The organism is Streptomyces mabaensis (assembly GCF_053763515.1).
The window spans coordinates 112,145-303,354 of record NZ_JBSOPZ010000003.1 but is presented as its reverse complement, the minus strand read 5'-3'; the positions used below and the strand labels follow the sequence as shown (position 1 = coordinate 303,354).

The 191,210-nt window shown below is 70.3% G+C and carries 170 protein-coding genes, 3 tRNA genes and 6 pseudogenes (1 of these 179 cut by a window edge); 83 read left to right on the top strand and 96 right to left on the bottom strand.

The window, feature by feature from the left end:
• On the bottom strand, nucleotides 1–678 hold a 678-nt coding region (locus tag ACWV17_RS04435), incomplete at its 3' end, for an IS256 family transposase (protein WP_455358546.1).
• Between the two features lie 133 nt (nucleotides 679–811).
• On the opposite strand from ACWV17_RS04435, the pseudogene ACWV17_RS04430 reads away from it, so the two are divergent.
• Nucleotides 812–1,148 (top strand): annotated as a pseudogene (locus ACWV17_RS04430) (translocation protein TolB); the annotation flags it as partial.
• Nucleotides 1,149–1,321: 173 nt separating this feature from the next.
• On the opposite strand, the gene ACWV17_RS04425 reads toward ACWV17_RS04430, so the two are convergent.
• The 3 genes from ACWV17_RS04425 to ACWV17_RS04415 all read right to left on the bottom strand — a co-directional run bounded on the left by ACWV17_RS04425 (nucleotide 1,322) and on the right by ACWV17_RS04415 (nucleotide 3,117).
• The gene (locus ACWV17_RS04425; RefSeq protein ID WP_455358545.1) at nucleotides 1,322–2,149 is read right to left on the bottom strand and encodes a M55 family metallopeptidase; all 828 of its coding nucleotides are present in this window, start codon (nucleotides 2,147–2,149) and stop codon (nucleotides 1,322–1,324) included.
• A 122-nt stretch (nucleotides 2,150–2,271) separates the two neighbouring features.
• Nucleotides 2,272–2,439, bottom strand: a complete 168-nt coding sequence (locus ACWV17_RS04420; protein WP_455358544.1) for a hypothetical protein — start codon at nucleotides 2,437–2,439, stop codon at nucleotides 2,272–2,274.
• A gap of 321 nt (nucleotides 2,440–2,760) precedes the next feature.
• On the bottom strand, nucleotides 2,761–3,117 hold the full coding sequence (locus ACWV17_RS04415; RefSeq protein WP_455358543.1) for a DoxX family protein: 357 nt from the start codon (nucleotides 3,115–3,117) through the stop codon (nucleotides 2,761–2,763).
• A gap of 275 nt (nucleotides 3,118–3,392) precedes the next feature.
• On the opposite strand from ACWV17_RS04415, the gene ACWV17_RS04410 reads away from it, so the two are divergent.
• From ACWV17_RS04410 to ACWV17_RS04390, 5 genes are all read left to right on the top strand, one after another.
• Nucleotides 3,393–3,803, top strand: a complete 411-nt coding sequence (locus ACWV17_RS04410) for a VOC family protein (protein WP_455358542.1) — start codon at nucleotides 3,393–3,395, stop codon at nucleotides 3,801–3,803.
• A gap of 29 nt (nucleotides 3,804–3,832) precedes the next feature.
• Nucleotides 3,833–4,279, top strand: a complete 447-nt coding sequence (locus tag ACWV17_RS04405) for a helix-turn-helix transcriptional regulator (RefSeq protein WP_455358541.1) — start codon at nucleotides 3,833–3,835, stop codon at nucleotides 4,277–4,279.
• A 485-nt stretch (nucleotides 4,280–4,764) separates the two neighbouring features.
• On the top strand, nucleotides 4,765–4,968 hold the full coding sequence (locus ACWV17_RS04400; protein WP_369212344.1) for a cold-shock protein: 204 nt from the start codon (nucleotides 4,765–4,767) through the stop codon (nucleotides 4,966–4,968).
• A 245-nt stretch (nucleotides 4,969–5,213) separates the two neighbouring features.
• Complete coding sequence (locus tag ACWV17_RS04395) at nucleotides 5,214–6,617, top strand: DEAD/DEAH box helicase (RefSeq protein WP_455358540.1); 1,404 nt, start codon at nucleotides 5,214–5,216, stop codon at nucleotides 6,615–6,617.
• A gap of 60 nt (nucleotides 6,618–6,677) precedes the next feature.
• Nucleotides 6,678–6,989 carry an SCO5918 family protein gene (locus tag ACWV17_RS04390; RefSeq protein WP_455358539.1) on the top strand — a complete coding sequence of 104 codons (312 nt, stop codon included), beginning with the start codon at nucleotides 6,678–6,680 and terminating at the stop codon, nucleotides 6,987–6,989.
• 101 nt (nucleotides 6,990–7,090) lie between these two features.
• Here the strand turns inward: ACWV17_RS04390 and ACWV17_RS04385 are convergent, their stop codons facing one another.
• Nucleotides 7,091–7,450: a hypothetical protein gene (locus ACWV17_RS04385; protein WP_455356160.1), complete on the bottom strand. Its 360-nt coding sequence runs from the start codon at nucleotides 7,448–7,450 to the stop codon at nucleotides 7,091–7,093.
• A gap of 164 nt (nucleotides 7,451–7,614) precedes the next feature.
• Between ACWV17_RS04385 and ACWV17_RS04380 the strand changes: the two genes are divergently transcribed.
• On the top strand, nucleotides 7,615–7,953 hold the full coding sequence (locus tag ACWV17_RS04380) for a MerR family transcriptional regulator (RefSeq protein ID WP_455358538.1): 339 nt from the start codon (nucleotides 7,615–7,617) through the stop codon (nucleotides 7,951–7,953).
• Nucleotides 7,954–7,965: 12 nt separating this feature from the next.
• Here the strand turns inward: ACWV17_RS04380 and ACWV17_RS04375 are convergent, their stop codons facing one another.
• The 7 genes and pseudogenes from ACWV17_RS04375 to ACWV17_RS04345 form a co-directional block, all read right to left on the bottom strand.
• Nucleotides 7,966–8,982: a hemolysin family protein gene (locus ACWV17_RS04375; RefSeq protein WP_455358537.1), complete on the bottom strand. Its 1,017-nt coding sequence runs from the start codon at nucleotides 8,980–8,982 to the stop codon at nucleotides 7,966–7,968.
• Entirely contained in the window at nucleotides 8,979–10,313 is a 1,335-nt protein-coding gene (locus ACWV17_RS04370; protein WP_455358536.1) for a hemolysin family protein, read from the bottom strand. The genes ACWV17_RS04375 and ACWV17_RS04370 overlap by 4 nt, the downstream gene beginning before the upstream one ends.
• A 154-nt stretch (nucleotides 10,314–10,467) precedes the next feature.
• A complete protein-coding gene (locus ACWV17_RS04365) occupies nucleotides 10,468–11,490 on the bottom strand; it encodes a hemolysin family protein (protein WP_455358535.1) in 1,023 nt (340 codons plus the stop codon).
• Complete coding sequence (locus ACWV17_RS04360) at nucleotides 11,487–12,854, bottom strand: hemolysin family protein (RefSeq protein ID WP_455358534.1); 1,368 nt, start codon at nucleotides 12,852–12,854, stop codon at nucleotides 11,487–11,489. The genes ACWV17_RS04365 and ACWV17_RS04360 overlap by 4 nt, the downstream gene beginning before the upstream one ends.
• A 66-nt stretch (nucleotides 12,855–12,920) precedes the next feature.
• Nucleotides 12,921–13,543: pseudogene (locus ACWV17_RS04355) on the bottom strand (hypothetical protein).
• Between the two features lie 24 nt (nucleotides 13,544–13,567).
• On the bottom strand, nucleotides 13,568–13,972 hold the full coding sequence (locus ACWV17_RS04350) for a BlaI/MecI/CopY family transcriptional regulator (RefSeq protein WP_455358533.1): 405 nt from the start codon (nucleotides 13,970–13,972) through the stop codon (nucleotides 13,568–13,570).
• Nucleotides 13,914–14,795: a glycosyltransferase family 2 protein gene (locus ACWV17_RS04345; protein WP_455358532.1), complete on the bottom strand. Its 882-nt coding sequence runs from the start codon at nucleotides 14,793–14,795 to the stop codon at nucleotides 13,914–13,916. Before ACWV17_RS04345 ends, ACWV17_RS04350 begins: the two co-directional genes overlap by 59 nt.
• 89 nt (nucleotides 14,796–14,884) lie before the next feature.
• Between ACWV17_RS04345 and ACWV17_RS04340 the strand changes: the two genes are divergently transcribed.
• The gene (locus ACWV17_RS04340; protein WP_455358531.1) at nucleotides 14,885–16,150 is read left to right on the top strand and encodes a hypothetical protein; all 1,266 of its coding nucleotides are present in this window, start codon (nucleotides 14,885–14,887) and stop codon (nucleotides 16,148–16,150) included.
• Between the two features lie 106 nt (nucleotides 16,151–16,256).
• Here ACWV17_RS04340 and ACWV17_RS04335 read toward each other — a convergent pair whose 3' ends face one another.
• The 5 genes from ACWV17_RS04335 to ACWV17_RS04315 are packed head-to-tail and all read right to left on the bottom strand — an operon-like array spanning nucleotide 16,257 to nucleotide 21,441.
• Nucleotides 16,257–17,513 (bottom strand): ABC transporter substrate-binding protein, encoded by a 1,257-nt coding sequence (locus ACWV17_RS04335; protein WP_455356166.1) that lies wholly within the window; start codon nucleotides 17,511–17,513, stop codon nucleotides 16,257–16,259.
• Nucleotides 17,510–18,745 carry a branched-chain amino acid ABC transporter permease gene (locus tag ACWV17_RS04330; RefSeq protein ID WP_455358556.1) on the bottom strand — a complete coding sequence of 412 codons (1,236 nt, stop codon included), beginning with the start codon at nucleotides 18,743–18,745 and terminating at the stop codon, nucleotides 17,510–17,512. The genes ACWV17_RS04335 and ACWV17_RS04330 overlap by 4 nt, the downstream gene beginning before the upstream one ends.
• A gap of 49 nt (nucleotides 18,746–18,794) precedes the next feature.
• Nucleotides 18,795–19,685: a branched-chain amino acid ABC transporter permease gene (locus ACWV17_RS04325; protein ID WP_455356167.1), complete on the bottom strand. Its 891-nt coding sequence runs from the start codon at nucleotides 19,683–19,685 to the stop codon at nucleotides 18,795–18,797.
• Entirely contained in the window at nucleotides 19,682–20,608 is a 927-nt protein-coding gene (locus ACWV17_RS04320) for an ABC transporter ATP-binding protein (RefSeq protein ID WP_455358530.1), read from the bottom strand. Before ACWV17_RS04320 ends, ACWV17_RS04325 begins: the two co-directional genes overlap by 4 nt.
• Nucleotides 20,605–21,441, bottom strand: coding sequence for an ABC transporter ATP-binding protein (locus ACWV17_RS04315; RefSeq protein ID WP_455358529.1), 837 nt, complete (start codon nucleotides 21,439–21,441; stop codon nucleotides 20,605–20,607). The genes ACWV17_RS04320 and ACWV17_RS04315 overlap by 4 nt, the downstream gene beginning before the upstream one ends.
• A gap of 243 nt (nucleotides 21,442–21,684) precedes the next feature.
• On the opposite strand from ACWV17_RS04315, the gene ACWV17_RS04310 reads away from it, so the two are divergent.
• Nucleotides 21,685–23,016 carry a PucR family transcriptional regulator gene (locus ACWV17_RS04310; RefSeq protein WP_455358528.1) on the top strand — a complete coding sequence of 444 codons (1,332 nt, stop codon included), beginning with the start codon at nucleotides 21,685–21,687 and terminating at the stop codon, nucleotides 23,014–23,016.
• A gap of 73 nt (nucleotides 23,017–23,089) precedes the next feature.
• On the opposite strand, the pseudogene ACWV17_RS04305 reads toward ACWV17_RS04310, so the two are convergent.
• Nucleotides 23,090–23,548: pseudogene (locus tag ACWV17_RS04305) on the bottom strand (RNA-guided endonuclease InsQ/TnpB family protein); the annotation flags it as partial.
• A gap of 28 nt (nucleotides 23,549–23,576) precedes the next feature.
• Between ACWV17_RS04305 and ACWV17_RS04300 the strand changes: the two are divergent.
• From ACWV17_RS04300 to ACWV17_RS04270, 7 genes and pseudogenes are all read left to right on the top strand, one after another.
• Nucleotides 23,577–23,672: pseudogene (locus ACWV17_RS04300) on the top strand (transposase); the annotation flags it as partial.
• 317 nt (nucleotides 23,673–23,989) lie between these two features.
• Nucleotides 23,990–24,223 (top strand): DUF485 domain-containing protein, encoded by a 234-nt coding sequence (locus ACWV17_RS04295; protein WP_455358527.1) that lies wholly within the window; start codon nucleotides 23,990–23,992, stop codon nucleotides 24,221–24,223.
• Entirely contained in the window at nucleotides 24,220–25,842 is a 1,623-nt protein-coding gene (locus ACWV17_RS04290) for a sodium/solute symporter (RefSeq protein ID WP_455358526.1), read from the top strand. The genes ACWV17_RS04295 and ACWV17_RS04290 overlap by 4 nt, the downstream gene beginning before the upstream one ends.
• A 39-nt stretch (nucleotides 25,843–25,881) precedes the next feature.
• Complete coding sequence (locus ACWV17_RS04285) at nucleotides 25,882–26,670, top strand: DUF72 domain-containing protein (protein WP_455358525.1); 789 nt, start codon at nucleotides 25,882–25,884, stop codon at nucleotides 26,668–26,670.
• 131 nt (nucleotides 26,671–26,801) lie between these two features.
• Nucleotides 26,802–28,106 (top strand): alpha/beta family hydrolase, encoded by a 1,305-nt coding sequence (locus ACWV17_RS04280; RefSeq protein ID WP_455358524.1) that lies wholly within the window; start codon nucleotides 26,802–26,804, stop codon nucleotides 28,104–28,106.
• A gap of 311 nt (nucleotides 28,107–28,417) precedes the next feature.
• On the top strand, nucleotides 28,418–28,786 hold the full coding sequence (locus ACWV17_RS04275; RefSeq protein WP_455358523.1) for a hypothetical protein: 369 nt from the start codon (nucleotides 28,418–28,420) through the stop codon (nucleotides 28,784–28,786).
• A gap of 80 nt (nucleotides 28,787–28,866) precedes the next feature.
• On the top strand, nucleotides 28,867–29,049 hold the full coding sequence (locus tag ACWV17_RS04270; protein WP_455358522.1) for a hypothetical protein: 183 nt from the start codon (nucleotides 28,867–28,869) through the stop codon (nucleotides 29,047–29,049).
• A 17-nt stretch (nucleotides 29,050–29,066) separates the two neighbouring features.
• Here the strand turns inward: ACWV17_RS04270 and ACWV17_RS04265 are convergent, their stop codons facing one another.
• The 4 genes from ACWV17_RS04265 to ACWV17_RS04250 all read right to left on the bottom strand — a co-directional run bounded on the left by ACWV17_RS04265 (nucleotide 29,067) and on the right by ACWV17_RS04250 (nucleotide 33,705).
• Nucleotides 29,067–30,179: a sensor histidine kinase gene (locus ACWV17_RS04265; RefSeq protein ID WP_455356177.1), complete on the bottom strand. Its 1,113-nt coding sequence runs from the start codon at nucleotides 30,177–30,179 to the stop codon at nucleotides 29,067–29,069.
• Complete coding sequence (locus tag ACWV17_RS04260; RefSeq protein ID WP_455358521.1) at nucleotides 30,176–30,886, bottom strand: response regulator; 711 nt, start codon at nucleotides 30,884–30,886, stop codon at nucleotides 30,176–30,178. Before ACWV17_RS04260 ends, ACWV17_RS04265 begins: the two co-directional genes overlap by 4 nt.
• An 88-nt stretch (nucleotides 30,887–30,974) precedes the next feature.
• Entirely contained in the window at nucleotides 30,975–32,387 is a 1,413-nt protein-coding gene (locus ACWV17_RS04255) for a DUF1254 domain-containing protein (RefSeq protein WP_455358520.1), read from the bottom strand.
• A gap of 4 nt (nucleotides 32,388–32,391) precedes the next feature.
• Nucleotides 32,392–33,705, bottom strand: a complete 1,314-nt coding sequence (locus tag ACWV17_RS04250; RefSeq protein ID WP_455358519.1) for a DUF1254 domain-containing protein — start codon at nucleotides 33,703–33,705, stop codon at nucleotides 32,392–32,394.
• 134 nt (nucleotides 33,706–33,839) lie between these two features.
• Between ACWV17_RS04250 and ACWV17_RS04245 the strand changes: the two genes are divergently transcribed.
• A complete protein-coding gene (locus tag ACWV17_RS04245; protein WP_455358518.1) occupies nucleotides 33,840–37,109 on the top strand; it encodes an ATP-binding protein in 3,270 nt (1,089 codons plus the stop codon).
• 30 nt (nucleotides 37,110–37,139) lie between these two features.
• Here ACWV17_RS04245 and ACWV17_RS04240 read toward each other — a convergent pair whose 3' ends face one another.
• From ACWV17_RS04240 to ACWV17_RS04220, 5 genes are all read right to left on the bottom strand, one after another.
• Nucleotides 37,140–37,994: an ABC transporter permease gene (locus tag ACWV17_RS04240; RefSeq protein WP_455358517.1), complete on the bottom strand. Its 855-nt coding sequence runs from the start codon at nucleotides 37,992–37,994 to the stop codon at nucleotides 37,140–37,142.
• Nucleotides 37,991–39,028 carry an ATP-binding cassette domain-containing protein gene (locus ACWV17_RS04235; RefSeq protein ID WP_455358516.1) on the bottom strand — a complete coding sequence of 346 codons (1,038 nt, stop codon included), beginning with the start codon at nucleotides 39,026–39,028 and terminating at the stop codon, nucleotides 37,991–37,993. Before ACWV17_RS04235 ends, ACWV17_RS04240 begins: the two co-directional genes overlap by 4 nt.
• Before the next feature lie 103 nt (nucleotides 39,029–39,131).
• A complete protein-coding gene (locus ACWV17_RS04230) occupies nucleotides 39,132–39,725 on the bottom strand; it encodes an NADPH-dependent FMN reductase (protein ID WP_455358515.1) in 594 nt (197 codons plus the stop codon).
• 139 nt (nucleotides 39,726–39,864) lie between these two features.
• Complete coding sequence (locus ACWV17_RS04225; protein ID WP_455356185.1) at nucleotides 39,865–40,254, bottom strand: hypothetical protein; 390 nt, start codon at nucleotides 40,252–40,254, stop codon at nucleotides 39,865–39,867.
• Between the two features lie 511 nt (nucleotides 40,255–40,765).
• On the bottom strand, nucleotides 40,766–42,085 hold the full coding sequence (locus ACWV17_RS04220) for an aminotransferase-like domain-containing protein (RefSeq protein WP_455358514.1): 1,320 nt from the start codon (nucleotides 42,083–42,085) through the stop codon (nucleotides 40,766–40,768).
• A gap of 102 nt (nucleotides 42,086–42,187) precedes the next feature.
• Between ACWV17_RS04220 and ACWV17_RS04215 the strand changes: the two genes are divergently transcribed.
• Both ACWV17_RS04215 and ACWV17_RS04210 read left to right on the top strand, forming a co-directional pair.
• A complete protein-coding gene (locus ACWV17_RS04215) occupies nucleotides 42,188–42,994 on the top strand; it encodes an alpha/beta fold hydrolase (RefSeq protein ID WP_455358513.1) in 807 nt (268 codons plus the stop codon).
• A 76-nt stretch (nucleotides 42,995–43,070) separates the two neighbouring features.
• A complete protein-coding gene (locus tag ACWV17_RS04210) occupies nucleotides 43,071–43,508 on the top strand; it encodes a DUF7144 family membrane protein (RefSeq protein WP_455358512.1) in 438 nt (145 codons plus the stop codon).
• A 69-nt stretch (nucleotides 43,509–43,577) separates the two neighbouring features.
• On the opposite strand, the gene ACWV17_RS04205 is transcribed toward ACWV17_RS04210, so the two are convergent.
• Together ACWV17_RS04205 and ACWV17_RS04200 are read right to left on the bottom strand one after the other, a co-directional pair.
• Nucleotides 43,578–44,441, bottom strand: coding sequence for an MBL fold metallo-hydrolase (locus ACWV17_RS04205; RefSeq protein ID WP_455356189.1), 864 nt, complete (start codon nucleotides 44,439–44,441; stop codon nucleotides 43,578–43,580).
• A 14-nt stretch (nucleotides 44,442–44,455) separates the two neighbouring features.
• Nucleotides 44,456–44,605, bottom strand: a complete 150-nt coding sequence (locus ACWV17_RS04200) for a hypothetical protein (protein WP_455356190.1) — start codon at nucleotides 44,603–44,605, stop codon at nucleotides 44,456–44,458.
• Between the two features lie 102 nt (nucleotides 44,606–44,707).
• On the opposite strand from ACWV17_RS04200, the gene ACWV17_RS04195 reads away from it, so the two are divergent.
• The 3 genes from ACWV17_RS04195 to ACWV17_RS04185 all read left to right on the top strand — a co-directional run bounded on the left by ACWV17_RS04195 (nucleotide 44,708) and on the right by ACWV17_RS04185 (nucleotide 48,534).
• On the top strand, nucleotides 44,708–45,382 hold the full coding sequence (locus ACWV17_RS04195; RefSeq protein WP_455358511.1) for a TetR/AcrR family transcriptional regulator C-terminal domain-containing protein: 675 nt from the start codon (nucleotides 44,708–44,710) through the stop codon (nucleotides 45,380–45,382).
• Nucleotides 45,383–45,497: 115 nt separating this feature from the next.
• A complete protein-coding gene (locus tag ACWV17_RS04190) occupies nucleotides 45,498–46,550 on the top strand; it encodes an endonuclease/exonuclease/phosphatase family protein (RefSeq protein WP_455358510.1) in 1,053 nt (350 codons plus the stop codon).
• A gap of 7 nt (nucleotides 46,551–46,557) precedes the next feature.
• The gene (locus tag ACWV17_RS04185; protein WP_455358509.1) at nucleotides 46,558–48,534 is read left to right on the top strand and encodes an FUSC family protein; all 1,977 of its coding nucleotides are present in this window, start codon (nucleotides 46,558–46,560) and stop codon (nucleotides 48,532–48,534) included.
• A 1,522-nt stretch (nucleotides 48,535–50,056) separates the two neighbouring features.
• Here the strand turns inward: ACWV17_RS04185 and ACWV17_RS04180 are convergent.
• The gene (locus ACWV17_RS04180) at nucleotides 50,057–52,120 is read right to left on the bottom strand and encodes a PhoX family protein (RefSeq protein ID WP_455358508.1); all 2,064 of its coding nucleotides are present in this window, start codon (nucleotides 52,118–52,120) and stop codon (nucleotides 50,057–50,059) included.
• 301 nt (nucleotides 52,121–52,421) lie between these two features.
• Here ACWV17_RS04180 and ACWV17_RS04175 point away from each other — a divergent pair, with 301 nt between their 5' ends.
• Entirely contained in the window at nucleotides 52,422–54,206 is a 1,785-nt protein-coding gene (locus ACWV17_RS04175) for a VWA domain-containing protein (RefSeq protein WP_455358507.1), read from the top strand.
• An 80-nt stretch (nucleotides 54,207–54,286) separates the two neighbouring features.
• Nucleotides 54,287–55,900: a methionine--tRNA ligase gene (gene metG / locus ACWV17_RS04170; RefSeq protein WP_455358506.1), complete on the top strand. Its 1,614-nt coding sequence runs from the start codon at nucleotides 54,287–54,289 to the stop codon at nucleotides 55,898–55,900.
• A 57-nt stretch (nucleotides 55,901–55,957) separates the two neighbouring features.
• Here metG and ACWV17_RS04165 read toward each other — a convergent pair whose 3' ends face one another.
• The 3 genes from ACWV17_RS04165 to aspS all read right to left on the bottom strand — a co-directional run bounded on the left by ACWV17_RS04165 (nucleotide 55,958) and on the right by aspS (nucleotide 58,439).
• The gene (locus ACWV17_RS04165; RefSeq protein ID WP_455358505.1) at nucleotides 55,958–56,350 is read right to left on the bottom strand and encodes a type II toxin-antitoxin system VapC family toxin; all 393 of its coding nucleotides are present in this window, start codon (nucleotides 56,348–56,350) and stop codon (nucleotides 55,958–55,960) included.
• A complete protein-coding gene (locus ACWV17_RS04160; RefSeq protein ID WP_455358504.1) occupies nucleotides 56,347–56,574 on the bottom strand; it encodes a FitA-like ribbon-helix-helix domain-containing protein in 228 nt (75 codons plus the stop codon). Before ACWV17_RS04160 ends, ACWV17_RS04165 begins: the two co-directional genes overlap by 4 nt.
• A 98-nt stretch (nucleotides 56,575–56,672) precedes the next feature.
• The gene (gene aspS / locus ACWV17_RS04155; protein WP_455358503.1) at nucleotides 56,673–58,439 is read right to left on the bottom strand and encodes an aspartate--tRNA ligase; all 1,767 of its coding nucleotides are present in this window, start codon (nucleotides 58,437–58,439) and stop codon (nucleotides 56,673–56,675) included.
• Nucleotides 58,440–58,571: 132 nt separating this feature from the next.
• Between aspS and ACWV17_RS04150 the strand changes: the two genes are divergently transcribed.
• The gene (locus tag ACWV17_RS04150) at nucleotides 58,572–60,713 is read left to right on the top strand and encodes an ATP-binding SpoIIE family protein phosphatase (RefSeq protein ID WP_455358502.1); all 2,142 of its coding nucleotides are present in this window, start codon (nucleotides 58,572–58,574) and stop codon (nucleotides 60,711–60,713) included.
• Here ACWV17_RS04150 and ACWV17_RS04145 read toward each other — a convergent pair.
• Complete coding sequence (locus ACWV17_RS04145; protein WP_455358501.1) at nucleotides 60,668–61,741, bottom strand: AI-2E family transporter; 1,074 nt, start codon at nucleotides 61,739–61,741, stop codon at nucleotides 60,668–60,670. The genes ACWV17_RS04150 and ACWV17_RS04145 overlap by 46 nt on opposite strands.
• Nucleotides 61,742–61,842: 101 nt before the next feature.
• Nucleotides 61,843–62,796 (bottom strand): pirin family protein, encoded by a 954-nt coding sequence (locus ACWV17_RS04140; RefSeq protein ID WP_455358500.1) that lies wholly within the window; start codon nucleotides 62,794–62,796, stop codon nucleotides 61,843–61,845.
• 142 nt (nucleotides 62,797–62,938) lie between these two features.
• Between ACWV17_RS04140 and ACWV17_RS04135 the strand changes: the two are divergent.
• A pseudogene (locus ACWV17_RS04135) lies at nucleotides 62,939–63,165 on the top strand (SAM-dependent methyltransferase); the annotation flags it as partial.
• 89 nt (nucleotides 63,166–63,254) lie between these two features.
• Here ACWV17_RS04135 and ACWV17_RS04130 read toward each other — a convergent pair.
• Nucleotides 63,255–63,725 (bottom strand): SseB family protein, encoded by a 471-nt coding sequence (locus tag ACWV17_RS04130; RefSeq protein ID WP_455358499.1) that lies wholly within the window; start codon nucleotides 63,723–63,725, stop codon nucleotides 63,255–63,257.
• 131 nt (nucleotides 63,726–63,856) lie between these two features.
• On the opposite strand from ACWV17_RS04130, the gene ACWV17_RS04125 reads away from it, so the two are divergent.
• From ACWV17_RS04125 to ACWV17_RS04110, 4 genes are all read left to right on the top strand, one after another.
• Nucleotides 63,857–65,683: an acyl-CoA dehydrogenase gene (locus ACWV17_RS04125; RefSeq protein WP_455358498.1), complete on the top strand. Its 1,827-nt coding sequence runs from the start codon at nucleotides 63,857–63,859 to the stop codon at nucleotides 65,681–65,683.
• Nucleotides 65,684–65,791: 108 nt separating this feature from the next.
• The gene (locus tag ACWV17_RS04120; RefSeq protein WP_455356206.1) at nucleotides 65,792–66,505 is read left to right on the top strand and encodes a hypothetical protein; all 714 of its coding nucleotides are present in this window, start codon (nucleotides 65,792–65,794) and stop codon (nucleotides 66,503–66,505) included.
• Nucleotides 66,506–66,545: 40 nt separating this feature from the next.
• Nucleotides 66,546–67,838: a M18 family aminopeptidase gene (locus ACWV17_RS04115; RefSeq protein ID WP_455356207.1), complete on the top strand. Its 1,293-nt coding sequence runs from the start codon at nucleotides 66,546–66,548 to the stop codon at nucleotides 67,836–67,838.
• 99 nt (nucleotides 67,839–67,937) lie between these two features.
• Nucleotides 67,938–68,165 (top strand): DUF6458 family protein, encoded by a 228-nt coding sequence (locus tag ACWV17_RS04110; protein WP_455356208.1) that lies wholly within the window; start codon nucleotides 67,938–67,940, stop codon nucleotides 68,163–68,165.
• Nucleotides 68,166–68,309: 144 nt separating this feature from the next.
• On the opposite strand, the gene tnpA is transcribed toward ACWV17_RS04110, so the two are convergent.
• The gene (gene tnpA / locus ACWV17_RS04105; RefSeq protein WP_455358497.1) at nucleotides 68,310–68,738 is read right to left on the bottom strand and encodes an IS200/IS605 family transposase; all 429 of its coding nucleotides are present in this window, start codon (nucleotides 68,736–68,738) and stop codon (nucleotides 68,310–68,312) included.
• Nucleotides 68,739–68,761: 23 nt separating this feature from the next.
• Between tnpA and ACWV17_RS04100 the strand changes: the two genes are divergently transcribed.
• On the top strand, nucleotides 68,762–70,042 hold the full coding sequence (locus ACWV17_RS04100; protein WP_455358496.1) for an RNA-guided endonuclease InsQ/TnpB family protein: 1,281 nt from the start codon (nucleotides 68,762–68,764) through the stop codon (nucleotides 70,040–70,042).
• Between the two features lie 34 nt (nucleotides 70,043–70,076).
• Here ACWV17_RS04100 and ACWV17_RS04095 read toward each other — a convergent pair whose 3' ends face one another.
• Nucleotides 70,077–71,900: an NHL domain-containing thioredoxin family protein gene (locus ACWV17_RS04095; RefSeq protein WP_455358555.1), complete on the bottom strand. Its 1,824-nt coding sequence runs from the start codon at nucleotides 71,898–71,900 to the stop codon at nucleotides 70,077–70,079.
• Between the two features lie 7 nt (nucleotides 71,901–71,907).
• Here ACWV17_RS04095 and ACWV17_RS04090 point away from each other — a divergent pair, with 7 nt between their 5' ends.
• Nucleotides 71,908–72,396, top strand: a complete 489-nt coding sequence (locus ACWV17_RS04090) for an LURP-one-related/scramblase family protein (protein ID WP_455356212.1) — start codon at nucleotides 71,908–71,910, stop codon at nucleotides 72,394–72,396.
• Here the strand turns inward: ACWV17_RS04090 and ACWV17_RS04085 are convergent, their stop codons facing one another.
• Entirely contained in the window at nucleotides 72,397–73,197 is an 801-nt protein-coding gene (locus ACWV17_RS04085) for a carbon-nitrogen family hydrolase (protein WP_455358495.1), read from the bottom strand. It abuts the gene before it with no gap.
• Between the two features lie 158 nt (nucleotides 73,198–73,355).
• Here ACWV17_RS04085 and ACWV17_RS04080 point away from each other — a divergent pair, with 158 nt between their 5' ends.
• Nucleotides 73,356–74,180, top strand: coding sequence for a maleylpyruvate isomerase family mycothiol-dependent enzyme (locus tag ACWV17_RS04080; RefSeq protein ID WP_455358494.1), 825 nt, complete (start codon nucleotides 73,356–73,358; stop codon nucleotides 74,178–74,180).
• Nucleotides 74,181–74,203: 23 nt separating this feature from the next.
• Here the strand turns inward: ACWV17_RS04080 and ACWV17_RS04075 are convergent, their stop codons facing one another.
• Nucleotides 74,204–75,502, bottom strand: a complete 1,299-nt coding sequence (locus tag ACWV17_RS04075) for an MFS transporter (protein WP_455358493.1) — start codon at nucleotides 75,500–75,502, stop codon at nucleotides 74,204–74,206.
• Nucleotides 75,499–76,140, bottom strand: coding sequence for a GntR family transcriptional regulator (locus tag ACWV17_RS04070; RefSeq protein ID WP_455356216.1), 642 nt, complete (start codon nucleotides 76,138–76,140; stop codon nucleotides 75,499–75,501). Before ACWV17_RS04070 ends, ACWV17_RS04075 begins: the two co-directional genes overlap by 4 nt.
• Nucleotides 76,141–76,307: 167 nt before the next feature.
• On the opposite strand from ACWV17_RS04070, the gene ACWV17_RS04065 reads away from it, so the two are divergent.
• Complete coding sequence (locus ACWV17_RS04065) at nucleotides 76,308–77,282, top strand: D-alanyl-D-alanine carboxypeptidase family protein (protein WP_455358492.1); 975 nt, start codon at nucleotides 76,308–76,310, stop codon at nucleotides 77,280–77,282.
• 84 nt (nucleotides 77,283–77,366) lie between these two features.
• Here the strand turns inward: ACWV17_RS04065 and ACWV17_RS04060 are convergent, their stop codons facing one another.
• From ACWV17_RS04060 to ACWV17_RS04045, 4 genes are all read right to left on the bottom strand, one after another.
• On the bottom strand, nucleotides 77,367–78,884 hold the full coding sequence (locus ACWV17_RS04060) for a dihydrolipoamide acetyltransferase family protein (RefSeq protein ID WP_455356218.1): 1,518 nt from the start codon (nucleotides 78,882–78,884) through the stop codon (nucleotides 77,367–77,369).
• Nucleotides 78,885–78,894: 10 nt separating this feature from the next.
• A complete protein-coding gene (locus ACWV17_RS04055; RefSeq protein ID WP_455358491.1) occupies nucleotides 78,895–79,875 on the bottom strand; it encodes an alpha-ketoacid dehydrogenase subunit beta in 981 nt (326 codons plus the stop codon).
• A 3-nt stretch (nucleotides 79,876–79,878) separates the two neighbouring features.
• Nucleotides 79,879–81,048 carry a pyruvate dehydrogenase (acetyl-transferring) E1 component subunit alpha gene (gene pdhA / locus ACWV17_RS04050; RefSeq protein WP_455358490.1) on the bottom strand — a complete coding sequence of 390 codons (1,170 nt, stop codon included), beginning with the start codon at nucleotides 81,046–81,048 and terminating at the stop codon, nucleotides 79,879–79,881.
• A 351-nt stretch (nucleotides 81,049–81,399) separates the two neighbouring features.
• On the bottom strand, nucleotides 81,400–82,989 hold the full coding sequence (locus ACWV17_RS04045; RefSeq protein ID WP_455358489.1) for a protein kinase domain-containing protein: 1,590 nt from the start codon (nucleotides 82,987–82,989) through the stop codon (nucleotides 81,400–81,402).
• Nucleotides 82,990–83,304: 315 nt separating this feature from the next.
• Between ACWV17_RS04045 and ACWV17_RS04040 the strand changes: the two genes are divergently transcribed.
• From ACWV17_RS04040 to ACWV17_RS03995, 10 genes are all read left to right on the top strand, one after another.
• On the top strand, nucleotides 83,305–84,963 hold the full coding sequence (locus ACWV17_RS04040) for a protein kinase domain-containing protein (protein ID WP_455358488.1): 1,659 nt from the start codon (nucleotides 83,305–83,307) through the stop codon (nucleotides 84,961–84,963).
• A 171-nt stretch (nucleotides 84,964–85,134) separates the two neighbouring features.
• A complete protein-coding gene (locus ACWV17_RS04035; protein WP_455358487.1) occupies nucleotides 85,135–85,578 on the top strand; it encodes a hypothetical protein in 444 nt (147 codons plus the stop codon).
• A gap of 86 nt (nucleotides 85,579–85,664) precedes the next feature.
• The gene (locus ACWV17_RS04030; protein WP_455358486.1) at nucleotides 85,665–86,357 is read left to right on the top strand and encodes a PadR family transcriptional regulator; all 693 of its coding nucleotides are present in this window, start codon (nucleotides 85,665–85,667) and stop codon (nucleotides 86,355–86,357) included.
• 76 nt (nucleotides 86,358–86,433) lie between these two features.
• Nucleotides 86,434–87,174 (top strand): ABC transporter ATP-binding protein, encoded by a 741-nt coding sequence (locus ACWV17_RS04025; RefSeq protein WP_455358485.1) that lies wholly within the window; start codon nucleotides 86,434–86,436, stop codon nucleotides 87,172–87,174.
• Entirely contained in the window at nucleotides 87,171–90,005 is a 2,835-nt protein-coding gene (locus tag ACWV17_RS04020; RefSeq protein ID WP_455358484.1) for an FtsX-like permease family protein, read from the top strand. Before ACWV17_RS04025 ends, ACWV17_RS04020 begins: the two co-directional genes overlap by 4 nt.
• 97 nt (nucleotides 90,006–90,102) lie before the next feature.
• Nucleotides 90,103–90,645 carry a bacterial proteasome activator family protein gene (locus ACWV17_RS04015; RefSeq protein WP_455352903.1) on the top strand — a complete coding sequence of 181 codons (543 nt, stop codon included), beginning with the start codon at nucleotides 90,103–90,105 and terminating at the stop codon, nucleotides 90,643–90,645.
• Nucleotides 90,646–90,695: 50 nt separating this feature from the next.
• Nucleotides 90,696–91,547, top strand: a complete 852-nt coding sequence (locus ACWV17_RS04010; protein ID WP_455358483.1) for an NTP transferase domain-containing protein — start codon at nucleotides 90,696–90,698, stop codon at nucleotides 91,545–91,547.
• Nucleotides 91,544–92,872: a molybdopterin molybdotransferase MoeA gene (locus ACWV17_RS04005; RefSeq protein ID WP_455358482.1), complete on the top strand. Its 1,329-nt coding sequence runs from the start codon at nucleotides 91,544–91,546 to the stop codon at nucleotides 92,870–92,872. Before ACWV17_RS04010 ends, ACWV17_RS04005 begins: the two co-directional genes overlap by 4 nt.
• Nucleotides 92,869–93,825 carry a potassium channel family protein gene (locus ACWV17_RS04000; RefSeq protein WP_455358481.1) on the top strand — a complete coding sequence of 319 codons (957 nt, stop codon included), beginning with the start codon at nucleotides 92,869–92,871 and terminating at the stop codon, nucleotides 93,823–93,825. Before ACWV17_RS04005 ends, ACWV17_RS04000 begins: the two co-directional genes overlap by 4 nt.
• A 10-nt stretch (nucleotides 93,826–93,835) precedes the next feature.
• On the top strand, nucleotides 93,836–94,816 hold the full coding sequence (locus tag ACWV17_RS03995) for an NAD(P)H-quinone oxidoreductase (protein WP_455358480.1): 981 nt from the start codon (nucleotides 93,836–93,838) through the stop codon (nucleotides 94,814–94,816).
• Nucleotides 94,817–94,905: 89 nt separating this feature from the next.
• On the opposite strand, the gene ACWV17_RS03990 is transcribed toward ACWV17_RS03995, so the two are convergent.
• From ACWV17_RS03990 to pdhA (ACWV17_RS03980), 3 genes are read right to left on the bottom strand one after another with little or no spacing between them, the layout of a single operon-like run.
• A complete protein-coding gene (locus ACWV17_RS03990; RefSeq protein ID WP_455358479.1) occupies nucleotides 94,906–96,309 on the bottom strand; it encodes a dihydrolipoamide acetyltransferase family protein in 1,404 nt (467 codons plus the stop codon).
• Complete coding sequence (locus tag ACWV17_RS03985; RefSeq protein WP_455352909.1) at nucleotides 96,309–97,313, bottom strand: alpha-ketoacid dehydrogenase subunit beta; 1,005 nt, start codon at nucleotides 97,311–97,313, stop codon at nucleotides 96,309–96,311. Before ACWV17_RS03985 ends, ACWV17_RS03990 begins: the two co-directional genes overlap by 1 nt.
• Nucleotides 97,310–98,458, bottom strand: a complete 1,149-nt coding sequence (gene pdhA, locus ACWV17_RS03980; RefSeq protein ID WP_455358478.1) for a pyruvate dehydrogenase (acetyl-transferring) E1 component subunit alpha — start codon at nucleotides 98,456–98,458, stop codon at nucleotides 97,310–97,312. Before pdhA (ACWV17_RS03980) ends, ACWV17_RS03985 begins: the two co-directional genes overlap by 4 nt.
• A 199-nt stretch (nucleotides 98,459–98,657) precedes the next feature.
• Here pdhA (ACWV17_RS03980) and ACWV17_RS03975 point away from each other — a divergent pair, with 199 nt between their 5' ends.
• Nucleotides 98,658–99,164 (top strand): Lrp/AsnC family transcriptional regulator, encoded by a 507-nt coding sequence (locus ACWV17_RS03975; RefSeq protein WP_455352911.1) that lies wholly within the window; start codon nucleotides 98,658–98,660, stop codon nucleotides 99,162–99,164.
• A gap of 40 nt (nucleotides 99,165–99,204) precedes the next feature.
• On the opposite strand, the gene ACWV17_RS03970 is transcribed toward ACWV17_RS03975, so the two are convergent.
• Together ACWV17_RS03970 and ACWV17_RS03965 are read right to left on the bottom strand one after the other, a co-directional pair.
• On the bottom strand, nucleotides 99,205–99,798 hold the full coding sequence (locus ACWV17_RS03970; protein ID WP_455352912.1) for a TetR/AcrR family transcriptional regulator: 594 nt from the start codon (nucleotides 99,796–99,798) through the stop codon (nucleotides 99,205–99,207).
• The gene (locus ACWV17_RS03965) at nucleotides 99,795–101,315 is read right to left on the bottom strand and encodes a 3-hydroxyacyl-CoA dehydrogenase (protein ID WP_455358477.1); all 1,521 of its coding nucleotides are present in this window, start codon (nucleotides 101,313–101,315) and stop codon (nucleotides 99,795–99,797) included. The genes ACWV17_RS03970 and ACWV17_RS03965 overlap by 4 nt, the downstream gene beginning before the upstream one ends.
• 125 nt (nucleotides 101,316–101,440) lie before the next feature.
• On the opposite strand from ACWV17_RS03965, the gene paaN reads away from it, so the two are divergent.
• Nucleotides 101,441–103,123 carry a phenylacetic acid degradation protein PaaN gene (gene paaN / locus ACWV17_RS03960; protein WP_455358476.1) on the top strand — a complete coding sequence of 561 codons (1,683 nt, stop codon included), beginning with the start codon at nucleotides 101,441–101,443 and terminating at the stop codon, nucleotides 103,121–103,123.
• Here the strand turns inward: paaN and ACWV17_RS03955 are convergent.
• The 3 genes from ACWV17_RS03955 to ACWV17_RS03945 are packed head-to-tail and all read right to left on the bottom strand — an operon-like array spanning nucleotide 103,107 to nucleotide 106,011.
• Nucleotides 103,107–103,928, bottom strand: a complete 822-nt coding sequence (locus tag ACWV17_RS03955; RefSeq protein ID WP_455358475.1) for a TrmH family RNA methyltransferase — start codon at nucleotides 103,926–103,928, stop codon at nucleotides 103,107–103,109. The genes paaN and ACWV17_RS03955 overlap by 17 nt on opposite strands.
• On the bottom strand, nucleotides 103,925–105,232 hold the full coding sequence (locus ACWV17_RS03950; RefSeq protein ID WP_455358474.1) for an HTTM domain-containing protein: 1,308 nt from the start codon (nucleotides 105,230–105,232) through the stop codon (nucleotides 103,925–103,927). The genes ACWV17_RS03955 and ACWV17_RS03950 overlap by 4 nt, the downstream gene beginning before the upstream one ends.
• Nucleotides 105,229–106,011 carry a DUF5819 family protein gene (locus ACWV17_RS03945; protein ID WP_455358554.1) on the bottom strand — a complete coding sequence of 261 codons (783 nt, stop codon included), beginning with the start codon at nucleotides 106,009–106,011 and terminating at the stop codon, nucleotides 105,229–105,231. Before ACWV17_RS03945 ends, ACWV17_RS03950 begins: the two co-directional genes overlap by 4 nt.
• Nucleotides 106,012–106,053: 42 nt before the next feature.
• Here ACWV17_RS03945 and paaA point away from each other — a divergent pair, with 42 nt between their 5' ends.
• The 6 genes from paaA (at nucleotide 106,054) to ACWV17_RS03915 (ending at nucleotide 110,855) form a co-directional block, all read left to right on the top strand.
• Entirely contained in the window at nucleotides 106,054–107,064 is a 1,011-nt protein-coding gene (gene paaA, locus ACWV17_RS03940) for a 1,2-phenylacetyl-CoA epoxidase subunit PaaA (protein ID WP_455352918.1), read from the top strand.
• Entirely contained in the window at nucleotides 107,061–107,348 is a 288-nt protein-coding gene (gene paaB, locus ACWV17_RS03935) for a 1,2-phenylacetyl-CoA epoxidase subunit PaaB (protein WP_455352919.1), read from the top strand. Before paaA ends, paaB begins: the two co-directional genes overlap by 4 nt.
• Nucleotides 107,345–108,076, top strand: coding sequence for a 1,2-phenylacetyl-CoA epoxidase subunit PaaC (gene paaC, locus ACWV17_RS03930; RefSeq protein ID WP_455358473.1), 732 nt, complete (start codon nucleotides 107,345–107,347; stop codon nucleotides 108,074–108,076). Before paaB ends, paaC begins: the two co-directional genes overlap by 4 nt.
• Complete coding sequence (paaD, locus tag ACWV17_RS03925) at nucleotides 108,070–108,573, top strand: 1,2-phenylacetyl-CoA epoxidase subunit PaaD (protein ID WP_455358472.1); 504 nt, start codon at nucleotides 108,070–108,072, stop codon at nucleotides 108,571–108,573. The genes paaC and paaD overlap by 7 nt, the downstream gene beginning before the upstream one ends.
• On the top strand, nucleotides 108,574–109,632 hold the full coding sequence (locus ACWV17_RS03920; protein ID WP_455358471.1) for a 2Fe-2S iron-sulfur cluster-binding protein: 1,059 nt from the start codon (nucleotides 108,574–108,576) through the stop codon (nucleotides 109,630–109,632). It abuts the gene before it with no gap.
• An 89-nt stretch (nucleotides 109,633–109,721) separates the two neighbouring features.
• Nucleotides 109,722–110,855, top strand: coding sequence for an acyl-CoA dehydrogenase family protein (locus ACWV17_RS03915; RefSeq protein WP_455358470.1), 1,134 nt, complete (start codon nucleotides 109,722–109,724; stop codon nucleotides 110,853–110,855).
• A 20-nt stretch (nucleotides 110,856–110,875) separates the two neighbouring features.
• Here ACWV17_RS03915 and ACWV17_RS03910 read toward each other — a convergent pair whose 3' ends face one another.
• The 5 genes from ACWV17_RS03910 to ACWV17_RS03890 all read right to left on the bottom strand — a co-directional run bounded on the left by ACWV17_RS03910 (nucleotide 110,876) and on the right by ACWV17_RS03890 (nucleotide 116,269).
• Complete coding sequence (locus tag ACWV17_RS03910) at nucleotides 110,876–111,220, bottom strand: rhodanese-like domain-containing protein (protein WP_455352924.1); 345 nt, start codon at nucleotides 111,218–111,220, stop codon at nucleotides 110,876–110,878.
• A gap of 44 nt (nucleotides 111,221–111,264) precedes the next feature.
• On the bottom strand, nucleotides 111,265–112,110 hold the full coding sequence (locus ACWV17_RS03905) for a hypothetical protein (RefSeq protein WP_455358469.1): 846 nt from the start codon (nucleotides 112,108–112,110) through the stop codon (nucleotides 111,265–111,267).
• Nucleotides 112,111–112,156: 46 nt separating this feature from the next.
• Entirely contained in the window at nucleotides 112,157–113,734 is a 1,578-nt protein-coding gene (locus ACWV17_RS03900; protein WP_455358468.1) for a DUF2252 domain-containing protein, read from the bottom strand.
• A 123-nt stretch (nucleotides 113,735–113,857) separates the two neighbouring features.
• Nucleotides 113,858–114,517, bottom strand: coding sequence for a response regulator (locus ACWV17_RS03895; RefSeq protein WP_455358467.1), 660 nt, complete (start codon nucleotides 114,515–114,517; stop codon nucleotides 113,858–113,860).
• Between the two features lie 78 nt (nucleotides 114,518–114,595).
• A complete protein-coding gene (locus ACWV17_RS03890; protein WP_455358466.1) occupies nucleotides 114,596–116,269 on the bottom strand; it encodes a sensor histidine kinase in 1,674 nt (557 codons plus the stop codon).
• Between the two features lie 130 nt (nucleotides 116,270–116,399).
• On the opposite strand from ACWV17_RS03890, the gene ACWV17_RS03885 reads away from it, so the two are divergent.
• The gene (locus tag ACWV17_RS03885; RefSeq protein ID WP_455352929.1) at nucleotides 116,400–116,930 is read left to right on the top strand and encodes a MarR family winged helix-turn-helix transcriptional regulator; all 531 of its coding nucleotides are present in this window, start codon (nucleotides 116,400–116,402) and stop codon (nucleotides 116,928–116,930) included.
• 105 nt (nucleotides 116,931–117,035) lie between these two features.
• Here the strand turns inward: ACWV17_RS03885 and ACWV17_RS03880 are convergent.
• Nucleotides 117,036–117,118: transfer RNA gene (locus ACWV17_RS03880), tRNA-Leu, on the bottom strand.
• A 291-nt stretch (nucleotides 117,119–117,409) separates the two neighbouring features.
• Here ACWV17_RS03880 and ACWV17_RS03875 point away from each other — a divergent pair.
• The 7 genes from ACWV17_RS03875 to ACWV17_RS03845 all read left to right on the top strand — a co-directional run bounded on the left by ACWV17_RS03875 (nucleotide 117,410) and on the right by ACWV17_RS03845 (nucleotide 126,676).
• Nucleotides 117,410–118,246 carry an FhaA domain-containing protein gene (locus ACWV17_RS03875; RefSeq protein WP_455352930.1) on the top strand — a complete coding sequence of 279 codons (837 nt, stop codon included), beginning with the start codon at nucleotides 117,410–117,412 and terminating at the stop codon, nucleotides 118,244–118,246.
• Nucleotides 118,247–118,256: 10 nt separating this feature from the next.
• Nucleotides 118,257–118,754 (top strand): FHA domain-containing protein FhaB/FipA, encoded by a 498-nt coding sequence (locus tag ACWV17_RS03870; protein WP_455352931.1) that lies wholly within the window; start codon nucleotides 118,257–118,259, stop codon nucleotides 118,752–118,754.
• 129 nt (nucleotides 118,755–118,883) lie between these two features.
• Nucleotides 118,884–120,386 (top strand): Stp1/IreP family PP2C-type Ser/Thr phosphatase, encoded by a 1,503-nt coding sequence (locus tag ACWV17_RS03865; RefSeq protein WP_455358465.1) that lies wholly within the window; start codon nucleotides 118,884–118,886, stop codon nucleotides 120,384–120,386.
• A gap of 24 nt (nucleotides 120,387–120,410) precedes the next feature.
• Nucleotides 120,411–121,820: an FtsW/RodA/SpoVE family cell cycle protein gene (locus ACWV17_RS03860; protein ID WP_455352933.1), complete on the top strand. Its 1,410-nt coding sequence runs from the start codon at nucleotides 120,411–120,413 to the stop codon at nucleotides 121,818–121,820.
• On the top strand, nucleotides 121,817–123,277 hold the full coding sequence (locus tag ACWV17_RS03855; RefSeq protein WP_455352934.1) for a peptidoglycan D,D-transpeptidase FtsI family protein: 1,461 nt from the start codon (nucleotides 121,817–121,819) through the stop codon (nucleotides 123,275–123,277). The genes ACWV17_RS03860 and ACWV17_RS03855 overlap by 4 nt, the downstream gene beginning before the upstream one ends.
• 167 nt (nucleotides 123,278–123,444) lie before the next feature.
• Complete coding sequence (pknB, locus tag ACWV17_RS03850; protein ID WP_455358464.1) at nucleotides 123,445–125,448, top strand: Stk1 family PASTA domain-containing Ser/Thr kinase; 2,004 nt, start codon at nucleotides 123,445–123,447, stop codon at nucleotides 125,446–125,448.
• A gap of 196 nt (nucleotides 125,449–125,644) precedes the next feature.
• Nucleotides 125,645–126,676, top strand: a complete 1,032-nt coding sequence (locus tag ACWV17_RS03845; protein WP_455358463.1) for a restriction endonuclease — start codon at nucleotides 125,645–125,647, stop codon at nucleotides 126,674–126,676.
• 63 nt (nucleotides 126,677–126,739) lie between these two features.
• On the opposite strand, the gene ACWV17_RS03840 is transcribed toward ACWV17_RS03845, so the two are convergent.
• Genes ACWV17_RS03840 through ACWV17_RS03815 form a run of 6 tightly spaced genes read right to left on the bottom strand, consistent with a single transcriptional unit; the run spans nucleotide 126,740 to nucleotide 131,048 of the window.
• Nucleotides 126,740–127,417, bottom strand: a complete 678-nt coding sequence (locus ACWV17_RS03840) for a class E sortase (RefSeq protein WP_455352937.1) — start codon at nucleotides 127,415–127,417, stop codon at nucleotides 126,740–126,742.
• Between the two features lie 47 nt (nucleotides 127,418–127,464).
• Nucleotides 127,465–128,649, bottom strand: coding sequence for a class E sortase (locus ACWV17_RS03835; protein WP_455358462.1), 1,185 nt, complete (start codon nucleotides 128,647–128,649; stop codon nucleotides 127,465–127,467).
• Nucleotides 128,646–129,284: an aminodeoxychorismate/anthranilate synthase component II gene (locus tag ACWV17_RS03830; protein ID WP_455352939.1), complete on the bottom strand. Its 639-nt coding sequence runs from the start codon at nucleotides 129,282–129,284 to the stop codon at nucleotides 128,646–128,648. The genes ACWV17_RS03835 and ACWV17_RS03830 overlap by 4 nt, the downstream gene beginning before the upstream one ends.
• The gene (locus ACWV17_RS03825; protein WP_455352940.1) at nucleotides 129,281–129,457 is read right to left on the bottom strand and encodes a hypothetical protein; all 177 of its coding nucleotides are present in this window, start codon (nucleotides 129,455–129,457) and stop codon (nucleotides 129,281–129,283) included. Before ACWV17_RS03825 ends, ACWV17_RS03830 begins: the two co-directional genes overlap by 4 nt.
• Nucleotides 129,458–129,515: 58 nt before the next feature.
• A complete protein-coding gene (locus ACWV17_RS03820) occupies nucleotides 129,516–130,229 on the bottom strand; it encodes a class E sortase (protein ID WP_455358553.1) in 714 nt (237 codons plus the stop codon).
• A 48-nt stretch (nucleotides 130,230–130,277) separates the two neighbouring features.
• Entirely contained in the window at nucleotides 130,278–131,048 is a 771-nt protein-coding gene (locus ACWV17_RS03815) for a DUF881 domain-containing protein (protein WP_455358461.1), read from the bottom strand.
• 138 nt (nucleotides 131,049–131,186) lie between these two features.
• On the opposite strand from ACWV17_RS03815, the gene crgA reads away from it, so the two are divergent.
• Nucleotides 131,187–131,447, top strand: coding sequence for a cell division protein CrgA (gene crgA, locus ACWV17_RS03810; RefSeq protein WP_455352942.1), 261 nt, complete (start codon nucleotides 131,187–131,189; stop codon nucleotides 131,445–131,447).
• 285 nt (nucleotides 131,448–131,732) lie between these two features.
• Here the strand turns inward: crgA and ACWV17_RS03805 are convergent, their stop codons facing one another.
• Nucleotides 131,733–132,638, bottom strand: coding sequence for a rhomboid family intramembrane serine protease (locus ACWV17_RS03805; RefSeq protein WP_455358460.1), 906 nt, complete (start codon nucleotides 132,636–132,638; stop codon nucleotides 131,733–131,735).
• A gap of 115 nt (nucleotides 132,639–132,753) precedes the next feature.
• Complete coding sequence (locus ACWV17_RS03800) at nucleotides 132,754–133,281, bottom strand: peptidylprolyl isomerase (protein ID WP_455358459.1); 528 nt, start codon at nucleotides 133,279–133,281, stop codon at nucleotides 132,754–132,756.
• 283 nt (nucleotides 133,282–133,564) lie between these two features.
• Between ACWV17_RS03800 and ACWV17_RS03795 the strand changes: the two genes are divergently transcribed.
• Nucleotides 133,565–134,248 (top strand): DUF5324 family protein, encoded by a 684-nt coding sequence (locus ACWV17_RS03795; RefSeq protein WP_455358458.1) that lies wholly within the window; start codon nucleotides 133,565–133,567, stop codon nucleotides 134,246–134,248.
• An 88-nt stretch (nucleotides 134,249–134,336) separates the two neighbouring features.
• Here ACWV17_RS03795 and ACWV17_RS03790 read toward each other — a convergent pair.
• Nucleotides 134,337–134,409: transfer RNA gene (locus ACWV17_RS03790), tRNA-Ala, on the bottom strand.
• A gap of 138 nt (nucleotides 134,410–134,547) precedes the next feature.
• Here ACWV17_RS03790 and ACWV17_RS03785 point away from each other — a divergent pair.
• Nucleotides 134,548–135,096, top strand: a complete 549-nt coding sequence (locus ACWV17_RS03785; protein WP_455352946.1) for a helix-turn-helix domain-containing protein — start codon at nucleotides 134,548–134,550, stop codon at nucleotides 135,094–135,096.
• Nucleotides 135,097–135,146: 50 nt separating this feature from the next.
• Complete coding sequence (locus tag ACWV17_RS03780; RefSeq protein WP_455358457.1) at nucleotides 135,147–136,502, top strand: protein kinase domain-containing protein; 1,356 nt, start codon at nucleotides 135,147–135,149, stop codon at nucleotides 136,500–136,502.
• Nucleotides 136,503–136,538: 36 nt separating this feature from the next.
• On the opposite strand, the gene ACWV17_RS03775 is transcribed toward ACWV17_RS03780, so the two are convergent.
• The 11 genes from ACWV17_RS03775 to dnaA all read right to left on the bottom strand — a co-directional run bounded on the left by ACWV17_RS03775 (nucleotide 136,539) and on the right by dnaA (nucleotide 151,770).
• Nucleotides 136,539–137,894 carry a hypothetical protein gene (locus ACWV17_RS03775; protein WP_455358456.1) on the bottom strand — a complete coding sequence of 452 codons (1,356 nt, stop codon included), beginning with the start codon at nucleotides 137,892–137,894 and terminating at the stop codon, nucleotides 136,539–136,541.
• 204 nt (nucleotides 137,895–138,098) lie between these two features.
• The gene (locus ACWV17_RS03770; RefSeq protein WP_003958712.1) at nucleotides 138,099–138,233 is read right to left on the bottom strand and encodes a DLW-39 family protein; all 135 of its coding nucleotides are present in this window, start codon (nucleotides 138,231–138,233) and stop codon (nucleotides 138,099–138,101) included.
• Between the two features lie 180 nt (nucleotides 138,234–138,413).
• Nucleotides 138,414–138,487, bottom strand: a tRNA-Ile gene (locus ACWV17_RS03765).
• Between the two features lie 82 nt (nucleotides 138,488–138,569).
• Nucleotides 138,570–139,241, bottom strand: a complete 672-nt coding sequence (locus ACWV17_RS03760; RefSeq protein WP_455358455.1) for a DUF3566 domain-containing protein — start codon at nucleotides 139,239–139,241, stop codon at nucleotides 138,570–138,572.
• 3 nt (nucleotides 139,242–139,244) lie between these two features.
• A complete protein-coding gene (gene gyrA / locus ACWV17_RS03755; RefSeq protein WP_455352950.1) occupies nucleotides 139,245–141,833 on the bottom strand; it encodes a DNA gyrase subunit A in 2,589 nt (862 codons plus the stop codon).
• Nucleotides 141,834–141,875: 42 nt separating this feature from the next.
• Entirely contained in the window at nucleotides 141,876–143,936 is a 2,061-nt protein-coding gene (gene gyrB / locus ACWV17_RS03750) for a DNA topoisomerase (ATP-hydrolyzing) subunit B (RefSeq protein WP_455352951.1), read from the bottom strand.
• A gap of 1,258 nt (nucleotides 143,937–145,194) precedes the next feature.
• Nucleotides 145,195–145,758 carry a DUF721 domain-containing protein gene (locus tag ACWV17_RS03745; protein ID WP_455358454.1) on the bottom strand — a complete coding sequence of 188 codons (564 nt, stop codon included), beginning with the start codon at nucleotides 145,756–145,758 and terminating at the stop codon, nucleotides 145,195–145,197.
• Nucleotides 145,755–146,915, bottom strand: coding sequence for a DNA replication/repair protein RecF (gene recF / locus ACWV17_RS03740; RefSeq protein WP_455358453.1), 1,161 nt, complete (start codon nucleotides 146,913–146,915; stop codon nucleotides 145,755–145,757). Before recF ends, ACWV17_RS03745 begins: the two co-directional genes overlap by 4 nt.
• Before the next feature lie 97 nt (nucleotides 146,916–147,012).
• A complete protein-coding gene (gene gnd, locus ACWV17_RS03735) occupies nucleotides 147,013–147,891 on the bottom strand; it encodes a phosphogluconate dehydrogenase (NAD(+)-dependent, decarboxylating) (protein ID WP_455358452.1) in 879 nt (292 codons plus the stop codon).
• Nucleotides 147,892–147,978: 87 nt separating this feature from the next.
• Nucleotides 147,979–149,109 (bottom strand): DNA polymerase III subunit beta, encoded by a 1,131-nt coding sequence (gene dnaN, locus ACWV17_RS03730; protein ID WP_455352955.1) that lies wholly within the window; start codon nucleotides 149,107–149,109, stop codon nucleotides 147,979–147,981.
• 831 nt (nucleotides 149,110–149,940) lie between these two features.
• Entirely contained in the window at nucleotides 149,941–151,770 is a 1,830-nt protein-coding gene (gene dnaA / locus ACWV17_RS03725; protein ID WP_455358451.1) for a chromosomal replication initiator protein DnaA, read from the bottom strand.
• A 355-nt stretch (nucleotides 151,771–152,125) separates the two neighbouring features.
• On the opposite strand from dnaA, the gene rpmH reads away from it, so the two are divergent.
• The 9 genes and pseudogenes from rpmH to ACWV17_RS03680 all read left to right on the top strand — a co-directional run bounded on the left by rpmH (nucleotide 152,126) and on the right by ACWV17_RS03680 (nucleotide 158,988).
• Nucleotides 152,126–152,263, top strand: a complete 138-nt coding sequence (rpmH, locus tag ACWV17_RS03720; protein WP_052578310.1) for a 50S ribosomal protein L34 — start codon at nucleotides 152,126–152,128, stop codon at nucleotides 152,261–152,263.
• A gap of 21 nt (nucleotides 152,264–152,284) precedes the next feature.
• Nucleotides 152,285–152,659 carry a ribonuclease P protein component gene (gene rnpA, locus ACWV17_RS03715; RefSeq protein WP_455352957.1) on the top strand — a complete coding sequence of 125 codons (375 nt, stop codon included), beginning with the start codon at nucleotides 152,285–152,287 and terminating at the stop codon, nucleotides 152,657–152,659.
• Nucleotides 152,656–153,017: pseudogene (gene yidD, locus ACWV17_RS03710) on the top strand (membrane protein insertion efficiency factor YidD). Before rnpA ends, yidD begins: the two are co-directional and overlap by 4 nt.
• Nucleotides 153,018–153,020: 3 nt before the next feature.
• Nucleotides 153,021–154,274, top strand: a complete 1,254-nt coding sequence (gene yidC, locus ACWV17_RS03705; RefSeq protein ID WP_455358450.1) for a membrane protein insertase YidC — start codon at nucleotides 153,021–153,023, stop codon at nucleotides 154,272–154,274.
• 15 nt (nucleotides 154,275–154,289) lie between these two features.
• Nucleotides 154,290–154,802: a Jag family protein gene (locus ACWV17_RS03700; RefSeq protein ID WP_455358449.1), complete on the top strand. Its 513-nt coding sequence runs from the start codon at nucleotides 154,290–154,292 to the stop codon at nucleotides 154,800–154,802.
• A 100-nt stretch (nucleotides 154,803–154,902) separates the two neighbouring features.
• Nucleotides 154,903–155,619, top strand: a complete 717-nt coding sequence (gene rsmG, locus ACWV17_RS03695; RefSeq protein WP_455352961.1) for a 16S rRNA (guanine(527)-N(7))-methyltransferase RsmG — start codon at nucleotides 154,903–154,905, stop codon at nucleotides 155,617–155,619.
• A 265-nt stretch (nucleotides 155,620–155,884) separates the two neighbouring features.
• Nucleotides 155,885–156,961 carry a ParA family protein gene (locus ACWV17_RS03690; protein WP_455352962.1) on the top strand — a complete coding sequence of 359 codons (1,077 nt, stop codon included), beginning with the start codon at nucleotides 155,885–155,887 and terminating at the stop codon, nucleotides 156,959–156,961.
• Entirely contained in the window at nucleotides 156,958–158,061 is a 1,104-nt protein-coding gene (locus tag ACWV17_RS03685; RefSeq protein ID WP_455358448.1) for a ParB/RepB/Spo0J family partition protein, read from the top strand. Before ACWV17_RS03690 ends, ACWV17_RS03685 begins: the two co-directional genes overlap by 4 nt.
• Before the next feature lie 309 nt (nucleotides 158,062–158,370).
• Nucleotides 158,371–158,988: a GNAT family N-acetyltransferase gene (locus tag ACWV17_RS03680; RefSeq protein ID WP_254370936.1), complete on the top strand. Its 618-nt coding sequence runs from the start codon at nucleotides 158,371–158,373 to the stop codon at nucleotides 158,986–158,988.
• Nucleotides 158,989–159,056: 68 nt separating this feature from the next.
• Here the strand turns inward: ACWV17_RS03680 and trxA are convergent, their stop codons facing one another.
• The 7 genes from trxA to ACWV17_RS03645 all read right to left on the bottom strand — a co-directional run bounded on the left by trxA (nucleotide 159,057) and on the right by ACWV17_RS03645 (nucleotide 168,564).
• Nucleotides 159,057–159,398 carry a thioredoxin gene (gene trxA / locus ACWV17_RS03675; RefSeq protein ID WP_455352964.1) on the bottom strand — a complete coding sequence of 114 codons (342 nt, stop codon included), beginning with the start codon at nucleotides 159,396–159,398 and terminating at the stop codon, nucleotides 159,057–159,059.
• Between the two features lie 47 nt (nucleotides 159,399–159,445).
• Nucleotides 159,446–160,408, bottom strand: coding sequence for a thioredoxin-disulfide reductase (gene trxB, locus ACWV17_RS03670; protein WP_455358447.1), 963 nt, complete (start codon nucleotides 160,406–160,408; stop codon nucleotides 159,446–159,448).
• Nucleotides 160,409–160,529: 121 nt separating this feature from the next.
• The gene (locus ACWV17_RS03665; protein WP_455352966.1) at nucleotides 160,530–161,432 is read right to left on the bottom strand and encodes an anti-sigma factor family protein; all 903 of its coding nucleotides are present in this window, start codon (nucleotides 161,430–161,432) and stop codon (nucleotides 160,530–160,532) included.
• Nucleotides 161,429–162,118 (bottom strand): RNA polymerase sigma factor SigM, encoded by a 690-nt coding sequence (gene sigM, locus ACWV17_RS03660; protein ID WP_455358446.1) that lies wholly within the window; start codon nucleotides 162,116–162,118, stop codon nucleotides 161,429–161,431. The genes ACWV17_RS03665 and sigM overlap by 4 nt, the downstream gene beginning before the upstream one ends.
• 29 nt (nucleotides 162,119–162,147) lie before the next feature.
• Entirely contained in the window at nucleotides 162,148–163,869 is a 1,722-nt protein-coding gene (locus ACWV17_RS03655) for a protein kinase family protein (protein ID WP_455358445.1), read from the bottom strand.
• A 119-nt stretch (nucleotides 163,870–163,988) separates the two neighbouring features.
• Nucleotides 163,989–166,160 carry a murein biosynthesis integral membrane protein MurJ gene (gene murJ, locus ACWV17_RS03650; protein WP_455358444.1) on the bottom strand — a complete coding sequence of 724 codons (2,172 nt, stop codon included), beginning with the start codon at nucleotides 166,158–166,160 and terminating at the stop codon, nucleotides 163,989–163,991.
• Nucleotides 166,161–166,206: 46 nt separating this feature from the next.
• Nucleotides 166,207–168,564: a DUF6049 family protein gene (locus ACWV17_RS03645; protein WP_455358443.1), complete on the bottom strand. Its 2,358-nt coding sequence runs from the start codon at nucleotides 168,562–168,564 to the stop codon at nucleotides 166,207–166,209.
• A 168-nt stretch (nucleotides 168,565–168,732) separates the two neighbouring features.
• Between ACWV17_RS03645 and ACWV17_RS03640 the strand changes: the two genes are divergently transcribed.
• Nucleotides 168,733–170,220, top strand: a complete 1,488-nt coding sequence (locus ACWV17_RS03640; protein WP_455358442.1) for a CCA tRNA nucleotidyltransferase — start codon at nucleotides 168,733–168,735, stop codon at nucleotides 170,218–170,220.
• A gap of 82 nt (nucleotides 170,221–170,302) precedes the next feature.
• Here the strand turns inward: ACWV17_RS03640 and ACWV17_RS03635 are convergent, their stop codons facing one another.
• The 3 genes from ACWV17_RS03635 to ACWV17_RS03625 all read right to left on the bottom strand — a co-directional run bounded on the left by ACWV17_RS03635 (nucleotide 170,303) and on the right by ACWV17_RS03625 (nucleotide 173,498).
• Entirely contained in the window at nucleotides 170,303–171,565 is a 1,263-nt protein-coding gene (locus tag ACWV17_RS03635; RefSeq protein WP_455358441.1) for an MFS transporter, read from the bottom strand.
• Nucleotides 171,566–171,645: 80 nt separating this feature from the next.
• Nucleotides 171,646–172,728 (bottom strand): inositol-3-phosphate synthase, encoded by a 1,083-nt coding sequence (locus ACWV17_RS03630; RefSeq protein WP_455352973.1) that lies wholly within the window; start codon nucleotides 172,726–172,728, stop codon nucleotides 171,646–171,648.
• 50 nt (nucleotides 172,729–172,778) lie between these two features.
• Nucleotides 172,779–173,498 carry a helix-turn-helix transcriptional regulator gene (locus tag ACWV17_RS03625; RefSeq protein ID WP_455358440.1) on the bottom strand — a complete coding sequence of 240 codons (720 nt, stop codon included), beginning with the start codon at nucleotides 173,496–173,498 and terminating at the stop codon, nucleotides 172,779–172,781.
• Between the two features lie 356 nt (nucleotides 173,499–173,854).
• On the opposite strand from ACWV17_RS03625, the gene ACWV17_RS03620 reads away from it, so the two are divergent.
• Together ACWV17_RS03620 and ACWV17_RS03615 are read left to right on the top strand one after the other, a co-directional pair.
• Entirely contained in the window at nucleotides 173,855–176,476 is a 2,622-nt protein-coding gene (locus ACWV17_RS03620) for a transglycosylase domain-containing protein (protein ID WP_455358439.1), read from the top strand.
• A gap of 95 nt (nucleotides 176,477–176,571) precedes the next feature.
• Nucleotides 176,572–178,035: a glycosyltransferase family 87 protein gene (locus ACWV17_RS03615; RefSeq protein WP_455358438.1), complete on the top strand. Its 1,464-nt coding sequence runs from the start codon at nucleotides 176,572–176,574 to the stop codon at nucleotides 178,033–178,035.
• A gap of 100 nt (nucleotides 178,036–178,135) precedes the next feature.
• On the opposite strand, the gene ACWV17_RS03610 is transcribed toward ACWV17_RS03615, so the two are convergent.
• From ACWV17_RS03610 to ACWV17_RS03600, 3 genes are all read right to left on the bottom strand, one after another.
• The gene (locus ACWV17_RS03610) at nucleotides 178,136–179,167 is read right to left on the bottom strand and encodes an alanine racemase (protein WP_455352977.1); all 1,032 of its coding nucleotides are present in this window, start codon (nucleotides 179,165–179,167) and stop codon (nucleotides 178,136–178,138) included.
• 73 nt (nucleotides 179,168–179,240) lie between these two features.
• On the bottom strand, nucleotides 179,241–180,359 hold the full coding sequence (locus ACWV17_RS03605; RefSeq protein WP_455358437.1) for a lipid II:glycine glycyltransferase FemX: 1,119 nt from the start codon (nucleotides 180,357–180,359) through the stop codon (nucleotides 179,241–179,243).
• A 119-nt stretch (nucleotides 180,360–180,478) separates the two neighbouring features.
• Nucleotides 180,479–180,793, bottom strand: a complete 315-nt coding sequence (locus ACWV17_RS03600; RefSeq protein WP_455352979.1) for a hypothetical protein — start codon at nucleotides 180,791–180,793, stop codon at nucleotides 180,479–180,481.
• Nucleotides 180,794–181,075: 282 nt separating this feature from the next.
• On the opposite strand from ACWV17_RS03600, the gene rpsF reads away from it, so the two are divergent.
• The 4 genes from rpsF to rplI all read left to right on the top strand — a co-directional run bounded on the left by rpsF (nucleotide 181,076) and on the right by rplI (nucleotide 182,780).
• Nucleotides 181,076–181,366 (top strand): 30S ribosomal protein S6, encoded by a 291-nt coding sequence (rpsF, locus tag ACWV17_RS03595; protein ID WP_004950685.1) that lies wholly within the window; start codon nucleotides 181,076–181,078, stop codon nucleotides 181,364–181,366.
• Nucleotides 181,367–181,444: 78 nt separating this feature from the next.
• Nucleotides 181,445–182,035, top strand: coding sequence for a single-stranded DNA-binding protein (locus ACWV17_RS03590; RefSeq protein ID WP_455352980.1), 591 nt, complete (start codon nucleotides 181,445–181,447; stop codon nucleotides 182,033–182,035).
• Between the two features lie 43 nt (nucleotides 182,036–182,078).
• Entirely contained in the window at nucleotides 182,079–182,315 is a 237-nt protein-coding gene (gene rpsR, locus ACWV17_RS03585) for a 30S ribosomal protein S18 (protein ID WP_003967857.1), read from the top strand.
• A gap of 18 nt (nucleotides 182,316–182,333) precedes the next feature.
• A complete protein-coding gene (gene rplI / locus ACWV17_RS03580; protein WP_455352981.1) occupies nucleotides 182,334–182,780 on the top strand; it encodes a 50S ribosomal protein L9 in 447 nt (148 codons plus the stop codon).
• Between the two features lie 146 nt (nucleotides 182,781–182,926).
• Here rplI and ACWV17_RS03575 read toward each other — a convergent pair whose 3' ends face one another.
• Nucleotides 182,927–184,264, bottom strand: a complete 1,338-nt coding sequence (locus tag ACWV17_RS03575; RefSeq protein WP_455358436.1) for an MATE family efflux transporter — start codon at nucleotides 184,262–184,264, stop codon at nucleotides 182,927–182,929.
• A gap of 459 nt (nucleotides 184,265–184,723) precedes the next feature.
• Here ACWV17_RS03575 and dnaB point away from each other — a divergent pair, with 459 nt between their 5' ends.
• Entirely contained in the window at nucleotides 184,724–186,202 is a 1,479-nt protein-coding gene (dnaB, locus tag ACWV17_RS03570; protein WP_455358435.1) for a replicative DNA helicase, read from the top strand.
• Nucleotides 186,203–186,302: 100 nt separating this feature from the next.
• Here dnaB and ACWV17_RS03565 read toward each other — a convergent pair whose 3' ends face one another.
• The 3 genes from ACWV17_RS03565 to ACWV17_RS03555 all read right to left on the bottom strand — a co-directional run bounded on the left by ACWV17_RS03565 (nucleotide 186,303) and on the right by ACWV17_RS03555 (nucleotide 188,443).
• On the bottom strand, nucleotides 186,303–187,340 hold the full coding sequence (locus ACWV17_RS03565; RefSeq protein ID WP_455358434.1) for a restriction endonuclease: 1,038 nt from the start codon (nucleotides 187,338–187,340) through the stop codon (nucleotides 186,303–186,305).
• A gap of 138 nt (nucleotides 187,341–187,478) precedes the next feature.
• Nucleotides 187,479–187,940, bottom strand: a complete 462-nt coding sequence (locus ACWV17_RS03560; protein ID WP_455352985.1) for an N-acetyltransferase family protein — start codon at nucleotides 187,938–187,940, stop codon at nucleotides 187,479–187,481.
• A 35-nt stretch (nucleotides 187,941–187,975) separates the two neighbouring features.
• Nucleotides 187,976–188,443, bottom strand: a complete 468-nt coding sequence (locus ACWV17_RS03555; protein WP_455352986.1) for a MarR family winged helix-turn-helix transcriptional regulator — start codon at nucleotides 188,441–188,443, stop codon at nucleotides 187,976–187,978.
• 144 nt (nucleotides 188,444–188,587) lie between these two features.
• On the opposite strand from ACWV17_RS03555, the gene ACWV17_RS03550 reads away from it, so the two are divergent.
• Both ACWV17_RS03550 and ACWV17_RS03545 read left to right on the top strand, forming a co-directional pair.
• The gene (locus ACWV17_RS03550) at nucleotides 188,588–189,814 is read left to right on the top strand and encodes an MFS transporter (protein ID WP_455358433.1); all 1,227 of its coding nucleotides are present in this window, start codon (nucleotides 188,588–188,590) and stop codon (nucleotides 189,812–189,814) included.
• 575 nt (nucleotides 189,815–190,389) lie between these two features.
• Nucleotides 190,390–191,210 carry the 5' portion of a globin domain-containing protein gene (locus tag ACWV17_RS03545; RefSeq protein WP_455358432.1) on the top strand. The gene runs 700 nt beyond the window's last position, so the window shows 821 of its 1,521 coding nt (coding positions 1–821); the start codon lies at nucleotides 190,390–190,392; its stop codon lies off the right edge, out of view.

Genomic DNA, 191,210 nt, shown 5'->3' with positions numbered 1-191,210 from the left:
GCCGGACAGCCCGCGGGCGATGAGCGAGCGCAGGAAGGCGAGCCAGCCGGCGCCGTCTTCGGCGGTGGCGACGTCGAGGCCGAGGATCTCGCGGTGCCCGTCGGCGTTGACGCCGACCGCGATCAGCGCGTGGACGTTGATGATCCGGCCACCCTCGCGGACCTTCTGAGTCAGGGCGTCCACCCAGACGAACGTGTAGGGGCCATGGTCAAGGGGTCGGTTACGGAAGGCGGCGACCTGCTCGTCCAGGTGCTTGGCCATCGCACTGACCTGGGACTTCGACAGCTGGGTGACGCCGAGGGACTCGGCGAGCTTCTCGACCCGGCGCGTCGAGACACCGAGCAGATAGGCGGTGGCGACCACCGAGATGAGTGCCTGTTCGGCCCGTCGGCGGCGTTCCAGCAGCCAGTGCGGGAAGTAACTGCCCTGGCGCAGCTTGGGGATGGCGAGCTCGACAGTGCCGGCGCGGGTGTCCCACTCGCGCGGGCGGTAGCCATTGCGGTGGTTGACGCGTTCGTCGCTGACCTGCCCGTATTCGGCGCCGCAGAGGGCGTCGGCCTCCGCCGACATCAGCGCGTCGGCGAACGTCTTGACCATCGCGCGCAGCAGATCTGGACTCGCCGCCGCCAGGTTGTCCTCGGCGAGGGCGTGCAGGGGCACACTGTCAGGTGCGGTCATCGTGCTGATCTCCTTCGAGCTTCGACACCTCGAAGATCAGCCGGTGGCCGTTCATCTATGCGGGCACCATCCCGATGCCGGAGCAAACCCCCGGATCAGGTCGAACCCGTACACCACTTCTCTGGACGCAACCGCAGGCTTCACCAGCCGGGTGATCGCACGCTCCACCCAGACCGTGCCCGGCACCAGCACACCTGGCACAAGCCCCCGACTGCGGCGAATGCTTCGCCGACGGTATCGGCTGGATCTACGTCTCCAACGCCGAGTTCGGCAGCGGCGGGGTCGGCGTCAGCGGGGTGAAGTTCAACAGCAGCGCCACCGTCACAGGGGCGTACACCATCCCTTCCGGCACCAACCGAAACTGCACCGGTGGCTCGACCCCGGGGAACACCTGACTGTCCTGCGAGGAGGTCGAGGCCGGTTGCGTCTACGAGACCGACCCGTGGGGCGTGAACCCCGCGGTCCGGCGGGCCGACACGCTCGCCGCGAAGCTGGGACGGCGTGGTCATCGCCTCCCACGAGTCTTTCGGCGGCTGGACCAAGACCTTCGCCGACCCCCGGCTCCCGCATCGCCAGCACCCGAGCCCGCGCCGAAGAGCCGTCCAAGGCCGGGTGAACCCTGCACGTCGACCCCAATCGCGGCCTAGCCGGGATTGATGGTGGCGAGCTGCGCGAGTAGCAGGACCAACCGGTAGGCGCCGGCGAAGTCGACGGCGGTGAAGGTGACTGTCCGGCCAGCTTCACCACGTGAGACACCTGGTACGAGTGTCGCCAGGTCAACCATGAACGGCGCGGAAAGGTCGACCTCGACCTCAAGCGGACCGGCAAGGGCCAGCGGCGAAACCTGTGCACGCCGCGTGACGGCTTCGTTTGCCGCACGGCGCAGCCGCTCCCGCGCTTCCTCGGGGTGCAGGGCGACGGCGGCGCCCTGACCAAGGGCTTGCTTGACCGCGACGGCGACCGCGGAGGGGACCAGATCACGCAGTTCGGTGCAGGCGCTGTCGTCGCCGCTGAGCAGCACGACCGGTACGCCCAGATGCCCGGCCATGGCGGCGTTGAGGCCGATCTCGCCCATGGAACGCCCGGCCACGCGCACATCGAGGATGCCGTCGTTCATGGTGTGTGCCAGCACGGCCGGTCCGCCGCCGGCGCGGGCGTGATACCCGACGAGCAGGACCGCTTTGGTCTGTTCGTCGAGTCCGCCGAGCATGCCCAGGGGCCGCGGCTTGCCACGGACCAGGTGCGCCCGGCGGTCGAGTTCCTCGGGCAGCAGGTTGCGGAAAGGGCCGTGCGCGTCGGCGACCCACACCTCGGCCGTGGGTTCGGCGTCCAGGACACCGGCGATCACGGCGTTCGCCTCGGCCGTCATCAACGCGCGACCGCGCTCGTAGTCGTAGCGATCCGGATTCGTCTCGGTGGGATGCACGATCCCCGAGATGCCCTCCATATCAACAGAGATCAGTATCTTCATAACTCAGGGAGCCTACGTGCTCTGCGCGCGCACCAGGCCGACACTGCACGACAGCTGCCACCGATGCTGATGCCTGAGCCGTTCCCCTGCTCAGGTTCTGGGCGGAGCCTTCCCACGACCATTTACTTGCCTCCTTGGGCCCTGTTGTCCTGGCCTACGTGGCTGATGCCGTTGCCGGCGACGTTCTGGATGGGGGCATTGTTGTCTCCGAAGACCTGGATGTAGGTGATGACCGCGGCCACCTGTTGTTCGTAGGCGGCTGTGTCGATCCCCAGCTCGTCGAGGTACATGGCGACGGTCCGGAAGACGCACGGCAGTCACTCGCAACTCATTGTGGAGAGGCGTCATGACATGCGGGCGTACGGTCAAACGCAGCTCACCCGCCTCCAGCGCGGCGTGCACGAACACGCTGACCGCGACCTGCCCGTCCCAGCTGATGCACTGCGCCCGCAAGTAGACTGCTACGCGTTCAGCTGGGACGACGTACCGGCCGCATCCTCCGCCCCCAGCCTGTTGGGGCGATCGTGGCGAAGGCGGCCGCGGTAAGCATCAAGTCCGCCCCGCCGGAGCGCCACTACCCTCCTGAGGGGCGGAGCTGATCACGCCACGGCTCACCAGGTACCGTGGTAGGCCAGGCTCACGGCCAGGGCGGCCACCGGCAGACAGAAAAATACGGCCCAGGGGCCCAACTGGTAGTCACCAACCCGCAGGTGGGCGCACAACGCCCCCAGGTAGTACAGCACGAGGCCGGCGGCGGCGAGCGTGCCCAGCACCGGCACGGCGAACCCGGCCAGCAGTCCCAGCGCGCCCGCCGCCAGTAGTGCGCCAAGCGGGCGCATCCAGGACCGAGGCACGCGCAATTTGTCCGCCTGGCTCTTGGGGTACTCGTGGCCGATGAAGTTTGCGGTGGCGGCCAAGCCGTTGACGGCCGAGGTGAGGAGGGTGACCACAAGGTAGGTGGCGAACACGAAAGTCTCCTTCTTCGCGAGAGCGACGGCTGGTTGTTCGCCTCTCGGACGAGGCAGCGCCTCAAAACGTGACATCCCCGTGCCACGTCAGTCGCCGCGCACACAATGAGGTGCCCGCACAAAGTCCGAAGCGCGGATCTACGCTGGTCAGACCGCTACGTCTACCGCTCATTCTCCTGATTCCCAAGTTCGGAGGCCGTCTTCCACCGTCGAGGGTGGAGACCGGTCAGGAATCGAGAAGCACCGGTCACCGGGCCGCGGCTAGCGTGATGGCCATGGACATCAGCATTCACACGAGCTTCCTCCCGCATGACGACCCGGACGCCGCCCTGGCGTTCTACCGCGACAACCTCGGCTTCGAGGTCCGCAGCGACGTCGGACACGGCAAGATGCGCTGGATCACGGTCGGCCCCGTCGACCAGCCCGGCACGTCCATCCTCCTGGCGCCGCCGGCCGCCGACCCCGGGGTCACTGAGGACGAGCGCCGCACCATCGTCGAGATGATGGCCAAGGGCACCTACGGCTGGATCCTGCTGGCCACCCGGGACCTCGACGGCACCTTCGAGAAGCTGCAGGCCACAGACGCCGAGGTCGTCCAAGAGCCGACCGAGCAGCCGTACGGCGTTCGCGACTGCGCCTTCCGCGATCCCGCGGGCAACCTGATCCGCATCCAAGAGCTTCGCTGAGCCGTCCGGGCATCTGGCATCCTGCGAGGATGAGCGCACTTACCGCGGCGCAGCGCCTGAGCGACCTCGCGCGGCTGCGCCGCGTCCGCGACCGGATCGACCGGGAGTACGCGCAGCCGTTGGACGTCGAGGCGCTCGCCCGCGGCGCGAACATGTCGGCCGGGCACCTCAGCCGCCAGTTCCGGCTCGCTTACGGTGAATCGCCGTACGCGTATCTGATGACGCGGCGCATCGAGCGCGCGATGGCGCTGCTGCGTCGTGGCGACCTCAGCGTCACCGAGGTCTGTTTCGCGGTCGGCTGCTCGTCGCTGGGCACTTTCAGCAGTCGCTTCACCGAACTGGTCGGCGTGCCGCCCAGCGTCTATCGGCGCGAGGCGGCGCGCGCGACGGCGGGGATGCCGTCGTGTGTGGCGAAACAGGTGACCAGACCGGTCAGGAATCGAGAAGCACCGGCGACCGAGCCGCACCTAGCGTGATCGCTATGACTTCCATCGAATCCGTCACCCTCGAGGTGGCCGATCCCACGGCCGCCAACCGCTTCTACACCGCCTTCGGTTGCCGTCCCCGTCGACGGCACCGGATCGCACCGGCTCGTGCTTGGCAGCGATGCCGGGTCTTTCACCGACCCGGACGGGTTTGCCCGGGAGGCCGCACCGGTGACACCCACGCCCTGATCTGTCAATATCTGTGCCCGCGAAGTGAGGGTTTACCGAGCCGTGCGGTGAGGGTTTTTGCCGCAGCAGGCGGAGTGAAATTGGGCAGCGCGCACAGACGGTTGCGGCATGCTACTGTCGATATCAGTTGCAGTTGTGGTTCCCAAGACTTCAAGTGCTCCAGTCGGCTTCTGCGCCACTGGGAGTGCTTTTGTATTTCCGGTCATTTTTCCGGGCGGGGCATCATCGCGGCGACACGGCATCCGCACAGTGCGGATGCCGGCGTACTGCCCCAAAGGAGATATGACATGGCTACTGGCACCGTGAAGTGGTTCAACGCGGAAAAGGGTTTCGGCTTCATCGAGCAGGAGGGTGGCGGCGCTGACGTGTTCGCCCACTACTCGAACATCGCCGCCCAGGGCTTCCGCGAGCTGCTGGAAGGCCAGAAGGTCACCTTCGACATCGCGCAGGGCCAGAAGGGCCCGACGGCCGAGAACATCGTTCCCGCCTGACGCTGACGCGTACTACGTAGCTGGGGCCCGCATCCTCCGGGGTGCGGGCCCCAGCTGCACGCATTTCCTCCCCAAGGCTCCGGATGCAACTCCGTCAGAGCTACGTCACTTGTTTCAGCGACTGTTCCCGGAGTGTTCCCGGTCCGATTCGCTTTCGCATTCCATTCGGCCCATTCTTGCAATTCTCCATGCCGCTCATCGCTACGGGAATTCCTTGATACGTGCCGCATCGAGGAAGGTTCCGTATGAACCGCACACGCACGAACGACCGCTTCACCCACACCCGCACCCGCACCCGCAACGGCGGTGCCGGTGAATTCGGCCTGCCCAGGACGATCACCCCCGCGCTGCCCGCCGCCGAGGGCTTCGCCGATCTCGACATGCCCGGCGAGCTGCTGGCCGCGCTCGGCGCGCAGGGCGTGACCGTGCCGTTCCCGATCCAGGCCGCGACCCTGCCGAACGCCCTCGCGGGCCGCGACGTGCTCGGCCGCGGACGCACCGGCTCCGGCAAGACCCTCGCCTTCGGACTCGCGCTGCTCGCCCGTACGGCCGGACAGCGCGCCGAGCCCCGGCAGCCGCTGGCCCTGGTCCTCGTCCCCACCCGCGAGCTGGCGCAGCAGGTGACGGACGCCCTCGCCCCCTACGCCCGCGCCCTGAAGCTGCGCACGGCCACCGTCGTGGGCGGTATGTCCCTCGGCCGGCAGGCCGGTGCGCTGCGCGGCGGCGCCGAGGTCGTCGTCGCGACGCCCGGGCGGCTCAAGGACCTGATCGACCGCGGCGACTGCCGGCTGAACCAGGTCGCCGTCACCGTCCTGGACGAAGCCGACCAGATGGCCGACATGGGCTTCATGCCGCAGGTCACCGCCCTGCTCGACCAGGTCCGCCCGGAGGGCCAGCGGATGCTCTTCTCCGCCACCCTCGACCGCAACGTCGACCTGCTGGTCCGCCGCTACCTCACCGACCCCGTAGTGCACTCCGTGGACCCGTCAGCCGGTGCGGTGACGACGATGGAGCACCACGTGCTGCACGTCCACGGCGCCGACAAGTACGCGACGACCACCGAGATCGCCGCCCGCGACGGCCGGGTGATCATGTTCCTGGACACCAAGCACGCCGTCGACCAGCTGACCAGGCACCTGCTGAACAGTGGTGTACGAGCCGCCGCGCTGCACGGCGGAAAGTCGCAGCCCCAGCGCAACCGGACCCTCACCCAGTTCAAGACCGGGCACGTGACGGTGCTGGTGGCGACCAATGTCGCGGCGCGCGGGATCCACGTCGACAACCTCGACCTCGTCGTGAACGTCGACCCGCCGAGCGACCCCAAGGACTACCTCCACCGGGGCGGCCGTACCGCGCGGGCCGGCGAGTCCGGCAGCGTCGTCACCCTGGTCACCCCGAACCAGCGCCGCGACATGACCCGCCTGATGGCGGCCGCGGGCATCGTCCCGCAGACCACTCAGGTCCGCTCCGGTGAGCAGGCGCTGAGCCGGATCACCGGCGCCCAGGCCCCGTCCGGCATTCCGGTCACCATCACCGCGCCGGCGTCGGACCGCCCCAAGCGCAGCGCCGCCTCCCGTGGTCGGCGCCGCACCGGTTCGACGCCCCGGCGCGCGCCCGCCCGGCAGTCCTCCTTCGATGCGGCAGCCTAGAACCTTGGTGATCAGGTCTTCGACGATACGACCGTCTCTCTCTTCTCCCTGTGAGGCACTATGCGCTGCGTCATCGCCCGTTTTCCGTTCGACCTGACCAAGATCGGGGTGCTGGAGGCGATGAAGGACGTCAAGCCCGAGCGGATCGTGGGTGAGTCCGTGATCATCGGACGCCGCCACTACCCCGTCAAGCAGGTCGGCCAGGTCATCACCCGCCAGGACCGCCGGGACTTCAGCGCCGGCGAAGTCGTCCGGGCCATGACCCTCCTCGGCTTCAACTGCCGCGGCCTTCCCCAGGCCGCGGCCCCCGCGCGCGTCCTCACCCCGTTGCAGCAGGCGTCCGCGATGCTCGACACCCCTGTATCCGCCTGACGTATCCGTCTGACGTATCCGTCTGACGCAGTGAGGGACCGACCGGCGCGCGCCGGTCGGGCCCTCACTGCGTGTCGTCGGGTTCCAGCCGCCGTGCTCGCTCAGTGGTCGGAGTAGCTGAAGTCGCCCATGGTCCAGGCACTGACGTCCTCGATCGCGACGCGGTACATCCCACCCGTCTCCGGGATCCCGACCGTGCCCTGCAGGATCCGGGCGACGTGGAAGTGCAGATGCGTGGGCGGCCCGTCCTGCCGCCTCGACGTGGTGAATACGCCGGAGAACTCGCCCAGGCGCGCCGAGTCCGTCAGGACCTCCGACACGCGCTGCCGCCACACGGCTTCGGGTGCCAGCCGGCCGGTGATGACGGCTCCACCGGTGACCACGGTCAGGGACATCTGATTGCTCTGCGCGGACTCCACCAGTGCGGCGATGTCAACGAGCAGCTCGTCAGGCTTCGACATGTCTGCCCATTCTATTCGCCGGTCCGTCCGGGTGGGCCGGCGAGGCGATACCTGTGCCGTACGAGGCGGATTACCGCACCCTCACGAGCGAGAAAATCTGTGGTTGCCCAGGTAGACATCGGGTACTCGCGTGGTGAGGTATTCCTTGGCGTTAAGAGGCGCAGATGACAGCGGATGATTCGCTCGGCGGCCGACTGGACGACGACGACTACCCCGCCTACACGATGGGCCGGGCCGCCGAACTGATCGGCACCACTCCCGGCTTCCTCCGCGCCATCGGAGAGGCCCGCTTGATCACCCCGCTCCGCTCCGAGGGCGGGCACCGGCGCTACTCCCGGTACCAGTTGCGCGTCGCGGCTCGGGCCCGTGAACTCGTCGACCAAGGCACCCCGGTCGAGGCCGCCTGCCGCATCGTCATCCTCGAGGACCAGCTCGAAGAGGCCCAGCGCATCAACGCCGAATTCCGCCGCGCCGCGGCCCCGCCGCCCGACAGCTCTCACTGAGTTCGTCAGCGCTCAGGCCGCAGCCCCCATCAGCCGGGCGATCAGGTCGTCCAGGCTGATCAGTCCGGTGAGGCGGCCGTCTCCGTCGCGGACGACAGCCAGCGAGGCCCGGTTGCGGCGCAGTTGCTCGACCGCGTGGGAAACGCTGTCGGTGCCGTTCAGCTCCGGTACGGGCCGGGCCAGTTGGCGCGCGGTAACGGCGCGGCCGCGGGTGCGGGCGACCAGGGCGTCGCGGGCGTGCACCGAACCGAGGATCGTCTCGCCGTCGCGTACGAGGAGACGGGAGCGGTCGGCCGCAGTGGCCGTGGCCAGGATCGCGTCCAGGCCGGCGTCGGCGGGGACGGTGATGATGTCCCCCGCCGGGGTCTGGAACTCCGCGACCGGCGTCTGGGGTTCGGTCAGAGAGCGGGTGATCAGCTCGGAGTCGGTCTTGTTGATCAGGCCGAGGCGCTCGGACTCGGCAACGAGATGGGTGAGCTGCTCGCGGTTGTGCACGGCCGCCAGTTCGTCGCGCGGCTGCACCCGGCACAGCCGTACCAGGGCGTTGCTGACCTTGTTGAGCAGCCAGATCAGCGGCCGTACGGTCTTGACCACCGCGCGGAAGGGCGGGGCGAGCAGCATCGCGGAGCGCTCGGGGTGGGCGATCGCCCACGACTTGGGCGCCATCTCGCCGAGCACCATGTGCAGGAAGACCACGACAAGCATGGCGAAGGCGAACGCGATGCCGTAGCTGAGTCCACTCGGCAGGCCCAGCTCGACCAGCAGCGGGTCGACCTGATGGGAGATAGCGGGCTTGGAGATGGAGCCCAGGCCCAGGGTGCAGATGGTGATACCGAGCTGGGCGCCGGCGAGCATCAGGGACAGCTCGCGCATGCCGGCGAGTGCGGCCTTGGCGCCGCGCCGCCCGTCGGCGGCCGCCTTCTCCATGCGGTGGCGTTTGGCGGCGACCAGCGCGAACTCGGCGGCGACGAAGAAACCGCTGCCGATGAGCAGCAGGACGGTGACGAAGAGTGCCATCGGGAAACTCATGCCTGCGCCTCCTCGGCCGACAGCTCGTTCGCGTCGCCCGGCTCGATCTGCTGGACCCGTACGCGTTCGGGGACGTGCCGGTCCAGGCTCAGTACCTGGATATGGACCCCGTCCACGGTGAGGCGGTCACCGATCGCCGGGAAGCGGCCGAGCCGGTCGATGATCAGCCCGGCCACGGTGTCGTAGTCCTCCTCCTCGGGCAGCGCGATGCCGGTGGCTTCCTCGACCTCGTCCAGACGGCGCCCGGCGTCCACCAGCCAGCCGTCTCCTTCGGCGACCGCGAGCTCGACCACGGTGTCGGTCTCGTCGGCGATGTCGCCGACCAGTTCCTCGGCGATGTCCTCGTACGTGACGATTCCGGCGACGCCGCCGTGCTCGTCGAGGACGACCGCGAACTCGTCGTCCCGCTCGCGCATCTGCGCCACCGCGTCCGGCAGCGGCAGCGTGTCGGGCAGCAGCAGGGTACGGCGGGCCGCCTGCCCGGCGGTGGTTCCCTCGAAGCGGGTGACGGGCAGCCGCATCAGCTCCCGTACGCCGAGCACACCCGCGACGTCGTCGGGGTGGTCGCCGAGAACCGGGTAGTTGGAGTGGCCGTGCTTGGCGATCAGCTCGACGGCCTCGGCGGCGGTGGCGTCCTTGCGTACGAACACGGCGTCCGCGCGCGGCACCATGACCTCGTCCAGCGTGCGCTCGGAGAACTCCATCGCATGGTCGAGAAGCTCTGCGGTGTCGGCGGGCAGGTGGCCCTGCTCGTGGGACTCGCCGATCAGATGGCTGAGCTCTTCGAGGGTGGCACCGTGGTGCAGCTCCTCGACCGGCTCGATGCCGACCCTGCGGAGCAGCTTGTTGGCAGCGCCGTCGAAGACGTGCACGACCGGGCCCACGATCTTCAAGTAAACGAGGGTCGAGGCGGCGAGGGACTTGGCCAGGCGTTCGGGGACGGCCAGCGCCAGGTTCTTCGGCGCCAGCTCGCCCAGCACCATCTGTACGACGGTGGCCAGCACGAACGCGAGGACGACGGAGATCGCGGAGACGGCGCCGTCGGACAGGCCGAGGCCGTCCAGCGCGGGCTTCAGCAGCGCGGAGACGGACGGCTCGGCGAGGAAGCCGACCACCAGGCCGGTGACGGTGATGCCCAGCTGCGCGCCCGAGAGCATGAACGAGAGCCGTTCCAGCACCTTCAGGGCACGGGCGGCACGCTTGTCACCCGTTTCGGCCTCGCGGGCGAGCGCGAGCCGGTCGGCGGCGACGTACGCGAACTCCTGGGCGACGAAGTAGCCGGTGCCGACGGTCAGGACGAGGACGGCCAGCAGGCCGAGGACGGCGCTCAACGGATCCCACCTCGGCGCGTGCCCCGGTCAGGGCTGGGTGGCCGGGGGCTGTTCCCCGACGGATCCGTCGTTCTGGCGGACAAGGAGCGCTCCTTCTGGGCGTGCTGGGCGTGCGAATCAGGGCAACGAGGTGGACGTATGCGGTGCTGCCCGCTCATGCGGGGGTGGCCGCCGGGCCGACCAGTTCTTCGAGGACGTCCTCCATGGTCACGTACCCGATGACCGCGCCCGCCCCGCCGGTGACGGCCGCCAGGTGACTGCCGGCGGCGCGCAGCGCGGTGAGGGTGTCGTCCAGCGGGGTGTCGATGCGGACACGGGTCACGGGGTGCAGCGCGGCGCTCGGGAAGGGCTTGTCGCGCTCGGCCACGCCCAGGGTGTCCTTGATGTGCAGATAGCCGAGGACGGCTCCGGTGGGGCCGGTGACCGGAAAGCGGGAGAACTTGGCGGCGGCCGCGGCGCGCTCCAGCCCTGCCGGGGTGACCGTGTGGGCGACGGTGTGCATCCTCTGGACGGGTACGACGATCTCACCGACCGGCCGTGTGCCCAGCTCCAGGGCGTCGCGCAGCCGCTCGCCGTCCGCGGGCGACAGCAGGCCGGCCGCGCTGGAGTCCTCCACCATGCGGGCGAGCTCGTCGTCCGTGAAGACGGACTCGACCTCGTCCTTCGGATCCACCTTCAGCAGCCGCAGCAGGGTGTTGGCGAAGGCGTTGATGGAGAACACCAGCGGGCGCAGGGCGCGGGTCAGGGCGACCAGAGGCGGGCCGAGCAGCAGCGCGGTCTTCGTGGGCGCGGCCAGCGCGATGTTCTTGGGGATCATCTCGCCGATCAGCATGTGGGCGTAGGTGGCCGCGGTGAGCGCGATCACGAAGGCGACGGGATGGACCAGGGCGTGCGGCACATGAGCCGCCGCGAAGCCCGGCTCCAGCAGATGGGCGATCGCGGGTTCGGCGACCGCGCCGAGCACCAGCGAGGACGCTGTGATGCCGAGCTGGGCGGTGGCCATCATCTGCGAGATGTGCTCCAGGCCCCACAGGGTGATGCGGGCCCGGGTGTCGCCCTGGCGGGCGGCCGGTTCGATCTGGCTGCGGCGTACGGAGATCAGGGCGAACTCGGCCCCGACGAAGAACGCGTTGGTCAGCAGGGTCAGAGCGCCGATCAAGAGCTGCACGGTGGTCATCGGGCCTCCTCCAGCTCCTTCTGCGCTTGCGCTCGCAGGTGCTCTTGCGGTTGTTGCGGGAGGCGGGCGGGCTCGGTGATGTGCACCCGGTCGGCGCGGTGATGCTCGACTTCCAGGACGTCCAGCCGCCATCCGTCCACGTCGACCGTGTCGCCCTCGGCGGGGATACGGGCCAGGCGGGTGGCGATCAGGCCGGCGATGGTCTCGTACGGGCCCTCGGGCGCGATCAGCCCTATGGCCACGAGCTGATCTATCCGTACGCTGCCCTCGGCCTCCCAGCTCGCGCGGCCGTCCTCGGTCGCGGGAGCGGGCGACAGGTCGGGGCTCTCCAGCGGGTCGTGCTCGTCGCGCACCTCGCCGACGACCTCCTCGACGATGTCCTCCACTGTGGCGACGCCTGCCGTGCCGCCGTACTCGTCAATGACGACGGCCATGGTGCGCTCGGCGCGCATCCGCTCCAGCAGCCGGTCGGCCGGGAGGCTGTCGGGCACCAGCAGCGGCGGGGTGGCGAGCACCGTGACCGGGGTGGTCGTCCGCTCGCCCGCCGGCAGGGCGAGCACATCGCGGATGTGGACGGTCCCGATGACCTCGTCGAGGCTGTGGCGGTAGACGGGGAAGCGGGACAGTCCGGTGGCGAGGGTGAGGTTGGCGGCGTCGGCGGCCGTGGCGTGTGCTTCGAGTGCGACGACGTCCACGCGCGGTGTCATCACGTTCTCGGCGGACAGCTCGCCCAGGTGGATGGTCCGTACGAACAGCTGGGCGGAGTCCTCCTCCAGTGCCCCCCGGCGCGCGGAGTGCTCGGCCAGTGCCACGAGCTCCTGGGGGGAGCGGGCCGAGGCCAGCTCCTCGGCCGGCTCCAGGCCGAAACGGCGTACGAAGCGGTTCGCGGTGTGGTTCAAATGCCGGATGAACGGCGCGAACGCGGCGGTGAAGCCGCGCTGCGGCCCCGCCACCACCTTGGCGACCCCGAGCGGATGCGTGATGGCCCAGTTCTTCGGGACCAGCTCACCGACCACCATCAGCACCACCGTGGACACGGCGACGCCCAGCACGGTTGCCACGGAGGAGGCCGCGCTGCCCAGCCCGATCGCTTCGAGCGGACCACGCAGCAGGGCGGCCAGCGACGGCTCGGCGAGCATGCCGATCACCAGCGAGGTGACGGTGATGCCGAGCTGGGCCCCGGACAGCTGGAAGGTCAGCTTGCGCACGGCCTTCAGGGCGCGTTCGGCACCCCGCTCGCCCGCCTCGGCGGCACGCTCCAGCTCGCCGCGCTCGACGGTGGTCAGGGAGAACTCGGCCGCGACGAACAACGCGCAGGCCAGCGTCAGAGCCAGAGCCAGGAACAGCAGCAGGACTTCGGTCACCGTGCCACCCCCGGTTCCTCGCTCACATGACGCGGGCAGGCGGTGGCACGGCCGGTACTGGGAGGTTCACCCATCGCGGGTCCGTAGCTCCTTCTCATACGCGGAAGACAGTGGGATCAGAAGCGGCGTGCTTCTACACACACTGTAAAGGAATGGCAAACGAGCCCGGGAGTTCGCCGAGGACAGCGCCGATGCCGTGGTACCGGCTGCCGCACCCCACGCGGCCAGTCCCACTGTGGTGAAGGCGGGCGGCCACACGCGTGCCGTGGGGGCCGGTCCGAGCAGGGCAGCGACCCGGCGCGGCACCGGGCCCGCGGCCGCGAAACCCGCGAGCGTCGCGATGGGGGCGCCGCGCGAGACCAGCGCGGCCTTGCCGATCGCCCGGGCCACGGTGCGCCGGTTGCCGACCACCCCGCCGCATCCTCGTCCGCCCACCGCTCCGCGGCGTAGATCACTGCGGTACGCAGCGGTCGCAGAAACGGATTGGCCCGCGCCGCCAGCTGCACGGCCAGCAGGAACCGGTGCGGGTTGCCGGGCAGTTGCGCGGTACCGACCACCATCAGCAGCGCGCTGCACACCGCGAGCACGGCGGCGACCACGGTCAGCAGCCACGTGGCGGTGCGCGGATGAAGATGTTGCTCGGCCAGGCGCGCGATCGGCCATGCGCTCAAGGGCAGTACGAGCGGCAGGAAGACGAAGAGACCCCCATGCGGTCAGTCTTCCGCTTCGTCGGCCGTCTGGGCCAGTAGGTCGCGCAGCAGCCGCTCGTCCCCGGGGGGAAGAGCGGTCACGAAGCTGGCCAGGACGGCCTCCCGGTCCGTCTCCGCGTCCAGCACCTTCCGCATCCGCAGAGCGGCCAGTCCGGCCTCGTCCGCGGTCGGCGTCCACTCGAAGGACCGGCCGGTCCGCTCGCGGGCGACCGCGCCTTTGGCGTGGAGCCGGGTCAGGATGGTGATCACGGTGGTGTACGCCAGATCGCCGCCGAGCCGCGCCTGCACCCAGGCGGCGTTCACCGGCCCCGGCGCCTCGCGCAACGCGGCCAGCACCTGCGCCTCCAGCTCACCCTGCCCGCGCCGGCGGGGATGCTGCGCGGCACCGCTCCTGCTCCGGTCCGTCATGCCGTCTCGCTCCCGCCTGGTGACCCCGCGTACCCCCGCAGGGCGGTTCATCGTACGGTGCCGGAGGGCGACGGCTCGGCCCATGGCGGGAGCGTACGCAGCAGTGCGGCGCGCTTCCGGATGAGGTCGATCTGCGCCCCCCCCCGGTGAATTTTGAGGTTTGCTTCGAACGCTGAGCGCCGTGTCTGCGGTAGCGCAGTGTCGGCGCGTCGACGAGAACGCCGTCGGCCGATGCGGACGCCGCCATGAGGAGGCCGGTGTCCTCCATACCGTGGAGTGCCGACCAGCCGCCGAGGGCGAGCAGAAGCGAGCGCCGCCACATCACCCCGGCGGGATGGACGGGGAGTCGGCGGTCGGGAGCGCCGGCGGTCCATTGATCCAGCAGTACGCCACGGGGCAGCACGCCGGCCGATACCGGCAGAGCGTGGTCGTGCAGGAGCCCGTCGGGCATGAGGTCTCTGGCGTGGCCCACGACGAAGCCCGCGCCCGGATGAGCGGTGAGCGCGTCGACCAGCAGGGAGAGGGCGCCGGGCTCGAACTCGTCGTCGGCGTCGATGTTCTGCACGAGCGGTGCCGTCGCCCGGCCGAGGGCGACGTTACGTGTGACGGCCGGGCCCTCGGCAGTGCCGTGCGCCGCGATGAACACGCGCCGGTCATCCGCGGCGCCACATGCGCGCAGGACGTCGAGGACCGCCTGCGGGGGCCCGTCGATCTGCACCAGCCAGGCCCATGCGGAATGGCTCTGCTCGCGCAGCGACTGCCAGGCGAGGGGCAGGAAGGCGGCGTAGGGGCCGTGCACCGCCGTCACCACATCCACCCGCATGATCGAATGATATGGCCGCGCGGTGAGCGGGGTCGTGGTAGGCACGTGGTGGTAGGCACAGGGGGACGACCAAGCCCGGGGGGATCATCGTGGAAGCGGCGCCGCACATCGCACGACTGGAGCAGGTGTCGGCTTCGGACTCGCGTGAACTGGACCGGGTCTGCGAGGAAGTCGCCACCGCGCTGTTCGAGGGGGACGCGGAGCCCCCGTTCACCGTGGACTCGGCCGACTTCGCCTCGGACCCCTACCTGATCTGTGCCGATCGCTACTGGCGACTGCGTTTCCTGGACCGGCCGAGCATTCGCACGGCCGCCGCCTGCTCCGCATGGCTCGTCGCCCACGTCTCCCGGGACCACCGCACCGAGGTGCTGGAGAAGTGGAGCCTGGGCTACGCGTTCATCACCAAGGACAGCGTCGAATCCACCCTGGAACTCTCCCGGGCAGTGGAGGAGATCGTCGGCCACGACACCGCCGCCGGCGACACCGCGTACTTCGCGACGCTGTACCACGCGGGCAAGCTGCGCTCGAACTTCTGGTTCGACGAGCTCCACCAGTTCCTGGACGCCTCACTCCTCGCTCTCGCGGCCGGGGTGCACCGGCAGGCACCGCTGTTCACCGCGCTGCGTTCCTTCGCTGCTTTCGGCAGCCGGGCCATCACCGCGGAACACGCGACCGGACTCCTCGACCAGGCGTGGACCTCTCCGGAGCGCACCCGCCACGTCGTGGACATCTGCCTCAACGGCATCCAGGCCGCAGCCCCCTTCGACGGCCACGGAGAACTGCTGCGCGACCGGTCCGCCGAAGCCGTGCGCGACCACCCGCTCGACCACATCTTCCACTTCCGCCTGGCCTCCGGGCAGCACATGGTCCGCGACCACGATGCCGCCCTGGACAGCATCAACACCGCCCTGCGTCACCTCCCCGCGCTGGGAAGCCGCGGCAGCCACAAGCTTCTTCAGGAGCAGTACCTCGCCAAGCGCGACGCGATCCTCGAAGGCCGCCTGCGCGCCGCGCTCGACGCCGAGCACGCGCAGCGCCTGGCCGACCAGGAGGACCGGCACGGGCAGCGCTGGGAACAGCTCGAAGGCGAACTGCGCCGCCGCGGCGAAGAGCAGGAAAGGGCACAGCGCGAGAGCCAGGAGACCGCACGCGCCAACCACGTCCGCTCGGTCGAACTCGTCGCGGTCTTCACCTCCGCCATCGCGTTCGCCGTCGGCAGCCTCCAGGTCACCCTCACCGGCTCCTTCTCCCTGCGCGACCGACTCGCCCTCATCGGCGCCTGGGGCGCGGGCCACGTGCTCTTCGCCCTCCTGGTCATCGGGGGCACCTGGCTGATCACCCGCCCGCGCCGATAGCCGGCCGCACACGCGTAGCCGGCCGTATACGCGCGGAAGCGCACGAACGGTACCGCCGCCGCGGTGACCGCTCGTGCGCTCCTGCGCGCCCGTCGGGAGACGGGTGTCAGCTCTTGGGCAGCGGATAGCTCCGCGACGCGGGCGCCTCGCGGGCCGGCTCCACGGTCACCAGTCCGCCCGCGGCCTGCTTGGCCGGCTTCTGGATGAAGGACTGGTACGTGGACGGCTTGGCGCGGTCCGAGAAGTCGAACGACACGCCCAGCACCGTGAGCTTGGACTGCTTGCGGTGCGCCGCGGCGATGCCTTCCCGCGTGAGGTCCTTGGCCTTGCAGGCGGCCTTCAGGTCCTCACCGAGGACGCTGATCGCGTTCCAGCCGCTGACGACACCCGCGTCGAGCGGAGCACTCGGATACTTCGCCCGGTAGTCCTTGGCCAGCTTCTGGACCTCCGCGGTCTCGGAGCTGAACGACGGGGCGGCACTCACCACGTAGAGCTGCTTCTCCAGGGCCGGGCCGACCGGGGTGGCGAGCAACTGCGGGGCGAAGCCGGGGGCGTTGCTGAGCACCGGCACGGCGAACCCCTGCGCCGCCGCCGTGCCGACCAGGGCCGCCGACTGCTTGGGGCCGGCGCTGATGAGGACCGCCTTGACCCCGGCCTGCTTGAGGGCGGTGACCTGTGCGGTCAGATCCTGATCGGTCGGCTTGATCTTCTGCCCGACGATGCCCAGCTTGCGCTGCTTGGCCGCGTACGTCGCTCCCGCGAGGCCGTTCTCCCCGTACTCGCCCTCGAAGTAGACGTGGCCGATCTTGTCGCCGGGCTTCAGCTTGGCCTTGCGGACGACGAAGTCGACGCCGTTGATCATGTCGATGTCGTACGTGGACCCGACCACCTGGACGTACTGGTGGCCCAGCAGCGTGGAGGCCCACCCCATCGGCAGCGTCAGCAGGTGCTTGGCCTCGATCTCCTGCTGCAGCGAGGCCACCACGGGCGAACCGACCACCTGGGAGAGGGCGGCCACACTCGGCTCGGTCTCGGTGAACGCGGACACGGCCTTCTGCACGTCGTAGCCGTGGTCCTTGACGGTGATCCGGACGTCACGGCCGCAGACGCCGCCGGCGGCGTTGAGCTGGTCGGCGTAGAGCTGCTGCGCGTTGACGATGCTCTTGCCGAGCGAGGCGTACGGTCCGGTGAGGTCGGTCAGCGCGCCCAGGGTGATGGTCGTGTCCGTCACTCCGGGGCCTGTCTTGATGCCGTCACTGCCGGCCTTGTTCTCTGCGGTACCGCTCTTGGTGGTGCAGGCCGTGGCGCTCAGGGCGAGCACCGCGAGGACGGCTGCGGCCGGGACGATTCTGGGGTGTCTCACGGGGTGTGCTCCTTCGGGAGGGTGCCTTCGACGCCCTGGGGGTCGGAGGTGGTGCGGCGGGGGCGGAGGGAGAAGCGGCGGGGGCTGAGGGAGAAGCGCCAGGTGCCGCGAGTGCCGTCGCCGGGGCGGCGCGGCCGTTTGTGGGCCAGGCCGGCCAGGCCGCCCGGCGCGAAGACCAGGACGAGGACGATCGCGGCGCCGTAGAGATAGCGCGCGGCGTCGCCGGGCGTCACGCCCGATCCGGCGGTCCCGGGAGCGGTGAGCAGCGGCAGGTGGTCGGCGTACTTGGTGAGGAGATGCGGGATCAGGGCGACGAAGACGGCTCCCGCGACGGAGCCGCCGACCGATCCCAGGCCGCCGATCACGATCATCGCGAGGTAGTCGATGGAGAGCAGCAGACCGAAGTGGTCGGGGACGACGCGCTTGAAGACCAGGGCCAGCAGGGCACCGGCGGCGCCCGCGTACATCGAGGAGACGATGAACGCCGAGGCGCGGTAGCGGGTGAGCGGAACTCCCATGACGGCCGCGGCGACCTCGCTGTCCCGGATGGCCGCCAGGGCGCGGCCGGGACGACCGCGCAGCAGGTTGCGCGCGGCCAGCCAGGCCACGGCCACCATCACCAGGCCGACGTACCACAGCCGTTCCAGTCCGCCGAACGGGACGCCGAGCACGGCGAGCCCCTCGGGCGAGGAGTCGGTGAAGGAGAACCCGAAGATCTCCAGCGCCGGGACGGAGCGGCCGTTGAAACCACCGGTGACGTCCTGCGCGTTGAGCATCACGTGGTGGCCGAGGAAGACCAGGGCGAGGGTGGCGATGCCCAGGTACATGCCGCGCAGGCGGCCGGAGATGGGACTGAACAGCCCTCCCGCCGCCCCCGCCAGAACGACCGCGAGAACGAGGGCGAGCAGCGGCGGCAGTCCGAGCCCGTACAGCCGGCCGGAGCCGGTGCCGGACGGTTCGGCGGCCAGCCACACATAGCCGTACGCACCGACGGCGAGGAAGAACGCGTGGCCGAGGGAGAGCTGGCCGGTGGTTCCGGAGAGCAGGTTCAGTCCGAGGGCGCCGATGACGGCGGCCATGGCGAACAGGCCGGTCTGCAGCCAGAACGACGAGACGTAGAAGGGCAGGACCAGCAGGAGCAGGACGCAGCCGGCTGCGATGCCGGCCCGGGAGGCGCGCCCGGTCCGCCGGCCCGCAGCGGCTCCGGACCCTTCGGGGGAGGGCGCCGCCATGGTGGCCGGCGGGGGCGGGGGCGGCGGGGAGGTGTCGGGTGACAGGGTGTCAGACACGGGTCAACTCCTTCGATCCGAGGAGACCGTTCGGCCGGACCAGCAGCACGAGCACCATCACCAGGTAGGGGGCCACGTCCGAGATCCCGGAGCCCAGGGCGCTCAGCTCACTCTGATAACCGGCGGCCATCGCCGCGGTCAGGCCGATCACGAGACTCCCCAGGAGTGCGCCGGCGGCCGAGTCCATTCCGCCGAGGATGGCGGCGGGGAAGGCACTCAGAGCGATCTGACTGGTCGTACGGTCCAGGCCGGGGGCGGGAAACGCGGCCAGGAACACCGCCGCGACAGCCGCCAGCGCCCCGGCCACGCACCAGGCGATGAGCCGGACGCGGTCCAGTCGTATCCCCATCAGCGCGGCGGCCTCCGCGTCGGCGGCGGCCGCCCGCATGGACAGGCCCCAGCGGGACCAGCGGAACGCCGCGAAGAACACGCCGATGACCGCGACCGCCACCACGATGCTCGCGAGCCGGGCGTCGGCGACGGTGATGTCCCCGAGCCGTGTCACGTCGGCGCCCCACGGGTCGCCCATACCGAGGTAGTCGGCCCCCACCCGCCTGTTCAGTTCGGTGTTGAGCAGGACGTCCACGCCGATCGTCAGGATCGTCAGCGTGTGGATCTCCGCGCCGCGCAGACCGCGGGTGGCCAGCAGTTGCACCAGCCCCGCGAGCCCCGCCGCGAGCGCGGCGCCGACCAGCACGGCCGGCAGGAAGCCGATGCTCTCGTGCAGCCGGGCCACGACGTAGCCGCCGAACAGCAGCAGGGAGCCGTGGGCGAAGTTCATGACGCCGGACGCCTTGAAGATCACGACGAAGCCCAGGGCTATCAGCGCGTACACCGAGCCCAGCGCCAGCCCGTTGAGGACCGTTTCGGCCAGCTTGATCACAGGTGCTTCCCTTCGTCCTGGGCGTCGTCGCCGGCATGGCCGACAGGTGCGTCGTCGCCGACATCGCCGGCAGGTGCGTCCTCGCCGTCCTGGGCGGGAGTGCCGAGGTAGGCGTTGATGACCGCCGGGTCGCGCTGGACGCGTTCGGGCGGCCCGTCGGCGATCAGTCGGCCGAAGTCGAGCACGGTCACGGAATCGGCGATCCGCATGATCAGCCCCATGTCGTGCTCGACGATGAGGATCGAGATGCCCAGGGCGTCCCGGACCTTGGCGATGGTCTCGGCCATGGCCACCCGCTCGGTGGGATGCATCCCGGCGACGGGTTCGTCCAGCAGCAGCAGCCTGGGCTCCATGCACAGCGCGCGCGCCATCTCGACCCGCTTGCGGTCGCCGTACGGGAGTGAGCCCACCGGCTTGTCGAAGGCGGGGCCCAGGCCGAGGAAGTCCGCGATCTCCGCCGCGCGCTCCCGGTGGCGGCGCTGCTCCCGTACGGTCCTGGGCAGTCGCAGCGCGGACGCGGCGAATCCCGCACGGGTCAGGCCGTGGCGGCCGAGCATGAGGTTGTCGGCGACGGTTCCGTGGGTGAGCACGATGTTCTGGAAGGTGCGGGCCACGCCGAGCCGGGCAATGCGGTGCGGTGCCAGCCGGGTGAGGTCCCTGCCCGCGTACCGGACGGCGCCGGCCGTGGCGCGGTACACCCCGGACACGACGTTGAAGCAGGTCGACTTCCCGGCGCCGTTGGGCCCGATGAGGGCGTGGATCGTGCCGGGGGCCACGGTGAACGAGACGGTGTCGAGGGCGACGAGGCCGGAGAAACGTACGGTCAGCGCGTCGACCGTGAGGGCCGGCACCGGCTCGGTCTCCTCGTCCGGTCCCGTCTCCGGGCCCGGAGCGCGCGTCTCCGTCACGGCGTCGGTGCTCATCCGCGCCACCTGCTCAGCTCGGTCAGTCCCGGCCCGGCCGCGGAAGCGGACCCGGACGCGGCGCCGGCCATGACGGTCTCGCTCTCGCCCAGGTACAGGCGCCGCACCTCGTCCGTGCCGGCCAGGTCGGCCGACGCCCCCTCCAGCCGCACCTGTCCGACGTCCAGTACCGAGGCACGGTCGGACAGCGCCAGGGCCAGGGCGGCGTTCTGCTCCACGAGCAGGATCGACGTACCCTGCGCGTTGATCTCGCGGATGATCGACGCGATGCGCTGGACCATGAGCGGCGCCAGGCCCAGTGAGGGTTCGTCGAGCAGCAGCAGCCGGGGGCCGGCCATCAGCGCGCGGCCCATCGCGAGCATCTGCTGTTCGCCTCCGGACAGCAGGCCGGCGGCCTGCCGCCGCCGCTCGGCGAGTACGGGGAACAGCGCGAACACGCGCTCGCGGGCCGCCTGCCGCTCCGCGCCGCCGCTGCCGCGGGCCCCCAGGAACCCGGCCCGCAGGTTGTCCTCCACCGACAGGGAGCCGAAGATCCTGCGCCCCTCGGGTACTTGCACCACTCCGGCGGCCACGGTCCACGCGGCACCGCCGGTCAGCCGTACGCCGTCGAAGTGCACGGTGCCGCTGTCCACCGTGCCCCGATGGAGCGCGAGGGTCCCGGAGACCGCCCGCAGCAGCGTGGTCTTGCCCGCTCCGTTGGATCCCAGAACGGCAACGATCCGGCCCTGCGGGACATCGAGCGACACCCCGTGCAGCGCCCGGACGGACCGTCCGTAGCTCACGTGGAGATCACTGATCCGAAGGGATCCGGCTTCCGCCGGTGGAGGGCTCATGGGGGTCTCCTCGCAGAAAAACGCAGACGAGCGGGCCGGACTGGGCGCTACGAGAACACGGCCCGGACACCGGGTCCATAGCGGTACGGCGAGCCGCTGTCCGCTCCCAGACGGGAGGCGCCCGGCTTGTGAGGGCACACAACCGGCAAGGCCTACTGGCCGGAAACATCACGGTTTGGCTGAGACCTCGCCCTTGCATAAGCAACTGCTTAGCATGGGGCCCCCGTCCACCTGGAGGGCACCATGCACCACAGTTCCGTCCCCGGCAGCGTTCGCCTGCGCGGCCATGACGTAGCCGTCAGCGCTCCACTGCCCGACCGCGCCGCGGATCCCACTCCCCTCCAGCTCTTCGACCGCGCGTGCCGGCGCCTGCTGTCGCACGGCCCGGACTTCACGGACGACATCGTGGCGAAGATCCGCGCCGAGGTGCCGTACTACGCCGACCCGGTGCTCGCGCCGCCCGACGTGCGCAGGAGCGTGGGCGTCGGCGTCCGCCACGGGCTGGAGGCCGGCATCGACCCGGGCAGACTCGTGGACGTCGAGCGGTACACCAGAGAGCTGGGCATGCGGCGCGCGGAACAGGGCCGTCCCCTCGACGAGGTGCTGCACGCCTTCCGGGTCGCCGGCTCCGAGGTCTGGAGCGAGATCATCAGCGTGGTGGAGCGGGAGGGGCTCGGCGACGCGGGCCAACTGGTGCACGTCGCCGAACTGGTGTGGAAGAGCAACGACCGCGACGCCGTCCTCGTCGCCGACGCCTACCGGCAGGTCGCCCAGGGCGTGGCCAGCCGGCACGGTGAACGCGTCCGGCTGATCCTCGCCGCCCTGCTGGAGACCCGCAACGACGCCGAGTTCACCCGGAACGCGGCGGCGATCCTCGATCTGCCGCTGGAGGGACGCTTCGCGGTGGCGGTGGTGGCGCCGGCACCGCCGTACGGCCGCGTGCCACGGACCGCCCCGGAGATCCCCGGCATCCGGATCCTGCGGCACGCCCGCGGGCACCACGATGTGCTCGTCGCCCACCTCGGCGACCGCCCCCTGGACACGCTCGCCACCGCTCTGCACACCGGTCCCGGATTCCGTGCCGGGATCAGTACCGTCGTCCACGGCCTGGAGAACCTGGCCCGCGCACGCGACATGGCCGGACTCGCCCTGCGCACCTGCCGGGCCGACGGTGAGGTCGCCCGGCTCGACGCCCGCCTGCCCGACGGGCTGCTGATCTCGCGGCCCGACCTGTCCGCCGAACTGGCCCACGGGGTGCTGCGCCCCATGTACGACCTGGAACCCGCCGACCGCGACACCCTGTTCGAGACCATCGGCATCTGGATCGAGAACGGTGGCTCCGCCGTCCAGGCCGCCCGGCAGATGCTCTGCCACCGCAACACCGTGCTCAACCGCCTCCGCCGCTTCGAGCAGATCACCGGCCTCGCGCTCACCCGTCCCCGCGATCTGGTGCGGCTCACCCTCGCCCTCGACGCCCACCGCCTGCTCGGGCCGGCCGCCGTACTGGGCACCACCGCCGCGCGCGGCGGCACCGACGAACACAGCCGCCCGCCGGCCGCGCGGGAGTCAACTTGACCCGGTCCTGAAGGACCGGGCTTGGAGGTAGCGCCCAACTGGCTGCTGGGTTGGCTCCTCCGTCCAGACACTCCTACGGAGTGGCAGGGACGCGTGACTCACGCCCCGCAGTCCACACGGTCTCGCCCTTGCGGCCGATGTTGTGGGACGCGTTGTCGTCCGCGTGCATGAGGGCCCCGCAGGACCGGCAGGCGAACGTCGCTTGTGACTGGCGGTTGCGCCGGTCGATGTGACCGCACTCGGAGCATTGCTGGCTGGTGTACGCCGGATCGACATACACCAGCGGCACTCCGGCCCGCTTGGCCTTGTACTCGATGTACTGGCCAAGCTGGTGGAAGCTCCACGAATGCAGGGGAGTCCGCTGGTCCTTGCGGAGCCGTACCCGGCTGCGGATGCCCGTGAGGTCTTCGAGGGCGATACCGGAGCCGGTGCGTTCAGCGGTGGTGACGATGGTCTTGGAGACGATGTGGTTGACGTTGGCGGTGTGCCGGGCTTCCTTCCGGGCGCGCTTCTTGAGGAGGCGCTTCCCCGAGCACATCCGCAAGTACCTGTGGGGCGCGCACTTCTGGTCCCCGTCCTACTTCGCGGCCTCCTGTGGCCGCGCACCGCTCGCGGTGGTGAAGGAGTACATCGAGAACCAGAAGCGCCCCGACTGAGGTCAACAGTGCGGACCCGTGCCCCTGGTGCGGGTCAGAGCAGTCCAGAGAAGCGATTCCTCCCGGGCCTGAAGGCCCTGGTTCCTCGCTAGATCCCGCTGAATGGGCATCAGCACAGCCACCCGCGCCAGGCATTGGGAGCCGACAACGGCGTGGGTTCAGCGCATGGACGGGCCGGGGCGCGGGTGCTCTGGTGAGCCTCGCACCAGAGGCGATCCGCCCACGTCCGCGCCCGCCAGGAGACCGCTATGGCCCACCCGCACGCCCCGCTGATTCACCATCGCCCAAGGCCTCATCGCCCAGGCCGGTCCTTCGCCGTGGTCAACGGATCGACCTTCGCCGTGCATCTGCTGCTGGCGTGCTCCGCCGCCGACTTCATGGCCACCCGGGTCTGGGGGGAGACCACCGTCGGCGTGCTGGCGCTCCTCCTCCAGAGCGCCCTGCTGGTGGGGACGGCGGTGCGGTACGACCGCCACGCGGACGACCGTCTCGCGCCGCAGGAGCACGACCGGGAGCAGCGGGAGCAGCAGGAGCGGGGGGAGTACAGATGACTCCGGAGATCCTGCTCGCCGCACCCGGCGCCCTGGACCGGGACACCCGCGGCCTGGTGCTCGTGGGCTTCCTGACGTTCATCGTCCCCATCCTGTTCATCTGCGTCCTCAGCGGCCCCGAGCGGGACCGGGTCAACGACTTCTACACAGCGGGCCGCACGCTCTCGCCCCTGCGCGGAGCCCTCGTCCTGTCCGGCGTCTACCTGTCCGCCGCCACGGTGCTCGGCACGACCGGAAGCGTCGCGGTCTTCGGCTACGACGGGCTGTTCATCGCCCTGTGCACCGTGCTGTCGCTGGGCGTGCTCCTGCTGCTGTCCGTCCCGCTGCGCGAGCGCGCCGGCTACACCCTCGGCGACACCTTCGCCCTGCGGGCTCCCGGGCCGGCGGTGCGGACCGCGGTCGCCGTCGTGACGCTGAGCGCGTGCGTCCCGTACCTGGTCGTGCAGCTCTCCGGCGCGGGCGTGACCACCACGGCGCTGCTGGGACTGTCCGGGCCGGGCGCCGAACAGTCGGCCATCATCATGATCGGCTCGCTGGTCGTGCTCGCCACGGTGTTCGGCGGCATGCGGGGCACGATCGCGATTCAGGTGATCAAGACAGTGGTGCTGCTCGCCGCGGCGCTGGCGGTGACAGCCGTGCTGCTGTACCGCTTCCACTGGAGCACCGACTCCCTGATCGACGCCGCCGGACAGGGCAGCGGCCGGCCCGACGGCTATATGCGTCCCGGGCTGCGGTTCGCCGCCGGAACCGAGCCGGAGAGCACGCTCGACTTCATCGGACTGATGGTCACGATCGTGCTGGGAGTGGCCTGCCTGCCGCATGTCGCCATGCAGCTCAGCACGGCTCCCAACGCGGCGATCGCGCGCCGCACCGTGCGCCACACCATCGTCATCGTCGGCGGCTTCTGCCTCACCACCGCGCTGATGGGCCTCGCGGCCGCCGCGCTGATCGGCGCGCCGGCGATCATGGGCGCGGATCCGGGAGGCAACAGCACGCTGCTGATGCTCACCGGCGAATTGGCGGGCGGCTCGTCCACCGGCACGAGCGGGGCGCTGCTCGTCGTGCTGGTCGCCTCCGCGGTGTTCCTCACCACGCTGGCCGTCGTCGCGAGTATCACCCTGGCGGCCGCGGGAGCCATCGCCCACGACCTGTACACGCATGTACTGCGCCGCGGGCGCACCACCGAGGGCCGCGAGGTGGCCGCCGCACGCTGGGCGTCCGCCGCGGTGGGCGTCCTGAGCATCGGACTGGCGGTCTGGGTGCAGGGCTGGAACGTCCTGTTCCTGTCGGCCCTCTCGCTGGCGGTGGCTGCCTCCTGTCTGCTGCCGGCACTGGTGTACTCGCTCTTCTGGCGCGGCTACACCCGGGCCGGCCTGCTCTGGACGCTGTACGGCGGCCTGGCCGGCGCCGTCGGACTCCAGATCTCCGGCCCGGTCTTCTCCGGCTCGCCCCTGGCGCTCTTCCCGGACTGGGACCTCGACTGGTTCCCGCTCCAGACGGTCGTGCTCGTCTCGATGCCCGCCGCGTTCCTGCTCGGGTGGCTGGGCAGCGTCGCGGGCAGGCGGCGGGCGGCCCGGCCCGAGGCGCGATATCCGTATGAGGCGGTACCTCCCCGCTGAGGCGGTATCTCCCCGCTCGGTGCGGGCAGGGATCGGACCATGCCCATGCTCGTCGGAACCTCGGGATGGCAGTACAAGGACTGGCGCGGCGGTCTCTACCCGCCGCGGCAGCCGCAGCGGCTGTGGCTGGAGGAGTACGCCCGGCACTTCGCCACGGTGGAGAACAACAACGCCTTCTACCGCCTCCCGACGACGGAGATCTTCGCCTCCTGGCGCGCGCGCACACCGGAGGGCTTCGTCATGGCGGTCAAGGCCAGCCGCTATCTGACCCATCTCAAGCGCCTGCGCGACCCCGAGGAGCCGGTGCGCCGGCTGATGGACCGCACCGAGGGCCTGGGCGACCGCCTGGGACCCGTCCTGCTGCAACTGCCGCCCAACTTCCGGGCGGACACCGGCGCGCTGGACGCCTGCCTCGGCTGCTTCCCCCGTACGGTCCGGGTGGCCGTCGAGCTCCGCCACACCTCGTGGTGGGAGGCGGAGCGGGAACTCCGGGCGGTGCTGGAACGGCACGGCAGCGCGCTGTGCTGCGCGGACCGGGGCTCCCGCCCGGTGACGCCGCTGTGGCGTACGGCCTCCTGGGGGTACGTACGGTTCCACGGCGGCCTCGCCGAGCCGGCGCCGCGCTACGGCCGCCAGGCGCTGAGGTCCTGGGCCCGGCGGATCGCCGACGCCTGGCCGGACGAGGACGACGTGTACGTGTACTTCAACAACGACCAGGGCTGCGCGGCCGTCGCGGACGCCGCGCACTTCGCCCGGACGGCGACCGCGCTTGGCCGCACGGTCAGCCGTACCCCGCCGCCGCCGGGCGCGGCGCGGTCCCCGTCCTGAGCGGGACCTCGCGGCGGCCTGTACGGGGGTGTCGGCGTGCGTACCCTGGAGCTGTACGAGTCGTACGGCCGCGTCGGCCGCCGCCCTCGCGGATCCGGGTGTCTGTCTCCCCTGGCTGGGGGTGAACCACTGTGCTGTTCACCGATCGGGCGGACGCCGGACGGCGTCTTGCCGAAGCACTGCGCCATCTCGCCACGGAGGAACCCGTCGTCCTCGGGCTGCCCCGCGGCGGCGTACCGGTGGCGTACCACGTGGCGCATGTTCTCGGCGCTCCCCTCGATGTGATCGTGGTCCGCAAACTCGGTGTCCCCTACCACCGCGAGCTGGGGTTCGGCGCCATCGGCGAGGGCGGGGTGCGCGTCATCAGCGACGACATCGTCCGCCGCAGCGGGGTCCGGCAGGCCGACCTCGCCGCCGTCGAGCACGACGAGGAGGCCGAACTCCTGCGGCGGGCCCGGCGGTTCCGGTCCGGCCGGCCGCGGCTCTCGCTCGACGGCCGGACGGTGATCGTGGTGGACGACGGGATCGCCACCGGCGCCACCGCCGCGGCCGCGTGCGAGGTGGTACGGGCGCAGGGCGCCGCGCGCGTGGTGCTGGCCGTGCCGGTGGCGCCGCCGGACGCGGTCGCCCGGCTGCGCACCGAGGCGGACGAGGTGGTGTGCCTGTCGACGCCGGTCGCGTTCTCGGCCGTCGGCGAGTGGTACCAGGACTTCACCCAGACCTCCGACGAGGAGGTCATGTTCCTGCTGGCGCAGGCCGCGACCGCCCCCGTGACCCGTACGCCCGCGGTGGGCCCCGGAACCGAGAGCGAGGTGGAGGTGGCCGCGGGTGGCCTGCGGCTGGCCGGTGACCTCACCGTGCCCGAGGGGGCCGCGGCGGTCGTGATGTTCGCCCACGGGTCGGGCAGCAGCCGCCACAGCCCGCGCAACCGCCTGGTGGCGGCCGCGCTGAACCGGGCGGGCCTGGGCACCCTGCTCTTCGACCTGCTCACCACGGCGGAGGAGGCCGACCGGGCGAACGTCTTCGACATCGAGACCCTGGCCGGGCGGCTGGCGGACGCCACCGCCTGGCTGCGCCGCCGCCAGGCCCTCCCCGTGGGGTACTTCGGGGCGAGCACCGGTGCGGCGGCGGCGCTGTGGGCGGCCGCGGATCCAGGCGCGGACATAGCCGCCGTGGTGTCCCGGGGCGGCCGTCCCGACCTCGCGGGGCCGCGCCTCACCGGCGTACGGGCGCCCACGCTGCTCATCGTGGGCGGGCGGGACGCGATGGTGCTCGACCTCAACCGGGTGGCCCAGCGGCAGCTGCGCTGCGAGAACAGGCTGGAGGTCGTCCCGGGGGCGACGCATCTCTTCGAGGAACCGGGCGCGCTGGACGAGGTCGCCGACCTGGCCCGCGACTGGTTCGCCGCCCACCTGGCGACCCCAGCCCCCGGCTGACCCCACCCCCCCCGGGGGCGGGCCGGCCGCTCCTGGGCCGGGCACCGCGGCTGGTGAGCGCCCCCGGGCAGGTGCTGACCGAAAGCCCGGCCTGCTGGGCACCTGCGGTCGGGTGCCGCGCGCCCGGCACGGTTGACCGGGCCCAGTGCTGACCGGGTGGGCGCGCCAGGGTGCCCCACGCCGCGCCGCGGCGGGCAGAGTGGCCGGCCGGGGCCGGCAAAGGCGGGCTGCCGCGCCGTTCGCTGGGCCGTTCGAGGGGTTCTTGGGCCGGATGGGCCAGGGACGGTGGCCTTCCGGGGACAACCACTGTCATGAGCGCAACGCGCCTCGCCCCGCCGCTGCGTACCGCGTGCCGGTACGCGGTGCCCACGTGGGTGGTGCTGGTCGCGCTCCTCCTCACCCTCCTCGGTACGTCCGTCCCCGGTACCGCCGCCGCCCAGGCGGCCCCGCCTCCCGCGCCCACTGCCCCCGCCGAACCCGCGGGCGAGGGGCAGGGCGACGGGTCCGACACCGAGCTGCGGGCCCCCGGGCGTGGCGGAGCCCGGCCCGGCGGCAGTCCGCCGCGCGGTACCGGCCCCGACCCCGGGGTCGTACGTACGTACGAACGGCCGTACCCCGGCGCCGCCGACGTCCCCGCCCCCGCGCCACGCGGGGTGCGCTGCGTGGTCCTGCGCTGCTGACTGGGCCCGCCGGGCCCTCGGACCGCCCGTCACCAGCCACGCACCCCACGCACCGATCACACCGACGCAAGGACACAGCCATGCCCATTGACCCCTTCGCCGCCCTGAACGCCATGCTGCGCGCCGAAGCCAGCAGGTCCGCCCCGACGGCGGCCCCCTCGGCGGCCGAGCCGGAACAGACCTCGAAGAGCTCGAAGACCCGGCAGGCCCCGTCGGCCCCGCCCGTCCCGTCACGGAAGGAGACGCGCGAGAACCAGGCCTGACCAGGTGCACGCGCCGCCTAGGCGGACGCCGCCGGCAGGGTGACCTCGAAGCGGCAGCCGCCCGGTACGTTCCGGACCGCCGCCCGGCCGTCGTGGGCCTCGACGATGCCTCGCACGATCGCGAGACCGAGCCCCGCCCCGGCCGGCGGCGTCCGGGCCTCCGAGCCGCGCCAGCCGGTGTCGAAGACGCGCGGAAGGTCCTCCTCCGGGATGCCGCCGCAGCCGTCGGTGACGGACAGCACGACGCTGTCGGCGGTACGTTCGGCCGTCACCGCGACCGTGCCGTCGGCCGGGGTCCGGCGGATTGCGTTGACCAGCAGGTTGCCCAGCACCCGGGTCATCTCCTTGCCGTCCACCTCGACCGGCACCGCGTCGACCCGGTCGCCGACCAGCCGGACGCCCAGTTCACGGGCGAGCGGGTCCGCGCCCGCGAGCGCGTCGCCCACCAGGTCGTACACGGAGATCCGGGCCGGGGCCAGGGCCAGCGCCCCGGCGTGGATCCGGGAGAGCTCGAAGAGGTCGCCGACCATCGCGTTGAGCCGGTCGACCTCGGTGCGGATCTGCCGGAAGTACCGCTCCGGGTCCGGGACCAGGCCGTCCTCGAGCGCCTCGGACATGGCCCGAAGGCCCGCCAGCGGAGTGCGCAGATCGTGCGAGATCCAGGCGACGAGCTCGCGCCGGGAGGACTCCAGCGCGCGCTCACGGTCCCGGGATGCGGCGAGCTTCGCGCTGGTCGCGGCCAGCTCCCGGCCGAGCGCGGCCAGTTCGGCGGTGGCCTCGCCCTCGGGGGCCGCGAAGTCGCCGCCGTCACCGAAGGAACGGGCGGCCAGCGCCAGGTCGTTGCTGCGCGCCACGACCCAGCGGCCGAGCAGCAGGGCGGTGGCGAGCGAGACCACGGCCGCCATGGCCACGACGGTGGTGACGACGGTCAGGTCGTGCGGGGAGAGGAACATGGCCCAGGCCACGGCCAGCGTGCCGGCCAGCATCGCCGTGACGGTGACGGCCGCGACGACGGTCAGCGACACCGCGACGGACCGGTGACGCAGGGCGCGCAGCGCACCGGCCCCCAGCAGTCCGGCGGCGGCCGCGCCGAGGAAGGCGTACAGGGCGATGAGCAGGACGTCGTTCATGGCCCGGGGACCTCGAACCGGTAGCCCACGCCCCACACCGTCTGGATCAGCCGGGGCATGGCCGGATCGTCCTCGATCTTGCCGCGCAGCCGCCGGACATGGACGGTGACGGTCGACAGGTCCCCGAAGTCCCAGCCCCACACCTCGCGCATCAGGTCCTCCCGGGTGAGCGCCTGGCCCTGATGACGTATCAGGTGGGCGAGCAGGTCGAACTCCCGCATGGTGAGGGCCAGTTCGCGGCCGTCCTTGGTAACGCGGTGAGCCGCCGGGTCGAGCGTCAGGCCGGCCGCCCGGAGCAGCGGGCCCTGCCGTGCGGCGTCGCCCGCGCGGCTTCGGCGCAGGACGGACTCCACGCGCAGGACCAGCTCGCGCGGGCTGAACGGCTTGGTCACGTAGTCGTCCGCGCCGGTCTCCAGGCCGAGGATCCGGTCGTCCTCGTCACCCCGGGCGGTCAGCATGATCACCGGTACCGGCCCGGCACCGCGCAGGGTGCGGCAGACCTCCAGGCCGTCCATGCCGGGCAGCATCAGGTCGAGGACCACAAGATCGGGGCGGCGGGCGGCGGCGCGGGCGAGCGCGGTGGGGCCGTCGGCGGCCCGCTCGGCGGTGTAGCCGGCCCGGTCGAGGTAAGCCGCGACGACCTCGGCGACGGTCGGATCGTCGTCGACGACCAGTACATGGGCCCGGCCGGGACCTGGTGTCTGCATAGGCCCAGCCTCGCACCGGTCGGGGCCCGCCGTCGCCCCGGCGGCCCGGCCGTCCGCATTCCGTAAGGAACGGGCCGTGGGAAAGGGGTCACCCTTGGCGTACTTCGATGGGCGGCAGCCGGTAGCTCCCGTCCAGCACCTCCGCCCGCGGGGTGTAGATGCGGACCATCGGCCGGAAGTCCCCTGCCGGAGCAGGCAGCCAGTTCGCGGCCTCGTCGGGATCGGTAGGCCGGTTTCGCTGGAGTACGAGCGTGAGGGAGCCGTCGGCGGCGTACCGGAGGCCGGGGGTCCGGTCCCCGACCGAGTAGCGGCCGAGGGGATTCGCGACCAGGTAGTGGTCCGGCGCGTCGTACATGGTGACGGACCAGAAGGCGTCGGCCGGGGGCGGCGTGTCGAAGCGCAGGGTGTACGACTTCGAGCCGGTGAGCTGCTCGCCGTCGGCGTCGGTGCTGGTGCGGGCGTACACCGCCTCGTACGCGTGGCTGCCCCAGAGCACCGCGCGGGCCGCGACCGCGCGGGCGAGCCGGGCGGTGGGCCGGTCGGTGATCTTCCAGCGCTCCTCGTCGAGGGTGCCGGGGCCCAGGTGGTCGACGTTGTAGTCGAAGAGGTGCAGGTCCATGTCCCAGGCACCGGTGGCCGCCCCGGACACGGAAGCCGCCCCGGAAGCGGAAGCGGAAGCGGACAGGGACGGCCTGGCGGCCTCCTCGACCCGTGCCCGGCCCTCGGCGAGCCCGTCCTCCAGCGCCTGTACGAGGGCGGGGCCGGCCCCGGCGTACGGCGACGGGCCCTCCTCCAGCAGCCCGAGCGGCTGGAAGCGGTCCTGGTACGTGAGATCGGGCGCGGCGGGCGGGAAGTCGGCCATCCAGATCCGCAGCAGCTCGAAGAACCGCAGCGGCTCCGGGACGGCGGGGTCCGGCTGCGGCAGGCCGCCGCCACCGCCGCCGCCGTTCGCGCCTGTACGCAGGGGCGTGAGCGTCAGTGCCTTCTGAAGGGCGGTGACGCGCGGCATGTCCAGGGGCCCCGCGCAGGCGCTGCGGCCGATGACCGTCACGACAGCGGTCGGCGCGTCGATGACCCGTACGCCCTCGGGAGTGGTGCCGGCCCAGCCGGGCGGGGCGATCAGCCAGGTGGACGCCTCGGTTCCGGTGGCCCGGCGGCCGACGTACGCGAAGTTGTTGGTCCAGGCGTCGATGAACTGCAGAACGTAGTAGGCGCCCTCGTAGTCCGGTACATATAGCAGCAACGGCCCGCCGGAGAGGTCCAGTTGGGCGATCGAGTAGAGGGTGTCGTTGTTGAGGGAGGCGAACTTGGAGGCTGGATCGGCGGGTTGGTGGACATGCCCGAACTGGTTGAACGGGGTCGGGGGCAGGCTGCCCAGACCCAGACCCTGGCGGGTGAAGCCCTCGGCGCTGGTGAGGTGGTGGACCAGCGGAGAGCCGTAGACGTACGCGTCGGCGGCCAGTTCCGTCAGCTCGGTGGCGGTGGCGGTGGCGGTGGTCACGGTGTCAGCTCCGGGGAGTGAGGGCCGGCAGCGTCCAGCTTCCGTCCAGTACGGACTGCTCCGGTCCGTACACGCGGAGGGCGAGGGTGAACGGACCGTCCGGGGCCGGGAGCCAGTTGGCCGCCTCCGCGGGACCGAGGGGCCGCTCGCGCTGGACGTACAGGGTCAGGCCGCCGTCCGCGTCGTGGACCAGGCCCGGTGTGCGGTCACCGATCGAGTGGCGGTCGATCGCGTGGGCGACGGGCAGCCGGTCCGGCAGCCCGTACAGCGTGGCGGACCAGAAGAACCGGCCCGGTGGGAGCTGCCCGGGCGGGAAGCGGACGGTGTAGTCGTGGCGCGAGGCGTCCGGCGGCCGGTTGCCCTCGCTGTCCTGCGTCCAGCGCGCGGACCAGGCTTCCTCGGCGGGCAGCTGGTACGGGTCCCGGTGGGCGGCGACAGCCCGGGCGAGGTAGTCGTCGCCCTGCTGGGCGCGGGTGCCGGGCCCGTACGTGGAGCCGGCGGCGCCCTCGACCCCCTCTCCCACATCCGCCAGCCGGGTGCGGGCGTCGCCGATGCCCGCCTCGATGGCGTCACGCATCCCGGGCGGCAGGGCGGCGGGCTCGAACTCACCGCTGCCGGTGACGCCGAGCGCGGCGAGCCTGCCGCGCAGTTCGGCCTCGTTCGGGAGAACGGGGAAGAAGGCGAGCAGGAAGTCCAGGACGGTGAAGAACTCGACCGTGGACAGCGATTCCTCCTGCCACACCGGCCAGACGGGTTCGGGCGCGGGGTGCGGCCCCGCGATGTCCAGGAAGGTGGACAGCGAGCGCAGTTCGTACTTCTCCTGCTGCCCGCCTCCCGCCGGCGGCCCGGCCGCGTCCGTCCGTCCCACGACGCCGACGAGATACGTGTCCGCCTGCACCACCCCGTCGATGCCAGGGGGTACGACTCCGATGAAACCGGGACCCGCGACCAGGTAGTCGCCGGCCCCCTGGCCGGTCGTACGGGAGCCGATGAAGCCGGCGTACGCGGTGTCCAGGTCTTGGAAGGGCAGGACGTAGTAGCGGTCCGTGGCGGGTACGGACACCACCCACGGCTCGGCGCGCAGGTCCAGCCAGGCCCAGGACTGGACGAGGTCGCTGTCCGTACCGGCGGGGGCGAGGGCCTGCGCGGAATGCCGGAAGCGGCCGAATCCGCCGGATGGGCCGCCGGCCGGGCCGTCGATCGGGCGGGCGTCGGCGGGGTCGACGGCCTGGGCGTACATCGTGCGGTAGTTCTCCAGGAGGGGGAGTCCCCAGATCCAGCCCTCGGCCGCCGTCCTGCGCGCCACGTCGAGATCCATGCGGTCGCCTCCTGATCCAGGAGAGGCGAAATGCCGGTTTCGCCTCCTTAGGAGCTTAGGTGTGGGGTGCGGGGTTCGCATGCCTGATGCGCTTCGCATGCCCGATGTCAGTGCCGCCTCCTATCGTTCTCGGCATGACCCCTGCACTCATCGGGCGCGACCACCCCACGGCCGTCCTGCGAGCGGAGATCGGCCGGGCCGCGGAGAGCCACGGCGGTCTGGTGCTGGTCACGGGCGAGGCCGGCATCGGCAAGACCACCCTGGTCACCGAGGCGGCCGACGAGGCGCGGCGGCGGGGCGCCCTGGTCCTCGGCGGCACCTGCTGGGACTCCGACAGCGCCCCGGGGTACTGGCCCTGGGTCCAGGTCGTGCGGGGCCTGCGACGTGCGGTCGGCGAGGAGGAGTGGGCGCGGACCGACGAGGCGGCGGGCGGCCGGCTGGCGGTCCTGCTCGGCGAGGTGTCCGGCCGCGGGGAGGCAGGCCAGGAGGCGACGGGTCCGGAGGACAGCGGCTTCCCGCTGTACGACGCGGTGACCACCGCGCTGGTGACGGTCTCGCAGGACCGGCCGGTGATGGTCGTCCTGGACGACCTGCACTGGGCCGACACCGCGTCTCTCAAGCTGCTCGAATTCGCCGCGCAGCACGCGTGGTTCGAGCGGCTGCTGCTCGTCGGCACCTACCGGGACGCCGAGGTGGAGGCCGCGGACCACCCGCTGCAGCCGCTGATCCTGCCGCTGGTCGCGAAGGCGACGACGGTGACGCTGACCGGGCTGGAGCGCGAGGAGGTCGGCGCGCTGATGGCGCTGACCAGCGGCCAGGAGCCGGCCGACGCGCTGGTGGCGGAGGTGCATCTGCGGACCGGGGGCAACCCCTTCTTCGTGGAGCAGACGGCCCGGCTGTGGCGCGGCGGGTCGGCGGTGACCGCCATCGCCCCGGGCGTACGGGAGGCCGTGCGGCGGCGGCTCTCACTGCTGCCCGAACCGGTCGGGCAGGTCCTGACCACGGCTTCCGTGCTCGGCCGCGAGTTCCACCGGCAGGTACTGGCCGCCACCGCCGCCGCGCCCGTGCCGCACGTGGACCGGCTGCTGGACCAGGCGGTGACGGCGCGGCTGGTGGTGCCCCGGCAGGCGGGCCGGTTCGCGTTCGCCCACGATCTCGTACGGGAGACGCTGTACGACGCGCTGGACGAGGCCGACCTGCGGCACCGGCACGCGACGGTGGTCCGCGCCCTGGACCGTTCCCCCGCGCTCGCCGAGAAGGTCTTCCCGGCCGACCTGGCGCGGCACGCGTACGCGGCGGGGGACGAGCTCGACCCCGACCAGGCGCTCGACCTGCTGCTGGCCGCGGCGCAGGACGCCGGAAGCCGGCTGGCGTTCGAGGAACAGATCGCCCACCGGCGCCGCGCGCGGGAGCGGTCGGCGGGCGCGGCGCCCCGGCGGCGCGTGGTCGTCGCCCTGGACCTCGCGCAGGACCTGCACCACCTCGGCGAGCGCGAGGAGGCGTGCCGGATCTTCGAGGAAACGGCCACGGCGGCCCGCGAGGCTGCCGATCCGGAGTTGCTCGGCCGCGTGGCACTCACCCTGTACGGCGCGCTGGACACCGGTGAACTGGAGTCCCTGCGAGCCGAACTGCTGCGCGAGGCCCACGCACTGCTGGGGGAACCGAAAGCGGCCGCCGGGACAGCAGCCGTCGGGGATTCGGGCGCGTCCCGGACCGACGAGGAGCTGGCGCAGGAGTTGAGCATCCGGATCGCCGTGCTCGCCCGGCGGCATCAGGACGACGAAGCCCTCGGCTTCGGGCTCTGGGCCCGCCACCACGCGATCTGGGGGCCCGGTACCGCACCGGAACGGATGGCCCTCATCGACGAGTTGGTGGCCCTCTCCCGCCGCCGGAACGACATCGAGGGCGAGCACTTCGCCGCCTCGCTGCGCTGGGTCGCGCTGGTGGAACTGGGCGACCCCCGCTACCTCGACCAGTACCGCACGTTCGTCGCGATGGCCGAGCGGCACAACCTGCCCCGTATGGGCATCGGCGCCGCCGTCGACCAGTCCATCATCACCGCCCTGATGGGCCGGTTCGCCGAGTCGGAGACCTTCCTCGCCGAGGCGTACGCGCACGCCGAGCGCCACCGGCACGGGCACTTCGGATATCTGCTGCACCACCACCGCTGGACGCTCGCGCTGCTCCAGGGCCGGTACGAGGAGCTGGACGAGCTGCACCGGATCCTGGAGCGGGACCACCCGTGCCCCCGGCTGCTCGCCGCGATCAGCGCGATCGAGCAGGGCGAGACCGGACCCGCCGTGGCGTTCCTCGCCGAGCTCACCACGCACGGCTCGGACCATCGGTGGGAACGCGGCTTCCTCCCGCTGCGGCTGCGCTTCCAGGCACAGGCCGCGGCGGCCTCGGGGGACCCGGAGCTGTGCGAGCAGGCCCGGGACGCGCTCAAGCCGTTCCTCGGCCAGTGGGCGGTCTCCATGTACGGCTGGGACATCAGCGGCCCGATGGTCCTGTGGTCGGCCGTCGTCGACGCCGCCCAGCAGCGCTGGGACGCGGCGGTCGAGGGCTTCACCGCCGCCCACCGCTCCGCCGAGCAGCTCCGGGCCCGCCCGTGGTCGGTGGAGGCCCGCGTCCGGCTCGCCGAGGTGCTGCTGGCCCGGGCGGCGCCCGGCGACGCGGCGGCCGCCGGCACGCTGCTCGCGGACGCCGAGCGGGAGGCGGCAGAACTGGGCATGCGCCACATCGCCGGCCGTGTCCGCCGCGTCCGCCCCCCGGAGGCCGCCGCTCCCGCCACCGCTGCGGTTCCGGACATGGCCACCGCTCCGGCCACCACTCCGGCACCCGCTCCGGCCCCGGCGACGCACGAGTTCCGGTTCGACGGCTCCGTCTGGAGCCTCACCTATGCCGGCCGTACGGCGCACATGCCCGACGCCAAGGGGCTGCGCGATCTGCGCTTCCTGCTCGGCCGGCCCGGCTCCGACATCCCCGCCGTCCACCTCCTCGCCCCCGAGGGCGGCGAGGAGGTGGTGGCCGCCCGCTCACTGGGCGGGGACGCGGTCCTCGACGAGGAGGCCAAGTCCCGGTACAAGCTCCGGCTGGAACTGCTGGACCAGGAGATCGACCGGGCGGCGTCACGCGGTGACGAGCGCCGGGCCGCCGAGTACGACCGCGAGCGCGCGGCACTGCTCACCGAGCTGCGCACCGCCGCCGGACTCGGCGGCCGCTCCCGCCGCCTCGGCGACGAGGCGGAGCGGGCACGCAAGACGGTCACCGCCCGGATCCGCGACACGCTCCGCAAGCTCGACGACCGCCACCCGGAACTGGCCGCGCACCTCCGGGCGACGGTGTCGACGGGCGCCACCTGCACGTACCGACCGGACCAGCCCCCCATCGCCTGGCGGCTCTAGGGGGCTGCTCCAGGGGGCCGGTCGATCGGCTCACTTGCGGTTGTAGAGCCGCATCGTGACCGGGCCGAAGACGAGGACCAGCAGGCCGGCCCAGCCCAGCGACCAGGCGAGTTCGGTGGCCGGCCAGTCACCGGCCATCAACTCCCGTACCGCCGTGGTCAGATGGGTGATCGGGCTGTTGTTGACGAACGCCTGCAGCCAGCCCGGCATCGTCTTCGGGTCGACGAAGATGTTGCTCAGGAACGTCAGCGGGAACAGCACCATCATGCTGACGCCCATCACCGACTTCTCGCTGCGCAGCAGCAGTCCGAACATCGTCCAGACCCACGAGAAGGCGAACGAGAAGACGATCAGCAACGCCACCCCGGCGACGACTCCGACGACCCCGCCGTCCGGCCGGAAGCCCAGGAGCAGGCCGACGGCCAGCATCACCAGGGAAGCGAGCGCGTACCGGAGCATGTCACCGAGCAGATAGCCGACCATGACCGAGGGCCGCCAGATCGGCAGCGTCCGGAAGCGGTCGAAGACGCCCTTCTCGATGTCGGTGTTGACCGACACCCCCGTGTACATCGTGATCATGACGATGCTCATCACCAGAATGCCCGGCAGCAGCTCCTGGATGTACGCCTCCGGGGAGCCGGCGATCGCGCCTCCGAAGAGGTACGTGTACATCAGCACCATCATGATCGGGAAGGCGGTGACGTCGAAGAGCTGCTCCGGCACATGTTTGATCTTCAGAACGGCGCGCCAGCCGAACGTCACCGACGTGGACAGCGCACTCGGGCGCGCCGGCCGGTCCTTGCTCACGAGCAGGGCCGCCAGGTCCTCCGCCCGGGGCGCGGCAAGAGCAACGTCGTCCAGTTCCTTGGTGGCTACGGTGCTCATGCCACTGCCTCCTTCGTGTCGGCCTTCGGGTCGGCCATGCTGGCCGCGTCGGTTCCGGCGGGCACCTGGGCGCGGCCGGACTTGTCGGTGAGGGCGAGGAAGACCTCGTCCAGGCTGGGCTGGCCCAGCGAGAAGTTGTCGACGGTGATTCCGGAACGGGCCAGCTCCGCCAGTGCCCGGCCGGCCTGCTCCGCCGCACCCTGCTGCGTACCGTGCCCGTTGACCCGGGCGGTCAGCGCGAGCGGGTCCGAGTCCAGCTGGACAACCGCGTTCAGCGCGGTCGCCAGCACCTGTTCGGCCTCGGCGCGCTGCCCGGCGTCCCGCAGCCGCAGATGTACCGCGCCGGAGCCGACCGACGCCTTGAGCTCGCCCTTGGTGCCCTCCGCGATGACCTTCCCGTGGTCGATCACCGCGATCCGGGACGCCAGCTGGTCGGCCTCGTCCAGGTACTGGGTGGTCAGCATGACCGTCGTGCCCTGGGCGACGACCGCCCGCACGATGTCCCACACCTGGTTGCGGCTGCGCGGGTCGAGTCCCGTCGTCGGCTCGTCCAGGAACAGCAGGTCAGGGGTGTTGAGGATGGACGCGGCGATGTCGATCCTGCGCCGCATGCCGCCCGAGTAGTTCTTCACCTGACGCGCGGCCGCCTCCGTGAGGCCGAACGCCTCCAGCAGCTGGGCAGCCCGGTCCCGGGCCGCTCCCTTGGAGTGCCCGAGCAGCCGCCCCAGCAGGACCAGGTTCTCGGTGCCGGTCAGGTCCTCGTCGACCGACGCGTACTGCCCGGTGAGGCTCACCCTGCTGCGTACCGCGTCGGGATCCTTGATCACGTCCTTGCCGAAGACGCGCGCCTCACCGCCGTCCGGCCGCAGCAGTGTGGCGAGCATCTTGACGGTGGTGGTCTTGCCCGCCCCGTTGGGGCCGAGGACTCCGTAGACGGTGCCGGCGGGGACGGCGAGGTCGACGCCGTCCACGGCCCGGTTCTCCCCGAAGACCTTCACCAGGCCGGCCGTCTCGATTGCGAGGTCAGTGGTCATCTTTCTGTTCCGCTCCTTCATGGTCCTTCTGGTCGTCCTGGTCGTCCTGGTTGCTCTGGTCGTCCTGATTACTCTGGTCGCTCCGGGCCCTCCCGGAAGGCGGCTACGACAAGTACGGGCGTACGGCGCGCGCCTCGCGCAGCGCGAGGCCCCACCAGCCCAGCTGGTCGAGCAGCGAGGTGACCGCCCGGCCGCGGTCCTCGACCCGGTCCTCCGCCAGATTGAGGCTGACGCCGTCGCGCATCGTCACGGTGTGCAGTTCGGTGAAGACGCAACGGAGCTGCTCGACGGCGTACAGGCCCTGCGAGCCGTAGCCGTAGCTGACGAAGCCGACCGGCTTGGCCTGCCATTCGTCGTAGGCGAAGTCGATGGCCTGCTTCAGCGACGCGGGGAAGCTCCGGTTGTACTCGGGAGTGACCACCACGAACGCCTCCGCCCGGTCGATCTCCGCCGCGAACCGCGCCATCTGCGCGGTCGCCTCCTGCGGATACCGCTCGGGGAAGTCGAAGTCCGCCAGGTCGATGACGGTGAGGTCGAGGTCGTCCCGCTCGCGGGCCTGCTCGGTGAACCACCGTCCGACGCTGTCACCGACCCGCCCCTGGCGGGTGCTGCCGATGATCACCGCGACCCGGAGCGGAGCGACGGCGACGGCCGGGGCAGCGGCCGCGGTCGCGGTCGTCGCACGGGTGTCGGTCATCGGGCGCCTCCTCGGGGTCGCGGTGTGCGGTCACCCTCTGGGCGCGAGACGCGAAGGCGCGGCCGCTGGATCCCGTCCAGCGGCCGCGCGAGTTCCTGGCGTCCTGGCGTCCGGCGCGCGGGCCGGACGCGCGGACGGCTCAGGGTTCGTGAACGTGGAACCGGTAGAACGCGAGGGCGCCCACCGACGCGCCCACCATCAGGCCCATCCCGGTGGACCTCAGGACCGAGTCCTCGGTGAGGCTGAACATGAAGCCCATCGCGATCGCCGTGAACGTGCCGTACGCGATCGCGCGCAGCTCGGGCAGCACGCGGTGCCCCATCCGGTTGAGCAGGAACAGAATGCCGGCGAAGAGCAGACCGGAGACGAAACCGAGCAGGACGTTGTAGCCCGTGATGGGGCCGGCCTGACGTCCGATGAACGCCGCCCAGATGCCGTACAGGGCCCCGAACAGCAGCGGACCGACCCAGGCGCTCAGCTTCAGCCCGCCCAGCTGGTGGGTCCCCGGTGTGGGTGCGGCATGTGCCATGACGGAACTCCTTATCTCCGGCACCACCCCCGGATTTCATGGTGCTCCCGGGGTGAGCCGCCCGCCACCCGCCTGCACCCCCAGGACTCGCGCCCGGCCCTGCCCCGGCATAGCGTTCTCGTGGCCTGGAGCCGGACCGGCTCGACGCGTTCCGGAAAGGCTTGCCCGTGCTGCAGATCGCCGGAGTCTGGCTGCCCGTCCTCACCCTGCTGCTCGCGAGCGGCGCCGTCGCCGTCGCGGTCCGCCGCCGCGTGCTGGCCGCCACCGGTCTTGGCCTCGCGGCCGGCGGGGCGCTGCTGTGGGCGGGCGTCGCCGTCGGCCGCCGGCTCTCGCTCGACGACCTGCCGCCGGACATGGACCGCCGGACGGCCGGCGCGGTGTACGACGCGCTGACCGGATTCCTGCGCACGACGGCGTGGATGGTTCTCGCCCTGGGCCTGGCGCTGGCCCTCGGCACCTGGATCGCCACCCGCTGCGAACCGGCCGCCCCGGCGCGGGGGACGCCCCGGGGCTACCGGCGGGCGATCCCGGCGAGCGTCCCGAGCGCGTACGCGAGGGTCTGCGCCGGCGGTGAGGCGAGCCCGATCCGGACGGCGTCCGGGGCGGTGTGCCCGCCCACCGCGAACGCGGAGCCGGGGGTGACGGCGATCCCGCGCCCGGCCGCCGCGGCGACGAAGGTCTCGGCACGCCAGGGCGGGGGCAGCTCCCACCAGCAGTAGTACGCCCTCGCGTCGGTACGCACCCGGAAGCCGGCCAGGTGCTCCCGTACCAGGGCGTGCCGGGCGGCCGCGTCCTTCCGCTTGGCCCCGACCACGGCGGCGACCGTGCCGTCCGTGGTCCACCGGGTGGCGGCCTCCAGGTTGAACCGTCCCGCGGTCCACGCCCCGGAGCGCAGCGTCTTGGCGAGCGCGTCGGCGTGCGCGTCCGGGGTGACCAGAAAGCCCACCGTCAGCCCGGGGGCGAGCCGCTTGGAGAGGCTGTCGAGCAGGATCGTGCGGCCCGGCGCGTACGCGGCGAGCGGAGGCGGCGCGTCCGGGGCAAGGAAGGCCCAGGTGGTGTCCTCGACGGCGGTGAGGCGGCAGTCGTCGAGGGCCGCGGCCAGCTCGGCCCGCCGCGCCTCCCCGGCCGTGACGGAGAGCGGGTTGTGCAGCGTCGGCTGTACGTACACCGCGCCCAGCGGCGCACTGCGGTGGGCGGCGGCGAGCGCGTCCGGGCGCAGCCCCTCGCTGTCGGTGGCGAGCGGCACCAGGATGACGCCGAGCCGCTCGGCAATCGCTTTGACCAGCGGATACGTCAACGCCTCCACCCCCAGCCGACCGCCCGGGCGCACCAGCGAGGAGACCGCGGCGGCGATGGCCTGGCGGCCGTTGCCCGCGAAGAGCACCCGGTCCGCGTCGGGCCGCCAGCCGCCCCTGGCGAGCAGACCGGCCGCCGCGCGCCGCGCTTCGGGCGTGCCGGCCGCGGCGGCAGGCCGGGTGGCCTCGGTGAACACGTCGGCGCGCAGGAGCGGTCCGAGGCTCCGGGCCATCAGTTCCGACTGGCCTTCGGCCACCGGGTAGTTGAGCTCCAGGTTGACCGGCGCCGCGCCGGTCGCCTCCGCGAGGGCGGGGCCGGGCAGCGGGGGCGCCGCCCGGACGAAGGTGCCGCGGCCCACCTCGCCGACCACCAGGCCCCGGCGCACCAGCTCGCCGTACACCCGGATCGCGGTGGAGTTCGCGATGCGGCGGCTGCGGGCGAACGCGCGCTGGGTGGGCAGCCGGTCGCCCGGCCGCAGCCGGCCGGAGGCGATCTCGGCGGCCACCTCGTCGGCCACCCGCCGGTACTCGTCCACACTCGCACCCTCCCGCACCGCACCGCACCGCACGCCCCGCCCATTGCACCGAGAGCAAAGATCCTATTGCACCGAGGAGTTGACGGCACCTAGCCTCCTGTCATGCCCTCCGCACTCATCGGCTCCCGCACCTTCGGCTACGACGACACCGGCCGCGGCGACGCGCGCAGCGGCGACCCGCTCGTCCTCGTCCACGGCCACCCCTTCGACCGCACGATGTGGACCCCGCAGCTCGCCGCGTTCGGGGAGACCCACCGCGTCATCGCCCCCGACCTGCGCGGGTACGGCACGTCGTCCGTCGAGCCGGGCGTGACCCCGCTCTCCGCGTTCGCCTCGGACATCGCCGCGCTGCTGGACCACCTCGGGGTCGAGCGTTTCGTCCTCGGCGGCCTCTCCATGGGCGGCCAGATCGCCATGGAGTGCTACCGGCTGTTCCCCGAGCGCGTCAGCGGGCTGATCCTGGCCGACACCTTCCCCGCCGCCGAGACCGAGGCCGGCCGGGCCGCGCGCAACGAGACGGCCGACCGGCTGCTGCGCGAGGGGATGGCCGGATATGCGGACGAGGTGCTGTACAAGATGGTCGCGCCGGACTCCGACCCCGACACAGCCGCCCATGTGCACCGCATGATGTGCGGCACCGACCCGGAGGGCGCGGCGGCGGCGCTGCGCGGCCGCGCCGAACGCCCCGACTACCGGGAGCTGCTCACCAACGTCACGGTGCCGGCGCTGGTCGTGGTGGGCCGCGATGACACGTACACCCCGGTCTCCGACGCCGAGGCGATGCACGCGGCGCTCCCGGACTCGACGCTCAGCGTCATCGAGTCGGCGGCCCACCTGCCGAACCTGGAGCGCCCGGCGGCCTTCAACGCGGCCCTGCGCGCCTACCTGGATGTCACCCGAACGGCCTAACCAAACCACCCCGAAAGCCGCCACTACGCCCACGATGAGGGAGATCGTCAGACCCGTTGACCGCAGGAGGCACGCCATGACGCAGAGCACAGCGCCCACCCCGTCGAGGACGAAGTCAGAGGCCGGCTGGGCGGCGGGCGGCACCCTGTTCGCCGGCGTCCTGCTGCTGATAACCGGCCTGATGAGCATCATCGAGGGCATCGCCGGAATCGCCCAGGACGACGTCTACGCGCGCCTGGGCGACTACGTCTTCTCCTTCAACCTCACCACGTGGGGCTGGATCCACCTGATCGTCGGCCTCGTGGTGGCCTTCACGGGCTGGGGCATCCTCAAGGGCGCGGAGTGGGCCCGCTTCACGGGCATCGCCCTGGCGGCCCTCAACATCGTGCTCCACTTCATGTTCCTGCCCTACCAGCCGGTGTGGGCGGTGTTCTCGATGGCCGTCAGCGCCTTCGTCATCTGGGCCCTGGCCACGGACTCCGCGGACTTCAACCGCACCCCCCGCACCCGATAACCCCATCGCCCCAGCCGGGCGGCGCGGCCAGCTTTCGTCGTGCCGCCGCCCGGCCGGGTGATCGGCGGTTTATGCGGTGCCCGTCAGGCGGCTGAATTCGTACCTGTCGTGCGAGGAGAACATCCGCACCAGGCGCGGATGCGCGCGGCGCAGGTCGCGGAGTCGTTCCAGCTGGCTCAGCCGGGACTCGTGGTCCACCGCCACCAGGCGCTGGTGCAGCGCCGTGGCGCGCGGGCAGCGAGGCCGGCGCAGGTCCACCTCGCCGTGGAAGAAGTACGCGTCGCCCGCGTGCAGCAGCCAGCGGTCCGGCTGCTGCACGGCGACCCCGCAGTGGCCCCGGGTGTGGCCGGGGAGCGGGACCAGCAGGATGTCGGGGGCGTTGAGGACGCGGGAGGCGCGGAAGCCCAGCCAGTCGGAGTCCGCGGTGTCGTGGATGACCCACTGCGGACCGTGCTCCCAGTGCGCGGGGACGTAGCGGCCGGCTTCGAGCCGGCTGTCCCGGCGCATCGCGGCCCGGTACTCGTCCGCCATGACGTGCACCCGCGCCTCCGGGAAGTCGGCCAGGCCGCCGGCGTGGTCCAGGTCGAGATGCGTGACAACGATGTCCCGGACGTCTCTCGGGTCGTACCCCAGATTGCGTATCTGGTGCACGGCCGTACGGGACAGATCGAGCGCGGGCCGCATGGTGGCCCGGAACAGCCGGCCCAGGCGCCGCGGGTCGGAGACGTCCGCCGCGCCGATGCCCGTGTCGACCAGGACGAGCCCGCTGCCCGCCTCGACCAGCAGGCAGTGGCCGACGAGCGGGGCCGTGCCGGGCGGGCGCAGGGAGGCGCAGTCGAGGTGGTGGACGGTCCGGGCAGTCCGCCGGGGGTCGACCGACGGGAACGCCTCGGCCCAGCGGGGAGGGAGAGGGGGAGTGGCATGCACAGACATCTGCGCCTCCGTCGTTACGTGGAGAGCGGTGGCCCCGGCGGTGACACCGGTACGAACCCGAGCGGGGAGACGATGGTCGCGGAGTCGAGGCCGAAGGAGACGCGCCCGGGGCCCTGTTGCCCGCCCTCCCGGAGGAAGAAGGCGTCGGCGGGGCTCCCGTTCATCTACCGTGTTCCTCTCCCCTGCTTACACCGTAAGTTCGCGATCCGAGCGAAGCACTTACGCTGTAAGTTCGTCAATGGGTCCACCCGACCTGAGGAGCAGTCATGTCCACCGGCTCACACACCCAAGTGGCCGCGGCGCGACCGCCGTTGACCCGCGAGCGGATCATCGCCGCCGCGCTGGGCATCATCGACGAAGAGGGCGTGGACGCGGTGAGCATGCGGCGCATCGCCGCCGACCTCGACGTTCAGGCCATGTCGCTCTACAACCACGTGCGCGGCAAGGCGGACATCCTGGACGGCGTCACGGAGTACATCACCCAGGAACTGAACTTCCCGCTCCGCTTCGAGGGCACCTGGGAGGACGGCGTACGGACGGTCGCGCACAACATGCGGCGGTCCTCGCTGCGCCATCCGCGCGCCTGCGAACTGGTGCTCTCCCGCCAGCTGTCCTCCCCCACCGTGCTCGCCCCGATCGACACGGTCCTCTCGATCCTGCTGGACCGCGGCTTCGACGAGGCGACCGCCGTGCACGCGCTGCGGACGTTCATCGCGTACCAGATCGGCTCGCTGCTGCGCGAGGCGAACGCCTCGCGCACGTTCAGCGGGACGGAGGAGTCCGCGGTGCGCAGGCGCACGGCCCGCCTGGCCGGCTGCGGCTTTCCGGCGGTGGAGCGGGTCGCGCCGGCCCTGGCGACCATCGACTTCGAGGCCGAGTTCACCTTCGGCGTGGAGATGCTGATCAGCGCACTACGGGAGTACGCGCCCAAGGAGGCCTGAGCCCGGGCGGGAACCCCCGCGCCCGCCAGGGCGTTTCCAGAGGGAGGATTCGGGCCGACCGGACACCGCCTGACGAGAGGCCGGCTCCTGTGACTGCACTGCGGGCCAAGAGGGGGTGGACGACGTGGTGAGCCCGAGCCGTACTGGTGCCGACACCCCGTCGGCGGCGACCACGGCCGCCCCGCCGGCCGCCGCACCACCGACCGCCGCGCCCGCGTGGCGGCGGATCGCCGCGCGGTCCGCCGGCGTGCTCCTGGCCGGGGTCAGTGTGCTCCTCGGCTTCCGGGCCGCGGACGCGGACGGCGTCACTCCCGTACCGCAGCTCCTCGCCTACCTGCCCTGGCTGCTCGCGCCGGCCGGGCTCGGGGCGCTGCTCGCCGCCGCGGCCCGTTGGCGCACCGGCCTGGTCTGGGCGCTCGTCGTGCTCGCCGCCACCGGGTGGTACGTACGCCCGTACGGCGCCGACGCGACCGACGCGCACGGCAGGGTCGTCGCCCAGCTGCGCGTGCTGACCGCGAACGTCGAATTCGGCGGCGGGACGGAAGGGTTGCTGGACACCGTCCGGCGCGAGAAGCCCGATCTGGTCTTCGTCCAGGAATGCGACCACACCTGCTCGGACGCGCTCGCCTCCCGCATCCCACGCAAGGACTATCCGTACCGTCACGTCGTCGAGGCCGGCGGGGCGGAGGGCTCCGCGATCCTCAGCGTCCACCCGCTGCGGCCCGCCGCCGGCGTGCCCGGTGTCCTCGCGATGCCGGGCGCGGTGGCGCGGATCGGCGGCCGGTCCGTACAGCTCCAGCTCGCCCACCCGCTGCCGCCGATCCCCGGCGGAGTCGCCCTGTGGCGCGAGGAACTCGGCGCGCTGCGCGACTACGCCGCCCGGGTGAAGGGCACGCCGGCCCTCGTCGCCGGCGACTTCAACGCCTCCCAGGACCACGCCGCCTTCCGCGCCCTCCTCGACGCGGGCGGCCTGCACGACAGTGCCCGCCTCGCGGGCCGGTCCCGTACGCCGTCCTGGCCGGCGGACAACGCGCTGATACCGGGGACGCAGATCGACCACGTACTGGCCGGCGACGACTTCCGGGCCAGGTCGGCGCGATTCCTGGACCTCGCGCACACCGACCACCGTGCTCTGCTGGTGGAACTGGACCTGTACGACATGCGGTGAGGCGCGAATGAGCGAGAACACGAACGGCGGCGGTGACGGGCGGCGCTCTCCGCTCACCCCGCCGGAGTGGCTGCTGAAGGGCCTGCGCCCACAGCCCGCCTCCCTCCGGTGGGCGGCCATGGCCCGCGCCGGCGTCGCCCTGTCCGCCCCGCTCGCCGTCGGCATGGCCACCGGCCGGCCGGTGTACGGGGCGCTGGTGTCGATGGGCGCGCTGTCCGGGGTCATCGGCGACACCGCCGACGCGTACCGGATGCGGATCCTCAACATCGCCGTCCCGCAGACCTTCGGCGCGATCGGCGTCACGCTCGGCACCCTCGTGTACGGCCAGGGCTGGCTCGCGGTCGCGGCGCTCACGCTCGTCGCGCTCGTGTCCGGCATGATCTCGTCGATCGGCGCGGTCGCGTCCGTGTCCGGGCTGCTCCTGCTGCTCAACGCCGTCGTCGGGGCGGGGCTGCCGATGCCGGACCCCTGGTGGCTGCCGCCGCTCCTGCTCTTCCTCGGCGGGATGTTCGTCCTGCTGCTGACCCTGCTGGGCTGGCCGGTGCGCGGCAGGGTTCCGGAACGGGCCGCCGTCGCCGCCACGTACCGGTCGCTGGCCGCGCTGCTGGAGGCAGCGGGCTCCGAGACGTACGACGACCGGCGCCGGGACCTCACCCAGTCGCTCAACCAGGCGTACGACCTGATCCTCGCCCGGCGCACCCGCAACCACGGCCGCAGTACGGCGCTGGTGCGGCTACTCGCCCAGCTCAACGTGGTCATCCCGCTCGCCGAGGCCGCGCCCGCCGCCCATCAGGCGGCCCGGCGCCGCGGCGGGCCGCTGCCGAACGCGATCCCGGCCGCCGTACGGGACCTGGCCGCCGCGGTCGAGGAGGGCCGCAGGGGGACGGTCGAGTGGGACCTGCCCACGCCCCGGACCCCCTCCGAGCGCGCGGTGGACGCGGCGCTGCGGCACGCGGCGGCCGTCGTACACGAGAGCGAGCCCGACGAGTACCAGGCCGACGACCGGCTCGGCCGGCCCGCGGCGCTGGGTGTACGGCTGAGGCAGGGGGCGCGCGGCGTCCTGATTTCCGGGGCCTCCTGGCGCTACGGCCTGCGGCTCGCGCTGTGCATCGGCCTGGCCCAGGCGCTGGTCTCGCTGGTGCCCGTGCCCCGGTCGTACTGGGTCGCGCTCACCGTCACGTTCGTCCTCAAGCCGGACTTCGGGTCGGTGTTCTCCCGGGCCGTACTGCGCGCGCTCGGCACGGCGGCCGGCCTGGTCGTCGCGGCGGCCGTGCTCGCGGAGGTGCCGCGCGGCTGGTGGGACGTGCCGGTGATGGTGGTGCTGGCGGCGCTGATCCCGGCGTTCTCGACGAAGGGGTACGCGTTCCAGACAGCGGCCATCACGCCCGTGATCCTGCTGCTCTCGGATCTCCTCAACCGGCAGGGCACCGGCCTGGTGCTGCCGCGCCTGGTGGACAGCCTCATCGGCTGCGCGATCGCGCTGGTCGCGGGGTATCTGCTGTGGCCCGAGAGCTGGCACACCCGGATCGGGGACCGGCTGGCGGACGCGGTCGACGACGCGGCGCGCTATGTAGAGCGGGCGTTCGCGACGGAGCTCGCGCAGGACCAGGCGGCGCGAGTACGGGCGCGCCGCCGGATCTACCGCGATCTGTCGGTCGTACGGTCCGAGTTCCAGCGGGCGCTGACGGAACCGCCGCCGATGGGGGCGCGGGCCGCCGCGTGGTGGCCGCTGGTCGTCGCGGTCGAGCGGATCGTCGACGCGACGACGGCGGCGCGGGTCCGGGTCGACCACGGGGCAACCGCCCCGGCCCCGGCGGAGGTCGAGGGCGTCACGGCGGAGCTGAGGGAGCTGGCGGCGAACCTGCGCAGCAGCAAAACCCTGGTGGAGGTCCGCACCACCCCGCCGACCGACCAGCGGAGCGTACTGTCCCCCCTCGGCCAGGAGGTAACGGCGGCAAGGTCAATCGCGTCGCCGAGGGGGTGACGGCCGCCAGGGGCGGAGGGGGCCGGGGCCGGGGTGACTGTGCCCGGGGGCGAGGGGTGGACGGGAAACCCGGGGCCGCCCGGTTGGTGAGTATGGCGGGCCGGACCGGACCGTCAAGGGCGCTCCCTTCGGTCGCGTCGCTGCGCGATGGCCTTCGGCCCCCCTTGACCGTCCGCCCCGTCCCGCTGGTGCAGATGAGTGTCGGGCGGCCCCGGGGAGCGGGGCCCCACCTGAGCCGGGACGCTGGCTGCGCTCTCGTCGGTGACCTCAGCCCGGTGGGTAGGGGCAAGACACGCGGCCGCTGCGGGGGCTGCGCGGCTCGGCATAGCGGCCGACGGCCGCCTGTTGCACCGGAACAACGCCCAATCCGAGGTGGATTGACACCAAGCGGCCGAGGGGGCCCGCAAGCAGGCCACAAACCCCGGCAAACCGGGCACGATTGAGGCTCGGCGGACCCCGCATGCGGACTGATGTCGCCACACCTCGGCTCCAACGGCCTGACGGCCGCATAGGCGGCCCGGGGCCCTCCCCGCCTGCCGCACGCGACAATCACCCACCGGCCTGCGGCCGCTGCGCCGGATCGGGCGCACCACGAGTCTGTCGCCCCCACCCACCGGCCTGCGGCCGCTGAGCCGGGGCCGGGTCCATTCCGAGCCGACTGCGCACACCCACCACCCGGTGGCCGCTGAGCCGGGGCCGGACCCCTCCCGGACCGACCGCGCACCACCCACCACCCGGTGGCCGCCGAGCCGGGGCCGCGCCCATCCCGGGCCTGCCGCGCCCCGCAACTACTCACCGGCCTGCGGCCGGCAGCGGACCGGGACCAACCGACAAGCAGCCCCGGGGCCCCGCCCCGGGGGCCGCCCCCCACTCAGCAGTCAGCGGTGGAGGGACGGGAGTCCAGGGTGGCCGAAGGCCATCGCGCAGCGACGCGACCGCAGGGAGCGCCCTTGACACCCGGCCCGCAACCGCCATCATCACCAACCGGGCGGCCCCCCACCCGAACGAACTCGCCCCCGGACACGCACGCCCCGCCGCGTACGCCCCCGGCGGCCACGAGCTGCGGGCCCGCGACCCGTCGAGGAGTACCGGTACATCGCAGAAGGCGCGAAGGGGCGCCAGATCGTGGGCGGTTCGAGTGTCGGATCGAGTGTCGGATCGAGTGTCGGACAGAACTGGAACACGAGCTGGCCGTCCAGGAGTTACGGCGTACCTGGGACCGGTGAATCGCCGCCCGCGAGGGGACCCCAGCCGGCGCACAGGACGGGCCCGTACCGCCGGAAGAGGTCGCCGAGCTCAACTACCTCACGCACAAAGCCTGTTACGCGGGCCCGCACGGCGAGGCCGCCCACCTGTTCCGGGTGCGGGACGGGCGGGCGGCTTCGGTTCCGTGGTCGTACACGGGTGACGTGGTCGTACACGGGTGCCGTGGTCGTACACGGGTGACGCGGCTCAGCAGTTCACCCAGTGGCGCGAGCAGGTCGGCGCCACCGGATGAACCCCGGCCCCCACCTCGCGGGACTCACACGCCGATGTCGCGGTGGTCCTTGCGCCACACGCTGACCACGGACGGCCGGACGAGCTTGCCCGGTCCGTCGGGCCAGCTGGAGGCCGGCTTCTCGACGGACGCGCCGTCGATCTCGCCCGGGTGCTGCACGGCCACCAGGACCCGGCGGTCCTGGATGATCGGGCCGCACGTCTCGGCGCCCTTCGGCACGGTCAGGAACTGCTTGAGTTCACCGCGCCGCTCGCCCTGCGTCGCGACTCCGAACAGGCCGTCGTGCGTGCCGAGCGCGTTGCCGTCGGTGGAGATCCACAGGTTGCCGTGCGGGTCGAACGCCACGTTGTCCGGGCAGGAGATCGGGCTGACCTTGTCCTTGGGGTAGCCGGCGAAGTACGTCGACGGGTCGTCCGGGTCACCCGCGACGAGGAACAGCCGCCAGGCGAAACCGTCGGACGTCGGGTCGTCCCAGTGCTCGGCGAGCTCCAGGATGTGGCCGTGCTTGTTGCCGTTACGGGGGTTCGCCTCGTCCGCGCCGGCCTTGCCCGCAGCCCCGCGGTCCTTGTTGTTGGTCAGCGCGACGTACACCCGGCCGGTGCGCGGCGACGGCTCGACGTCCTCGGGCCGGTCCATCTTGGTGGCGCCGACCTTGTCACCCGCGAGGCGCGTGAAGACGTACACCTCCTCGGCGGTCATACCGGGCACGTGCGAGGTGTTGCCGGTGGCCAGCGGGATCCACACGCCGCTGCCGTCGAACTCGCCGTCGGACGGCAGCTTGCCCTTGCCGTCGATCTCGGCGGCCGGGGAGTCGCCGGTGAGCTTGGCGACGTACAGCGTGCCGTCGTCGAGGAGGGTGAGGTTGTGCTCGCGGGCAGCGCGGGAGTTGCCCTTCCGCATCCGCTTCGACGAGACGAACTTGTACAGGTAGTCGAAGCGCTCGTCGTCGCCCATGTAGACCACCGGGCGGCCGTCGTCCGTCAGTCGGGGCTGCGCGGCCTCGTGCTTGAAGCGGCCCAGCGCGGTGCGCTTGCGCGGCGTCGAGTCCGGGTCGTATGGGTCGAGCTCGACGACCCAGCCGTGGCGGTGCGACTCGTTGGGCTCCTGCGCGGCGTCGAAGCGCTTGTCGAAACGCTCCCACTTGCGCTCGGTCGCGCCGCTGCCGATGCCGTACCGCTTGTCGGTGGCGCTGCTGCCGTTCGCGAAGTACTGGTTGAAGTTCTCCTCGCCGGACAGGATCGTGCCCCACGGGGTGGTGCCGCCCGCGCAGTTGTTGAGGGTGCCCAGGACCTTGGTGCCGGACGGGTCGGCGGAGGTCTTCAGCAGCGGGCTGCCGGCGGCCGGCCCGGTGAGCCTGAACTCGCTGGTAGCCGTAAGGCGGCGGTTGAGGTGGTGGCGGGTGACCGGGGTGAGCTTGCCGCCGCGGTGCTCCTCCTGGACCACGACGACGGAGAGGCCGTGCGCGGCCCAGGCGATCTCCACCTGCTCGCGGGTGGGGTTGGCCGGGTCGTACCCCTTGAACATCAGGACTTCGTCCGTGTACTCGTGGTTCGCCACGAGCACCTGGCGGTCCCGCTCGCCCCGGAGGGGGAGCAGGCTCAGGAAGTCGTTGTTGTAGCCGAACTGGCCGGCCTGCGCCTTGGCGGTCTGCTTGTCCGCGTCGAAGGCGGGCGCGCCGCGCAGGATCGGGTCGCCCCAGCGGATCACGACGCTCTGGGCGTAGCCCTCCGGGACGGTGACCTGGTCGGCGGTGTTGGGCGCGACGGGGGTGAAGCGCAGACCGCGGGCGCCGGCGCCGCTGCCGTGCCGGTGGGTGTGCGCGGCAGGGGTGGCGGCGGCGGCCTGCGACGCGCCGCCGCCCTGGCCGGCGACGGCGGTGGTCCCGGCGGCGGCCGCGACGGTCACGACGGCGGCGGCGCGCATCATGGACCGTCTCGACAGGGCACCGGCTATGACGTCGCCGGCGTACTCGTTGTCGCTGGTGTTCGGCACTTCGTGGAAGCACGCGTCACCACAGCGGTAACGGCAGGTGAGCGCGGAACGGCCCCCCGCGTGCGGGGTCCCGATGAGCGGCAGCAGTTTGCGCACGTTGTCCTCGTCTTCCGTCTTGCTTCACAGCGGCGCGCCCTGCGCCGACATCGTGTCGGAATGTGTCCGCCGCGACGTTAGGGGCGTCTGTCTGCAAGGCGGCGGCCGACGGATGAACGCGAGGTGAATCCGGCACGGCCGGGCGGGACTTCACCCGCGCGGGTCTGGAGTACGCCGAGTTCGGCCGACCCTCCCGGAGATCGCCCGGAGCGGCCGCTAACCTTACGTGTCCACCCTGGCCAGGGATTTATCCCGCAGTACGGACAAACATCGCACCCAACTCATGTGAAAGGCCTCGCCCATGGGTATTCGGAGCTTGCTGCGCAAGGTGTTCGGACGCGACCGAGAAACCACCGCCGTCCGTGACGAGCAGACGGTGGCCGTTCCGGCCCAGTCCGAACGCGCCCAGTCGGCGGAGCCGGCGACGTCGGCCCCGGCGGCGGCCGCGGTGCCGGCGCAGACGGCGAGCGGCACGGCGGCGGAGCTGGTGGCGGCGGCCTTCGACAACCCCTCGGTCCCGCCCCAGCCGAAGCGAGACCTGACCCCGGGCCGCGAGGCGTCGCCCGAGCCCGCCGCCGCCGAACCAACCGCGAAGGCTGCGTCTGACGGCGAGGCCACCGAGCGCGCCTCCGCCACGGCGGAGGTGACGGCGACCGCGCCCTCCGGCCCTGCCCAGGCCCCGGAGCCCACGACGGCTGCCGCCGAGGCTGCCCCGACCGTGCCGTCGTCGGACGGCGAGGCCGCCGAGCTGTCCTCTGCCACGGCCCAGGCCCCGGAGCCCACGACGGCGGCCGCCGAGGCTGCCCCGACGGCCGCGACCGCCCCTGACGTCGTGGCCGCCGACACCTCCGCCGCCACGACAGAGGCGACGGCCGCCCCGGCAGAGCCGAAGACCACACCCCCGGCCGACCCGAAGCCCGCGGCCCTGACCGCCGACCCGAGGCCCGAGCCGACCGCCAACGCGGCCGAGGCCGCCCCCGCAGCCGTGACTGCCCCTGACGGCGCGGCCCCCGAGCCCTCCGCCGCCATGGAGGCGACGCCTGCCCCGGCCGCGGCGGACCCGGCCCCCGAGGCGCTGACCGCCGTGCCGACCGCCCCGGCGGAGCCGAAGACCGCATCCCCGGCCGCCGACCCGAAGCCCGAGCCGACCACGTCGGCGGCCGCTCCGACCGCCGTGACCGCACCGGACGGCGAGGGCGCGCAGCTGTCCACCGCCACGGCGGAGGGGGCGACTGCCCCGGCGAAGCCGGAGACCGCGCCCGAGCGCGACGCCCTGGCCGCCGCGCCGGCACCCCATGCCGAGCCGCAGGTCACCGCGCCGGCACCCGCGACCGAGCCCGACGCCCAGCCGCAGGCCGCCACGCCGGAAGCCGACGCCGACACCGACGCCGACCCGCAGGCCGGCACCGTCGGCGGGGGCGGGGGGAAGGCCGCCTACTCCCTCGCCCGGGTCAAGTCGCGTGCGCCCGAGCTCGTCGGGGCGTACAAGGCCGCCGGGGCCGCGCTGAAGGAGCGCGGGCTCGGCGGGGTGCGGGCCGACGTGTACCTCGTACTGGACCGGTCCGGGTCGATGCGGCCGTACTACAAGGACGGCAGCGTCCAGAACCTCGCCGAGCAGGCCCTCGGCCTCTCCGCGCACCTGGACGACACCGCGACCGTCCACATCGTGTTCTTCTCCACCGACATCGACGGCACCGGGGAGCTCACCCTCACCGAGTACGCCGGCCGCGTCGACGAACTGCACGCCGGGCTCGGCCACATGGGGCGGACGAACTACCACCGCGCCGTCGAGGAAGTGATCGCCCACCACGAGCGGTCAGGCTCCACCCGCCCCGCGTTCGTGATCTTCCAGACGGACGGCGCTCCGACCGCCAAGCAGGCCGCCGAGAAGGCGCTCGCGGACGCCGCCGAGCTCCCGCTGTTCTGGCAGTTCGTCGCGTTCGGCGACCACGACGCCAAGGGCTTCGACTTCCTGCGGAAGCTGGACGCGAAGAACGCCGGTTTCTTCCACGCCGGCCCCGACCCGCGCGAACTCACGGACACCGAGGTCTACGAGGGACTCCTCGCCTCCTGGCAGGCGAGCTAGCAACGCCACCGCCCCGCCCGCCACCCGGCCGTCACCGGTGGCGGGCAGGGCCACTCCCGGGGGCCGATAGGATTTCGACCATGGCGGCCACTGGATCCGAGAAGCAGGGGGCGAAGGCGTACTACGTCTCGACCCCCATTTACTACGTCAACGACGCTCCTCACCTGGGCCACGCCTACACGACCGTCGCAGGCGACGTGCTCACGCGCTGGCACCGTCAGCGCGGCGAGAAGGTGTGGTACCTCACCGGCACGGACGAGCACGGTCAGAAGATCATGCGCACTGCCGAGGCGAACGGGGTCACCCCCCAGGAGTGGTGCGACAAGCTCGTCGAGGAGGCCTGGAAGCCTCTCTGGGAGCACCTGAACATCGCGAACGACGACTTCATCCGGACGACGGAGAAGCGGCACACCGACCGTGTGCAGGAGTTCGTGCAGGACCTGTACGACAAGGGCGAGATCTACAAGGGCGGGTACGAGGGCCCGTACTGCGTGGGCTGCGAGGAGTACAAGCTCCCCGCCGACCTGATCGACGGGGAGGGCGACTTCGCGGGGCAGAAGCTGTGCCCCATCCACAAGAAGCCGGTGGAGATCCTCAAGGAGGAGAACTACTTCTTCAAGCTCAGCGAGTACGGCCCGAAGCTGCTCGAGTTCTACGAGTCCAACCCCGGCTTCATCCAGCCCGAGTCGGCCCGCAACGAGGTGCTGAACTTCGTCAAGCAGGGCCTCCAGGACCTCTCGATCTCGCGCTCGACGTTCGACTGGGGCGTCCCGGTCCCGTGGGACCCCAAGCACGTCATCTACGTGTGGATCGACGCGCTGCTCAACTACGCCACGGCCGTCGGCTACAACGAGAACCCGGCGAAGTTCGCCGAGACCTTCCCGGCCAATGTGCACCTGATCGGCAAGGACATCCTGCGCTTCCACGCGATCATCTGGCCCGCGATGCTGATGGCGAACGGCCTGCCCGTGCCCGGCAAGGTCGCGTGCAACGGCTGGCTGATGGTCGGCGGCGAGAAGATGTCGAAGTCGAACCTGACCGGCATCAAGCCGCAGGACCTGACCTCGCACTTCGGCGTGGACGCCTACCGCTGGTACTTCCTGCGCGCCATTTCGTTCGGCCAGGACGGATCGTTCTCCTGGGAGGACTTCACCGCCCGCTACACCTCCGAGCTGGCCAACGACTACGGCAACCTCGCCTCGCGCCTGGCCGCCATGGTCGGCAAGTACTTCGGCGGCACGCTGCCGGAGGCGACGGCCTCCGGCGACGCCGAGAAGGCGGTCCAGGAGGGCCTGGCCAAGGCGGTCGCCGAGGCCGACCGGAAGATCGGTGACGAGGTGGACTTCCAGGGCGGCATCCTGGCGGTCTTCGACTTCGTCAAGCAGGTCAACGGCTACATCACGGAGCAGGAGCCGTGGAAGGTCGCCAAGGACGACTCGCCGGAGGGCCAGGCCCGTCTCGCGACGATCCTCTACACGGCCGCCGATTCGCTGCGCGCCGTCGCGGTCCTGCTGAACCCGGTAATGCCGCAGACCTCGCAGGCGCTGTGGGACTCGCTGGGCGCCGAGGCGCAGCTGGGAGCCCTGGCCGCGCAGCGCGTCCAGGAGGCCGGCACGTGGGGCCTGCTGCCGGCCGGCTCGACGGTGACGAAGGGCGCGGTGCTGTTCCCGCGCCTGGAGGAGAAGCCGGCGTAACCGGTCGTACGCACGCCAACGGGCCCGGGATCACGTCTGATCCCGGGCCCGTTCCCGTTAGCGGATGACCTCGACAGCGCAACGCTTCCCCGAAGCGCGCTGCAACTTCTCGTCACTGGTCACCAAGGGCGCGTCAAGCTGTTCGGCAAGCGCGATGTATGCGGCGTCGTACGGCGTGAAGTTCTCGCGCAGCTCCCAAATGCGAGGCAGCAGCGCTTGATGGGGGAACCGCTCCAGGGGGAAATCCGGAATGATCGCTATGGCCTGCCCCGCCACTGCCGCGTCGATCTTCCCTCCCCGCAGCAGGCCCCGCAGCGCATTGGCCGCCTCCAGATCGATCACAGCAGGGGCGGCGAGTTCGGCGCCGTCCAGCCTTCCGGCAATCGCCTTGCCCACGCCACCGGCATCGGTGAGCAAGAGCACGAATGCGGAGTTGTCGAGCACGATCATTCGCCGCGTGCCTCCCTCTGCAGCGCGACGACGTCGTCCACTGACACCTCACGTGCCAGACCGGCCCTCGCTGCTGCGATTGCCTCGCTGACCGTGGGCCGGGAGGCCTGCTCTTCGAGCTGAATCCTCAGGTACTCCTGGAGGGAACGTCCGCTCTCCGCTGCTCGCCGACGCAGTATTTCGTACGCGGAGTCGTCCAGGTTTCTGATCTGCACAGTAGCCATACATGCAAAGTAGCGCTGCTTCAGCGCCACAGCAACGGGAACACCTGCACGAAGGCGCCCCCGGCCGAGTGACCGAGGGCGCCTTCACCACAGCGGGACTACTTGTCCGCGACCGGCTTGCGCAGCGCGATGTTCAGCTCCCGCAGCCGGATCTCGTCCACCTCCGCCGGCGCGCCCATCAGCAGGTCCTGGGCGTTCTGGTTGAGCGGGAACGCGATCGTCTCGCGGATGTTCGGCTCGTCGGCCAGGAGCATCACGATGCGGTCCACGCCCGGGGCGATGCCACCGTGCGGCGGGGCGCCGAACTCGAACGCGCGGAGCATGCCCGCGAACTCCCGCTCGACCGTCTCCTTGTCGTAGCCCGCGATCTCGAAGGCCTTGAACATGATCTCGGGCTCGTGGTTCCGGATGGCGCCGGACGACAGCTCGATGCCGTTGCAGACGATGTCGTACTGCCAGCCCAGGATCTCCAGTGGGTGCTGGGTCTCCAGGGCCTTCAGCCCGCCCTGCGGCATCGAGAACGGGTTGTGCGAGAAGTCGATCTTGCCGCTCTCCTCGTCCCGCTCGAACATCGGGAAGTCGACGATCCAGCAGAAGCGGAAGACGTCCTCCTCGAAGTGGCCGGCGCGCTTGGCGGCCTCGACGCGGACCGCGGCCATGATCTTGGAGACCTCGTCGAACTCGCCCGCGCCGAAGAAGACGGCGTGCCCCGGCTTGAGGTCCAGACGGTCGGTGAGCGCCTTGGTGTCCTCCTCGGTGAGGAACTTGGCGATCGGGCCGGCCAGCTCGTTGTTCTCGCCGACGCGGATCCAGGCCAGGCCCTTCGCGCCGTGCTCGACCGCGTACTCACCGAGGCCGTCGAAGAACTTCCGGCTCTGGCCTGCCGTGTCCGGCACCGGAAGCGCCCGCACGTGCTTGCCGGCGAACGCCTTGAAACCCGAGACCGCGAAGACGTCCGAGACGTCGACGAGCTCCAGCTTGGCGCGCAGGTCCGGCTTGTCATTGCCGTACTTGACCATCGCCTCGCGGAACGGGATCCGCGGGAACGGGGAGGTGACGTGCCGGCCGTTGCCGAACTCCTCGAACAGCTCGGTCATGAGCTGTTCGATCGGCTGGAAGACGTCCTCCTGCTCGACAAAGCTCATCTCGACGTCGAGCTGGTAGAACTCGCCCGGCGAGCGGTCCGCGCGCGCGTCCTCGTCACGGAAGCAGGGCGCGATCTGGAAGTACCGGTCGAAGCCCGCGATCATCAGCAGCTGCTTGAACTGCTGCGGAGCCTGCGGCAGCGCGTAGAACTTGCCGGGGTTCAGCCGGGACGGCACCAGGAAGTCACGCGCGCCCTCCGGGGAGGTCGCGGTGAGGATCGGGGTGGCCATCTCGTTGAAGCCCAGCGCGGTCATCTTCTGCCGCATGGCGGAGATGACGGCGGTACGCAGCATGATGTTGCGGTGCATGCGCTCGCGGCGCAGGTCGAGGAAGCGGTACTCCAGGCGCCGCTCCTCGTTCACCCCGTCGTCGGTGTTGATCGTGAAGGGCAGCGGGGCGGCGGCGCCCAGCACCTCGACCTCGCCGGCCTCGACCTCGATCTCGCCGGTCGGCAGCTCCGGGTTGACGTTCTCGGCGCCGCGCGCGGAGACCTTGCCGTCGATCCGGACGACGGTCTCCTTGGTGATGTGGCTCAGCGCCTCGTTGGCGGCGGTGCCGGGGCGGGCGACGAGCTGCACCAGACCGTGGTGGTCGCGCAGATCGATGAAGAGGATGCCGCCCAGGTCGCGCCGATTGTGCAGCCAGCCGCTCAGCCGGACGTCGGCGCCGACGTCAGAGGCGCGCAGCTCGCCGCAGGTGTGGGACCTGTACCGATGCATCGTTCATCCAGTTCTTCGCGATGACAGGTGGGATTCAACCCTCCCAAGGTTACCGTCCGCCCGGAACGTCCCCGCCGCCCTTGCGGCCACCTCGGGCGGGCCGGGCTCCCGGCGACCTGTAAAGATGAGGCAATGCGCACCGAGGACGTACTCGCCGCGATCGCGACCGGGCTGTGGCGCTGGGACAACGCGTCCAGGCTGGTCACCTTCGACAGCGAGGCCGCCCGCCTGCTCGGGCTGCCCGCCGAACCGGTGACCCTGCCCGAGGTCGCGGTCCGCTCCCGGTTCCATCCGGTGGACTGGAACGAGATACAGGGAATCGTGAACCTCGCGGTCGCCGAAGGCACCCTGGCCGAGGCCCGGTTGCGGATCATGGACGGGGACGGCCGGGTCCTGCGTACCGTACGCACCCGCTCCAAGCCGGTCGTCGACGGCAAGGACTACCAGCTGTTCGGCACCCTCCAGGAGGTCGCCGACCCGCAGCCCGGCACCACCGCGGTGCCCACCGCCATCACCGGCGACTGGCGCCGCTCCCGCGAGGCGTTCCTGCTCGACGCCGGCCGCGCGCTCGCCGAGGCGCGGTCCACCAGCGAGGTGCTGCGGGTCGCCGCGTCCCTGTCGATGCCCGGCTTCTCGCCGGACGGCCTGGCCGTCTTCGGCGTCGCCGGCGACCGGCTGTCGATCATCGGACACCACGGGTACAGCCCGGGCGACGAGGACCCCTTCAGCGACATGCTGCTGGCCACCGACTATCCGGCGGCCGAGGTGGTGCGGACCGGACGGGCCATCTACCTGCCGACGCCCGAGGACTACCGCCGCCGCTTCCCCGCCACCTGGCCGCTCGCCCAGCGCTTCGACCGGCAGTCGTGGGCGTTCCTCCCGCTGATCGTGGCCGGCCGCACCATGGGCGCCTGGATGGCGGCGTTCGCCTACCCCGTCACCTTCTCGCCCGACGAGCGGTCCGTACTGACGACGGTGGCGCGGATGCTCGCCCAGGCACTCCAGCGGGCCGGTGTCGCCGAGTCCGAGCGCGAACTGACGGTCGGGCTGCAGCGCTCGATGATGCCCACCCTGGGCCCCGAGATCCCCGGCATGTCGGTCGCGGCCCGCTATGTACCGACCGGCGGCGGACTCCAGGTCGGCGGCGACTGGTACGACATGATCCCGCTGCCGTCGGGCCGTATCGCCCTGGTCATCGGCGACGTCCAGGGCCACGACGTGCGCGCCGCCGGGCTGATGGGACAGCTGCGGATCGCCGTACGCGCGTACGCCTCGGAGGGGCACCGCCCCGATGCCGTGCTCTCGCGCGCCTCGCGCTTCCTGGCCGGCCTCACCGAGGCGTACGAGGACGACCACGGGGACTCGGGCCCCCGGTTCGCCACCTGCCTGTACGTGGAGGCCGACCCCGCCACCGGAATCCTCGACATCGCCCGGGCCGGCCACCCCGATCCGGCGGTCCGGATGGCCGACGGGACGGTCCTGATGCGCCCGACCCAGGGCGGGCTGCCGCTCGGCATCGTCCCGGACACCGACTATCCGACGACCCGGCTGGTCCTCGAACCCGGCGAGACGATGATGCTGTGCACCGACGGACTCATCGAGACCGGCGGCCACGACCTCGACACCGGCTGGGCACGGCTGCGCGCGATCCTCGAGTCCTACCCGGGCGACGGGGAGCCCGGTCTGGAGAAGCTCGCCGACGAACTCGTCAACGCCGTCCACGGCCCCTCCTCGCACCACACCACCGGCCCGCTCGCGGACCGCCGCGAGGACGACATAGCCCTGGTGCTGCTGTGCCGCGAGGGGGAGGGCTGCGGCTGCGGGGCCGGCGTCACCGGACTCGCGGGACGCCCCGCCCGGCGCACCGCGCTGACGGTCGCCCAGGCCGAGCCCGAGCGGATCGCGGGCGCCCGGCAGCAGATGCGCGAGCTGCTGCACGACTGGACCGACGACGAGCAGCTCGACGCGGCGGTCCTGATGGTCTCCGAGATGCTCACCAACGTCCTGGTGCACACCGACAGCGACGCGATGCTGGTCGCCGAGGCCACCGGGGAGATCGGTACCCGGCGGCTGCGCGTGGAGGTCGCCGACGCCGGCGACGAACTGCCGCACAGGCGGCGGCCGGGTGAGATGGCCTCCAGCGGGCGCGGCCTGCTGCTGATGGAGATGCTCGCCCACCGCTGGGGCGTCGACCCACGCGGCGAGGGCAAGTCGATCTGGTTCGAGCTCTACGAGGAGGCCGGCGGGGCCGAGGACGCGGAGGGCGCCGCGTAGCGCTCCCTGATCTCGGCCACCACCCCGAACGCGGCGGCGGTCAGCGGCACCGCGAGCAGCATCCCGAGGATCCCCGCGACGCTCGCTCCTGCCGTGATGGCCAGCATCACCACCGCCGGATGCATCTGGACCGTACGGCTCTGGATCATCGGCTGGAGCACATGCCCCTCCAGTACCTGGACGGCCATCACCACCCCGAGCGCCCACAGCGCGATCACGAACCCGCGGTCGGCGAGCGCGACCAGGACCGCGACGGCGCCCGAGATGAACGCCCCGAGATACGGGATGTACGCGCCGACGAACACCAGCGCGCCGAGTCCGACGGCCCCCGGCACCCGCAGGAGCAGCAGCCCGGTGGTGATCAGGATCGCGTCGATGAGGGCGATGAACGTCGTTCCGCGCATGAAGCCCTCCACGCCCTGGAAGGCCCGGCGGGCCACCGCCTCCACGGTGTCGCCGGTCGATCGGGACCCGAGGGAGCGCAGGGCTCCGGCGGCGCGGTCGGAGTCCCGGAGGAAGAAGAAGATCAGCAGCAGTGCCAGCACGGCGGTGGCGATCAGCTCGCCGACCACGCTCAGCCCGGAGATCACCCCGGACGCGGCGGTCCCGCCGAACTTGCTCAGCAGCTCCTTGGCGTTGGTGGCCAGATCGTCCAGCGAGGTGCCGGCGGCCCCGAAGTGCTTCGAGAGGTCGGACGCGGCGCGCCGGAGCGAGGCCAGGATCTGGTCACCGGTCTCGATCAGCGCACTGACCACGATGTACGTCGCCCCGCCGACGACGGCGAGCACGGCGGCGCAGGTCAGCGCGGCGGCGAGCGACCGGTTCACCTTCATCCCGACGAGCCGCCGGTGCAGCGGCCGCAGCAGCGCGGTGCCCAGCAGGGCGAGCAGTACCGGGGTGACGGCGGTCTGGAAGGTGATGACCAGCCAGACCCCGACGGCGGCCACGGCGGCGACCAGCAGCGCCACCGCACACCAGGCGGCAACGCGCCGGACGCCGTCGGGGAGGAGGGGCGGCTGGTTCTGCACCCTCCCACCCGATCATGCGCGGCCGGGTTCGTCCCGGCGACGGGGTCCGACGGAGTGACGAACCATCAGTTCCACTTCCGTGGCGGGGTCAGACGTGCGGGTCAGACGTGCGGGACCGGGACCGTGCCGAGGCGGCCGGCCTGGAAGTCGTCGAACGCCTGCTGGAGTTCGGCCCGGCTGTTCATGACGAACGGACCGTAGTGCGCCATGGGCTCCCGTATCGGCCGGCCACCGAGCAGCACGACCTCCAGATCCGGGGTGTGGGAGTCCTGCGAGGCGTCCGCCCGTACGGTCAAGGAGCCGCCCGTACCGAAGACCGCGGTCTGGCCGGTGTGCAGCGGCCGCCGGTCGGCGCCGACCGCGCCACGGCCGGCCAGGACGTACGCCAGCGCGTTGAAGTCCTCGCGCCAGGGCAGCGTGATCTCCGCGCCCGGCCGCAGGGTCGCGTGGATCATCGTGATGGGGGTGTGGGTCACGCCAGGGCCCTGATGGCCGTCGACCTCGCCCGCGATGACGCGCAGCAGAGCGCCGCCGTCCGCCGAGGTCAGCAGCTGGACGTTGCCGCCGCCGATGTCCTGGTAGCGCGGGGGCATCATCTTGTCGGAGGCCGGGAGGTTCACCCACAGCTGGAGCCCGTGGAACAGCCCGCCGCTGACGACCAGCGCCTCCGGCGGGGCCTCGATGTGCAGCAGGCCGGAGCCGGCGGTCATCCACTGGGTGTCACCGCCGTTGATGACTCCGCCGCCGCCGTTGCTGTCCTGGTGGACGAAGGTCCCGTCGAGCAGGTACGTGACGGTCTCGAAGCCGCGGTGGGGGTGCCACGGGGTCCCTTTCGGCTCCCCAGGCTGATACTCCACTTCACCCATCTGGTCCATCATGATGAACGGGTCGAGGTACTGGTAGTGGATGCCGGCGAACGCGCGGCGCACCGGGAACCCTTCCCCCTCGAAGCCACTGGGCGCGGTCGTCACGGCGAGCACCGGACGGGCCGGGGCGCCGGCGGGGGCGGCGACGCGGGGCAGGGTCAGCGGGTTCTCGACGGTCACAGCAGGCATGGTCAGGACCTCCTCATGTTCCGAGTTTAGTTGAAACTCGAACTTCTTTCTACCTCTTACCAACGAAGGGCACCCGAAAGGAATTCCGCGACGCCCGACGGACCTGGGCTCACTGGAGGAACAGACAGGGAAGGAGGACCGGATGGACCGGAACATACGCCCGGCGGACGACGTACTGCGGCTCATGGACAGCCTGTTCGCGCCGGAGGCCGACCGCTGAACGACCGACGCGGGCTCGTGGTGGGACGGCTTCTACGCGGACCGCTCCAAGCCGGCGCAAACGAGCTCCACCTTGCCTCGCGGGGCTTCGAGGTGGACGCCGTCGACCTGTCACCGGCAGCCATCGCCTGGGCCGAGGACCGCGCACGCGGGGCGGGGCACGACGAACCGGGCGAGTCCGCGCGCTTCGGCGAACCCTTCCTCTGGACAGCCCTGTTCCGCCGGCCCGCCGGGGGTGTCTAGCCGTACATCCGCCGCATCGCGAAGTCGACCATCTGCTCGACCGCCTTCGCGTCGAAGACCATCCGGTGATCACCCTCCATGTCGAGGACGAACCCGTACCCGGTCGGCAGCAGGTCGATCACCTCGGCCCCGGTGATCACGAAGTACTTGGACTCCTTGCCCGCGTACCGGCGCAGCTCCTTGAGCGTGGAGAACATGGGGATCACTGGCTGCTGGGTGTTGTGCAGCGCCAGGAACCCGGGATTGTCGCCCCGCGGGCAGTACACCTTCGACGTCGCGAAGATCTGCTGGAAGTCCTCGACGGCCAGCGACCCGGTGGTGAAGGCACGCACGGCGTCGGCGAGCGAGGGCGGCGACGGCTCGGGGTAGAGCGGCTGCTCGCCGTACCCGCCGGACATCTGCTGCGGCGGGGGCTGCGGGGCGGAGTACTGCTGCCCGCCGTTCCCGTTCTGCTCGTAGCCGTACATGCCGCCAGCCTAGCGAGTCACACTTGACCCATTGGGGTTGCGCCTTATTACCGGCGGGTAGCATCATCTAAGCTACTTGCTGGTATGCGGTACGAGGAACCTGCCTCCCGAGCCTTAACGGAGCCGAAGTCATGGGCCACTACAAGTCGAACCTCCGAGACATCGAGTTCAACCTCTTCGAGGTCCTCGGCCGCGACCGGCTGTACGGCACCGGACCGTTCGCGGAGATGGACACCGAGACCGCCAAGAGCGTGCTGTCCGAGATAGCCCGCCTCGCGGAGAACGACCTCGCGGCCTCCTTCGAGGACGCCGACCGCAACCCGCCGGTCTTCGACCCCGCGACCAACACCGCGCCGGTCCCGGCCTCCTTCAAGAAGAGCTACCAGGCGTACATGGACGCCGAGTGGTGGCGTCTGGGCATCCCGGAGGGGATCGGCGGCCAGGCCACCCCGGCCACCCTGATCTGGGCGTACGCCGAGATGATCCTGGGCTCGAACCCGGCCGTCTGGATGTACTCCTCCGGTCCCGCGTTCGCCGGCGTCATCTTCGACGAGGGCACCGAGGAACAGCACAAGATCGCCCGGCTGATGACCGAGAAGCAGTGGGGCTCGACGATGGTCCTCACCGAGCCCGACGCGGGCTCCGACGTGGGCGCAGGCCGCACCAAGGCGGTCCAGCAGGAGGACGGCTCCTGGCACATCGAGGGCGTGAAGCGGTTCATCACCTCGGGTGAGCACGACATGTCCGAGAACATCATCCACATGGTGCTGGCCCGCCCCGAGGGCGCCGGCCCCGGCACCAAGGGCCTCTCCCTCTTCGTCGTGCCGAAGTACGACTTCGACTGGGAGACCGGCGAGCTGGGCGAGCGCAACGGCGTCTACGCCACGAACGTCGAGCACAAGATGGGCCTGAAGGCCTCCAACACCTGCGAGATGACCTTCGGCGACCAGCACCCCGCCAAGGGCTGGCTGCTCGGCGAGAAGCACGACGGCATCCGCCAGATGTTCAAGATCATCGAGTTCGCCCGGATGATGGTCGGCACGAAGGCCATCGCCACCCTGTCCACCGGTTACCTGAACGCGCTGGAGTACGCCAAGGAGCGCGTCCAGGGTCCTGACCTGGCGAACTTCATGGACAAGAGCGCGCCCAAGGTCACCATCACGCACCACCCGGACGTGCGGCGCTCGCTGATGACGCAGAAGGCGTACGCGGAGGGCATGCGCGCCCTGGTGCTGTACACCGCGTCGGTGCAGGACGAGATCGCGGTCAAGGCGGCCGCGGGCGAGGACACCAAGGCGCTGCACGGCCTGAACGACCTGCTGCTGCCGATCGTGAAGGGCTACGGCTCGGAGAAGTCGTACGAGCAGCTCGCGCAGTCCCTGCAGACCTTCGGCGGCTCCGGCTACCTGCAGGAGTACCCGATCGAGCAGTACATCCGGGACGCCAAGATCGACACCCTCTACGAGGGCACCACGGCGATCCAGGGCCAGGACTACTTCTTCCGGAAGATCGTCCGTGACCAGGGCGCCTCTCTGAACACCCTCGCCGAGACGATCAAGAAGTTCCTGGCCGAGGAGAAGGGCGGCGAGGACCTGGCGCCGGCCCGCGACCAGCTCGCCAAGGCGGCCGTGGACCTGGAGGCGATCGTCGGCACGATGATCACCGACCTGACCGCCACCGGTGAGGACGTCAAGAACATCTACAAGGTGGGCCTCAACACCACCCGCCTGCTGATGGTCTCCGGCGACGTGGTCGTCGCCTACCTGCTGCTCAAGGGCGCGGCTGTCGCGGCCGGGAAGCTGGCCACGGCGTCCGTCAAGGACCAGGCGTTCTACACGGGCAAGATCGCGGCCGCGAAGTTCTTCGCCGCCAACGTGCTGCCGGGCGTCTCGGTGGAGCGCGCGCTGGCGGAGGGCGTCGACAACTCCCTGATGGAGCTGGACGAGGCGGCGTTCTAGCCGACGATCCCTTTTTCAGTCAGCGGGCCGGACCCCCACCACGGGGTCCGGCCCGCTGTCGTCCGGCCCGTTGCCGGTTTGTCAGTGCCATCTGCGACGCTCGTAGACATGAGTTCCCAGGACCACAGCAGGGGCTACAGCGTCCCGGCCGGCCGCCCGTACCAGCTCAGCGAGCTGCGCGGGAAGCTCGGCTCGGTCGGCGACCAGGTGCGTGAGCTGTACGACGGCGCGCACCCGATGGAGTACGACGCGGTGGCCGACGCCCTGTACAGCGCATTCCAGTCGGCGGCCGGGCTGGCACCGGTCAAGAGCTACACCGGCTGTGAGATCCATCCCAACGGCGCGCTCGATCCGGAGGCCCCGGAAGGCTGGGGCCGCTGTCTGCTGTGCAACCAGCGGCGGCGGCGCGGCGACCGGAGTGCGCCGGCCGCCGGGGAGCAGCGGCGCCTCGGCTATCCGGTGCCCGATCCCCCGTACACGCTGGACGTGCTCAGGCGGCATGTCCAGCACGTCAACGACCGGGCCTTCGGGGTGGGGATCTCGTCCCCCGCCGAGGAGTTCGTGGAGCTGGCGGACTCCCTGCACCGCGCCTTCATCGTGGCCCGCGAACTGTCCCGGCCGCGCAACGCGTCGGGCTGCGCGGAACATCCCGGCGCGCCCCTCGACCCGGACGCGCCGCCCGGCGAGGGCTGTATGTTCTGCGCCGGGCGGAGGCGGCGCGAGCAGCGGTCTCCGCAGACCCCGGAGATGCTCCCCCGCATCCGCCGCGGCGAGCGGCGGAACCTGCACCGCCGCTTCGACCGACCGGGTGGCCAGCAGTAGCCCCGGCCATACGAACACGACCGTCGTTAAGGTGAACCACATGAGCTCTCCCGCCCGCTTCGACCGCGGCCACACCGACGATCTGATGACGTTCCTGACGGCCAGCCCGTCGCCGTACCACGCGGTGGCCAACGCGGCGGAGCGGCTGGAGAAGGCCGGATTCCGGCAACTGCTGGAGACGGATTCCTGGGACGGCACGACCGGCGGCAAGTTCGTGCTGCGTGGCGGGGCGATCATCGCGTGGTACGTCCCGGAGGGCGCCGAGGCGCACACCCCCTTCCGGATCGTCGGCGCGCACACCGACTCGCCGAACCTGCGGGTGAAGCCGCTGCCCGACACGGGCGCGCAGGGCTGGCGGCAGATCGCCGTCGAAATCTACGGCGGGACGCTGCTGAACACCTGGCTCGACCGCGATCTCGGCCTCGCAGGGCGGCTCACCCTGCGCGACGGCAGCCACCGGCTGGTGAACGTCGACCGGGCGCTGCTGCGGGTGCCGCAGCTCGCCGTGCACCTCGACCGCGCGGTCAACACGGACGGGCTCAAGCTCGACAAGCAGCGCCACATGCAGCCGATCTGGGGCCTCGGCGAGGTCGCCGAGGGCGACCTCATCCGCTTCCTGGAGGAGGAAGAAGGGCTCGCGGCGGGCGAGGTCACCGGCTGGGATCTGATGGTGCACAGCATCGAGGCGCCGGCGTACCTGGGCCGGGACCGCGAACTGCTGGCCGGGCCGCGCATGGACAACCTCATCTCCGTGCACGCCGGTACGGCCGCGCTGGCCGCGGTGTCGGCGTCCGAGAGCCTTCCGTACATCCCGGTGCTCGCCGCCTTCGACCACGAGGAGAACGGCTCGCAGTCCGACACCGGCGCCGACGGCCCGCTCCTGGGGAACGTGCTGGAGCGCTCGGTCTTCGCGCGCGGCGGGTCGTACGAGGACCGGGCCCGCGCCTTCGCAGGCACGATCTGCCTGTCCTCCGACACCGGACACGCGGTCCACCCCAACTACACCGAGCGGCACGACCCGACGCACCACCCGCGCGCCAACGGCGGCCCGATCCTCAAGGTCAACGTGAACCAGCGGTACGCGACGGACGGCAGCGGCCGGGCCGTGTTCGCGGGCGCATGTGAGAAGGCCGGCGTGCCCTGGCAGAACTTCGTCTCGAACAACGCCATGCCGTGCGGCACGACGATCGGCCCGATCACCGCCGCCCGGCACGGGATCGCGACGGTGGACATCGGCGTCGCGATCCTCTCGATGCACAGTGCGCGCGAGCTGTGCGGCGCCGATGACCCGTACCTGCTGGCGAACGCGCTGGTGGCCTTCCTGGAGGGCTGACATCCGGTTCGAACTCCGCCACGAAGCATGGCTGTTCCGGTCGGGGGTACCCGAGCAGTGGCGCTGGAACAGTCAATTCGACACGCGGAGGCGAGTCATATGGGTTTGGGCGGCTGCATTGCCCTCATTGCGGTGGGGGCCATCCTCACCTTCGCCACCGACTGGGAAGCCGAGAGCGTCAACCTCGACCTCGTCGGTGTGATCATGATGGCGGTCGGCATCATCGGGGTCGCCGTCTACACGAGCGTCCTCAAGCGGCGTCGCACGACGCATCTTTCGACGACCGAGGCGCCGGTGGTCGAGGAGCGGTACCGGCACTACGAGTAGGCCGGCACCGTCCCTCCGTCCTCTTTACTGATCTACCTCTGATCTTGGCCAGCGCTCCGCCCTTCAGGGCGAGGGCGCGGGTGAAGGCCATCCTTGGCCCGGAGGCGCGGAGCGCCGGAGTGCTCTGCGCTTCCGGGGTGACGGTCAGACGGGACGCTGCTGGTTTTCGATGTACTGCTTGACGACGGTCAGGGGTGCCCCGCCGCAGGATCCTGCGAAGTAGGAGCCGGACCAGAAGTGTCCGCCCCACAGGTACCGGCGGACATGCGTGTTGTACTCCTGGCGCAGGCGGCGGGAGCTGACGCCCTTGAGGGAGTTGACCAGCTTGGAGAGCTGGACCTTGGGCGGGTAGTGCACCAGTAGGTGGACGTGGTCCTGTTCGCCGTTGAACTGTTTCAGCTCGGCTTCGAAGTCGGCGCAGACCTCCCGCATGATCTCTTCGGTGCGGGTCAGCATGGCGTCGGTGAACGCATTCCGCCGGAACTTCGTGACAAAAACCAAGTGAACGTGCAGGTTGTAAACAACATGACGTCCGGTGCGTACATCCGGATTGGGGTTCCAGCGCGGTGACATAAACCAATGCTATGTTCTCGATCGTGAGTCACGGCACCCTGGTCAAGCGGCAGTTCGGGCATCGTGCCCGGCTCGCGCTGTCGCCTGCCGAGGTGTTGAGGACTGATGACCAGGCGCACGCGGCCCGCACCATGTGGAATCTTCTCCACGCCTGGTGGCAGATGATGCCGAAGGAGAAGCGGACGCTGGCGAACGCGGATGCCGCGATCCGGCAGGCCCGCCAAGACATCGACTTCCTGGCCGTCCTTCCCGCCCAGGCCGCGCAAGCGGTACTCAAGACGTACGTCCAGGCGTGGAAGGACTGCTGGGAAGGCCGCGCCGATGCCCCGAACTTCAAGGGCCGGTTCCGGACGGTGATGTCCGTGGACATCCCGCAGGGCCGCGACCTGAACATCACCCGCGTGCACCGCCGCTGGGGCGTGGCCAACATTCCCAAGGTGGGCCGGGTCCGCTTCCGGTGGACCAAGGACCTGCCCGTGGGCAAGCATGCCAACGCGGAGAACCGGATCACCGGAGCGCGGCTGATCAAGGACGCGCTCGGCTGGCACATCGCCTTCCGCGTCCAGACCCTTCAGGTCAAACCCGATTCCCACCAGGGGCCGGACGTCGGCATCGACGTGGGCGTCACCGTGCCGATCGCCCTCTCGGACGGCGAAACGTACGGGCACGGCGAATGGCTGACCGGCAAGGAGAAGGCCAGGCTTCTGCGCCTGGAGCGGCGCGCCGCTCAGCGCAAGCAGCACCGCAAGCCCGGCGAACGCACCTCGCGCCGGCTGCACCGCACCTACGACCAGATCGCAGGACTCCGCGCGAAAGCCAAGCGCCGGTCCCTGGACTGGCAGCATCAGACGACCACCGCCATCGCCCGCACATACGGCACCGTCGTGGTCGAAGCACTCACCATCACGAACATGGTCAAGTCGGCCAGGGGAACCATCGAGGAGCCGGGGAAGAACGTTGCCCAGAAGTCCGGGCTGAACCGCTCCATCAGCGGGGAGGCATGGGGCCGGACGGTCACCATGCTGACGTACAAGACCGCCCGGCTCGGCGGCACCCTGTACAAGGTCCCCGCCCCCGGCACCTCCCAACGCTGCTCAGCATGCGGCTTCACCACGCCCGGCAACCGGGAGAGCCAGGCCGTGTTCGTGTGCAAGAACCCGGACTGCGGCTGGTCGGGCAACGCCGACCACAACGCGGCCCGGAACGTCTTGCACCAGTACCGGATGGGCCTCGCGCTCATCCCGGCTGCCGGGAGGGCAGTCGTCAGGCGCGCGAAGCGCGTCAAACCCGTTGCCGCAAGGTAAGCAGGAATCTCCCGGCTTCAGCCGGGAGAGCACTTCAATGATCCATCCCCGCCAGCACGAGCGGCAGCCGGGGCGTCCCGTCGGCCGTCACCACGACCGGGACGCCCCAGTCCTGTTGGTGGACATGGCACGCGGGGTACTCGTTCATGGGGTCGTCGTCACAGGACGCGGCCATCGCCGAGACGTGCAGTACGCCCTCGGTGACGCCGTCCGCGAGGACGAGTTCCCGGCTCAGATCCGTGCCCGGGCCCGCGCCCCCGGCCAGCAGCCCGGGCGGGGTGGAGCTCACCAGCAGCCGGGTCGAGGGCCCGTACCGTGTGTCGAGCTTCTGGCCGTTCGGCGCCTGGAAGACCACGTCCAGCCGCAGCTTCCCCGGCGCGACCTCGGTCGCGGCGCGCTGCGTGCGGTGGGCGACGGAGTCGACGCGTACGGCCTCCTCGGGCAGCCGCAGCCGGGTCAGCCGGTGCCGGGCCGACTCCACGACGACGATGTCGTCCCCGGCGAGCACGGCGTCGCTCGGCTCGCGCAAGTCGGTGGCCAGGGTGGTGACTTCGCCGCTCACGGGGTCGTACCGGCGGAGCGCGTGGTTGTACGTGTCGCAGACGGCGACCGATCCGTCGGGCAGCGCGGTCACGCCCAGCGGATGCTGGAGCAGGGCCTGCCCCGCAGGGCCGTCGCGGTGCCCGAAGTCGAAAAGCCCGGTGCCGACGGCGGTGTGCACCACGCCGTCGAGGCCGATCCACCGCAGGGCGGAGGTCTCGGAATCGGCGATCCACAGCCGGTCCTCGGTGGCGGCGAGCCCGGACGGCTGCGCGAACCACGCCTCGGCGGCCGGTCCGTCCACCAGGCCCTCGTTGGTCGTCCCGGCGGCGACCTCGACGGTCCCCTCGGCGGGGTCGTACGTCCACAGCTGGTGGACGCCCGCCATGGCGATCCACACCTTGCCCGCGAACCACGCCACGTCCCACGGCGAGGACAGATCCACCTCGCGCGCCGGCCCTGAGGTGGCGGACCCCTGCCACCACTGCCGCCCGGTGCCGGCGACGGTCTCGACCTCCCCCGTCTCCGGGTCGTACGTGCGCAGCGCGTGGTTCACGGTGTCGGCGACGACGACCTTGCCCCCGGGCAGCAGCGCGAGCCCCTGCGGCTCGCTGAACCGGTCCGGCCCGAAGCCGCGCTCGCCGCTGCCGATGCGGCGTACGACGGTCTCCCCGTCGGGCGCCAGCTCGACGAGCTGGTGCCGGGTCGAGTCGGAGACGAGGAAGTTGCCCCCGGGCAGGACCACGGCCTTGCCCGGAAAGCGCAGGTCGGTGGCCACCGGCTCAGGCGCGACATACGGCCCGTCCCCGCGCCGCAGCGTCCCCTTCGCCTCGTGCTCGGCCTCCAGTTCCTCGACGAGCTTGGCGATGGCATGCGCGTGCCCCTCGCCGGCGTGCTGCGCGACGACGTACCCCTCGGGGTCGATGACGACGAGCGTGGGCCAGGCCCGTACGGCGTACTGCTTCCAGGTCGCGAGCTCGGGATCGTCCAGCACGGGGTGATGCACCTCGTACCGCTCGACGGCATCGACGACGGCCTGGTGCTCTGCCTCGTGCACAAACTTGGGCGAGTGGACCCCGATGATGACCACGGTGTCGCGATGCTTGTCCTCGAGCTCCCGCAGCTCATCGAGGACATGCAGGCAATTCACACAGCAAAAGGTCCAAAAATCGAGAATGACAATGCGTCCTCGCAGCTCAGCGAGGGTGTACTGCTTGTCGCCTGTGTTGAGCCAGCCGCCCTTGCCGATCAGCTCGGGGCCCGAACGCGTGCACGTGTCGCCATACCCCCATCCAACAGCACGCGAACGGGTACGCATTCCGGTCATGAGATACCTCGTGCGCGACAAGATCTTCGCCATCGGCGACGACTACTGGATCGAGGACGAGGAGGGCCGGCACGCCTTCCTCGTCGACGGCAAGGCGCTCCGGCTGCGCGACACCCTGGAGCTGAAGGATCCCGACGGGCGGGTGCTGGTCACCCTGCGGGAGAAGATGTTCAGCCTGCGCGACGCGATGACCATCGAGCGGGACGAGCAGCCGCTGGCCACCATCCGGAAGAAGCGGCTTTCGCTGCTGCGCAATCACTACCGCGTGGCGCTCGTCGAGGGCACCGAGCTGGATGTGAGCGGGCGGATCCTCGACCGCGAGTTCGCCGTCGAGTACGAGGGCGAGCTGCTGGCGCACATCTCCCGCAGGTGGTTCAAGGTGCGGGAGACGTACGCCGTGAACGTCGTACGGGAGGATGCGGACGCGGCGCTGCTGATCGCGGTCGCGGTGTGCGTCATCCGGATGGCCGAGAAGGATTCCGACTAGCTAGGGCTGCCGTCGGGGTACCGGCAGGCCCAGCAGGCGGTCCTTCAGGGCCGGGAACTGTTCGCGTGTGGTGGTGACCTTCGCCGGGTCGAGGTCTACCGTGAGGACCTCCTCCGCCGTGCCCGCCTCGGCCAGCACCGTGCCCCAGGGGTCGACGACGATGCTGTGGCCGGCCTGTTCGACGCCGGCGTGGGTGCCCGCGGTGGAGCAGGCCAGGACGTACGACTGGTTCTCGACGGCTCGGGCCCTGGCCAGCAGCGTCCAGTGGTCGCGGCGGCGGGCGGGCCAGCCGGCCGGGACGACGAGGGTCTGCGCGCCGGCGTCGACGAGGCCGCGGAAGAGCTCGGGGAAGCGGAGGTCGTAGCAGGTGGCGAGGCCGAGGACGGTGTCCGGGAGCCGTACGGTGACGAGTTCGGCGCCGGCGCCCATCATGACCGCCTCGCCCTTGTCGAAGCCGAAGCGGTGGATCTTCCGGTAACTGCGTACGAGTTCGCCGTCGGGGGAGAAGACCAGCGAGGTGTTGTAGAGCGGACCGTCCGGGTCCCGTTCCACGATCGAGCCGGCGTGCAGCCAGACGGCCGCGTCGCTCGCCGCCTTGGACATGACCTCGTAGGTGGGTCCTTCGAGGGGTTCGGCCTCGTCGGCGAACGCCTCGTACGCGAACGCGCCGACGGGCCAGAGCTCCGGCAGCACCACCAGATCGGCGCCGCGCTGCTCCCGCACCAAAGCGGCCACGCGCTGCCGACGAGAATTGACGGATTCGTCCGGGTTTACATCGATCTGGATGAGGGAGGCGCGCACACTACCACCGTCCTGGCATTCGAGCCGTCAACACGGGCCTACGATCGTCACACGAAAGCACTGCCGGGGTGCCGCCAGGCAGCGTAACTTAACTGCCGAGCCTCCCACGCCGCCCAGTCCAGACCGCGCCAACGCAACTGAACCGCACGAGGGGTCACGTGACCGTCCATCCCAGCCTCCAGCCGTACGCCGATGCCTGGACCCACTCCGTCGAAGCGATATCCGAGCTGGTTCAGCCACTCGTCGAAGGAGAGTGGAACAGGGCCACTCCGTGCCCCGGCTGGTCGGTGCGCGACATCGTCTCGCACGTCATCGGCATCGAGTGCGAACAGCTCGGCGATCCGCGGCCCATCCACACCCTCCCGCGCGATCTGTACCACGTGGTGGACGAGTTCACCCGGTACATGGAGGTGCAGGTCGACGTACGGCGTCACCACACCGCGCCCGAGATGACCGCGGAGCTGGAGTACACGATCATCCGCCGGTCGCGGCAGCTGCGGAACGAGAAGCGCGACCCCTCCGCGCTGGTCCGCGGGCCGCTGGGCACCGAGGTGACGCTGGAACACGCGCTGCGGCAGCGCGTGTTCGACGTCTGGGTGCACGAACAGGATCTGCGCACCGCCCTCAACACCCCCGGCAACCTGGACTCCCCCGGCGCGCACGTGGCGCGCGACCTGCTCCTCGAGGGGCTCCCGAAGGTGGTCGCCAAGCGGGCCGGCGCGCCAGTGAACTCCGCGGTCGTCCTCGATGTGCACGGCCCGCTGGAGTTCATGCGGACGGTACGGGTGGACGCGGACGGGCGCGGCACGATCGACGGGACGCCGTCCCTGGGCCCGGCCGTGACGCTGGCCATGGACTGGGAGACGTACGTACGGCTGGCCTGCGGCCGGGTCAGGCCGCACACGGTGGCCGACCGGATCAAGGTGGAGGGCGACCAGGCGCTGGCCGACGCGATCCTGCGCGAGTTCGCCGTCACGCCGTGACCTGACGCGCCGGCCGCCGTCGCTCACGCGGGGACGTGCACCGTCTCCACGCGGCTGGCGACCAGGTGCTCGCGTTCACGTCGGGCGGTGCGGCGGCGCAGCCGCAGGATCTGTGTGACGCCCAGCGCCTGGAGGACGAAGACCGAGGCGAACGCGATCCGGTAGTCGTCGCCGGTGGCGTCCAGCAGGACGCCCACCGCGAGCAGCGTCGTCATCGAGGCGACGAAACCACCCATGTTGACGATTCCGGAGGCCGTCCCCTGACGCTCCGGCGGATTCGCGGGCCGGGCGAAGTCGAAGCCGATCATCGACGCGGGGCCGCACGCGCCGAGCACCGTGCACAGGGTGATCAGCAGCCAGACCGGCGCGTCGCCGGGGTACGCGAGCGTGGTCGCCCACAGCAGCGCGGTCGCCGCGACGGTACCGAGGGCGAGCGGGGCGCGGGCGGCGTGGTGGCGGGCGATGATCTGGCCGAACACCAGGCCCAGCACCATGTTCGAGAGCACGACCAGGGTCAGCAGCTCACCCGCGACGGCCCGGGACAGGCCCTGGGCCTCGACCAGGAACGGCATCCCCCACAGCAGCAGGAACACCATCGCCGGGAACTGGGTCGTGAAGTGCACCCACAGGCCGAGCCGGGTGCCGGGTTCGCGCCAGGACTCAGCGATCTGCCGGCGGACAAAGCTCCGCCCGGCACGCTGCGCGGGGGCCGGCTCATGGCCCTCGGGGTGGTCCTTCAGGAAGAGCAGCAGCAGGACGAGGACGACGAGGCCTGCCACCGCGCTGCCCGCGAAGGTCGCCGTCCAGCCGAGGCTGTGCAGGGTGCGGGAGATGACCAGGGTGGAGACGAGGTTGCCCGCCATCCCGAAGAGCGCGGCGACCTGCCCGATGAGCGGTCCGCGCCGGGCGGGGAACCAGCGCGAGCCGAGCCGCAGCACGCTGATGAACGTCATCGCGTCGCCGCAGCCCAGCAGGGCCCGGGAGGCGAGCGCCATGCCGTACGAGGGGGAGAGCGCGAAGCCGAGCTGGCCGGCGGTGAAGAGGACGACTCCGAGGGTGAGGACCTTCTTGGTGCCGAGCCGGTCGACCATCAGGCCGACGGGTATCTGCATACCCGCGTAGACGAGGAGCTGCAGGATCGAGAAGGTCGACAGCGCGGAGGCGTTGACGTCGAAGCGGTCGGCCGCGTCGAGGCCGGCGACACCCAGGCTGGTACGGAAGATGACGGCGACGAAGTAGACGGCGACGCCGATGCCCCAGACCGCCGCGGCGCGTCGGCCGCCGGGTGGATCTCCGGGCACTGCGACCGTGGCGGCGCTCATCGGACCTCGCCCCGGGCCAGGTTGCTGAACCAGCCGACGTGGCGGTGCACGAGGGCGGCCGCCGCGTCCGCGTCGCCGGCGCGCAGCGCTTCGAGGATCTCGCTGTGCTCGGTGATGTTCTTGGCGATCCGGTCGGGGTGGGAGTGCATCACGGCGACGCCCATCCTCAGCTGCCGGTCGCGCAGCTGGTCGTAGAGGCGGGAGAGGATCTCGTTGCCGCCGCTGCGCACGATCTCGGCATGGAAGCAGCGGTCGGTGACCGCGACGGCCGCCAGGTCACCGGCGTCGGCCTGCCGCTTCTGCTGCTCCAGCAGCTCTTCGAGCCGGGCCAGCAGATGCGGCGGGGCGGGTACGGCCTTGCGGGCGGCGTGCTCCTCGACCAGCAGCCGGGTCTCGACGACGTCGGCGATCTCCTGCGCGGAGACGGGCAGGACGAGCGCGCCCTTCTTCGGATAGAGCTTGATCAGCCCTTCGACCTCCAGCTTGAGCAGCGCCTCCCGCACGGGCGTGCGGGACACCCCTACGGCCTCGGCGAGCTCGCCCTCGGTGAGGAGGGTGCCGCCCTCGTAACGGCGGTCCAGGACGGCCTGCTTGATGTGGGCGTAGACGCGATCGGCGGCGGGAGCGGCGGCTGGCATGCGCACAGGATAGATACAACAGAGGTGCGTCAGAAAGCCGCGTCCAGCATTCAGGACGAGAGGTCGGGCCGGGTCTTCACCGCCCGTACATCCACCGATGCACGTACATCCATCCGGCGCCTTCACGAGTCTGCTATCAGGACCCTCCTCACCCCTCAGGTCCCTCGATGCGACGCGTTCGCGAACCCCGGAGCGTTCCTTTGACACTCAGCCACCCGCGCGTGCGCAGAGCCGCCACGGTTGTCCTCACCGGCGGCCTGCTGCTGACGGCCTCACCCCTGGTCTCGTCCGCCCACGCGGCCCCCGTCCCGACCATCAGCGCCAGGGGCGGGTTCCTGCTGAACCAGTCCACCGGCGCCGTGCTCTACGGCAAGACCGCTGACGTCAGGCGCCAGATGGCGAGCACGACGAAGATCATGACGGCCGCCGTCGTGGTCAGCACCCCCGGCGTCGACCTCAACCGCAAGATCACCGTCAAGCAGGCGTACCGCGACTACGTCAGGAGAAACGGGGCGAGCACCGCCGACCTGCGCACCGGCGACAAGGTGACGGTCCGCCAGCTGCTGTACGGGACGATGCTGCCCTCCGGCTGCGACGCCGCGTACGCCCTCGCCGACGCCTTCGGTACCGGAACCACCACCGCCGCACGCACCAAGTCGTTCATCGCCAAGATGAACAAGAAGGCCGCCGATCTCGGCCTGCGGAACACCAGGTTCGACTCGTTCGACGGCATCTCGACGACCGGCAACAACTACACGACGCCGCGCGACCTGGCGAAGATCGCCCGCTTCGCCATTGCCAACACCAACTTCCGCGCGGTCGTCAAAGCGCCGAAGCACGTGAGTACCGCCCGGACCAGCACCGGCGGCACGCGCACGTACACCTGGTACAACACCAACAAGCTGCTGGGCTCCTACAGCGGTGCCATCGGCATCAAGACCGGCACCGGCACGGCGGCCGGCCCCTGCCTGGTCTTCGCCGCCACCCGCGGCAGCAGGACCTTCGTCGGAGTCGTCCTGGCCAGCACCAACGTCACCGAGCGCTACCGGGACGCGGGCAAGCTGCTGGACTACGGCTTCGGCTCCACCACGGCGTCGACCATGACGCTGCGCTCACTGCCCCAGGGCGCACAGCGCGACTGATCGGAACGCGCAGCGCGATACTGCCCCGGAAACAGCCCCGGGGGTACGGACCGCGGTCCGTACCCCCGGGACACCCGGACCCGCTCAGGCCCAGGTGATGAGCCGCTTGGGGTTCTCCAGGACCGCCGCGATGTCGGCCAGGACCTTGGAGCCGAGCTCGCCGTCGACCAGGCGGTGGTCGAAGGACAGCGCCAGGGTGGTCACCTGACGCGGCTTGACCTTGCCCTTGTGGACCCACGGCTGGAGCTTGATCGCGCCGACCGCGAGGATCGCCGACTCGCCCGGGTTCAGGATCGGCGTACCGGTGTCCACGCCGAACACACCGACGTTGGTGATGGTCACCGTGCCGCCCTGCATCGCCGCCGGGGACGTCTTGCCGTCCCGCGCCGTGGACACCAGCTCGGCCAGCGACTGCGCCAGCTGCGGCAGCGTCTGGGCGTGCGCGTCCTTGATGTTGGGCACCAGCAGCCCGCGCGGCGTGGCCGCCGCGATGCCGAGGTTCACGTAGTGCTTGACCACGATCTCCTGGGCCGCCTCGTCCCAGGCCGCGTTGACCTCGGGGTTGCGCCGGATCGCGACGAGCAGCGCCTTGGCGATCAGCAGCAGCGGATTGACTCGCAGGCCGGCCATGTCGTACTGCTCGGGGGCCCGTTTGAGCTCCTGCACCAGCTTCATCGTCCGCGTCACGTCCACGGTGATGAACTCCGTGACATGCGGCGCGGTGAACGCGCTGCCGACCATCGCCTGCGCGGTGGCCTTCCGGACCCCCTTGACCGGGACACGGGTCTCACGGGCGTCCGCCGCCACCGGTACGGCGGGCACGGCCGCCGGAGCGGGCGCCTCGGCTACCGGCTCGGCCACCGGTGCGGCGGCCGGCTGCGTCAGGGCCGCCGCGGCGGCGTGCACGTCGTCCCGGGTCACCACACCGTCCGCGCCCGTCGGTACGACGGCCGCGAGGTCGATGCCCAGGTCCTTCGCGAGCTTGCGCACCGGCGGCTTGGCCAGCGGGCGGGCCCCGGCGGGGGCGGTGCCGGCCAGCGCCGGCCTGCCGCCATGGCCGTTCAGCTCGGTCTGCAGCGCGGCAGCGGCGGCGGCCTGCGGGTAGTACGTACCGCCGCCCTCTACGGGGGCCGGGGCGGCCGGCTGCGCCGGGACGGCCGTGCCCTGCGGGGCGGCCGGCTTGCGCGGGCGGCGCTTTGTCGACGCGGTGGAGACGCCGTAGCCGACGAGCACCGGCTGGCGGCCCTCCGGCTCGGCCTCGGCGGGCGCGGCGGCGGGCTCCGCGGCCGGCGCGGCAGCGGCGGCTGCCTGCTCCGGCCCCGCCTCCCCGGCCGAGGGGTCCGTGTCCACCGAGATGATCACCTGGCCGACGTCGACCGTCGTGCCCTCGCCGAAGCGCAGCTCGTGCACCACACCGTCGTACGGAATCGGCAGCTCGACCGCGGCCTTCGCGGTCTCGACCTCACAGACGACCTGGCCGTCCGTGACGGTGTCGCCCGGCTGGACGTACCACTTGAGGATCTCGGCCTCGGTGAGTCCCTCGCCCACATCGGGCATCTTGAACTCGCGGAAGCGGGTGGCGCTCTCAGTCATTGTCGTCACGACCCTCTCCTCAGTACGCCAGCGAGCGGTCGACGGCGTCGAGCACGCGGTCCAGGCCCGGCAGGTACTCGTCCTCCAGGCGGGCCGGCGGGTACGGGGCGTGGTAGCCGCCGACCCGGAGCACCGGGGCCTCCAGGTGGTAGAAGCACCGCTCGGTGATGCGGGCGGCGATCTCCGCGCCCACACCCAGGAACACCGGTGCCTCGTGCACCACGACCAGCCTGCGGGTCTTCTCGACCGAGGCCTGGATCGTGTCGAAGTCGACGGGCGACATGGAGCGGAGGTCGAGGACCTCGACCGACTTGCCCTCCTCGGCGGCGGCCGCGGCCGCCTCCAGGCAGACCTTCACCATCGGGCCGTACGCGGCGAGGGTGAGGTCGGAGCCGGCCTGCGCGACACGGGCGCTGTGCAGCGGGCCGGGGATCGCCTCGACGTCCACCTCGCCCTTGTCCCAGTAGCGCCGCTTCGGCTCGAAGAAGATCACCGGGTCGTCGCCGGCGATGGCCTGCTGCAGCATCCAGTAGCCGTCGGCGGCGTTGGACGGCGAGACGACCTTGAGGCCGGCGACGTGCGCGAACAGCGCCTCGGGCGACTCCGAGTGGTGCTCGACCGCGCCGATTCCGCCCGCGTACGGGATACGGATGACGACCGGCAGCTTGATCTTGCCCAGCGCGCGGGCGTGCATCTTCGCGAGCTGCGTGACGATCTGGTCGTACGCGGGGAAGACGAAGCCGTCGAACTGGATCTCCACGACGGGCCGGTAGCCGCGCAGCGCGAGACCGATCGCCGTGCCGACGATGCCGGACTCGGCGAGCGGGGTGTCGAGGACCCGCTCCTCGCCGAAGTCCTTCTGCAGTCCGTCGGTGATCCGGAAGACGCCGCCGAGCTTGCCGACGTCCTCACCCATGATCAGGACCTTGGGGTCGTCTTCGAGGGCCTTGCGCAGCGACTCGTTGAGCGCCTTCGCGAGAGACATCTTCTCGATGGCCATGGCTTAGTTGCCCTCCTCGGCGAACGACGCCTGGTAGGCGGCGAACTGCGCGCGCTCCTCGTCGACGAGCGCGTGCCCGTCCGCGTAGACGTTCTCGAAGATCGCCATGGTGTCCGGGTTCGGCATGGCGCGTACCGCCTCGCGCACCCGCTTGCCGAGTGCCTCGCTCTCGGCCTCCAGCTCCGCGAAGTACGCCTCGTCGGCGATCCCCTCGGCGGCGAGGTAGGTCTTCAGGCGCAGGATCGGGTCCTTCGCCTCCCACGCCTCGCGCTCCTCGTCGGCCCGGTACTTGGTCGGGTCGTCGGAGGTGGTGTGCGCGCCCATGCGGTACGTGAACGCCTCGACCAGCGTCGGGCCCTCGCCGCGCCGGGCCCGCTCCAGCGCGGACCGGGTCACGGCCAGGCAGGCGAGGACGTCGTTGCCGTCGACCCGGACGCCCGGGAAGCCGAAGCCCTGCGCGCGCTGGTAGAGCGGCACGCGGGTCTGGCGCTCGGTGGGCTCGGAGATCGCCCACTGGTTGTTCTGGCAGAAGAAGACGACCGGGGCGTTGTAGACCGCGGAGAAGGTGAACGATTCAGCGACGTCACCCTGGCTGGAGGCGCCGTCACCGAAATAGGCGATGACGGCGGAGTCCGCGCCGTCCTTGGCGACACCCATGGCATACCCGGTCGCGTGCAGCGTCTGCGAGCCGATCACGATCGTGTACAGGTGGAAGTTGTTGGTGCTCGGGTCCCAGCCGCCGTGGTTCACGCCGCGGAACATGCCCAGCAGGTTCGTCGGGTCGACCCCGCGGCACCAGGCGACACCGTGCTCGCGGTAGGTCGGGAAGACGTAGTCGTCGTCGCGCAGCGCGCGGCCGGAGCCGATCTGGGCGGCCTCCTGGCCGAGCAGCGAGGCCCACAGGCCGAGCTCGCCCTGCCGCTGCAGGGCGGTGGCCTCGGCGTCGAAGCGGCGGGTCAGGACCATGTCCCGGTAGAGCCCGCGCAGCTCGTCTGCGGTGAGGTCGATGTCGTACTCCGGGTGCTCGACCCGGACGCCCTCGGGCGTCAGCAGTTGTACGAGCTGGGGCTCGGCACTCTGCGGCAGCGGCGCCTTCTTGGCGCTCGCGCTCGCGGCGCGCTTGGTGCCGGCGCTGCGTCGCGGCTTGCGCGCGGCAGTGCTCTCCACGGTCACGTGTGCTCCTCCGTCGGTCCGGCCCCCGGGGTCTGTCCGGGAAACCAGTGCGGCTCGCCTGTATCCGTACCCGCGCACGGGGTGGGTGCGACTCGGCCGGGAACAGGCGTGACAGGTGCCCCGGCGAGCCCTGCGCAAATGCACGTTACCCAGTGCTTCGCATAACTGCGAAACCCCATTTGACCTGCGATTTTGCTTGGATTTCCAAGTAAATCGAGAAAGTCGGGAACAACCACTGGTCACAGCCTTGCAGGCGGCCGGAACAACGGCACGTTATCCCGGCCGACTCCGGCTGGGAAGGGGTGAGCGTGTCGCCCCCTCAGCGCTACGGCCGCAGCACGCTGGGTGAGGTCACGGCGCGGCGCCGCCCTCGGTGACGCCGCCCTCGGTGGTACCGCCGTCGACGGCGCCCCCGTCCGTACCGGCTGAGTCGGTGCCCCCGTCCGTCGTGGTCGACGTGTCAGAGGGGTCGGTACTGGGTCCGCCGTCCGTACCACCGTCCACCGAACCACCGGTGTCCGTACCCGGGTCGGGCGACTCCGAATCCGTCTCGGTGGGCGTCGGGTCCGTGCTCGGCTCGCTCTTCGTCGGGTCCGGGTCAGGGGTGAAGTCGTCGTTCTGATGACCGCCCGTCGAGGTCTCCGGCTGCTCTTCCTCGTCCTCGGAGGGCTGGGACTCGCTCGGCGTGTTCTCCTTCGGGGTGGACGGGGTCACCGTCACCGTCGTGCCCTTCTGGTTCTCCTCGCCCTTCGACTTCCCCTGGTCCAGCGCGTACACGATGCCGCCCGCGAACACGGCGAGCGCGGCGAACAGCCACATCTTCCAGCGGCCGCCACGACCGCCGTTGCCGTCGCGGTATCCACCGTCGAAGCCGCCGTCCTCGGCACTGCGCGGCCGCAGCATCGACTGCCCGAACTGCGAGGTCATGCCCTGGTCGGGGTGCGGCAGCGCGGCCGCACCGGCCAGGCCGGCCGCGGCGGCACCGCCGACGTGCGTCTCCACGGGACCGGTGTTCCAGGTGCCGGTGTGGCTGCCCTGCTCCTGGAGCATCTGCAGGCCGTACTGGACCAGCCCGCGCATCTCCTCGGCGCTCTGGAACCGGTCGTCCGGGTCCTTGGCCAGAGAACGCATGACCAGACCGTCGAGTTCCGGCGGCACCCCGTCGGACATGTCGGACGGCGGCACGGGCGCGTCCTGCACGTGCTGGTAGACGACCGAGAGCGGTGTCTCGCCGATGAACGGGGGCCGCAGCGCGAGGAGTTCGTACAGCAGGCAGCCCGTGGCGTACAGGTCGCTGCGGTGGTCGACGGCCTTGCCCAGCGCCTGTTCGGGCGAGAGGTACTGCGGAGTGCCCATGACCATGCCGGTCTGAGTCATCGTCGACTGCGCGCCGTGCAGGGCGCGCGCGATGCCGAAGTCCATCACCTTGACCGCGCCGGCGTGCGTGATGATGACGTTCGCGGGCTTGATGTCGCGGTGCACGATGCCGTGCTGATGGCTGTACGCGAGGGCTTCGAGCACCCCGGAGACGATGATCAGCGCCTGCTCCGGGCCCGGCGCCTCGGCGCTCATCAGCAGGTCCCGGATCGTCCGGCCCTCGACGAGCTCCATGACGATGTAAGGGACGGTGTTGATACCGACCTTGTCCTCGCCCGAGTCGTACACGGCCACCACCGCATGGTGGTTGAGGCCGGCGACCGACTGCGCCTCGCGCGTGAAGCGGGCCTTGGAGACCGGGTCCTCGGCGAGGTCGGCGCGCAGCAGCTTCACGGCCACGGTGCGGCCCAGCCGGACGTCCTCGGCGGCGAACACCTCCGCCATACCGCCCCGGCCGAGCCGGTGGGTCAGCCGGTAACGGCCGTCGCCGACCAAGCCGCCCGCGCCCCACTGCTCAGGAGCATCTGCCATCCCGGCGCCGTTTGCCTCGGGTTCGGGTGCCATCAGTCCTCGCCGTCATTTCTGGTCCGCGTCTGCGCGTACGCGGTGGTCGGTACAGTGCTCCAGTAGTGCACGCTACAGGCTTCGCGCGGCCGTCCGGTCCGGGATGGACGGGCTCTCCGCTCCGCCGTCGGATACCCGCGGGCGTGCCGCGCAGTCCCTTGTAACGCTTCCGAGACGCTTGATGCGCGTACGGTCACGGAACGGGCACCCGGCTTGACGTGTCGGTGCCACCGGGCAGACTTGGGCCGTACGTACGGATCATCGCGGGGCACTCGTGTGCACGGGGCTTTCCGCGGCCGAGGGGGAACCACAGTCATGAGCCAGGACGGCGCACAGGGCCGCTATGCGGGCGGTTCGGTCGCGGGCGGCCGGTACCAGCTCCGCGACCTGCTCGGCGAGGGCGGCATGGCCTCGGTGTACCTCGCCTACGACTCGGCGCTCGACCGCCAGGTGGCCATCAAGACGCTGCACACCGAGCTGGGCCGCGAGCAGTCGTTCCGTGAGCGCTTCCGGCGCGAGGCGCAGGCGGTCGCCAAGCTCTCCCACACCAATATCGTCTCGGTCTTCGACACCGGTGAGGACGATCTCGGTGGCTCGCTGATGCCGTACATCGTCATGGAGTACGTGGAGGGGCAGCCGCTCGGCTCGGTCCTTCAGTCGGACATCCAGCAGTACGGCGCGATGCCCGCCGACAAGGCCCTGAAGGTGACGGCCGATGTGCTGGCCGCCCTGGAGACCAGCCACGAAATGGGCCTGGTCCACCGGGACATCAAGCCGGGCAACGTGATGATGACCAAGCGCGGTGTGGTCAAGGTCATGGACTTCGGTATCGCGCGGGCCATGCAGTCCGGTGTCACCTCGATGACGCAGACGGGCATGGTCGTCGGCACCCCGCAGTACCTCTCCCCGGAACAGGCGCTGGGGCGCGGGGTGGATGCCCGCTCCGACCTGTACTCGGTCGGCATCATGCTCTTCCAGCTGCTCACCGGACGGCTGCCGTTCGACGCGGACTCGCCGCTCGCGATCGCGTACGCGCATGTGCAGGAGGAGCCGGTCGCGCCCTCGACGGTGAACCGGTCGGTCACTCCGGCGATGGACGCGCTGGTCGCGCGGGCGCTGAAGAAGAACCCGAACGAACGTTTCCCCACCGCCGCTGCCATGCGCGACGAGTGCGCGCGGATCGCGAGCGCCGGCCTGACCGGCGCTCCGGTGATCGTGGCCGGCGGACCGACGCAGAGTGGTGCGGGGGTGGGGTCGGCGGTGTTCCCGCCGGTCGACACCAGCGCGCAGATGCCGCCGAGCGGCGTACAGACCCCGTACCAGCCGGGTCCGTACACGCCGGGACCGTCGATGCCGTCGCCATCGATGCCGTCGCCCTCGGCGGGGTACGGCTACCCGCAGCAGGGTTACGCGACCCCGGCGCCGGTGCCCACGCCCGGGCCCGGGCAGTACGCGCAGCAGGGTGCCTCGACCCCGCCGCCGTACACGATCTCCCCGGCGGCGCAGGGCGGTTCGGCCGGCGGTGGCGGTGGAAGCAAGCGGAACATGCCGGTCATCGTGGGCGCGATCGCGGTCGCGGTGCTGGCGGTCGGCGGCCTGATCACGGCTATCGCCCTGGACAAGGACGCCAAGGACGAGACGGGCGCGAACCCGGGCGCCAGCGCGTCGCAGTCGCAGAAGCCGGGGTTCAAGGGTCCGGATCACACCAAGACGATCGACAAGGAGGAGTGCACCGAGCCCGATGAGGCGTACGACGACCCGGACAAGGTGCGCGCGCCCGACTTCCGGCTCAAGCACATCGCCTCGGTGAAGGAGTGCCTCCAGGCTGCGGGCTGGTCGTACAACGAGCGGGACAGGGACGAGGCGGTCTACGGCGAGGGCGCGGTGATGGAACAGTTCCCCGCACCCAACACCGACATCGACCCGAAGGACGTCGAGTTCACCTTCGACGTCTCCACGGGCAACCCGGAGTAACGCGCAGCGGGCCGGTGCGGCCCGGTCCGACCTGGTGCGGCCCGGGGCGGCTTCTTCGGCGATTTCGTCCGGGATGCCGGAATTGCCCTTCCGTGTGACGCTGAGTCCGATACTCGGCGGCTCGGTACGGGAGGGGGGCACCCCGTGACTCCACAGTTCCGTTCGCGGTGCGTGGCCTTGGTACTCATGGCCGGAACGCTCATACCCGCGCCGCTCACGTACGCCGTCGATCCCGAGCCCGGCGCCGGGCAGCGGCGCGCCGACACCTGGTCGGGCGAGCTCGCCGGACGCAAGGCAGGCGAGGGCCGGGTCCGGCCTGGGCGGACGCCCGTGGCGCCGCCGTCGTTCAGCCTGCTGGAGGCCGCCGAGGACACGGCTCCCGTGCCGGCGCCCGTCCCACCTACGGCCGCGCCGCCCACGCCGTCGGCCACACCGCCGGCGGCCCTTGCGACCCCCACTCCCACGCGTAGCCCGTCCGGCGTATCGGCGATCGGCCCGGGCCGGTCGGTGACCGGATCCCCCGAGACCGGGATCCATGTGATGGCGCTCGGCCTGGGGCTCGCGCTGGTCGGACTGGGTCTGGCCTTCCTGGGAGTGCGGCTGCGCCGCGACTGACCGCCCGCCTTCCGGAGCCGGTCCTCCTTGAGATGTACATCGCAAGACGCTTGTCAGCCCCCGCATACCCGGTATACATACTGAGTATGTCGATCCGTCACGGGCTGCTCGCCCTCCTCGAACGCGGCCCCCGCTACGGCTCCCAGCTGCGCACCGAGTTCGAATCACGCACCGGCGCCACCTGGCCGCTGAACGTCGGCCAGGTCTACACGACCCTCGGCCGGCTCGAACGCGACGGCATGGTCCTCCCCAGCGGCGAGGACGACGCGGGCCACGCGCTCTACGCGATCACCGACGCCGGGCGTGAGGAACTGCACAGCTGGTACGAACGGCCGGTCGACCGCACGAGCCCGCCCCGCGACGAGCTGTCCATCAAGCTCGCGATGGCGGTCGGAGCACCGGGCGTCGACATCCGCGCCGTCATCCAGGCGCAGCGCCACGCCACGATCAAGGCCATGCAGGACTACACCCGGCTCAAGGCGCAGGCGCTCGCCGCGATCGAGAGCGGGGGCCGGGGAGGGGGCGGGGGCCGGGGCGATCGGGAGCGTGACGACGTGGCCTGGCTCCTCGTGCTGGAGCAGCTGATCTTCCAGACCGAGGCCGAGGCCCGCTGGCTCGACCACTCCGAGTCCCGGCTCGTCCGGCTCTCCGTCCTGGCCGAGCGGGGAGCCGATGAGCGTACGGCCACCGCACCGGACACCCCGTCGGCCGCATCGGCCCCATCGGCCACCCCATCGGCCACCGCATCCGCGACCACGACCCGGTCCGCGCGGCGCTGAAGCGCGGCGCGGCCGGCCATCCACCACGTACAGGCACCCGTCAGTGCCCGCACGGCTCCCAGGGGGGAACCCTTCCATGCCCGACCAGCACCAACAGCCCGTGCTGCAACTCCAGCAGCTGACCCGGGTCCACGGCAGCGGCGCCACCGAGGTGCACGCCCTGCGCGGCGTCGATCTGTCCGTCTTCCCCGGTGAACTTGTCGCCGTCATGGGCCCCTCGGGCTCGGGCAAGTCCACCCTGCTCACCATCGCGGGCGGTCTCGACAGCCCCACCTCCGGGCGGGTCGTGGTCGAGGGCACGGACATCACCACCGCGAACCGCAAGGAACTCGCCGCGCTGCGCCGGCGCAGCATCGGTTACGTCTTCCAGGACTACAACCTCATACCGGCGCTGACCGCCGCCGAGAACGTCGCCCTGCCCCGCGAACTCGACGGGATCTCCGCCCGCAAGGCCCGCGTCGGCGCCGTGGCGGCGCTGGAGGAGATGGGCCTGGCCGACCTCGCCGACCGCTTCCCCGACGAGATGTCAGGCGGCCAGCAGCAGCGCGTCGCCATCGCCCGCGCCCTGGTCGGCGACCGCCGGCTGGTCCTCGCCGACGAGCCGACCGGCGCTCTGGACTCCGAGACCGGCGAGTCCGTGCTCGCTCTGCTGCGGGCCCGCTGCGACGCGGGCGCCGCCGGCATCCTGGTCACCCACGAGCCGCGCTTTGCGGCCTGGGCGGACCGGGTGGTCTTCCTGCGCGACGGCGCCGTCGTCGATGAGACACTGCGCAGCCAGGCGGACTCGCTGCTCTCGGGGCAGGCGGCCGGCCAGTGAGAACCTGGTACCACTCGTGGGTGGCCGCCGTGCGGATCGCCCGTCGCGACGCCTGGCGCTCCAAGGGGCGAAGCTCCCTCGTCCTCGCCATGATCGCCCTGCCGATCCTCGGCGTGAGCGCGGCCGATCTGACGCTGCGCAGTGCTGAACTGTCCACCGAGCAGAAGCTGGAACGCTCCCTCGGCGCCGCCGACGCCCGGCTGTCCGGCACCGGCATGGGCGGTGCGCCCATCTACCAGGAGCCGGCGGGCAACGGCTTCATGGCGGTGGGGGACTTCGAAGACAAGCCGCCGCCCGAGGGCCGCACGGACATCAAGGCGGCGATCCCGCCCGGCGCCACGTACCTCAAGGACTCCAGCGGCAGCGGCAAGATCCGTACCAGGCACGGGCTGCTCAGCACCGGCATCCGTGAGCTGGACGCGAACGACCCGATGGCCCAGGGCATCATGGTCCTCGACCGCGGCCGCTTCCCCACGAAGGCCGGCGAAGTCGCCGCGACCACCCGCTTTCTGGAGTCCAGCGGACTGCATGTCGGCTCCAAGGTCACGGCACGTGGCCTGGACACCGACTTCCGGATCGTCGGAGCGTACGAACTTCCCGACGAGCTCGCCGCCGACGAACTCAACGCCCTCCCCGGGACGTTCCTGGCCCCGCTCGACAAGGGCCTCGCCGCCGAGGGCCTGCCCGGCACCGGCAGCAGCACCAGCTATCTGGTCGGCGTCGGCGGCCAAGGTTTCACGTGGAACATGGTCAAGGAGGCCAACACCAAGGGCATCGAGGTGAAGTCGCGGGCCGTCGCCCTCGATCCGCCCGCCGACTCCGAGGTGCCGCTCTACCAGCAGGACGACTGGAGCCCCTACGAGGAGAGCACCGCCGCCAAGGCCGCGACCCTCGCGGCGGTCGGCACCGTCGTCGGCCTCGCCATGCTGGAGATCTGCCTGCTCGCCGGACCCGCTTTCGCGGTCGGCGCGCGCCGCTCCCGCCGCCAGCTGGGACTGGTCGGCGCCAACGGCGGCGACCGCCGCCACATCCGCGCCATCGTCCTCTCCGGCGGCCTGGTCATCGGCGTCGCCGCCGCGGTCGCCGGAACCGTGCTCGGCCTGCTGCTCACCTTCGCCCTGCAGCCGGTGCTCGAGGGGTTCATGGGCAAGCGCTTCGGCAGCTTCGACGTCCGGCCGCTCGAACTGCTCGCCATCGCTTTCCTCGCCGTCCTCACCGGTGTGCTGGCCGCGATCGTCCCGGCGATCACCGCCTCCCGGCAGACCGTCCTGGCCTCGCTCACCGGCCGCCGCGGCGTGCGCCGCTCCAGCCGGGTGCTGCCGGTCATCGGCCTGATCGCGGCCGGCCTGGGCGTGGCCATCACGCTGTACGGCGCCATGGCCAGCGAGAGCTTCGTCGTCGTCGCGGGCGGCAGCGCGCTCGCCGAACTGGGCGTCGTCGCGCTCACCCCGGCGCTGGTCGGCCTCTTCGGCCGCACCGGCCGCTGGCTGCCGCTCTCGCCGCGGCTGGCGCTGCGTGACGCCGTACGCAACCGGGGCCGTACGGCCCCCGCTGTGGCCGCGGTACTGGCGGCCGTCGCCGGTACGGTCGCCGTGGCCACGTACGCCGACAGCCAGGACGTCCAGCATCGCGCCGAATACCGGGCGGAGCTGCCGCACGGCGCGGTCCGGGTGTCCGTCTCCGACGGCGGCGGCCGCGATATGCCGGCCGTGCGGGCCGCGGTACAGAAGAACCTGCCCGTCGATGTGCGCGCCGATGTGGAACGGGTCCTCGTCGGCAAGCCCAACTGCACCCTGTACAGCACCGAGAAGGGCTGCGGCCGGCACGAGATCGTCACTCCCCAGGCCAACCAGTGCCCGCTGTGGGGTGTCGAGGGCGCGGAGAAGTTCAGTGTGCCGGAGCGCCGCAAGCTGTCGGCCGACTGGCGCTGCAAGGAGAGCGGGGAGTACGCCGAGCAGGATGTGGTGATCGCCGGTCCAGAGCTGCTGAAGGCGCTCGCCATCGCCGACCCCGCGGCGGAGCGGGCGTTGCGGGACGGCCGGGCGGTCTCCTTCGACAAGCGCCATGTCGACCGGGGCCGGATCGGGATCCGGCTGATCACCGATCAGGAGAAGGCCGACCGCGCGGCGGAGGAGGGCAAGGAGGTACCCGGCGAGGTCAAGTCGTTCGCCGTCCACCTGGCCCCCGAATCGGTCCGGTCGTACGGCGTGAAGCTGATCGTTCCGCCGGCCGCGGCGAAGTCGGCGGGGCTGACCACCACCGCCTTCGGTGCGTACTTCTCGACGGACCAGCAGCCGAGCAGCGAGCAGAAACAGCGGCTCGCGGGCGCGCTCGACCAGATCGGCACCGACGCCGGCCTGCACATCGAAGAGGGCTACAGCAGCGACAACAGCATCGTGCTGCTCGCCCTGACGGTGTTCGCCGGACTGGTCACCATCGGCGCCGCCGGTATCGCCACCGGCCTGGCCCAGACCGACGCCGAGCCCGACCTGAAGACCCTCGCCGCGGTCGGCGCGCCCCCGCGGGTGCGCAGGACCCTGAGCGGTTTCCAGTGCGGGGTGGTGGCCGCCATGGGCGTCGTCCTCGGCTCGGCGGCGGGCGTGCTGCCCGCCATCGGGCTGCGGCTCACCGAGCGGCGTCAGCAGCTCGAGTGGTACCAGGAAGCCCTGGACCAGGGCTGGCAGCCCGGCGGCCTCAAGCCGTACGTCCCGATCATCATCCCCTGGGAAACCCTGGCGGCGCTGCTGATCGCGGTCCCGGTGGGCGCGGCGCTCCTCGCGGCGCTGGTCACCCGGTCCAGGGGCGCGATGGCGAGGCGCGCGGCGGGCTGAACCGTCCCTGTGCCCCCGTAGTGCCCCCGTACAGGGTGGATCACCTCTGTACGGGGGCACACCCAAGGGTGACGCCCCTGTGCGAGAGAATGGCGGCATGGATATGCCGAGGAGTGAACGGTCGCAGGAGAGCCCCCAGGTCCTTGTGGTGGGACAGGACGGGATGGCGATCGGCGGCGCCGATGACGAGTCGCGCGAGGTTCCAGTGACGGAGATGGTCGAACAGCCCGCAAAGGTCATGCGCATCGGCAGCATGATCAAGCAGCTCCTGGAGGAAGTCCGCGCGGCTCCTCTGGACGAGGCGAGCCGGGTCCGGCTCAAGGACATCCACGCGAGCTCGGTCAAGGAGCTCGAGGATGGCCTCGCGCCCGAGCTGGTCGAGGAGCTGGAGCGGCTCTCGCTGCCCTTCACCGACGAAGCGATCCCCTCGGAAGCGGAACTGCGTATCGCGCAGGCCCAGTTGGTCGGCTGGCTGGAGGGTCTCTTCCACGGGATCCAGACGGCGCTGTTCGCCCAGCAGATGGCCGCGCGGGCCCAGTTGGAGCAGATGCGCCGCGCGCTGCCCCCGGGAGCGGGCGGGCACCCCGACGACGATGACGAGAGCGGCCACGGAGCGATCCGCTCCGGCCCGTACCTGTAGGCCCTGGATCGGCGTTCCCTCGAAGATCTGCAAGGCCCATACTCGGGGGCATGACAGCGTATGACGCGATCGTCCTCGCCGGAGGCGCGGCCAAGCGGCTCGGTGGTGCCGACAAGCCGGGCCTGAGCGTCGGCGGGCGGTCGCTGCTCGACCGGGTGCTGAGTGCCTGCCCCGACGCCGGCGTCACCGTCGTCGTCGGGAACAGGCGGCCCACCGCCCGGCCGGTCACCTGGACCCGCGAGGAGCCGGCCGGCGGCGGCCCGCTGGCCGCCCTCGACGCCGGAGTACGGCGGACCTCGGCCGAGAGCCTGCTCGTGCTCTCGGCCGATCTGCCGTTCCTGCGGGAGCGGACGGTACGGCAGTTGCTGGCCGCCCTCGGGCAGAGCGGCCCGGAGTGCGCACTGCTCACCGACGCCGGGGGCCGCGAACAGCCGCTGGTCGCCGCGTACCGCGCCGAACCGCTGCGGCGTGAGCTCGCGCTGCTCGCCACCGAACACGGCAGCCTCACCGGGCTGCCGCTGAAACTCCTCACCGCCGAGCTGGACCTGACCCGGGTCGCCGCGGGGCCTTCGGACTCCTTCGACTGCGACACCTGGGACGACATCGCCACCGCCCGAGCCCAGATCAGGGAGCATGGGAACGTGCTGGAAGAATGGATCACCGCAGTCAAGGACGAGCTCGGTATCGAGCTCGACGTCGACATCCCCCTCCTCCTCGACGTCGCCCGTGACGCCGCCCACGGCGTCGCCCGCCCCGCCGCCCCGCTGACCACGTTCCTCGTGGGGTACGCGGCGGCAAAGGCGGAGGCGGCCGGCGGCGGTCCCGGGGCGGTGGCCGAGGCGGTGGCCGAGGCCGCACGCAAAACCGCGGCTCTCGCTGCCCGTTGGGCCGACGAAGGATGACCACCGCCCACGGGGACCACGACCGCGAGTTCGACGACGCGCTGGCCCTGGTCTGCCGCGTCCCGGAACCGGCCGCCGCCTCCACCCCCGGGCCCATGCCCGCCTCCGGTCCGGGCACCCGCCACCGCGCCACCGGCTGGCCCGAGGCCCGTGCCCTGGCGGCGCGCACCGCCCGCGCCGTGCCGGCCCGTACCCGGCGGACCCCTCTCGACGGCGCGCTCGGCGACGTGCTCGCCGGCCCGCTCGAAGCCCTCACCGATCTGCCGTCGTTCGACACCTCGGCCATGGACGGCTGGGCGGTGGCCGGCCCGGGCCCGTGGACCGTCCAGGAGGGCGGAATCCTCGCCGGTGCGGACCGGCCCGCACCGCTCGCCGACGGTGAAGCCGTCCGGATCGCGACGGGCGCCCGGGTGCCGGCCGACGCCACCGCCGTGATCCGCAACGAGCACGCCCGTACGGACACCCAGGGCCGGCTGCACGCGGAACGCGAGGTCGTCCATGGGCAGGACATCCGCCCCCGCGGTCAGGAGTGTCACAGCGGCGACCTGCTCCTGCCCGCCGGCACCCCGGTGACCCCGGCCGTGCTGGGACTCGCCGCGGCCGCCGGCTACGACGAGCTGCTCACCGTCCCCCGTCCACGGGTCGAAATCCTCGTCCTGGGCGATGAGTTGCTGACCGCCGGACGTCCGCACGACGGGCTCATCCGCGACGCCCTCGGCCCCATGGCCGGCCCCTGGCTGAGCACCCTCGGCGCCGACGTGATCGCCACCCACCGGCTCGGGGACGACGCCGACGCGCTCCACAAGGCGGTGACCAGCTCCGACGCCGACCTCGTCATCACCACCGGCGGCACCGCCGCGGGCCCCCTGGACCACGTCCACCCGGTCCTGCGCCGGGCCGGTGCGGAACTGCTCGTCGACGGGGTCGCCGTGCGGCCGGGCCACCCGATGCTGCTGGCCCGGCTCACCCCGGCGAGGTTCCTGGTGGGCCTTCCCGGCAACCCCCTCGCCGCGGTCTCCGCACTGCTGACGCTGGCCGAGCCACTGCTGCGGGGGCTGGCGGGCCTGGCCCCCCGGCCCTCGTACACCGCGCCCGTGCGCGGCGACGTACACGGCCATCCGTACGACACCCGGCTGGTGCCGGTCGTCCACCGCGCCGAGCAGGCCGTACCGCTGCACTACAACGGGCCCGCCATGCTGCGCGGAATCGCCGCCGCGGACGGGCTGGCCGTCGTACCACCCGGTGGCGCGATCAGTGGACAGGAACTGGACATCCTCGATCTGCCCTGGCTCGGCCTGCCGTGGGCCGCGGGAGGTTTCACGTGAAACTTCCCGGCCACGACGCGATGGCCCGAGAGGCCGACGAGCGCCTGATCGTCCGGCGGGTGCAGATGCCCAAGCGCATCGTCGAGCGACCGTTGCGCCAGGTCGGCAAGCGGCTGCTGATTGCCCTGGGCGTGCTTGTCCTGACGGTCCTCATCGTCTATCTCGACCGCAACGGCTACCACGACAACGCCGACCAGAAGGTCGACTTCCTCGACTCCGCCTACTACGCGACCGTCACCCTCTCCACCACGGGTTACGGCGACATCGTCCCGCACAGCGACAGCGCCCGGCTCACCAATGTGCTGCTCGTGACACCCCTGCGCGTGCTCTTTCTGATCATCCTGGTCGGCACGACTCTCGAGGTCCTCACCGAGCGCACCCGGGAGGAGTTCCGGCTGAATCGCTGGAGGTCCCAGTTGCGAGAACACACCGTCGTCATCGGCTTCGGCACCAAGGGCCGATCCGCGCTTCAGACCCTCTGCGCGACCGGGCTGAAGAAGGAACAGGTCGTCATCATCGCGACCCAGCGCGACGACACCGCGGTCCTGGTTACGCTGACCGCGCGCCAGCTCAACCGCGGCGCGAAGATCGTCGCCGCGGTGCGGGAGGAGGAGAACGCACCGCTGCTGCGCCAGTCCGGCGCCGACGCGGTGATCACCAGCGCCAGCGCGGCCGGCCGGCTGCTGGGTCTGTCCGTGCTCAGCCCCAGCGCCGGCACCGTGATGGAGGACCTGATTCAGCAGGGCAGCGGCCTCGACCTCATCGAACGCCCGGTGATAAAGGCCGAGGTGGGTAAGAACGTCCGGGAGACCGAAGACCTGGTGGTGAGTGTGCTGCGCGGCCACCGCCTGCTGGCGTACGACGACCCCAGCGCCAGCCCGCTGCAGCTCACCGACCGTGTGATCTCCGTCGTGCGAGCGTCACCCGTCACACCGGCGCAGAGCCCGGAGTAGCCTCGCCGCCATGCATGCGATCACGATCCCCGAACCCGGCGGCCCCGAAGCTCTCGTCTGGAGCGAGGTGCCCGATCCCGAGCCCGGCGAGGGCGAGGTCCTCGTCGAGGTCGCGGCCAGCGCGGTCAACCGCGCCGACCTGCTGCAACGACAGGGCTTCTACGATCCGCCGCCCGGCTCCTCCCGCTACCCCGGCCTCGAATGCTCGGGGCGGGTCGCGGCGCTCGGACCCGGCGTCTCGGGCTGGGCCGTCGGAGACGAGGTCTGCGCCCTGCTGTCCGGCGGAGGCTATGCCGAGCAGGTCACCGTTCCCGCGGGGCAGTTGCTGCCCGTCCCGGACGGCATCGACCTGGTCACGGCCGCGGCCCTGCCCGAAGTGACCTGCACCGTCTGGTCGAACGTCTTCATGATCGCCCATCTCCGGCCGGGCGAGACCCTGTTGGTGCACGGCGGCGCGAGCGGCATCGGGACCATGGCCATCCAGCTGGCCAAGGCCGTGGGCGCACGGGTCGCGGTCACCGCGGGCGGCCCCGAGAAACTGGCGCGCTGCGCGGAACTCGGCGCCGACATCCTGATCGACTACCGCGAGCAGGACTTCGTCGAGGAGCTGCGCAAGGCCACGGACGGGGCCGGCGCGGACGTCATCCTCGACATCGTCGGTGCGAAGTACCTGGACCGGAACGTGCGGGCGCTGGCCGTCAACGGGCGCCTCGCGGTGATCGGCCTCCAGGGCGGCGTCAAGGGCGAGCTGAACCTCTCCTCGCTGCTGGCCAAGCGGGCGGCCATCACCGCCACAACGCTGCGGGGGCGGCCGGTGGCCGAGAAGGCGTCGATCGTCGCTGCCGTACGCGAACACGTCTGGCCGCTGATCGGCGCGGGCCGGGTCCGTCCGGTCGTGGAGCGTACGGTGCCCCTCCCGGAGGCGGCCGAGGCGCACCGCGCGCTCGAGGAAGGCACTCACGTCGGCAAGATCCTGCTGCTGGCTCCATGATCTCGGGCCGCGTGCCCGCAGCGGCGGCCTCGGCCAGTCCGCTGCGGGCCGTTCCCGGTCCGGCCCCGGTCGGCCGGACCGGGCCGGACCTACAGCGAGCGCAGCAGCACCGCCGGGTGCTCGACGCAGTCCGCCACATGGCGCAGGAAACCACCGGCCGTGCCACCGTCGCACACCCGGTGGTCGAAGGTCAGCGAGAGCTGGACCACCTGACGTACCGCCAGCTCGCCGTCGTGGACCCATGGCTTGGCGATGATCCTGCCGACACCGAGCATGGCCGCCTCGGGGTGGTTGATGATCGGCGTGGAGCCGTCGACGCCGAACACCCCGTAATTGTTCAGGGTGAAAGTGCCGCCCGTCAGCTCCGCCGGGGTCAGGACCCCGTCCCGGGCCTTTTCCGTGAGCCGGGCGAACTCGGCGCTGAGCGAGTCGACGCTCCGGTCGTGCGCGTCCCGTACGACGGGAACCACCAGTCCCCGTTCGGTCTGTGCGGCGAACCCGAGGTGGACCTCCGGCAGTCGCACGATCTCCCGCGCGTCCATGTCCACGGTGGAGTTGAGCTCCGGGAAGCGCGCGAGCGCGGCCGTACAGATGCGGGCGAGCAGCGCGATGACCGAGATCTTCGGGCCGCCGACGGCGTTCATGGCGGCGCGGGCCGCCATCAGCTCGGTGGCGTCGGCATCGACCCAGCACGTCGCCTCCGGGATCTCGCGCCGGCTGCGGGACAGCTTGTCGGCCACCGCGCCGCGTACTCCCCGGAGCGGGATGCGCTCGGCCGAGGGCGCTGCGGCGGGCCCGGACGGCAGCTGGGGCGAGAGCTGGAACGCCGGTTCCGGCGTCGGGCGGAGCGCGGCCTCCACATCGGCGCGCAGGATCAGCCCGTCCGGACCGGAGCCGGTCAGCTCCCGCAGGTCCAGGCCGTTCTCGCGGGCCAGCCGCCGGACGAGCGGCGAGATGACCGGCACCGGGCCGTGCACCGCGGGCGGCTCGAACTGCTCGGGCGCGGCCTGCACCACCGGCGGGGCGGCCTGGACGACGGCAGGCGGGCGGATCCGCCGGCGCCGCACGGTCGGACCCGTATCGGTCCCGTACCCGACCAGCACATTCCCGGACCCGGTACCGGAATCGGAGCCGGCATCGGCCCCGGAGCCGGACCCGGCACCCGCACCGGAGCTGTGGCCGTTCCCGGAGCCCGCAACCGCGGACCCGGGACCCGACCCCGCGCCCGTACCGGGCTCGGCCGACACCGCACCCACCGCGACCGTCAGCAGCGGCGCGCCGACCGGCAGTTCCGTGCCCTCCTCGCCGAAGCGCGCGGTGACCACGCCCCCGTACGGGCAGGGCACCTCGACCATCGCCTTGGCTGTCTCGACCTCGACGACCGGCTGGTCGATGGCGACGACATCGCCGACGGCCACCAGCCAGCGGACGATCTCGGCCTCGGTCAGTCCCTCACCGAGGTCCGGCAGCTTGAACTCCAGGACCTGTGCCATCAGCTCCCCGCCTCCCACTGCAGTCGTGCGACCGCGTCGAGAATCCTGTCCACACCGGGAAGATGGTGCCGCTCCAGCATCGGCGGCGGATACGGGATGTCGAACCCGGCGACGCGCAGCACCGGCGCCTCCAGGTGGTGGAAGCAGCGTTCGGTGATCCGCGCGGCGATCTCCCCGCCGGGCCCGCCGAAACCGGTGGACTCGTGGACGACGACCGCGCGCCCGGTGCGCCGCACGGACGCGGCCACCGTCTCGTCGTCGAACGGCACCAGCGAGCGCAGATCGACGACTTCGAGGTCCCAGCCCTCGGCCCGGGCCGCTTCCGCGGCCTCCATGCAGACCGGTACCGACGGTCCGTACGTGATGAGCGTGGCACTGCGGCCGGCGCGCCGCACCACGGCCCGCCCGATCGGCTCGACAGCGGCCGGTGCGTCCGGTGACCAGTCGGCCTTGGACCAGTACAGCCGCTTGGGCTCCAGGAAGACGACCGGGTCGTCGGACGCGATCGCGGCCCGCAGCAGTCCGTACGCGTCGGCGACCGTCGCCGGTGCGACGACATGGAGCCCCGGAGTCGCCATGTAGTACGCCTCGGAGGAGTCGCTGTGGTGCTCCACGCCGCCGATCCCGCCGCCGTACGGCACGCGGACCACGATCGGCAGCGGCATCGCGCCCCGGGTACGGTTCCGCATCCGGGCGACATGGCTGATGAGCTGCTCGAACGCCGGATAGGCGAACGCGTCGAACTGCATCTCGACGACGGGCCGCAGCCCGTACATCGCCATGCCGACCGCCGTGCCCAGGATCCCGGCCTCGGCGAGCGGAGTGTCCGTACAGCGGTCCTCGCCGAACTCCTTCGCGAGCCCGTCGGTGATGCGGAAGACCCCGCCGAGCGTGCCGACGTCCTCACCGAGGACGTGCACGCTCGGGTCGTCGGCCATCGCGTCGCGCAGCGCCCTCCCGAGCGCCTGCGCCATGGTGGCCGGCTTGACGGCAACGGTGGTCATCGATCCCCCTCCGCGTCCGAAGCGGTGTCCGCGTCGAGCTCGGCGCGCAGCAGGTCGGCCTGCTCGCGCAGTTGCGTGGTCTGCTCCGCGTAGACATGCGCGAAGAGGTCCATGGGATTCAGCACCGGATCGGCGTTCATCCGCTCGCGCAGCCGCGCGGCCATCGTCTCGGCCGCGTCCTTCGCCGACCGGATGCCGTCCTCGTCGAGTATCCCGCGCTCGGTCAACTCCCGCTCCAGCAGCAGAATCGGATCGTGCTCGCGCCACGCCTCGACCTCGCCGTCACCGCGGTAGCGGGTCGCGTCGTCCGCGTTGGTGTGGGCCTCCATGCGGTACGTGACCGCCTCGACCAGCGTCGGCCCGCCGCCCGCGCGGGCCCGCCGAATGGCGTCACCCAGCACCTCGTGCACCGCCGCCGCGTCGTTGCCGTCGACCAGCCGGCCGGGCATGCCGTACCCGACGGCCTTGTGGGCCAGCGACGGGGCCGCGGTCTGCTTGGCCAGCGGCACGGAGATCGCGAAGCCGTTGTTCTGGACGAAGAAGACGACCGGCGCCTGCCATACGGCCGCGAAGTTCAGCGCCTCGTGGAAGTCGCCCTCGCTGGTGCCGCCGTCGCCGACCATGGCGAGCGCCACGACGTCGTCCCCCTTGAGCCGGGCGGCGTGGGCGAGCCCGACCGCGTGCGGCAACTGGGTCGCCAGCGGGGTGCACAGCGGGGCGATGCGGTGCTCGTGCGGGTCGTATCCGGTGTGCCAGTCACCGCGCAGCAGGGTAAGAGCCTGTACGGGATCGAGGCCGCGCGCGACGGCCGCGAGGGTGTCGCGGTAGCTGGGGAAGAGCCAGTCCTGCTCCTGGAGGACGAGCGCCGCGGCGACCTCGCTCGCCTCCTGGCCGACGGTCGACGGGTAGACGGCGAGCCGGCCCTGCTTGGTGAGGGCGGTGGCCTGCGCGTTGTACCGCCGGCCGCGCACCAGCTCGGCGTACAGCCGGAGCATCAGGGCGGGGTCGAGCCGGTCGGCGGCATCGGTGCCGAGCACGCGGTACGGCTCGGGGTCCGGGAGCAGCGGTGCGGGGTCGGTACGGGGCCTCCAGGCCGGCGGCGGCGTGGGGCGGTAAGACGCACCGGGCAGCTCTTGGACCGTCATGACGACCTCCTCCTCGTGGGAGCGGGCGGGGGGCGCACCGGGCTACCTCCCAGCGGTGGCCGGGAGGTGTGAGGCGCCTCACCTACCGATTGTTCGGTCGTGGGGGCATTTTGGCTACAGGCACCGCCAGGCTGTGGACAAACGGTTCTCCACAGCCTGAGATAGAGGCAGGACGTCCATGATAGAGAGGCCGGGGGCAATGACGGATGAACAAATGGCCGCCGAGGCCATGGGCGGCCAGGACTCTCCCGCACGCCCGCTGGACGCAATCGACCGCGACATCCTGCACATGCTGCGCACCGACGGCCGCGCCTCGATACGGTCCGTCGCGGAACGGGTGCACGTCTCGCGCGCCAACGCGTACGCCCGCATCAACCGGCTCATCGACGACGGGGTGATCCGCGGGTTCACCGCCCGGGTCGACCACGAGCGGGCGGGCCAGGGCGCCTCCGCGTACATCACGCTCAAGATCGTCCAGAACTCCTGGCGCACGGTGCGCGAGCAGCTCCAGGCCCTCCCCGGAGCCGCTCACATCGCACTGGTCAGCGGCGATTTCGACGTACTACTGCTGGTGCACACGCCGGACAACAGGACGCTGCGCGAACTGGTGCTCACCAAGCTCCAGTCGATCCCCGAGGTGCTCTCCACCCGCACGCTGCTGGTCTTCGAGGAGACGGACCTCGACCCGATCCCCGAGACACCGTAGGGATCGTAGGGCCTGTTTCCGGCGGATCAGGGCCTGAGCGTCAGTGGCTGGTGCGCAGCCCGTCGAAGGCCAGCCGTACGACCGTGTCCGCGACCTGGTCGCGGTCCACGCCGCCGTCCGGGTGCGGCCGGTACCACTCCACCAGGGAGTTCACCATGCCGAAAAGCAGCCGGGTGGCGAGGCGTATGTCGACATCGGCCCGCAGGTCGCCGTCCGCGGCGGCCGCCTTCAGCAGATCCGACACCCGCTGGTCGAACTCGCGGCGGCGCTCCAGTGCCCATCGCTCGGTCCTGGTGTTGCCGCGCACCCGCAGCAGCAGGGTCACGTACGGCACCTCGGCCATCAGCACCTCGACGGTGCGCCGGGTCACGTACTCGACCCGCTCGATCGCCCGTCCCCGCGCGGCCCCGGGCTCGTCGAGGATCCCGAAGAGCCCGTCCAGGGCACGGCTGACGGCCCGCCGCAGCAGCTCCTCCTTCCCCGCGACATGGTGGTAGATCGAGGACTTGGAGATGCCGGCGGCCTTCGAGAGGTGCTCCATGGACGTGCCGTCGTATCCGCGCTCGTTGAAGACCTTGACGGCGACCGTCAGGAGCGTCTCCGGGGTGTACGTGTCCCGCTTGACGGCAGTCATGACGTGGCCACCTCGGCAGCGGGGGCGGACGACGCGTACGACTGGCGGTATAGCGCCAGGGACGGGGCGTAGCGCCCGGTCGGGCAGCGCTCGTGCATCACCCGCAGCAGCTCGAACGCCCAGTCCTGGCCGAGCCTGCGGCCCCATTCGACCGGGCCCAGCGGGTAGTTCACGCCGAGCCGCAGGGCGGTGTCGATGTCCTCGGGTGTCGCGACGCCCTTGGCGACCGCGTCCGCCGCGAGGTCGATCAGCATGGCGACGGTACGGGCGACGATCATGCCGGGGACGTCGCCGATCACACTGACGTCCTTGCCGAGCTTCTGGAAGAGGCCGGTGGCTTCGCGCAGGGCCTGCTCGGAGGTGTCCTCGGAGCAGGAGAGCGCGATACGGGTGGCCCCGCGGTAGTCGAGGGCGAGGTCGAAGTAGACGACATCGTCGTACTCGACGGAGGTGGCGCCGTCCGCCGGTACGAGCTGGCCGTCACCGGGCAGCGCGATGTAGGGGCCGCCCGACTCCACCGTCTTCACGGTGATGCCGGCCTCCTCCATCATCGCGACCAGCTCGGCGGCGGGGCCGAGGTCGCCGACGACGGTGACCGCCTCGGGCGCGTCCTCGGGCGAGGCCGTGTGCGGTGCGGGCTTCTTCTCCCCTTCCGTGTACGGGAACCAGCCGTGGCCGCTCTTGCGGCCGTGCCGGCCGGACTCGACAAGCCTGTGCTGGGCGAGGGAGGGGAGGAACTTCGGGGACTGGAAGAAGGCGTCCCAGACCGAACGGGTGACGGCTTCGTTGACGTCCTGGCCGATGAGGTCGGTCAGCTCGAACGGTCCCATCCTGAAGCCGCCGCACTCGCGCAGCACGGCGTCGATCGTGGCCGGGTCGGCGCCCTGCTCCTCGTACACCGCGAAGGCCTCGGCGTAGAAGGGGCGGGCGATGCGGTTGACGATGAAACCGGGGGTGTCGGCGCAACGGACGGGCGTCTTGCCCCAGGCGGCGGCCGTCTCGTACGCGCAGGCGGCGGCCGTCTCGTCGGTCGCGAAGCCGCTGACCACCTCGACGAGCGGCAGGAGGGGCGCCGGGTTGAAGAAGTGCAGGCCGACGAAGCGGCCGGGGTTGCGCAGGCCGCCCGCGATCGCGGTGACGGAGAGGGAGGAGGTGTTGGTGGCGAGCAGGCAGTCGTCGGCGACGATCTCTTCGAGCGCGCGGAACAGCTCCTTCTTGACCGGGAGCCGCTCGACGATCGCTTCGACGACGAGGGCGGCGTCGGCGAGCCGGGACAGGTCGCCGGCGGCCCCGATCCGGTCGCGGGCGGCGTCGGCGTCCGCGCGGTCGAGCCGGCCCTTCTCGACCAGCCGGTCCAGGCGGGCGGCGATGGCCCCCACGGCCTCGACCGTGCGGCCGTCGTCGGCGTCGTAGAGGAGCACCGGGTGGCCGGCGAGCAGGGCGACCTGGGCAATGCCCTGCCCCATGGTGCCGGTGCCGACGACGGCGACGGTGCGGGACCGCTCGATTGCTGTCATGACCCCGATCCTCCCGCATGAGTTGTCCACAGGGTGTGCCGGGCCCTCTTGTCCCGACCGATCGTTCGGTTACTGTATCTCTTGTCCGCCTTTCCCTGCCCAGCTCGACGAGGAGTTGGTCCTTGATGGCCGCCGAACTCACCGCACCCCAGCTGTCCGAGAAGCACCGGCCCACGCTCGACCAGGCCCTCGAGGCGATCCGCACGCGTGCCTACTGGTCCCCGCATCCCGAGCACCCCAAGGCGTACGGCGAAACCGCCCCCGCCGACGGCCTCGCCGCCTTCCAGGCCCTGCACGGCACCCGCCTCGACCTGGGACAGCCCGGGACGGACGGCTGGACCGGCGGGGAGGTCTCGCCGTACGGCCCGGAGCTCGGCGTCGAGTACCCGCACGCGGACCTGGACGTCCTGCTGCCCGCCATGCGGGCGGGGATGACGGCCTGGCGCGATGCCGGTCCGGAGACGCGTGCCCTGGTCTGCGTCGAGATCCTGGCGCGCATCAGCGCCCGTACGCACGAGTTCGCGCACGCGGTCATGCACACCAGCGGCCAGGCCTTCATGATGGCGTTCCAGGCCGGCGGGCCGCACGCCCAGGACCGCGGCCTCGAAGCCGTGGCGTACGCGTACCACGAGCAGACCCGCACGCCCGCCGCCGCAGACTGGTCCAAGCCGCAGGGCAAGCGCGACCCGCTCAACCTCGGCAAGACCTTCACCGCCGTGCCGCGCGGCATCGCGCTGCTCATCGGCTGCAACACCTTCCCGACGTGGAACGGCTACCCCGGCCTCTTCGCCTCCCTGGCCACCGGAAACCCGGTCCTGGTCAAGCCGCACCCGCGCGCCGTGCTGCCGCTCGCGCTCACCGTGCAGGTCGCCCGTGAGGTGCTGGCCGAGGCGGGCTTCGACCCGAACCTGGTCGCCCTGGCCGCCGAGCGGCCCGGCGAGGGCATCGCCAAGACCCTGGCGGTGCGCCCCGAGATCCGCATCATCGACTACACCGGCTCCACCGCCTTCGGCGACTGGCTGGAGGCCAACGCCCGCCAGGCGCAGGTCTACACCGAGAAGGCCGGCGTCAACACCGTCGTCATCGACTCCACCGACGACTACAAGGGCATGCTCTCCAACCTGGCCTTCTCCCTCTCCCTCTACAGCGGCCAGATGTGCACCACCCCGCAGAACCTGCTCATCCCGCGCGACGGCATCAGCACCGACGCCGGCCCCAAGTCGTACGACGAGGTGGTCGCCGACCTCGCCGCCTCGGTGAACGGCCTGCTGGGCGACGACGCCCGGGCGAACGCGCTGCTGGGCGCTCTGGTCAACCCAGACGTCAAGGAGCGGCTGGAGGCCGCCGCGGGCCTGGGCGAGGTCGCCCTGGCCTCGCGGGAGGTTCCCAACCCCGACTTCCCGGGCGCCGTGGTGCGTACGCCGGTGATGGTCAAGCTCGACGGTTCCAAGCCGGACGACCAGGCCGCGTACCTGTCCGAGTGCTTCGGCCCGGTCTCGTTCGCCGTCGCCGTCGACTCCACCGGCGACGCGGTCGAGCTGCTGCGGCGCACGGTCCGCGACCAGGGCGCGATGACGGTCGGCGCGTACACCACCTCGGCCGAGACCGAGCGGGCGGTCGAGGACGTCTGCCTGGAGGAGTCCGCGCAGCTCTCGCTGAACCTGACCGGCGGGGTGTACGTCAACCAGACCGCGGCCTTCTCCGACTTCCACGGCTCCGGCGGCAACCCGGCCGCGAACGCGGCGCTGTGCGACGGAGCGTTCGTGGCCAACCGCTTCCGGGTGGTGGAGGTCAGGCGTCAGGCATAGGGGTGTCCAGGGCGGCTGCCGCCCCCACCTGCGTGGGGGCGGTGGCGGCCCAGTGGAACAGCGTCATCGCCACGCTGGTGGCGAGGTTGTAGCTGGACACCTGGGATCTCATCGGGAGCGAGACCAGCTTGGTCGCGCGGGCGCGCAGCTCCGCTGAGATGCCGTGGCGTTCGGAGCCGAAGGCGATCAGCGCGTCGTCCGGGACGGTGACCGACCTGATGTCCTCGCCCTCCGGATCCAGGACGTACAGCGGCCCCGGCGGCAGCCCGTCCAGGCCCGTCCGCTCCACGGCGGTGGCGTAGTGCAGCCCGGCACCGGCGCGTACGGCGTTCTGGTGCCAGGGGTCGATGTCGCCGGTGGTGACGACGCCGGTCGCGCCGAAGCCGGCGGCCAGCCGGACCACGGCCCCGACGTTGCCGAGGTTGCGGGGGTTGTCCAGTACGACGACCGGCGCCGGCCGGGGCAGCCGGGCGAGCGCGTCCAGGTTCGCCGCGGCGCTGCGCCGGACGGCGAGGGCGGCCACTTCGGTGGTGTGGCCCCGGGGGACGAGTTCCCGCAGTACCGGCTGGGGGACCTCGACGAGGTTCTCCGTCAGTACGCCGGTCAGGTCGTCGGCCAGCGCCGCGGCCAGCTCCAGCACCGACGCGCGGTCGCTCGTGAGCGTCAGCCGTACCTCGGCGCCGAAACGCAGCGCGTGCTTGAGGGCGTGGAAGCCGTCGAGCAGTACGGCGTCGGAGGCAGCCTCGCGCCACTGCCGTACCGCGGACGCGGTCGACGTGGTCACGGGGTCGTCGGGGTTGCTCACCCCACGAGACTACGGGGGGCGTGTGCGTCGGCCGTATCGGCCGCCTTCCGCTGCCCGGGTACGACCGGCCGCGCCCGCGAGAACAGCCGTGCCCGGGCCCGCGCCGCCCGGCCGCCGACCCACAGCAGGAAAGCCGTGGGGAGGAAGACCGCATCGGCCGTGATCATGGCGAGCGAGAAGAACGGCAGCCCCAGCAGGACGGCGATCCCCGCGTGCTCCAGCATCATGGCGGCGAGCAGGACGTTCTTGACCCGTCGGTTGAAGAGGGTGAAGGGGAAGGCGACCTGTACGGCGACCGTGCCGTAGCTCAGCAGCATGACGATCACACCGCTGCCCGCGAGCAGCCCTGACAGAGCGGGCCAGGGCGAGAAGTAGTCCAGGTGGAGCGGGTAGTAGAGCGCGCTGCCGTCCTGCCAGCGGGACCCCTGGATCTTGTACCAGCCCGCGGTCGCGTAGATCAGGCAGACCTCGGCCATGATCACCACCATGGCGGCGTTGTGGACGAGGTTGGCCAGTACGTCCAGCAACTGGCGCCCCTGGCTGTGCGGCGCGCGGCGGGAGACCGCCCACCACAGCCCGTGCACACCCCACAGGCCCCAGAACACCAGCAGCCAGCCGCCGCTGAGCTCGCCCATCAGCGTGACGGCGGCGAGGACCACTCCCAGCACCGACCACAGCGCCGGCCCGGCCCGGTCCGGCGCCGGCCGGTCTGCGGCCTGTGCGCGGTTGGCGCGGCGGGCGCGGCGGGCGCGGCGGGCGTCCAGCGACCAGACCTGGGCGCACCGGGTCAGTACGAGGTAGATCGCCATCAGGTGGATGACGTTGTCGCCGCCGTCCCCCATGAAGACGCTGCGGTTCTGCAGCGAGAGCACCCCGGCCATGAAGAGGACGGACACGGCGCGGGTGTGCCAGCCGAGCAGCAGCAGGGCACTGGCGAGGATCGCGAGGCCGTACACGATCTCGAACCAGACCGTGCCGTCCGACCACATCAGCGCGCTGAAGGCGTGGTTGCCGGCGATGAGCTGCTGGGCCAGGTCCCAGCTCCAGGGACCGTCGGGACCATAGAGCTCGTGGCGGTTGGGCAGTTCACGGAGCAGGAAGAGCAGCCAGGTGGCGGCGAAACCTATGCGTATGACCGCGCTCTGGTACGGGCCGAGGGCGCCGGCGGTGACGCGCTGGATACCGCGGGCGAGCCTCCGGTCGACGGGGGCGGCGGGCGCGGCAGGGGTGGCCGGTGCGGGGGTGCCCGGGATTGCGGGGCCGGTCGGGGTGGAAGGACCGGTGGGGGCGGCGGGGGTGCTCACTGGGCGGCCTCCTTGTGCGCGGCCGGCAGATCGGCGGCGGTCACGCGCCACCACGGGAGCACCCGGAAGTACGACTTCGTGTCGATCCGCTCCTCGCTCCACGGCGGGGCCGCGACCGAGGTCGTCGACGACCTGAGCTGGATGCGCTCGACCGTGCCACCGAGGTCTTCGCCGCCGAGGCGCAGCATCACGATGCGCCGCATGTACGCCTCGGAGAGCTCACCGCGCAGGCCGTTCGGCCTGTTCTCGTCGTCGTGCGAGCCGGTGTAGAAGTCCCAGGCGCGGCGCAGCTCGTTCTGGTCGACGTGGCTGGGGAAGAAGTTGTGCCGGATCCGCTCCCCGTCGCGGGCGGTCAGGTCACGCCAGCCGGTGGTTGTGCGCTCACCGCCGGGGGTACGGACATCCGCCCGCACCTGGACGGCGATGTTCTGCTGGAGCGGGTTCGGGGCGAAGAGCTTCCAGTTCTGTTCGAACTCGGGGTAGATCCAGTCGCCGATCGCCTCGCTGTGCTGCTTGCTCACCGTGTTCGAGGGCGCGACGTGCAGGAACACCATCGCCAGATGCACGCAGGCGAACACGCCGATGACCGCGAGGGCGAACGAGGCCACGATCTGGTACGGCAGGGAGAGCCCCACGATGCCGCCGGGCCGCGCCCCGGGCTCGGGTGGCGCACTCCCGCCCTTGTCGTCGTACGAATCCATCCCCGCCCCGATCCCCAACGGCCCTCGAGTCAAAGTTATCCACAGAGGTTGACACCCTACGGGCCGCCGACTCACCATTGAAGCCAATGAACCGAACGATCGGTCGGTAGGGAGCCAGGAATGGCAACAGTGGCTGCGGACCACACGAGGCCGCACGGGCCCGGGGCCGGGGGCGGGCACGCGCACGACCCGGCCCGCGATCAGGAGGCCTACCAGGCCGCCTTCGACGCGGCCGTGGCGGCCGACGAGCGCATCGAACCGCGCGACTGGATGCCGGACGCCTACCGCGCCTCGCTGGTGCGCCAGATGGCGCAGCACGCCCACTCCGAGATCATCGGCATGCAGCCGGAGGCGAACTGGATCACCCGCGCTCCCTCGCTGCGGCGCAAGGCGATCCTGATGGCGAAGGTGCAGGACGAGGCGGGACACGGGCTGTATCTGTACAGCGCCGCGGAAACCCTGGGCACCGGCCGTGAGGAGCTGCTCGACAAACTGCACTCCGGCCGCCAGAAGTACTCGTCGATCTTCAACTACCCGACGCTGACCTGGGCCGACGTCGGCGCGATCGGCTGGCTGGTGGATGGTGCGGCGATCACCAACCAGGTGCCGCTGTGCCGCTGCTCGTACGGGCCGTACGCCCGGGCGATGGTCCGCATCTGCAAGGAGGAGTCCTTCCACCAGCGCCAGGGATACGAGCTGCTGCTCGCCCTGAGCAACGGGACGCCGGCGCAGCACGCGATGGCACAGGACGCGGTGGACCGCTGGTGGTGGCCGTCGCTGATGATGTTCGGCCCGCCGGACGACGAGTCCTCGCACTCCGAGCAGTCGATGGCCTGGAAGATCAAGCGTCATTCGAACGACGAGCTGCGTCAGCGCTTCGTCGACATCTGCGTCCCGCAGGCCGAGGCACTCGGCCTGACGCTCCCCGACCCGGACATCCGGTGGAACGAGGAGCGCGGGCAGCACGACTTCGGCGCGATCGACTGGACCGAGTTCTGGGACGTCCTCAAGGGCAACGGCCCCTGCAACGAGCAGCGGATCACCCAGCGGCGGCGGGCGCACGAAGAGGGCGCCTGGGTACGGGAAGCGGCGGCCGCGTATGCCGCGAAGCAGGGGAAGGCGACGGCATGACCAGCAACGAGTGGCCGCTGTGGGAGGTGTTCGTGCGCTCGCGCCGCGGACTGTCGCACACGCACGCCGGGAGCCTGCACGCCCCGGACGCGGAGATGGCCCTGCGCAACGCGCGCGATCTCTACACCCGCCGGAACGAGGGCGTCTCGATCTGGGTGGTGCCGTCCACCGCGATCACTGCCTCCTCACCCGACGAGAAGGACTCCTTCTTCGAGCCGGCCGGCGACAAGCCGTACCGCCACCCGACGTTCTACGAGATCCCGGAAGGGGTGAAGCACCTGTGAACCGCGTATCCGTGACCGCCACGACGAACGCCGCGGCTCTCGCCCTGGGCGACGACGCGCTGGTGCTCTCGCACCGGCTGGGAGAGTGGGCGGGCCACGCGCCCGTACTCGAGGAGGAAGTGGCACTGGCGAACATCGCGCTGGACCTCCTGGGCCAGGCGCGGGTGCTGCTCTCCCTGGTCGGTGACGAGGACGAGCTGGCGTATCTCCGCGAGGAGCGCGCCTTCCGGAATCTGCAGCTCGTCGAGCAGCCGAACGGCGACTTCGCACACACCATCGCCCGCCAGCTGTACTTCTCCACCTACCAGCACCTGCTGTACGGGCAGCTGGCGGCGGAGGACGGCCCCCTCGCCCCGCTGGCCGCGAAGGCGGTCAAGGAGGTCGAGTACCACCGCGACCACGCCGAGCAGTGGACCCTGCGGCTCGGCGACGGCACGGCGGAGAGCCGGGAGCGGATGCAGCACGGGCTGGACGCGCTGTGGCGGTTCACCGGCGAGATGTTCCAGCCGGTCCAGGGCGTGGACGTGGACACGCGGGCGCTCGAGGACGGCTGGCTGACGTCGGTGACGGCGGTACTGGAGCGGGCGACGCTGACCGTGCCCGAGGGACTGCGGACCGGAGCGTGGGCGGCCGGCGCGGGACGGCAGGGCCTGCATACCGAGTCGTTCGGTCGGATGCTCGCAGAGATGCAGCACCTGCACCGCAGCCACCCGGGGGCGTCATGGTGAGCACGGCGACCCCCACCGCCCTCGAAGAGGAACTGGCCCGGCTGGCCGGCTCGGTCCCCGACCCGGAGCTGCCCGTACTGAATCTCACGGAGCTGGGGGTGCTGCGCGGGGTGCGGGTGCTGGGCCCGGGCAGGGTCGAGGTCGAGCTGACGCCGACGTACACCGGCTGCCCGGCGATCGAGGCCATGTCCACGGACATCGAGCAGGTCCTGCACGAGCACGGGATACCGGACGTCTCGGTCCGCACCGTCCTCTCACCCGCCTGGTCCACGGACGACATCAGCGCCGAAGGCCGCCGCAAGCTCGCCGAGTTCGGCATCGCCCCGCCCCGCGCCCATGCCGCCGGCGGACCGGTGCCGGTGACCCTCTCGGTCCGCTGCCCGCACTGCGGCTCAATGGACACCGAGCTGCTGAGCCGGTTCTCCTCCACCGCGTGCAAGGCGCTGCGGCGCTGCGTCTCCTGCCGCGAACCGTTCGACCACTTCAAGGAGTTGTAGATGGCCCGGTTCCACCCGCTCCGCGTGGCGGCGGTCGACCGGCTCACCGACGACTCGGTGGCCGTGACCCTCGAAGTCCCCCCGGGGCTGCGCGAGGAGTACCGCTACACGCCGGGCCAGCACCTCGCCGTCCGGCTGGACGTCGACGACACCGACGTCCGCCGTACGTACTCGATCTGCTCACCGGTCCTCGGCCCCGACGCCCCCGCCGAACTGCGGGTGGGTGTGCGGCTGGTGGAGGGCGGCGAGTTCTCCACGTTCGCCCACAAGGAACTGGCGGCGGGCGACACCCTGCACGTGATGACACCGGCCGGGCGGTTCGTCCTCCGACCGGCCCCCGGTCACTACGCCGCGATCGTCGGCGGCAGCGGCATCACCCCGGTGCTGTCGATCGCCGGCACGCTCCTCGCGCAGACGCCGGACGCCCGGTTCTGCCTGATCCGCAGCGACCGCACCGCGGCCTCGACGATGTTCCTGGAGGAGGTCGCCGACCTCAAGGACCGCTATCCGGACCGGTTCCAGCTCGTGACCGTGCTGTCCCGGGAGGAGCAGCAGGCCGGCCTCGGCTCCGGGCGGCTGGACGAGGAGCGGCTCACCGGCCTGCTGTCCGCGCTGCTGCCGGTGGAATCCGTTACCGGCTGGTTCCTGTGCGGCCCGTACGGGCTGGTGCAGGGGGCCGAGCGGGCGCTGCGCGGGCTGGGCGTGGACCGCGGCCGTATCCACGAGGAGATCTTCCATGTGGACGACGGCGCCGCCCCCGCGCCGGTGGCCGCGACCGCCGTGCACAGCCGGGTGACCGCGAAGCTGGACGGCCGTTCGGGCACCTGGCCGGTTCAGGACGGCGAATCGCTGCTGGAGACCGTGCTGCGCAACCGGGCGGACGCCCCGTACGCCTGCAAGGGCGGGGTGTGCGGGACCTGCCGGGCCTTCCTGGTCTCCGGAGAGGTCCGGATGGACCGCAACTTCGCGCTGGAGGCGGAGGAGACCGAGGCAGGTTTCGTGCTGGCCTGCCAGTCCCACCCGACCACGGACGAAGTGGAGCTGGACTTCGACCGCTGAGGTTCCCTGCGGTTCCCTTTTCGTAGAACGTGTTCTATCTTGACGGCCCGTCAGGTCAGGACGGAACCGGGTGCGCGGGAGGGACAGCAGTGGACTTCACCTTCACCGAGGAGCAGCAAGCGGCCGTCGAGGCGGCGAAGGCGGTCTTCTCAGGCGTCGAGCCGGACAGCGTGCCCAGCCCCGCACTCACGCCGGGCGCGGTGGCCGACGACTTCGACCGCGCGCTGTGGGCCAGGCTGGCCGGCTCCGACCTGCTGAGCCTGGTCATCGCCCCCGAGCACGGCGGAGCCGGGCTCGACGCCACCGCGCTGTGCCTGGTGCTGCGCGAGTCCGCCAAGGTGCTCGCCCGGGTGCCGCTGCTGGAGCACTGCGCCGTCGCCATGGCCGTACAGGCCGCCGGAGACGCCGCACTGGCCGCGGAGATCCTCCCCCGCGCCGGACGCGGCGAGCTGGTGCTGACGGCCGCGGCCCACGGCCGTACCGGACACGACCCCGCCGAACTCGCCGTCACCGCACGGCAGGACGGCGCCGGCTGGGTGCTCGACGGGCTGCAGACGGGTGTGCCGTGGGCCCAGAGCGCCGACCTGATCGCCGTCCCCGCCCACACGGGTGCGGGGCGCGCCGTGCTGGCCCTGGTGCCCCGCGACCGGGAGGGCCTCTCCCTCGCCGACCAGGTGTCCACCAGCGGCGAGCGCTTCGCCGAGCTCGGTTTCGACTCCGTACGGATCGAGGGCCACCACCTCATCGACGCCGAGGGCGCCTGGGAGCGGCTGCGCGACCTGCTGACCACCGGCACATGCGCGCTGGCACTCGGCCTGGGCGAAGCGGTACTGCGCATGACCGGCGACTACACCGGCAAGCGCGAACAGTTCGGATTCCCGCTCGCCACCTTCCAGGCGGTCGCGGTGCAGGCCGCCGACCGCTACATCGACCTGCGCGCCATGGAGGTCACCCTCTGGCAGGCGGCCTGGCGGCTCGACAGCGGGGCAGGCGGACCGCTGCCCGTGGCGGGGGATGTGGCGGTGGCGAAGATCTGGGCGTCCGACGGTGTACGACGGGTCGTGCAGACGGCTCAGCATCTGCACGGCGGCTTCGGCGCGGACACCGAGTATCCGCTGCACCGCTACCACGCCTGGGCCAAGCAGCTGGAGCTGTCCCTCGGCTCGGCAGCGGCCCACGAGGAGGCGCTGGGCGACCTGCTGGCCGCCCACACCCTCGGCTGAGGCGTCGCGGGATCAGCGCGTCACAGGACGACCGCCGGGCCGCCCTTGTCCGTGACCATCGGGCGCCCGGCACCGTCCCAGGCGAGCATGCCACCGTCGACGTTCACCGCGTCGACGCCCTGCTGCAGCAGATACTGGGTGACCTGCGCGGACCGGCCACCGACCCGGCACATCACGTGGACGCGGCGGCCGTCGCCGGCTGCCTCCGTCACCTCACCGAAGCGCGCGACGAAGTCGCTCATCGGGACGTGCAGGGCGCCCTCGACATGCCCGGCCGCCCATTCGTCGTCCTCGCGGACATCCAGCACCAAGCCGTCGGCGGGCACCGCCGCGGCGTCCACTGCGGGGAGCGAGCCGAAATTCATGAGGTCACGCCTTCTCTCGTACGCCTGCAACCACTACCGAAAACCTAACCCACCAGCTTCGCCAGCTCCGCCTCACGCTCGGAGACCTGCGCGAGCAACTGCTCGGCGATCTCCTCCAGCAGCCGGTCCGGATCGTCGGGTGCCATCTTCAGCATCGCGCCGATCGCACTGGACTCCAGGTCCTGGGCGACCACCGTCAGCAGCTCCTTGCGCTGCGCCAGCCACTCCAGCCTCGCGTAGAGCTCCTCGCTCTCGGTCGGCCCGTGCCCCTCGGGAACCGGCCCCGCCGCCCACTCCTCGGCCAGCGACCTGAGCTGCGCCACGTCCCCACGGCCGTACGCGGCGTTGACGCGCACGATGAAATCGTCCCGGCGGGTCCGCTCCGCCTCGTCCTGCGCCAGGTCCGGATGCGCCTCCCGGACCAGTTCGCGGAAGAGCTTGCGGGCCTCCTCGCTCGGCCGGACCCGCTTGGGCGGCTGCACCTGCTGATCGGTGAGCATCGCCGCCGCCTCGGGCGAGAGTCCGTCGGAGTCGATCCAGTCGTGGAACAGCTCCTCCACACCCGGCATCGGCATCACCAGAGCCCGCAGGTCCTGAGCCTTGCGCAGATCCTCCGGATCACCGGTACGGGCGGCCCGCGCCTCCGCGATGAGCGCGTCCAGCTCGTCGAGCCGCGAGTACATCGGGCCAAGCTTCTGGTGATGAATCCGGGAGAAGTTCTCCACCTCGACCCGGAAGGTCTCCACCGCGATCTCGAACTCGATCAGCGCCTGCTCGGCCGCCCGCACGGCCTTCTCCAGCCGCGCCTCCGGCCGCTCGTCGTGCTGCCGCTCCCGGCGCTGCTCGTCGTCGTTCCGGGCGGTCGACGCCCCGGCAGGTTCCTGGCTCACCCGCCCAGCCTACGGGCGCTGCGGCCGCCGCCTCACCCCTGCCCGGTCACACCCCCTCCTCCGCCGCGATCCGGCCCGACCTGACGGCCGCGACCAAGTCGGCGTGATCCGCTTCCGTACGGTCCGCGTACGCCAAAGCGAACGCGGCCACCGCCTCGTCGAACTCGTCGTTCTTGCCGCAGTACCCGGCGATCAGCCGCGGATCGGCACTGTGCGCATGGGCCCGCGCCAGCAGTGCGCCGGTCATCCGCCCGTAGTCGTCGACCTGGTCGCCGGTCAGCGCCGCCGGGTCCACGCTGCCCTTGCGGTTCCTGAACTGCCGCACCTGGAACGGCCGCCCCTCCACCGTCGTCCAGCCCAGCAGGATGTCGCTGACGACCTGCATCCGCTTCTGCCCGAACACCACCCGGCGCCCCTCGTGCCCCGGTTCCGGGTTCTCGAAGCCCACGCCCGGCAGGTAAGGCAGCAGCGCCGAGGGCCGCGCCTCCTTGACCTGGAGCACCAGCGGCTCGCCCCGGTGGTCGATCAGCAGCACCACGTACGACCGCGTCCCCACACTGCCCGTCCCGACCACCCGGAACGCCACGTCGTGGATCGCGTACCGCGCGAGGAGCGGCAGCCGGTCCTTCTGGACGGTCTCCAGGTAGTCCCCCAGCGAGGCCGCCACCGCCGCTGCCTCCGCGTCGCCGACCCGCCGCAGCACGGGCAGCGCGTCCACGAAGCACCGCCCGCCGTCCGCCGCCGCCTCCGTCGACTTGGCGGCGAAGCGCGCACTGGTGTTGTTACGGGCCTTCTCGGCGACCCGCTCCAGCGTGCCCAGCAGGTCCCGGGCGTCCGTGTGCGAGACGAGCTCCTCGTCGGCGATGGCGTTCCACGCGTCCAGCGCGGGAAGCTTCGCCAGCAGCCGCATGGTCCTCCGGTACGCCCCTGCCGCGTCCAGGGCGGCGGCCCGGCAGACGTCCTCGGCCGCGCCCGCCACCCGGCCGGCCAGTACGAGCGAGGTCGCCAGCCGCTTGAGGTCCCATTCCCATGGTCCGAACACCGTCTCGTCGAAGTCGTTGAGGTCGATGACGAGCCGGTTGCGCGCGTCGCCGTACAACCCGAAGTTCGCCGCGTGCGCGTCGCCGCAGATCTGCGCGCCGATCCCGGTGACCGGCGTGCCCTGCAGGTCGTGGGCCATCAGTCCGGCCGCTCCGCGCAGGAACGCGAAAGGCGTCGCCGCCATCCTGCCCACCCGTATCGGAGTCAGCTCCGGCACCCGGCCCTGGTTCGACTCCTCCACGGCCCGCACCGCGTCCGGCCGGTCCCCGGGCAGCACCAGAGAACTGTGCGAGGCACGGGGGACGCGGGCCCGCAGCGCCTTGCCCTCGCTCCGCGGCGAACCCTCCGCCGTCCGCCGCGCGAAGCCGGGCACCCGGGGGAGGCGCTCGGCCTGCTCACGGTCGGCGGCCGGTGCCCGCAGGCCCACGCCCGCCCGGTCCGCCCGCCCGGCGTCGCCCGCAACCCGCCCGCCGTCGCCCGCCCGGCCAGCCACGCCCGCAACCCGCCCGCCGCCGCCCGCCCGGCCAGCCACGCCCGCCCGGTCGGACACGTCGGCCCCGCCCGCCCCTTCGATCTCACCCATCGGATGCCCCCGTCTCCGTACTGCATCAACATCGTCGGCAACTGCGAACGACCGTACCGCCGCCCGCCGATCACCGTCTGCCCCTGTGGACAACTCCGGAAGGCGCCCCGTCAGAGTCCCGCGTCAGAGTCCCGCGTCCCGCGCCAGCAGCGCCGCCTGCACCCGGTTCTGGCACTCCAGCTTCGCCAGGATCCGGCTGACATAGGTCTTCACGGTGGCCTCACTCATATGCAGCCGCTTGCCCGCCTCGGCATTGGACAGTCCCTCCCCGAGCAGCGCCAGCACCCCCCGCTCCCGCTCACTCAGGGCCGCGACCCGAGCCCTCGCCACCGCCGGCGACATCGAATGCCGCGCCTCCTCGCCCCGCGCCGCCGCCCGCCCCGAGACCAGCTGGTCCACCACGTGACGGGTCGCCCCGGGCGAGAGGTACGCGTCACCCGCGGCAGCCGCCCGTACCGCCTGGATCAGCTCGCCCGGCGCCGAGTCCTTCAGCAGAAACCCGGCACCCCCGTGCTCCAGCGCCCGCAGCACGTTCTCCCGCTCACCGAACGTCGTCAGGATCAGCACCGCCGCCGGCGAACTCCGCCGCAGTTCCGCCAGCGCCGTCAGCCCGTCCATCAGCGGCATCTGGATGTCCAGCAGCACCACGTCCGGCGCGTGCGAACGCACCAGCTCGACGGCCTCGCGCCCGTTCGCGGCCTCGGCGACCACCTCGATGGACGGGTCCGAGGTGAGGATCATCCGGATCCCCGCGCGGATGAGCGGTTCGTCGTCGGCGATCACGACTCTGACCGTCGGACCACCCGAACCCGGACCCGGACCCGTCACACGTACTCCCGCGCCTGCGCCTGAAGCGGACCGCTACCGCTTGACCTCATAAGCCTTCTTCTCGATCAGCTTGCCGTCCTTGAAGCAGAACCGGAACACCGGCTCGGTATCCAGGCTCGAGCCCGTCTCCGACGACATCAGGACCAGACACTCGGCACCCACCGGCTCCGCGGGCCCCTTCCCGCTCAGCCCGGTCGTCAGCACGGTGTCGCCCGACGGCAGCAGCTCCCGCACCTCCTCCTCGGACGTGCCGACCGCCACCTCGTCGTAGGAGGCCCGGTCGATCATGGCCTTGTCGAGCGAGCCGATCAGGAAGAACACCCCGAAACCGCCGACTATCGCCAGCAGCACCAGCGCCGCCACCGCGATCCCGCAGCCCAGCGCGACCCCGCCCGACCTGTTCCTGCCGCCCATCCCGAACTCCCTCTGTGAACCCGCCCAGTCGATGACCGGACCACCGTCCCCGAGAGAGACCGGCTGCGACTGCTGCCGGAAGTCGTCGGCGGCAGCGACGAACGTCGCGCCTTCCGGCCCGTACGGCAGGACGCCCGCCACCCGGAAGCCCCCGCCCTCCACCTCCCCGGCATGCACCATGCCGCCCACCAGCCGCGCCCGCTCGCGCAGCCCGGTCAGCCCCTGCCCGCCACTGACCACCTCGCCGTCCACGGAACCCGCCGGCCCGTTGGCGATCTCCACCACCAGCGAATCCGGCTCCCAGCGCAGCTCCACGGTGATCGCTGCGCCCGGCGCGTGCTTGTACGCGTTGGTCAGCGCCTCCTGCACGATCCGGTACGCGGCATGGTCACAGGCCGCCGCGAGCGGCCGCGCCTCCCCCGCACACCGCAGCTCCACCTCGGTCCCGGCCGCCCGGGACGCCTCCACCAGCCCGGCGACCCCGGCCACGCCACGCGCCGCCGGCTGCGCGTCGTCCGTACGTACCGGCCCCTCCACCCCGTCCCGCAGAATGCCGACCACCTCACGCAGCTCGTGCATCGCGGAGACCGAAGCACCCCGCAGCACCCCGACCGCCTCCCGCTGGCGGTCGGTCAGCGCCGGGTCCACCTCCAGCGCCCCGGTGTGCACGGAGATCAGCGCGAGCTGGTGGCCGAGGCTGTCGTGCATGTCCTGCGCGATCCGCTGCCGCTCCCGCAGCCGCGCCTGGCCGGCCACCATCTCCCGCTCGCGCAGCAGCTGCGCGTTGCGTTCCTGCAGGGTGTGCAGCAGGGTGCGGCGCTGCGACCAGTACCGGCTGACCAGACCCGGCATGACCGTCGTCACCAGGAAGAACAGCGAGGCGAACAGCGCCGCGGCGACCGGCTGCGGCCCCGGCCAGTTGTCCACCGCCATGACCCCGACATAGAGGACGTACGAAGCGGTGAACGCGGCCAGCGCCTGCCCCACCCCGACGATCCTGCGCCCCGCCGACCAGCCGGCCAGCACCAGCAGCGGCGCGAGCCCCTCCAGCACCCCGCCGAGCGCGCCGGACACGATCAGCACACTCGCGGGCAGCCTGCGCCGCAGCAGCGACAGCGCCGCCACGCCCAGCGCCACGCCTACCGTCCGCGGGCCGGAGCTGCCCACGATGTCCTCGAGGCCGGCCGCCATCAGCGCCAGTACGACAGCCAGCACCGCCTCGCCGGCGATCCGGCGCCCGGACCACAGCTCGGGCGGCGCCAGCCAGTTCCATCCGGTCCGTACCTTCGCCATCACATGCACGCAACGACCCTAGGGAACCGGCCCGGATGCCCGCGTCCCCCTTTCGTCTCACCCCGTACAACGAAAGTCGCACCGCGGCCCACCGCCGCCCCGGGAACGCCCGGCACGATACAAAGAAGCAATGACCGAACGCGCGCAGCACACGGAGGGAATGGCCGACGTCGACGCGGTCACCCGCGCGGTACTGACCGCCTCCAGACTGCTGGTCGCCGTGTCCGCGCGGTCCCTGGCCGCCGTCGAGGACAGCGTCACCCTCCCGCAGTTCAGGCTGCTCGTCGTGCTGTCCACCCACGGCTCGGCCAAGCTCGTGGAGCTCGCGGAACGGCTCGGCGTGAATCCGTCCACCGCGATGCGCATGCTGGACCGGCTGATCGCGGCCGGCCTCGCGGACCGTCAGGTCAACCCCGGCAACCGCCGGGAGACCGTACTGCGGCTGACCGCCGAGGGCCGGCGCGTGGTCGAGGACGTCACCACCCGACGCCGCAAGGAGATCGCCGCGATCGTCGAGCGCATCGATCCCCGGCAGCGGGAGTCCCTGATCGGCGCGCTGAACGCCTTCACCGAAGCGGGGGGCGAGCCGGCCGCTCCGGAGAGGGACGGCGACATCTACCCGCTCGGCTGGTCGGACCAGCCACCATCCCGGGCCCGCTGACCCGAGCGCGGCGAACACCACCACTCGCAGGTACAACGACAACGGCAACAAGAAACGGGCCCCCGCGAGCGACTTTCGTCACTTGCGGGGACCCGTTTCATTTTGTGCGCGAGGGGGGATTTGAACCCCCACGTCCCGAAGGACACTGGCACCTGAAGCCAGCGCGTCTGCCGTTCCGCCACTCGCGCATGAGTGGTGTTGCTGGACTCTCCCACTGGTTTGTGCGAGCGCCTGGCGACATCCGGAAGATTAGCACGCTGGCGAGGGTGGATTCACATCCGTTTCCGGGCACCCGTCACTACACCCCGCCCGGCCGGAGACCGTCCCGGGTGCGGGACACTGTCCTTGGGCCGCCTCTACGATCCCTAGTGAGGACCAACACTCCTCCACAGGGCAGACAAGGGGAACCAGCCGATTTCCCGACGCGTGGATACGATCAGTAAGCAGTACCAGGACGGCAACGACGGAGGAGGTGCCTCATGGGAGTCCTGAAGAAGTTCGAGCAGCGACTCGAAGGTCTGGTCAACGGCACCTTCGCCAAGGTGTTCAAGTCCGAGGTCCAGCCCGTCGAGATCGCCGGCGCCCTGCAGCGCGAGTGCGACAACAACGCGACGATCTGGAACCGCGAGCGGACCGTGGTCCCCAACGACTTCATCGTCGAACTCTCCGCCCCGGACTTCGAGCGCCTGAGCCCCTACTCCGGCCAGCTCGGCGACGAACTGTCCGGCCTGGTCCGCGACTACGCCAAGCAGCAGCGGTACACCTTCATGGGACCCATCAAGGTCCACCTGGAGAAGGCCGACGACCTCGACACCGGCCTCTACCGGGTCCGCAGTCGCACGCTCGCCTCCAGCACCGACCAGCAGAGCCCCGAGCGCGCTTCCGCCGCCCCAGCCGCAGGCCGGCGCGGCGGCTACGGGTACCCGCCGGCCGGCGCACCGCCCATGCCCGCGGCGCCACCGCCGGGCGGCGCACGCCCGGCCACCGCGGCCCCGGACCGACGGCCCGGCGCCCCCGGGCCCATGCCCGGCACCCAAGTGCGACGCTGGATCGAGATCAACGGCACCCGCCATCAGATCTCCCGCCCGACGCTGGTGCTGGGCCGCAGCACCGAAGCCGACGTGCGGATCGACGACCCCGGCGTATCCCGCCGGCACTGTGAGATCCGGACCGGAACGCCCTCGACGATCCAGGATCTCGGGTCTACCAACGGCATCGTGGTAGACGGGCAGCACACCACCCGCGCTACGCTCCGCGACGGCTCGCGGATCGTCGTGGGCAGTACCACCATCGTTTTCCGGCAAGCCGAAGGGTGAAGCGGGGGCAATGTCAGAGCTGACCCTGACGGTCATGCGGCTAGGTTTCCTGGCCGTACTGTGGCTGTTCGTCATCGTGGCCGTACAGGTCATCCGCAGCGACCTGTTCGGTACGAGAGTGACCCAGCGCGGCTCACGCCGCAACGCGGAGAACCGCACGCAGCAGCAGGGCCGGCAGCAAGCCGCGCCCCCGCAGCAGCGCCAGCGCCGCGGGGCACCCACCAAACTCGTCGTGTCCGAGGGCTCCCTCACCGGCACCACGGTCGCCCTCCAGGGCCAGACCATCTCGCTGGGCCGGGCGCACGACTCCACGATCGTGCTGGACGACGACTACGCCTCCAGCAGGCATGCCAGGATCTACCCGGACCGGGACGGCCAGTGGATCGTCGAGGATCTCGGGTCCACCAACGGCACGTATCTCGACCGGACCCGACTCACCACCCCGACCCCCATTCCGCTGGGCTCGCCGATCCGCATCGGCAAGACCGTCATCGAGCTGCGGAAGTAGTACGACAATGAGCGAGCGGAGCGAGCGAGCCGCGGCGGTCCCCACAGCGGACCCGAGCGCGCTCCCGACCGGAGGGTGGGCAGTGTGGCTCGAGACCGGTTGTACCCGGATTCGACCGGGGAGGTGCGCATGAGTCTGTCCCTGCGCTTCGCCGCCGGATCGCACAAGGGCATGATCCGCGAGGGCAACGAGGACTCCGGCTACGCCGGCCCGCGTCTCCTCGCCATCGCCGACGGCATGGGGGGCCAGGCCGCCGGCGAGGTCGCCAGCTCGGAGGTGATCTCCACCCTCGTGCAGCTCGACGACGACGTACCCGGCTCGGACATCCTCACCTCGCTCGGCACCGCGGTGCAGCGCGCCAACGACCAGCTGCGCGTGATGGTCGAGGAGGACCCGCAGCTCGAAGGCATGGGCACCACCCTGACCGCCCTGCTGTGGACCGGCCAGCGGCTCGGCCTCGTCCACGTCGGCGACTCCCGGGCGTACCTCCTGCGCGACGGCGTACTCACCCAGATCACCCAGGACCACACCTGGGTGCAGCGCCTCGTCGACGAAGGCCGCATCACCGAGGAAGAAGCCACCACCCACCCGCAGCGCTCCCTGCTGATGCGCGCGCTGGGCAGCGGCGAACACGTCGAACCCGACCTCTCCATCCGCGAGGTCCGCGCCGGCGACCGCTACCTCATCTGCTCCGACGGACTCTCCGGGGTCGTCAGCCATCAGACGATGGAGGACACCCTCGCCAGCTACCAGGGCCCCCAGGAGACCGTCCAGGAGCTCATCCAGCTCGCCCTGCGCGGCGGCGGCCCCGACAACATCACCTGCATCGTCGCCGACGTCCTCGACGTCGACGGCAGCGACACCCTGGCGGGACAGCTCAGCGACACCCCCGTCGTCGTCGGCGCGGTCGCCGAGAACCAGCACCAGCTGAACGACGGCAACGCCATGCAGACCCCCGCCGGCCGCGCCGCCGGCCTCGGCCGGCCCGGACCCCCGCAGCCCCCCGCGGGCGGCTTCGGCCCCCCCGGCAGCGGCGACGACATGGACTACGGAGCGCCCGACAGCGCCTTCGGCGCGTACACCGACGAGGACTTCGTCAAGCCGCGCGGCGGCCGCAAGTGGTTCAAGAGATCGTTCTTCCTGGTCCTCGCACTCGCCGTCATCGGCGGCGGCATGTACGGCGGCTGGCGCTGGACCCAGACCCAGTACTACGTCGGCGTCAACGACGAGCACGTCGCGCTCTACCAGGGCATCAGCCAGGACCTGGCGTGGGTCAGCCTGTCGACGGTCCAGAAGGACCACCCCGAGATCGAACTCAAGTACCTGCCGCCCTTCAAGCGCAAGCAGGTCGAGGCGACCATCAGCGAGGGCAGCCTCGGCGACGCCCGCGCGAAGATCCAGGAACTCTCCACCCAGGCCGCCGCCTGCAAGAAGGACGAGCAGCGCCGCAAGGCCGAACAGGAGATCAGCAAGCCGAAGGACCAGGCCGCCGAGGGCGAGGGCCAGGCCGGCGGCACGACCGGCATCCCCGAGAGCCAGTCCGCGAAGAACCCGACCGAAGCAACCCCCACACCCGGTCCCAGCCTCTCCGAGGAAGAGAAGAAGCTGGTCCCGCTGTGCGGTAAGCAGTAAGAGCCGTAGGGGGCCTTCAGCACCATGAGCGTTGTCACCAACACGACCACGATCGGCGCGATCGACGCACCGAGCCGACGCAACACCGAGCTCATCCTGCTCGCGTTCGCCGTCGTCATCCCGGTCTTCGCGTACGCCAACGTCGGCCTGGCCATGACCGGCGAGATGCCGATCGGCATGATCGGCTACGGCCTCGGGCTCGGCGTGCTCGCCGGGATCGCCCACCTCGTGGTGCGCAAGTTCGCCAAGTACGCCGACCCGCTGCTGCTGCCCCTGGCCACCCTCCTCAACGGGCTCGGCCTCGTACTGATCTGGCGCCTGGACCAGTCGCCGCGGCTGATCCGCAGAGCCGAGACCCTCTTCAAGTCGTTCAGTCCCGACGCCCCCAAACAGCTGCTGTACTCCGCTGTGGGCATCGCCCTGCTCGTCGCCGTGCTGCTGCTGCTGAAGGACCACCGGATCCTGCAGCGCTACACCTACATCTCCATGGCCGTGGCGCTGGTCCTGCTGATCCTGCCGATGTTCTTCCCCGCGGTGAACGGCGCCAAGATCTGGATCAGTCTCGGCCCCTTCTCCATCCAGCCCGGCGAGTTCGCGAAGATCATCATCGCCGTGTTCTTCTCCGGCTACCTGATGGTCAAGAGAGACGCCCTCGCGCTGGCCAGCCGCCGCTTCATGGGCCTGTACCTGCCCCGTGGGCGCGACCTCGGCCCCATCCTCGTGGTGTGGGCGATGTCCATCCTGATCCTCGTCTTCGAGACCGACCTGGGCACCTCGCTGCTCTTCTTCGGCCTCTTCGTGATCATGCTGTACGTCGCCACCGAGCGGACCAGCTGGATCGTCTTCGGTCTGCTGATGTCCGCGATCGGCGCGGTCGGCGTGGCCACCTTCGAACCGCACGTCCAGCAGCGCGTCGACTTCTGGCTCAACCCCTTCGCCGAGGAGACCCTCGCCCAGAGCGACCAGATCGCCCAGGCCCTGATGTCCTTCGGCTCCGGCGGCGTCCTCGGCACCGGCCTCGGCCAGGGCAACTCCGACCTCATCGGCTTCGCCGCCAACTCCGACTTCATCCTCTCCACCGTCGGCGAGGAGTTCGGCCTCGCCGGAACGATGGCCTTCCTGATGATCTACGGCCTGATCGTCGAGCGGGGCGTACGCACCGCACTCGCCGCCCGCGACCCCTTCGGCAAGCTCCTCGCCATCGGCCTCTCCGGAGCCTTCGCCATCCAGGTCTTCGTCGTCGCCGGCGGCGTGATGGGGCTCATCCCGCTGACCGGTATGACGATGCCCTTCGTGGCCGCCGGCGGCTCGTCCGTGATCGCGAACTGGGCCCTGATCGGCATCCTGATCCGCATCAGCGACACCGCGCGCCGACCCGCGCCGGCCCCCGCCCCGTCCCCCGACGCCGAGATGACCCAGGTGGTCCGACCGTGAACAAGCCCCTGCGCCGGATCGCGATCTTCTGTGGGCTCCTCGTCCTCGCGCTGCTGATCCGTACAAACTGGCTCCAGTACGTCCAGGCCGAAGAACTCAGCACCCACGAGAAGAACCGCCGCGTCCAGATCGAGCAGTACGCCCACGAGCGCGGCAACATCATCGTCGAGGGCAAGCCCATCACCGGGTCCATCGTCACCAACGGCAGCGACTTCAAGTACAAACGCACCTACAAGGACGGCCCCATGTGGGCCCCCGTCACCGGCTACGCCTCGCAGGCCTTCGGCTCCAACCAGCTCGAATCCCTCGAGGACGGCATCCTCACCGGCAACGACGACCGGCTCTTCTTCGACCGCACGGTCGGCATGTTCACCGGCGAGAAGAAGCAGGGCGGCAACGTCGTCACCACCCTCAACGCCGCCGCGCAGGAAGCCGCGTTCAAGGGCCTCGGCGACAAGAAGGGCGCCGTCGCCGCCCTCGACCCGCAGACCGGCGCCATCCTCGCCCTGGCCAGCACCCCGTCGTACGACCCGTCCAGCTTCGCCGGCAACTCCAAGACCGACGAGAAGAACTGGGTCGCCCTCAAGGACGGCAAGGACAAGGCACTCGTCAACCGCGCGCTCCGCGAGACCTACCCGCCCGGCTCCACCTTCAAGGTCCTCACCGCCGCCGCCGCCCTGGAGAACGGCAAGGTCACGGACATCAACGCGCCGACCGACACCCCCGATCCGTACATCCTGCCCAACACCCGGACCGAGATGGTCAACCACGCCAGCGGCTGTGAGAACGCCAGCCTCATGCAGGCCATGAAGGTCTCCTGCAACTCCGTCTTCGCCAAGCTCGGCGACGACGTCACGCGGGACAAGATGGTCGAGACCGCCGAGAAGTTCGGCTTCAACAACCCGAAGATCGACACCCCGGTCCGCGCCTTCGCCTCCGTCTACGACACGCAGATGGACCGCCCGGGCAACGCGCTCTCCTCCATCGGCCAGTTCAACACCGCCGCGACCCCGCTGCAGATGGCCATGGTCACCGCCGCCATCGCCAACGACGGCAAGCTGATGAAGCCGTACATGGTCGACCACGTAGCCGCGCCGAACCTGGACATCCTGGAGAGGCACGATCCGGAGGAGATGAGCCGGCCGCTCTCGCAGGAGAACGCCCAGAAGATCCAGCAGATGATGGAGACCGTCGTCGAGTCCGGCACCGGCACCAGGGCGCAGATCAACGACGTCAAGGTCGGCGGCAAGACCGGCACCGCCCAGCACGGCGAGAACAACAGCAAGAACCCGTACGCGTGGTTCATCTCCTACGCCAAGACCGCCGACGGCTCCCCGGTCGCCGTCGCGGTCGTGGTCGAGGACGGCGCGGCCGTGCGCGACGACATCTCCGGCGGCGGACTCGCCGCGCCCATCGCGCGCAACGTGATGAAAGCGGTACTCGACAGCGGGAAGTGACACGTCTCACATCCGGGGCCTGTCCGGCCACGTAGTGGTACCGGTCGGATATCAGCCGCCGCTCACGGACGGATCAGCTTCGCGGGGCCGGTAGCCTTTGCGCGAACAGCACACCGCCGGACCACACACGGGTGCGGTCGGGACTGACGGAGAGGGCTGGAACAGTTATGGAAGAGCCGCGTCGCCTCGGCGGCCGGTACGAGCTGGGCTCGGTGCTCGGCCGTGGTGGCATGGCCGAGGTCTACCTCGCACACGACACCCGGCTCGGCCGCACCGTCGCCGTGAAGACGCTGCGGGCGGACCTCGCCCGTGACCCGTCCTTCCAAGCCCGGTTCCGCCGGGAGGCCCAGTCGGCCGCCTCGCTCAACCACCCGGCGATCGTCGCCGTCTACGACACCGGCGAGGACTACGTCGACAACGTCTCCATCCCGTACATCGTGATGGAGTACGTCGACGGGTCCACCCTGCGTGAGCTGCTGCACTCCGGCCGCAAACTGCTGCCCGAGCGCACCCTGGAGATGACCATCGGCATCCTCCAGGCGCTGGAGTACTCGCACCGCAACGGCATCGTCCACCGCGACATCAAGCCCGCGAACGTCATGCTGACGCGCACCGGCCAGGTCAAGGTCATGGACTTCGGCATCGCCCGCGCCATGGGCGACTCCGGCATGACCATGACGCAGACCGCGGCGGTCATCGGCACCGCGCAGTACCTCTCGCCCGAGCAGGCCAAGGGCGAGCAGGTCGACGCCAGGTCCGACCTGTACTCCACCGGCTGCCTCCTGTACGAGCTGCTGACCGTCCGGCCGCCGTTCGTCGGCGACTCACCGGTCGCGGTCGCGTACCAGCACGTACGGGAAGAGCCGCAGCCGCCCAGCAACTTCGACCCCGAGATCACGCCCGAAATGGACGCGATCGTGCTGAAGGCGCTGGTCAAGGACCCGGACTACCGCTACCAGTCGGCGGACGAGATGCGCGCCGACATCGAGGCGTGCCTCGACGGCCAGCCGGTCGCCGCCACCGCGGCGATGGGCGCGGCCGGGTACGGCGGCTACGACGGCTACAACGCCGACCAGCCCACCACCGCCCTGCGCTCCGCGGACCCGCAGCAGACATCGATGCTGCCGCCGATGAGCCCCGACGACGGCGGCTACGGCTACGACGACCGCAACGGCGGGCGTCGCCAGGACCGGCAGCAGAAGAAGTCCAACGCCTCCACGATCCTCCTGGTGGCGGCGGGCATCCTCGTGCTCGTCGGCGCCATCCTGATCGGCCGCTCGCTCTTCGGAGGCGACGGCGGGGACAACCGCTCCGCCGTACCGCAGCTGGTCGGCGAGACCTTCGCGGACGCCGAGAAACAGGTCGGCAATGTGGGCCTCAAGGTCTCCCTCGCCAGGCAGGAACCCTGCGAGGAACAGCCCAAGGGCAAGATCTGCAGCCAGGACCCGGCCGGCGGCACCCAGCTCGCCGAGGGCGAGACCATTTCGGTGGTCGTCTCCACCGGCGCGCCGAAGGTCGCGGTCCCGGACGTCCAGGGCCTGTCGTTCGACGAGGCCAAGAAGCAGCTCGAGGACAAGGGCTTCAAGGTCGACCGGAAGTCCGAGGTGTCCGACCGCACGCCCGGCACGGTGATCAACCAGAACCCGAAGGGCGACACCTCGGTCCAGAAGGGCACGGAGATCACCCTCACCGTCGCCAAGGAAGCCGCCAAGGCCCAGGTGCCCGATCTCACGGGCAAGAACGCCGACCAGGCCAAGCAGGCCCTGGAGGCGGTGGGACTCGCGCTCGGCAGCACGACCGAGGTCGACTCGGCGTCCCCGCCCGGCACGGTCGTCCAGCAGAGCATCCAGCCGGGCACCGAGGCGACGGCCGGCTCGACGGTGAACATCCAGATCGCCAAGGCGGCCCAGCAGCCGGTCACGGTGCCGCAGGAACTCTTCGGCAAGACCGTCGCCGAGGCACGGCAGCTGCTGCAGCAGCAGGGGCTCCAGCTCGGCAACATCGACGGTCCGCAGGAAGAGGACGCCAGGGTGATCAGCAGCGAGCCCGGCTTCGGCCAGCCGGTTCAGCCGGGCCAGTCGGTCAACGTCAAGACGATCGGCGGCCAGGGCGGCGACGGCGGCCGAAACGGCGGAGGCGGAGGCCTCATCGGCGGCGGCGACAACGACTGACCGCCCCGCACGGCAGTTGCGAGAGGCCCCGGCACCCTGATGGGTGCCGGGGCCTTCCGCATCCCCTGCGCCAGAGTGCACAAAAAGCCGAATGCCGATCGTGTCTTCATATGTCCCCACTCGTTAGCCCGGATAGGGGTGGGGTGTCGGACTCTGCCCAGGCCAGGCGGCCACTACGCGAGTAGAGGGGCAGAGCATGATCAACGAGTCGGTACTGCTGGAGTCCAGGAGCCTGCGCGAGAGCGTGGTCGACAGGACGGACACGCTCGACCGCGTCAAGGCGCTGTCCCTGCTGCCGGACGGCATGCATGTGACGACGGCCATGGTGGCGGCGTACTTCGAGGTGACGGTGAAGACTCTTGAGTCCGTGGTGGAAGACCATAGAGATGAACTGCGGGTCAGCGGCTACCGCGTTCTCACCGGATCACAACTGACCCTCTTCAAGGGGGTCAGTGGGATTCAGTCGCGGTCCAAGGCGCTCGCCCTCTTCTCCCGACGCGCCGTCCTGAACGTCGCCATGCTGCTCCGCGACAGCGAAGTCGCACGTCAGGTGCGTACGTACCTCCTCGACGCCGAGTACATCGCCCGTACTCAGCCTGTGGATAACTCTGTCCACAGGGATCACGAATCGCTCGACGAACACATCGACCAACGCATCACGCACATCCTCGGCAAGACCGTCGTCCCCATGTTCAACGCCCTTATCGAGACGTCCGGGGAGCATCGGAGGGAACTCATCACCCTCCGGGAAGACGTCCAGCGCGTCGAGCGCAAGCTCTGTCAGCATCACGAACGCCTGCGTCGGCTGGAAGGCCCGCGAGAGGACCGGCCATTCGCCGGAGTGATGGCGGCCATGGACGCCATGAACGGGCAGGAATTCGAGGAACACGTCGCCGGGCTGCTACGCCGCGACCGCTGCACCGATGTCATCGTCCGGGGCGGACACGGAGATCGCGGCGTGGACATCACCGGCCGCACCGCCGACAACCGACGGCTCGTCGTGCAATGCAAGCGCTTCTCGCCGTTCAATTCGGTGACAAGCCCTGACGTGCAGAAGTTCCTCGGCGCCGCCAAGGTCCTCCACAAGGCAGACGTCGCGCTCTATGTGGCGACGTGTCCCTTCACCCGCGAGGCAATGCACATCGCCGCGGAGGGCGGTGTCACCGCCGTACACCGCGGCTTGCTGGAGGCCTGGAGCGCGGGGACAGAGCTGCAAGTTCTCGGCTAGCCCGCGCACCCAGAAGCCCGAAGTCGCAAGGAGTAGTTGCGGCTTCGGGCCCAGGCACAGAACCTAGCGCAGCTCCGCCGGCGGCGTACGCTTCGCGTCCACCTTCTCCGTGCGCTCCAGCTGCCCCCACACCACGTACCGGTGCTTCGACGTGTACACCGGCGTGCAGGTCGTCAGCGTGATGTACCGGCCCGGTTTCGTCTTGCCCGACTCCTTCGGGACCGCGTTCAGGACGCCCACGTTGTACTTCGACGTCTCCGGCAGCGCCGCGTAGACCTTGTAGACGTACCAGAGGTCCTTCGTCTCGAAGACGATCGAGTCGCCGTTCCTCAGCTTGTCGATGTTGTGGAACTTCGCCCCGTGCCCGTCGCGGTGCGCCGCCAGGGAGAAGTTGCCCTGCTTGTCCCAGGGGAGTGCCGACTTCACCGGGTCCGTGTAGTAACCGGCGATACCGGCGTTCAGCGCCTTGGTACCGGTACCCCGCTTGACCAGCACCTCGCCGTTGTCCATCGCCGGCACGTGCAGGAAGCCGATGCCGTCCTTGGTGTCCAGCGCGCCCGGGCCGCTGCTCGACCAGCTGTCGCGCACCTCGTCACCCTGCTTCGACGCCTCACGGTCCGCGAGAACGTTCGTCCACCACAGCGAGTAGGCGACGAAGAGCCCGAGCACCAGACCGGCCGTGATGAGAAGTTCGCCGAAGACACTGATGACGCCGGCGATCCGGCTGCGCGCACGTGCCACTGCACCTGTTCCTGTCTCGTCCTGTCCAGAAGTTTCAGCCTCTCGCCTCAGCCGACGAGTGCGTCCGGTTTGCCCTTGCTGCGCGGCCGCTCCTCCACCATCTTCCCCCAGACGATCATCCGATAAGTACTGGTGAACTCCGGCGTACACGTCGTCAGCGTGATGTACCGGCCCGGACCGGTGAACCCGGAGCCCTCCGGCACCGGGGCGATGACGCTCACGTTCGACGGCGGAGTCTGCGGCAGGATGCTCGCCATCTCGTACGTGTAGAACGTGTCCTGCGTCTCCACGACGATCGCGTCACCCGGTTGGAGCCGGTTGATGTAGCGGAACGGTTCGCCATGCGTGTTGCGGTGCCCGGCGACCGCGAAGTTGCCCCGCTTCTCCGACGGCATCGCCGTCTTCAGCTTGCCCTCGGCGTAGTGCCCGACCATGCCCCGGTCCAGCACGTTGTGCTTGTCGATGCCCTCGGCGATCGGGACCTTCACATCGAGCCTGGGGATGTACATGATGGCGAACCCTTGACCGGGCTCGAACGCCCCGGCCTTGCGCCCCTTCGCCCAGCCGTCCTGCAGAGTGCTGGCCGCCCCGTTCGCCTGCCGCTCGGCCAGCACGTTCGTGTACCAGAGCTGGTAGGTGACGAACAGCAGCATCAGCACCCCGAGGGTGATGAACACCTCACCGACCACGCGGCTCGCGACGACAGCCGGGCTGTCCTTGCGCGCCCGCGCCGCCCGCCTGGCCTCCAGACGCGTCGTGGGGGCCGCGGGAGGGTCCTCGGCAGGCTCAGCCCGTCCACCGCCGCGCTTGGCCGCCCTGCGGCGCTCGGCGCGCCCTCCGGTACGCGGGGCCGCCTCCGGTTCCACCACGCGTCGGGTATCGGCCGTACGCAGCGCCACCGTCTCGTCGTCCCGCACAGGCGCGACGGGCGCGGGCGGCGGCTTCGGCTGCGGTGCCTGCTGCGGTGCCTGCTGCGGCTGGCCGTACCAGTCCTCCTGGTAGCCCTGCGGGTCGTACCACTCCGCCGTCTCCGGTGCCTCCGCCATCTCCGCCCCCGCCGACGGCAGGTTCCCGGCCCGGAACCACGGCGACGCGTGCTGCCCCGGCAGCGGATCGTTCAGCGGGTCGGCCAGCTCGTCCACCGCCGCCTCGAACGTACCGGCGGCCTCGTACGAACCCTTCTCGTACGAGGCGTCGTAGCCGGAATCCCGCTCGGGGCGGAGTGCGGTCACGCGACAGCCTTGCCCACCACCGGCGCAAGTCCCGCCGACCGCTCGACAGCCCCCGGATCCCCGCACTGCACCAGCCAGTTGGCCAGCATCAGATGCCCGTGCTCGGTGAGCACCGACTCCGGATGGAACTGCACGCCCTCCACCGCGAGATCACGGTGCCGCAGCCCCATGATGATCCCGTCGGCCGTCCGCGCGGTGACCTCCAGCTCCGCCGGAACCGTCTCCGGCTCCGCGGCGAGCGAGTGGTACCGCGTCGCCGTGAACGGCGACGGCAGCCCGGCGAACACGCCCTGGCCGCCATGCGTCACCAGCGACGTCTTGCCGTGCAGCAGCTCGGGAGCGCGGTCCACCACACCCCCGTACGCGACCGCCATCGACTGCATCCCGAGGCAGACGCCGAACACCGGCACCCCGGTGTCCGCGCAGTGGCGGACCATGTCCACGCAGACCCCGGCCTGCTCGGGCGTGCCGGGCCCGGGCGACAGCAGCACGCCGTCGAAGCCGTCCTGGGCATGCCCGAGGCCGACCTCGTCGTTGCGCACGACCTCGCACTCGGCGCCCAGCTGATACAGGTACTGGACCAGGTTGAAGACGAAGCTGTCGTAGTTGTCGACGACCAGAATGCGTGCACTCATCGCGCGGTCCCCGCCCCCTCGTCGACGGTCACATCGTTGAACGGAAGCAGCGGCTCCGCCCACGGGAAGACGTACTGGAAAAGCACAAAGACCACCGCGAGGATCAGCGCGAGCGACACAGCGGTCCTCACCCACGCGTTGCCCGGCAGATGCCGCCAGATCCAGCCGTACATGCTGTCCCTTCCGATCGGTACGGCACCAGACTAAAGGGCTGCGGCGGGGGCTGGTGGGTCAGCTGCGCAATGCCTCCGGCTCGCCGTCCGCGACCGGCCGGGTGGCGTCGAGATGCGCCCAGGCGATCAGCCGGTGGCTGTGCCCCCACTCGGGCTCGCAGGTCGTCAGCGTCAGATAGCGGCCGGGACCGTCGAAACCCGCCGCGTCCCTGTCGAACGGCCGGGGCACCGGATCGATCACGCCGACATCGCCCGGCAGCGTCCGGTACGGCTTCCTGACGATCCGGTACGTGAACCAGGTCGTCCCGTCCGTCAGCACCACCGCGTCGCCGGGCCGCAGCCTCGGAAAGTCCTTGAACGGGTCCCCGTACGTACGCCGGTGCCCCGCCACCGAGAAGTTCCCCGTCTCACCCAGCCGCGCGGTGCGGGCGTAGTGCCCCAGGCCCTTCTTGAGCGTGCCGGCCGCGGTGCCCTCCAGGACGGGCTTGTGCCACCGGTCACCGAAGCGCGGGATGTACATGACGGCGAACGGCCTGCCCTCCTGGTACGGCGGCTGCGCGGCCGGCCCGGCCGGCTGCGGCGGCCTCTCACCCGTACCGGCCGGCACCGGCGCCTGCTCCCACCGCTCCTGGAGCCTGCCGATCTCGCCGTCCATCGCGGTGTCGGCCTTGAGCCCCGTCCAGAACAGCACGTACGCCACGAACAGCACGATCAGCGTGCCGACGGTGATGCACACCTCGCTGAAGGTCCGGACGACCAGACGCACGGCCACCGTGGTGCTGGCGCTCCTCGTGCTCACCGGCCGTTCCCTCCCCAGGGGCTACCGCACAGGCTTCGCGTAGTGGAGATCCACTGTGCCCGAGTAGCCGGGAAGAGTCACCGCCTCGTGGTCGTCGACTTTCCAGCCGAGGCCGTAGGCGTTGACGTACAGCTGGTAGTTCTGGATCGCCGGGGAGGCAGCCAGCGCCCGCTTGAGATCCGCCGGATCACCGACGGCCGTCACCTTGTACGGCGGCGAGTAGACCCGGCCCTGCAGGATCAGGGTGTTGCCGACGCAGCGCACCGCGCTGGTGGAGATCAGCCGCTGGTCCATCACCCGGATGCCCTTGGCGCCGCCCTCCCACAGGGCATTGACGACGGCCTGGAGGTCCTGCTGGTGGATGACCAGGTCGTTGGGCTGGGGCTCGGGCACATTGGGGATACGGGCGGTGGCGTTCGGCGGGGCGTCGTTGAGGGTGACCGACACCGCCTCGCCGGACAGCGGCTCGGTGCCGGCCGCGCGCTGCAGGGCCCTGAGCTTGGCGTCCTCGGCCTTCGTACTGCCGTCGTCGCGTTCGGCGAGGGCGTCGACGTCCTCGCGCACCGATCCGGCGGACTCCTCCAGCGCCGCGTTGTTCTCGCTGCGCTCCCGGATGAGATCGGAGAGCTTCAGCAGGGAGGCGTCGGTGCGGATGTCCGTACCCTTGGAGGTGTTGAAGCTGGTGACGAAGATGAGGCCGGCGAGGGCGAAAACCGCAGCTGTCAGCAGCCGGACCGGCCGCCAGGAAACGCGGCGGGCGGGCTCGGTGGGGGAGTCGGCAGAATTGCTCAACGTACCCTTATCTCCTTCGGCGCCGCGGAAGCACTACGCTAACGGACGCCCGGGGGAGGCAGAGATCCCCCTGCTCCCGCCCGGCGCCAGCCATAGTTCCCTGCGCGGTCACGCAGCGCATCGACAGGAGAGTCCCTCGTGCCGAAGTCACGTATCCGCAAGAAGACCGAGTTCACGCCGCCGCCTTCCGCGACAAGGCAGGCGACCAGCATCAAGCTGACCAACCGCAGCTGGGTCGCGCCGGTGATGCTGGCGCTGTTCCTGATCGGTCTCGCCTGGATCGTCGTCTTCTATGTGACCGAGACCCGGCTGCCGGTCGAGGCGCTCGGCAACTGGAACATCGTCGTCGGCTTCGGGTTCATCGCGGCGGGCTTCGGCGTTTCCACCCAGTGGAAGTAGCCCCAAGTAGCCGCCCGGGGCCCCGCCGTCAAGCCTTGCCCAGAGTTATCCACAGCGCTGTCCACAGCAGGGGAAAAGGTCAGACGATCTGTGGATAACTTCCGTGGATGTTGACGCCGGTGTGACTGCCGCCGCGCGTCCGGGTACCCCGCGTCGCCCCTTGTCCTCCCTGGTGAAACCCGGATCAGCGACAAGGGGCACGCATGTTCCCCACGGCATGCACAGGATCCGCCACTCGCTGTGGACAACTTGATAGCCGGGGCCTGCTGTGCGCGGCTGCCGCTCTCAGGTGAGCATCGCCGTGCGGGTGACGACGAGGGCGACGGCCGCCGCGAGGACGAGCGCGCAGGTGCCCCACTGCACGAGCGCGCGGCGCTCGCGCGGGGCGTGGACCATGCCGACGGCGATCACAACCCCCGCGACCAGTCCGCCGACGTGCGCCTGCCAGGCGATGTTCGGCCAGGTGAACGTGATGAGCAGGTTCAGCGCAACCAGCGCGAACACCGGGCGCATGTCGTAGTTCATCCGCCGCATCAGAACGATGGTGGCGCCCAGCAGGCCGAAGATCGCACCGGAGGCCCCGAGCGAAGGCCGGTTCTGGGCCTCGATGAGGAACGTCAGCGCGCTGCCGGCCAGCCCCGAGAGCAGGTACAGCGCCAGATAGCGGGACCGGCCCAGCGCCGCCTCCAGCGGCCCGCCGAGCCACCACAGGCCGAGCATGTTGAAGGCGAAGTGCCAGGGCGCCTCGTGCAGGAACGTCGAGGTCAGCAGGCGGTACCACTCGCCCTCGGCGACCCCCTCAAGGGGAGCGCCGAAGAAGTCCTGGTAGCGGCCGACGAGGGCCAGCTGGTCGACCAGCCGGTCGCCCGTCCCGGGGACCAGCACGGCCAGGAACACGGCCGCGTTCAGGCCCAGCAGCACCTTGGTGACCAGGCGCGGGTCCCCGGCGACCGTGCCGCCGGCGATCGTACGCGGCTGGTTCGCGGCCGGGGCGTGTCCCGTGCCGGAGCCGGTGCGGACACATCCGGGGCACTGGAAACCGACGGACGCGCTGACCATGCAGTCGGGGCAGATGGGCCGCTCGCAGCGGGAGCAGCGGATGCCGGTCTCGCGGTCGGGGTGGCGGTAGCAGCCGGGCAGGCGGTCCGCGGGCACGCTCTGCTCCGGGCTTCCGGGTGGCTGCTGAACCATGTGGTCCCCTCGGCTCTCTCTGCTCGCTGCGCCGCCTACTCACTCCGCCCCGCCTATCCAGTACGGACGGGCGGGGCGGAATGGTTCCCGGAGCGGAACGGACCGCGCGGGCGCGTCAGCGCTTTTCGATGACGACCGACTCGATGACGACGTCCTGGACCGGGCGGTCGGTGCGCGGGTTGGTCTGGGTCGCGGCGATCTCGTCCACGATCTTCTTGCCGGCTTCGGTGCTGACCTCGCCGAAGATGGTGTGCTTGCGGGTCAGCCACGCGGTCGCGGAGACGGTGATGAAGAACTGGGAGCCGTTGGTGCCCGGGCCGGCGTTGGCCATGGCCAGCAGGTACGGCTTGTCGAACGACAGCTCGGGGTGGAACTCGTCCGCGAACTTGTACCCGGGGCCGCCCGTGCCGTTGCCCAGCGGGTCACCGCCCTGGATCATGAAACCGCTGATGACCCGGTGAAAGACCGTTCCGTCGTAGAGCCGGTCCGTGGACTTCTTGCCGGTCTCCGGGTGGACCCACTCACGCTCGCCCTGGGCGAGCTCCACGAAGTTCTTGACCGTCTTCGGGGCGTGGTCCGGCAGGAGCCGGATCTCGATGTCGCCGTGGTTGGTCTTCAGGGTGGCGTAAAGCTGCTCGGACACGATCTACCTTCCATAGTCCTCACTGACGTCTCACGATCCTCGCACGGACCTGATTGGGACAAGTACCTACGGAACCGCCGCGCGGCGCGGCGAACCGTGGCATCGTCGTCGGCAGGCTCTACTTGCACCACATTGCCCGTGTCGTCACGCATGACCCGGATGCCCGCCCGCACATGCCACCTTCCCGCCTGACAGGCATGATCCGACAAAGGGTGGAAAGGTGAACCGTGACTTTCGTGGGCCAACAGCCCCAGACTCGTCCGCCACCGAGGAGGAGGATCCCGTGACCCGCATCGACAGCGTGCGCGCCGCGACCGGTACGGCGAAGGACAGCGTGCAGCACGCCGCGGAAGCGGTGGCGCCCTACGCCGGCCAGGCCAAGGACCAGGCCGCGTATTACGCCCATGAGGCACGCGTACGGCTCGCACCGAAGATGTCGCACGCCGCACACCAGGCGGCTCACCAGGCTCGTACCCAGTACGCCGTACACCTGGCGCCCCGGGTGCCCCCGAGGGTCGACGAGGCCGCTCACAAGGCCGCCGTCCGTACCCGGAGGGCTGCCCGCCAGGCGGCTGACTACACCGTTCCGCGCGTGGAGAGCGCGGTGGCCGCCGCAGGGCCGGTGGCCGAGGAGGCCGCGTCCCGTTCGGCGGCCGCTCTGGCCGCGCTGCGCGGGCAGGTGACCGCCAAGGAGATCAGCAAGATCGCCAGGAAGCACGAGCGGCGTGCCCGGGCCGGCCGGGTGGCCAAGGGCGTGGCGCTGGTCGGCCTGCTGGCCGGAGGTGCTTTCGCCGCCTGGAAGTGGTGGGACAAGCAGGCGAACCCGGACTGGCTGGTCGAGCCGCCCGAGGCGACCGAGGTGTCCGACCGCGCCCCGCTGAGCTCGGTCGACGGCACCGGTCCTTTGGACCCGGAGGTGCAGGCCAAGCAGGCCGAGGCGGAAGCGGACCGCGACGAGCGGCGCTGACCCAGCCGCGACGGCCGACGGCCGGACCGCCCGTACAACCGGAAAGGCGCCGGGAAACCACGGTTTCCCGGCGCCTTTCGTGCTGCTGTGGAGCCTAGGGGAGTCGAACCCCTGACATCTGCCATGCAAAGACAGCGCTCTACCAACTGAGCTAAGGCCCCGAAACGGCGCACTGCGCGACCGCCGCAGAACAGAGTACCGGGTCACCCCCTGTATCCCGCAAAATGATTAGGCCTCCCCGTGGGCGACCACGCTCCGTAAGATGCACGCGAGGTTCGCACCAGCGAAGGGGAGACGCAGTGGATGCAGCACAACAGGAGTCGACGGCGAGAGCCAGAGAACTTCAGCGCAGTTGGTACGGGGAGCCGTTGGGGGCGCTCTTCCGCAGGCTCATCGACGACCTCGGCCTGAACCAGGCCCGGCTCGCGGCGGTACTCGGACTGTCCGCACCCATGCTGTCCCAGCTGATGAGCGGCCAGCGCGCCAAGATCGGAAACCCGGCCGTGGTGCAGCGCGTCCAGGCCCTTCAGGAACTGGCGAGCCAGGTGGCCGACGGCAGTGTCAGTGCCGCCGAGGCCACCGACCGGATGGACGAGATCAAGAAATCCCAGGGTGGTTCCGTGCTCAGCAACTCCAGCCAGACGACGACGAGTTCAGGTGCCCCCACGGTGCGCCGGGTGGTCCGGGAGATCCAGTCCCTGCTGCGCTCGGTGGCGGCGGCCGGCGACATCATCGATGCCGCGGACACCCTCGCCCCGACCCACCCGGAACTGGCAGAGTTCCTCCGGGTGTACGGCGCCGGGCGCACCGCGGACGCGGTGTCCCACTACGAGGCGCATCAGGGCTGAACGAGGCTGACGAAGCGGTAGGAAGTCGGACGGGGAGCGGGCGCAGCAGCATGGGTGAGGTCTTTGCCGGTCGGTACGAGCTGATCGATCCGATCGGACGCGGTGGAGTGGGCGCCGTCTGGCGCTCCTGGGACCACCGGCGCCGCCGTTATGTGGCGGCCAAGGTGCTCCAGCAGAGCGACGCGCACACCCTGCTGCGCTTCGTGCGCGAGCAGGCGCTGCGGATCGACCACCCCCATGTACTCGCCCCTGCCTCCTGGGCCGCGGACGACGACAAGGTGCTGTTCACCATGGACCTGGTGAGCGGCGGCTCGCTCGCCCATGTCATCGGCGACTACGGCCCCCTGCCTCCCCGCTTCGTCTGTACGCTGCTCGACCAGCTGCTGGCGGGTCTCACCGCGGTCCACGCGGAAGGCGTGGTGCACCGGGACATCAAGCCGGCCAACATCCTGCTGGAGGCCACCGGGACGGGCCGGCCGCATCTGCGGCTGTCCGACTTCGGCATCTCGATGCGCAAGGGTGAGCCGCGCCTGACCGAGACCAATTATGTGGTGGGCACGCCCGGTTATTTCGCGCCGGAGCAAATGCTGGGCGCGGAGCCGGACTTCCCGGCCGATCTCTTCGCGGTCGGCCTGGTCGCGCTGTATCTGCTGCAGGGCCGGAAGCCGGACTCCAAGGCGCTGGTCGAGCACTTCGCGGCGTACGGGACTCCGGGCGCGCCTCAGGGCATTCCGGAGCCGCTGTGGCAGGTGATCGCCAATCTGCTCCAGCCGGACCCGCAGGCCCGCTTCCGTACGGCGACGGGCGCCCGCAAGGCGCTGACGGCGGCCGCCGAGATGCTGCCGGAGCCGGGTCCCGACGACGATCCGGTCGAGGTCTTCGACCAGATCGGCCCGCTCCCGGCCGGGTTCGGCCCGAACGGCCCCGAGCAGGCCGCCGGGCCGGCGCCGCACCCACCCGCTCAGCAGTCCGCCACGTCGTCCCCCGCGATGTCGGAGACGGGCAGCTTCCATCTGGCCCCGCCTCCACAGCAGGCGACACCGCTCCCGCAGCCGGCGCAGCCGCCCACTCCCCCCACCCCGATCCCCAACGGCCTCGTCGCAGCCCCCACTCCAGCGCCCATGCCGACCCCCACGGCGCCGCCCACTCCCGTATCCGCGCACGCGATCTCCCCCCTGCCCGCCGCGGCGTACGACCCGTCTCAGGCCCCGACGTCGGCGGTGCCGCTCGACGGTCCGCCCACTCATCCATACGCCGCTGGGGGCCCGCGAGTTCCCGAGCGGACGGCACCCGCACCCGCCGCCCTCCGACGGCGACCGGGACCGCCCCCGAAGGTGGCGATCCCGGTGCTCCTGGTGGCGCTGCTGTGCTACGCGGTCGGCATCTGGGCCCTGGTCCAGTCCTGACGCCGGCCTGCCCCTCAGCGGCTCCGCCGGCCTGAACTACCAGGCGGAGGGCCCGTACTGCTGCTGCGTCGGCCCGTCCGACAGCGGGCCGGCGGATGCCGCGCTCCCGCGCCGCCTGGCCAGCATCGTCCACACGCCGAGCCCGAGCACGAGCACGGTGCCCGTCCCGATCCCGGCGGCAGCGACCACCTGCATCGTCCCGCTCTCGACGGCCTCGGCGGCCGTATGGCCCTTCTCGGCGGCGTCCCGGTCGGCTCCGGTAAGCCCGAACCCGGCCGCTGCTGCGTCCCCGTCGTAGTCCGGCCCCTGGACGGCCTTGCCGCCGATGTTCACCCGCAGCGTCAGCGGCACGGTCCCGGTGGTGAACTCGCCGACCTTCTTGTCGAGGGTGACCGCCAGGTAGTACCAGCCCGAGAAGCGCATGGGCCGGGCCGCGGAGTCGTCGGAGAAGCGGTTGTTGTACGCGACGGGGGCGGTCGGCCCGAGCCCGTGCGCGGCCTGCTTGCCGTCGTACGAGGTGGTCTCGGAAAGGGCGGGCCCGCGCGCGGTGTTGTAGAGCGCCGTGGTCAGCGCGGGAGAGGCGAAACCGCTGTCCTTGGTCATCCTGGCGTTGGCCAGTTCCGCGTTGACGGTGAGCTGCTGTCCCCAGTCGAGCGGCACCCGGTAGAAGCGGGTCTGTCCCGGCGCGAGCGCGTCCTTCCACACCCCGTCTCCCAGGGCACGGGCGTCGTTGAACCCGGTGCCGCCCTCCCGCGTCTGCGGCGTACCGCTCGCGGGGGCGGGCGAGGCGGAGTTCCAGGCGGTCGGCGGTGCGGTCGCGGACGCGCCGCTCCCCAGTCCCGGCTCGCGCATGAAGGCGAGTTCGACCGGCCATGCCTCGGCCCCGGACGTCTTCTCGCTGCTGCGCACCACCTTCACGATGTACGGGCCGGCCTGCTGACAGTCCCCGTCCTCCATGATCCGGCGGCTGGCGTAGTCGGCGATCGGCCGGGCCTGCTCCGACCCGAAGTCGGCGTCGTCTGCGCCGCTGCACTCGTCGCCGCCGGTGGACATCAGCACGATGTCGACACCGTCGCCGAAGGCGACCTTGGCGGCGGGCCCGGGCGCCGCGACCGCCGAGACGAAGGCGTTGGACTTGGCGTCCAGATCGACGGTGTAGTAGCGCTCCTCGCCCGGTTTGATGCTGTCGGTGTAGATGCCGCCGGGATCCAGCCCCGGCCCTTCGGCGCTGCTGGCCGCGCCCTTCACCGGCTTCGCGTCCGGGGCGGTCCTGTACGGCGGCAGGTCGCCCGGACCTGCGGCGTGCGCCGTCCCCGGCCCGGCCGCCACCGCGCACATCGCGGCCGCCGCGGCGAGGGTCGTCCGGCCGCTCCTGCTGCGCTGCCTCTTCACGCGCCACCCCTTGTCGTCACTCAGCCGGACCATCCTGCCCCGCCCGCCCCCGCGCTGCCCATCAACTTTGCCAACGCAACACATTGATTTGCTCAGGTGAACTCAAAGGCCCGGGTGCCGGCCCCGGCCCAGCACGGAGCCCCGCCCCAGCACGGAGCCCCGGCCGCTCAGCGGCCGGGGCTCCGTCTTTCAGGCTTTTTCGTCTCACACACCCGAACCTGCGGGCACGGAGTCGGTCGCCTCCGTCCACAGATCCTGCTCGGCGCGATCCGCCTGGATCTGGCGGTACACGAGGAGCCCGCCGATGGCGGCCAGTGCGACCAGGAGGAGCTTCTTCACCGCGCGACCTCGTCTTTCCTTGACGTAGGGGACTTCTGGCGCCCGACTATACACACCGACCGATACCGATCGGTGACCTTGTCGCGACCCAAGTTCCGCCCCGGACAACGCGGTCGGCCAGGCGATCCGCCAAAGCAATCGGCCCGGACGGAGATTCTCCGTCCGGGCCGATCATCGCGGTGGGGCTAACAGGATTTGAACCTGTGGCCTCATCCTTATCAGGGATGCGCTCTAACCAACTGAGCTATAGCCCCGCGCTGCCCCTGAAGATTAGCGCACCTGGTGGCCAGTCCCAAAATCGGTTCCGGCCGCCCACGGGGGACCGCTGCGCGATGGCTACTCGTCCTCCGCGAGGGTCAGCTCGACACCGCCCACGAACCCGGCCGACAGGTTGTAGATGAACGCGCCGAGCGTCGCCAGGGCCGTGGCCAGCACCACATCGATCACCGCGATCACCGATGTGAAGATCAGTACCCGCGGCAGCGACAGGAACGACTGCAGGTCAAACCCGTTGCTCTCGTTCGACCCGGTTGCCTCGCTGATCGTCCCGCCGACGGTGGAGAAGACCCCCATCGCGTCCATCACCATCCACAGCACCGCCGAAGCGACCACCGTGCAGATCCCCAGCGCGATCGACAGCAGAAAGCTGACCTTCATCACCGACCACGGGTCGGCCTTGGCCACCCGCAGCCGCGCCTTACGGGTGCGGGGCACCGTACGCGCCCCGGTACGCGGCAGACGCACCGCCGTCCCCTGCTGACCCTGACCGCCGCCCTGCGTGGCCCCCGGCCCGGCCGCCGCGTACGCCTGCGGCGGGTGGTACGGCTGCGTGCCGGCCGGCTGGGCCTCAGCCGCAGCCGGCTGCGGCTGCGACACGGCACCCGGCTTCGCGCCGCCGGACTTCGGTCCTCGGGTGTCCGTCACGGTTCCCCCCTGGGAGTCCGCGGCAGAGCCACGGGCACCGTTCGCCCCGGAAGCGTCCGCTCCGGCGCCCGTGGCTCCACTCACGCTCTACTCCTCGTGCTCCCCGGCCGAGGGCTGCGCGCCCTCGACGGCCTCGGCCGCGTCACCCTCGGCCTCTTCGGTCCCCTCGACCTCTTCAGCCTCGCGCCCGGCCTCGGCGTTACGAGCGATACCGACCACGGCATCGCGCTTGCCCAGGTTGATCAGCTGGACGCCCATGGTGTCACGGCCCGTCTCCCTGACTTCGTTGACTCGCGTGCGAATCACACCGCCGCTGAGCGTGATGGCGAGGATCTCATCCGTCTCCTCGACCACCAGCGCACCGACCAGTGAACCCCGGTCCTCCACGATCTTGGCGGCCTTGATACCCAGACCACCGCGACCCTGAACGCGGTACTCGTCCACGTTGGTCCGCTTTGCATACCCGCCATCGGTGGCGGTGAACACGAACGTACCGGGCCGGACGACATTCATCGAGAGCAGTTCGTCGCCCTCACGGAAACTCATGCCCTTCACACCCGACGTCGCCCGCCCCATCGGACGCAGCGCCTCGTCCGTCGCGGTGAACCGGATCGACTGCGCCTTCCGGCTGATGAGCAGCAGATCGTCCTCCGCCGACACCAGCTCCGCGCCGATCAGCTCGTCGTCGCCGCCGCCCTCCGTCTCCCGGAGGTTGATCGCGATCACACCACCGGAACGCGGCGAGTCGTAGTCCTTCAGCGACGTCTTCTTCACCAGGCCCGCCTTGGTGGCGAGCACCAGGTACGGAGCGGCCTCGTAGTCACGGATCGCCAGGATCTCGGCGATCTGCTCGTCCGGCTGGAACGCCAGCAGGTTCGCGACATGCTGCCCGCGCGCGTCCCGCCCGGCGTCCGGCAGCTCGTACGCCTTCGCCCGGTAGACCCGGCCCTTGTTGGTGAAGAACAGCAGCCAGTGGTGAGTCGTGGAGACGAAGAAGTGGTCGACGATGTCGTCCTGCTTCAGCTTCGTCCCGCGCACACCCTTGCCGCCCCGCTTCTGCGAGCGGTAGTCCTCGGTCTTCGTCCGCTTGACGTAGCCGCCCCGCGTGATGGTGACGACGATGTCCTCCTCGGCGATCAGGTCCTCGATGGACATGTCACCGTCGAAAGGCACCAGCTTCGAACGCCGGTCGTCGCCGAACTTGTCGACGATCGCCGCCAGCTCCTCGCTGACGATCGCGCGCTGCCGCTCCGGGGAGGCCAGGATCGCGTTGTACTCATTGATCTTCGCCTGCAGCTCGTCGTGCTCGGCGACGATCTTCTGCCGCTCCAGAGCGGCGAGCCGGCGCAGCTGCATCTCCAGGATCGCGTTCGCCTGGATTTCGTCGATCGTCAGCAGGCCCATCAGGCCCTCACGCGCGACCTCGACCGTGTCACTGCGCCGGATCAGCGCGATGACCTCGTCGATCGCGTCCAGCGCCTTGAGCAGACCGCGCAGAATGTGCGCCCGCTCCTCCGCCTTGCGCAGGCGGAACTTCGTACGCCGGACGATGACCTCGATCTGGTGGTGCACCCAGTGCCGGATGAACGCGTCCAGCGAGAGCGTGCGCGGCACCCCGTCGACGAGCGCCAGCATGTTCGCGCCGAAGTTCGTCTGCAGATCGGTGTGCTTGTAGAGGTTGTTCAGCACGACCTTCGCGACCGCGTCGCGCTTCAGCACGATCACCAGACGCTGGCCGGTCCGCGAGGACGTCTCGTCACGGACGTCCGCGATACCGCCGATCTTGCCGTCCTTCACCAGGTCGGCGATCTTCTGCGCGAGATTGTCCGGGTTCGTCTGGTACGGAAGCTCCGTCACCACCAGACACTGCCGGTTCTGGATCTCCTCGACCTCGACCACCGCGCGCATCGTGATCGAGCCACGGCCCGTCCGGTACGCCTCCTCGATGCCCTTGCGGCCCACGACCAGCGCACCGGTCGGGAAGTCCGGACCCTTGATCCGCTCGATGAGCGCGTCCAGCAGCTCCTCGTGCGAGGCCTCCGGGTGCTCCAGCGCCCACTGCGCACCCGCCGCGACCTCACGCAGGTTGTGCGGCGGGATGTTCGTCGCCATACCGACCGCGATACCCGCCGAACCGTTGATCAGCAGGTTCGGGAACCGGGCCGGCAGAACCGTCGGCTCCTGGTTGCGGCCGTCGTAGTTGTCCTGGAACTCGACGGTCTCCTCGTCGATGTCCCGGAGCATCTCCATCGACAGCGGGATCATCTTGCACTCGGTGTACCGCATGGCGGCAGCCGGGTCGTTGCCGGGCGAGCCGAAGTTGCCGTTGGAGTCCACCAGCGGCATCCGCATCGACCACGGCTGCGCGAGCCGCACCAGCGCGTCGTAGATCGAGGAGTCGCCGTGCGGGTGGTACGTACCCATGACGTCACCGACGACGCGGGCGCACTTGTAGAAGCCCTTCTCGGGCCGGTACCCGCCGTCGTACATCGCGTACAGCACCCGGCGGTGGACCGGCTTGAGGCCGTCCCGGACGTCGGGCAGCGCACGCGACACGATGACGGACATCGCGTAGTCGAGATACGAGCGCTGCATCTCCGTCTCGAGCCCGACCGGCTCGATCCGCAGTACCGGCTCTTCTTCTTCGGTGATGGCAGGAGTGTTCTCGTCGGCCATTGCTGGTCAAAGTCCTTTCAGGGCGGTCAGCGACAGACCGACTCAGATGTCGAGGAAGCGGACGTCCTTGGCGTTGCGCTGGATGAACGAGCGCCGCGCCTCGACGTCCTCACCCATCAGCACCGAGAACAGATCGTCGGCCTGCGCCGCGTCGTCCAGCGTGACCTGGCCGAGGACGCGGTGATCGACGTCCATCGTCGTGACGCGCAGCTCCTCGGCGTTCATCTCGCCGAGACCCTTGAAGCGCTGGACCGAGTCGTCCTTGATCCGCTTGCCCTGCTGCTTGCCGAGCTCGACGAGCGCGTCCCGCTCGCGGTCCGAGTACGCGTACTCGAAGTCGTCCCGGCCCCACTTGATCTTGTAGAGCGGCGGCCGCGAGAGGTAGACGTGCCCCGCCTCGACCAGCGGCCGCATGAAACGGAACAGGAAGGTCAGCAGCAGCGTGTTGATGTGCTGACCGTCGACGTCGGCGTCCGCCATCAGAATGATCTTGTGATAGCGGAGCTTCTCGATGTCGAAGTCCTCGTGGACCCCGGTACCGAAGGCCGAGATCAGCGCCTGCACCTCGGTGTTCTGCAGGATCTTGTCGATCCGCGCCTTCTCGACGTTCAGGATCTTTCCGCGGATCGGCAGGATCGCCTGGTACTGCGGATTACGGCCCGACTTCGCGGAACCGCCGGCCGAGTCACCCTCGACGATGAAGATCTCGCACTTCGTCGGGTCGTTCGACTGGCAGTCGCTCAGCTTGCCCGGCAGCGAAGCGCTCTCCAGCAGCCCCTTGCGGCGGGTCAGATCACGCGCCTTACGGGCCGCGACCCGGGCCGTCGCGGCCTGGATCGCCTTGCGGATGATGTCCGCGGCCTCGTTCGGATTGCGGTCGAACCAGTCGTTGAGGTGCTCGTGCACCACCTTCTGCACGAAGGTCTTCGCCTCCGTGTTGCCCAGCTTGGTCTTCGTCTGGCCCTCGAACTGCGGCTCACCCAGCTTCACCGAGATGATCGCCGTCAGACCCTCGCGGATGTCCTCACCCGCCAGGTTGTCGTCCTTCTCGCGCAGGAACTTCTTCTCACGCGCGTAGCGGTTGACCAGACCCGTCATCGCCGCGCGGAAGCCCTCCTCGTGCGTACCGCCCTCATGCGTGTGGATCGTGTTCGCGAAGGAGTACACACCCTCCGTGTACTGCGAGTTCCACTGCATCGCGATCTCGACCGAGAGCATCCGCTCCCTGTCCTCGGCCTCGACGTCGATGACCGTCGGGTGGATCAGATCGCCCTTGCGCGAATTGAGGTACTTCACGAAGTCGACGATGCCGCCCTCGTAGTGGTACGTCACCGACAGCGCCGGGACCTCCTCCGGCTCCTCCGCCGAATCCGCGCCCACGACGGCCTTCGCCGACTCGCGCTCGTCCGTCAGCGTCAGGGTCAGGCCCTTGTTCAGGAAGGCCATCTCCTGGAAGCGCCGCGACAGCGTCTCGAAGGAGTAGTCGGTCGTCTCGAAGACGTCGGGGTCCGCCCAGAACGTCACCGTCGTACCCGAGTCGGAGACCTCCTCGTGCTTCGCCAGCGGCGCCGTCGGCACACCGAGCTTGTAGTCCTGGGTCCAGCGGTAGCCGTCCCGCTTGATCTCGACCGACAGCCGGCTCGACAGCGCGTTGACGACGGATACACCGACGCCGTGCAGACCACCGGAGACGGCGTAGCCGCCTCCGCCGAACTTGCCGCCGGCGTGCAGCACGGTCAGCACCACCTCGACCGCCGGCTTCTTCTCCACGGGGTGGAGGTCGACGGGGATGCCGCGGCCGTTGTCGGTCACACGAACCCCGCCGTCGGCGAGGATCGTGACGTCGATGGTGTCCGCGTGGCCGGCCATGGCCTCGTCGACGGAGTTGTCGACGACTTCTTGCACCAAGTGATGAAGTCCACGCTCACCGGTCGAGCCGATGTACATGCCGGGCCGCTTACGGACCGCGTCCAGTCCCTCGAGGACGGTGATCGCGCTGGCGTCGTACGAGGCGGTGACCTCGCCGTTCTCGCCGGCTGTGGACGGAGTGTTCTCGTTGGGGTTGCCGGAATCGGCCACGAAGCGCCCTTTCTGGCACAGCACAAGCCGGTCTCCGGGCAGGCGGGAGCGGCTGCGTCGTTCGACATGTTCCGCGAGGAGGCGGGATTAGTTATCAGTCTACCGGTAGCGCTGACATGAATGGGGGTTTGCCGGTACCTGAGTCCGCATGTGCCGCCCTGAACCGCCGCCGACCGACTCCCCATATTCAGGAAGGGGCCCCAAGAGGCTCACACGGGCATCCAGCGCTTCGGCCTGTCAACCTCCCACTACGGTGAGGGACCCCCACCCCAACCAGAAGCCCCCACTCACCAACGCCCCACCGGGACGCCGGTCGTACGGGGGGCGGAGCCGGGGGGCCGGGGCTGGGGGCCGGGGCTGGGGCTGGGGGCCGAGGCCGGGCGCCGGGGCCGGGAGCCGGACGCCAGGGGCTGGGGGGGCCCGGTGGCGGGCAAGGGCGGGGACCAGGGGCCGGAGCCCGGGGCCCACGAGCTGGGGCGGGGCCGAGCTGGGGCCGGGGGCCGGGCTGTGGGCCTGGGGCAGGCGCCGGCGCCGGGGCAGACACCGGCGCCGGGGCTTACAAGCTGGGTGGCAGGCACCGATGGCTGACGCCGCGGTACGACCATCGGACAGGCCTGACCCCGCCAGCGGGCGGCGACCGGGGCTGACGAGGCGGCAGCGACTCTCGGGCCGGGCCAAGGGTCGCCCAGCAGGCGCCGACCTGAGCCGACCCGGCGAAGCGCGCATCGGGCCGGACCGAACCCGCCCAGTGGGCGCCGCCAGGCGGGCGCCGGCAAGAGGCCGCTTCCCAGCAGGGCCCGCCCGCAGCCGCCCCGCGGTCGCGGCTGGGCTGCGGGCGGGCCCAAAGGCCGACCGGATGACGGGGGGCAGGTCGCCAGCAGGCTGACACCGCGAAGCGGGACTCGGCTGCCAGCTCCCCGCCAGCGGCTCGCCCCCCTTGGCACAGCCGTTCCACGGCCGGTTTCTCATGACAAGCGCCGGACCGAAGGCCAGGAGGGCGCCGCTAAGCGGGCATCGGTCGGGCAGAGGCTGGCGCCGCAAAGCCAGGCGTCGAGCGGGACTGGCATAGGCAAACAGGCCTCGGCCCAGAGGTGACACCGCGAAGCGGGCGTCGGCAGGCAGCTCGCGCCGTGGCACGGCCATCCCTCGGCCGGCCCGCGAACCCGCCGCGCACGGCCGCAGGCCATCAGCCGCCCGCGCCGCGCAGCGGGCGCGCGACGGGGCCCGGGGGCGGAGCCCCCGGTTTCGGGAAGGGGCGGGTCAGGGGAGAGCAACCCCCACCTCAGCCGTACGTGTCGCCCGGCCCCCGACTCCCCGGCGCCCGCAACGGCCCGAAACGACGCTCCGGCCCCCCAGGCCCCAGCACCTTGATCAGCCGCACGCTCCCCTGCCCCAGATCCGCATTCAGCCGCGCCACCAACTGCGGCGCCAGCAGCCGCAACTGCGTCGCCCACGCCGTCGAGTCGCACTGCACCGTCAGCACCCGCTCAACAGGATCGTCGTCATACCGCAGCGGAACGCAATGCTTAGCCAGATCGTCCCCGACGATCTCCGGCCAACGCCCCATCACCCCGCCGACGGCCATCGGCATCTCCCAGCCGCGCTCCGTCTTCAGCCGCTCCAGCGCCGCCCCGAGCTGCAACGGATCCCGGCCGTCAGCCCGCGCACCCGACCGCAGCCCACCCCGCCTGGCCTGCTTCTTCTGCTGCGCCGCAGCCCCACGGGCGCGCGCCTGCTCCTTCGCCGCCGCCAGCGCCTGACGCGCCAGATCCACCCCGGAAGCCTCCGGCACCCTCCGCGGCTCACCAGCGCCCACCGGCCCACCCGCCCCACCAGAAGCGCTCACGCCCGCCTCACCTCGCCTCCGGCCACCGCGAACCGCGCGCCGGCCAGCACACCCGGCACATCGTCATCCACAGCCGCAGTCACCAGCACCTGCTCACCCGGCGCCACCAACTCCGCCAGCCGCTCCCGCCGACGCGCGTCCAGCTCTGCGAACACGTCGTCCAGCACCAGCACCGGCTCATTGCCCTCGGCCCGCAACAGGTCGTACGACGCCAACCGCAGCGCCAACGCGTACGACCAGCACTCCCCGTGACTCGCATAACCCTTCGCAGCCAGCGGTCCGAGCCTCAGCACCAGATCGTCACGGTGCGGCCCGACCAGGGTCACCCCCCGCTCGATCTCCTGCTTACGCGCGTCCGCCAGCGCCGCGATCAGCTGCTCGTACAACCCCTCACGCGTATGCACACCGGTCACACTCGACACCCCGGGCACCCCACCCGGCGCCCCGGCGCCCACAGAGCTCCGGTACTCGAACGCCACCGGCCCGCCCCCCGGCGCCAGCTGCTCGTACGCCTTGTCGGCCAGCGGCTGCAGCATCGCGATCAGATCGAGCCGCTGCGCCAGCAGCTCCGCCCCGACCCGTCCCAGGTGCTGATCCCACACGTCCAGCGTCGACAGATCCATCCCGCGCCCACCGTGCCGACGAGCCATCGCCGCCGACTTCAGCAGCGTGTTCCGCTGCTTGAGCACCCGCTCGTAGTCCGACCGCACCGCGGCCATCCGGGGCGAACGCGCCGTGATCAACTCGTCCAGGAACCGCCGACGCTCTCCCGGATCACCCTTCACCAGCGCCAGATCCTCCGGTGCGAACAGCACCGTCCGTACGATGCCCAGCACATCCCGCGGCCTGACCTGCGACGACCTGTTGATCCGCGCCCGGTTCGCCCGGCCCGGGTTCAGCTCCAGCTCAACCAGCTGCTGTCGCTCGCCCTGCACCACAGCAGCGCGAATGACCGCCCGCTCCGCCCCCATCCGTACCAGCGGGGCATCCGACGAGACCCGGTGACTGCCCAGCGTCGCCAGATAGCCGACCGCCTCGACGAGATTCGTCTTGCCCTGGCCGTTGGGGCCCACAAAAGCGGTGACGCCCAGGTCGAGCGGAACCTCGACCCGGGCGTACGAGCGGAAGTCGGCCAGCGAAAGATGCGAGACATGCATGGATGTGCGCCGACCTCCCCCGGCTACCTCAGCTGATTCGTTTCCGCGCCACCGCGCCACCGCACTCCGCGCAACGCCGCGTCAACGCCTTACCGCGTTACTCCGTGGACTCCACCGCGTGGCCACCGAACTGGTTGCGCAGCGCCGCGATCATCTTCATCTGCGGGGAATCGTCCTGCCGCGACGCGAACCGCGCGAACAGCGAAGCCGTGATCGCGGGCAGCGGCACCGCGTTGTCGATCGCCGCCTCGACCGTCCACCGGCCCTCACCCGAATCAGCGGCGAAACCACGCAGCTGCTCGAGGTGCTCATCCTGGTCCAGCGCGTTGACCGCCAGGTCGAGCAGCCACGAACGGATGACCGTGCCCTCCTGCCAGGACCGGAAGACCTCCCGGACATCCGTGACCGAGTCGACCTTCTCCAGCAACTCCCAGCCCTCGGCATAGGCCTGCATCATGGCGTACTCGATGCCGTTGTGGACCATCTTGGCGAAGTGCCCGGCACCGACCTTGCCCGCGTGGACCGACCCGAAATCACCCGCCGGCTTGAGCGCGTCGAAGATCGGCTGCACCTTGGCGACGTTCTCTGCGTCACCGCCGTACATCAGCGCATAGCCGTTCTCCAGGCCCCAGACACCGCCCGAGACGCCGCAGTCGACAAAGCCGATGCCCTTCACGCCCAGCTCCACAGCGTGCTTCTCGTCGTCCGTCCAGCGGGAGTTCCCGCCGTCCACCAGGACATCCCCCGGAGACAGCAGCTCAGCCAGCTCGTCGACGGTGGACTGGGTCGCGGCACCGGCCGGCACCATCACCCACACCACACGCGGGCCCTTGAGCTTGCCCACAAGCTCCTCGAGGCTGTGGACATCTGCGAGGTCCGGGTTGCGGTCGTATCCGATGACGGTGTGGCCTGCGCGGCGAATGCGCTCGCGCATGTTGCCGCCCATCTTGCCGAGACCGACGAGACCGAGCTCCATCAGTGTTTCCTTAAGCGTTGAGGCGATTCGTACCCGAGACCGAGACTACGCCCGGCCCGCGGAAGCAGCAGGTCAGCCCGGAATGGGTCAGCCCGACAGCCGCACCGGCATGATCAGGTACTTGTACGCCTCGTCCGCCTCGGCATCCACCGCCGGCCGGCCGCTCAGCAGCGCCGGCTTGGTCGACGTGGTGAACGACAGCTGCGCGACCGGCGAGTCGATCGCGCTCAGCCCGTCCAGCAGAAACGTCGGGTTGAAGGCGATCGAGATGTCATCGCCCTCGAGCTTGGCGTCCACCCGCTCCACAGCCTGTGCGTCATCACTGGAACCGGCCTCGAGAATGAGCACGCCCTGCTCGAAGCTGAGCCGGACCGGCGTGTTCCGCTCGGCCACCAGGGCCACACGCTTGACGGCCTCGACGAACGGAGCCGTCTCGATGACCGCGATCGAGTTGAACTCGGTCGGGAAGAGCGTCCGGTACTTGGGCAGGTCGCCCTCCAGCAGCCGCGTCGTGGTGCGGCGGCCGGCTCCCTCGAAGCCGATCAGCCCCTCACCCTTACCCGAGCCGGAGAGCGCCAGAGTGACCGTGTCACCGCTGGTCAGCGACTTGGCGGTGTCCAGCAGCGTCTTCGCGGGCACCAGCGCGACCGCGGAGGCGTCCGGGTTCTCCGGCTTCCAGAGGAACTCGCGCACCGCGAAGCGGTAGCGGTCGGTGGACGCCAGGGTGACCGTGTCGCCCTCGATCTCGATCCGTACGCCGGTCAGCACCGGCAGCGTGTCGTCACGGCCGGCGGCGATGGCCACCTGAGCGGCCGCGGAGGCGAAGACCTCACCGGGCACGGTGCCGGTCGCGGTCGGCATCTCGGGCAGCGTCGGGTACTCCTCCACAGGCAGTGTGTGGAGGGTGAACCGTGACGAGCCGCAGACCACGACGGCCCGTACACCGTCTGTGGAAATCTCAACCGGCCGGTTGGGGAGAGCGCGGCAGATATCGGCGAGCAGCCGGCCGGAGACGAGGACGGTGCCGTCCTCCTCCACATCCGCCTCCACCGAGACCCGTGCCGAGACCTCGTAGTCGAAGCCGGAGAGGCTGAGCGTGCCGTCCTCCGCCTTCAGGAGCAGGCCCGCGAGGACGGGCACCGGCGGACGGGCCGGGAGGCTTCGGGCCGCCCACGCCACCGCCTCCGCGAGTACATCGCGCTCCACCCGGATCTTCACCGGAACCGCCTCCTGCTGTTGCTGGCTCGCCCTGCTGGCCTTCGTCGTGTGGCTGTGTTGCCGGGGACCAGTCTGACGCACGCCACCGACACTCGGTGCGGCTCGGGGTCAAGTCGAGGCAAGAGGGGGTGAGGGGGCCGGCAGCAAGTTGTGCACAGGCCCCGTTTCGAAGCGGATTCCCCGGTATCTCTATGTGGGAGTAGTAGTAGGGCCTGTGGAAACCGTGGATAACCCTGTATGCGCAGGTCAGACCCAGTTTTTTGTCCACCGTGCTTGTGGGCGGTGGCAGTGGACAAGTAGGTCCCGCTGTGGAGAAGCGAAAGTTCTGCACACGCGGTGCACAGGCAGCCCGGAGTACTCCACAGCGCCGTCCCCAGCTTTACCCATGTTCCCCACAGCCCAACCGGCCTCCTTGGTGTGACGGCTTTCACTCGGCCCGGTGAGGTCGCGTGTTTCGTTGCCGAACAGTGGACAAGGGTGTGGAGAAGCTGTGCACAACATCATCCTGCCTGTGGGCCGGCGGTGGACAACTCAAGACCCCTCGCGCGGCCCTCTCCTGCGTCCACAGCCTGTGGACCGGAGTTGGCCACAAGTACACAGGCACCTGAGCTGGGATGATCACGTCTCAGCAGCCCTGCCTGTGGACGCGATCTGGACAACTCCAGCAGTCCCCAGGGTGTGGACGCGGGATCACTCCAGGATCTGTGGAGAAGTCCCGCGACCCGGACGGTATTCGAACACCGCTGCACCGCTCCAGGCCGCCGCAACGACGAAGGGCGCCCCGGGAGTTCGTCCCGGAGCGCCCTTCGCGCGTTGCTGAGCCGGCCTGTGTCAGCCGTTCTTGATGCGGTTCGTGAGCTCGGTGACCTGGTTGTAGATCGACCGTCGCTCGGCCATCAGCGCCCGGATCTTGCGGTCGGCATGCATCACGGTCGTGTGGTCGCGGCCGCCGAACTGCGCGCCGATCTTGGGCAGTGAGAGGTCGGTGAGCTCACGGCACAGGTACATCGCGATCTGCCGGGCCGTCACCAGGACGCGGCTGCGCGAAGAGCCGCACAGGTCGTCCACCGTCAGACCGAAGTAGTCGGCAGTCGCGGACATGATCGCGGGCGCGGTGATCTCGGGGGTGGCGTCCTCGCCGCCCGGGATCAGGTTCTTGAGGACGTCCTCGGTCAGACCGAGATCGACGGGCTGCCGGTTGAGGGAGGCGAAGGCGGTCACGCGGATCAGCGCGCCTTCCAGCTCGCGGATGTTCCGCGAGATCCGGGACGCGATGAACTCCAGTACCTCCGGCGGGGCGTTCAGCTGCTCCTGCACCGCCTTCTTGCGCAGGATCGCGATACGCGTCTCGAGCTCGGGCGGTTGAACGTCGGTGATCAGCCCCCACTCGAAGCGGTTGCGCAGCCGGTCCTCCAGGGTCACCAGCTGCTTGGGCGGCCGGTCCGAGGACAGCACGATCTGCTTGTTGGCGTTGTGGAGGGTGTTGAAGGTGTGGAAGAACTCCTCCTGGGTCGACTCCTTGCTCGCGAGGAACTGGATGTCGTCGACCAGCAGGATGTCCATCTCGCGGTAGCGCTTGCGGAACGCGTCGCCCTTGCCGTCGCGGATGGAGTTGATGAACTCGTTGGTGAACTCCTCCGAGCTCACGTACCGGACCCGCGTGCCGGGGTAGAGGCTGCGCGCGTAGTGGCCGATGGCGTGCAGCAGGTGCGTCTTGCCGAGGCCCGACTCCCCGTAAATGAAGAGCGGGTTGTACGCCTTGGCGGGGGCTTCGGCGACGGCGACCGCGGCGGCGTGCGCGAAGCGGTTGGAGGCGCCGATGACGAAGGTGTCGAAGAGGTACTTCGGGTTCAGCCGGGCGGTCGGCTCGCCGGGGCCCGGCGCGGTGGCGGGCCGGCCGGCCGGGCGGCCGTTGCCGAGGGCGGGCAGCGCGGGGTTGCCCTGGGAGGACTGCTGTTCGGGCCGTTCGTGCAGGTCGTGGCGCTCATGCCGGTCGTGCCGGTCGGGGCGCTGCGGCTCGTAGGACGGCTGGTCGTACTGCGTCTCGTCGTACGAGGAGCGCTCGGACTGGGGCCGGTAGCCGTGCTGGGGGGAGGCGTAGGGGTCGTGCTCCTGGTAGCCGCCGAGCCGGGGCTGCTGCCAGCCGTAGTCGTCCTGCGGTGTGCGGGGCCAGGCGCCCGGCTGGGGGCGCTGCTGCTGGTAGTCGGGGTAGGCGGGCCGCGCGGTGGGGAGGTGGTCGGGGCGATGGGCCGGCAGCTGGTCGTGGTCGTTCTGGTGCTGGTCGCTGCCGGGGCGCTGTCCGTAGCCGTCGTAGTCGCGGTGCGGCGGCTCGTCGTAGCGCTGCCGTTCCTGCGGTACGGGCGGGTTGTGCGGGGCGGTGGGCTCGCCGGCGGAGTCGTCGACGGTGATGGCGATCCGGATGGGGCGGCCGCACTCGCGGCTGAGGGTTTCGCTGATGAGGGGGGCGAGGCGGCCTTCGAGGACGCGCTTGCCCCATTCGTTGGGGACGGCGAGGAGGGCGGTGTCGGCCACCAGGGCGAGCGGCTGGCAGCGCTCGACCCATTGCTGGTCCTTCGCTTCGATGCCCTGCTGTCCTTCGCCGAGGAGTTGCTCGAGCACGCGTGGCCACACTGCGGCAAGATCGGCAGGTACGTCAGCCACAGAGCACGCTCTCTCACGGGGTCCCACGAAGGTGTGGTTCTTTGGGACGGTCGGGAAGAAAAGGGGTTGGAGTCCAGCCACGGTAGTCAGGGCGGCGGGTACGGTTCAAGTTGTTGTCCACAGCCTGTGCATAGTGGACCACGGCGAAGTGCCGGTTTGACCGGATGGCGTAGCCGCGCGTACCGTGACCAGGTCGAGTTGTCGATGGCTGCTGCCGCCTGCCTCCGATGGGCAAAGATCACGATCTGTGGTTGTGAAGCGGTGCCACTCGGGCGTTTACGCGAGTTCCTCGTGGGCGCACGGTGACAGCCAGGCGATGTCCCGCCACTACACGATTCATTTCTGGAGCCCCCGAGTGAGCAAGCGCACCTTCCAGCCGAACAACCGCCGTCGTGCGAAGACCCACGGCTTCCGTCTGCGTATGCGCACCCGTGCCGGCCGCGCGGTTCTCGCGTCCCGCCGTGGCAAGGGTCGCGCCCGCCTGTCCGCCTGATCACCAACAGGTCATGACGTCGTGCTGCCTACCGAGAATCGGCTGAGGCGGCGCGAGGACTTCGCGACCGCGGTACGTCGGGGAAACCGGGCCGGACGCCCGCTTCTCGTCGTACATCTGCGTCTTAGCGGTTCAACGGACCCGCACGCGCCTGGGGAGAGCGCTTCCCCGACGCGTGCGGGTTTCGTTGTCAGCAAGGCTGTTGGCGGGGCAGTCGTGCGCAACCTGGTGAAGCGCAGGCTTCGCCATCTGGTGCGCGATCGTCTGCCTCAGTTGCCCCCCGGTAGCCTGGTAGTCGTACGGGCGCTGCCCGGAGCGGGTGACGCCGACCATGCACAGCTGGCCCGAGACCTGGATGCCGCCCTTCAGCGGTTGCTGGGAGGGGTGGCGCGATGAAGTACCCGTTGCTGGCTTTGATCAAGCTGTACCAGTGGACGATCAGTCCGTTGCTCGGGCCGGTGTGCAGGTACTACCCGTCGTGTTCCCACTACGGATATACGGCCATCGACCGGCATGGTGCGGTGAAGGGGACGGCGCTGACCGCCTGGCGCATTCTGCGGTGCAATCCGTGGTCGCCGGGCGGCGTGGATCATGTCCCCCCGCGCAAGCGCCCGCGTTGGCACGAGCTGCTGCGCAGCTGGTTGCGCAGCAGTAAGGGCGGTGACTCCGCCGCCGGCGTGCCTCCCTTGGGCACGACGAACCCGGACCTCCGAGCCCGGCCGCAGAGACCTCGCCCAATGCTCAAGGAGCCTGATTAGTGGACACGATTGCCAGTCTCTTCAGCTTTATCACCACACCTGTTTCCTGGGTCATCGTCCAGTTCCATTCGCTGTACGGGGCGATCTTCGGCCCGGACACGGGGTGGGCCTGGGGCCTGTCCATCGTGTCGCTGGTGGTCCTGATCCGGATCTGTCTGATCCCGCTTTTCGTCAAGCAGATCAAGTCGACCCGGAACATGCAGGCGCTCCAGCCGAAGATGAAGGTGATCCAGGAGCGCTACAAGAACGACAAGCAGCGTCAGTCCGAAGAGATGATGAAGCTGTACAAGGAGACGGGTACCAACCCGCTCTCTTCGTGCCTTCCCATCCTGGCGCAGTCGCCGTTCTTCTTCGCCCTGTATCACGTGCTGTCGAAGATCGCCTCTAACGACACCATCGGCGTCATCAACGAACCGCTGCTCCAGAGTGCGCAGAAGGCCCACATCTTCGGTGCCCCGCTGGCCGCGACCTTCACGGACAGCGCCGAGAAGGTGGCATCGCTCCACGCTTCGATCGTCGATGTCCGCATCGTCACCGCGGTCATGATCGTCCTGATGTCGCTGTCGCAGTTCTACACGCAGCGCCAGCTGATGCAGAAGAACGTCGACCTGTCGGTGAAGACGCCGTTCATGCAGCAGCAGAAGATGCTCATGTACATCTTCCCGGTGATCTTCGCGGTGATGGGCATCAACTTCCCCGTGGGTGTTCTCGTCTACTGGCTGACCACCAACGTGTGGACCATGGGCCAGCAGATGTACGTCATCAACCAGAACCCGACGCCGGGAAGCAAGGCCCAGGACCAGTACCTCCAGCGTCTGCTGAAGAGCGTCCACGCCCACGGCCAGGTCCGCGGGCGCCGCAAGCGCAATGTGGTCCAGGCGATTGTCGCCAAGGGCACCGACCGCAATGACAACGAGCGTCGCTTTGTCACCGGTCTGGCCAAGCAGGGTCTGATCGCGCAGGCCGACGGCACCGTGGTCAAGGGTTCCGAGTCCGCCGATGAGGCCGCGGTGTCCGGGGGAGCCAGGCGGCAGCAGCCCAAGCGGCAGACCAAGGCGAAGCGTCAGGCAGCCGGTACGGGGACGGCCGAGGCCGCCGAGACCGGTACCAAGACGTCGCTGGAGAAGCAGGACGAGCCGCAGGACGCCAAGCCGAAGCCGGCGGGCACGCCCGCCTCCGGTTCCGCACGCCAAGCCAAGCCGGGACAGCGCAAGGGCCAGCAGCGGCCCAAGCACCCGTCCTCCAAGAAGTAAGAAGGAGCCCATCCCGTGACGGAAGGCACCACCTCCCCCGCCGCCGAGGGTGGCGACACCCTGACCCGCCTTGAGCAGGAGGGGGAGATCGCGGCCGATTACCTCGAGGGCCTGCTGGACATCGCCGACCTCGACGGCGACATCGACATGGATGTCGAGGCTGACCGGGCCGCGGTTTCGATCATCAGCGACTCGGCGAGTCGTGATCTGCAGAAGTTGGTCGGACGTGACGGTGAGGTCCTGGAGGCGCTTCAGGAACTGACCCGGCTGGCGGTGCACCGGGAGACCGGTGACCGGAGCCGTCTGATGCTGGACATCGCCGGGTTCCGTGCCAGGAAGCGTGAGGAACTCGCGGCGCTGGGTGCCAAGGCCGCGGATGAGGCGAAGAGCAGCGGTGAGCCCGTGAAGCTCAAGCCGATGACGCCGTTCGAGCGCAAGGTCGTGCACGACGCTGTCGCGGCCGCCGGCCTGCGCAGTGAGTCCGAGGGCGAGGAGCCGGAGCGCTTCGTCGTCGTGCTCCCGGCCTGACCGGTCCAGAGTGTGGTCGGCCCCGTCTGTTCGCAGGCGGGGCCGATCTTGTCAGCCTGATAGTTCAGCCACCACAGTGCGGTACGGAAGGACGGTCCCCGTGACGGAGGCAGCGGAGCTCCCCCCGGCCCCGGAAGAGGCGAGGGAGGTTTTCGGTGAGTGCTTCCCGGAAGCTGTTCGCTACGCGGAGCTGCTGGCGGACGCGGGCGTCCAGCGGGGGCTGATCGGGCCCCGGGAGGTGCCGCGGTTGTGGGAGCGGCATCTGCTGAACTGCGCGGTGCTGTCCGAGGTGGTCGCCGAGGGTGTCACGGTCTGCGATGTGGGTTCGGGGGCCGGGCTGCCCGGGATTCCGCTGGCGCTGGTCCGTCCGGATCTGAAGATCACGTTGCTGGAACCGTTGCTGCGGCGTACGAACTTCCTTCAGGAGGTCGTGGAGCTGCTGGGGCTCGACCATGTGACCGTGGTCCGAGGGCGGGCCGAGGAGGTGCTGGGGACGCTGCAGCCGGTGCATGTGGTGACGGCGCGCGCGGTGGCGCCGCTGGACCGGCTGGCCGGCTGGGGCGTACCTCTGCTGCGTCCTTACGGGGAGATGCTGGCGCTCAAGGGGGACACTGCCGAGGAGGAGCTGGTGGCGGCGAAGTCCGCGCTGGCGAAGCTGGGTGTGGTGAAGACCTCAGTGCTGCATGTGGGGGAAGGCGTGGTGGATCCGCTGTCCACGGTGGTCCGGGTCGAGGTCGGGGAGAGCCCCGGTGGTGTGCGGTTCGCGGCGAAGCGGGCCAAGGCGGCCCGGGTGGGCCGCGCGCGTCGCCGTCGATGAGTCGCCGTCGATGATGTGGCGTCTACCGGTGGTGCTCCATACAAGCTGCCAAACGTACGCATTTCGGAGTGTCGTGGGGGTCTGACGTGGCTGCCCGTGCATCGTGTTTCACGTGAAACGTCGCTCTCTACTGCACGGAATCATCAGTCGTGGTCGGGCGGCTACCTCGCCGCGTGACCGGAAGTCCGCAGGGGCTCTGAAGTTGTCCACAAAGGTGGATTCATCCACAGGAGAACGGGCCTCGCTGGTTCACAACCCCGAAAGCATGGCAGGCTCTGCTCATTGCGAGCCTGATGTCGAGGAGGGTGAACCCTTGCGGTCCGACGCCAACATCGCGGGGCCGATGGCCGATCCGGTCCCCGGTCCCCGTACCGAGTCGGCGGGGGAGGATGTTTCACGTGAAACACCGCCCCCGATGGACGACACCCCCATTGGCCGTGCTGCCCAGCTGGCGGTGGAAGCCCTCGGCCGCGCCGGCGAAGGCTTGCCCAGGCCCGACCAGACGCGTGTGATGGTGGTCGCCAACCAGAAGGGCGGCGTGGGTAAAACCACCACCACGGTCAACCTCGCTGCTTCCCTTGCACTGCACGGCGCTCGCGTCCTGGTGATCGACCTCGACCCTCAAGGCAATGCCTCGACGGCCTTGGGGATCGACCATCACGCTGAAGTTCCGTCGATCTATGACGTTCTGGTGGAGAGTAAGCCGCTCTCCGACGTGGTGCAGCCGGTCCCTGATGTCGAAGGCCTCTTCTGTGCTCCCGCCACGATCGATCTCGCCGGTGCGGAGATCGAGCTGGTGTCGCTGGTGGCACGGGAAAGCCGGCTGCAGCGGGCGATCCAGGCGTATGAGCAGCCGCTGGATTACATCCTCATCGACTGCCCGCCTTCGCTCGGCCTGCTGACGGTCAACGCGCTGGTCGCGGGAGCCGAGGTTCTTATTCCTATCCAGTGCGAGTACTACGCGCTGGAAGGTCTTGGGCAGCTGCTGCGCAACGTCGATCTTGTGCGGGGTCATCTGAACCCCACTCTGCACGTGTCGACGATTCTGCTGACCATGTACGACGGCAGGACACGGCTGGCCTCGCAGGTGGCGGACGAGGTGCGCAGCCACTTTGGCAACGAGGTGCTGCGCACGAGCATCCCGCGTTCGGTACGTATCTCGGAGGCGCCGAGCTACGGTCAGACGGTCCTCACCTATGATCCGGGCTCCAGTGGTTCGCTCTCCTACCTGGAGGCGGCGCGTGAGATCGCGCTGCGCGGGGTCGGAGTGCACTATGACGCCCAGCACGCCCACTCGGGCGGCCGGAACAGCCAGCAGAGCATGTCGGAGGGGATCCAGTGAGTGAGCGACGTAGAGGGCTGGGGCGCGGGCTCGGTGCCCTGATCCCTGCCGCTCCGCAGGAGAAGTCCGTGCCCGCGATGGGGTCTGCTTCGACTTCCCCGACCGCGGTTCCGGTACTGACCGCGGAGCGCGGTGTGGCGGCTGCGAAGGTGGCCACACTTCCGCAGGGCGCGGTTTCACGTGAAACGGAAGTGCCGGCCCAAGCGGAGCCTGAGACGGTGTCGGTGGCCGAGTCGGTGGCCGGCGCGACGTTCGCCGAGCTGTCCCTGGATGCCATCACTCCCAACCCCCGCCAGCCGCGTGAGGTGTTCGACGAGGACGCGCTCGCCGAGCTTGTCACCTCCATCCAGGAGGTGGGGCTCCTGCAGCCTGTCGTCGTACGGCAGCTGGGCCCCGACCGCTATGAGCTCATCATGGGTGAGCGGCGCTGGAGGGCCTGCCGGGAGGCAGGGCTGGAGCGGATCCCCGCGATCATCCGGGCCACGGACGACGACAAGCTCCTGCTGGACGCGCTTCTGGAGAACCTGCACCGCGCGCAGCTGAACCCGTTGGAGGAAGCGGCTGCGTACGACCAGCTGCTGAAGGACTTCAACTGCACGCACGACCAGCTGGCTGACCGGATCGGGCGTTCCCGCCCGCAGGTCTCCAACACGTTGCGGCTGCTGCGGCTGTCGCCGTCGGTACAGCGTCGGGTAGCCGCCGGTGTGCTGTCCGCCGGCCACGCGCGGGCTCTGCTCTCGGTGGACGACTCCGAGGAGCAGGACAGGCTGGCGCACCGCATCGTTGCCGAAGGACTTTCGGTGCGCGCGGTCGAAGAGATCGTCACCCTGATGGGCTCGCGGCCGGAGAGCTCCGTGAAGCCCAAGGGGCCACGGGCCGGGGCACGGCTGTCGCCCGCGCTGTCCGATCTCGCCTCTCGGCTGTCGGACCGTTTCGAGACGCGGGTGAAGGTCGACCTTGGACAGAAGAAGGGAAAGATCGTCGTGGAGTTTGCCTCGATAGACGATCTGGAGCGGATTCTGGGGACGCTGGCTCCGGGCGAGGGACGTGTCCTGGACAGCGGGCTCACGGCGGACGAACCGCTGGACGAGCGGGAATGACCTGAGTCCTGGAGTGCCGTGTGGTGGACGGGCTGTGTCCGGTGTATACCGGAACACGGCCCGTCCTTTGCTTTCAGGCGGTATCGATGCAATCGCTGGGTGGATACGATGCGTTCAGTCAGGGCGCAGCACCTGAAGGCACCTCAAACGGAGAGGGCGGGGCATGCGATCGGTCAGCCGCACCGGACTGATGACAGCAGGACTGGGGCTGGGGGTGGTCGGCGGTTTCGTCGGCAGTCTGCTCCAGGAGCGGGGCGCGCTGATGGCCGCCCGGGGCGCGGCGAGTGAGGGAAGTGAGGATCAGCCTTCATGGGTCGTCGGCTCGTACCGCTCACGCTGGACAACCTTCCGGACCTTCCCAAGCGCTGCCGGGCGTGTGTCTTCTGGGAGCTTGATCCCGTCAGTGGAGAAGCTGCGGTAAAGGCGGGAACGCCTGAGCTGGAGAAGGAGGCGTGGATCTCCGCTGTGCTGCTGGAGTGGGGGTCCTGCGGACGGGTCGTCTATGTCGATGAGGTGCCCGTCGGTTTCGTTCTGTACGCCCCTCCCGCGTATGTGCCGCGGTCCACTGCCTTTCCCACGAGTCCGGTCTCGCCCGATGCGGTTCAGCTGATGACGGGGTGGATCATGCCGGGGTACCAGGGGCAGGGGCTGGGCCGGGTGATGGTGCAGACGGTGGCGAAGGATCTGCTGCGCCGTGGCTTCAAGGCGATCGAGGCGTTCGGAGACGCCCGGTGGAACGAGCCGGCCTGCGTGCTGCCGGCGGATCATCTGCTGGCGGTCGGCTTCAAGACGGTGCGCCCGCACCCGGTGCATCCGAGGTTGCGCCTGGAGCTGCGGACGACGCTGTCGTGGAAGGAAGATGTGGAGCTTGCGCTGGACAGGCTGCTGGGCGCGGTCCAGAAGGAGCCGGTTCTGCGGCCACTGTAGGAGCTGATCGGAGACGGACAAGGGCCGCCCCGAAGGGCGGCCCTTGTTTCACGTGGAACAGCGGTGCATCAGGCCTTGGTGGCCCCTTCGCCGATGAAGTCCGCGAGGTCACGCTCGAGAGCGGCCTTCGGCTTGGCCCCGACGATCGTCTTGGCGACCTCGCCGCCCTGGTAGACGTTGAGTGTCGGAATGGACATCACGCCGTACTTGGCTGCGGTGTCCGGGTTCTCGTCGATGTTGAGCTTGACGATCTCGATCGAGTCGCCATGCTCTGCGGCGATCGCCTCGAGCGACGGCGCGATCTGACGGCAGGGACCGCACCAGGCGGCCCAGAAGTCGACCAGTACGGGCTTGTCGCTCTTGAGGACTTCCTCTTCGAAAGTAGCGTCAGTCACGGTCTTCAGGGCCACGGCGGCCTCCTGTTCATCGCGGATGGGGATGAGGAATGGGTTGGGGGTCAGACTGTCGCGGCTGCGGCCTTTTCCTCGTCGGCGAGGGCCGCGAGGTAGCGCTCGGCGTCGAGGGCTGCGGAGCAGCCGGTGCCTGCGGCGGTAATGGCCTGCCGGTAGGTGTGGTCGACGACGTCTCCGGCACCGAAGACACCGGTGAGGTTGGTGCGGGTCGAGGGCGCATCGACTCGCAGGTAACCCTCGTCGTCCAGTTCCAGCTGACCCTTGAAGAGTTCGGTGCGCGGGTCGTGGCCCACGGCGATGAAGAGGCCGGTTGCCGCGAGCTCGGACGTCTCGCTCGTCTTGGTGTTGCGCAGGGTGAGGCCGGAGAGCTTCTGCTCGCCGTGGATCACGGCGACCTCACTGTCCCAGGCGAACTTGATCTTCGGGTCGGCGAAGGCGCGGTCCTGCATGGCCTTGGAGGCGCGCAGAGTGTCCCGGCGGTGGATGATCGTGACGGACTTGGCGAACCGGGAGAGGAAGGTGGCCTCCTCCATGGCGGTGTCGCCGCCGCCGACGACGGCGATGTCCTGGTCCTTGAAGAAGAAGCCGTCGCAGGTGGCGCACCAGGAGACGCCGCGGCCGGAGAGGGCGTCCTCGTTGGGCAGGCCGAGCTTGCGGTGCTGGGAGCCGGTGGTGATGATGACGGCCTTGGCGTGGTGAACGGTTCCGACGGTGTCGGTGACGGTCTTGATGTCACCGGACAGGTCGACGGCGACGACATCGTCGGGCACCAGCTCGGCGCCGAAGCGCTCGGCCTGGGCGCGCATGTTGTCCATCAGGTCCGGGCCCATGATGCCGTCCCGGAAGCCGGGGAAGTTCTCCACGTCGGTGGTGTTCATCAGCGCACCGCCGGCGGTGACTGCGCCTTCGAACACCAACGGCTTGAGCGACGCGCGTGCGGTGTAGAGGGCTGCGGTGTAGCCGGCCGGCCCGGAGCCGATGATGATCACGTTACGGACGTCGCTCACGGGTGTCTTCCTCGTCTCTACGGACTGCTGCCTACCGGGGCCGGTCATTGACTCTCACCCCACCCAACGGATCCTAAGGGGCGTGCATTCCCGCTGTGTCCGAGCGCAAGGGCGGGGTGTGTCAGTTTCGGGGGTAGGAGCGTGTCAGCAGAACGTCGCCCTTGCCGGTGGGGGCGCTCTTCGTGCAGGAGGCGTCGATGACGTAGGCCTGGACCGAGGTGCGGTCGGAGGTGTGCGGGAGCACGAGCAGGTAGGCGTCGGCACCCTGGAAGGTGCCCTGCTCCGCGGCGAGGGGCTGCTCCGCCCGTCCTGTGCCGGCCTGGACGCAGGGCGGCACGTTCGGGGACTCCTCACCGTCCCGTAGCGGGGAGTGCGGGGTGTTCTGTGTCCCGAAGGATTTCTTTTCCTCGGGGCTCTGCCCGCCTGGTGATTCTGTGGCGAGAAGAGCCTGGACGCGGCCTTCGAGGCCGGTCGCGGAGAAGGTGTCCGGGGCGTCGGATGCGACGCCCACGCCGTTCTCCGCGGTCTTTTCCGCGGAGTCGCCTTGTGTGGACGGCAGCGACTGCATCAGGAAGATGCTCATGCCGATCGCGGCTGTGCCGAAGACGCCTCCGAGGACAGCGGCGCGGCGCCTTCGCTTGCTGCGGGGGCCGCGGCCGGGGCCGGTGGCCGCCCGTGGGTGGCCGGCAGGCCGCCCGGCTGTGGCCGGCTCCGGAGTCACGGGAGGCGATGTTTCACGTGAAACAGTGTCGTCGGTGCCGGGGAGTGTGGCGTCCAGCAGAGCTTCGGCGGCGAGCGCTGCGTCGATGCGGCCCGCGATGTCGGCCGGCATGCGCTGCGGGCCGGGCAGGGTGCCGAGCAGTCCACGGATCTCGTCCAGGGAGGCCCGCACGTCCGCGCACAGTGGGCATGCGTCGACATGCTTGCGGATCTCGGCCGCGCGTGCCGGAGAGAGCAGTCCCTCGGTGAGGTCGGAGATCTCCGAGACGTCCGGATGCCGGATTGCGCCGGTCGTGGATGTCACGGTCGCCCACCTCCGCCCTTCACCGCGTCTGTGTCCTTGGGTTCCGCTGCCGGTGGGACGGATGTCCCCTGCGTCCGGTTCCTTCCCCGGGGGAGATCGTTGTTATCCGCGGTGTCGGTACGCAGATGTGTGAGTAGCGGCTGCAGTCTCGCCCGGCCCCGTGCGCAGCGGCTCTTCACCGTCCCGGTGGGCACGTCGAGGATCTTGGCGGCTTCTGCCACCGGATAGCCCTGCATGTCGACGAGGATCAGCGCGGCCCGCTGCTCTGCGGGAAGCGTGCCCAGCGCTGCCAGGAGTTCGCGGTGAAGGTCGTGGCGTTCTGCGGGCGCCTCTGCCGATTCGTGGGGCTCCAGGAGCTGCTCGAACCTGTCGGTGTCGTCCATGGGCGAGGTCTTGCGTGAAGCGGCCTTGCGGGCGCGGTCGAGGCAGGCGTTCACGGTGATGCGGTGCAGCCAGGTCGTCACTGCCGACTGTCCGCGGAAGGTGTGGGCGGCGCGGTAGGCGGAGACGAGGGCGTCCTGTACCGCGTCTGCGGCTTCTTCGCGGTCGCCCAGTGTGCGCAGTGCGACGGCCCACAGTCGGTCGCGGTGGCGGCGGACGATCTCACCGAAGGCATCGGGATCGCCGGCGACATGACGAGCGAGCAGGTCCTGGTCGCTTGCGCCGCCCGGTTCTGCGTCGTCCAACGGTGAGCCCCCTGCCCCTGCTGTCCTGGTCAGCTCGTGAATTTCACGTCCGTGATCGCCTGCTTGTAGCCGGCGCCGCTGAACTCGTCCCCTTCGGCCTTCGGTACGTCGGTGAGCCAGACGAGGACGTACCGAGTTTCCACCGGGGCCGGTGCAGACAGCGCGGCCGTGGTGCCCTGCGTCTGGGTGGTGGCGATCTTCTTCATCGAGTCGACGGAGGTGGCTGACGACATCGAGTCAGTGCCGTAGAGGGTGATCGTGGTGTGGTCACCACCGAAGCGGAGCCCTATCGAAGCGGCCGAGACGTTCTGGTCGGAACCGAGATCGTAGATGATGCCGATGCCCTGCTTGAAGGGTGCGAGCTTCGGTCCGTCCTCGAAGCTCTTCGACCGCCAGTACGTCGAGCCGTCGCCGTCGTACGTGTTCCTGACGTCGCCGGCGTTCTGCGTCCGTCCGTCCGGGGCGTACTCCTCGGCGCCGTGGATACCGATCGGCTTCGGAGCCTCCTGTGGGGGCTTCTCGTCGCCGTCGTTCGTCTGCGTTCTGCCGGGGTCGCCGCTGGAGTCCCCGCGGTCGAGGAGGGTGTCTGCCAGTTGCCAGCTGCCCAGGCCCAGCGCGGCGATGAGCAACGCGGCGACGCTCCACTTCAGGGCCTTGCCGGTGCGGCTCTGCAGCGGAGGCGGCGGGGCTGCCGGCATCGGCTGTGTGGCCGATCCCGGACGGGCGGTCGAACGCCCGTAGGTGCCCTGCTGGTAGGTGGTGCGCTGGTAGTCGGGCGGCGCCGTGAAAGCCGGCTCCGGCGGCCGGATGCGCGGCATGGTTGCGACCGCCTTGGCCAGCTCCTCCGGAGTGGTGCAGGGCGGCTCCTGGCGTGAGGCGGTGGCGCCGTCGTTGGCCAGAGCGCGCATGGCGAGCTCGGCGAGCCCGCGGTGGACGCCCGCACGGACCTGGTCGGGGGAGATCAGCCCGACGCCCTTGGGCAGTCCGGACAGCCCGTATGCGTCGTTCTCGTACGGCCAGCGCTGGGTGAGGGAGGCGTACAGCAGTGCGCCGATCGCCTCGGTGTCGGTGCGCTGCGGGAATTCGGAGGTGATGCCGCGCAGGGCCGCGTTCACGGCGAGGCCGCGGATCCGGTACTGGCCGGAGGAGGTGCGCAGTATGGCGCCGGGGGTCAGCCGGAGATGGGCCAGGCCCTCGCGGTGGGCCGCGGCCATTGCCTGGGAAACCTGGCTGACGAGCTGGTAGGCATCGTGTGCCTCCATCGGGCCGGACGCGAGCAGGGAGGTGAGTTCGGTGGCATCCGGAAGCCACTCGTGAACGACGTAGACGAGATCGTTCTCCTCGACCGCGTCCAGGACCTGTACGAAGCGTGGGTCGCCGAGCAGAGCGGAGGAGCGTGCGGCGGCGAGTACCGAGCGGGCGCGGGGGTGGTTCGCGGGAAGCAGGTGGACACCGACGGCCCGGCGGAGCTTCTCGTCGACGGCGCGCCAGCTGCTGAAACCGTCCAGACGGGTGACGCACTCTTCGAGCCGGTAGCGTCTGGCGAGCTTGTGGCCGCTGTGCAGCTCGGGCGCGGCGGCGTGCCCGAGGTCGCCGCTCTTGCGCTCGCTGCCCGGGTCGGTCGCGCTCTGGTCCGCCTTCTGCTGGGCTTCCGCCACCCCGTCGGCCGTGGCGCCGTCCGCCTTCGCGGTCAGCGGCTCGTCGCCGCTGTTGTCGGCCACGTCGACGGCAGCTGTGCTACGTTCCGCCACCGTCGTTCCTGCCTCCCCATCCGTTGCACGCTGTTGGCCAGTCTGCAGAGCCATGCCAATTGTGCCCACAGTCCGGCGCTATGCACGACACGCGGCGGCGGACGATGGTTGTGCGAAGGTCAGCGTCCGAGCCGTCCGCGGACCATGCCGACCATCGCGTTGAGTTCCTCGATGCGCATCCGCTTCGCGGCCACGAGGAAGACCGTCATCAGGACGAGACCGCCGCCCACCAGGGCCGTGAAGGAGCCGAGGGCACCGCTGCCGAGGCCCTTGGTGATCCCGAATGCCACGGCGCCCGCCGCGACCGCCGCGGGCACGCACGCTCCGGCGAGCCGGGCGTACGTACGGATGACGTGGGCGCCGTCGAGATCGCCGCCGAGTCGGTTGCGCAGCCGGCGCCAGGCGACGCCCACACCCACGGCGTACGCGAGGCCGTAGGCGGCTGCCATGCCGACCACTGCCCAGCGGGCGGGCAGGACGAAGTACGCCAGTGCGGAGACCGCCGCGTTGACCGCGGCGACGATGACGGTGTTGTAGAACGGCGTGCGGGTGTCCTCGTACGCGTAGAAGCCGCGCAGTACGACGTACTGGACGGAGTACGGAATCAGGCCGAGCCCGAAGGCCATCAGGATGAAGCCCATGGACCGGGCTGCTTCGGCGCCGGAGGGCCCGAAGAGCAGGGTGCACATCGGGAGGCCGAGGGCGACGAAGGCGAACGAGACGGGCACGATCGCGACAGCGGAGTTGCGCAGTCCCTGAGAGATGTCGTCGCGTACGGCGCCGGGGTCGTTGTCATGGGCAGCGCGGGAGATGCGGGGCAGCAGGGCGGCCATCACGGAGACGGTGATGATGGCCTGCGGCATGCCCCAGATCAGCTGCGCGTTGGAGTAGGCCAGGAAGCCTGTTCCATCGGTGTCGGAGGCGGCGCCCGCCGCGGTGGAGAGCTGGGTGACGACGAGGACGCCCGCCTGGTTGGCGAGGACGAAGAGCACGGTCCACTTGGCGAGCTTGACCGTCTTGCCGAGCCCGTGGCCCTTCCAGTCGAAGCGGGGACGGAAGCGGAACCCCGTCTCGCGCAGGTACGGGATCATCGCGAGGGCCTGGACGACGAGTCCGAGGAGCGTTCCGATACCGAGGAGCCGGACGCCTTCCGCCGGAATGGTGTCCACGCCGATGCCGGACTCGGCGGAGGTCCCGTACACCCAGATGAACAGTCCGAAGGTGAAGATCATGACGATGTTGTTCAGGACCGGGGTCCACATCATCGCGCCGAACTTGCCTCGGGCGTTGAGGATCTGGCCCATGACCACGTGCACGCCCATGAAGAAGATGGTCGGCAGGCAGTAGCGGGCGAAGACGACGGCGACGCTGTTGGCTTCCGGATTGTCGGCGATCGTGTCCGACATCAGGCGGACCAGCACCGGTGCCGCGAAAACGGCCCCGACGACGATGAGGCCGAGGGCGACCATGACGAGCGTCAGCAGACGGTTGGCGTAGGCCTCACCACCGTCCTCGTCGTTCTTCATGGCACGCACGAGCTGCGGCACGAAGACGGAGTTGAGGCCGCCGCCCACGGTCAGGATGTAGATCATCGTCGGCAGTGTGTAGGCGACGGTGAAGGCGTCACCGAGCATCGCGGCACCCAGCGCCGCAGTGATCACCAGGCTGCGGACGAATCCGGTGAGCCGGGACACCATCGTGCCGGCGGCCATGACGGCACTGGACTTCAGCAGCCCCGATGCCCGGCCGGACCTCTTGGGAGCGGGCGAGCCAACCGGTTCGGGCTCGGGGTCGGAGGCGGGCTGGCGGATGCTGTCCTGCTGATCCCGGTAGAGGTGCGCGAAGGCATCCGGCTCGGGCTCTTCCTCACCGGCCCTGGTGACCAGATCGTCCACCCCGGTGAACTCGGTGGTCCGGGCGTCATCGCCGTACGGAAGATGGCGGGAGGGCCCGTCCGGTTCGGGTGCCGGTGTCTGTGCCCACACCCGCGGGTCCGGAGCGTTCGCAGGCGCCGCGGGCTGCTGGTAGAGCGGCTGCGGCTCCTGGTACGTGCCGGGCGGCGGCGGGGGGTGCGAGGCGCGGTCGTAGAGGGCCTCAGCCACCGGGTCCTGAGCGGCAAGGTCCTGTTCGCGGTACGGATCGCGGTCGTAGGTGTCCTGAAGGTAGGGATCCGGGGCGGCCGGAGGCGGCGGGGGAACCTGGCCCGGCACCGGTGGCTCCGGAACGGCCCCCGGCGTCGCGGCAGTGCCACTCGCTCCCTGTCCGCGGTCACCGTCGTACGGCGCGTTCATCGAAACCCCACCTCATTGTCCCCAGGCCGACCGGCCACGCCATCGCTCAACGGTCCACTTTCTCACCCGTGCCCGACGGGTTGCCGCTTTCCGGACCGGTGTCCGGTGTCGGGTCACTCGGCTGCTCGGCGCCGTCCGCTTCTCCAGGTGCCTCCCCGGCGGGTCCTGCGGCAGGTGCTTCTGCCCGTGCCGTGGGTGCGGAGACCGTATCCGTCGTGGCGGCGGCCGTCGCCAGCGCGGCCGCCCGCTTGCGGTGCCGGTACATCCTGATGCCTGCGAGGACGAGGAGAAGAACACCGCCGGCGATCACGAGCATCACCGTGGGCGTGATCTCGGTCGCTTCCACGGTGAACCTCCTCGCCTCTCCGTAGCGGACACCGTCCTCGGTGTAGAGCTGGGCGGTCACCTCGACCGGCCCGCTGGCCGTGGCGTTCGCGGTGAATTTCACCGACTGGCTGTGGCCGCCCTGGACGGCGACCGGCTGCTCGGTTTCCGCCTTGTCTCCGAACTTCAGGCGGTTCGGCTTGTCCGAGGTGAGCCGGAGCACAAGGTTGTCGACACCCTGGACGAGGCTGTTCTGCACGGTCACCGGGATCGTCGCACTGCGTCCCGAGAGGGTCGCGTCCGACTTCGGAATCAGCTGCACCTTCTCGGTGAGACCGATCAGGTAGCTCTGTACGTCGCCACGGTACTGGGCGGCCCCCTGCGGCTTGCCGCGCCAGGAGACGGACATGCCCCGGCGGATGGCGTTGCCGAACGGGATGTCCACACGGTCTTCCGCGGTGAGGATGACCTTGAAGTGGTCGAGCGTGTTCTGGGTGGTGCGGATCTCCTCGAAGGCTGCCCTAGGCAGCTCCCTCTTGCGCAGGGCGTCGGGATACGAGCCTGGGCCGGGCACGCTGGTGGTGGCGTCGGGGTCGGGCTTGGCCTTTGCGGCCGCTTCCAGGTCGAGCGGCTGCGTCCAGCGGCTCGCCTGCAGGCCGCGCAGCGCGCTCGCCATGGACTGCGCCTGGCTGGCGGTCGGCGTCCGCTGTGGAGCGACGACGATGCTGCGTTCCTTGTCCGTGCCCTGCAGGTTCACCGCTAGGCTCTGCGCCAGGAATTCCTGCACGGCGAGCGTGGAGTTTCCTGCCCGGGACATGTCTCCCTGGAAGGCCTTGGACAGCGGGGCATCAGCGACCACCGCCGTGGTGCCGCCGCCGATGGGCCGGGCTGCGGTCGGCGTGTACGACAGGCTGTCCGACTCGCGCATGCTGTCGCTGCGGGTGATCACATGGTGGGCGCCCGCCGAAGTGGCGGTGTTGATGATCGAGGGATCGACGGCGCCTTCCACCGGCCATGCGAAGTCGGTGGAGGGTGTCACGTGGAGGATGGTCTCCACTGCCTGCTTGGCCACCTCTGTGGCGGGCCGCAAGTGGCTCAGCGACCCGGAGACATTCCTGCCTCGGTGCGCCAGTGACGCCAGGTCGGGGTCGGCGAACGGCAGGGCCACGACCTTCTGGTCCCGTACGGCGTCCTCGAGTGAACTCAGCCACTGGTTCGCGATGTCCTGGCTCTTGCCCGGGACGGTCGTGCCATTGGGCCCCCTGACCTCGTAGCTCCGCGTCATCGCATCGACGGTGGCCAGCAGGTCTGGGTCGATCAGCCAGGTGACGGGCAGCTCTTTGCCCAGGGAGACGAGCTGTTCCAGCCGTCCGCCGGGAGCGAGTTCCGCCGCCAGGCTGTCGTTCTGGAAGACCGGGGTCTGCTGTTCGTCGGAGCCGGTCTCGGAGGTCAGGTGCGTCGAGGAGATCAGCGGCCATACGTAGGTGAGCTGGGTTCGCTTCTTCGCCGCCTCCGGCTGCCAGGGCAGGAAGGTCCGCTCCATACCCAGGACCTGCTGGCCGGGGTGGCTTGACGTGTGGCCCGCGAGGGACACACCGACCTGGTAGACGCCGTCCGTGTCGAGGCCCAGCTTGTCGACCGGAACCTTGAGCGTGAAGTCATGGCTGATCTTGGCAGGCAGCTTCGCGATCTTGAACGTGTACGCGTCGTTGATCTCCGAGAGGTTGCCGGGTGCAGGGCCACTGCGTTCAGCGGCGGCGTCGATCGCCGTCCTGCCGGTCATCGGCGGTCCCACGCGAAGCCCGACCCGGGCGTCGGTGATCGTCTCCTTGCCCTGGTTCACCACCGTGCCGGAGATCGTGAGTGAGTCGCCCTTCACGGGTGCGGCAGGACTCAGTGTGTCGAGAGACACGTCCACACTCCGCGGTCCCGCGGTGTCGGCGGCCCGCGCCGGCGAGTCTGCGGGGACGTACATCAGCCCGGCCAGGAGAGGTGTCCCGGCGACCAGCACGGCTGCACGCCGCAGCCATCGGCGGGCAGGAGAGGAGCCCGACCCCCGGAAGTCTGCCGCCTCGGCCACGCGCTCGCCCGTCCCTCGTCATCAGTGGTCGTCGGTTGTGCGTCCACGCATGGTAACGAGGCCCGCTGTGTGTGAGTGCCGCGGACTGCTCCACATGATCGCAGGAGAGCGCGGTGTGGAAGGAAACGAGGGCGCTCGGGTCGGCGGGGCCACGTACCCTGTTCTGTTGTGCCGAACGCCAATGAAGACAACCCCAGTGCCCTGAGTCAGGTGCAGCGCCGCGCGGTGAGTGAACTGCTGCGGGTGTCCCCTGTCGCCGACGATCTCGCCCGACGCTTCCGGGACGCGGGCTTCAGCCTCGCGCTGGTCGGCGGTTCGGTCAGGGACGCGTTGCTCGGACGGCTCGGCAATGACCTCGACTTCACCACGGACGCACGTCCCGAGGACGTACTGAAGATCGTCCGGCCGTGGGCCGACTCGGTGTGGGACGTCGGGATCGCCTTCGGCACGGTGGGCTGCCAGAAGGCCGCCGGCGACGAGGGGGGAGCGGACCGGTTCTTCCAGATCGAGGTCACCACGTACCGCTCCGAGGCGTACGACCGGACCTCGCGGAAGCCGGAGGTCTCCTACGGCGACTCCATCGAGCAGGACCTCATCCGCCGCGACTTCACGGTCAACGCCATGGCCGTGGCCCTCCCGGAGAAGGAGTTCATCGACCCGCACGGTGGACTCGGCGACCTCGCTGCACGCGTCCTTCGGACCCCCGGAACGCCCGAGGAATCCTTCTCGGACGACCCGCTGCGCATGATGCGGGCGGCTCGTTTCGCCGCACAGCTGGATTTCGAGGTGGCTCCCGAAGTCGTCGAGGCGATGACATCGATGGCCGAGCGCATCGAGATCGTCTCCGCCGAACGCGTGCGTGACGAGTTCAACAAGCTGCTGCTCTCCGCCAACCCGCGCAAGGGGCTGGCGCTGCTCGTCGGCACCGGGATCGCCGATCGTGTGATCCCCGAACTTCCGGCGCTGCGACTGGAGAGCGATGAGCACCACCGGCACAAGGACGTCTACGAGCACTCGCTGACCGTGCTGGAGCAGGCCATCGATCTGGAAGCCCCTCAGGAGGAGCCCGGCGGCGGGGCGGACCTGGTGCTACGGCTCGCCGCGCTGCTGCACGACATCGGCAAGCCGCGGACGCGGCGGTTCGAGACCGACGGCCGGGTCTCCTTCCACCACCATGAGGTGGTCGGCGCCAAGATGACCCGTAAGCGCATGACTGCTCTCAAGTACTCCAACGACATGGTCAAGGACGTCTCGAAGCTGGTCGAGCTGCATCTGCGGTTCCACGGCTATGGGACCGGGGAATGGACCGACTCCGCCGTCCGCCGCTATGTGCGCGATGCGGGTCCTCTGCTGGAGCGGCTGCACAAGCTGACCCGTTCGGACTGTACGACACGGAACAAGCGCAAGGCGAGCGCGCTGTCCCGCGCCTACGACGGCCTCGAGGAGCGCATCGCGCAGCTCCAGGAGCAGGAGGAGCTGGACGCGATCCGCCCGGACCTGGACGGCAACGAGATCATGGAGGTTCTCGGAGTCGGCCCCGGCCCGGTGATCGGCAAGGCGTACAAGTTCCTGCTCGAGCTGCGTCTGGAGAACGGCCCGATGGAGCGGGACGCCGCCATCGCGTCACTCAAGGAGTGGTGGGTAGCGCAGAGCTGAGCGATGTTTCACGTGAAACGTCAGGCGGAGAACAGGGGCGATGTTTCACGTGAAACATCGCCCCTTCGCCTTGTCTCCCCCTCTATCGCTTCATGGGGCGCGCCATCCCAGCGGCAACCACGGCGTAGAGGGCGGCGACGGACACGACCAGGGCGGCCGACCGGCCGTCCGGCGGCAGCATCAGTGCGGCCACCCCGGCGGCGCCGACGAATGCCGCGTTGTACAGCACGTCGTAGATCGAGAAGACTCGTCCGCGGAAGGCGTCGTCCACCGAGGACTGCACCACCGTGTCCGTGGAGATCTTCGATCCTTGGGTGATCAGCCCCAGAAGGAACGCGGCAATCATCATGGGCACCGGCGCGAACGGCAGGCCGAGAGCCGGTTCCAGCACGGCAGCGGCAGCGGAACAGGCGGCGATCCACCCGAACTCGCCGAACCGGCCCACCGCCCACGGTGTCATCACGGCCGCCGCGAAGAAGCCGGCCCCTGAAAGGGCGATGGCGAGGCCGAGCAGGGCCATGCCTTCCGACTCCCGCTCCGTCCAGGCATACCGGCACAGCATCAGCACCATCACGGTCAGCGCCCCGTAGCAGAACCGCAGCAGGGTCATTGCTGCCAGCGCCCGCGCTGCCGTCCGCCGCTCCGCCAGATGGCGCAGACCCTCAGCCAGTCCACGAGCCGTCATGGCCACGGCGTCGGTCATCCTGGGGCGCAGAGCATCGGGTGGGAGATCCGGCCCCAGCAAGCCGGGGGCCATACGCAGGGAAGCGAGGGCCGCGGACAGGTAGAGGGAAGCGCCGAGCAGGACGACGGCCGCGTCCGAGTCGGCGCCCAGCAGTCTCACGGCGAAGGCAAGCCCTCCGCCGGCTGTTGCCGCGAGGGTGCCCGCCGTCGGAGAGACGGAATTGGCCATCACCAGTCGGTCAGCGTCGACGACGCGCGGCAGAGCTGCTGACAGTCCCGCAAGGACGAAACGGTTGACGGCGGTAACGGCCAGAGCCGATGCGTAGAACAGCCAGTCCGGGACGGAGGCGAGGATCAGCAGCGCCGTGACGCACGCCAGAGCTGCCCGCAGGAGATTTCCGTAGAGGAAGACCTGCCGGCGCCGCCAGCGGTCCAGCAGCACGCCCGCGAAGGGGCCGACCACGGAGTACGGCAGCAGCAGCACCGCCATGGCCGAGGCGATGGCCGCGGCCGAGGTCTGCCTCTCGGGGGAGAACACGACGTACGTGGCCAGGGCGACCTGGTACACGCCGTCTGCCGACTGGGAGAGCAGTCGTACGGCGAGCAGGCGGCGGAAATCCCTCAGGCGCAGGAGTACGCGCAGATCACGTACGACAGGCATGTGCGCAAGCGTCACATACGAGGAGGGTCCCCGTGCATATTGCCCGGGGACCCTCCTCACACATACGCGCGGACGGAGCCTTAGCGCTCGACCTCACCAGCGATGAACTTCTCGACGTTCTCGCGCGCCTCGTCGTCGAAGTACTGGACCGGCGGGGACTTCATGAAGTACGAGGACGCCGAGAGGATCGGGCCACCGATACCGCGGTCCTTGGCGATCTTTGCGGCGCGCAGCGCGTCGATGATGACACCCGCGGAGTTCGGGGAGTCCCAGACCTCGAGCTTGTACTCCAGGTTCAGCGGGACGTCACCGAACGCACGGCCCTCAAGACGCACGTACGCCCACTTGCGGTCGTCCAGCCACGCCACGTAGTCCGACGGGCCGATGTGGACGTTGTTCTCGCCCATGTCGCGGTCGGGGATCTGCGAGGTGACGGCCTGGGTCTTCGAGATCTTCTTGGACTCGAGGCGGTCACGCTCGAGCATGTTCTTGAAGTCCATGTTGCCGCCGACATTCAGCTGCATGGTGCGCTCGAGGAGCACACCGCGGTCCTCGAAGAGCTTCGCCATCACCCGGTGCGTGATGGTGGCGCCCACCTGGGACTTGATGTCGTCACCGACGATCGGCACGCCGGCCTCGGTGAACTTGTCCGCCCACTCCTTCGTGCCGGCGATGAAGACCGGAAGAGCGTTGACGAAGGCGACCTTGGCGTCGATGGCGCACTGCGCGTAGAACTTCGCCGCGTCCTCGGAACCGACGGGCAGGTAGCAGACCAGAACGTCGACCTCGCGGTCCTTGAGGACCTGGACGACGTCGACCGGCGCCTCCGCGGACTCCTCGATGGTCAGGCGGTAGTACTTGCCCAGGCCGTCGAGGGTGTGGCCGCGCTGGACGGTGACGCCCTTGCTGGGCACGTCGCAGATCTTGATGGTGTTGTTCTCGCTGGCGCCGATGGCATCCGAGAGGTCGAGGCCGACCTTCTTGGCATCGACGTCGAAGGCGGCGACGAACTCGACGTCCCTTACGTGGTAGTCGCCGAACTGGACGTGCATGAGCCCCGGCACCTTGGCCGCCGGGTCGGCGTCCTTGTAGTACTCGACGCCCTGCACCAGCGAGGCGGCGCAGTTGCCCACGCCGACGATGGCTACGCGAACCGAACCCATTGGCGGTTGCTCCCTGTGTGTACTCGTCGAAGCTCTGCGGGTGCAAAGCCTCACTTGGCGGTCTCGTCGGACGGATCCGGCGGGATGTGAGACCCGGGGGGCGTCCCCTCGGATCCCGCCGCATGCCCGTGCCGGGGCAGACCGCCCGTCTCTCCTGATGTGTTGTCCTGCTGAGCCGAGCCGGCGCCGCTGCCGGGTCGTCGCTGATCCCGGCCCGCCCGCTCGCTCTCGATCAGCTCGTTCAGCCAGCGCACTTCGCGCTCCACGGACTCCATGCCGTGCCGCTGCAGCTCGAGCGTGTAGTCGTCGAGGCGCTCACGGGTCCGGGCCAGGGAGGCGCTCATCTTCTCGAGGCGCTCCTCCAGCCGGCTCCGGCGGCCCTCCAGCACCCGCATCCGCACCTCCCGCTCGGTCTGGCCGAAGAAGGCGAAGCGCGCAGCGAAGTGCTCGTCCTCCCAGGTGTCCGGACCGGTGTGCGAGAGCAGCTCCTCGAAGTGCTCCTTACCTTCGGCGGTCAGCCGATAGACGATCTTGGCGCGGCGCCCCGCGAGGGATGCGGCGAGCGCATCCTCCGGCGCGCTGCCCGGTTCCTCGATCAACCAGCCGTTGGCGACCAGCGTCTTGAGGCAGGGGTAGAGCGTCCCGTAACTGAAGGCACGGAACACTCCCAGCGAGGTGTTGAGCCGTTTACGCAGCTCATAGCCGTGCATCGGGGACTCGCGGAGCAGACCGAGTACGGCGAATTCGAGGATGCCGGAGCGTCTGCTCACTCTTCGCCTCCTCCGTCGCCCTGACCCGTATGCCGAGCTGATGTATCGACTCGATACATCCAGACGATAGAACGGGTGCGCTCCTGCGACAAGTGGGGCCACAGTGACCGGCATCACATCGGCAATTCCTGGCGGGCAAGTTGCCTGGTTTGGGGTGAACTTCGGCACTGGAAGGGTTTTGACCGTGCGTAGTCTGTGCGGCATGCAGACCACCGGGAACCAAGTGACGCCGGGGGGCGTCGTCGCCCCGGGGGCAGTGCGGACAGGCCCGTTCCAGGACGGGACCGCACTTCGGGGGGACCGGAACACCACTGCCGCTTCCAGGCGATCGCGCCTGCCCGAGGAGTAGTCGTTCGATGAGCGAGCACCGTCGCAAACCGCCGCAGCCGCAGGGCGGCGGACGCGCCGCGGCCAGGCGAGCCGCGCAGCAGCCGCCTTCCGGCCGCCGCGGGGCAACCCGCCGGGACGTCCCCGCCGGATCGCCCTCCGGCTCGTACGAGCAGGAGCGCCCCTACGGTGGCCGCGCCGAGGCCCGTCGCGCCGCCCAGCGCGGCGCCGGCGGCCGCAGACGCGCCCCCGAAGCCGGCGGCGCCGGCCGCGGCAACCCGAGCTCCGAGAAGCGCTTCATCGACTACCCGCGGTCGGACAAGGACGGCTGGAGCCGCTGGGTCCCCTCGTGGAAGCTGGTCGGGGGAACCTGCCTCGGCTTCTTTGCCCTCCTGATGGCGGGCACCGGCATCGCGCTGGCCATGGTCGGGACGCCTGAAGCGCAGAAGGCCGCCGAGGCGCAGAACAACGTCTTCTACTGGGACGACGGCACCCAGATGGCGGCGACCGGCGGTTCGCGCAACCGCCAGATCGTGACCATCGACAAGATCCCGCAGTCGATGCAGGACGCGGTGATCGCCGCGGAGAACGCCTCCTTCGAAACCGACAAGGGCGTCGACCCCATGGGCATCGCCCGGGCCGTCGTCAACATGGCCAAGGGTGGCTCCACACAGGGCGGATCGACGATCACCCAGCAGTACGTGAAGAACACGTACCTCGAGCAGGACCAGACGATGAAGCGCAAGATCACCGAGCTCTTCATCTCGATAAAGCTCGGTGCCACCGAGGAGAAGGACGAGATCCTCGCCGGCTACCTGAACACCGCCTACTACGGCCGCGACGCCTACGGAATCCAGGCAGCGGCCCAGGCGTACTTCAAGACGGACAGCGACGACCTCGACCCGTCCGAGAGCGCGTTCCTCGCCGCCCTGCTCAAGGGCCCCAACCTCTACAACCCGGACGGCGGCATCGGCCCCGGAGCCACCCCCGAGGAGAACACCAAGCGCGCCAAGCTGCGCTGGGCATGGGTCCTCGACCGCCAGGTCGAGGTCGGACGCATGACGAAGGCGGAGCGGGACAAGTACCGGAAGTTCCCGGACCTCGAAGACTCCGCGCAGGCCAGAGGGCTGTCCGGCCAGAAGGGCTATCTCGTCGAGACGGCCAAGAAGTACGTCATGAAGAAGACCGGCCTCACACCGGAGAGGCTCGAACTCGGCGGCTACCGCATCTACACGACCTTCAACCAGGCCAAGGTCAACGCGCTCACCGCATCGGTCGAGAAGACCCGCAAGGAGTTCCTGGACGAGAAGAAGCGCCCCGAAAAGGACAAGCACGTCCAGTTCGGCGCGGCCTCCGTCGACCCCGAGAACGGCAAGATCGTCGCCATCTACGGCGGCAAGGGCTGGGACCAGAACCACTTCACCAACAACGCCGACACCTCCGGCGTCCCGGTCGGCTCCACCTGGAAGCCGTACGTACTCGCGGCCGCGATGGAGTACGGCACCCCGAACTCCGGCGGCGAGGGTCTCTCACTGAACAGCAAGTACAACGGCAACGACCTGACCGTCATCAACAACCGCGCCGGTCAGCCCCTCATGAACAACAAGGGACAGCCGTTCCGGCAGAAGAACGAAAGCCCCACCCCCTACGGCTACGTCACCCTCACCGAGGCGATGGAGAAATCCATCAACACCCCCTTCGCCCAGCTCGGCATGGACGTCGGACTGGACAAGGTGCGCGAGGTCGCGGAGAACACCGGCATTCTCAAGGACTCGATGGACCCCAACGACAACGCCTCCTTCTCCCTCGGTACCTCCACCCCGAGTGCCATCCGGATGGCCGACTCGTACGCCACCTTCGCCGCCTCCGGCACCCACTACGAGCCGTACTCCGTCACCAAGGTCGTCCAGAAGGGCGAGGAGCTCCAGGGATTCGAGCCCCCCGAGGCGGAGACGGGCCTGGACGACACCATCGCCGACAACATCACCAAGGTCCTCCAGAACGTCGTCCAGAACGGCACCGGCAAGAAGGCCAGGGAGCTGGGCCGCCCGGCCGCCGGCAAGACCGGCACCACCGACAAGAACAAGTCGGCCTGGTTCGTCGGCTACACCCCGCAGCTCTCGACCGCCGTCACCCTGTTCCGCACCGACCCGGAGGACAAGAAGCTCCTGTCGATGAACGGCACCGGTGGCGTGCCGTCCATCCACGGTGGTGACATTCCGGCTGAGGTATGGACGAACTACATGCGCGAAGCCCTCAAGGGAGAGCCCAAGAAGGACTTCCCCGAGGCCGAGGAGATCGGCACCAAGGCCGACGCCGACGGCGCTCCCACCCCCACTCCGACGCCGTCCATCACCCCCTCCGAGGAGCCGTCCGAAAAGCCCTCCGAATCGGCGCCTGCGACGCCGACCCCGTCGGAAAGCGCCGGGCCGACCGAGTCCTGCGGGCCCTTCGACTGGGACTGCGAGGAGGACGGCGGCACCACCACCGGTAACACCGCGGGAGCCGACGCGGGCACCACCGACGGCACCACCGGCGGAGTATCGCCGTCGCCCTCTGCGCCCACCGGCGGCACCGGCGGCAACGGAAACGGCGGCAACGGCAACGGAAACGGCGGCAACGGCGGCTTCTTCGGCGGACCGGCCGGCTAGCCACTCGGCCCCCCACGGAACACGGCCACGAGGGCCGTCGCGGCAGCCGCGACGGCCCTCGCTTCATGCCCAGGGACGTACGGCAGGATGAGCCCATGACGAGCACGCACGAGGACCGACCCGTACTGCCCACACAGCAGGACGAAGTGGCCGCGGCCGGCAGCGAGATGATCGGCGGGCCTACCGGTCGTTACGCGGCGCTCGGCAGAGGCCGGCTGACCCCCGTCCGCGTCATCGTCCTCGTCGCCCTCGGCATGTTCGCCCTCGGCATGGCACAGAAAGCACCCTGCTACGACTGGGCCTGGTTCCGCGGCGCCACATCCCAGTACACCCACGCCTGCTATTCCGACATCCCGCACCTCTACGTCGGGCGCGGCTTCGCCGACGACCTCGTCCCCTACTTCGACCGGCTGCCCGGCGACATGCAGTACCTCGAATACCCGGTGCTCACCGGCCTCTTCATGGAAGCCGCCTCCTGGCTCACCCCGCAGAGCGGCTCGATGGTGCACCGTGAACAGGTCTACTGGATGGTCAACGCGGGAATGCTGATGGTCTGCGCCGCCGTCATCGCCGTCTGCGTCGCCCGCACCCACCGTCGGCGCCCCTGGGACGCGCTGCTCGTCGCCCTCGCCCCCGCCTTCGCCCTCACCGCCACCATCAACTGGGACCTCCTCGCGGTCTCCCTGACCGCCGCTGCGATGCTCATGTGGTCGCGCGCCAGACCCCTCGCCTACGGCATCCTCATCGGGCTCGCCACCGCCGCCAAGCTCTACCCCGCACTGCTCCTCGGGCCGCTGTTCGTGCTGTGCTGGCGCGCCGGAAAATGGCGCGAACTCGCCGCCGCCGCACTCGGCGCCACCGGCGCCTGGCTGGCGGTCAACCTCCCCGTCATGTACTTCGCCCCCGAAGGCTGGAAGAAGTTCTACACCTTCAGCCAGGAACGCCCCGTCGACTTCGGATCACTCTGGCTGATCATCTCCCAGCGCACCGGCAACCCCCTCGACGACGCCAACACCTACGCCACCCTCCTCACCCTCCTCCTGTGCGCAGGCATCGGCGCCCTCACCCTCACCGCCCCCCGCCGGCCCCGCTTCGCCCAGCTGGCCTTCCTGGTCGTCGCCGTCTTCATCCTCACCAACAAGGTCTACTCACCGCAGTACGTGCTGTGGCTCATCCCCCTCGCAGCCCTCGCCCGGCCCCGCTGGCGGGACTTCCTGATCTGGCAGGCCTGCGAGGTCACGTACTTCCTGGGCATCTGGATGTACCTCGCGTACACCGGAAGCGGCGACAAACACCAGGGTCTGCCCACCGAGGGCTACCAGCTCGCCATCGCCGTCCACCTGCTGGGGACCCTCTACCTGTGCGCCGTCGTCGTCCGCGACGTACTGATGCCGGAACGGGACGTCGTACGCACCGACGGCTCGGACGACCCGTCCGGCGGTGTACTCGACGGCGCACCCGACGTCTTCGTCCTCGGTGAGGCCGCGCGCCCACCACGGCACGCCGCCCACCTGGAGGCGCATCACCGGGTCGAATGGGGCACGACCGTACGCGAATAGGCCCCCGCCCCCGCGCGGCAGTACGGAACGTGAAAGGGCCCGGGCCGCACCCAAAGGTGCGGCCCGGGCCCTTTTGCGCGTGCACGCGCCGGCAGAAGAATCAGCGGTCGACCACCCGGTCGAACTGCGTCGTCGTATGCCGCAGATGAGCCACCAGCTCCTCGCCCACCTTCGGCTCCGGCGCATCCGCCGGCACGAACAGAATCGACACCTGCATGTGCGGCGGCTCCGCGAACCAGCGCTGCTTGCCCGCCCACACGAACGGCGACAGATTCCGGTTCACCGTCGCCAGACCCGCCCGCGCGACACCCTTGGCCCGCGGCATCACACCGTGCAGCGCCTTCGGAGCCTCCAGACCCACCCCGTGCGACGTACCGCCCGCCACCACGACCAGCCAGCCGTCCGAGGCCGCCTTCTGCTGCCGGTAGCCGAAACGGTCCCCCTTGGCGACCCGGGTCACGTCCAGCACCGCACCCCGGTACTCCGTCGCGTCATGATCCCCCAGCCACAGCCGGGTACCGATCCGCGCCCGGAACCGGGTCTGCGGGAACTGCTGCTGCAGCCGCGCCAGTTCCTCCGCCCGCAGATGACTCACGAACATCGTGTGCAACGGCAGCCGGGCCGCACGCAGCCGGTCCATCCACCCGATGACCTCCTCCACCGCGTCTGACCCGTCCGTACGGTCCAGCGGCAGATGCAGTGCGAAACCCTCCAGCCGCACATCCTCGATCGCGGCGTGCAACTGGCCCAGCTCATGCTCGGCGATACCGTGCCGCTTCATCGAACTCATGCACTCGATGACGACACGCGCCCCTACCAGGCCGTGCACACCGTCCACCGACGAAACCGAGCGGATCACGCGGTCCGGCAGCGGCACCGGCTCCTCACCCCGCCGGAACGGCGTCAGGACCAGCAGATCACCGCTGAACCAGTCCTTGATCCGGGCGGCCTCGTACGTCGTCCCCACCGCGAGGACATCGGAGCCGAAACGCGTCGCCTCCTCCGCCAGCCGCTCGTGACCGAAGCCGTACCCGTTGCCCTTGCAGACCGGCACCAGGCCCGGGAACTGCTCGATCACATGCTTCTGGTGCGCCCGCCAGCGCGCGGTATCGACGTAGAGCGTGAGCGCCATGACCGGTCCGGAACCTTTCTCGTGGCTGCGGTGAATCAGAGGAAAGAACGGTAACTACGAGGAGTCAAGCGGATCAGCGGCGCGACATGTAGATGTCGAGCGCCTTGTGCAGCAGCTTGTTCAGCGGGAAGTCCCACTCACCGACATACTCCACCGCCTCACCACCCGTGCCCACCTTGAACTGGATTAGGCCGAACAGGTGATCGGTCTCGTCGAGGGAGTCGCTGATACCGCGCAGGTCATACACACTCGCCCCCAGCGCGTACGCGTCACGCAGCATCCGCCACTGCATCGCGTTCGACGGGCGCACCTCACGCTTGTGGTTCGCCGACGCCCCGTACGAGTACCAGACATGGTGGCCGACCGTCAGCATCGTCGCAGCCGCCAGCGGCTCGCCCTCGTGCTTCGCGATGTACAGGCGCATCCGGTTCGGATCCTCGGAGTTGAGGGCCGTCCACTGCCGCTGGAAGTAGCTCAGCGGCCGCGGCCGGAACCGGTCGCGCTCCGCCGTCACCTCGTACAACTGCTGCCACACCGGCAGATCGTCGTAACCGCCCTGGACGACCTCGACGCCGGCCTTCTCCGCCTTCTTGATGTTGCGCCGCCACAGCTGGTTGAAGCCCTTCAGGACGTCATCCAGTGAACGGTTCGCCAGCGGCACCTGGAAGACGTACCGCGGCTGCACATCACCGAACCCGGCCCCGCCGTCCTCACCCTGCTGCCAGCCCATCCGGCGCAGCTTGTCCGACACCTCGAAGGCCCGCGGCTCGATGTGCGACGCCTCGACATCCCGCAGCCGCTTCACATCCGGATCCTGGATCCCCGACTTGATCGCCGCCGCGTTCCAGCGCCGGATTACCACCGGGGGACCCATCTTCACCGTGAACGCACCCTGCTGCTTCAGATGCGTCAGCATCGGCTGCAGCCACTCATCAAGATTGGGCGCGAACCAGTTGATGACCGGACCCTCCGGCAAGTACGCCAAATAGCGCTTCACCTTGGGCAACTGGCGATACAACACCAGCGCAGCACCGACCAGTTCACCGGACGTGTCGAACCAGCCAAGGTTCTCCGAGCGCCATTCGTTCTTCACGTCGGCCCATGCAGGGACCTGACAGTGGCTCGCCGAGGGCAGGCTCTGGATATAAGCCAGATGCTGCTCTCGGCTGATGGTCCTCAAGGACAGGCTCATGCGGGGCGCTCCTCCGGCGGACTTCGCTGGGTATGGCGCGAAGCCTACTGCGACAAGGGCGCGACCCCACTGGGGGACGGCTCACCGACGGCCGGCCCCCGACGACCACGCGGAACCCGCTACCCGAGCACCCCGCCGAAAAGGCCACCGTGAGCCATACCGAGGAAGAAGCCCACCGCGGACGCCCCAAGCCCCACGATCAGCGCGAAGCGCTCCCGCGTCGTCACCGAGATGAACTGCCCGTACCCACCCGTGAGGATCCCGATCAGCCCCGCCCACGAACTCAGCAGATGCAGGCCGTGGAACATCGCGGTGACGAAAGCCACCGCACCCAGCACCACCGTCACCGCCACCAGCGTGTCCTCGCGCGGATGAGGCTTGCCGTCGGTCGCGAGCAGAGAAACCGAAGAGGTTCGTCGCATTGCCTGTGCCATGAGGCACCTCCTGGACGGAAACGGGGCGGTGCACCGGGGCCCCGCACCAGACCGGGGACATAGCACCGCGCACACCCGCTGTGTACAGATTGTGTCCCCTGACCGCCGGATTTCAACCGGAAGGCGGTGAGCAGGTAGTCTGTACGGTCTGCACCGGAGTCTGCCCAGGTCACACCCAGTCCCCCGGGATTGTCAGTGGCGGCGGATACCGTTGCTTACGCATCACGACCCTCCTGCCACGGAACGACCGTGGCCGCTGAGTCCAAAGGAGGTGGGTTCCACATGCGTCACTACGAGGTGATGGTCATCCTCGACCCCGATCTCGAGGAGCGCGCTGTCTCCCCGCTGATCGAGAACTTCCTCTCCGTCGTCCGTGAGGGCAACGGAAAGGTGGAGAAGGTCGACACCTGGGGCCGTCGTCGTCTCGCTTACGAGATCAAGAAGAAGCCCGAGGGCATCTACTCGGTCATCGACCTGCAGGCCGAGCCTGCGGTCGTCAAGGAGCTCGACCGCCAGATGAACCTGAACGAGTCGGTCCTCCGGACCAAGGTCCTCCGCCCCGAGACCCACTGAGCCGCGGCTCAGAGGTAATCGGGTTCGAGTAGCAGCAGCACAAGCAGCCAGCAGCAAACCCCGCCGAGAGGTTCACCCATGGCAGGCGAGACCGTCATCACGGTCGTCGGCAATCTCGTCGACGACCCCGAGCTGCGCTTCACCCCGTCCGGTGCGGCGGTCGCGAAGTTCCGCGTCGCGTCCACTCCCCGCATCTTCGACAAGCAGACCAATGAGTGGAAGGACGGCGAAGGCCTGTTCCTCACCTGCTCGGTCTGGCGTCAGGCGGCGGAGAACGTCGCCGAGTCGCTCCAGCGAGGCATGCGCGTCGTCGTGCAGGGCCGGCTGAAGCAGCGGTCCTACGAGGACCGGGACGGCGTCAAGCGCACGGTCTACGAGCTGGACGTCGAGGAAGTCGGCCCCAGCCTCAAGAACGCCACAGCCAAGGTCACCAAGACCACCGGCCGAGGCGGCCAGGGTGGATACGGCGGCGGTGGCGGCCAGCAGCAGGGCGGCGGCAACTGGGGCGGAGCCCCCAGCGGCGGCCAGCAGGGCGGCGGCGGAGCACCCTCCGACGACCCCTGGGCCACCAGCGCCCCGGCCGGCGGCGGCCAGCAGCAGGGCGGGGGCAGCTGGGGCGGAAGCTCCGGCGGCTCCGGCGGCGGCTACTCGGACGAGCCGCCCTTCTAAGGGCAGCCCGTACCCCACTTCTTGATCACACAGGAGAAACACCATGGCGAAGCCGCCTGTGCGCAAGCCTAAGAAGAAGGTCTGCGCATTCTGCAAGGACAAGACCCAGTACGTGGACTACAAGGACACGAACATGCTGCGGAAGTTCATTTCCGACCGCGGCAAGATCCGTGCCCGCCGCGTCACCGGCAACTGCACGCAGCACCAGCGTGACGTCGCCACGGCAGTCAAGAACAGCCGTGAGATGGCGCTGCTGCCCTACACGTCCACCGCGCGATAAGGGAAGGGTGACCGAAACATGAAGATCATCCTCACCCACGAGGTCTCCGGCCTCGGCGCCGCCGGCGACGTCGTAGACGTCAAGGACGGCTACGCTCGCAACTACCTGGTCCCGCGTGGTTTCGCGATCCGCTGGACCAAGGGTGGCGAGAAGGACGTCGAGCAGATCCGCCGCGCCCGCAAGATCCACGAGATCGCGACCATCGAGCAGGCCAACGAGATCAAGGCCAAGCTCGAAGGCGTGAAGGTCCGCCTGGCCACCCGCTCGGGTGACGCCGGCCGCCTCTTCGGTTCCGTCACCCCGGCCGACATCGCTTCGGCGATCAAGGCCGCCGGTGGCCCCGAGGTCGACAAGCGCCGCATCGAACTGGGCGCCCCGATCAAGACCCTGGGCTCGCACCAGATCTCCGTGCGCCTGCACGCCGAGGTCGCCGCGAAGCTCGGTATCGAGGTCGTCGCCGCGTAAGCGCTGCACTCCCACAGAGCGCAGGAAGGGCCGCACCCCACGGGTGCGGCCCTTCGCCGTTTCACGTGAAACAAGCCCAACCGGATGTTTCACGTGAAACACAACCAGCACACCACCCAGCAACCCTCCAGCAGCCCCACCCACAGTCAGCGCGTCGCGCCTGTCACCAGCCACCGACCCGACCGCGCCCGCACCTGAAGCGTCACCATACGAACCAACATCATCAGCGTCATCGCCCACCACAACGCCGTCAGACCACCACCCAGCACCGGAACCAGCAACGCCACCGGCGTAAACACAGCCAACGTCACCAGCATCGCCCACGCCAGATACGGGCCGTCCCCCGCGCCCATCAGCACCCCATCCAGCACAAACACAATCCCCGCGATCGGCTGAGAAACAGCCACCACGAGCAACGCCGGCAGCAGCGCATCCCGCACAGCCGCATCACCCGTGAACAGCGGAATGAACAGGGGCCGCGACACCACCACCAGCACCCCCAGCACCACACCAGCCGCCACACCCCACTGCACCATGCGACGGCACGCCGCCCGCGCGCCCGCAGCGTCACCCCCACCCAGATAGCGCCCGATGATCGCCTGCCCCGCGATCGCGATCGCATCAAGCGCAAAAGCCAGCAAACTCCACAGCGCCAGAACGACCTGATGCGCGGCAACCTCGACATCCCCCAGCCGGGCCGCCACCGCCGTCGCGATCATCAACACCGCCCGCAACGACAACGTACGTACCAACAACGGCGCCCCCGCCTGAGCGCAAGCCCTGATCCCCGCCGCATCGGGACGCAACGAGGCGCCGTGCACGCGGGCACCCCGCACCACAACCACCAGATACACCCCCGCCATCGCCCACTGAGCCATCACCGTGCCCCAGGCAGAACCGGCGATTCCGAGACCCGCGCCGTACACCAGCCCCACATTCAGCACCGCGTTGGCGGCGAACCCACCCACAGCCACATACAAGGGAGTCCTCGTGTCCTGCAGACCACGAAGCACACCGGTGGCCGCCAGTACGACCAGCATCGCAGGAATCCCCAGAGCGGAGATCCGCAGATACGTGACCGCATACGGAGCAGCGGTGTCGGAGGCGCCCAACAACCCGATCAGCCAAGGCGCCGTCGGCAGCACCACCGCCACCACCATCGCACCGAGCAGCAGAGCCAGCCAGATCCCGTCCATCCCCTGCCGGATGGCGGCCTGAAGATCGCCTGCGCCCACCCGCCGAGCCACGGCGGCCGTGGTCGCGTACGCGAGGAACACGAAGACACTCACGGCAGTCATCAGCAGCGCCGCCGCGATGCCGAGACCTGCGAGTTGAGGGGTGCCCAGATGGCCGACGACGGCACTGTCGACCATGACGAACAGCGGCTCGGCGACGAGGGCGCCGAAGGCGGGAACGGCGAGAGAGATGATCTCTCTGTCATGGCGTCGGCGGACGGCCTTCGGGGTCTCGGGAGCCTGTGTCATGGGGGTCAATGTAATCTTCCACAGGTAAGAGATGCAATCGCATACTGGTCCTTACCTTGCTCCTGACCGGGGACTCTGTCGAGTGCCGTTTGCGGCGATCTTGGAACCCGGGTGAAAGTTTTTCTTCCCCACAGCCGGTGGACGACGTATTCGCAGGTCAGCGGTGTGTGGGTGGGGTGGATATGAGTTTGTCCACAGTGCTGTCCCCCGGTCCGTGCACAGGTTCTGTGGAGTTACCCACAAGCAGCGCAGTCTCGTCCACATGGCCTGTGGATAACCAGATTGGCTGACGGTGCCCGCGGGCCTACCGTTGTCCGGCGCCCGCCTCCTGTTCTGGCTCCCGTTACCCGCTGAACCCGACGCGCCGGAACCGGAATCGGGCGCCTCAAATGTCAGAGCTGTGCCGTAAGAAAGAGTGGCATGGCGAGGTCCGCGCGGCGGACGGGAGGAGGTGGCCCGGTGAGCATTCCCGAGCCCATGGACGACCCCTGGACCGACACTGGTCCGGGCGATCGTCTGCCCGTTACCCGTCCGCGCCGCGGTGACAGCAGGAGTCGCGAGGACCAGCACGAGCGGGGCCGGGACGGTGGGGCCTGGGAGGGCGGCGGGGCCGCGTTCGAGCGTGTACCGCCGCAGGATCTGGACGCGGAGCAGTCCGTCCTGGGCGGCATGCTGCTGTCCAAGGACGCCATCGCCGACGTCGTCGAGGTGCTCAAGGGCAATGACTTCTACCGGCCCGCCCACGAGACGGTGTTCCAGGCGATTCTCGACCTGTACGCGAAGGGCGAGCCGGCCGACCCGATCACGGTGGGGGCCGAGCTCACCAAGCGTGGTGAGATCACCAGGGTCGGCGGCGCTTCGTACCTGCACACGTTGGTGCAGTCGGTGCCGACGGCGGCGAACGCGGAGTACTACGCGGAGATCGTCCATGAGCGGGCGGTGCTGCGGCGGCTGGTCGAGGCCGGTACGAAGATCACCCAGATGGGATACGCGGGGGACGGCGACGTCGACGAGATCGTCAACTCCGCCCAGGCCGAGATCTACGCGGTCACCGAGCAGCGGACGTCGGAGGACTATCTCCCGCTGGGCGACATCATGGAGGGTGCTCTCGACGAGATCGAGGCGATCGGTTCGCGCAGTGGCCAGATGTCGGGTGTGCCGACGGGTTTCACCGATCTTGATTCGCTGACGAACGGTCTGCATCCGGGCCAGATGATCGTGATCGCGGCCCGTCCGGCGATGGGTAAGTCGACCTTGGCCCTGGACTTCGCGCGGGCCTGTTCGATCAAGAGCAATCTGCCGAGTGTGATCTTCTCGCTCGAAATGGGGCGCAATGAGATCGCGATGCGTCTGCTGTCGGCGGAGGCGCGGGTGGCCTTGCACCACATGCGGTCGGGTTCGATGACGGACGAGGACTGGACGCGGCTGGCGCGGCGGATGCCGGATGTGTCGGCGGCGCCGCTGTACATCGATGATTCGCCGAATCTGTCGATGATGGAGATCCGGGCGAAGTGCCGTCGGCTCAAACAGCGCAATGATCTGCAGCTGGTGGTGATCGACTATCTCCAGCTGATGCAGTCGGGCGGGGCGAGGCGTCCCGAGAGCCGGCAGCAGGAGGTCTCGGACATGTCGCGAAACCTGAAGCTGCTGGCCAAGGAGCTGGAGGTCCCGGTGATCGCGCTGTCGCAGCTGAACCGAGGTCCGGAGCAGCGTACGGACAAGAAGCCGATGGTGTCGGACCTGCGTGAGTCGGGTTCGATCGAGCAGGACGCGGACATGGTGATCCTGCTGCATCGTGAGGATGCGTACGAGAAGGAGTCGCCGCGCGCGGGTGAGGCGGATCTGATCGTGGCGAAGCACCGTAATGGTCCGACGGCGACGATCACGGTGGCGTTTCAGGGCCACTATTCGCGTTTCGTGGACATGGCTCAGACCTGAGGGGTCCCTGCGCGGATCTCGGTAGAGTGCGGGTCGGGCCCGAAGCCGCAACTACGTTTTGCGACTTCGGGCCCTGCGCGTGCGGTTGCTTCTGGGGTGTCTACCGCAGGACCTGCAGCTTCGTGCCGCTGTTCCAGGCCTCCAGCAGGCCGCGGTGTACGGCCGTCACGTCGTGGCGCGTGGCGAGGAGGAGCGCGTCTCGGGTGAAGGGGCAGGTGGCGACGAGCAGCGCGATGTCGGCCTTGTAGTCGAGCTTGGCCATGCCGATGAACTGCTGGACGTCGCCGCTGGTGATGGCGCCGCCGGGGTTGCGTGATTTGCACTGGACGACGATGCGGCGGCCGTCAGGCGTGTACGCGACGATGTCGGCGCCGGTGTCGCCGTGGCCGCCGGTGACGGTGACCCGGTCGCAGCCGTCGCGGCGGCAGAGCCAGGCGATGTGCTGCTCGAACTGGCGGGGGTTCATGGCGTCGAGGGCGCCCATGGAGCCGGCGGCCTCGCGCTCGTGGAGGACGCGCTGGAGGCGGGTGATCTCTTCCTCGTGGGCCTCGAGCTGGGCGCGCTGGTCGCTGTCGTTCTGGATGGCGATGTTGAGGAGGGGGACGACCGTCCGACTGATGGTGGTACGGACGATCTCCTCGACGTGCTGGACGGTGGCGGTGCCGGCGTGCTGAGCCATGTACTCGGCGATGCGCTCGTCGAGCCACTCGGCGAGCCTGTGGACAAAGTTGTCCACAGGCTCGGAGCGGCGGCTCTCCTCGACGTCGAGGAGGTGAGTACGCACCTGACGTGCGACGATGCTGTCGCGGAGGAGCATCGCGACGTTGAGGATCGTCCTGCGGCTGAAGATCGCTTGAGCTCGATGGCGCGACTGAACCTGACAGACCTCCTTGAAGGAGGTCAGTTCTGCACCTGTCAAAACTCGGTATCCGTTGGTCTCGAGCTCATCCCGGTGGTCGAGCACCAGAGACTCAATTGCCTTGAGCCCGACCTCGAAGTAGGTGGCGACCATCTGGGTCGTCACGTGCAGCCCGTCGGGCAGCAGTGACAGTGCCTTGACCTTGTCGAGTACGTGGGTCTGTTCCGCCACGCTCTCGCGCAGCGTCCTGGATTCGAGCAGTACGCCTTCGTGCACCATGCGGTTGCCTCCTCCGGCCCGGTGGGCCTGGACAGGGGGGCGGGCTTCGGACATACGCCCGGCCCCGATGCCAGGGGCAACGAGGTAAATCCGATGAAGATACGGCTTGTTGTAGAGATTCCGTATTTTTCCGCGTTCTCAGAGCTGGAGTTTGAAGCCGACGTGGGAGGCCGTGAAGCCGAGTCGCTCGTAGAAGCGGCGGGCGTCGGTGCGGGTGGCGTCGGAGGTCAGTTGCACCAGCCGGCAGTCCTCGCGGCGTGATGTGTCGATGGCCCATTCGATGAGCTGGGTTCCGAGGCCACCGCCTCTCTCGTCGGCGTGGATGCGTACGCCTTCGATGACCGAGCGGGTGGCGGCGCGGCGGGACAGGCCGGGGATGACGGTGAGTTGCAGTGTGCCGACGACGCGGCTCCCGCGGACGGCGACGACGACGTGCTGGTTGGGGTCGTGGTCGAGTCGTTCCAGTGCGCGTCGGTACGGGGTGAGGTCGTCGGGTGACTCGCGTGTCGCGCCCAGCGGGTCGTCGGCCAGCATGGCGACGATGGCGGGCAGGTCGGCGGCGGCCGCGGGCCGTATCCGCAGGGTGTCGGGTTCGTTCATGATCGGCAGATTAGTGGCCGTGCGGGTGGGGTCGGTCAGCCGGTGGGCGCAGGGGCCTTGATGGTCTCGACCGCGGTGACGAGCGGGGCGAGCTCGGGGTTCTTCGCCGCTGCGTCGAGGGCTTCGCGCAGGGCGGTGTCGTTGGTGGGCCGGGCCTGGGCGAGGAGGGTGAGGCCGGCTTCGGTGACGTCGGTGTAGATGCCGCGCCGGTCGGTGTCGCAGAGGTAGCGGCTGAGGAGGCCGCGGTCCTCGAGGCGGGAGACGAGGCGGGTGGTGGCGCTCTGGCTGAGGACGACGGAGTCGGCGACCTGGTGCATGCGCAGGTGGCCGCCGGGGCCGTTGTGCTGTCGGCTGAGGACGTCGAGGAGCGAGTACTCGCGGACGCTGAGGTCGTGGTGTGTCTGGAGGGCGCGTTCGATGTGGCTTTCGATCCTGCCGTGGAGCAGGGAGAGGGCGCACCAGCCTTGGGAGAGGGCGGTGAGTGCGGTGTCCGTGGCGGTCATGGGGTCCTCCTCCGGCGCGTGCGGGCTGCGCGTCATCCAGGATAGGACACTCCTGCAATAGCCCGCGTTTGCAATTAACACGCGTATGCAATTATTGTGTACGCCTGTTAGGGGCTAACGCATACTGCCTGAAGGGTCTTCCCCATGCCTCTCGCACTTCTGGCTCTGGCCATCGGGGCTTTCGGGATCGGCACCACCGAGTTCGTGATCATGGGGCTGCTCCCCGAGGTCGCCGCCGATTACGGTGTCTCGATCCCCGCCGCCGGCTTCTTGGTCACGGGCTATGCCCTCGGTGTCGTCCTGGGCGCCCCGCTGATGACGATCCTGGGCACCCGGGTCTCCCGTAAGCGCATGCTGATGCTGCTCATGGGCTTGTTCATCGTGGGCAACGTGCTTTCCGCGATCGCTCCCGTCTTCGGCTTGATGCTCGCCGGACGGGTGGTTGCCTCACTCGCGCACGGCGCGTTCTTCGGTATCGGGGCGGTGGTGGCCGCCGACCTGGTCGCCCCGCAGAAGAAGGCGGGGGCCATCGCGATGATGTTCACCGGACTGACCGTCGCCAACGTGGTCGGCGTACCGATGGGCACGTTCGTGGGCCAGACCCTCGGCTGGCGCGTCACTTTCCTGATCGTCGCCGCGCTCGGTCTCCTGGGGCTCGTGGGTGTCGCCCGGCTTGTACCGGAGCAGCCTCGTTCCGAGGGCGTGCGCCTCCGCCACGAGCTGGCCGCCTTCCGCAACGTCCAGGTTCTGCTCGCGATGGCGATGACGGTGCTTGGTTTCGGCGGAGTCTTCGCCGCCATCACTTACATCACGCCGATGATGACCGACGTCGCCGGCTTTGCCGACACCTCTGTCACCTGGCTGCTGGTCCTCTTCGGTCTCGGCATGGTGGGCGGGAACCTGATCGGCGGACGCTACGCGGACCGCAGGCTGATGCCGATGCTGTACGTGTCGCTGGGCGCCCTCGCGGCCGTCCTGGCCCTGTTCGCTATCACCGCCCACCACAAGATCGCCGCAGCCGCGACCTTGGTGCTGATCGGTGCCCTGGGTTTCGCGACCGTACCTCCGCTGCAGAAGCGCGTGCTGGATCAGGCAGCGGGGGCGCCCACTCTCGCTTCGGCGATGAACATCGGCGCCTTCAACCTCGGTAACGCGCTGGCCGCCTGGCTCGGTGGGCTCGTCATCGCCGGCGGGTTCGGTTGCACGGCCCCCAACTGGGTGGGCGCGGTGCTCGCCGCTACTGCACTGGCTCTCGCGGTGCTCTCCGGTGCGCTCGAGCGTCGCGACTCCGCCTCTCCGGACCGGTGGTCGCGGCCGCGCCTGGTCAGCCCCCACGGCTTGAGGACGGAGGCGGCCGTGATGAAGAAGTAGGTGGCGGCGGAGACGGATGGGGCCACGGCACGGTGACATGGACGACGAGGAGTGTCCGGGGTGTGGGGCGTGAGAGATGTTTCACGTGAAACACGGGGCCGCGTGCTGGGACTTTGGTCGTATTCCGAGGCGAGTAACCGCACCCACTCCCTGGCATCTACCTGGTTTGGCGGGGTAGGGAGGTGTGGCGTGAGATCCACGAGTGAGGGGAGTGACTGCGCGTATGGCTTCCGCTTTCCCGAACAGTTCGGGTGGGGGGAGGACTGACTGTGGTGCGCTCTTCGGGGTAGTCTCCGCGTCGGTCGCGGTCAACGCCGACCATCGTCTGATGGGGCTTGCGAGCCACGTCTGTACCGGGCGGGATCCGCACGAGGTTCACAGCCTTGTGCAGTCGTTCGGGCACGCGGGGTAGCGAGCCTAACGGGCAGGCGCGCCGGATACCCGGACTTCCCGCTATTTGTCCGAGGCGTTGTTCGACCCTGGCATGCTGCGACGACGGGAACTGCGGCCAAGATCGCTCGAGCGTGAGGCCGCGTAGCGCGCAGACCGACCAATGTCTTGAAGTGAGGCACAGGATGGACGCTCTGCCCACCACGCCGGCAGGCAACAGCACGTCCGGCGAGGGCAGCGGAGACGGAAGCGGCTGGTTCACGCCGCACAGACAGCCGGCCGGCGACGGCCCTGACTCCGCCTCCGGCCATGACCGGATACCGGGCCAGAGCGGGCTGCCGCTCCGGCCCGTCGCTTCGATCCGCCCGGTGCGCTCGGCGCAGGCGCGCTCAGCGGCCGCGGCGGACCCACGCGCCGACCCGGTGCCAGGTCCCTACCCCAGCCACGAGCCGGGTCCCCACCCCGAGCCGTCCTCGCCCCCGGCTCCTGCACCGCCCCCGGCCCCTGCACAGGCCCCTGCACCGGCACCCGACACGGCGTCGGCCGAGCTTTTCGCTGCCGCGGCGGACACGTCGGCCGCGTCGCCCGACGCCATCCTCGTCCGGCGCACCCTGGCGGAGATCGCCCCGGTCGCGGACAAGGTGACCTCGTACTTCTACGCGCTGGTCTTCATCGGCCACCCAGAACTTCGGGCCCTGTTCCCTGCCGCGATGGACACCCAGCGGGACCGCCTGCTCAAGGCCCTGCTCACCGCCGCGGAGCACATAGACAACCCGGACGTCCTCGTGCCGTATCTGCAGAACCTGGGCCGGGGACACCGGAAGTACGGCACGCAGCCCGAGCACTATCCGGCGGTCGGTGAGGCGCTCCTCGGGGCGCTGGCCCGGTACGCCACCCGCACCTGGGACGCGGAGGCCGAGGCGGCGTGGGTACGGGCGTACACCTCGATCTCGCAGATCATGATCGATGCCGCCGCTCAGAACGAACACCAGGCCCCGGCGTGGTG

Coding starts and splice junctions, on each gene's coding strand:
- ACWV17_RS04425 (WP_455358545.1), bottom strand. CDS start 2,149: ATGAAGATACTGATCTCTGTTGATATGGAGGGCATCTCGGGGATCGTG.
- ACWV17_RS04420 (WP_455358544.1), bottom strand. CDS start 2,439: ATGTACCTCGACGAGCTGGGGATCGACACAGCCGCCTACGAACAACAG.
- ACWV17_RS04410 (WP_455358542.1), top strand. CDS start 3,393: ATGGACATCAGCATTCACACGAGCTTCCTCCCGCATGACGACCCGGAC.
- ACWV17_RS04405 (WP_455358541.1), top strand. CDS start 3,833: ATGAGCGCACTTACCGCGGCGCAGCGCCTGAGCGACCTCGCGCGGCTG.
- ACWV17_RS04400 (WP_369212344.1), top strand. CDS start 4,765: ATGGCTACTGGCACCGTGAAGTGGTTCAACGCGGAAAAGGGTTTCGGC.
- ACWV17_RS04395 (WP_455358540.1), top strand. CDS start 5,214: ATGAACCGCACACGCACGAACGACCGCTTCACCCACACCCGCACCCGC.
- ACWV17_RS04390 (WP_455358539.1), top strand. CDS start 6,678: ATGCGCTGCGTCATCGCCCGTTTTCCGTTCGACCTGACCAAGATCGGG.
- ACWV17_RS04385 (WP_455356160.1), bottom strand. CDS start 7,450: ATGTCGAAGCCTGACGAGCTGCTCGTTGACATCGCCGCACTGGTGGAG.
- ACWV17_RS04380 (WP_455358538.1), top strand. CDS start 7,615: ATGACAGCGGATGATTCGCTCGGCGGCCGACTGGACGACGACGACTAC.
- ACWV17_RS04375 (WP_455358537.1), bottom strand. CDS start 8,982: ATGAGTTTCCCGATGGCACTCTTCGTCACCGTCCTGCTGCTCATCGGC.
- ACWV17_RS04365 (WP_455358535.1), bottom strand. CDS start 11,490: ATGACCACCGTGCAGCTCTTGATCGGCGCTCTGACCCTGCTGACCAAC.
- ACWV17_RS04350 (WP_455358533.1), bottom strand. CDS start 13,972: ATGACGGACCGGAGCAGGAGCGGTGCCGCGCAGCATCCCCGCCGGCGC.
- ACWV17_RS04345 (WP_455358532.1), bottom strand. CDS start 14,795: ATGCGGGTGGATGTGGTGACGGCGGTGCACGGCCCCTACGCCGCCTTC.
- ACWV17_RS04330 (WP_455358556.1), bottom strand. CDS start 18,745: ATGGCGGCGCCCTCCCCCGAAGGGTCCGGAGCCGCTGCGGGCCGGCGG.
- ACWV17_RS04320 (WP_455358530.1), bottom strand. CDS start 20,608: ATGAGCACCGACGCCGTGACGGAGACGCGCGCTCCGGGCCCGGAGACG.
- ACWV17_RS04315 (WP_455358529.1), bottom strand. CDS start 21,441: ATGAGCCCTCCACCGGCGGAAGCCGGATCCCTTCGGATCAGTGATCTC.
- ACWV17_RS04310 (WP_455358528.1), top strand. CDS start 21,685: ATGCACCACAGTTCCGTCCCCGGCAGCGTTCGCCTGCGCGGCCATGAC.
- ACWV17_RS04290 (WP_455358526.1), top strand. CDS start 24,220: ATGACTCCGGAGATCCTGCTCGCCGCACCCGGCGCCCTGGACCGGGAC.
- ACWV17_RS04285 (WP_455358525.1), top strand. CDS start 25,882: ATGCCCATGCTCGTCGGAACCTCGGGATGGCAGTACAAGGACTGGCGC.
- ACWV17_RS04275 (WP_455358523.1), top strand. CDS start 28,418: ATGAGCGCAACGCGCCTCGCCCCGCCGCTGCGTACCGCGTGCCGGTAC.
- ACWV17_RS04270 (WP_455358522.1), top strand. CDS start 28,867: ATGCCCATTGACCCCTTCGCCGCCCTGAACGCCATGCTGCGCGCCGAA.
- ACWV17_RS04265 (WP_455356177.1), bottom strand. CDS start 30,179: ATGAACGACGTCCTGCTCATCGCCCTGTACGCCTTCCTCGGCGCGGCC.
- ACWV17_RS04260 (WP_455358521.1), bottom strand. CDS start 30,886: ATGCAGACACCAGGTCCCGGCCGGGCCCATGTACTGGTCGTCGACGAC.
- ACWV17_RS04250 (WP_455358519.1), bottom strand. CDS start 33,705: ATGGATCTCGACGTGGCGCGCAGGACGGCGGCCGAGGGCTGGATCTGG.
- ACWV17_RS04245 (WP_455358518.1), top strand. CDS start 33,840: ATGACCCCTGCACTCATCGGGCGCGACCACCCCACGGCCGTCCTGCGA.
- ACWV17_RS04240 (WP_455358517.1), bottom strand. CDS start 37,994: ATGAGCACCGTAGCCACCAAGGAACTGGACGACGTTGCTCTTGCCGCG.
- ACWV17_RS04235 (WP_455358516.1), bottom strand. CDS start 39,028: ATGACCACTGACCTCGCAATCGAGACGGCCGGCCTGGTGAAGGTCTTC.
- ACWV17_RS04230 (WP_455358515.1), bottom strand. CDS start 39,725: ATGACCGACACCCGTGCGACGACCGCGACCGCGGCCGCTGCCCCGGCC.
- ACWV17_RS04225 (WP_455356185.1), bottom strand. CDS start 40,254: ATGGCACATGCCGCACCCACACCGGGGACCCACCAGCTGGGCGGGCTG.
- ACWV17_RS04215 (WP_455358513.1), top strand. CDS start 42,188: ATGCCCTCCGCACTCATCGGCTCCCGCACCTTCGGCTACGACGACACC.
- ACWV17_RS04210 (WP_455358512.1), top strand. CDS start 43,071: ATGACGCAGAGCACAGCGCCCACCCCGTCGAGGACGAAGTCAGAGGCC.
- ACWV17_RS04205 (WP_455356189.1), bottom strand. CDS start 44,441: ATGTCTGTGCATGCCACTCCCCCTCTCCCTCCCCGCTGGGCCGAGGCG.
- ACWV17_RS04200 (WP_455356190.1), bottom strand. CDS start 44,605: ATGAACGGGAGCCCCGCCGACGCCTTCTTCCTCCGGGAGGGCGGGCAA.
- ACWV17_RS04195 (WP_455358511.1), top strand. CDS start 44,708: ATGTCCACCGGCTCACACACCCAAGTGGCCGCGGCGCGACCGCCGTTG.
- ACWV17_RS04185 (WP_455358509.1), top strand. CDS start 46,558: ATGAGCGAGAACACGAACGGCGGCGGTGACGGGCGGCGCTCTCCGCTC.
- ACWV17_RS04175 (WP_455358507.1), top strand. CDS start 52,422: ATGGGTATTCGGAGCTTGCTGCGCAAGGTGTTCGGACGCGACCGAGAA.
- metG (WP_455358506.1), top strand. CDS start 54,287: ATGGCGGCCACTGGATCCGAGAAGCAGGGGGCGAAGGCGTACTACGTC.
- ACWV17_RS04165 (WP_455358505.1), bottom strand. CDS start 56,350: ATGATCGTGCTCGACAACTCCGCATTCGTGCTCTTGCTCACCGATGCC.
- ACWV17_RS04160 (WP_455358504.1), bottom strand. CDS start 56,574: ATGGCTACTGTGCAGATCAGAAACCTGGACGACTCCGCGTACGAAATA.
- aspS (WP_455358503.1), bottom strand. CDS start 58,439: ATGCATCGGTACAGGTCCCACACCTGCGGCGAGCTGCGCGCCTCTGAC.
- ACWV17_RS04150 (WP_455358502.1), top strand. CDS start 58,572: ATGCGCACCGAGGACGTACTCGCCGCGATCGCGACCGGGCTGTGGCGC.
- ACWV17_RS04140 (WP_455358500.1), bottom strand. CDS start 62,796: ATGCCTGCTGTGACCGTCGAGAACCCGCTGACCCTGCCCCGCGTCGCC.
- ACWV17_RS04130 (WP_455358499.1), bottom strand. CDS start 63,725: ATGTACGGCTACGAGCAGAACGGGAACGGCGGGCAGCAGTACTCCGCC.
- ACWV17_RS04125 (WP_455358498.1), top strand. CDS start 63,857: ATGGGCCACTACAAGTCGAACCTCCGAGACATCGAGTTCAACCTCTTC.
- ACWV17_RS04120 (WP_455356206.1), top strand. CDS start 65,792: ATGAGTTCCCAGGACCACAGCAGGGGCTACAGCGTCCCGGCCGGCCGC.
- ACWV17_RS04115 (WP_455356207.1), top strand. CDS start 66,546: ATGAGCTCTCCCGCCCGCTTCGACCGCGGCCACACCGACGATCTGATG.
- ACWV17_RS04110 (WP_455356208.1), top strand. CDS start 67,938: ATGGGTTTGGGCGGCTGCATTGCCCTCATTGCGGTGGGGGCCATCCTC.
- tnpA (WP_455358497.1), bottom strand. CDS start 68,738: ATGTCACCGCGCTGGAACCCCAATCCGGATGTACGCACCGGACGTCAT.
- ACWV17_RS04095 (WP_455358555.1), bottom strand. CDS start 71,900: ATGCGTACCCGTTCGCGTGCTGTTGGATGGGGGTATGGCGACACGTGC.
- ACWV17_RS04090 (WP_455356212.1), top strand. CDS start 71,908: ATGAGATACCTCGTGCGCGACAAGATCTTCGCCATCGGCGACGACTAC.
- ACWV17_RS04075 (WP_455358493.1), bottom strand. CDS start 75,502: ATGAGCGCCGCCACGGTCGCAGTGCCCGGAGATCCACCCGGCGGCCGA.
- ACWV17_RS04070 (WP_455356216.1), bottom strand. CDS start 76,140: ATGCCAGCCGCCGCTCCCGCCGCCGATCGCGTCTACGCCCACATCAAG.
- ACWV17_RS04065 (WP_455358492.1), top strand. CDS start 76,308: ATGCGACGCGTTCGCGAACCCCGGAGCGTTCCTTTGACACTCAGCCAC.
- ACWV17_RS04055 (WP_455358491.1), bottom strand. CDS start 79,875: ATGGCCATCGAGAAGATGTCTCTCGCGAAGGCGCTCAACGAGTCGCTG.
- ACWV17_RS04045 (WP_455358489.1), bottom strand. CDS start 82,989: ATGGCACCCGAACCCGAGGCAAACGGCGCCGGGATGGCAGATGCTCCT.
- ACWV17_RS04040 (WP_455358488.1), top strand. CDS start 83,305: ATGAGCCAGGACGGCGCACAGGGCCGCTATGCGGGCGGTTCGGTCGCG.
- ACWV17_RS04030 (WP_455358486.1), top strand. CDS start 85,665: ATGTCGATCCGTCACGGGCTGCTCGCCCTCCTCGAACGCGGCCCCCGC.
- ACWV17_RS04025 (WP_455358485.1), top strand. CDS start 86,434: ATGCCCGACCAGCACCAACAGCCCGTGCTGCAACTCCAGCAGCTGACC.
- ACWV17_RS04015 (WP_455352903.1), top strand. CDS start 90,103: ATGGATATGCCGAGGAGTGAACGGTCGCAGGAGAGCCCCCAGGTCCTT.
- ACWV17_RS04010 (WP_455358483.1), top strand. CDS start 90,696: ATGACAGCGTATGACGCGATCGTCCTCGCCGGAGGCGCGGCCAAGCGG.
- ACWV17_RS04005 (WP_455358482.1), top strand. CDS start 91,544: ATGACCACCGCCCACGGGGACCACGACCGCGAGTTCGACGACGCGCTG.
- ACWV17_RS03995 (WP_455358480.1), top strand. CDS start 93,836: ATGCATGCGATCACGATCCCCGAACCCGGCGGCCCCGAAGCTCTCGTC.
- ACWV17_RS03990 (WP_455358479.1), bottom strand. CDS start 96,309: ATGGCACAGGTCCTGGAGTTCAAGCTGCCGGACCTCGGTGAGGGACTG.
- ACWV17_RS03985 (WP_455352909.1), bottom strand. CDS start 97,313: ATGACCACCGTTGCCGTCAAGCCGGCCACCATGGCGCAGGCGCTCGGG.
- pdhA (WP_455358478.1), bottom strand. CDS start 98,458: ATGACGGTCCAAGAGCTGCCCGGTGCGTCTTACCGCCCCACGCCGCCG.
- ACWV17_RS03975 (WP_455352911.1), top strand. CDS start 98,658: ATGACGGATGAACAAATGGCCGCCGAGGCCATGGGCGGCCAGGACTCT.
- ACWV17_RS03970 (WP_455352912.1), bottom strand. CDS start 99,798: ATGACTGCCGTCAAGCGGGACACGTACACCCCGGAGACGCTCCTGACG.
- ACWV17_RS03965 (WP_455358477.1), bottom strand. CDS start 101,315: ATGACAGCAATCGAGCGGTCCCGCACCGTCGCCGTCGTCGGCACCGGC.
- paaN (WP_455358476.1), top strand. CDS start 101,441: ATGGCCGCCGAACTCACCGCACCCCAGCTGTCCGAGAAGCACCGGCCC.
- ACWV17_RS03945 (WP_455358554.1), bottom strand. CDS start 106,011: ATGGTGAGTCGGCGGCCCGTAGGGTGTCAACCTCTGTGGATAACTTTG.
- paaA (WP_455352918.1), top strand. CDS start 106,054: ATGGCAACAGTGGCTGCGGACCACACGAGGCCGCACGGGCCCGGGGCC.
- paaB (WP_455352919.1), top strand. CDS start 107,061: ATGACCAGCAACGAGTGGCCGCTGTGGGAGGTGTTCGTGCGCTCGCGC.
- paaD (WP_455358472.1), top strand. CDS start 108,070: ATGGTGAGCACGGCGACCCCCACCGCCCTCGAAGAGGAACTGGCCCGG.
- ACWV17_RS03920 (WP_455358471.1), top strand. CDS start 108,574: ATGGCCCGGTTCCACCCGCTCCGCGTGGCGGCGGTCGACCGGCTCACC.
- ACWV17_RS03910 (WP_455352924.1), bottom strand. CDS start 111,220: ATGAATTTCGGCTCGCTCCCCGCAGTGGACGCCGCGGCGGTGCCCGCC.
- ACWV17_RS03900 (WP_455358468.1), bottom strand. CDS start 113,734: ATGGGTGAGATCGAAGGGGCGGGCGGGGCCGACGTGTCCGACCGGGCG.
- ACWV17_RS03890 (WP_455358466.1), bottom strand. CDS start 116,269: ATGGCGAAGGTACGGACCGGATGGAACTGGCTGGCGCCGCCCGAGCTG.
- ACWV17_RS03885 (WP_455352929.1), top strand. CDS start 116,400: ATGACCGAACGCGCGCAGCACACGGAGGGAATGGCCGACGTCGACGCG.
- ACWV17_RS03875 (WP_455352930.1), top strand. CDS start 117,410: ATGGGAGTCCTGAAGAAGTTCGAGCAGCGACTCGAAGGTCTGGTCAAC.
- ACWV17_RS03870 (WP_455352931.1), top strand. CDS start 118,257: ATGTCAGAGCTGACCCTGACGGTCATGCGGCTAGGTTTCCTGGCCGTA.
- ACWV17_RS03865 (WP_455358465.1), top strand. CDS start 118,884: ATGAGTCTGTCCCTGCGCTTCGCCGCCGGATCGCACAAGGGCATGATC.
- ACWV17_RS03860 (WP_455352933.1), top strand. CDS start 120,411: ATGAGCGTTGTCACCAACACGACCACGATCGGCGCGATCGACGCACCG.
- pknB (WP_455358464.1), top strand. CDS start 123,445: ATGGAAGAGCCGCGTCGCCTCGGCGGCCGGTACGAGCTGGGCTCGGTG.
- ACWV17_RS03845 (WP_455358463.1), top strand. CDS start 125,645: ATGATCAACGAGTCGGTACTGCTGGAGTCCAGGAGCCTGCGCGAGAGC.
- ACWV17_RS03830 (WP_455352939.1), bottom strand. CDS start 129,284: ATGAGTGCACGCATTCTGGTCGTCGACAACTACGACAGCTTCGTCTTC.
- ACWV17_RS03825 (WP_455352940.1), bottom strand. CDS start 129,457: ATGTACGGCTGGATCTGGCGGCATCTGCCGGGCAACGCGTGGGTGAGG.
- ACWV17_RS03805 (WP_455358460.1), bottom strand. CDS start 132,638: ATGGTTCAGCAGCCACCCGGAAGCCCGGAGCAGAGCGTGCCCGCGGAC.
- ACWV17_RS03780 (WP_455358457.1), top strand. CDS start 135,147: ATGGGTGAGGTCTTTGCCGGTCGGTACGAGCTGATCGATCCGATCGGA.
- gyrA (WP_455352950.1), bottom strand. CDS start 141,833: ATGGCCGACGAGAACACTCCTGCCATCACCGAAGAAGAAGAGCCGGTA.
- recF (WP_455358453.1), bottom strand. CDS start 146,915: ATGCATGTCTCGCATCTTTCGCTGGCCGACTTCCGCTCGTACGCCCGG.
- gnd (WP_455358452.1), bottom strand. CDS start 147,891: ATGGAGCTCGGTCTCGTCGGTCTCGGCAAGATGGGCGGCAACATGCGC.
- ACWV17_RS03690 (WP_455352962.1), top strand. CDS start 155,885: ATGGCAGGCTCTGCTCATTGCGAGCCTGATGTCGAGGAGGGTGAACCC.
- ACWV17_RS03680 (WP_254370936.1), top strand. CDS start 158,371: ATGGGTCGTCGGCTCGTACCGCTCACGCTGGACAACCTTCCGGACCTT.
- murJ (WP_455358444.1), bottom strand. CDS start 166,160: ATGAACGCGCCGTACGACGGTGACCGCGGACAGGGAGCGAGTGGCACT.
- ACWV17_RS03635 (WP_455358441.1), bottom strand. CDS start 171,565: ATGCCTGTCGTACGTGATCTGCGCGTACTCCTGCGCCTGAGGGATTTC.
- ACWV17_RS03630 (WP_455352973.1), bottom strand. CDS start 172,728: ATGGGTTCGGTTCGCGTAGCCATCGTCGGCGTGGGCAACTGCGCCGCC.
- ACWV17_RS03620 (WP_455358439.1), top strand. CDS start 173,855: ATGAGCGAGCACCGTCGCAAACCGCCGCAGCCGCAGGGCGGCGGACGC.
- ACWV17_RS03615 (WP_455358438.1), top strand. CDS start 176,572: ATGACGAGCACGCACGAGGACCGACCCGTACTGCCCACACAGCAGGAC.
- ACWV17_RS03610 (WP_455352977.1), bottom strand. CDS start 179,167: ATGGCGCTCACGCTCTACGTCGATACCGCGCGCTGGCGGGCGCACCAG.
- ACWV17_RS03605 (WP_455358437.1), bottom strand. CDS start 180,359: ATGAGCCTGTCCTTGAGGACCATCAGCCGAGAGCAGCATCTGGCTTAT.
- ACWV17_RS03600 (WP_455352979.1), bottom strand. CDS start 180,793: ATGGCACAGGCAATGCGACGAACCTCTTCGGTTTCTCTGCTCGCGACC.
- rpsF (WP_004950685.1), top strand. CDS start 181,076: ATGCGTCACTACGAGGTGATGGTCATCCTCGACCCCGATCTCGAGGAG.
- ACWV17_RS03590 (WP_455352980.1), top strand. CDS start 181,445: ATGGCAGGCGAGACCGTCATCACGGTCGTCGGCAATCTCGTCGACGAC.
- rpsR (WP_003967857.1), top strand. CDS start 182,079: ATGGCGAAGCCGCCTGTGCGCAAGCCTAAGAAGAAGGTCTGCGCATTC.
- rplI (WP_455352981.1), top strand. CDS start 182,334: ATGAAGATCATCCTCACCCACGAGGTCTCCGGCCTCGGCGCCGCCGGC.
- ACWV17_RS03575 (WP_455358436.1), bottom strand. CDS start 184,264: ATGACACAGGCTCCCGAGACCCCGAAGGCCGTCCGCCGACGCCATGAC.
- ACWV17_RS03565 (WP_455358434.1), bottom strand. CDS start 187,340: ATGGTGCACGAAGGCGTACTGCTCGAATCCAGGACGCTGCGCGAGAGC.
- ACWV17_RS03560 (WP_455352985.1), bottom strand. CDS start 187,940: ATGAACGAACCCGACACCCTGCGGATACGGCCCGCGGCCGCCGCCGAC.
- ACWV17_RS03555 (WP_455352986.1), bottom strand. CDS start 188,443: ATGACCGCCACGGACACCGCACTCACCGCCCTCTCCCAAGGCTGGTGC.
- ACWV17_RS03550 (WP_455358433.1), top strand. CDS start 188,588: ATGCCTCTCGCACTTCTGGCTCTGGCCATCGGGGCTTTCGGGATCGGC.